Genomic DNA, 230,686 nt, shown 5'->3' with positions numbered 1-230,686 from the left:
TCGATCGTCTCATCGCTAGGAGGACTTGACCACGGATATGCCCGCTGCTCGCTTCCTCCTGCCGCCGCGTAGTTCCACTCCGCTTCTGTGGGTAACCTCCCGCTATCCCACGCACAGAACGCGAACGCGACGTACCAGCTGAGGCAGTTCATCGGTAGCAATTCATTATTGCCCTCTCCCTCAGTCCATGCCTGTCGGTCCGCACTGCAGTTGATAGCACGCCTCAGTGCCGCCTCGTCCGCAGGTAAGTTACTGTCCCAGTTGGCGTCCCACCCACTTCCATTAATTAATGGATGCGCGCCAGCTTCCACCGCTGGACGGCTCCCCGGGTATGCCTCCACGAATTTTCGGAACCGTCCTACGGACACCTCGAACCGGTCCAGCAGGAACCCACTCACCGTCGCCGGATACGCTGGATCGTTGCTCCGGTTGAACGTGCCCGCAGGCACCGCAGTGGTCGCGCAGCAGCTTTCATCCCTATCAGGACCGCACGTTTCGGCCAACCCGACACAGCTGGGCGGCGTCACGCACGCCCCTCTACGGCACACTGGCGCCGCCGCAGGACACGGCGTCACGTCCGCCCACGCGCCGCGGTCATCGCAACGCTGCGGGCGATTCTCCGAGCAGCGTACGTCTTCAGGGCCGCACTCTCCGGTGCACATCCCATCCACGCACGTCTGTCCGGCGCACGTATCACCGCTCTCCCACCGCCCATCGATACAGCGCTGCGGCGTGTTCTCCGAGCACTGCTCCTCGTCGACGGAGCACTCCGCGCCGTCTGCTCCGCCTTCGCTTGCCGTGCTCGCGATGGCCCCGCCGCCTCCTTGGGCGCCGCCGCTGCCGCCATAGCCTCCGGTGCCGCCACTACCGCCCGGCTCCGAAACGCCGCCGGTTCCCGCGCCCTGCCAATACTCGCTCCAATCCACACCGAGGATCTGCGCGCAGCCGCCGGATGCAGCCGCAGCAGCCGCCCAGAGCCACGCTGTCGCTGCCCGTATCTTGCCCCTCATGACGCGGAGCCTCTTGCGGCTGCATCGGCGTGTCAATGCGCGCCGCGAGCGTGGCTGGTCGGTGCGGCTGCTATCCCTTGGGGTCGGCTCGGCGTCGGGCTCTCCGAAGAGCGACAGCTGCACCGGCGTCCTCGGCTTCGGCCGCCACGCGAACAGGTCGAGCTGACGGGAAAACTCGGCCGGAGGTGCAGCAGGCGCGGCTGTCGGCACGTCGGTCGCCGCTGCGGCGGGCACGGGAGCCGGCGGAAGCGTCGCCAGTGGAGCGCTGGGCGCCGGAGGCGATGGGCGCGGCGCAGCGGGCGCACTTGGCGAGGGGCCGCCCGAAACGAGGCGGAGCCATCCCTTACCGCCCGGGAGCTGGCGGACCGGCCCGGTCAGTGCCGGCAGAGTGAGCGGTCGCGGCATGGGTGGCGCCGTCTCCTCCTCCGCGAGCGCTGCCGCGACAAACTCCTCGATGCTCCAGACGCGATCGGTCAGCCCGGCCTCCATGGCGGGCGTCACGCGGAGCGCCTCGTGCGGGCGGCAGAAGTTGTAGAACGCCATGTGCAGCGCGACGGCCGCCTTGTGGTGCGGCAGGCGCTTGCTGAACCCGTTGCACAGCCGAGTGAACCGGCGAATGTGCATGCGGATGGTGAGGTTCTGCCGCTCGACGTGGCTCGTGCTCGCCCGCTTCACGTCGGGCACGCCGAAGACGGGCGTGCGGGTGATGAACGGGTCGCGCGGCGGCTCGTACCGGTGATCGTCGTCCCGGCGCGCCTTCCGGCTGTAGTTCTTGACGACCTGGGCGTAGTCGACCGAGCCCGCGAACGAATCGCCGACCGCGGCGATGTAGGGCTGCCACCCGTCGCTGTAGAGCTGCGGGATGGTCACCAGCCGAGCGCGGAGGTCGGCGATGAACGCCTTGGTGTTCTCTTCGTCGCGCTTGCCCACGCGGTACGAGATCACCAGCTTCGACGCGCTGGCCATGCCGACGAACACGTAGGTGTTACCGCGCCCTTCCAATAGTGGACTTCCCGCCGATCTCGATCCCCGTTCGTGATGGATATCCGCCGATCGCCCCGTGCCCCTCCATCATGGAATCGGTTCGGACCCGAGAGCAGGAGCCGGGGTGGGCGCAGCGGTCCGCCGCCCGCCAGCGATCATCGGCAACACTTTCCGGTCACGCATCCGTGATTCTCACAAAACCTCGCATCCCCGACCTCCGCGCCTCAGTGGCTGAGCTTTCCTGCTTCACGCCCGAAATTACCACTGCACTTCGCACCACGTCCGCGCCGCCGCTGACCTAAGGCCGGCATCGACGGAGCGGAGCATCGGCGCGGAGCCGGCCACAAAATAGGCGACGAGGGGATGCGTGTTGTGGCGACCCGTCCTCCCCTCGTCGTGCTCCGATCACCTTGGAGGAGCGGAGCCCGTGCAGGATCGTTCAAGCCGATGTCGACATCAAGCGTTGGATGACGGTGCTCCCGATGGTTCAGCACGTGCGGCCGGCCCGCTGCCCCTGCTGCGACGCGGCCAGCCGTCCCGTCAACGGCCCGCTGGGGATGCGCGGTCACGGCCTGCGCGCGCGCCAGGTGTACGGCCCACACGATGCGGGCGACGCGCCCCAGCAGGTTACGGTGCAGGCTCGGCGCTACCGCTGCACCGCCTGCGGCGCGGTCGTGGTGGTCGTGCCCCGCGGGCTGCTGCCGCGGCGGCGCTACTCCGCGGCGGCGATCGGCTGGGTGCTGGCCCGCGTCGGACTCGAGGGCGCCACCACACCGGTCGTCCGCGCCGAGGTCTGCAGCGCCGTGGTCCTGGGCGTCGCGGCGGCCGAGCGGTGGCTGGCGCCGTCGCGATGGATCGACGCCAGTCGCCGTGGCCAGCTCTTCCCCCGGCTCGGACGTCACGGCGCCGACAGCACGCGCGCGCAGGTCGCCGAGCGCACGGCGATGCAGCTCGTGGCGCTGTCGGCTCGGGGCAGCGCCGGCACGCCTGCCCCTCACCTGGCGTTCCACGGCGCCGCGCTCGCAGCGTGATGGCCATTCGCAGGCAAACGCGAGGTCCGGCGACGCCACCCCGTAGGATCGGGCACGACGGCACGGATCCGGGGCACTGGGTTTCCACGGGGCGCCGAAACGCACCCGTGGAAAGGACCGTTCGTGGACCTCCTCAAACCCAGAGATCACGCGGAGGAAATCGCCCTCTTCCGCCACGGCATCATTGGCCAGCTCTGCGCTCGCGACCTCGAGCATGGCGATCTGGTCGAAGCGTTGCGCGCCCTCGCCAAGGAGCGCGTGCGCCCGCCCGGTAGCGCGTGCACGCGCTCCTTCGCGGTGCCGACCCTCGAGCGCTGGCTCTATGCCTACCGCCAGCGGGGGCTCGAAGGCCTCTGCCCTCGCGCCCGTCGGGATCGCGGTCGCGGCCGCGAGCTCGACCCCGTGTTGAGACAGCTGCTGTGCGACATCCGGCGGGAGCACCCCGGGGCCTCGGTGCCGCTCATCCTGCGCACGCTGCGCGAAGACGGACGCCTGAGCGCCACGGTCAGCGCCTCGACCGTGCGTCGCCTCTACCGTCAAGAGGGACTCGACAAGATCCCGCAGCGCGATGGCAAGGGGCCGACGACCCGGCTCAAGTGGCAGGCCGAGCGCCCTGACGCGCTCTGGCACGGCGACGTCTGTCACGGCCCGACGCTTCATCTCGACAGGCGAAGGATCCCCGTGCGGATCCACGCCCTGCTCGACGACGCATCGCGCTTCCTCGTCGCCATCTCGGTCGAGAGCGACGAGAAGGAAGATACCATGTTGCGGCTGCTCGTCCGTGCCGTCCGGCTCTACGGCGTGCCCGACGCGCTGTACCTGGACAACGGCGCAACCTATCGCGGTGACGCCTTGCGCCTCTTCTGCTCGCGCCTCGGGATCACGCTACTGCACGCGCGCCCCTACGACCCGCAGGCGCGCGGCAAGATGGAGAGATTCTGGCGCACGCTTCGGGAGGGGGTGCTCGACCACCTGGGCGCGATCACGTCGCTGGACGATATCTCCTCTCGTATCCAGGCCTTCATCGATGTCCACTACCACGCGTCCCCGCACGCCGGCCTGATGGGGCGCGCGCCGGGGCTTGTTTACGCGCCCGGGCAGCGCGAGATCGACGCGCTCTCCGAGACTCGCCTGCGCGACGCGCTCACGATCCGGCAGCGTCGGCGCGTGCACCGCGACACGACCGTCTCGGTCCGCGGGCAGCTCTTCGAGCTCGACCACGGCTACCTCGCCGGCCGCATCGTGACCGTCGCCTATTGCTTGCTCGACGAGCCAGTCGCCCCGGTCGTCGAGATCGAGGGGCAGCGGATCCCCCTTCGCCCCGTCGACCCGGTGCACAACGCGCACGTCAAACGGCCGCCACGTCGTTCCACGACGAGCGGCGCGTTGCCCACCGAGCAGCAGGTCGCCTTCGACCCAGGCGGCGTGCTGCGCGACAAGGCGGTGCGCGAGGCGGCCCGGGCGGCCGACGCGAAGGACCCCGATGGAGAGGAGGACCTCGATGCGATCTTCTGAGCTTAGCTTCTTCGGCCTTCGCACCGCGCCCTTCTCCAAAGAGCTCGAGGATGCCGAGCTGTGGTTGCCGACGTCGAAGCAGGTGCTCGTCGACGATCTCGAAGCCGCGCTCCTCGAGCGTGCCAGTGTGCTCCTCGTCGGGGAGCCCGGCGTCGGGAAGACGTGTGTGTTGAGGGCCTTACGGCATCGGCTACCCCAGGCAGGATTCCGTCTGACTTACTGCCACAATGCGACGCTCGGCCGCCGCGACTTCTACCGGTATCTATGCCATGCGCTCGGCCTGCAGCCGACATCTAGCGCCGCCAACCTGTTCCTCGCGGTCGAGCGGCATGTCCACGAGCTGCGAAGAGATCAGGTGCATCCGGTGTTTCTCCTCGATGAGGCCCATCTGTTGCACCCGGACATGATGGCGCATTTGCATATCCTCTTGAATCACGAGTGGGACAGCCGCGCCCTCCTGTCGATCATCCTTGTCGGCCTTCCGGAGCTCGAGGGCCGCATGGCCCTGCGGTCGCACCGCTCGCTGCTTACGCGCATCCATCACCGCTTCATGATCGAGCCGGCGACGGTGGAGGACACGGCGGAGTATGTCGCCTTCCGGCTGAAGGGCGCCGGCGCCGAGCACGAGCTCTTCTCGCGGGAGTCGCTCGCCGCTCTGCACGAGGTCGCGTCGGGCTCGCTGCGGGAGATCGACCGCATCGCCTCGGCGGCGATGCGGGAATCGGCGCGCCGGAAGCGGAAGCTGGTCGACCGTGACGCGGTAGCCCGCGTCGCGGAGGCACTCACGCTCTCCTCGGCGCTCGGCTGAACGGCAGCGCGCGGCCCGCGAGGCTCGTCGGCCTCGCGGGCCGTGTCGCGCCAGGCCCACGATGGCCATCGCCTCGCCGCGCCGACGGTGGCCGGCAGGATGCCCATCGCGCCGCCTGGCGCCGGGGGCAACGTCCACGATGGCCATCGGCGGAAAGAGACACTGCCGAGCAGCCGTGAGATGGCCATCGGCCAGGCGGGGCACGGCGCCATCAACGGGGCGGCTCGGTAACATGAGCGTGGAGCCTAACTCCGGACGCTCCGAGGTTGATGTCTACATGCGAGAGGACGCGCTCGACCTGAAGATGCAGACCATCCCCGAGGCGCACCTCGCCTACATCGAGCTGATGAAGCGGGACGGGTGGGAGGAGGTGGAGGAGGCATAGACCAGGACGCGGCCAACGGATCAGGGCCGGAATTAATGCACATGATGCAGCGCGCGCGCGTTATCTTTGAGATGCAAGCTTGCGCTTGGTCTTGTACACCTCGTGATCCCGGTCCCACCATACGACGTTGAACACGTTGCCTATCCTGAACCCAAATAGCCGACCAAGCTTGGATATGTCTAACTGGTACCAATGCTCCTGATCATCAAGACACAGGTAACGAAGCCTGTCCCTGGACGACTCTTCCCATTTGCTCCAGTCTTCCCACCGATGGTTTTGCTCAGACAGTCTGTCTAGCTGGCTCCAGGTATACCCCTCGTATATTTTGAGCCTGCCGATGATGTGCAGGATGGTATCGGCGCGCTCCTCTTTCAGCCACTCCCTTGGATGGTCAAGGTCAAATGACCCAACTCGCCACACGATCCCCTGGTTTCGCCATGCGTCGCCTGTCGCGTCCGCTCCAGAGGGAGCGGGCACCTCGTCCATGCGCTGCGGGCGGAAGAAGGCTGGCGCGGAAGCGAATTCGTTCGCGAATCTTGCCAGCTCTTCATCGATCGATGCGAGTTCTCGCTCGCACTCCTCCGCGAGACCATCATCATCAAGGCATGAGTCGACGTCTTCGCAGCGCTGCTTGAGCACCCCGAGCCATTCCACAGTCGCGGCAACGTTGGCCAGTTCCGCATGATGCCCGGATGACGATGCGAGAAACGACGATATGCCGGCGCGGATGCGCTTCGACTTTTCGCGCAGCATGAAGCTTAGCGGCGTTCACTCTGTGCGCGCTCGCGCTGCTCCCGCGCAAACGCGGTGTAGTAATCCATCATTTCTGTAGGATCTATCACTCGTTCTCCTCGCTCCATTGGGCCGAGGCCGTTGCGAGCGTTGATCCATGGCTGCTCGGAGTGGGTCAACTCGCTGAGTTGCTCAGCGGTTCTGTTCCCGTAATAGCCTAAGACTACATCAACGGAACGCCTCTCGCTGGGATCGAGAGCGTCAGCGTTGCCCGCTATGTCTCCTGGCGAAAGCGTGTACTTGCCACGGTGTGAAACATACAAAGACTTGACGACAGGTCCTGCTGCCCAGGCCTGGATCACGTCATCGAAAAGCGCTTTGTCTGCGCGCACGAGGTGCCAAGCCTGTGCGTAGTACACCAACTTCTGCAATTTCATGGCCGTCATCGGGCCGCGTTGCTTGAGGATGTACGCTGCCACATCGTGTGCAGTTGCCATGGTCACGCTCGCTCGCTGCACGCCTGGAAGGCGCAGGGTGGATCCTGCTTGCCTGCCGTCCGATGTCAACGCCGCCCCCAGAACCGAGCGCGCGATCTTCAGCAGCAGAACGCGTAGGGTGGTTCGCATCATCGGGCAAATTTAATTCTGGTCGCGCGTTCAGGTAGTGCCTGACAATGTCCTAGCGCATCGCAGACGGCTTGAGAATTCAGCGGATTCTGAGAATCCGCCGGTTCCAGGAACCAGACATGACACCGCGGGCACGTTGGATGCATAGAATCTACGCGATCGCGTACATTGGCACACATGAACCTACGCGATGGCGTAGACATCGCTGAACGCTTGACGATCTGGCGCCGTTGGGCATGGCTCTCGGGCGGGCAGACCCATCTGAGATGCCGCAGCAGGCGGACCCAGCTCGCCTTCAAGACCGGCCGGGGCCAGGTGTCCAAGTTCAGCGTCATCGACATGCCTGATGGTTCGACTCGGGCTCGGCGCCGGTTGCGTCCGAAATGTGCGCCGGTCCAAGACATGGCAAACGCCAGCCACAACCCGCGTTCGAATCCGTCAAGACCGCTCGCGGTCCATTGCTCAATTTTGAGCACTACCAGGCACGTCCACCGGGAGACAGGTGCCACCCATCTTTTTGTGGAGGCACGTCCACCCAGAGACGGGTGCCACCCGTCTTTTCCTGGAGGCACGTCCACCGCGAGACGGGTGCCACCCGTCTTTTCCTGGAGGCACGTCCACCGCGGAGATGGGTACTACCCATCTTTTCTTGGAGCCACGTCCACCGAAAGACGGGTGCCATCCGTCTTTTCCTGGAGGCACGTCCACCGAGAGACGGGTGCCACCCATCTTTTCTTGGAGGCACGTCCACCGAGAGACGGGTGCCACCCATCTCCCGCGTGGACGCGCCAGCTCACCCGGATGGGCTCACGGCGTACCTCCCACACCGGGCGAGGGCGCCGAGACGGCTCCGGACCTCCTGGCGGGGGCTCTTCGCCGGCACCGCGCGAGGTCGCCGACCCCCCTCAAGCCTCTTCATCGAGAGGCCACGGCTTCGGATCCCGTCGTGGAGGAGGCGCATGAAGCTCCTGCTCCCACGCCTCGAACGGCGGAGACACGACATACCCAGGGTCGCAGTAGCTCCGGATGTACTGAGCCGCGCGGTGCTCTGCGTACTTTGCGTTCAGCGGCTCGCCCTCTTCGTTGAGCTCGATGACGTTCGCGAAGATGGCGTAGACCTGCTCCAGCACGCTCGGCTCTTCGATCATCACCTCGCGATAGCGCACGCCTTCCAGCAACGGATGCCCCACGGTGCCGTTCGCGATCCAGAAGCTGAACGTGCGCAGCGCTCCGGAGAAGGACTGACTCAGCCTGGGCGGGTGCTTCATGTTCTCCTGACCTGACATCGCGATCCTCCGCAACATAGGGCACATCCACGCCGCTCCGCGCGTGGGTCGCGAGCCGTGGCGCCCGATCTCCGCACCCCCGCGGGTGCGCCGCTGCCCGCCGCCCCTCCTCCGCGCCAGGCCCGCGCCGCCCGCTCACGCGCGCTCGCGCCGCGGGCCTCCCACCTCGTCGACCGCCTCGAGCGCGCTCTCGATCTCGCGGACCAGCTCGTCCGCAGCCTGCTGCTCCCTGTCGGCGCGCGCCTCCAGGGCCGACGCGTCGAGGCGCGTCTCCACCCGCCGCAGCACCTCGGCGACCCGCTTGCCCTCGGTCGAGGCGGCGTCCACGCGCCGCCGCTTCAGGGCGCCCAGCGCCGCCTCCACGGCCGGCAAGAGCGGCGCGGCCACGACGGGGTCGGCGGCCTTCAGCTTGGCCCGGGTGCGGTCCGCGAGCGCGATCAGCTGGCCGATCGGCGAGCGAGCGCGCCGGCGGCGCACCGCCCAACCGACCGAGGCGAGCACGCCGAGGCCGAGCACCACGGCGGCCCCCTGCACGTAAGGCGCAGCCGCCGGCGCGACGGGAGGAATCACAGCGTCCGGCACCTCGACCGTGATGCCCCCGTTCAGGCAGCTCGTCAGCTCCTGCGCCGTCTGGAGCCGCGCGCGCGCGAGCGGGACGAGCCGGAGCGGCAGGCACGGCGCCTCGACGCCGGCCAGCGCGCAGGCAGGCGCCGGGTCGCCGGTCGCGATCGCGTGGACCTCGTGCGTCGCCGGGTCGCGGCTCGTGACGTGGAAGCCGCCCTGCGCGAAGTCGACCAGCCCGCCGCTGTCGAACGAGCCGCCGCCGGGCGCCCCGGCCAGCCAGGTCGTCGTCGCCGCGTCGATCACCGAGGCGTCGGTCGAGCAGACGAGCTTGCCGCGGAGGACGATCTCGCCGCCCGGCGCGACGTCGACGTGCTGCGCGACCCGATCGCGCCGGAGAGGGAAGGTCTGGGTCATGTCCACGCCTCGGTTGTCCGCGCCTCACGATCGCCGGGGGCTCGCCGCGCGCGCGGCATCGTCGCCATGCGCCCCGCCCCCCGTGGGCCAGTGGCCCGCCACGCTCGCGGCATCGTCGCCATCCGCCCGCCCTCAGTGGAGGTGCGACCGCGAGGCGGTCTCGAGCAGCATCGCCAGCACCAGCGGATCGCCCAGGCCGTCCGTCGCGCCCGTGTGGCTGCGCAGGCGCGCGAGGCGGTCCGCGTCCTTCAGGAACAGCGGCTCGTGGAGCGCGTCGGCGGCGGCGCGCAGGATGCCCTCGCGCTCGGAGAGCAGCGCGGCGGCGCGGCCGCGATCGCCGAGCGCGATCTGCCGGGCGGCCTCGGACAGCGTCTCGCCCGCGGCGAAGCCCTGGACCGTCCGGGCCACCGAGGGGTCGGCGCTCGCGGCGCTGTCGGCGTCGCCGGTCGCGTAGACGACCCTGAGCGGCGCCTCGTCGACGACGTTCTTCTTCGCCACCCGGTCCTTGTACTTGAGCTCGATCGACGCGATCGCCCGCGGGTCCACGCCGGCCGGCAGGCCGAGCTTGAGGAGCACCGCGTGGCTGTCGTCGCGCGAGAACGCCGGGATGAAGAACCGCATCCCGCCCTCGGCGTCGTCCTTCCGGTCCTGCTCGATGCGGTCGCGCTTCTGCGCCTGCGCGTCCGCCGCGACCTCGATCGCCCGCACGCGCGCCGCCTCCGCGCCGCTCAGCCGGCGCGAGCCGTAGACCTGGAGCAGCTTCACGTCCGGCTTCAGCCGCACCCGGAGCTCGACCGCCGTCGCGACCGGATCGAGCCGCTTGTCGAGCTCCGTCGCGAGCGCCGGGGCGATCTGGTCGGGGTCGCGCAGGTAGTAGTACCCGCCGGCCCCGTCGCCCGCGATGCCGCTCATCAGCGCGCCGTCGTAGTCGGTGCCGAGCCCGAAGGTGCTCGTCTGGATGCCGCCCTGGAAGGCGTCGAGCGCGAGCCGCGAGAGCCGCTCCGAGCTCGTGATCCCGGCGTTCGCGCGGCCGTCGGAGAGCAGCAGCACGACCTTCACGGCGCCCTCGGGGATGCCCGGCCTCGCGGCCTCGGCGTAGCCGAGCTCGAGGCCGCGGCCGATGTTGGTGCCGCCGCCCTCCGAGATGCCGTCGATCGTCGACTTGATCATCGCCCGCCGGGGCCCGACCGGCCCGTCGGGGATCCGCACCTGGGCGTCGCTCGAGAAGGTGACCAGCGAGAAGTCGTCCCTCGCGTCGAGCCTGTCGACGAGCGCCCGCGCCGCGTCGCGCGCCCGCGCCATCGGCTCGCCAGCCATGGAGCCGCTCACGTCGAGCACGAGGTGCACCGACAGGTGCGGCCGCGCCGCGGGCGCCTGCGCCGTGGAGCGGAGCGCGACGCGCACGTGCACCGGGCCGCCGCCGGGCGGGACCTTCGCGCGCTCGAGATCCGTGCGCAGGGCGAGCGTCACGTCCTTCGGGGCGTCGATCGCGGGCGCGTAGCGGGCGCCGACGTCGCTCACGAGCTCGCGCTCGGCGGGCGGGATGATGCCGCGCGCGACGGCCGACTCGAAGGCCGCGAGGTGACCGCCGCCGGGGCGGTAGGTCGTCGCGAAGCGGCCGTTCGGATCGATGGCGGCGACCTCGGGGGCCGCGGCCCCGCCCTCGCCGTCGTTCCGCGCGGCGGGGGCGGCGGGGGCGGCGGGGGCCAGCATGGCGCCGCCGGATCCCGGGGCCCCCTTCTGCGCGTTCATGTCGTCCCGGGGAGCTGCCGGCGCCCGGGCCGGCTCGGGCGCCGCGGCCCCCGCCCTCGCCGCCCCGACCGTCGCCTCGGCGGGGCTCCCCGGCGAGTTCGTCAGCGAAGCCGTGTCCACCCGCGACGCTTCGGAGGACTCCTTGGCAGCGCACGCGAGCCCGCCCGCCGAGAGCCCCAGCACGAGCGCGCCGCCGAGGAACGCTCGCTTCGACCACACCATCCCGAGTTCGCCCATGGCCTTCTCCCTCCCCGCGGTCCCGGCGGGTGCCCAGTAGGACGGGCGACCGCGGCGTCCGTTCTACCGCCGCGCGCACGGAGACGACGCAGCGTCACCGCGACCGACGATCGACGACGACCTCCGGACAGACAGCGACGAGCGAACGTTGTTCTATTCGACGAAGTCTTGCGGCATGAGCGGGTTGTGCGCGGGCGGCGCGGCAGGCGGGGCCGCGCTCGCCGTCTCCGCGGGCCGGCGCTGCGGCGCCGGAGCGCGCCTCCGGGGCAACGGCAGCTCCAGCCTCGGGGGCAGCGAGCCCGCCTCGGTGATGACGACGTTCGCCTCCATCGCGTGCTTGCCCCTGGAGACGCGCACCCTGTGCTCGCTCCCGAGCGTCCCCGTGAGCTCGACCGACCCGCTCCGCAGGCGCGGCGCCGGCGCCCCGTCGATCTCCACCGAGGCGTCCGCAGGGACGATCGCCAGCTCGACCCGGTGCTGGACGGGCGCTTCTCGTCCAGAGCGCGCCGCCGGAGGCGCCGCGCTCTGGATGTGGAGCGCCCGCGAGTGCTCGGAGAGCTCGCGGGAGACGAGGTGCGCGTAGGTCATCGCCGCGCCCGGCGTGGCGCTCTGCCAGAGCATCACGACACCGCCGAGGCCCGCGGCGACCACCGCGGCGACGGCCACGCTCCTCTTGCGCCAGGGCCGGCGCGGCGCCGGGGCCTGCTCGCTCACCCGCCGCGCGTCGGTCGTCTCGAGCGCGGGCGCCGTGGCGACGTCGGTCGACGGATCCCGCCACCGCGCCACGGGGCCCTCCGACGTCCCGAGCGCGGGCGCCGTGGCGCTGTCGGTCGGCTGATCCCGCCACCGCGCCGCGGAGCCCTCCGGCGCGACGATCGCGTGGCCGCTCCGCCGAGGGATGCGCGCGACCACCCGGGGCTCGAACCGCGGCGCGACGGTCTGGCGCTCCGACGGCGAGAGGGGGACGAGCATGCTCTCGTCCAGCTGGAGGTCGCCGCCGAGGAGCGGCCTGATCGCCTCGAGCATCACCGAGGCGCTCGGGTACCGCGCGACACACTGATACTGGAGCGCCCCGTCGACGATCGCGGCGACCTCGGGGGCGACCCACGGCGCGAACTCCTGGACCGGCGCGGGCAGGTCCGCGACCAGGGCGGCGATGAGATCACCGAACGCCTCGACGTCCTGGGTCGGCGTGCGCCCCGAGAGCGCGTGGTACAGCACGATCCCGAGCGCCCAGACGTCGGTCCGGTGATCGATCTCCTTGATGCCCCGCGCCTGCTCCGGGGACATGTAGCGGGGGGTCCCGAGCATGCTCCCGGACCGGGTGAGCCCCGTCGTGTCCCGGCGCGGCTCGTGGGCCGGCTTGATCTTGGCGACGCCGAAGTCGAGCACCTTCACGATGAGCCCCCCGCCGTCCTCGCGCTGCGCGAGGAACAGGTTGGCGGGCTTGATGTCCCGGTGCAGGACGCCGGCCTCGTGCGCCTTCTGCAGGCCGACGCAGGCCTGGGCCACGATGCGCAGCGCGAGCCGCGGCGGCAGCGGGCCGAGGCGCTCCAGGAGCTGCGCGAGATCCTCGCCGCGGAGGAGCTCCATCACCAGGAACGGCGAGCTCGTGTCCTGGTCCACGCCGCTGTCGAGCACGCGGACGATGTGCTCGGTCTGGATCGCGCTCGCGGCCTTCGCCTCGCGCTCGAACCGCCCCACCGCGGACCGGCTGTGGACGATCTCCGCGTTCATGACCTTCACGGCGACGCGGCGCCCCTGCTCCCGGTCGTCGGCCTCGTAGACGGCCCCCATCCCGCCCCGGCCGAGGAGACGGCCCAGGGTGTACCTGCCGCTCAAGGTCTTGCCGTCCACAAGAAAGGTTTACTCCAGGGAGATGTAAGCGGAGCTTCAATCCTGATGCTACTCGACCCGAGACCCCCGAGGCATCTTTGCTCCTCGGCTGGATTCTTGCGCTCCCCCGCGCTGGCGACCGGGCCGGGAGCCGGCCCCGCGCGCGTCAGAACGTATACCGCGCCCCGATCCCGGGCGCGATCGCGACGAGCACCTCGCCGGCGAGCGACTCTTCCTCGAACCTGCCGAAGAACCCGCGTTGGGCGTCGATCCTGCCGTAGACACCCTGTGAGGGGTTGGTCCACACGGGCTCCTTCAGCCGGACCAGGACCGCCGCCGCGAGGCCGGCCGTCAGCTCGAGGTGCTTGCCGACGCGCAGGCCCGCGCGCACCTCGGGGGTCATCACGAAGAAGCTGGCGGCGTCCGTCGCCGCCGTGGGGTCGACGTCGAACTCGAAATTGCTGCTCGAGATGAAGGTGCCGCTGCGCTCGTCGCGCACCGCGCCGAGCAGGGCGCCGGCGCCGAGCCGCATCGAGAGCCGGGTGCGCCCGCCGAGCGACAGGCCGGCCCAGCCGCCCGCGAGCAGGCCGCTGAGCGCGAGCGCGTCGTCGACGGTGCCGGTGCTCTCCGGCAGCGGGTCCTGGATCTCGAGCGACGTGCGCCGGGCGGTCACGGTCTGGTGGACCTGGAGGTAGCCGGTCATGACGCCGAAGCCGAATCCGGACCAGAGCTCGTAGCCCGCGTGGACCACGCCGAGGGCGCCGACGCCGACGCCCGACGAGCAGGCCTCGTCGCACGGGCCCGCGGCGACGCCGCCGAGGCTCGGCACGAGCACCGGGGCCGCGGCGAGCTCGAGGACGAACCGCCCGGGCGGGCCGCCGAGCTTCACGCGCTCGAGCGCGATCGGGACGACGACGCGCGCGCCGCGGGCGAGGAGCACCTCGCGCCGCGCGGGGATGAAGCCGCCCGCGGCGACCTCGATGCGGTGCCGACCGGCGCTGAGGCGCCCCTCCCATGCCCCGCTGCCGAAAGGCACGCCGTCGACGGTGATGCTCGCGCACACCGGCGAGGGCTCGATCTGGAGCGTCGAGGAGAGCTCCTCGGCGCGGAGGGCGAGGGGCGTCGTCTGCCGCAGCAGGACGAGCACGGAGGCCGGCATGGTCCCGAGATCGCCCGGGCCGCGCAGCACGACCGAGTGGGGGCCGGGCGGGAGCGCGCCCTCCCAGGGCGTCGTGCCGACGGTGTAGCCGTCGACGAGCACGTCGAGCACCCTCCCCTGCTGCTCGGTGACGCGCAGGCGCCCCGACTCGACGAGCTTCTGGAGGCGCGACAGGATGCGGACGACCTGCCCGCCGGCGACGTCGACGCGGGTCTCGAACGGCTCGAAGCCCTCCTTGTAGACGCGGACGACGTGGCTGCCGGCGGCGACGCGCAGCGGAGCGGGCAGGGGGTAGTCGCCGCGGCGGTGGCCGTCGACCATGATCGAGGCGCCGATCTCGGCGCTCACGATGTCGACGGTGCCGACCAGCCCGCGCAGCCGCACGACGGCCTGCTGCGCGGCGCTCCTCGTGTCCGACGGCAGCTTCTGCGAGAAGTCGCGGAGCAGCGTCTCGAAGAGGGCGAGCGCCTCGTCGTAACGGCGGAGCTGCTGCAAGCAGAGCGCGGCGCTCGAGGTGGCGCTCCAGGTCGGATAGGCCTGCCGCGACGCGAGGAACTCGGCGAGAGCCGCCTCCCAGGCGCCCTGGCCGTACAGATCGAGGCCGCGCTCGAAGTGGGCGCGGGCCTCGGCGACGGGATCTCCGGTGGGCGGGGGCTCGGCGGGCGAGCCCGGGGGCACCGCGGAAGGCGGCGCCCCGGGGAGCGCGGAGGGCGGCGCCCCGGGGAGCGCGGAGGGCGGCGCCCCGGGGAGCGCGGAGGGCGGCGCCGCGGGGGGCGCGGAGGGCGGCGCCGCAGGGGGCGCGGGCGGAGCGGGGGAGCCGGCGGGCTGGGCGAGGGATACAGGCTCCGCGGCGAGGGCGACGGCGAGCGCTACCGGCGCGACGATGGCCGCGCGCCGCCGCCTGCGCGCCGCGCCGAGCGCGAGGAGCACCACGGCGGCGGCGCACGCCGCGGCGGGAGCAGGCCGGCCCGGCGCGGCGCTGCAGCCGCTGGCGCCGCCGGGCGCGGACGGCGGCGGGACGCAGTGGCCTCGCAGGTTGCAGACGAACCCCGGCGCGCAATCGTCGAGCGAGGCGCAGCCCGTCTTGCAGGCGCCGCGCTCCGGATCACAGCGGTAGGCAATGCAGTTGACGCTCGCCTGCCCGGGACAGGCGGAGGACGACCGGGTGCACACCGCTGGCGCGAGGCTCTGCGTGTCGCCGCTGCACATGGGCGGCGCGCAGGTCGTGCCGACCTTCGCCGGGCTGCCCTCCGCGCCGCACTCCCCTCGATCGCTGCAGGTGCCGCAGGGACAGGGCGCGTCGCAGCAGATCCCGTCGACGCAGTGATCGCCGGCGAAGCACGCGGACAAGGCGGAGCACGCATCACCCCGGGCCAGGGCGAACCGCTCGGCGTCTGCGAGCGCGTAGTCGCGCCCCTGTCCCCCTGCCACCAGCACCTCGCCGCTCGTCAGCAACGTGGCGGTGTGCCTGCTGCGCGCGCGGTCCAGGGGACCCGTCGGCACCCAGGTGTCGAACGCCGGGTCGTACCGCTCCGCGGTGTCGCTGTGCCCGCCCACCACGAGGACCAGGCCATCTCGCAGGGGCGTCGCGGTGTGGTCCGCTCGCGCGTGGGTCATCGGGGCCGCGAACGTCCAGAGGCCGACCTCCGGGTCGTATCGCTCCGCCCTCACGGGATCGCTGCCAGCATCCTCCTCGCCGCCCGCGGCCAGGACCTCGCCATTCGGCAGCAACGTCATCGTGTGATGGCGGCGCCCGTAATACATCGGAGCCGTGGACTTCCATTCGCCGGTCGCGGGGTCATAGAGCTCCGCGCTGTCGAGCGAGCCGATGGTGTTGAATCCGCCTGACACAAGCACTTTGCCGCTCGGCAACAGCACCGCCTCGTGCTCGGCGCGCGCGACCCGCATCGGATCCGTGCGCGTCCAGCTGTTCGTCTCGGGTTCGTACAGCTCCACGTTCTCATCGCCGAAATCGACCGGGTAGCCGCCCGCCACGAGGACCTTGCCGCTCGGCAACAGCGTCGCCGTGTGCTCGGCGCGCGGGAGCAGCATCTGCCCCGCGTCGGTCCATGTGTCGGTCACCGGGTCGTACAGCTCCGCGCTGTCGAGAACGGTGTAGCCATCGTTGAATTGACCCTGCCTGCCGCCCGCCACGAGGACCTTGCCGCTCGGCAACAGCGTCGCCGTGTGCGCGCCGCGCGCGTGCAGCATCTTCCCCGCGTCGGTCCATGTGTCGGTCGCCGGGTCGTACAGCTCCGCGCTGTCGAGCGTGAGGACCACCTCTTCGGCGGAGCGCAGGTCCATGCCGCCCGCCACGAGGACGAGGCCGCTCGGCAACAACGTCGCTGTATGATCGCTCCGCGCGACGTTCATCGATCCGGCGGTCTGCCACGCCGGGTCGACGAGCACCGCCTCACCGCCCGCGTCCACGGAGAGCTCGATGCGCGAGCCCCGCGCCGTGAGCGCCATGCCGACAGGCCGCCCCGAGGACGCATAGGCCCGCGGCGCCGAGACGCGCAGCACGGCCGCCCCCCGCCCCGGCTCGACGAGCTCCACCGCCTCGCCGCGCGCGCGCGGCGTCGCGCCCTCCACCTGCCAGACCGCCACGACCTCGCCGCGCGCGACGCCTTCGTCGAGCAGCAGCCACTCCTCCACGCCGTGATCGGTCGCCGACCAGAACGACGTCCCCCCGCTCCGCCGGTAGGCCACGGCCTTCCCCACCGGCGTGCCATCCCCCGCGGCGCCTTGCTCTCGCACCTGCACCTCGATCCCTGTCGGCGTACTGAACCGGATGGGCTCGCTGCCCTCCCGGGGCAGCACCACGCGAAGCCGCGAGGGTCTCCCGCGCACGTCCACCGAGCCCAGATGAAACCCCTCCCCGTCGGCGACGAACGCGTCGCGCGCCTCGAGCACGGCGGCAGACCGGTCCGGGAAATGGCGTTGCAGGGTGGCGGCGGACGCAGGCGGCTCCGGCTCGACGCTGCAGCCGGAGAGGCATGCGGAGAGCCAGAAGAGCAGGGCGATGCGCGGGAGGACGCACCCGGGCGAGCTGCGCGGGGACATCAGGCGTCCTCCCGCCGTCGCGCGGGTCCCCCCCGGAGGGTCGAGGCTCTCCGCTGCGCGAGGGCGAGGAGCGCGAGGACCATGGCGCCGAGGCCGCCCCTGGAGCCGGTCGCCGCCACGGCAGCTGCCCCGACGCCGCAACCCGGGCTCTCGGCGGGCGGAGGGGGCGGAGGAAGCACGCAATGGCCGGAGAGGTCGCACGTGAAGCCCGCCGCGCAGTCTTGCAGCGAGCTACACCTGTCCTTGCAGGTGCCGCCGGCCTGATCGCAACGGTAGGGCGCGCAGTCCACGACCTCCCTGGCCTCGCTGCTCAGGCCCGCGCAGCTGGCCCCATCGGCGGGGCAGCGGACGGGCGCCATGCTGTGCGTCTCGTCGTCGCTGCACCGCGCCGGCATGCACACGTCCCCTGTGGGCACGGCGGAGCAGGCGCCGAACCCGTCGCACGACCCATCACAGCCCTCGCGCGCACAGTCACCGCGAGCGTCCGAGCCCTTCGGCTGGGGCACGCAGCGGCCGGGAGACGAGGGCGAGGCGCACGTGTGGCAGGGCTCCGAGCACGGCGACTCGCAGCAGACGCCCTCGACGCAGGGGGCGGACGCGCAATCGGCGTCCGACGCGCACTCGGCGCCGAGGATCGTGTACCGCTCCGGATACTCCGAGAAGCTGATCAGCAGGACGTCGCCGTTCGGCAACCGTGTGGCGGTGTGCTCCGCGTACGCGGCGCCCGCGGGTGCCGTGACGGTCCAGGTGTCGACCTTCGGATCGTACAGCTGCGCGCGCCTGGCCGACTCGCCGGCCTCGCCGTCGAGCTCCCCCACGACCAGGACCTTGCCGCTGTGCAACGTCGTCGCGCTGAACCCGCCGTGATGGATGATCATCGGGCTCGTGGGGGACCAGGCGCCAGCTGTCGGGTCGTACCGCTCCGCGCCGGGATCGCCCACCGCCAGGACCTCGCCGTTGTGCAGCAGCGCCATGGACGGGAGGAACCAGTCGTCCTTGGCCGTCATCGACCCCGTGGGCGTCCAGATATCGAGGGCCGGGTCGTAGATCTCCGCGCTGCCGAGAGCAGCCTCGTACGGGGCGCCTCCCGCCACGAGGACCTTGCCGTCTGCCAGGAGCGTCGCAGCGTGGCCGTAGCGAGCGAAGTTCATCGGAGGCGCGGGCGACCATGTGTCGGCCGCGGGATCGTAAAGCTCCGCGCTGTAGAGGAAGCTGGCGGAGGAGGCGACCTCCGTCAGCCCGCCCGCCACGAGGACCTTGCCATTCAGCAGCCGCGTCGCGGAGTGGAGATGCCGTGCCGTGGCCATGGACGCTCTGGGTGCCCAGGTGTCGGTCATGAGATCGTAGAGCTCCACGGTGTTCACGGGCGCTTTGTCGGCCTTGCCCTCACCCCCGACCACGAGGACCTGATCGTCCTGCAACAGCGTCGCGGTATGAGAGCGGCGCCCTGTGCTCATCGATCGCATGAGACGCCACGTGTAGTCCTTCGGGTCGTACAGCTCCGCGATGTCGAGATTGCGGAAACCGCCCGTCACCAGGACCTTGCCGCTCGTCGGGAGAAGCGTCGCGGTGTGCCCGCTACCATGCTCGGCGTGCATCTGGCCGGCCGGTCTCCATTCGGGATCCACGAGCACCGCCTCGCCGCCGGCGTCGCCCATGTCGACCGACAGCTCGATGCGCGCGCCGCGCACCCGGAGCGCCGGGGCGACAGCCCGCCCCGAGGCCGCATGGGCGCGCGGCGCCGTCACGCGCAGCACGGGCGCCCCGCTCGCGTCGTCCAGGAGCTCCACCGCCTCGCCGCGCTCGCGCAGCAGCGCCCCCTCCACCTCCCACGCCGCCACCGACTCGCCCCCGCGCGCGACGCCCTCCTCGAGCAGCAGCCATTCCTCGACGCCCCCGTCGGTCGCTGTCCAGAACGACGTCCCGCCCGCGCGCCCGTAGCTCACCGCGCGCTCCGCCACCCGGCCCTCGCCGAGAGCGCCGAGCTCCCTCACCCGGATCTCGCCGCCGTCCGCGAGCCGGAACCGGATCACACCGCTCCCGTCCCGGGGCAGCACCACCTCCGGCCGCGCCGCCCGCAGCCACGCCCCGCCCGGCTCGGTCGCGCCGAGCCGGAACCCGTCCTTCGCCGGAGCGAACGCCTCGGGCGCCGACAGCACCGCGTCCGCGTGGTCCGGGAAGCGCAGTCGCAGCGCCGCGGCCGAGGTGTCCTCCGGCTCCGCGCCGCAGCCACCGAGCAGCAGCGCGGACGCAAGCAGACGTGACAGCGCCGCGTGCGGTCGCCTCGAGCAAAAGAAAAGCGCAACCATGATGAGCCTCGCGCGCCGAGTAGAGCAGCCTCGGCCCCGGCGCGCCTAGCTCCCCGCCGAGATCGCACGACCTCGGCGCCGGATTCAACGCAGGATGCCGAGCCCGCCCTCCTCGGCGCCGGCCTCAAGGAGGGCCGCTGTCGCGCCCGCCCTCCTCGGTCAGCTCCGCCCTCTGCGCCCGCGCCGCGGGCACCTCGAGCCCCGCCGCGCGGGCGAGCCCCATCACCCCCTCCACGGCGGCCGCGATGTAGCCGAACGGGTTCGCCCCGTCGACCGCCGTCACGTGCACCTCGCCCATCCGCTGCTGGAACGCGGCGGCGAGCGCCGGCATCTGCTGCGCGACCGTCAGCCGGATGATCTCCGGCGACACGGTGTTCTCGATCTCGCGGAGCGCCCGCGCGCGGTCGAGCTCGAGCTCCTGCGTGAGCCGCGCCTTGCGCGCCTCGATCTCGGCGATGGCGAGCTCGGCCTCGGCCACGAGCCGGCGCGCGCTCGCGATCGCCGCGCGCTGCCGGAGCAGGTCGATCTCGTGCGCGCTCGCGGCCATCTTCGCCGCGTGGCGCGCGGCCGCCGCCTCCGCCTCGAGCGCCGTCTTCTCGATCTCCGCCCTCACCGACAGCGCCGCGATCTGCTGCTCGTGGGCCAGCCGCGTCTCCTTGAGCCGCGCCTCGGAGGCGAGCTCCTCGAGCCGCGCCTTCTCGCTGGTCTCCTGGCGGCGCGTGCGCAGCTCGACCTCGGCGGAGAGCTTCGTCAGCTCGATCGCCCGCTGCGCCTCGGCCTCGCCCTGCCGGACGGCGCGCTCGGTGAGCAGCGACGCCTCCCGGGCCTTGCGCTCCTGCTCCTGGCGATAGTGCGCTTGCAGGTTGCCGAACACCGCGGGCGAGAGGATGCGCACGTCCTGGATCTCGATGGTGTCGATGAGCACGCCCCAGCCCTTGTCGGTGGTGTCGTCGGCGCCGCCGCGCCCCGAGACGACGGGCGCGATCTCCCGCATCAGCTCGCCGGCGAGCCCCTCCTTTCGCCGCGTCAGGCACTCCTCGACGGACAGGTTCGCGACGAGCCGGCGCACGGCGCCCGCGAACATGTCCACGAGGAGCGCCTCGAGCTTCTCCTGCGCGCGCTCGGGGAACGAGAAGTTCAGCATGCGGAACGCGATGAGCGGGTCCGCGATGCGGTAGACGGCGAGCCCGGTGACCTCCACGCCTACCTTCTCGAGGGTGACCTGGTCGGCCTCGAACTGGAGCTTCTGGACCGTGGTCGGCACGACAGCGACGCTGTCGCCCGGGAGCTTGAAGCACGAGGCGCCCTGACCGGAGGTGGGCCTGAGCTGGCCCCGCCGCATGTGAATCAGGTACTCGCTCGGCTTCGCGCTGATGCGGCCCCACCTCTTGAGCTTCTCCGGATCTTCCGCCGGCTTGCCCGCGCGCCAGCCCTGATCGTACCGCCCCCGGCCGCCAGCCCCGGTCCCGCGGTCGCCTGCGTGGACGACCACCGCGGCGCCGCCCGGCGCGCCGCCTTCGCCGTTGATGATGACCCTGCGTTGCTCGATGTGCGTCATGTCCTCTCCCTCGTGAGGAAGGAGTTCGCAGGAACCGGGCCAGCCGGGAGACACGGTGAAAGGAGGCGTCCGGGGGTCGCGCCGGGCGGCGGCGATCCGCGACGGCGCGCGCCGCTCCGGAACGGAGCGCGCCGGCGATCCGCGACGGAGCGGCGCCGCTCCGGAATGGATCGCCCTCGCGTGGCGGCCGTCGGCGCGCGTCAGCGGATGTTGACCCTGAGCCTCACCGGACGGCCGTCGCGCTCGACGACGACGGAAAGGCTCTTGTCGGAGCGCATGCGCGAGTAGGCCATCATGGCCTTCTGCGGGTCGGTGAGATCGATGCTGTTGACCGACCGCACGAGATCGCCGCTCTGGATCCCGAGCGACTCGAGCACCGAGCCGGGCTTGACCATCATCTTCAGCCCGACCACCTGGTTGTCCCGCATCTCCGGGATCGCCGCCGAGGTCTCCGTCACGATCTCGGGGTGCTCGAAGATCCTCTCGGCGGCCGACCGATCGATGTCGATCTCCGTCTCGCCCACCCGCTTGATGTTCGAGGCGATCTCCGTCGGGACGCTGCTCCTGCCGGACCGTCGGGGCTGCGTCGCGCGGGGCGGCTCTGGCGCTGGCGGCGGCTGCGGCTCGGTCTTGCCTTCATCGCTGCGCTTCTGGCCGAGCTGCATCTGGCAGCGCGCGCCTCCCGAGGTGAGCCACACCCGGTCCCAGGCGATGTCCTCGACCTTGCGGCCGGCGATCTCTCCGCCGCGCCGCCCGAGCGCGGTGGGCCCGCCGTCGGCCGCGATCGCCGCGAAAGACCATTCCGGGTCCTCGGAGACGGCGATCAGCACGACGCGCCCCTTGTCGCACGGGGGCGCGAGGTACGGGTCGAGATGGGAGAGGTCCGCCTGTCCGGACGGCGCCTCGCCCGGCGGCGGGCGGAGGGGCCCTGTCGTCGAGTCGAACGGATTGCGCTCCAGGATCGGCGTCGCGCTCGGCGGGGCATCCTCGGAGGGCGGCGGCGCGCTCTCCGCCTCGCCGCGCGCCGTCGCCGGGGGCCGGGAAGAGGCGCCGTCCCGCGCGATCTGGTAGCCGACGAGATGAGATACGCCGGAGGCCTGAAAATACGCGGAGACCGCGACCATTCCTCCCAGGATGAATGCGAATCGGCGCTTGACGAACGCGTCGGGGTTCATGCGTAACGCTCCTCCTGGCTGGAGCGCGCCGGGCCTCGCCGCGCGAGCGTCCCTTGCCGCCGCGGAGGCCGCGGCAGTGCACGCCCTCGCCACCGGCAAGGCCGCGCGTCCTGGTGAGCACCGAGCGTGCCCGCTCAGGGGGCTCGCGGCGGGACAGGAAGGAGTCCGGCCGGGACAGCGGCGCAGAGCGCTCTGGACGAGATCACGTGACGTGGGGGGCCAGCTCGGGAGCGCGCCGCCCATCACCCGAGGGCACGCCAGCTCGAGGCGGGCCGTGAACGTCGCGCGCGATGTCAGGGCTCAGCGATGCGGTAATCTTGCACGATCCCGCGCCCCGGCGACGGCTTTGCACTACTTCAAACAACGCTGCAGGAGCCCTCTTCTCCGGCGATAACATCGATCTCGGTCGCTCACGACGGCGGCCAGCGAAGGGCCCTCTGCCCTGGAGAGCTTGACCCAGCGCGGTATGCCTGTAGCCTGCCGGGACATTGATAGATGGGAGCGCCGTCATGAATCGATCGTGGCCCGCGGTGGTCAAGTCGTTGTTCCTCGTCCTCTCGGCAGCACACGTCGCGTGCGGCGACACCGGCGAGGATCCGGGCGGAGCAGGGGGCGCGCGCCTGGACCCGTCGGACAGCTCGAGCACCTCGGCGTCCACGTCCACCTCATCGACGTCCGCCTCGTCGACGTCCGCCTCGTCGACGTCCGCCTCGTCGACGTCCGCCTCATCGACGTCCTCCGGCGGGAACCCCGATATCTGGATCCCGGAGCTCGAGACGTCGTGGCACTGGATGATCGACCACCCGCTGGATCTGGACGATCCCAAGGATATGGGCCTGGTCGATCCCACCGGAGCGCCCACCGAGTCGCCGCCTCCCACGGTCTACGACATCGACTGGGAGTTCACGCCGGCCGAGACGGTGGCCGCGCTCCACGCGAGGGGCGCCAAGGTCATCTGCTACGTCGACGTCGGCGCGTTCGAGGACTATCGGCCGGACGCCGGCGACTTCCCGGAGTCGGTCAAGGGCAACCCGGACTACCACTGGGAGGGCTCTTTCTGGCTCGACATCCGGCAGATCGAGCTCCTCGGGCCGATCATGCAGGCCCGGTTCCAGGTCTGCAAGGACAAGGGCTTCGACGCCATCGAGCCCGACGAGGTCGACGGCTACGCCAACGACTCGGGGTTCCCCCTCACCTACGAGGACCAGATCGCCTACAACCGGTTCATCGCGGATCTCGCCCATTCGATGGGCATGTCCGTCGGGCTCAAGGGCGACATCGAGCAGGCGGAGGACCTGTGGCCCCACTTCGACTGGACGCTGAACGAGCAGTGCTTCGAGTACGAAGAGTGCGAGATCCTCGTCGACACATTCCTGGCGAACGGCAAGGCCGTGTTCGAGGTGGAGTACGACGATCCGTTCTCCGGTCACATGACCGACAGGTCGCTCTTCTGCGACCAGGCGAACGCCTGGGGCTTCAACAGCATGGAGATGCCGCTCGACCTCGACGGCGGCCGGTGGCCCTGCCGGTGACCCCGGTCCCTGAGGGAGCCGCCGCCTCTGAAGGCGCTGCTCGAGGAGCTCCGGCGCTCGCTGGGCCCATGCGGGCGCGTCCGGTTGCGCGCCCGGCGCAAGGCGTGCGCCGCAGGCCCGACCTCGGGCCGCGCCCCGCCGGGAGCTCGCCATGGCCATGTTCTTGCTCCCTCGGCGGACGAGGCCAATCCGATGACCAGAGCGATTCCGACCGTCAACCGCTACATGACCAGGAGCCCGCACTCGATCGGGCTCGCCCAGAACCTCGCGCATGCCCACAAGGTCATGCGCGAGCACCGGATCCGCCACCTGCCCGTGCTCGATGGGGGCACCCTGGTCGGGGTGGTCTCCGACCGCGATCTGCACCTCATCGAGACGCTCCGCGACGTCGACCCTGAGAAGGTGACCGTGGAGGAGGCGATGACCCCGATCGTCTACACGACCTCGCCCGACACCCCGCTCGACGAAGTCTCCAGGGAGATGGCAGAGCACAAGTACGGCTCTGCCATCGTGCTCGAGCGCGGCAAGGTGATCGGCGTCTTCACCACGACCGACGGGATGCGCGCCCTCGCCGACCTGCTGGAGGCGCGTCCGACGCCCTGACGAGAGCCCCCACGCCACGTCGCCCGAGAGGAGGCCCTCTGTGAGCCAGACACGACCAGCGCTCCTCGAGATCTTGCTCAAGACGGCCGTGACCCACTCTGTCACGTATGTCGTCATGGGCCTGCTGGCGTCTTCGATCCTCGATTACACGCGCTTCTTTGCAGAGACCAGCCTCAGCCTCATGATGCGGCCGACCAGCGATCCCTGGGTGATGGCGGGACCGCTGCTCCAGCCCGTCAGGGGGCTCCTGTTCGGCGTCGTCTTCCACGTGCTCCGCGAGCCGCTCTTCGGGAAGACCGCCCCCCTCGCCGCACGCGTCCCTCACCCGTCGTAGAGCAGCACCTCGACCTCGGCCCCCTCTCCGATCGCCTCCTGCTCGGCCGGCACGATGACCACGCCGTCGGCGCGCGTCGTCGACGACAGGATCGAGGCGCCGCTCGTCGCGATCGGAAACACCCGATCTCCGTCGACGCGCACCCTCACGTAATCGACGCGCCCCGGCTCGGAGACGATCTTGCTCGCCACGACGCACCACCTCCGCCGGTGCGGCCACGCGCGCGGCAGGCCGCCGAGGGCGCGGATCGACGGGCCGGCGAAGAACTCGTAGGCGCAGAGGCACGACACCGGGTTCCCCGGCAGCAGGAACACCGGGCGCCCGCCGGCCAGGAAGCCGAACCCGGCGGGCTTCGCCGGGCGCATCGCGACGCCGTGGACCGCCACCTCGCCGAGCTCCGCGAGGACCAGCGGCGCATGGTCCTCCGAGCCGACCGACGAGCCGCCCGAGACCAGCACCACGTCCGCGCCGGACGCGCCGGACGATGACAACGCATCCCGCACCGCCTCGCGCCGGTCCGGGACGTACGCGACGGTGACGTCCTCGGCGCCGTCGCGACGCGCGAGCGCCGACAGCACCAGGCTGTTCGCGTCGACGATGCAGGCCCCGCTCGGCATGCTGCCCGGCGGCAGGAGCTCGTCGCCCGTGATCAGGATCCGCACCGACGGCCTGCGCACGACGCGCAGCTCGGCGACGCCGGTCGAGGCGAGCACGCCGACGTCCTGCGGGCGCAGCCGGCGCCCGGCCGACACGACCGCCGCGCCGGCCAGCACGTCCTCGCCGACCACCGCGATGTGCTTGCCCGGCGGCACCGGCTGGCGCACCCGCACCACCTCCGCCCCGCCGCTGCCCGCGGCCTCCTCGGCGTGCTCCGCCATCAGCACCGCGTCGGCCCCCTCGGGCACCGGCGCGCCGGTCGTGATCCGCACGGCCTCGCCCCGGCGGATCGCGCCGGCGTGAGGACGCCCGGGGAACGAGGCCCCCACGAGCGCGAGCTCCACCGGCGCGCCGGCGGCCGCGCCGAAGGTCGCCTCGGCGGCGATCGCGTAGCCGTCCATCGCCGAGCGGGCGAAGTGCGGCACGCTGGCCCGGGCGAGCACGAACTCCGCCGCGACCCGCCCGGCCGAGCGCGCGATCGGGACCGGCTCGTCGCCGAGCCGCTGGACGCGCTGCTCCAGGATCTCGAGCGCCCGCTCGACCGTCGTGTGCTCGCGAAAGCCTCGCATCCGGACGTCGCGCATCGGGGCTCCGTGAAGCGGGGGCCGCTCAGCCCGCGGCGGAGCTGTCGAGCGCGCCGCGGTAGATCTCGTCCACGGCGAGCGCGCCGTCGATCGAGGCGAGCCGCGCGCGCTCGCCCGGCCCGGCCTCGTACAGCGTCCAGGTGTTGTCCTCGTTGCGCCGGAAGACCTCGATCCTCCGGTGCGACTGCGAGACGAGCACGTACTCCTTCAGCGAGGGGATGCGGCGGTAGTGGGCGAATTTTTCTCCCCGATCGTACCCCTCCGTCGAGTCCGACAGCACCTCGACGAGCACCAGCGGGTTGACCACGGCGTCCTTGTCCTCGGGATCGCGCGCCAGCTGGCCGCAGACGACGCTCACGTCGGGGTAGGTCGCGAGGCCCGTCTCGCGCACGCGGACGCGGAGGTCGGACGAGAACACCTCGCAAGGGCAACGGCCGAGCTGCGCGCCGAGGGCCATGGTCACCCGCGCCGCGAGCCGCGCGTGCTCCGGCGTGCCGCCGGCCATGTCGAAGATCTCGCCGGCGAGAAACTCATGCTTGGTCGGGCTCGCCCGCTCCTGCTCGAGGTATTCGGCGTAGGTGAAGGACAGCTTGCGGGCGGGTGCGTTCACGTCATGGCCTCGCCCGGGAGTATGGCACGGGAAGCGCCCCCCCGGTGCTTCACGCGCCAGGGGTCACGCCGCTCGCCCGGGTCCTACCGCTTGCTGCCCCGCCGCGGCCGGCTCGCGCGCCGGAGCGGCGCGACCAGCGCGAAGGCGCCGAACGCCATGACCGACAGCTTCGGCCCCCGCTTCTTCCGGGCGCTCGCGCGCCGCTCGCCCGCGATCGAGCAGTCCTCCGACTCGGCGGAGTCGTCGGTGTCCCCGCTGCACCCGTCGTCCTCCGCGTAATACTCGTCGTCGGAGTCCGGCTCGCTCGTGTCCCCGCTGCACCCGTCGTCCTCCGCGTAATACTCGTCGTCGGAGTCCGGCTCGCTCGTATCCCCGCTGCACCCGTCGTCCTCCGCGTAGTACTCGTCGTCGGGCGCCGGCTCGCTCGTGTCCCCGCTGCACCCGTCGTCCTCGTACTCCTCCTCGTAGTAGCCGTCGTCGTCCTGCACGTCGGTGTCGTCCACGACGACCGTGTCGGCGGTGCCGGCGCAGCCGCAGCCCATGTCGGCCACCGGCTCGTCGTCGTCGTAGTAGTCCGGACCGTCCACGCCCGACGAGCCGCCGGTCGTGCTCGAATCGCCGGTGCTCGGCCCCCCGCCAAGGCCCCCGGGCAAGCCCGAGCCCGACGAGCTGCCGGCCCCCGCGCCGCCGCCGCCTGTCTCGCCGGAGCACTCGTCCAGGCGGAGGCTGCCGGCCCGCACGATCGGCGTGACCGACCGGCCATCGCCGAAGGTGAGCGGCCAGTCCGCGCCGGGCTGCCCGGCCGCGAGCCGGAGCGAGACGCGCGTGAGCCACACCGACGACGGCGCGAGCCCGGAGAGGCCGACCGCGAGATCGTCGGCGATCGGGCCGCAGCGCAGGAGCTCCGGATCCGTCTCGTCCTGCCGGGGCGACTCCGCGCACTCGGGCGCGCCGTCGACGACGCCGTGCTCGGCGCGCGGGCAGCTCGCGGCGACCTTGAGGCTCGACGCCAGCGCGGCCGCGGCCACCGCGGCGCACGACCCCGGCGCGTCGGAGGCGTCGCCGTACGTGCTCGCGCGCGCGAAGTACGCCGCGACGACGCTGTCGACGCGGTCGCTGCCGAGGGCGACGCTGCGGCTCAGCGCCTCGTGGCCCGCGGCCTCGACGAGCGCCCCGTCGCCCCCCGCCTGGCCGAGGATCTCTTCGCGGAGCTCCGTGTAATCGCTGCGCTGCGCGCTCGCGTCCCAGGTCAGCGAGGCCGGCGGGAGCGTCACGGGCGCGGCGCCCGACAGCGCGCCCCGGCCGTCGCCGAGGAGCCACGCGGTGACGAGCACGCCGCTGTCGTCCGCCCTGGTCAGCGACAGCGGCAGGAGCGGCTCCCCGCCGCCCGTGACGATGCGCAGCGTCTTCGTGAGCGCCGGCCCGCCGGGCGCGTCGAACCGGGCCGCCGCGAACCGCACCCCCTGCAGCTGGGCGAGCTGCGCGGCCGTCTCGGCGGAGAGCGCGAGCCCGGCCGACGCAGCCCAGCGCGCGACGGCGTCCGCGTCCGCGAGCACGGTCACCTCGACCGGCGCGAGCGCCGCCTCGTGCGCGAGCTGCCCGGTCATGTCGAACGGCGCCGGCGCGCCCTCCTCTCCCGGGCAGGTTGCGTCCACGCCCTCGGGCGGGAGCACGCGCGGCGCGGTCGCCGCCTCGAGCGCCTCGAGCCACGCGTCCGAGCTCACGTCGAGCGCCGCGAGCGGCGGCACCGGCACGACGACGGCCACGGGCCCGCTCGGCCCCTGGAACCGCAGGCTGGTCCAGAGCGTCGTGCGCTCTGGCCCCGCCGCGACGGCGACGCGCTGCTCGACGGACGCCTGTCCGGCGCCGGGCAGCCACGCCCCCGCGGCGAGGGCGTCACCGGAGAACGACAGGAGGACCGCAGGAAGCGCAAGCGCAAGCGACCGTCTGGGCATGCGAGGCCGAATGGCAAGCAGCATGCCCTCCATCGTAGGCGGTGATCGACGCGGACTTCCACGCCGTCGCGGCCCGATGAGAACCGCAGTTCACGACGCTCCCTTGCCACAGCGACTCCGCCGCGAGGGCGCCCCCCGGCCGCGCCGCAATCCTGCGGTGACGGCGCGGCGCCGGCGCGCGGCGGCTCACGCCTCGTGCACGATGACGATGTCGTCGGGGTGGAGGTGGCAGAACACCCTGTCCCCGGCGTGGAGCGCTGTCTGGCCGGAGCTCTCGTTGGCCACCACGGCCGTGAGCGTGAGCCCGGAGTCGGTCCGGAGCCGCAGCTGGTCGGTCGCACCCTTGAACAGCTCGTCCTCGACGTGCGCCTCGAAGCAGTTCTCGAAGGCGGCCTCCCGCGCCTTGCGTAGCGCGATCTTCTCGGGTCGAATGGAGATGAGCGCGCTCTCCGCCCCGCCGGCGAGGTGCTCGGCGTTGACGAGGAGCTCGATCCCCCCCTCGAGCCGGACCCGCGCGCGCTCGCCGCTGCGCGACAGGACGGACGCCCGGAGGATGTTCGCCTGGCCGATGAAGTTCGCGACGAACGTGGTCTTGGGGCGGTGGTAGATCTGCGACGCGTCGCCGAGCTGCTCGATACGGCCCTTGTTGATCACGGCGATGCGGTCGCTCATGGTGAGCGCCTCTTCCTGGTCGTGGGTCACGAAGACGAACGTGATCCCGAGCTTCTTTTGCAGCGCCTTGAGCTCCACCTGCATGGCGTGCCGCAGCTTCGCGTCGAGGGCGGAGAGGGGCTCGTCGAGGAGCAGCACCTTCGGGCGGCAGACGATGGCCCGCGCGAGCGCGACCCGCTGCCGCTGCCCGCCGGAGAGCTGCGCTGGCTTCCGCTGCTCCATGCCCTCGAGCGACACCATGGCGACCGCGGCGCGGACCCGCTCGGCCATCTCTTGCCTCGGGACCTTCTTCATCCGCAGGCCGAAGCTGATGTTCTCCTGCACGGTCATGTGCGGGAACAGCGCGTAGCTCTGGAACACCTGGTTCACGTCCCGCCGGTAGGGCGGCTCGTGCGTCATGTCCTTCCCCTCCAGCAGGACGGCGCCGGTCGTCGGCGTCTCGAAGCCCGAGATCATCCGGAGCAGCGTCGTCTTGCCGCACCCCGAGGGGCCGAGCAGCGTGATGAACTCGCCGGCCCTGATCTGGAGCTCGACCTCGTTCACGGCGAGGAAGCCGCCGAATCGCTTGGTGACCGCGCGGAGCTCGACCATCACATCCATCGATTCACCTCAGAGAGGAGCATCAGCGCTCCGGCTCCTTGCGCAGGCCGAGCACGAAGAACAGGGAGAAAAGGAGCAGGAGCGTCATGCCGAGCGCGGCGCCGAACGGCCAGTCGCGCGCCTGCCCGAACTGGTTCTGGATCACGTTGCCGATCATGGGCACGCGCGCCCCGCCCATGAGGTCGGTGATCGCGAACATCCCGAGCGCCGGGATGAACACGAGCAGGATGCCCGCCAGGATGCCGGGGCGCGTGAGCGGGACGATGACGTGGGAGAAGGCGGACACCGGCCCCGCGCCGAGGTCGAACGCCGCCTCGATCAGGGCGTTGTCGAGCTTCTCGACGCTCCCGTAGATGGGCAGGATCATGAACGGCAGATACGAGTAGACGAGCCCGATGACCACCGCCGACGGCGTGTACATTATATCGAGCGGCGCCGAGATGATCCGCAGATAGAGGAGCAGCCCGTTGAGGAGCCCCTCCGACTTGAGGATGGACATCCAGGAATACGTCCGGATGAGAAAGCTGGTCCAGAACGGCACCATGACCAGCATGAGCAGCTTGTTCCGGACGCCCTCGCGGGCCCGGCCGATGAAGTACGCCACCGGGTAGCCCGCGACGAGGCAGATCGCCGTGGTGATGGCGGCGTACCGGATCGAGTTGAGCAGGATCTTGAGGTAGGTGGCGTCGAGCACGCGCGCGTAGCTCGAGAGCGAGAGCCGGAAGACCACCTGCCCGAGCTCGTCCCGCTCGCAGAAGCTGTAGACGAGCATGATCGCGGTGGGCGCCACGACGAAGGCGACCAGCCAGAGCAGGAGCGGCGCGAGCAGCAGCCACCCGCGGACGCCCGGCTTCCGCTGCGCGCCCTGGAGCTCGACGATCTGCCCGGTGGCTGTGTTCATGGCGCCCTGCCGCTCACTGCGCCTTGAGGTCCGTCACCAGCTTGTCCACGTCCGCGGCCGCCTTCCCGATGTCGTGGAAGGTCTCCATCCCCGCGAGGGGCGGGTAGCTCGCGGGGTTCGCGAGCTGCTCCGGCGTGAGCAGCTTGCGCGCCTCGGTGTTCGGGTTGGTGTAGGGGAACTTGTCCGAGATGATCTTGCTGACCTCCGGGCGGAGGATGTAGTTCATGAACAGCTCCGCGCCGATCTTGTTCTGGGCGTTGTCCGGGACCGCCAGGCTGTCGATGGCCTTGTGCGTCCCCTCGGCCGGCAGGATGAACTGGAACTTGTCCTTGTTCTCCTGGTAGAGGAGGGCCGCTTCCCCGCTCCAGACGATGCCGATATCGACGTCGCCGTTGAGGAGCGCCGTCTTCGGGCTGTCGGAGTCGAACACCTTCACGAGCTTGATCCACTCCGCGAGGGTCGGCTTGATCTTCGCGAGGTTCTCCGGCGTCACCTGGTTGGAGTCGAGCCCCATCGAGACCATCACCCAGGCGACGATCTCGCGGGCGTCGTTCAGGGCCACGATGCGCCCCTTGTACTTCGGCTGGAACACGTCCTTGAAGCCCTTCACGGGCTCCTTCACCTTCTCGGTGTTGACGACGATACCGACCGTCGTGCCCATCCACGGGACCGTGTACTTGAGCTCCGGATCGTGCGCCAGGCCCCTGAACGCGGGCGCGATGTTCTTCAGGTTCGGCAGGCGCGCGTGGTCGAGCGGCTGGATCTTGTTCTGCCGGATGAGCGCCTCGACGGCATACTCGGAAGGCTGGATGAGGTCGTACCGGGTGCTCCCGGCGAGGAGCTTCGACATCATCTCCTCGTTCGAGGCGTAGGTCTCGTAGTTGACCTTGATCCCCGTCTCCTTCGTGAAGCCGTCCAGGACCTCCTGCGGGACGTACTCGGACCACGCGAAGAGGTTGAGCTCGCCGCCCGCCTTGGGCTCGGCCGCCGGCGCGCTGCCCGAGCCGGCCGCCTGCGGCGCCGGGCTCTCCTTCTTCCCACAGCCGAGGAGGGCCATGAGCGGGACGACCATCAGTATCAAGAGCGCTGAGATGCGTTTCATTGGCCTATTCCTTGTCTTGCCTGCGCCGGCGCAGGCGTCCGCGCCGCTCGCCTTCAGCCCTCGTCCGGGAGCCGCCTCGCGGTGCCCTTCAGCGACTCGGCGACCACGACCAGCATCGCGGTCACGACGATGAACACGGTCGAGATCGTGTTCAGCATCGGGTTCAGACCGACCTTCGCCATGCCGAACACCTTGATCGGCAAGGTCTCGGACTTCGGCCCGCGCGTGAAGTAGGTGACGATGAGCTCGTCCATCGACAGCGTGAACGACATCAGCGCACCGGAGATGATGGCGGGCAGAAGATAAGGCACCAGGATCAGGAAGAACGCCTTGAGCGGCGTCGCCCCGAGATCCAGCGCGGCCTCCTCGAGGGACGGGTCGAGCCCCGCGAGGCGCGCCTGGACGGCGATGAGCACGAAGGGGAAACAGAAGGTGATGTGCGAGACGATCACGGTCGTGAAGCCGAGCTCGAGCTCCACCGTCTTGAAGAAGATGAGCAGGCTGATCCCCATGATGATCTCCGGGATGATCATGGGGATGAAGATCAGCGTCGTGATCGACCGCAGCGCGGGGAACCTGTACCGGTAGAGCAGGAAGGCGCCCGCCGTGCCGAGGACGACCGAGAACGCCGTGGTGATCGCGGCGATGATCACGCTGTTGCTCAGCGACTCGATGAGCGGCGACCGGCGCTCGTCCCCCAGGTGGGCGACGAGCTCGTCGAAGAGCTGCCGATACCATTTGAAGGTGAACCCCTCCCACACGACGCTCATCCGCGAGTCGTTGAACGAGTAAGCGACAAGCAGCAGGATCGGGAGATAAAGATAAATGAGGACGACGCCGCTCCAGCCGCAAAGGAGCAGATTCGACAGCTTGATGCCCGACATCGTCCGGAGTCGCATGCGGCGGCCTCGCAATCTTACACGGTCGCTGCGCGAGCTTATCGCTTGCTGAACGCCGTTTGCAACACATTGCCGAAGAGGGAGGGGGCCTGGATCACCGGGGTGAACGCGGCCACGCTGGCTGTCGCCCGCGTTGGCCTTGTGACCGAGCGCGGGCGCGCGGCGCGGGCGGCGCGGGCGGCGCGGGCGGCGCGGTCGACTCGCGCGACGCGGACGGCTCGCGCGCGGCGCGGCCTGGGGCCAGGCCAGGGGCCAGCGCGGCGGTCGCGGCCTCGACCGTGGGGCCTCCTGCGCTGGCCGGCGCGCGGCGGCTCGCTCCGGAGAGCCCTTGACACCGCACTCCCCTCCGCTTACCCGCCCTGCATGACCGGGCTGTCGCGCCGCCCTTCAGGTGAGGTCCCGTGAGCACTCCCCGCATCTGGACGATCGAAGAGGCGAACGCGCTCGTCCCGCAGCTCTCGTCGTTGATCGGCCGGCAGCTCGCCCTGGCGAGCGATATCGAGCGCTGCTGGCAGCAGCTCGTGGACGCCGTGCAGAGCCCGACGGTGGCGCCCGATCAGCTCATCGAGCTGGCGCGCAGCGGCAGCGAGCTGGCGCGGGCCCGCGAGCGCGAGCTCTCGGAGAGGATCGCCGCGTACGAGGCCGGGTGGCGGGACGTCGAGGATCTCGGGGTCGTCGTGAAGGACCAGCGCATCGGGCTCTGCGACTTCTACGGCCGCCTCGACGGCGCCCTCGTCTGGCTCTGCTGGCGCTACGGCGAGCCGGCCGTCGATCACTACCACGGGCTCGAGGCCGGCTACGCCGGGCGCAAGCCGATCACCGCCGCCAAGCGCCGGCAGCTGCTCAACTGACGAGGCCACCGTGATCGACCGGCAGAGAGCGGCCCGGGCCATCGAGGAGTTCCTCCGCGCGCTCGGGCGCGACGTCGAGGGGGAGCTCGCGGGCACGGGCGAGCGGGTCGCCGACGCGTGGGCGGACGACCTCATCGAGGGGGAGGCCATCGACGCGGCCGCGGTGCTCCGCGAGGGCGCCATGGAGACAGGCCCCTTCGAGCGCGGGCTCGTCGTCGCCCGCGACCTCGCCGTGACCACGATGTGCCCGCACCACCTGCTGCCCGGCCACGGCACCGGCATCGTCGCCTACCTGCCGGGCGCGCGGGTCGCCGGCATCGGCACGATCGCGCACGTGCTCGACGCGCTCGCCCGGCGGCTGACCCTGCAGGAGCGCATCGGCGGCCAGCTCGTCGAGCTGCTCGTCCACGAGCTCGGCGCGCGCGGCGCGCTGTGCAAGCTCGCCCTGACCCACACCTGCCTCATCGCCCGCGGCGAGCGCAAGGCGGGCGCCCTCATCGAGACGGTCGCCGTCGCGGGGGTGTTCGCCGAGCCGGGCCCCGAGCGCGATCTCGCCTTTGCCGCCGCGCTCGCCGGGGGCAGGGCGTGACCGGCGTCGCGGTCGTCACGGGGCCGAGCCGCGGGATCGGCCGGGCGACGGCGCTCGCGCTGGCGCGCCGCGGCCTCTCCGTCGCGCTGCTCGGCCGCCCGAGCCCGCGGCTCGACGAGATCACCGACGAGGTCCGCCGCCTCGACGTCGCCGCGCTGCCGGTGCCCTGCGACGTCGCCTCCGACGAGCAGGTGGCGCGCGCCGCCGCCGAGGTCATCGCGTGGCTCGGCGCGCCGCACGTGGTCGTGAACAACGCCGGCATCGTCCGCCGCGGCGCGCCAGTCCACGAGACCTCGCCCGCGGCGTGGGACGAGGTGATGGCCGTCAACCTCCGCGGCCCTTACCTCGTCTCGCGCGCCTTCCTCCCGGCCATGCTCGCGCAGGGCCGCGGCCGGCTCGTCCACGTCGGCAGCATCTCCTCGACCATCGCGTCCCCGGGCAACGCGTCGTACGCCGCGTCCAAGTGGGGCCTCGTCGGCTTCGCGAAGAGCCTGGCCGAGGAGCTGCGCGGCAAGGGGCTCCAGTCCATCGCCGTGCTCCCCGGCTCGGTCGACACCGACATGCTCGTCGGCAGCGGCTTCCCCCCGCAGATGAGCGCGGACGACGTGGCGCGGCTCATCGTGTACGCCGCGCTCGACGCGCCCGACGCCGTCACCGGCTCGGCCCTCGAGATGTTCGGCTGACGGCGCTCGGCGACGCCCGGGCGGCGCTCGGCGACAGCGCCCGGGCGGCGCTCGGCGACAGCGCCCGGGCAGCGCTCGGCGACAACAGCGCCCGGGCGGCGCTCGCGCCGCGCTCGGCGACGGCGCGCGACGGCCGCGCTCGCTCCCGCACCGCCCCGGCGCTCGTCCCCCGCCGTCGAGCTCCATGTACGTGGCGCCGCCACACCCGACGCACCTGCGTGCTAGCCTGAGGCCGTGGAAACGACGCCTCCGCGACCAGGCGATCTCGCCGCGGCCTTGCCCGAGCTCCCGCTCTTCCCGCTGCCGCAGACGGTGCTCTTCCCCGGCGCCCTGCTGCCGCTGCACATCTTCGAGCCGCGCTACCGGGCCCTCGTGCGCGACGCCCTCGAAACCCACCGCATCCTCTCGGTCGTCCTCATCACGGACACCCGCGCGGTCGACGCGCACGGCCACCCGGCGATCGCGGGCGTGGCCGGCGCCGGCGAGATCATCGACCACGCCGAGCTGCCGGGGGGCCGCTACAACATCGTGCTGCGCGGCCGCGCCCGCGTCCGCCTGGCGGAGCGCCCCTTCGTGCCCCCGTACCGCACGGCGGCCGCGACCGTCCTCGAGGACGAGCCCGGCGAGGTCTCGGCCCAGGACCACGCCGCGCTCATCTCCACCGCGGCCTCGTTCGCCTCGCTCGTCCGCGAGCGGGACAGCGGGTTCGAGCTCCGGCTGCCGCGCGACGCGGCCACCTCGCTCGTCGTCGACCTCTGCGCCCACCACCTGATCCTCGACGCCCGCGAGCGGCAGGCCGTGCTGGAGACGCTCGACGTCGTCGCGCGGGTGCGCCGCGTGACCGAGGCGCTCGCCCTCCAGCAGCTCGCGCTCGCCTCCGCCACCCGCGACGTCAACTGAGCCCGGCAGGGCTCGATCGCGCGCCGCCAGCGCGGGGTACCTGAACACGAGTCCAGAAGCGATGTCGGAGCGGGGTGCGGTCGCGCCAAGATCGGGTAGGCTGCGCCGCCTATGGCGACCTCTCGTTCAACGGAACCTTCAGCCCCCATCATCGTCAAGCACCCGGGGTGTCCCCAGTGGGGGCTCGGATACCTCGTCGAGGAGCGCGACGAAAAGCGCTTCTACGACTTCGAGGACGGCCACAATCACTCGATCGCCAAGGCTTTCTGGTCGAAGCTCGAGCCGGTGCAGCTCGGCGACGACGAGGCGAACGCCCTCGAGGCCCGGATCCGCGGGCTCCGGGATCGGCCGTCGTCCGCCGCGAAGAAGCAGCGCGCCCGCGTCGTCGCGCCGCCGCTGACGAGCTTCGACGAGCAGGTCACGAGCTTCGAGTCGCAGTTCGAGGGCGGGTTCGGGGGCCCGCACTTCGTCGCCGAGGAGCGCGGCTCGGTGGGGGGCGAGCCGAGCAACGGCGGGGCGAAGAAGAAGAGCAAGGCGTACAAGCAGAGCGCCATCGAGACCGCGCGCGCGCTCCTCGGCAAGGGCGAGCTCGAGGCGCTGCTCGCGGCGGGCAACCTCGCCGATTTCATGGAGCGCATCACCAAGGTCCACAAGGCGGCGACCGGCCTCCTGCACCCGCTCGGCGACCTCATCCCGTTCAACAAGATGCCGGCCGAGCACCACCGCGCCTACGCCGAGGCGGTCGTCGATCTCCTCTACGGCGCGGGCGACTACGCCGCGCGCTTCGACCGGCTGGCCGGCGTGCTCGCCGCGGCCAAGGTCGCCACGTGGCCGCTCGCGACGATCCTGAGCGCGCTCGTCTACCCGGAGGAGCACGTGTTCGTGAAGCCGTCGTTCTTCGAGAAGCAGGCCGTCGTCCTCGGCTTCAACCTCGCCTACGACCGCGCGCCGAGCTCCGAGGGGTACGCCCGGATGCAATCGCTCGCGCGCGACCTCGAGCGGCGCCTGCGCGAGCGCGCCCTCGCCCCGCGCGACCTGATGGACGTCTACGCGTTCCTCTGGCGCACGATCTCTCCGCCCAAGCCGTCCGCCAAGTCCTGACGTCGCGCGCGTCCGGCCGCCCTGCGCCGCGCCGCGCAGGGCGGTCCTCGCGACGGCCCCTCGACGCACGGCCGCGGCCCGCCTATGCGACGCCTCAGGAGGTCTCGCGTGAAGGCAGCCGTGCTCGAAGCCGTGAAGAAGATCGCTGTCCGCAACGACATCGCTCCGCCGCAGATCGGCCCGCGCGACGTCCTCGTCCGCGCGAAGGCGTGCGGCATCTGCGGGACGGACGTACACATCTGGGAGGGCGATTTCTTCCCGACGTTCCCGCTCATCCCCGGGCACGAGCTCGCCGGCGAGGTGGCCGAGGTCGGCGAGGAGGTCGCGGACCTGAAGCCCGGCGATCGGGTGATGGTCGACCCGACGGTGACCTGCGAAGAGTGCCACTTCTGCATGATCAACCGGCAAAACCACTGTCTGAAGTGGAATGCCGTCGGCGTCACCCGCGACGGCGGCTTCGCCGAGCTCGTGCGGGTCCCCGCGAAGAACTGTTATCGCTTCGAGCGCGTCTCGTTCAGCGAGGCGGCGTTCTGCGAGCCGCTCGCGTGCGTCGTCTTCGGCCAGGATCGCGCGCGCATCGAGATCGGCTCGGAGGTCCTCGTGATCGGCGCCGGCCCGATCGGCCAGCTCCACCTCCAGGCGAGCCGCGCGAACGGGGCCGCCGCGGTCACCGTGGTCGACGTGGTCGAGTCGAAGCTCGACCTCGCCCGGCAGCACGGCGCGACCGAGGTGGTCCTCGCCGACAACGCGCTCCAGGCGAAGCTCAAGAAGATCGCGCCCTACGGGTTCGACGTCGTGATCGACGCGACGGGCATCGCCCGGGTCCTCGGCGACTCGCTCCAGTACGTCAAGAATGGCGGCCGGTACCTCGTCTTCGGCGTGTGTGGGCCGCACGACAAGGTCGAGGTCTCGCCGTTCGAGATCTACCGGCGCGACCTCGAGATCATCGGCAGCTTCGCGATCAGGAGGACGTACGACCGGGCATTCAAGCTGATGGAGCGCGGGGCTGTCGACGTGAAGCGGCTCCTGTCCGAGGCGATGCCGGTCGAGGAGCTCCCGCGCGGGCTCGAGATGATGAAGAAGGGCGCCGCGCCCATGAAGCTCCAGGTTGTCTTCTAGCCGCTTCTAGCCGCTCACTTTCACTTTACGAAAAAGGACGCTTTCTCATGGCCATCGTGATCGGAATCGACGTTGGGACCAGCGGCCTCAAGGCCATCGCAGTCGAAATGGAGCGCGGCGCGGCGGTCGCGTCGGCGCACCGCGAGTACCCGCTCTCCACCCCGCACGCCGGGTGGGCCGAGCAGGATCCCGAGGACTTCGCCGCGGCGGCGCTGAGCGCCCTCACCGAGCTCGCGCGCGCCCTCGGCCCGCGCCGTGACGAGGTGCGCGCGATCGGCCTGACGGGGCAGATGCACTCGGCGGTCCTCCTGGACGAGGCGCAGGCCGTCATCCGGCCCGCGATCCTGTGGTGTGACACGCGCACCACGGCCGAGTGTCAGGCGATCCACGCGAACCCGAAGGTGGGCGACGCGGGGCTCGCGCGCCTCGTCGGCAACCGCGCGCTCGAGGGGTTCACGCTGCCGAAGCTGCTCTGGCTGCGCGAGCACGAGCCGGAGGCGTTCGCCCGGGTCCGCGCCGTGCTGATGCCGAAGGATTTCGTGGGCTTGCGGCTGACCGGCGAGCTCGGGACGGACGACAGCGACGCGAGCGGCACGCTGGCGTTCTCGCCGGGCGACCGCAACTTCAGCGCCGAGCTGCTCGGGGCGGTCGGCGTCCCGCGCGCGATCTTCCCGCGGTCCGCGCCGTCGAACGCGCCGCTCGGCCAGCTCACGCAGGAGGTCGCGGCCGCGACGGGCTTGCCCGCGGGCACGCTGGTCGTCCGGGGTGCGGCGGACAACGCGGCGGGCGCGGTCGGGCTCGGCATCGTGCGCCCTGGCCGCGCGATGGCCTCGGTCGGCACGAGCGGCGTGATCCTCGCGCACACCGACTCGTGGATCGTCGAGCCCGAGATGCGGCTCCACAGCTTCTGCCACGCGGTCCCGGGTCGCTTCTACCTGATGGGCGTGATGCTGGCCGCCGGCGGCGCGCTCCGCTGGTACCGCGACGTCCTCGGCGACGGGGAGCGCATGGCGGCCGAGCTCCGCAAGGTCGATCCTTACGAGATCATCTCCGACACGGCGTCGACGGCCCGCCTGGGCGCCGGCGGGGTCGTCTTCCTCCCTTACCTGATGGGCGAGCGCACGCCGCACAACGACGCCGCGGCGCGCGGCGCGTTCGTCGGGCTGAGCGCCCGCACGACGAAGGCCGACCTCTCGCGCGCGGTCCTCGAGGGCATCACCTTCGGGCTCGCGGACTCGCTGGCCCTGATGCGCGGCGTGGGGCAGACGAACGGCGCGGCGCCGGTGACGATCGACGAGATCCGCCTGACCGGCGGCGGGGCGCGCAGCCCGTTCTGGCGCCAGCTGATGGCCGACGTCTTCGAGGCGCCGGTGGCGATCACCACCTCGACCGAGGGCCCGGCTTACGGCGCGGCGCTCCTCGGCGCGGCGGGCGCGGGGCTGTTCTCGTCGGTCGAGGAGGCGGCGGACGCGTTCGTCCATGTCGTGTCGCGCGTCGCGCCGGATCAGGCGCGCTCGGCGCGGTACCGCGAGATCCACGCGGTGTACCAGGGGCTCTACAGCGACCTGCGCGGTCGGTTCCGGGAGCTCGGCAAGCTGGCGTGATGGGTTGACGGGGGTCGGGGGGCTTCTCCGCGATGGCTCATCGACAGACAGCGGCCCGTCCCCCACCCTGCCTTCCACGCCTGAAATACCTGCGAGTTCCGCGACGTAGCACCAAGCGGAAGGCGTCCTACCGTATCGCTCTACCCTGCTGAGCCTCAGCTGGGCGGCGGTTCGACGCGACCGGCGAGGGAGGTCGCCATCACTCCCAGCCGGACACGCCGTTCGTGTCGCGCAGGATGGCGTGGACGGCGTGCACCTCACCGCCGGACATCTTGATCATATGCATGTCCAGATGCCCGTCCGTCATGAAGTCGAACATGGTGAGACCGATGGCGATGCCGCGCACCTCGTCGGCCAGGATGACGCGCGGGATGAAGGTGCCGTTGGACCCAGGATCGCCGGCGCTGCAGGAGGCTCCGGTGCGGCAAGAGAAGTTGCCGCCCCCGTTCTCCAGGCGCTTGCAGTCTCCTGTGACGTTGCAGACGCCGGAGGGGAACGCACGGAAGTACTTGTCGATCCAGCTCGTCAGCTCTTCCCGGGTGGCCCGCTCTGCCTCCGGGACCTCGTCGTGCCAACCGATGTCGTCCGAGATGGCGATGATCGCGGCGGGATCCGAAGCGACCGCGAAGGATGCCGTGTAGTCGCCCGGGCGGACGACGATCGTCTCGATCTCCGTCATCTCCGAGCCTTCCACCTTGATGCGGAGTGCGACGGGAAGATCCCTCCCGCCTTCCGGAACCACCGCCTGAGCGCCCGCGCTGCACGCCTCGGTATCCAGGGCACGCTGCGAATGCTTCACCTCGCCAGCGTTCATCCAGAAGTCCGTCGTGCCGATCTCGGCCTGCACGGCGTTCTCGGTGAACTTCACGCCTTCTGCCAGGGGTAGGCCGGAAGGATCCCCGGCGGCGAGGGCGGCGAAGTAGTCGTCCAGGAGGCCATCCAGGAGCTCGCGCGTGCAGGCGCCACCCGGAGCGCCGCCCGACCCCGACGCTCCGCCGGTGGCCGCTCCGGGTCCACCGCCGGTGCCGCCGCTCGGCCCCGCCCCACCGGTCGACGTCGCGCCGCCGCTGGCGCCCCCCGATGAGGCGCTGCCGGTCTCCTGCGGCGTGCCGCCGCCGCCTCCCGCGGGGCTCTGGCCGCCCGAGCCCACCGCGGCGCCCGAGGCTCCGCCACCTCCGGTGCCGCCCGTGGCGTCACCATCCTGGTCAGGGCCGCAAGCGCCCAGCGTCAGGGCCAGGGCGACACCGAGAGAGTAGAACGGGCTATGATTCATGAGTTACCTCTGCGCTCGATCAAAGCTCGCCGGTGAGCGTCGGCGGTGTCCAGTCGATGTGGTCCATGTGGTTCGGCTTGTTGGGCAGGTCCGTGGCGAAATTGCCCGTCGCCGCAGCGTCGTTGCCCAGCAGGAACCTGTCGACCATGGCGTTGAGGGATGCAGTGTACTGCGAGCGCCAGCTGCAGTGGCTCCCACCTGCGCCCGTGTAGGCCATGTGGTCTCCGACGCCGAGCGCCTCGAAGATCATCTTGCCGACGTTGGCCGTGACCCACGCCGAGTTCCGATCGAGCCCGTTGTACATGGTGCTCGGGTTGTCCACGATGTAGAGGCCGCGTGGAGCGATGAGGCCCATCATCTCGTGCATGTCGACGGGCAGCTTGTTCGTGTTGTCGGCCCCGGCGCTGTTGCCCGTGGTGAACTGACCGAGCGCCACCTCCGAAAGCCAGCGGACGTAGCTGACGCCATGGTAGGGCCATTCGGCGCCGCTGTAGCTATCGAGCACCTCGACGAGGCGCAGGCCAACCGTGCCCCCGAGACCCGACTCCACCGGGATGGTCAAGGCGATGCGGTTGTCGAGCGCGCCGGCGACGAAGGCACCCTTGCCCCAGCGTGAGCAACCCGTCACACCGACCCGGTGCGGATCGATGACGCCGGGGTTCTGCTCCAGGACGTCGAGGACGCGACTGATCTGCCAGGCCTGTGCCGTGAGGTAACCCGCGGGATGGTCCGAACCGTACACGCTGTAGAACGGCCCGTTCTTCGCGCCGCTGCCGCCCGTCGACTCGACCGCGGTGAAGGTGATCGTCGCGACGCCTCTCGGAACTGGCATGCCGCTCAGGCCGCCGTAGCCGATGATGGCCGGTGCGGGCGCCGTCGCCCCGTTCATGTTCACGGTGAGGTTGAACGAGGTGCTGCCGCCATCGTTGACCTCGACCGTGATCCTGCTCTCGCTCACGGTACCGGACACGGCTCCCTCTGCCGGGACGGGCTTGTCGCCGTAGATGAACTTGTAGGCTTGCTGGAGGATCTCTTCGCGCCGGCAGGCCCACTCGCTCTTGTCGGCGATGCGGTTGCCGTCCATCTTCTTGAAGGGGTCCGGCAGCTTCGCGTTCGCCGTGAGCGAAGCGACGCTCGGCATCGGTCCGACGGTGCACCCGGCTCCAGGGTTTTCCACCTGGCCCCACTCGGCGCTCGCGGCGTCGCCGCCGCCGCCGCCGCTGCCGTCAGCACCACCGGTTCCCGGCGCTCCGCCCGTTCCGACCGGGCCCCCACCACCGGTGCTGGCCACGCTCGTCGCCAGGTCGCCGCCCGTCCCGGTCGGGGCACCGCTCGAAGAGGACGCTCCAGCAGTGACCGCCGGCGCCCCTCCGGTGCCGGTGCCGCCGACGCCGGCGCCCCCCGTGCCGACTGCAGTGCTTCCTCCTGAACCGATGGGATCCGGTCCGCCTCCGGTGCCGCAGGCGGCGAGCGCCCAAGGCAGCGCTGCGAGCAAGACCAAAGAGATCGTGGGACGTGCGGTGCGTAGACGCATGTTGAGCGCTCCTCGTGAGGGGGTCGTGAAGCAGGTTCCCGCCGGGGTCGGGCGATGGGATGGCGGCCGCGGGTCCGACGCGCGAGCGCCGCCGAGGTTATTCTCCACTTTGCCGGTCGTCTTCAAGTCGATCTTGTCCTGTTTCGTAGCGTCCACGCGCTGCGCGCGCCGCTCATGTGGGCTCTTCTCGGCACTTGCAGGATCTCGACTCTTGCGGAATGCGCCGGGCGAGCAGCCGGTGCGCTGCTCCGGCGGCCTGCCTCCGAACGAGCTCTCTGCGTCCTCTTCGATGGCCTCGGCCCTCCTGGAAAGCGACGCTCTATTGATAATTCATCCATGCATAGAAGGGGCCGCCTTCACTCCACAGCCTGCGGGGCGACTCACGCCTCGAAAACTGTACCCACGCCGAAAGCATTGTGTCTCTCCGCACCACCAGCGCCGAACATCGGACAGCGACCCCCTGAATGCCCGCGCGGCGGCGCCTTGATCACGAGCCCGTCAGAAATCCGACGACCTCCGGCGCGCGCGGTGTACCAGGGACGGGCTGCCCTCTTCGCCTCGCCTATCCCCTGCCGTCCTCTGCCGTCCTCTGCCGGTTCCGTTCCGGTACCAGGACGGGCCTGGACGCGCCAGCGCCGGCATCGTGCGCCGTGTCCGGTGGGCGCTTCCCCGAGCGCGCGCGGACTCGAACCGAAAAGGGCCCCAGGAGATGACGACCGGAAATGACGCTGCATTTGCCCCCCGGGTGATCGGGATTGGCTCAACCGAGTCCGAGAGCATCGCCTGGGAGATCAACAAGCTCTCCTTCGAGGATGCCGACGAGATCCGCAGAAAGTGCAGCGAGCTGACGAGCAGACCGGTCGACCCGAGCTTCTCGCTCATTCCCCCATTCTACACCGACCAGGGCGTCAACATCCGCATTGGCAAGAACGTCTTCATAAACCAGTGTTGCCACCTGATGGGCATCGGAGGAATCGATATCGGAGACGATGTGATGCTCGGCCCGAAGGTGAACCTCATCACATCGTATCATCCCGTCGGGCCCGCCGAACGGCGGGCTCACGCCCTGGCGAAGCCCATCGTCCTCGAGAAGAACGTCTCGGTTTCGGCGGCCGCCACGATCCTGGCTGGTGGGACCATCGGCGAGAGCTCCGTCGTGGCGGCGGGCGCCGTGGTGACGCACGATGTTCCCGCGAACAGCCTCGTGGCAGGTGTCCCGGCCCGCGCGATCCGCGATCTGTCGTGAATGACAGCCGGCGGCTGAGCGAATCGTCGCAGCGCGGGTCACCGCTCCACGAGGTGAGCTCTCGGGTCACGCGAGCGCGGCCAGGCGGCTCGCCATGTACCGCGCGGGCGACGTCCCGAGCGCTTTGCGAAACATGGTCACGAAGCTGCTCGCGCTCTCGTAGCCGAGGTCCAGCGCCACGCTCTGCACGGCCGCGCCGCGGGAGAGCTTCTGGAGGGCGAGGATGATGTGGAGCTGCTGGCGCCAGCGGCCGAAGCTCAGGCCCGTCTCCTCGACCAGGAGGCGGTTCAACGTGCGCTCGCTGACGCCGATCCGCTTCGCCCACACCTTCGTCGTCACGCCGATCGCCGGCTCGGCCGTCATCGCATCCACCAGACGGCGGAGCCGCGGATCGACCGGCATGGGCAGGCGATGCTTCTCGATCGAGACCGTGGCGAGCTCGTCGAGGAGCACGCCTACCAGGCGCGCGTCCGGTCCCTCGAGATCGTAGAGCGCGGGGCGCGTCGCCAGGCGCAGCAAGAGCTCGCGGAAGAGCGGCGTCACCGACACCGCGCAGCAATCCCGCGGAAGGTCCGGCGCCGCGCCGGGCTCGACGAAGACGCTGTAGCCCTCGAGCGGCGCGGTCGCGCGGATCCGATGCGTCACGGACCCGGGGATCCACAGCGCCGACTGCGGCGGCACGATCCAGAGGGCGCTCGACGCCTCGCAGATCAGCTCTCCGCGCACCAGGTACATGAGCTGCGATTCGCGGTGCGCGTGAGGCTCGCTCTCGATACCGCCGCTCGCCATGCTGAGCCCGATCGCGTTCACCGGCCGCGCGACAGCCGTCGTCCAGCGCCCACGCGCCTCGAGCGCGAAGCGGCTCGCGAGCGACTCGAACGACGCCACCGCGCCACGGGGCTCGTTCGCCACCTGGACGTCTCCACGAAACGTCCAGCCCGTCGGATGCGCTACCCGTGTCGCCCTCGAACTCCGCCGCTTCACTGCCATGACCGTTTTGATAAACAATTTGTCCCGATTGCGCAATGCGGTCAACGGCGCCGGCGGCTATGTTCTCTTCATGCCTCCGCTGCCCACCGATCTCCGGTGTTCAGCGCCAGAGGCCATGGCTGCGAGGAGGGCGAGCGAATGCTCCGAGAATGTATGTCCTTGACCCGAGGCCGACCATGAGGGCCGATCCCTTCGACGTCCTGCCCGACGGGCGGGTGCGCGCCGTGCTGCGGCGCCTCCACGGCGAGGCCGACCGGCAGGTGCCGGGCGTGATCCTTCACCTCCTGCCGCAGCTGCCGCGGATGCTCCTCGGCCGTCGCATCGACGCCCCGGGCACGGAGCGCGACTTCGCCGACAAATACCTCGCGCTCGGGTGCGATCAGGGCGCCTTCTGCTACCTGACGGCGCGGGCGCTCGGCGCCAGGACGATCGTCGAGTTCGGCACGTCCTTTGGCGTTTCGACGCTGTGGCTCGCGGCGGCGGTGCGCGACAACGGCGGCGGCCGCGTCATCGGCACCGAGCTCGTGCCGGAGAAGGCGCGGCGCGCGCAGGCGAACCTGGAGGAGGCAGGGCTCGCATCCTTCGCCGAGATCCGCGTGGGTGACGCGACGGAGACGCTGCGAGCGGACCTCGGCGAGGTGGACTTCATGCTCAACGATGGGTTTCCCCTGCGGGCCCTCGACGTGCTGAAGCTCGTCGCCCCGGCCCTGCGTCCGGGCGGCGTGGTGGTGACCGACAACGTCGGCGTCTTCAAGGCCGACTACCGCGACTACGTCGCCTACGTGCGCGATCCGCGCCACGGCTTCGCGTCGATGACGGTGCCCTTCCGCTCGGGCACCGAGTACTCGGTCCGGCAGCCGGCGCACCCGGGCTGACCGGCCTCCCCGACGCCGGCTCCGCCCGCAGGGCTCACGCGGGGGTGGACGTCACTCGCCCTCCGCCGCGCCGCCCGCCAGCACCGTCTCTCCACCTTGCTTGTCGAGCTCGATGAGCCGGCAGGGCGTCGCCTTCCGGATCCGCTCTGCCAGCGGGCGGGAGTGCGTCGTGATCCACAGCTGACTCCGGGACGCCGCGTGCACAAGGAGATCCCCCAGCGGCCCGAGCAGATCCGGGTGCAGGCTCGTCTCCGGCTCGTTCAGCGCCAGGAGCAGCGGAGGCCTCGGGCTCAGCAGCGCTGCCAGGAGGCAGAGATAGCGCGCCGTGCCGTCCGAAAACTCGCGGGCGTCGAGCGGCCGCGCCATCCCTGGCAACCCGAGCTCGACGCGGAACCGCCCCTGCGTCGAGGAGACCTCGAGCGACGCGCCCGGGAACGCGCTGGAGACGGCATCCTTCAAGGCGCCCCTGTCGCCGATATCGAGGATCGTCGCCAGCGCCGCGGCGAGATCGTGGCCATCGGTGCTGAGCACCGGCGTCCGCACCCCGACCTGCTCCACCCGCAGCGGCGCGCCGGAGTCGGTGCGGAAGTGGTGATAGAACCGGAAGTTCATCAGCTGTTGCCGCACCACCGAGAGCAACGGAAAGCGGTGCGGCTCCACCACCTGCGACAGCACCGACTCCGAGCCCCAGAGCGAGAAGGGAAAGGTCACGCGGTGGCCGTCCGCGTCGCGCGCGAAGGCCGAGCCCGCGGCCCGCTCCAGCATCGGCAGGCGGCGGCGCTTGTCGAGCAGCCAGAGGTTCTCTTCCTTGATGTCCGGGTCGAGCTGGAACGGCCCTCCAGGCGGCGGCGTCAGCCCGCACTGAAGCTCGTAGACGAGCTGATCCAGCCGCACCCGCAGCGTCATCCGCACCGGGCCTTTGCGGCGCTGGCCGGCCCAGAGCACAGACGGCATCCCCCCCTCCTCGGCCAGGGTGCGCGCGAAGCTCCCGCTCGCCGCGGCGCCGAGCAGCACCATGGTGCGGTAGAGGTTGGTCTTGCCGACGCCGTTCGGTCCGACGATGACATTGACCTGCGCGAGGGGGAGGGTCAGCTCGCGGATCGAGCGATACCCGGTGACGTGGAGCTCCTGGACCGTCATCCCGCCCAGGATAGCCCATCGTGGTCACCCGCCACCCGCGCCGCGATCGGGCGTCGCGGTGGCACCGGGACAAGGACAATCGCCAGGAGCTGATGCCCTGGGTTCGTAGCTCGCCGGCGACGTGGCCGAGCTCGACCAGGTGGACGGCGACGGCCGGGGCGATCCCGCAGCACGTCGACCGCCGCGCGTGGAATCCAGCAACACGCTGGCCCCTCCAGCGTATGCATTTTTGATCTCGCGAGCTGGGAGAACGCGCTCCTCTGGAACGTGGCGAGCCGCCTCGACGCGAAGGATCGATTCGCGATCGTGACGTACGGCTCGTCGGTCGACACGCCGCTCGACTGGACGCAAGGCGACGACCCCGAGATAAAGGAGGCCATCGGCGAGCTCTCGGAGGACGGCTCCACCAACATGGAGGCGGGCCTCGTGCAGGCATACGACCTCGCGCGCGAGGCGAAGGGCAGCGCCGACGAGGTCCGCGTCATGCTCTTCACCGACGCTCAGCCGAACGTGGGGGCCACCGGCGGCAGCGAGTTCGAGAGCCTGGTCGCGAAGGGCGCGGCCGACGGCATCGGGATCACCGTCTTCGGCCTGGGATTGGGGCTCGGCGCCGATCTCGTCAACCGGATGTCGCACCTGCGCGGAGCCAACGCCTTCAGCCTGATGGACGCCGGCATCGACGCGGAGGCAGCCTTCTGGCCCGCGCTCCTGGACCTCATGAAGGAGGACGCCCCGCAAGGAGACTTTTATGGTGATCTCAGCGGCGACTGACGCTCTCGGAGGGCTCGTGATCGCCCTCGGCTGCGCCCTTGTCACGGCGTGCGGCCCGGCCCTCCCGGATCGAGACGCTGACGGCTTCGACGCGTCGGACGACTGCAACGACGCGAACGCCAAGGTGCCCCCGGACGCCGCCGAGATCTGCGATGACGGCATCGACAACGACTGCAATCTGACGGTCGACGCCGGCGACGCGGCCTGCGCCGGCGGCTCGGACACCTGAGCTATCGGGCCCGGGCTCGTCCACGGGGGCCTTGGCGCTCGAGCCGGCGCGAGGTGTCCCGCCATCGTCACGCGGTCATCGCCGACTTGCCACTCGGGCAGCACGCGCCGCAGCTGCCCGCGCGCGCTCTCGTCACGGCACGAGTACTCAGGCAGCGCGGCGATGCCCAGGCCCGTCTCGACCGCGCCCAGGAACGTCACGGAATCGTCGGCACGCAGGCGCGCGCGGTGAGCTCACTCGCACTCGTACTTCCACATGCAGACGCCCTGTTCGTCCGTGAGGCCGGGCCCGTGGTACTGGTGCCAGCACTCCATTCCGTTCGGGCACGTGGCGTTCTCGTCGCAGGGCAACGAGCAGACCGAATTGCACACGGGCCTGGCGGTTCCGCTCGGCGGCTGCGGGCAGTCCTCCGCCACATCGCACTCGTAGTTACAGAGCGCCGCCAGATCGCACCACATCGATCCATCGTCCTGTCTTTCGGCCACGTACGACGCCATGCACGTGCGCTCTTCGCCGCCCGGTCCGGGATCCGGGCAATGCATGCCGCCGAAGTTCCCGTCCTCGGGGGGAATGCAGGGAGCCCACGGCCCTTCGGTGGCCGCCTCGACGGAGGTCGCCAGGCGAACTCTCGTGATCGAATCGACATGACCGTCCATGCACGCCGCCTGTGCGGACGCGAAGGCCATCGACAAGCCAAGAGCCCGGAGCTTCATACCCGTGATCTTCATTCAGCCCTCCACGCCAGGCGCCGAAGCGCCCGGCGCCAAGATGTCCTGCGCTGAGGTCACGGCGGCTGCCCTTTTCGGCTCACGGCAGCACGACCTCCACCCCGAGCGATGCGCCGAGGAACGGGCGCCCCCACGCGTCGGCCGCGCGACCTGCGGCGTCGATCACGATGCGCGGCACCGCGATCCCCGCAATCAGCTGCTCGCTGATGCGCAGGCACGAAACCGGCGCGAACGAGACTCCAGCGCGCAGGTACGGCGCGATCGCGAAGGCGTCCGCCGACGTGCCGACGTACCCGGGCGAGCGGCCCTCCCCATCGACGTGCAGCCAGGCGGCGGCGAGCCCCGCCCCTACCGAAGGCAACCAGGCGGCGTCGGTGGGGCCGAGCGGGGAGCGCACCCCCAGGGCGGCAAGAGCCACCCGCACGTGCCGCGTGCCCTCTTTGCCCTCGCGGCTCACGCTGCCGAGCGGGATCTGGACGAACGTGGACAGCCCCAGCCGAGACCAGATCATCGCGTACCCCGACACGTCCAGCATCGGGGAGGCGGGCACGCCGCCTGCGCTCCACAGCAGCGCGGGCGCCGCCCCGACCCCGAACGTCGCCGGCGCTGCTCGGGTCGCGCCTCCCCTGGATGGCGGAGGCGACGGCGCGTGGGAGGCGCCGCCAGCGCGCGGGCGCGGGACGGCGACGGGCGCAGCCCTGGCCGGCGGCGGCTGCGCGTCGGCGACGGCGCGGGCCTCCGGATCGGCTTCGCCCTCGTCCCGCGGCGGTGGGGGCGAGCGCACCTCCAGGAAGCTCGCGCGCAGCAGCTCCACCGCGCGAACCGCGACCGTGGCGGGGTCGTCGGCCCTCACGGTGCGCTGGACCGACTTGCCCGTCGCGCCATCGGCGATCGAGACATCGACGCCGCCCGGCACCTCCGTCGCGCGGATCACCGCCGCCGCGCCGGCCTCGAGCGCGCTCGCCGCGACGGGCCCGTGGTCGTGCGGGTCGGCGCCGCCCCGCACGACCACCACCGTGAATCCGAGCGTGGCGAGCTCGGAGTAGACGCGGGCCATGATCGGGTCCGTCCGGCGATCGGCGATCAGGACGACCTTCGGGCGCGGAGGCTCCGGCGGCGGCTCCGGCGGCGCCCCGCGCGCCTCGGCGGCGACGAGGAAGGAGAGCCCGAGCGTCCACGCTCCGCCGCGCGCCGCGCGAGCTGGCCTGCGAGCTCGCACTCACTCCTCCTCGAGGAGACGCTCGGCGTGCGCGGCGTGGGGCCCGGCCGGATAGAGCGCCAGGTAGCGGCGCGCGGCCTCGCGGGCCCCGCTGGTCGAGCCCATCAACGCCCGGCACTCGATGACCCTCCCGAGCGCTTCCTGCGCGAAGGAGCCGCCCGGTTGCTCGCCGAGGTACACGCCGAACCAGCGCTCGGCCTCGGCGTACGATCGCCGCTGGTCGAACGCCATCCGGCCGAGATGGAAGGCGGCCTTCGCCGCCTCGCCCGAGCCCGCGAAGCGGCTCCGCGTCGCGGTGAGCGCCGCCGCGGCGCGCTCCGGCTTCCCGGAGAAGCGCGCGACGTCGGCGAGCACCAGCAGATCCGCCGCGCTCGCGCGGGCAACGAGCCCGTCGAAGCCCTCGGCCTCGGCCGCCGTCATCGCCGCCTCGTACCTGTCGGCGGCCACGAGGTCGCGCCAGCCCGGCGGGCGCGGGGAGGCGCCCGCGGCCTTCGCGACCTTCGCGCTGTCGCCGGGCGCCGCGGGGGCGGGCCCCGAGGCGCCCGGCGATGGCGCGCCGGGCGTGGAGGACGGAGGAGGCGGGGCGGCGGCGCTCGGTTCCCCGCGCGTGAGCTCGAAGCGCTGCTCCTGGCAGAACACCTCGAGCGTCTCCCCCGCAGCGACGGTGCGCGGCCCCCCCATGAGCGGCCCCGACACGGCCACCGAGCCTTCCCGCAGCACCAGCTTGAGCGCCTCGCGCGCCGGGGACCAGCTCAGCTCGAAGCGCGTGCCGGTCACCAGCACGTCGAACGGGCCGACATCGAAGTTCCAGGTGCTCGTCGCGGTGTGGGTCACCGTCGCCGTGAGCCGGCCGCCTTCCAGCAGCACCCGCGCCCCATGGGCGTCGGTGGCCACCACGCGCGCCCGGGCGTTCGCGTCCAGCGCGAGCGACGTGCCGTCCGAGAAGCGGACCGGCAGAGGAGCATCGGCGGCGGCGATCCACGTCCCGACCTGCCCTTCTGCCGACCCGACGTCGAACGAGAGCGACCTCGACGGGAGCAGGACGAGGAGCAGCGCCGCGCAGACCCCCGCCAGCGCCGCGAAGGCCGCGGGCGCGATCCACCGAGGACGCGCGGGCCCGAGGCGGGCAGCCCCGCGGCGGGTGGATCCGCCGGTGGCGCTCTCCAGGAACCTTTCCCGCGCGCCGTCGAGGTCCTGCGCCGCGAGCTCCTGATCCTGGGGGCGGCCGAGCTCACGAAGGCGATCGAGCGAGGGGCGACCGCTCATGACGAGCCTCGTTTCAGCCACTCTTCCAGGGCGGGTTGGTCCCGCGCCGCCTCGAGGAAGTTGGCCTCCGCGCGGGCCAGCCTCCGCTTGATGGTCGCGAGCGAGACGCCGCACGCGCCGGCGACCTCCTGGAGGTCCATCCCCTCGATGCGCCGCAGCGCGAAGGCGATGCGCTCGTCGGCCGGGAGCCGCTCGAGCGCCCGGTAGGTCGCGCGCAGCGCCTCGTGCGCTTCGCCCTCGTACGGGCGAGCCACGAGGGGTGGGAGCTCGTCGGGGGCGAAGAAGAGGAGCCATTTCCGGCGTGCGCGCCGCTGGATGCAGGTGCGCGCCGTGAACACGGCGACCGACGTGACCCACGCCTTCAGCGCGGCCGGATCGCGCAGGGTGTCGAGGGAGGACAGCGCGCGGACGAAGGCGTCGTGGTGCGCGTCGGAGAGGTCGCGACTGCCGCCGAGCAGCCGGCCGAGGACGCGGAGCACGTGCCCGGAGAAGCGGTCGTGGAAGGCGGAGAGCGCGGCGGGGTGCCTCGCGCGGAGCCCCTCCACGAGCGCCTCGTCGCTCGCATAGGCGACCACGCCGAGCCTTCGAGGGGGGGCAAGAGCTTGGGCGCGCATCACCATGATCGTAGGGCTCCGCTGGAGATGGCCGGACGCCTCGCCACCTCGTGAGCGGACCGGGGCCCCTGAAGTCACGGCAGGGTCGCAAGACGGCTCACCGCGGAGGAAGCCCGCAGGAATGGGCCGGAGGCCGGGCGCGCCGGCCACGCCGGTCCGCGGAGGCGCCCCGCTCCCGCCGACGCGCCTACGCCGCCCGCACCCAGCCCCGCGGCGTCTCCTCGAAATGCTCCGGGGTCGCGATCCCGAAGGCGCTGCCCTCCGGCTGCCAGTAATTGCGCTCGATCCGGATCTTCTTCCCGTCGATGCGGATCACGTTGAACGCGTTCTGCTCCCCGCGCCCGCGCGTCGACGTCGCCGTCCCTGCCTGGATGATCAGCGAGGAGTGGCCGCCGACCTCGAAGTCCTCCGCGGAGTGCCCTGTATGGCTGAGGTGCAGGTGACCCGAGAGGATGACGTCGACGCCGCACCCCGCGATGGCCGCCATCGCCTGCTTCGCGCGCCCGACGATGTCATGAGGCGAGTTCTCGGGCAGATCGAACGGATGGTGCGTGACGACCACCTTCGTGATCTCGGGGCCGAGGCCGCACATCCTCTCCTTGATCTCCTCGATCTGGCGCGCGTTGATGCGCCCGTCCTTGATCGTCAGCGAGCGCGCGGTGTTGATGCCGAGGACCGCGACCTCCGTGTCCACGTGGAACGGCGCGAGATCGTCCGTGATGTGGCTCCGGTACTTGTCGAGCGGGCGGAAGAACCGGTCGAACAGGTTGTAAAGCGGGACATCATGGTTGCCGGGCACCACGATCCTGGGCGGCGGCAAGGCGTCGAGGAAGGCGCGGGCCTCGGCGAACTCGGCGCTGCGCGCCCGCTGGGTCAGGTCGCCGGACACCACGATCAGGTGGGGCTCGATCCCCCATATCCTGTCGATGAGCGGGCGGAGGATGGCCTTGTCGACGCGTCCGAAGTGCAGATCCGACAGGTGCACGAGCGTGCGCATGATGAATCACCCCCCCAGCGCGGCGAGATTGCCCGGTTGGCCCTCCTGCCGCCGTGAGCCCGCGCTGATGTCGGACGACAGGGGGACGATCACGCGAAGCGCCGACGGCCGCGTGCGATAGACGAGCGGCGGCGCCATCTTGAGGATCTCGCCGTCCGCGGCCACGTGGAGGTGGCGGCAGGGCGCCTCCACCCGCAGCTCCGTCGTTCGCAAGATGCTGAAGTCATCCGCCTTCTGGATGCGCCCGGCAAAGGCGCTGGCCATCAGCTTGAGCACGGCGAGGCGGCTCTCTGCGTGCGCCACGCATACCCCGAGCTCCCCGGAGTGCGGCGGCCGCTGGCGGCCGAGGTCGAGATCGCCAAGCTTGAAGTCGCTGTTGGCCACGAACACGAACGGCGTGTTCAGCTCGAGCTCCTGCCCATCCAGGATGAGCCGGAGGGCGACGCGGTCGTGGCGCCGGATGCCGGAGAGCGTCGCCAGCACCAGGGCGAACCACTTGTTGAGCCCGCGCCGCTTCCGGAGCGCCTCGCGGTCGCGCACGATGCCGGGATAGATGCCCAGCGTCGAGTTGTTCACGAAGACGCGGCCGTTGACCTCGCCGAGATCGACCTGGACGCGGCGCCCCTCGACGAGGGTGCGCACCGCCCCCTCGAGGGTCAGCGGTACACCCAGGTACTTGGCGAAGTGGTTCACGGTGCCGAGCGGCAGGACACCCATCGTCTTGTCCGTGTCGGCGACCGCGGCGGCGACCGTGCTGATGGTCCCGTCGCCGCCGCCCGCCACGACGAGATCGTAAGGACCCCGCGCCGCGCGCCGGGCGAGCTCGCCCATGTGCCGGCCCTTCTCGGCGCACAGCAGGTCCGCGGCGAGGCCGCTCTCTTTCAGGAGCTCCCCGAGGCGCGCGCGATGCTCCGCCGCGCGGTTCGACCGGGAGGAGCAGTTCAGGAGGACAGCCACCGATCGAGGCGTCACCGGCGATCCCCCCGCAGAGGACGAGAGATCGTGTTCATCGGACCGCAGCGAAGCAGAGGGGGCGCCATGCGCCCTCCCATGAAGCAAGCCGCGCGCCCGCGCTCCCCACGCGTCCGGGCGGATCCGGCCGGGCGCCGCTCCACGGCCGCACCGCGGAGCAACGGACCGTCGCCAGGGGTTCACGGCGACCCCGCCGCGCCGACGGCGCGCCGGTAGAGCCGATAGCGGGCCAGCGGCGGCGCTCCAGGCTGCCTCACGGCGGGCGGAGCGTGGCGGATTGTCACGCTCCGCGCGGCGCACTCCCGCCGCTCCCGCCGCGCCTCAGCGCACGCTGCCCGCGCTGTCCGACTCGGTCCGGGGCCAGGTGAAGAAGAACGTGGCGCCGGCGCCCTTCTCGGACTCGACCCACGCGCGCCCGCCCTTGCTGAGCACGATCTTCTGGACGATCGAGAGCCCGATTCCCGTCCCCTCGATGTTGTCGCGCGGATTCAGGGTCTGGAAGATCTCCCAGACCTTCTGATGGAACTGCGGGGCGATGCCGGGCCCGTTGTCCTTCACCGAGAACTCCCAGAGGTCGCCCAGATCCCGCCCCCGCACCTCGACGCGCGCGTCGGGGCGGTCGGTGTACTTCAGCGCGTTGCCGATCAGGTTCATGAAGACCTGCTCCAGGGGGACCCGCTCGGTGAAGAGGGCCGGCATCCCCGCCGCAATCTCGATCGAGGCGCCCGGCGGGACCGTGAGCAGCCCGACGACCTCGTGGAGGAGCTTCCGGACATCCACCGTCTCGGGCTTGTCGCGGACGCGCCCGGCGCGCGAGTAGCGCAGGATCCCGTCGATGAGCGCCTCCAGCCGGACCACGCGCGAGCGCAGCAGCTCCATGTGCTGCCGCGTCTCCGGCGTCGCCTTGTCCACGAGGTCGTCCTCGATCCACTGCGAGAGGTTCGCGATGGCGCGCAGCGGCGCCTTCAGATCATGGCTCGCCACGTAAGCGAAGCGATCGAGCTCCTTGTTGCTCCGCTCGAGCGCCTCGATGAGGTGCTGCGCCCGCCGGAACAGGTGCGCGTTGTCCATGGCAATGGCGGCCTGCGCCGCGAGGCCGACGACCAGCCGCTCGGCCCGCTCCGTGAAGACGCCAGGCGCGGGGTGCCCGAAGAACAGCCCGCCGATGACGCTCCCGGAGCGGGAGATCACCGGCACCGCGAGGTAGCTGACGACCGGCAGGTGGCCTTTCGGCATGCCATGGTAAGGAGCGTTGTTCCCGTAGCGCGGGTCCTTCGTGACGTCGTCGAGGCGCACCACGCCCTCTCCATTGAAGGTCGGCGCGAACACGTCCGTGTTGCGCGGCATCGGGAACCCGGAGAAGTGGTCCCGGGACACGCCAGAGATGGTGTAGAGCGTGTAACTCTTCCCCTCCGCGTTGGTCACGTTATAGAAGAAAGCGCCGAACTGGGCGCCGCTCAGCCGCGTGGCGGCGTCGGTCACCGCCTGCACGAGCTTCTCCAGGTCGAGCTCCGCGGCGAGCAGCTTGCCCGCCTTGTTGAGCAGCTCGAGCGTCTCGCCTTCCTCCTGGAGCCTGTTCTCCGCCTGCTTGCGCTCGGTGATGTCGAGCACGACCGTGCCCACGCCCACGACGTGCCCGTCCTTCGAGCGCACGGGGGCGTAGTTGACGATCCACGCGCGCGGCTGGTCCGAAGCCCGCGTCCTCCCCGTCACCTCGGCCGTCATCGCCTCCCCGGTCTCCAGGACGCGCCGGAGCGGGGCGACGATCGCGTCCCCCATCTCGGGGAGCAGCTCGGGGAGGGTCCTGCCGAGGTGCGCCTCGAGGGGGAGCCCGTTGATGTCCGCCAGCGCCTGGTTGAGCCGCACCACGCGCAGGTCGCGGTCGATCACCCCGAGCCCCGCGGTCGTCGCCTGGAAGAAGGCGTCGAGCAGCGCGCAGTCCGCGTGGGAGTCGTGCAGCTCGTGGCGCTCGCGCTCGGGCCGCGCGGCCCCCGCCGCCCCGCCCTGCCGCGACGGGCACGCGGCCGGCTCGGACGGCGCGGGCGAGGCCTGGGGCGAGACAGGCTCGAGGAGCCCTGCCCTTCCCTGGTGCGAATCCGTGTTGTCCATGGACCTCGTGGGCACCGATGCTCCCGCGCGAGCGTGGCGCTCGCTGCAAAGGCGACGCGACTGCACGTCGCCGGACGGTTTCTTCACTTCAGCACGGAGACGCGAGGCAGGCGAGGAGGGGCGTACACGACGCCACGCCTCGAGCTCTGCGCGTCGGCGGCCTCTACAAGGCGGTGGCCACGGGCCGCGCGAGGCGGAAGCCCACGGCGCTGAAGCGGTCCTCGGGGCGCGCGGCGAAGCGGCCCGCGGCGCGGCACACGGCGGGAGGCGCAGAGCTCCACGCGCCCCCGCGGATCGAGCGGAGCCCCGGATCGGCCGCGTCCGCCGGGAGGAGGCGCGCGATGCGGTCCAGCACCGCGGGGCCGTCGGGCGTCCAGCGCTCGACGCACCAGTCGCGGATGTTGCCGGCGAGCCCCCGGACACCGTACGGGCTCTCGTCCGTCGGGTAGTCGTCCACCGGCGCCGGGCTCGCGGGGCCCGGGCGGCTCCCCGCCATGCAGGCCCACGTCGGCTCGGGCTCGTCCCCCCAGGGGAAGCAGCGCCCGTCGGCGCCCCGCGCCGCCTTCTCGCGCTCGAGCTCGCCGACGAGGCGCCACGGCGCGCCCGTGCGCGCCGCGAGCCACGACGCATAGGCGACCGCGCCGTGCCAGTCCACCGAGGCCACCGGGTGCCGCGCCTGCTCCGCGCGCACCTGCGGGCCGAAAGCGAAGCGCCCCTGTCCGTCCCGCGCGAAGAGCGGGACGTCCACGTTGCCGGCGATCGCGCGGCCCGCGCGCGGGCACGCCGCCACGGCCTCCGCCTCGCGGCCGCACGCGAGCAGGTCGTTCAGGAAGGCGAGGTACTCGGCCTGCGTCACCGGGTGCCTGCGCACCACGAAGCCGTCGACCCAGAGCCGGCACGCCGGCAGGCCGTCGCCGGCCAGCGCGTCCCCGCCGGCCGAGAAGAAGCTCGCCGGCACGTAGACGTCGTCGTCGCCGAGCGCCTCCGCGGGCAGGAGGGGCACCACGAAGGGCGCCTCGCCGCCCGGCCGCGCGCCGTCCCAGCGCTCGCCGCGGCCGATCTTCACGGGGTACCGGGCCTCGCGGTACCCGGGCGCGCGGATCAGCAGCAGGTAGCTGCCGCGCGCGAGCGGGACCTCGCAGAGCGGCGTGTGGCCGAGGAAGCCCTGGGGCTCGGCGCGCAGCCGGCGCTCCTGCTCGACGTAGCGGAGCAGCCAGACCTGGGCGCCCTCCGGATCGGTCCGCAGCGACAGGGCGCCGGTGCCGCGGAGCAGGGCCGCGTGCCGCTCGCGCGCGTGCGCCCTGAGGAACGCCTCCGCGCGCGCCGCGGCCTCGGCGTCGCGCGCCTCCTCGGCGGCGCGCAGGTCGGCGAGGTGGGCGTCGGCGAGCGCCGCGTGCGCGTCGTCGAAGTCCGGGGCCTCGTTGAGGGCGGCGCGGAGCTTCTGGTGCCAGGTCGCCTCGTCCAGGGCGGCGGCGCGGTCGAGCGCGCGCGCCTCGTCCTCGAGCGCCCACCCCTGGGCCTTCTCGGCGGCGGGCGCGAACGAGTCGAGGCGCGCGAGCGCCGCCTTCGCCTCGGCGCGGAGGGCCCTGGCGCGCGCGCGCAGGCCCTCGATCTGGGGCGCGAGCGCGCGCGCCTCCTCCACCAGCGCGCGCGCCCGCTCGCGGCGGCGGGCGCCGTCGAGGAAGCCGCGGACCTCCTCGGCGAGCACCTCGGCGCTCGCGAAGCGGGCCGACGGCGCGCGGGCCATGGCCCGGTCGCAGATCGCGATGAGGTCGCGCGGGATCTGGTCGCAGCACCGGAGGGCGAGCTGCTCGGGCGGGCGCTGGACCACCTGCGCCACGACGGCGAGCGCGGTGCCGCGGTACGGGGGCTCGCCGCAGAGGAGCTCGTACAGGACGGCGCCGAGCGCGTACACGTCGCTGGCCGGCCCGACCTGGTCGACCTCGCCGCGCGCCTGCTCCGGCGACATGTAGACCGGCGTCCCGAGGATGAGGCCCGCGTGCGTGCGGTGGCCGCTGTCCTCGAGCGCGTCCGCCAGCGCGCCGCCCGCGCTCGCCCGGGCGATGCCCCAGTCCATGACGAGGACCTCGCCGAACTCGCCGATCATGACGTTCTCGGGCTTGAGATCGCGGTGGAGGACGCCCTGGCCGTGCGCGTACGCGACCGCCTCGCAGATGCGGACGAAGACGTCGAGCCCGCGGCGCAGCGCCTCGGGCGGGGGGCCGGCCTCCTTGTCGGCGTGGAGCGCGCGGATCAGCGCGCTCAGCGTGCGGCCGCGGACCTCCTTCATCGTGAACCAGAGCTGGCCGGTCGGGAGCATGCCGCAGTCGTGGACGGGGACGATGCCCGGGTGCTGGAGGCAGGCGGTCAGGCGCGCCTCGTCGAGGAAGCGCGACCGCGCGTCCGCGTCGTCGCGCCCCTCGAGGTGCAGCAGCTTCATCGCGAGCACGCGCCCCATCACGCGATCGCGCACGCGCCGGACCTCGCCCATCCCGCCCCGGCCGATCGGGCCGAGGTCCTCGTAGCGGTCCCAGGGCCACGAAGGGACCGGCGGGCGCACGCTCGGCGCGGAGGTCGCGGCGCTCGGCCGCTCCTCGACCTGCGCCTGCTCCGCCGGCGCGACCCGGGGCGCGTCGCGGGTGGGCTCCGGCGCCTCGCGGACCAGGGTGGTCGGCACCTCCGCCACGGCGGCGGTGCGCGCCGCGTGCTCGACGAGCACGCGCTGGATTTCCGCGCACGCCGAGGGAGACAGGCACAGCTCGCCCGCCAGCTTCCTCACGATTGCAGCGGGATCGCTCATGGGACGCCTCGCCTTCGACGCCGTTGATGTGGTCGGCGGCAGCATCTTACGCTGCACCCATGGCGGTCTTGAAGCATGAAGCCCACGGCGTGCTCGTGACCCTCCCGGCGCGCGCGCGGGTCGGGCGAGCGGGTGACTGCGCCGTGCGCCTGCGGGACCGCTGCGCCTCGGGCGAGCACGCCGTGCTGTTCTGGGACGGGGCGCGCTGGTGGGTCCGCGACCTCGGCAGCACGAACGGCACGCACGTCGGCGGGCGGCGCCTGACGTTCGCCGAGAGGGTCCCGCTCGAGGCAGGGACGGAGCTCGTGTTCGGCGGCGACGCCGAGCGCTGGACCGTGGAGGAGGCTGGCCCGCCCATCGCGAGCGCGCGGGACGAGATCACGGGCGAGGTGCGCGTGGCGGAGGAGGGCCTGCTCGCGCTGCCTGACGCGGCCGACCCGCGGGTCACGATCTTCGAGGACCAGCACGGGCGCTGGCAGATCGAGGTCGACGGGAACGCGCGCGCGGCCGTGGACCAGGAGCGCGTCGAGGCCGGCGGCGCCTGGGTCCTGCGCGTCCCGCCGCACGCGGCCGACGGCGCCGTGCCGACCACCGCCTCGACCGTGGCGAGCCCCAAGCTCCTCGGCGTGACCGTCCTGCGCTTCGAGGTGAGCCACGACGAGGAGCACATCGCCGTCTCGCTGGTGCAGGGGGGCAAGGTCACGCAGCTCGCTGCGCGGGCCCACCACGAGCTGCTCCTCGTGCTGGCGCGCTCGCGGCTGCGCGACAGGGACGAGGGGCTGCCCCCGTCCGAGCGCGGGTGGCTCTACGTGGACGACCTGCTCGGGAAGCTGCGGCTCGACCTCCACCACCTCAACGTCAACGTCTTCCGCGCGCGCCAGCAGCTCGCGCGCGCGGGCGTCCTCGACGCCGGCTCGGTCATCGAGCGCCGGACGACGTCGCGGCAGCTCCGGCTCGGCACCGAGGCCGTCGAGGTGATCCGGCACTGACGGGGGCGCCGCGGCTGGCGCCCCCGCGTCCGCGCTCCCGCGCCGCCTCGCGCGTGACCGCCTGTCATCGACACCGCGACGGGATGGATGCAGGTTTTCTATCGTCGACGCTGAGAGCGGCGAGCGACGCGCGGTCGCGTGGATGCTGGACGCGCGTTTGCGCCGCCGCCGGAGCGCGGGCCGGGCAGGGCCGGCGCGCCGCGTTCGACGTTGTCGTGTCGTGAGGAGGAGCGCAGCCATGAGCAACAGAGCAGAATCAATCCACGGGGCGCGCGCCGAGGGCGCTTCCGGTTCAACGGAGAGCACGAAGAAGGGTAGTTCGGTCGGTGACATCCTCGGGCAGGTCCCGCCGGACGTGAGGCTCAGGATCTTTTCAACGAACGATCTCGTCCGGGTCGTCATTCTCGGGAGTAGCGGTGTCTCCAATTTCATGGCGCACACCGAGTACTGGCGGTGGGCCAGCTCGCCCACGTTCGCCAGCACGCTGACGCTGGCGTCCGAGCCGATACCGGTCTTCACGGCGACCGCCCTCGACGCGTTCCTGGACGTCGTGAGCCAGAGCAACCAGTTCACGGCCCCGCAGAACCCGACCCAGGGCGACTGGACGCAGGGGACGCGCGCCGTCCCGGCGAACCGCACCGGCTATCTCTACTGGATGACCGATCCGGACAACAGCGCCGCGAAGATCGGTGTCCTGTTCGAGAAGGACAACCAGACATCGGACCTCAAGGCGGTTGTCTGGTACAAGAAGGCGGCGCCGAGCAACGGCCTCGCGTTCAGCAAGAAGGTCTTCTCGAAGACGCTGACGCAGGTCAGCGGCACGGACCCGACCGCCATCGAGGCGGGCACCTGGTATTACATCCTGATGGGCAGCTGATCCCGGGCGGGGGCGGGGCGCGGCGGGGCCTGCGAGCCAGGCGCGGCGCGCCCGCCTCCGCCGCGCGCCGCCTCAGAGGGACGGGGCGGAGGGCCGCTCGCGCTCGCGGAGCGGGATGTGCATCTCGCGCTGCGGCATCGGGACGACGATCCCCTCCGCGTCGAGCCGCTCCTTGAGGTGGCGCGTCAGCTCGAGCCGCGCCGGGAAGAAGTCGGCGGGGAGGGTCCAGGCGCGGACGAGCAGGTTGACCTTCTCGTCCGCGAGCTCGACCACGTCGACCGACGGCGCCGGCTCGGGCAGCACGCGCGGCTCGTTCGAGAGGACGTCCCGGAGCGTGGCGATGGCGCGGGTGAGGTCGGCGCTGTAGCTGACCCCGATCGTGAGGTCCATGCGCCGGCGCTGCGCCCGGGTGAAGTTCTGGATCTTGGCGGACCGGACCTTCGAGTTGGGCAGCGTGATCGGGACGCCGTCGAAGCTCGTCAGCTTGGTCTGGAACACGTCGATGGCGTCGACGACGCCGGAGGTCCCGTCGACCTCGACGGCGTCGCCGACGTCGAACGGGCGGAGCACGAGGATGACGAGCCCGGCGGCCACGTCGGACAGCGTGTCCTTGAGGGCGAGGCCGATGGTCAGGCCGGCGGCGCCGAGCACCGCGAGCAGGCTCTTGGTGTCGACGCCGAAGCGCTCGAGCACGGCCATCGCGGTGACGGTCAGGAGGGTCAGCCGGCTCAGGCTGGCCAGCACGGGGATGAGGGTCACGTCGACCTGCGTCCACCGCTTGCCGAGCGACCGCACGCTCCGCGCCGTCCAGGCCGCCGCCGTCCACCCGACGAAAGCGATGACGAGCGCGCTCGCGACGCTGGCCCCGTGGCTCCTGAGGAGCTCTATCGGCGTGCCCAACGTCGGAATCTCCTCCTCCACGGCCATCCTCCTCGACGCCGCGCGCCCGCCCTGCGCTGGGCGCCCCGCGCGCGACCGGCGGGAGTAAACTCGCGAACCCGGCCGGAGGGAAGCCCGCCGGGCTCGACGGCGCGGCGCGCTGGCCGGCTGCGGCGCGGCGCGCTGGCCGGCCGTGCGGCGCGGCGCGCTGGCCGACCGTGCGGCCGGCGGCGTCCGCGGAGAGGCCGCGCCGGAGGGCACCGCGCCCCGAGGAGCTCGGCCTCCTCCGGGGCCCTCCGCGCGCCGCCTCAGCTGGCGGTGGAGCCCTGCGCCCGGTGGCCCTTCGTCCGCGCCTCCGCGGTCGCGGCGAGGCGGCGGAGCTGCTGCGCCGCGCGCTCGAAGCCGTTGACGAGGCCCTGCAGGAGGTGGGCGACCGGTCCGTCCTTCGCCGCCCTCCTGGCGCGCGCCGGGCGGGCCGCGAACCACGCGAGCTCGCCGGTGGCCGCCTCCACGAGCGGCCTCCGCGCCGAGAGCCAGCGCGCGCACCACGCCGCGAGGAGCGTGTCGCCCTCCGCCGCCGCGACGTACTGGAGCAGCTCGACGAGGTCGATGCCGTGGCGCATCCCGAGCAGCGTGCCGCGGTAGGACTTCTCGGTGCTCAGCAGGTGGTCCGCGAGGTGATCGCGCAGGACCGAGAAGGCCTCCCCCACCACGCTGCCGCCCGCGCTGACGGGCAGCCCGCGCTCCGTCATGAGCGAGGGGAGCTCCGCCAGCACGGCCTCGGCGTGAGCCGAGACCGCCCGCATGGCCTGCGCCGGCGGCACGTCGCCGAGGCGCTCCGCCTCTACCAGCGGATGGCTCCTCGCCGAGTGCTCCGTCTGGAACAGCTCGCGCACGAGGTTGGCCAGGAACGCGCGCCCCTCCTGGCTCTCTTGTTGCGGTCCGGCCTCGCTCCTCTCCAGGCCGTCCCCGCCGCTCGCCACCCCGTCGGTCTGAAGCTCCTGCATGGTCGTCGCCCCCTCTCCCCTTCCCCTTGTCCCCCTGGCAAGGTCAGGACCCGCTCGAGGCGCGCCGGGCGCCCGTCCCTGTGCGCCCCGAGCTCGCACCGCGCGAGGTCCCTGCCCCGCCGCGGCGCGGGGTCGCTGCCCTGCTGCGGCCCCCCGTGCCCTGCCCGGCGCGGGGCTGGCTGCTCGTGGTCTTGCGCGCTGTCTTGCGCGTCGTCTTGCGTGTCGTCTTGCGCGCGCCAGCGCCGGGCGCGGAGCTCTTCTTCGCGCCCTTCGTCGCCTTCTTCGCGGCCGGGCGCTTCTCGGCGCTCGCCGCGGCGCTCCGCTTGCGGGTCGCCGCCGCCTTCTTCGCGGCCGGGCGCTTCTCGGCGCCCGCCGCGGCGTTCCGCTTGCGGGTCGCCGCCGCCTTCTTCGCCGCCGCGCTCTTCGCCGCGGCCGGCCGCGCCTTGGACGCCGCGCCCCCCTTGCGGCCGCCCTTCTTCGCCGGCTCCTTGTTCACCGGCTTGCCGACCCCCGAGCCCGACTTCTTCCCTCCGCCGGTCATCTTGTTGACCGTCGCCCAGGCCCGCCGCTCGGCCTCGTCCTCCGGGACGCCGCGACTCTCGTACCCCTCCTCGATATGCTCGGCCTGTCGCTTCTGCTTGCCTGTGTAGCTGGACTTGTCGCCTCTCGGCATGGTGCTCTCCTCGCGAGCCTGCTCCGCCGTGCGGCCCCGCTTCTTCGATGGAAGCCCCGGCTCGCCCTGTCGTGCGTCATGAATGAAAACGAGGACAGGGGCCGCGCCGTGGCCGGAGCCATCGAGACGCGGACTCTGCCTCGTTTCAGTAAAAGCAATCGCAGTGCCGCGCGCTGAACGCCGTGACAGGCCTCGACCGGAGCCCCTGATTTTCTATCTATTCCGGCTCTGCGACCGCTCTGGGGGGAATCAGGATCGCTGGACGCGATCGTGGCAATTGGCCTCGGATGTCGAGGAATGCCTCGGTCGATTCAGGCGAGGAGCGCGGCGGGGCGAGGGTTCAGAGGGACTCGAGGTAGGCTACCAGATCGTCGAGCTGCGCGGGCCCGAGGCCGGAGACGTCGCCGTGGTCGTGGCCTCCGCACTCCGGATCGAAGCGATCGAGGAGCGTCGCCGCGCAGCCGTCGTGCATGAACGGGGCGCGCCCGGCGATGCCGATGAGCGAAGGCACCTGCAGGGGCCCTCCGGTGCCGACATTCTCGTTCCGGTTGTTCGTGAGCATCGGGCCACCGTGGCAGTCCGCGCACGCCACCTTCTTGTCGTGGAAGAGCGCCGCGCCGCGCGCCACGGCGGCTTCGTCCTCGGGCGGCGACGCCGGGAACGCGGGCAGGCTGTCGATGTAGCGGGCCATCAGGTCGAGCCGCCGGGCGCCTGGCTTCGGTCCGCCCATGCGGGAGACGAACACCTCGCCCATCAGGCCCTCGAGGTCCGGCAGGTCGCCGCTCCAGTGGAGGGGCGCCGTCTGCAGGATGCCGCCGCCCAGGGCCTGAGTCCGGCGCAGGCCCACGGGGTCGAAGTTCCATGTGTGCCCGTCCTCGTGTCCCTCGGGGTGGCACGACGCGCACGCGACGGCGCTCACGCCGTTCGGCGGGCGATGGAACATCTCGTGGCCTGTATCCCTCACGCTCGCCCCCGGGAGCGCGATGGTGCGCCGGCCGAGCACCTGCAGGGCCGCCGGCTCGCGCAGCTGCACGACGACGTCGCCGCGGCCATCGAACGCCACCGCGACAGGCTGCCCGGCCACCGCCTGCGGGGTGGCCTCGACATCGCAGCTGCCCGGCGTGGCGCCGCCCTCCACGCCGTCGAGGGTCGTGCTCACGACCGTGTCGCTGCCGGCCGCCACCACGGCCAGGCGCACGCCGTCGGGCGAGACCGCCATATCGACCGGGAGCGAGAGATTCCGGAGCGCGCCCGCAGCCGGCGCGCCGCCCATCGCGTCCTCCGCGTCCTCCGCGTCCGCCGGGTCGAGCCGGCTGACGGCGGCGTGCACGATGTTCCCGTCGCAGTCGGCGGCCTGGTAGTACCCGCCCGGGCTGAGGGTGACCTGTGACGACATCGCACGCTGGTGCACCATGGCCGCGCCGCCGCCCGGGAGCGGGATCATGCGCCAGGCCACGGACGGCGTGTAGGTCGAGAGGGAGAACCCCCTCGATTGGAACTCGGGGAGCGTGCGGCGCGAGAGAACCGCGCCGTCGGGACCCACGACGAGCGTCTCTGCGGACTTGAAGCGGCTGACCAGGAGCCGGTCGCCGTCGACCACGACGTCGCGCAGGTCGGGGGCGGGGCGGAGCTTCCGGACGGCGGGGCCGCCGGCGGCCGGGAGCGTCACGAGCTCGCCGCCGGCGCAGGCGACGTGGATGGCGTCGCGCGCTGCGTCGTAGGCGACGCCGCGCGGCGCGCGGCAGACCTCTCGGCGCTCGAGGACCGACAGCGACTGGATATCGAGGGTCACCACGGCCCCGGCGCGCCGGAGCGCCACGTGGACCCGGCCGCTCGCGTCCTCGACGAGTCGCCCTGGCTCGTCGCCTTGCTGCAGCCGGACCTGCGCGGGCGTGCCGCCGTCGAGGTCGACGACCCAGACGCGATCGCGGTCGGGGTCTGCGGCCACCGCCGTGTGTCCGTCGCTGGCGATGATCAGCGTTCCACCGCTGATGGCCGGCGGCGGGACCTCCGTCACCGTGATCCGCGGATCAGGGCCGCCGATGTTGGGCTCGGCTACCCAGGGTGGGTCCCCCGGTCCGCAGCCCGTGAGAAAGGACGAGAAAACGCTCGTGGCCAAGCTCCCTATGAGGACAAGAGAACGAGCAAGTCGCTGACGCATGAGTTCCTCCGTTCGCCGCGCGCGCGAGCTCAGCAAGAAGGATTCCAGGGAAACGTCGGGATTTCGACGCCGAGTCCTCCGGAGAGCGGCGCGGCGCGCCCGGCGGCAGGAGCCGCGGCGGGAACGCCGGTTCTCGGGGTGGTGCGAAGGACGTCTCGGGGTGGTGCGAAGGACGTCGCGCTCTGTGCGGCGGGGCCAGGCGCTGTGGACGGCAGGCGGGCCGGTATCGCTGTGCCGGTGTTGCTCCGCCACCGGGCTGCCGAGAGGGGCGGGGCGGACCTTCTCGCTGGGGGATCTCGGCGGGAACCGGGGCCTCCGCGAGGGGGTGCCCGCGCGCCCGCAGGCGAGGAGATCCTGGGCCGGAAACGAGGTCGGAAGGTCAGCGGTGCGATGTGCGGATCCACGTCCGAAGGATCTCGAGGAGCTCCTGAAGATTGCCGGGTCCCCCTTGGCCATGGAAGCGCCCATCCTTCACGTCACACCGCACCCAGTCATCACCGCTTCTCAATTCCGAGACGGGCGCGGGCGCGTCAACCGTACCCACGTCAGCGACGACGGACCACCCCGGGTTGTCCAGCGTGTCAATCCGGATTCCGTTCTGGTGCTCCCACTCCCCATCGCATCGTGAGCGGTACCATTCCTGAAGCCAGGTCAACGTATCGCTCTCCATCGTCAGTTCCTGAGGCAAAGCCGGTCGACCGTGATGCGGTAGCCCGCTTCGTGGAGGCGCTCACGGTCTCCTCGGCGCTGGTCCGACCGGCGGCGCGTGGGCCGCGAGGCTCGTCGGTCTCGCGGACCGCGTCGCGTAAGGCCCACGATGGTCATCGCCTCGCCGCGCCGACGCTGGCCGGCAGGGTGCCCATTCCCCCCTGGCACCGGGGCAGTGTCCACCTTCGCCATCGTCATCACGTTCGCGTTTCCTCTTCCAACACGGCCTGAAGCTCCGGATGGGAGAGGATCAGGGCGAGCAAGTGGGCTCGTCCACCGGCAGCAGCGTGCAGGAAGTACTCGCACGCTTCCGAGGGTTCCTCGTGCCATGTAGTCACGACTTCCAGCGCGTTTCTAGCCTCGATGATGTTGTCAATCGCATCATGAAGCTGTTCGGCTTCGTGCCCCACGCAGCAGAACTCTACGCACCCGAGATCGATCAGGTCCTTCGTTATAGCCTCCGCTCGCTGCCGCTCCGATGGGTTGAAGGCGGGCAGGAGCGTTACGAAAGGTCGCTGAAGCGAGTGGTCGGCAGATGCTCCCATCGCGCTGATAACGAGCTTCCGGTTTCCTGCGAAGGTGTGGCTAATCGCTGCCATATCAACTACCCCCTTTGAGCTTCTCGATGTTCTCCCTGAACGTCTGGATCTCCTTTTCGAGGTGCCTGATGCGCGACTGCTGGGCAGCCTCGATGACCTCCTTAGGTTGACCCTCCATCCCCGGTCTGACGCTAGGGTTGGCCTTGAAGTCGGCGAGCTTCTTCTCGTGCTCGGCGATCCGCTTCTCTAGTGAACGGATGCCCCGCTGTGCCTCCTTGCTCAGCTCCCCGGCACCACCCTTCGCGGCTCCCCCACCGCACGGCTCGGTGTTGTGACTGAGCACCCGGAGCTCGGAGACGAAGTACTCGTGCGCTGACTCGACCTCCAGGTTAAAGACGCGCTGCGCACCTCGTAGCACATCCACACCGGAAATCGCAAGCGTGCCGGTCGCGGTCCTCACATGCTCGCCCGCCTCCAGGCTGTCCGCCCTCACCCAGTCGCCGCGAGCGACCGAATAGAACCGGTGCGACGACGTCGCCTCGATGACCTCGCCCTCTCCGCTGAAGCGAAGGTGGACGATGTCGCTCGCCATCTGGTTGATCGTGCTGAGCACGACCCGCCCGGGCACGGCCGCTATCCGCGGGGCCGGCCCGATGTGCGTCACCAGCGCCTCGCCGGCCAGCGAGATCTCCTCATACGAGAGCCAGACTCTCCGCCCCTCCGCAACCCCGTGCGCCTCAAGCCACCAGGGCGGCCTGAGCAGCCGTATCTCGATTGTGTCGCGCGCCCCCGCCCGGACCGGCATCTCGAGCTCGACCAGCCGCCAGCTCTCGTCGACGAGCGTCTCGCTCCGGCCGTCCGACGCCAGCACCCGGTCGCCCACCGAGACGGTCTCGATGGGCACGAGCCCGGACGAGGTCGCCACCTCCGTACCGGCGACGAAGCACTTGCCCGCAATACCGCACCCCGGGCCGGTGCAGACGTCGGCCTGCTTGCCGAGATCCGCGACATCGTCCATTCGCCGGCTGACGTCCGCGACCTCGTCGCCGTGCTGGGCCACGAGCTTGGCCGCATCCGCGCCCTGATCGACCGCCTTCCGCATGTCGTTCAGCTTGTCGGCGGCACGGGCTCCCTTGATCGCGGCGCCCGCGCCGCCAGGCACCACCGGAAGGGCCAACGCCAGCGCGTCCAGGGCGATACCGCCGGCGTCGAGCGCGGCGCTCCCCCACTGGCCCTTCGCCACGTTGTCGGCCAGCGATACAATGCCCAGCCCCAGGCTGATGCCGTCCCATACCGACTCGACGTACTGCCCGTTGCGATCGCCGTAGTTGGTGGGGTTGTTGCCAGCGTACGCGTACAGGCTGAGGTTGAACGGCGCGTACACCCCGAGCGCGGGCCCCCCACCGAAGTACTGCGCGACCATCGGATCCGGGCTCACCCACTGGCTCTGCCGCCCGTCGTAGAACCGCGCTCCGAAGTAGTAGAGCCCGGTGCCGACATCGAGCTCCTTGCCGCTGAACACGTAGCGGCGGGCCTGCTCGTAGCGGGAGTCCGTTTCGTCCTGCCAGAGCTCGCCGCTCGGGAAGTACTCGTTGTGCTGGATCAGCGTCTGCTCTTCGTTGCTCGTGTACTGCGTGCTCCTCAGGTGATCGGTGTGGAAATACAGCGTCGGTGGGTGGTTCAGCCAGGCGCTGTCCATCTTGGACGCGAGCTGCGCCTCCCCCGCGTACACGTGCTTGGTCAGGTAGCGGCCGTCGCGGATCGTGAGGTCCTGGCTGATGTACGCCGTCTCCTCGAGCCCCACGACGTCGTGCCGCGAGACAGCGCGCTGCCCCTCACCGTCGTATAGATTCCGCGAGCGGGTCTGGGTGTTGATCAGGATCTCGCTCGCGAGGTTCTCTTCGTTCCACCTGATCTCGCGCGTGGAGCCACGGAAGGTCCACGTGCGCTGGTTGCCGCTCGCGTCGTAGTCGTAGACGCGATCGTAGCGCTGCGACTCATCCGGGAGCTGCTCGGCGGTGCGCGAGACGGCGTGAGGCCGAGGCCCCGCGTAGGTGTAGATCGCGTCGTACGTCTGCTCGCGGATGACGTGGTCGTCCCGGAACCCTCCGGCGCCGTCCGGCACCTGCCGGTAGCTCGCGTTCGCCTTCTGCGTGATGTTGTGGATGTCGTCGTAGGCGAACGTCTGCGTGTACCGGTACCTCCAGTCATTGCGGGTCTGGACCACGCCGCTCGCCTGCGTCAGTCGGTCCAGCGCGTCATACTGGTAGCTGTGCAGCAGGTGGCCGACGAGCACGCTGCCGTTCATCTGATTGTCGTGCGGCGCGTCGTTCCGCAGCTCGGTCACGTTCCCGGTGCCGTCGTACGTGAAGTCGAGCCGCTGGAACGGCCGCGCCGGCTTGTTCTGCTGGCGCAGGGACGGGTCGCGGTGGTCCGCGTTGACGTTGGCGAGCCGGCGCGAGCGCGGCTTGTACTGGTACGTCGTCTCGATGAAGTTGCCGGCGATGAGCCGGACCTTCTGCCCGAGCTCGTCATAGCCGAGGTGCGCGAGATAGATGGTGTTCGGCGACTCGTCGGGGTGCTGCTCGTTGACCTTCGTGTTGAGCCCGAGGATGCTCTTCAGGTTGCCGCCGGCGTCGTAGCTGTAGCTCAGCACCTCGCGGCTCGGGTCGCCGAGCGCCATCTGGTCGGGGTTGTTCCCGACCCGCAGGTCCGGGAAGTGAACACGCAGGACCCGCCCGAACGCGTCGAACCGATGCTGCACCTGGTAGCGGTACGGACCGCGGTGCGGCTCGCGCAGCCGGTTGAACGTCGCCTGCACCTGGACCCGGTTGCCGTGCCGGTCGTAGCGGAAGGTCCGCTCGCCAGCCTCGCTGGTCTCGGTCATGACGCGGCCGGCGACGTTCCCGTTGGCGTCACCCGCGAGCGCCGGGCCACCGTAGGTGTAGACCCGCGGCGCGCTCGTCGGATAGGTGACCTGCCGCAGGCGATTGAAGTCGTACTGGTAGGTGATGCGCTGCGAGGAGGCCCGCAGCTTCGCTGTCTGCTTCTCCCGCAGGTTGCCGACCAGATCGTACTCCCACTCGATGAGCCCGGCGTCAGGGCTGTTCAGGCTCACCATGCGTCCGAGCGTGTCGAACGTCGCCGTGGTGATGTTCCCCTGAGCGTCCTCGACCTCGACCAGCTCGCTCACGGCGTTGTAGCGATACCGGGTGAGGATCGGCGTGCCGTCCGCAGGGTTCGCGCGCTCGATCATCTCGACCACGCGATCCGCGACGTCGCGGTGCTGGATCGTCATGGCCTCGTCGGGCGCCGTGACCTTGGTGCGGAAGCGCAGGACCCCGGCATGATCGAGCCCGAACCCGTAGGTCGTGGTCGTCTCGACGAAGCTCTGACCGATGTCCTCCGGATCGGAGGGAGTCGTCACCTTGGTCACGCGCCCGAGGACGTCGTACTCCCAGCTCGTCGAGAGAGCGACCGAGGCAGGGCTCACCGTCGCCACGTCCACCAGGGCGGCGGCGGGCGCCGTGCTGAAGATGGGATGGCCCTGCTCCTTCCGGCGGCCGCGCTCGTCGAACACGATGTGGCCGCTGACGGTCATCCCGACCTCGGTGTGGTCGCCGAAGTCTTTCTCCAGATCCTTCTTGGTCTGGATGACGCGATCGAAGCCGTCGATGAAGGTGACCGTCTCGACGTAGTCGTGGAGATTGGCCGGGGTCGCGGGGTCGTTGCGGACGACGTCCTTGTGCCCCATCCTCGCCCAGAACGGGGCGGCGGAAGCGCCGGGCTGCAGCCCGTACACGGCGCGCAGCGTGGGTACCACGCCCTCCTGCGCGACGGGATCCGCCACGAAGTCGCTCGGGCCCCACACAGCGACCAGGCGGCCGAAGGCATCATATTTGTACCTCGTGCCGTGGCCGTTCAGGTCGGTGGCCGTGGCGACGGCGCCGAACAGGTAATCCGGGGTGCTCGTCGACGTGTACCCGAGGGAATCGGTGACGCTCGTCCGGTAGATCCCCGTCTCGTCGTAGCCGTAGGTGAGCACGTAAGCATTCGGGTCGGTCAGCGTCTGAACGTTGCCGAAGCTGTCCCGCGTGAGCGTGACCGTGCTCGCTGCGTCGCTGTACGTCGCGGCGGAGCCTGGAATGCCACCCCCGGTGACGTGATTGCTGAACGTCTCGAGCGCGCCCGTCGTGGGATGGTAGGTGGCTCGCCGGTCGCGCAGCACGGCGCCCGTCGCATCCCCGCTGCGCGCCACGATGCTCTCCGGCCGCGCGAGGTAGAGCTCATCGGCGCTCGAGTAGCCGAAGCCCCGCGTGTCGTACTCGACCTTGTAGAACAGGTCGTCCGCGGCGCCCTCGTCGGCGCTCAAGGCGAGCGTATCGAGGCCGCCGTGGTCGAAGCTCCAGGTCCGCCACTCCTCCGTGGACTTCTGAGGCGTCGCCTCTCCCTCGAACCACTCCGTGGTGCGATGCGTCTCCGCGGGGAAGAAGGAGCCGACGATGGGCTCCGGCTTTCCCTGCACGCTCACCCCGGCGGGCGTCGGGTCCTCGTAAGTGAACGTCTGGCGCGTGTAAGGGATGGGGGCGCCGCTGGACGCGACGTCGTGCTCGAGCGCCTGCTGGACGAGCCCACGACGGTAGTAGTCCTGATTGAAGTACCGCGTCTCGATCTGCGAGCCGTCGCCCGTGCCGCTGCTCTTCACGCCGCGCGTCATGGTGACGATCGACGAGCCATAGTCCTCGCGCTCGACGCGATCGTACTTCCCCGTCTGCGCGCGCGCGGCTCCGCCCGCCGGCGCCGTGTAGTCCAGGGCCTGAGCCAGGGTCTGACCACGGCCGTCGATCGAGCGGACCGCGACGAGGGCGTAGCTGTTGCCCGGCAGGTCGACGCTCGGCTCCGCCTCGTCGCCTACCTCGTTGCCATAGCGCTCGTAGTCGAGCTCGACCCTGCCGTCGAAGGGTCGATTGACGGCCTTGAGGAGGTTGGCCCTCCCGAGCTGGTTCAGCTTGACGTAGACCTCGGCCCGGCCGTCGACCTTGGCGACCTGGTCGACCATGCCGTCGCCGTTGACGTCGCGCCAGGCCACCTCGCTGCCGCCTGCGGTGTCGTTGTAGAAGCCGTAGACGCTGCCGCAGACGAAGAAGTAGCAGATCTCGGCGTCGAAGGTCGCGCTGTAGTCTCGCGAGTTGGTGAAGCCCAGCGCCTCGGGGTTGCCGTCCCCGCCGTCCACCGCGTCCAGGATCTTCGAGCCGAGGTCGCTGAACGCCGTCTCCACGTGGCTCGGCCACTGCGGGAGCGCCCACGTCTGCTCCGTATCGAAGCGATCGCCGAGGTTCAGCTTGACACGAAGCGCCTGCTCTCCGGGCAGCCGGCTCACGTGATCGAGCAGGCCATCGCCGTTGAGGTCGATGAAGTCCACCGCCTGCCGGTTAAGGCTGTAGACGTACCCCGCGCCGACGTGCCCGCCCCCGCCGAAGAGGCCCACGCTGAACGACGCGCCGACCGAGACGCCCGCGCTGAGCGAGCCGGTGTCCTCGAAGCGCGCCGCGTTCGGGCCGGTCTCGGCGCCCAGCACGTTGACCGTCTGCAGCACGTCCTCGCGGAGGCCGAAGCCGCTGAAATCCCAGTCCGGGTTCGACCACTGGATCGGCGCGGTGAGGCCGTAGCCCGTGTTGAGGCGCACGACGGGCTCTCCGCCGGCGGGATTGAAGGACACGCGGTCGGGCAGGCCGTCCTGGTTGATGTCGAGGAGCTCCGTCTTCGCGGAGCTCACCGCGTAGTCGAGCCCGACGGAGAAGCTCGTGGACATGACCGCGCGGGTGCGGCCGCGCGTGTCCGTGTCCGGGACCGCCTGGTCCTTCTCGTCGCTGCCGCCGAGCGACATGCTCGCCTTGAAGCGCATGCTCTCCTGGTCGACCTCGCGGAACTCGTCGAAGTCGACCGCGCGCTTGGAGGTGAACCCGCCGCCGGTGTTGAACAGGACGCCATTGCGCGTCACCAGATCGGGCAACCTGTCCCCGTTCATGTCGACGAGGTCGACCTCACCCGTCGTGTCGGCGGCGCCGATCCCCATGCTCACGCTGTAAAAGCTGGCGTCCAGGCCATAGCTCCACGTATCGGACAGCCGCAGCGCCTGGACGCCCGCGCTTCCCGAGAAGCCGCGGCCCGCCTTCGTGCGCCCGGGCGAGAAGAGCCCGCGCCCCACGAAGCTGTTCTGACCGCGGGTGCTGTAGGCTGCACCAGCGCCGTCAGGCAGCCCCAGGCGGGAGATGGTCGCGAAGAAGAAGGGCGACGTGTCGCCGCTCACGTTGGAGCGCTGGAGCGCAGGCTCGCTGAAGGCCTGATCGCCGCGATAGTCCCCGAACGACCACCGGTGGTATCCGCCCGCCATCATGTCGTGCGTGGGCGCCGGAGCCTCGGTGTCCTCGAAGTCCGGATCCAGCCGGCGGACGTTGACGGGCGCGAGGTTGCCTCCGGTCGAGGGGTCCCAGAACACCTGTCCGATACCGGGCACCCCGCCGACACGCGCGACGGGCGATCTGGAGATCAGGGTGAAGTAGATGGGCTCACCCGGAGCGATGCCGTCCGGAGGGTCGAGCGCGACGGGGCCCGACGCCGCGGGGCCGAGGCACGTCTTCGAGAAGAGCTTGTTGACGCCCTGCACGAGGGCGCACACCGGGTGATCCGTGGCGCCCTTCATGAAGCTCCCCGCGCTGGTCGAGCTCTCGGCCGTCACCGGCGTGGTCGGCGCGCCGGCCTCCCACATGAAGACCGCGATGTTCACCTCCGGCTGCTGCACGATGAAGCTCGCGGGCACCGGGTCTTCCGGCGTCGGGTCGTTCTCGATCTCGCAGACGGTCGTCTCCGGATCTTCCTCGGAAGGACCGCACCCGAGCACGGCCCCCTCCACGTAGACCTCGGCCTCCGGGTCCGGCCGGCTGTAGCGCGTGTACTCGACGTAGGGCTCCCAGCCGACCCGCTCAGGGTCCACCGGCGAGTCCGACTTCAGCTCGAAGTAGAGCAAGTCGCCTGAGTCGACGCGAATCCCGGTACTGGTGACCTGATACGTCCCTTCGAAGCCCGCGGCCAGGGCGGCGGTGGCCACGATCTGCGCTTCGTTCCACTGGTCCGCGTCGGACGGGACCCTGTAGACGTTGAGCTGGACGTCGTCGGAGGTCGAGAGCTTGGTCCCCCCTCCGAGCACGCTGACCTCGCCCGGCGCGTTCGGGATCCAGGGTCGCTTCGGCAAGCCCACGAGACGGAAATCGTCGTCCAGCGACGTGCGGTAGACGAAGGAGCCATAGACCTCACGGTCGTCGATGCGGCTGGCGGCGATCCCTTGGTACGCGATCTCGGGAGACCAGCGCACGAGGTCCTTGCGCGCGTCGTCGACCGAGCTCACGCGGAAGTAGAGGTCGTCCCCGACGCCGATCGGCTCCTCCAGCGGCGTGGGGCCGTTGCAGCCGTTGCCCGCCGTGGGCACGCACGGCGCGAGATCGTCGCCGGCGAAGGTCCGGGTCCAGATCGGCGGGACCGCGTCGTTCTTGAGGATCGAAACGGTGACCCCGTCGCCGCCCGCCACGTCCTTCTGGATGGCGCCGCCGATCCGCACCGTGCCGGCGAAGGGGGCCTTCCATCGCGCCAGCGGATCGACGAGGAAGAAGCTGTTCTTCTGGTTCTGCAGGCGGTCCGCGTTCGCGAAGGCGACCATCGACTCGTCGTACGCGCCGAACGTCTCCTCCTCCCCGAAGCGGTCCTTCGCGCCCTTGCGAACCTTGATGGCGCCGTCGCTCACCCACACCTGATCGACGAAGCCGTCGCCGTCGAGATCGGAGAGGATGTGTCGATCCTCGGACTCCGTGTGGGCGAGGTTGCCGCCGATGCCGGCGGCGCCGCCGAGCACGCTCACCCCCGCTCCGGCCGTCCAGCCGCCGGTCTCCGTGTAGCCGAGCGAGTTCTGGCCCACGCCAGGGATGCTCTTGAAGCTCAGATGATCGTCGAAGGACAGGTCGCGCGGCGCCGTGTTGACGCTGCCGCTCGCGCCGGTGAGAAAGTCGAGCAACCCGTCGCCGCTGACATCGAGCGGCGAGCGGCGTACCCGGCTGTGCCCGCTGGAGCCGCCGAGGCTCGCGCTCGCAGAGATGATCGGGGTCTTCACGCCGAGGCCGCCGCCGCCGCCGTAGCTCGAGCCCTTCGTCCTCGAGAGCCCGTGCTCGGTGCGCACACCCGTGCTGGACCTCAGCTCGCCCCAGAGCTGAGCCGCCCCGAAGGGAGGCGCGGACGGGACCTCGTACTCGAAATCGTGCTTGTAAAGCTCGGTGCCGTCCGTGCCGAGCACGCCGACCTCCTGGAGCAGCGTCTTCTGGAAGGCGCCGAGCGTGTAGCGGAGATCGTAGCTGCGGATGATCGTGGAGTCGAAGGCGACGTCGACGCGCTCCAGCCGGTGCGACGTCTTGATCGGGAAGCCGGGGCGCGCGTCGACGCTGCGATCGGGCCGGGTGTCGGCGGCGTCGAGCACGAAGCTCACCGTGTAGGTCCCCTCGCAATCGTCCTCGATCTCGGACGCGATGGCTCCGTAGCAGATCTTCTTCGGATAGACCTGCGGCATCGAGACGTCCGACATCGTCTGCGTGTCCTGGAAGTACTTGAACACGATTCGATTTCCGAACCGGTCCTCGACGTATTCCAGGTTCCACTTGAAGGTACGGCTGGCGTCACCGGGATCGGCGAGCCGCGCGTTCGCGGTCTTGCCGTAGACCGACTTCACCCCGTTCTTGTCGGTCACCTCCCAGTAGAAGATCTCCGGGTCGCCTGGCGTGGGCAGCCGGAGGATGCGCTGGAAGTCGCCCTCGACGCGGCGCTGATAGCGCACGCCGCCGGCGGCAGGACCGGCGGCGGTCAGCTGGGCGCCGTCGAGCGCGTAGCGCACGGAGCCCGCGAGAGAACCCGGGTGGTCGTTCTGGATCCGCGTGCCATCGTAGTCAGGGACGCCGAAGCGCGTGTCGTGCTGGATGCTCGAGATCTCGAGATCCCAGCCGACGCCGAGCCAGCCGTTGCCACGAGCGCTCGAGTACGTGAGCGCCAGATCGGGGTCGAGGCCGCTGCGACCCGGCGGCACGCGCAGCGGGTAGCCCAGGTTCGCCGTGCGCTGTGGGTTCGCGGCCGGCAGCGCGATCAGGTCCACGCCGGCCGAGGGGCTGCCGAGCTCGATGCCGTTCATCTCATCTGGCAAGGAGTTCTTGGGACCCGGCGCGTCCGGCGCCGGGAGCGTGGCGTTCATGAACTCGGTGAAGTGCTCGGTCTCGCTCACCATCACGCCGTCGCTCGCGTCCGCCACCTTGGGGATCGCGCGCCACAGACCCACCGGCTCGTCGAAGTAGAGGGTCGAGATGCTGCGGGTCGTCGCTGCCGGCGGCAGGCCCTCGCGGTCGAAGGGCAGCGTGAGCCGCACGGGCCGCTTGAAGCGGAGCCCCGCCGGGCCGAAGCGGAAGCTGCCGCTGCCCGGCACGACGTTGACGAGCCCGCGCCCGACGGGCGAGGCCTGGTCGCGCGTCAACGGTCGAATCGTGATGCGCACCGGCTCCGAGACCGCGCCCGCCGGGATCTCGAGCGTCGCGCCCGCGTGGTGCAGCGTCTTCGCCTGATCGGGCGTGACCCATTCGCCATAGGGCGCGCCCACGTCAGGCGTGAGCCCGCCTGGAGCAGCCGCGAGCGCGCTCTTGTCCAGGCACGGCCCGAGCTCGACCTCGCGAGCGACGGTGGTGCCGTCGGCCAGGGTGGCCCGCAGATGAACGGACCACGCAGTCCCTCCCCGCGCCTCGGGGACGCTGAGCTCGAAGGCGCCGTCGCTGCCCAGCTCCGCGGGCGTGAGGGCGCGCTCCTCGGCGCTGACGTTCGTCACCGCGACGCCGGCGCTGTGCACGAATCCCCGAACGTAGGCTCGCCCGTGCTCGCACTCGCCGTGCAGCGGGTAGGCGATGCGAAGCTCCGGACGAGCTTGCGCCGGCGAGGCGCTCGCGGCCACGCGCAGATCGCCGATCGGCGCGGACTTCTCGTCGCCACCGTGCAACGAGAAGTGAACCGAGTCGAGCGTTCCGAGCGCGCTCACCGCGTCCCATTGGTGCCAGCCTGGCGAGAGGCCTCGAAGCGGAATCTCGAGTCGCTCTTTTCCCTTTCCGGCGCTGGCGACCAGCTGACCATTCGACGGCTCGATCAGGCGGAAGCCGAGCGTGTGGGGGACCGATGGCCCGGCGAAGGCGCCCGTTCCAAGCTGGATGGCTCGCGCCGAGGGCTTTCGACCTGCGGCGCTCGACAGCTCGGCGGGGGAGACGGCGGCGTAGCTGCCGCCGTGCGGAATCCCGACCACGCGCACGTGGCTCACGCGGTAACCCGACACGGAGCCGTGCTGAACGGAGCTCCGCGGCGCCCCGAACGCCACCTGATTCACGCCTTGCTTGAGCCACGCGGGGCTGATCTCTTCGACCTGCAGACCGGACCTGGAGCTCGCCGGCGGGAGGGCCGTCGACGCGCGCTCGGCCGACCCGTTGATGCTGCGCGGCACGCCGCTCCAGTGCGAGACGCCCTCGAGCTCGTAGACGAGGAACGCGCGCGACAGGGACCGCGGCTCGGCGAACACGTCGACCTGGAACGCCTGAGCGCCTTGCCCGACCTCGCCGACGCGCGCCGTGGCACGATCGGAAGAGAAGACGAGCGCCCCCGGGAAGCCGTTGCTCGTCACGCGGTCGGCCCAGTGAGCTTCCGGCAGCACGCTCACCGGATCGCGAGCGCCCCAGAACGCGAGCTCTGCCAGGCCGGACTCGTCCCCGGGGAGCCACTCGATGAGCGCCCGCTCGGCCAGGACCGGCAGCGGCATGCGCAGGGGGACGAGGGCGCCCGACAGCTCGAGCGCGCGCCGCTCCACGCCTTCGAGGACGCGCTCGCCCGCGGCGCCATCCACGGTGATGGTCAATGCGCCGCGGGTCCGGCCGAAGCCCGTGACCTGGTGGACCCACGTGGGCTCGGCGAAGCGGACCTCCACGCGAACGGGGGCTCCGGAGGGTGAGGCCAGGGTCGTCCGCGCGTCGCCGTCGAAGAGCGACCAGGCAGCCCCTGGATCGGCGTTCGCGGGAGCGTTGAGCCACACCGCCGACGCCACGGCCGCGACGGTCGTCGCATCGCCGGAATCCGGCGACGGGGTCGCCGCCCCCTGCTCCGCGCTCTCCGGCGCCGAAGCGTCGCGCAACCCAGCCCCCGCGGACTCGACCTCGCGCAGCGCATCCTCGAGCGGAAAGCTGGGCTCCCCCGCGCTCGGTGCTCGGGGTGGCGTCGCGGCCAGCGCGGCGAGCGGCCCCGCGAGCCCCAGCATCTGGATCAAGACGAAATACCTGGTCCGAGCCCCGATGGATCGACCGATGACGTTCAGCATGGTGCGTCCCCTCGCAACTCGCCGGCTGGCCGCTCACTGGCCATGACAAGCGAGGCGAATGTTATCCGAGTGACTTTCCAGTAGTCCGGCAACCGCCTCTCACGCGCGCTCGAAGCGGCGGCCTCACGGCCTCACAGCCCGCCGCTCCAGGTACACGTCTGGAACTCTTCTCGCGCGGTGGTGATGGCCTGCCGGCACACGTGCGCCAGCGATTGCTTCTTGAAGGCGCTGTCGGCCATATCCTTCCACGCGAGCCGCTGGCGGCGGATGCCAGCCTTCTGCTGATTGAACTGGTGAGACGGCAACGTCGCCTGCATGCACAGCTCGAACTGATCGAGGTAGCTGTCGCACTCCGAGACGCCGGTGCTGCCATCGTTGGATGTCAGCCGATTCGACGCTCCGCCGACGCTCGGCGAGGCGCCGTCCTCGCACGCGAGGAGCAGCAAGCAGATCGCGCCCAGCCAGGAGGCGTTGCGCAGGGGCGAGCTCGAGAGCCAGCCAGAGCCCACGATCCTGGGCCGATCCTGCGATTGAACGCACGTCACCACCGCACCCCGCCCCGGGGCGCGCCTGCCATGTCGCTGCATATTGAATCCTTCCCGAACGGCCCAGGTCATGGGCCAGTACCGAGAGTGAACAAAGCTCTAACGGACGCGAACCATGGGCTCGCGCACCGCACAACGCGGAAGTCTCAAGGCGAAGTTAACTACGCCCTGGAACGACAGTTACGCATGTAAGCATCGCGACAGGCGGTTCGTCCAGACCGCTTCGTGCGCAGAGCAAGCTTCGGGCGGTCACTTCACGATTCCGTCGCATTCACCGCGGGCAGAGCTGCCGATCGACGTGTCTGCTGGCAACACCCGGTGCCGCTCCCGACCGGAGTCCATCTGCGCTGGGGCGGGCGTTTGCTGGGGGCGGACGCCCACGCACGCGGGGCGTCCGGGTCGGCCGTTCGCCTCGGGAGGAGACGATGGCGCCGCGGGCGGCTTCCCGCCGGAGATTCTCGGCACGGGCCGGCGCCTCCGAGAGAGGAGGTGCCCGCCGGGGGGCTTGAGCAGGAAACGATCGTTGCGTAGGATGACCGCTGGACCAGGGCGCATCGCGGCCAGCCGGCGGTCACCTGCCTCCAGCGGGATGTCTCGCGATGAGGCGGGTGCCGAGCCCACGCTCCCGAGGGCTCGATCGTGCGCTTGTGGCCAGGAGTTTTGAACCGTGATGAAGGTTCTCCGGAGCAAGACGGCGTTGCAGGCGGGTGTTGCCCTCTCTCTGCTCCTCGCGGGCCGCGCCCAGGCAGCGCCTGAAGCCCCCGCGGCCACGGCGCAGGCGAGGGCCCAGCTCATCGGCCAGGCGAACACCGCGTTCAGGGAAGGGCGATACGCGGACTCGCGCGAGGCGTGGCTCGCGGTCTGGAAGCTCGATCGCTCCCAGGTGGCGGCGTGCAACATCGGGGCGCTCTCCCACCGCATGGGCGATCCGGTCATGGCCGTCCGCTGGCTGTCGCTCTGCAAGGAGATCATGCGCGCGCCGCGGACGCCTGACGAGCGCGCCCTCTACGCCTCGCGGCTCGCCGACCTGGCGAGCGCGCGCCAGCTCGTCGGCGAGCTCCGTGTCGTCGCCCCGGCGGGCGCCTCGCTCACGATCGACGGCGACCCGGCCGAGGTCGCGGCGGGGGGCGCCGTCCCCGTCCTGCCCGGCCGGCACCTCGTCCGCGCGGAGCTCGGCGGCGCCGCCGGGGAGGTCGAGGTCGACGTGCCGCGAGGCGAGACGCGGGAAGCGAGGCTCAAGCTGCGCGAGCCAGAGCCGGAGCCGAAGGCGCCGGCGCACGCGCGGTCCGGGAGCGCGCGCGTCCCGCGCCGGGAGCCGCCCGCGCCGCCGGCATCGCGGCTCGTCGTCCTCGCGGGCGGGATCGGGGCCGGGGTGTTCGTGGCGGCCGGCGCCGGCCTCTTCGCCTGGGGGGAAGTGGAGCTGAATGCCGGGATCAGGGCTGCGGAGAACGCGGGCCCGAACCGCTGCTATCTCCCCTCACCCGCCTGCGACAGGGCGCACGCGCACTGGGACACGATGGAGACCGCGCGCGCGTTCGGCGCGGCGAGCCTCATCCTCGGCGGCGTCGTGGCGGCCGGTACCCTCGGGTATGCCCTCTGGCCTCGGCAGAGAGCGGAGCTCGTGGTCTCCGCCGGCGCAGTCGCGGTGAGGGGCGTCTGGTGAGCGCGGAGGTCACCCGGCCCACGCGACGCGCTCGCGGCTGCTGATGGAAACCTGCGCGATGACCTCGGAGGTCACCCGGCCCACGCGACGCGCTCGCGGCTGCTGATGGAAACCTGCGCGATGGCCTCGGAGGTGACGATCGTTCCTGGTAGGATCCGATGGTGACGGCGCCCGGCGCCCCGGCGGACAGAGCCGCGGGGTGGTCGCGCTGCAGCCCTCGTGCCGGAGGACTGGACCGTGGATCGATCTGTCAAGCGTTACATCTTCACCTCTTTCTTTCTCCTGGGCTCTCTCCTCATCGTGGGTTTTCTTGCGTGTGGTGAGCAGCCGTATACCAACGGGGAGTGTGCATCACCGATCGATTGCTGGTCGAATGTCCAGACCATTCCCGGCACGACGTGCGCCGGGAACGCCTGCGTGTGCATCGACCCGGCGGAGCGCATCTGTTGCAAGCGGGGGTCGACGGATCCGGCGTGTTTGCGGGAGTGTCTCCCTTGCGACGAGTGCGCCGCGGGCACGCCGGGATGCGAGCCGGAGTGCGCGAGCGACGCCGACTGCCCTGGCCCGCCGAGCCCGCGGTGCGGGACGGGGCGGTGCGTGGATGGGCTCTGCGAGGTGGAGATCCACGAGGACAGGATCGACTCCCAGGTCAGGGGCGACTGCATGCAGCTCAAGTGTACGGCCAGGGGCGAGCTCATCGTTCAGGAGGAGCAGGAAGACACCTACGATGACGGGAACCTGTGCACCACAGATCGCTGTGACCATGCGAGGCCGTATGTCAGGCTGATCCACGACGAACCGTGTTCGGGCCCTGGCATCGATCTCGGCGTGTGCGCCCACGGGCTGTGCGTCGAGTGTCTCGACACAGACCCGATGCTGGCTTGCCCCAGCGGGCTGGCGTGCGACGGCACGCGCTGCGTCCCTGCCCACTGCGTCGACAACCGGCAGGATGCGGGCCTCGGCGAGACGGACCTCGACTGCGGCGGCCCGTGCCGGCCGTGCGCCACGGGTCTGCACTGCGACATGGGCTCGGACTGCCAGGACAGGGTGTGTACTGGCGGCGTCTGCGCATCCCCCACCTGCGCCGATGGCATGAAGAACGGGGACGAGACCGGCGTGGACTGCGGTGAGGACGGTTGCCCGCGCTGTCCGGTCGGCGAGGGCTGCGCGAAGCCGGCCGACTGCGCGAGCGGCGTCTGCTGGGCGGGTCTCTGCCAGGCGCCGACGTGCACGGACGGCGTGGAGAACGGGGACGAGGGCGGGATCGACTGCGGAGGCGAGGGCTGCGAGCTTCCGTGCCGGGAGTGACCCGGCGCTTCTTGGCGTCGCGCGTCGCCCTGGCGCCGTTACCCCATAGCTGCCCCGATCGGTGAGGCCAGCGGCGATACCGTCCCGTTGTCACGACGGGGCATGCGATGGGCAGGCGTTCGCGGCGAGGTGCGGCGGCTCTCTCTGGTCGAGGCGACGGGAATCGAACCCGATGTTGAATCCGCGGGCCGCTTGCGTGGGAGATACGGCAGCCGCCGCCTCGGGCGCGTCGGAACGCTGTCAGCGGCCATCTGCGACTTGACCTACACCTGCGACACAGTGGAGGCGGGCGGCGCCGGTGCTGGATACCCGACAGAATCCGTAGGGGCGGGAGATTACCTCAGAGGTGGCGACGAAGGCGGAGGCGAAGAAGTGGGCAGCGACTCGTTGGAGCTGATGGCAGGATGCGTCCCGGTCACCAGGTGCAGCGAATACTTCGAAGCTTGTCAGGCCAAAGGGCGGCCTTGCACGCGCATAACGACAAGTGGCTACACGTTCTGCCGCGACTGCCTTGACTACTGCCTTCGTAACGAACCATATGAATCCAGTGAGTGCTATCGCTGTGGATATCGCTAGTGCGACACATATAGTGTTCGAGCCTCGCGTGGCGGACCGCATTGCGTCGCTAGGCGCCACAAACGCGGCCGTCGACTCCGACTGCCTTCTTGTCGGGCCGTCCCGCATGGGCACGTCAGATCATGTTCTTGCGCGTCAGGCATGGTGGGACTCTTTCGTCGACCCCATCAGCGCTGATAACAAGATAGGCCTCATGGTCGTCGTGTGGGTTTCGTCCACGAATCTGCGCGAGCGCGTGGGTCTCTGGAGAGTCTGCGGTAGACTGCACGAGTGTGGTATCCCGCGTAAGGACATCGTTGTCGTCGAGCTGGACCCGCCGTTCCGCGGGCTGGATGCGCGAGAATCTGCCGTGCCGACGTGGTGCTCCGCGTCCAAGATGGATACACTCCCGGCGCGGCTCAGTGGAGCGCGCCCCTGGCCGCGCGAACGCTACCGGCGTGCCGTCCGCCTCTGGAGCCAGTACACCGCAGCGGACCCGAGGCGGCTCGCGCAGAGTTGCGCACGTGGTGTCGAAGGGTTTCCAGAGCTCGCTCCCTTGTGGTCACTCCTCTCTTCCTTTTTTCCAAGAAGGACTGCGGACGGAGCCCTGCGTCTCAGCCGATTCGACGAGCTGCTCATGACCATCCTGTCGGAAAATTGGCAGACTCCTCTCGCGGTGGTCAGCCGCGACATGCGATCCGGAATGGATTTATGGCGGATGCTCTCCTGCACAGGCGACCTGTTCCTCCCACGCCGGCTGGAACACTGGGCAGACCACAGTTTGGGCGCATTCGTGGAGCGCGCACCCGGTCCAAAGCCGCCGGATGCTGGCTACCCCATGCTCTCGGAGGTCTATCGCCTCACCGAACGCGGGATGCGGCTCCGAGACAAGGGACTCGATCAGCTCACGGATGCCCCAAGCCTGCCCATCGCCGGGACCGAGGCGTACTCGGCGTCAGTCCCCTGGGTGCTGCTCGAAGATGGACGGCTCGCTCGGCTGTAACGGCGGGCCGCCGGCAGGAGCCAGCCTGCGATGCTAGTCGGTGATACCGCCCCGGGAGGGATGCATGACGCGCCCGTCATCAGATGCGTGGTCCTCTCCGACGAGGCAGCCAGGAGAATTGTTTGAAAGGCCATAGTTATAAATTCAGGCAGTGCTATCAGTGCGGGTTCTATTGAACATGTCAAATATTGTTGACATTGGCGGAGCTACACATGTCGCTTTCGATGGGCTGACCACGGAGCAGCTGTTGCAGATTGGTGCGACCAATGTTGTACGCGCGTCCGATCGCCTTATCATCGGCCCGAGTCGTCGGGATGCCCCAGAGCATGTCCGGACACGCCGTGCATGGTGGAATTCGGCTGAAGAATGGGACAAGGTTTATTCGTCGGATGTCCACTGGGAATCCCCCATCGTCTTGTGGGTATCGGCGAGTCTTCACGAACGGGTGAACCTCTGGAGGACTTGTAGCTGGCTGCGCCAGGTTGGGTTCTCACATAAAGACATATTTGTTCTAGATTTTGAACCAGTTCCACCATCGAGAGCAGCGAGCCGTGAGGTGCTGACTCGTCCGTTTACCTGTTCCGAGTCAGTGTCCCATCATCCGGACGAGGTTCTCCTCGCACGCATCGACAGAGCGTGCCCCTGGCCGCGCGAGCGGTACGATCGCGCCGTTAGCCTCTGGGACAGCTACGTTGATGAGAACCCGTTGCCGTTCGTTGAGAGCTGCGTCCGCGGCGTTGAAGGATTTCTAGGACACCGATCACGTTGAAACCCGGAGAATTTTCACAGGGAGGCGGGGAGGCGGGGAGGGAGAAAAAAAGTGAAGTTCTTTCTCCTGCCGTCTCTCGCTCCCCGCCTCCCCGCCTCCCTGTGAAATTCCTGCTTTTTCTCGTGGTTTCAACTCGTTTGTCGCTCTAGAGCTTGCCCCTTTGTGGGCGCTTCTCTCTTGCTTCTTCCCGAGAGAGACCGCGGAGGGATCCCTGCGCCTCAGCCGATTCGACGAGCTCGTTTTTGCCCTCCTCTCGACGGAGTGGAAAACCCCGTTAGCCTTGCTCGCCCACGAATCGGAAACGCAAATGAACCTGTGGCATCTCCTTTCCTGCACCGGTGATATGTTCCTACCACGCCGGCTGGAGCACTGGGCAGGGCACGAGTCGAGCGCCGCTATGGAGCGTGCGCCTGGACCAAAGCCGCCTAACGCTGGCTACCTGATGCTCTCGGAGGTGTATCGCCTCACCGAACGTGGCATGCGGCTCCGAGACGAGGGGCTCGATCAGCTCACGGACGCGCCAAGCCTACCGATCGCCGGGACCGAGGCGTACGGGCCTTCAGCCCCCTGGGTGCTGCGCGAAGATGGCCGGCTCGCTCGGCTCTAAGGGCCGCCGTCGGCAGGTGCGAGGGGCTGAGGTAGGAACGAGACTGCGGTACTACCGCGCCGGGAGCAGCGCCGTGCACTCCCTGCGGGGTGCTCTGGTTTCAGATCGGCGCGCCGTCGTCGTCGAGCGGGTCGTCCTCCGCTGGCGGCGTACCGCCGTTTGCGCCGCCGCCGGTGGCACCACCTCTCGGCGCGCCGGTGATCCCGGCGCTCGGCGCGCCGGTGGTCCCGCCGCTCGGCGCGCCGGTGGCCTTCTTCCTGGAGCTCCGGCTGAAGAGCCGCCGGGTCGCGATCGGCACGAGTCGGGGGATGGTCGGATCCTGCTCGTTGGCGCGCTCGAACACCCGCACGATCTGCTCGAGCAGGATCAGGTTGATGCCGTCGGCCCGGTCGAGGTCGCCGCTCGTGACCTTCTGGCCCGCGGGGCGCGCGGCCGCGGTCTTCGCCGCCTGGGTGAGCTCCCTGGCGGTCTCCTCGAGGCGCTCGACGTAATCGTATCCGTGCTGCGACCCCCATCCTGTCTCCGAGCCTCTGGGTTGCGTAGAAACGCGCGCTGGAGGTGTCGATGGACGAGAGCACACGGATCTGGCGCGACCGCGTGGCGCGCTGGCACAAGAGCGGGCGCTCCGCCCGCGTGTTCGCGGAGCAGGAGGGGGTCAACGCCGGCACGCTGTACTCGTGGAGCCGCCGGCTGGGCATGAAGCGGAGCGAGTACCGGCAGCGCTCGGAGAAGGCGACGCTGCCGACGTTGCTCCCCGTGGTGGTCGCCCCGGCAGGAGCTACGGCGTCCTCGTTGGGCGCGACGCTGGAGATCGTCTTCCCGGACGGCGCAGTCGTGCGCGTCCCGCCGACGTTTGACGAGGACACGCTGGCACGCGTTGTTCGTGCGCTCGGAGGCACGCGATGATCCCCGGCCGCGTCGCGATCTATGTAGCCACCGAGCCGCTCGATCTGCGCCGGTCATTCGACGGCCTCGCCGCCGTTGTACGCGAGGTACTGCGGCAGGACCCGCTCTCCGGGGCGCTGTTCCTCTTCTTTAACCGGGCAGCCGACCGCGTGAAGGCCCTGTGGTGGGACCGCAGCGGCTACTGCCTTCTGTACAAGAGGCTCGAGCGCGGGACGTTTCGAGCACCGCGCGCGGTCACGCCGGGAGCCACGAGCGTGGTCATCGACGCCGCCGAGCTCGCGAAGATCCTTGAAGGTATCGCCCTTCCACCTTCGAAGATGCGGCGAGAGATTCGCCTCGCCGAGGCTGCACCGCCTCCGGCGCCCTGATCTGACCTGACGGCGTCGCGCTCTCACGGGCAGCGCGCAGCGCTGCATTCCGTTCAAAGCCCATCATTTTCCTACGACAACCCTCTTCAAAATACGGAGATTCATAAGTAATTACCGCGTCGTGGGCACGTCGGTCGAAGAGCAGATCTGCGAGCTGAAGGACAAGCTTGCGCGCGCCGCCCACGAGCGGGACGAGTACCGTAAGCTCTACGAGCTCGCCAGCATCGAGCTGGAGCGGCTTCGCCGCCACATCTACGGTCAGAAGGCCGAGCACGTCGACCCCGCGCAGACGCAGCTCGCCTTCGATGCGATCGTGCAGCTACTCGCGGGCGCAGGTGCGCAGCCGGATGCGGGCGCGACCAGGCCGCCGGAGGCCAGCGACGGCGCAGCGCCGGATGGCACATCCGGCGCCCCCGGAGGCGAGGACAAGGGGCGCCAAGTCCGCCCGCACGGACGGCAGAAGCTGCCCGAGCACCTGCCTGTCGAGCGGATCGAGCTGCTGCCGCCAGAGGCGCGCGATGAGCGCGCGACCGCGCTGGTCCGCATCGGCGAGGAGGTGTCGGAGACGCTGGAGTGGCGGCCCGCAAGCTTCGTGCGCCTGCAGATCGTCAGGCCGAAGTTCGCGGTCAAAGGTGAGCCCGAGCAAGGCGTTACGATCGCCGACATGCCCGACAGTCCTATCCCGCGCTGCCTTGCCGGCCCGGGCTTGCTCGCACACGTGCTGGTGAGCAAGTACGCAGACCACTTGCCGCTTCACCGGCAGGAGAAGATGTTCGAGCGATGGGGTCTTCACCTGTCGCGCTCGACGCTGTGTGGCTGGGTCGCCGCGTGCGCCGACAAGCTCGCGCCCCTCGTGGGGGCGATGGCCAACGACGCTCTGAGCGCGCACTGCATCGCCATCGATGCCACCGGCGTGCTCGTGCAAGCGAAGGACAAGTGCCGGCGGGGCCACTTCTGGGTCCTGGTGGCCGACCGCGATCACGTCCTGTTCCGATTCACGCCTCATCACAACCAGGATGGCCCCAAAGCGTTCCTGCGCGGATACAAAGGCTATGTCCAGGCCGACGCATCGAATGTCTACGAGAAGCTCTTCCGCACCGAGCAGGTGACCGAGGTTGGTTGCTGGGCCCATGGCCGGCGGAAGTTCTTCGAGGCGATGACCTCTGACCCGCAGCGCGCGACGGCGGCGATTGGGTTCATTCAAAAGCTCTACGCGATCGACAAGGCGACCAGGGAGCTGCCCCCGAGCCGCCGAACCGAGCAGCGCCGGACGGCTGCCGAGCCCGTGCTCGCTGCGTTCCGCGTCTGGCTTGAGACAGAGGACCTGCTCGTCCTGCCGAGGAGTCCCATCGCTGCTGCCATCGGCTACGCGCTCAACCAATGGACCGCGCTCACCCGCTTCCTCGAGGATGGCCGGCTCCGCCTGGACAACAACCGGAGCGAACTCGAGCTCCGCCGTGAAGCCGTGGGCAGGAAAAACTGGCTCTTCGTGGGCAGCAAGGACGGCGCCGAGTGGAACGCCACCATCGTGTCGCTCATCGCCTCCTGTGCCCTGCACGGCATCGAGCCCTGGGCTTACCTGCGCGATGTGCTCATCCTGCTGCGCACTTGGCCGCCCGAGCGTGTCATCGAGCTCGCTCCCAAGTCCTGGAAGCAGACCCTCGAGAACACCGACGCTCGGCAGCGGCTCGCGGCCACCCCGTGGCCCCGCGCGCCGGCTGCGGCGCCCAGCTGAGCGCTGGTCAGCCTCGCTGGCCACCGCTGCGGGCGCGGACGCCCCTGTGCCGGCCGCCGGGGGCGAGGCTCGCCGGCTTCGGCGTGTTGGCGCGGCCTGTTCTACGCTCGCGGTGTCGGCGTGTGGCGCCCGGCGCCCTCTCGGTGCCTCCGGCTGCGCAGGAGCATCGGCCGCCCTCGGCGTCGTGGCGCGCCTGCGGACGACCACGCTGGTCGCGGCGCCGGTGCCCACCGCGGCTTGCCCTGCGCTCTGCCGCTCCCCGCCACCCTTCGCCGTAGGTTGCTCTCGCATCGCGCCGCGAATCTATGGCGACGGCGCGCACCACGCGAGGATGGGCTCTACAGAACGCATACACGTAATCCTGGTCGAGGCGCATCAGCCTGGCGCGCACGGCGAGAGGGCCCTTCTTCTGCGCGAGGTAGCGCTTGCCCAGGGCGGCGAGCTGGGTGAGCCCGCGCGCGAGCGCGGCCGGGTCTTCCGCCGTGCCGTACGCCTGCGCGAGCTCTTCGCGCGGCTCCTTCCCCGAGCCGCCGACGCCGCGCAGGACCTCGTAGGCCTGGTCGCGCAGGAGGAGGGCGCGCGAGAGCGCGTCGCGCAGGGCCGCGTCCTTCGTGGCGCGCGTGGCGTCCTTCTTCTGACCGGCGCTCTCGTGGGCTTCGAGCATGCGCTCCAGCGCCAGCGCCTGCTCCACGGCGAGCGCGAGCAGCTCCGGCGAGAAGCCGCGCAGCTTCTCCCGCTTGTCCTTCGACGCGCTCGACCAGCACGCGTGCGCCGTCGCGTAGAGGCGGCGCATGTCGGTCAGGACGCGCGAGGAGGCGATCTGCCGCCCGCGCTCGACGAGCTGGGTTCCGGTCGTGCCGTCGAGCAGGGCCTCGAGGAGGCCCGGCTCGGGCGTGCCGAGCCGGTCGGCGAGGGATTCGAGCGTCGGGTGGTTGTCGTCGGTCTCTTCGGGAGGAGAGGTAGGTTTGGCCATCCGCGCAGGCTAGGCGCGTGACGCGGTAGGTCGAGGGGTTGGCAAGTTTTGGCCATGGCGCCGGCGAGCGGGGCGGGCGCCTGCCGGTGGAGCACGACGGCGCGGCGGCCGACACGCGCCGTGCGCGGTGCGCGGGCCCGTCGGCGCCACGGCGGAGGGCGTCGTCCTTGCGGGAGGGAGCCGTCGTCATCCGAGGTGGCGTCTGTCGTCATCCTGCCCGGAGCCACCGTCATCCGGCAGGGACGCGTCGGCACCCGGGCTGGCCCCTGTCGTCACCTGGCCGGAGGACGTCGTCATCCGGCCGGGGCACGTCGGCATCGAGCGCGGAGCCGTCGTCATCCGGCCTGGAGCGATCGTCATCGGGGCTGAGACCTGTCGTCATCCAGCGGGGAGCTCGTCGTCAGGTAGTGGTCGCGTTTGACGCCTCAGCCTGATTGAGGTGGTCGCAGTTGGATTCCGGACCGTAGGCTCCGGCCGAAGTAGTGCTGCCCGCGGGTGCTGGTAACACCCCGGGCAGCGTGGCCGAACCCCGAATCCCCGGAGTCCGACATGCTGACCGTAGTCCGTTCGCCTTCGGGCGAGCAAGAAGGCGAAGGTGCGCCCGCGCGCCGCCGACGCCTCTGCGTCACCCGTTCCCTCTCCGACGTGGAGCGCATGCGGCTCCGCGCCGCACTGCGCAACCTGCGTGCGCTGTACGGCACCTGGGCCTGCTTGGCCGAGGTGATGGGCATGCCGACCCGTTCGATCCGCGCGATCGCGTCGGGCAAGTACGCCGGGTCGCCCGGCACCGCCATGCGCGCCGCGCGTGCGGCTGGAACCACGATCGAGCGTCTCCTAGGCCGGCCGGTCGCTGCTGACCGCTGCCCGACGTGCGGCCGAGGAGCCCCATGAGCGCGTGGGGCCATCAAGCCGGCCCCGCGCGCGTCCTGAACATCGCCGAGATCGTCGCGCAGGAGCCGTTCATCCGCAGCGCCCTGCGCGGTCTCGGCGTGCCCGTCGTCGATCTCAGCGACGTGGTTCAGGACGTCGTGCTCGGGGCCTGGATGAGCTCCCAGACCGGGCGCTACAGACCCGACCCTGCGCGCGAACCTCTGGACGCGCTGAAGCGCTGGCTGTTCGGCGTGTGCAGGTTCCACTGCACGCACTACCACGAGCGCGCCTTCCGTCGCCGAGAGGTGTCGGTCGAAGACCCGTGGGCGACCTCGGGCGAGGAACGCGTCGACCCTGGACACGTCGGCGAGCGCATCGACGCCGCCAAGGCGCTCATGGCGATCGCCGGGATGCCGCTCTGGGCTCGCGAGGTGCTGGTGCTCGCCGCGCTCGGCCACGGCGGCACCGAGATCGCCAGCATCCTCCGCATCCCGCTCGGCACGGCGGGCAGTCGCCTGCGGCTCGCGCGGGCCCGCCTCGCGCGGAAGCTGAGGCGACGCCGGTAGCTCGTCTCTCCCCGCGATCATTCCACGATCCTCTGCCGCATCCCGCCACAGTCACGCCATCAACGCCTGGCGCTGCGCACACGCGCCGCGAAGCGCCTCCCTGCTGCCTGATCCCTGGGTCCCTCGCTGAGTGGCCGAAGCGCATTCATCTTCAGGACGTCGGAACGCTGCGGCTTCGCCGTCTGCCGCCGCGAGGCGGTACGTACATTCGCCCCGAGCCGTGGCACCGCTTCCTGTGCGGCCCATGAACGGGGAAGGTCCTGTTTTCGCGTAGGATGAACCACCGCTCGCACACCGGGCACTCTACTCGGGCTCGTTCGTCGCCCCTCATGCTGCGATCGTATCTGATCGTCGACATGATCGGCGAGGTCGAGGGCCGCGCCCCGTCCGATGTCCTCGCTGACATCGCAGCCCGCAAGGGTCCGGGGCGCCGGCGCCGCTCGCGGATGATCTGGCGCACCTGGGGGTAGCCAGGGCGCGATCCCAGGACGCACACCGAATACGAAGCCGTCGCCGAGGCGCACGGCGCGCGATCGGCACCATCCAGGCGCTTGGCGCCGTCGACCAGGTCTTCGTCTAGAAGCTCCACCCCTCTGCCCTGATCAGCCCAAGAACATTGGTACAGTGTATCTTCAGCGCGAAGCACACTTCTGGGATTTTCGGGTTCTTGAGACTGCCAGCCTCTTCCGTGACGACGACGGTCCCAGTCAGGCCGGCTAGCGCAATAACAAACGGATCGGCCTTCCCGCGTCCCTTTACGGTGTCGGTGAGCCTAGGGAACTCGCGCAGGACACGCTTGGCCTCAAGCTGCACAACAGTACTAAGCGGCCTGAAGACGTGATTGCGCTCCTTGCACCACCCCTTCAGCCCGTCGTCTATCTTTGCGATTTCCTCGCGAACTTCATCTATCGCGAGCATCCTCTCTTCTTCGATCAGTAGATCAAGCTTCTGCCAGAATGTGGGGAAGCTCCCGATCGGGTACCGATGGTTCCATGGCTCCATCAAGGAGCTAGTATCGAAACAGTACCTCGGTCGAGGAACGCCCATTGCTACGCCCGCTTCTGCAAAAGCTCGATATCTATGTCGTCTATGTATTTGGGCTTAAGCCCAAGGTGGCTGTAGACATCATGGGATGTTATGCGTCCCTGTCGAAGCGCCGAGATAATCATTCGAGAGAAGCACAGCCCATTTCGCTTAAGGACGAGCACATGCTGCGGGATGGGGCCTCCGCTGCGCCGCTCGTGATCGATGCTGGCGTATTGCGCTTCAAACTCGGCGCGCTTCTCCTTGTAATACTCGCGGGACGCGTGTCCTAGATCAACGAGGCGCCGGAGCATCGCCTCTTTACTTACAGAATACTTTCTGGCGATTCGAGCCAGATCGGTATCTCTCCATCGAGCGTTCGACGAGCATTGTGCTACCGCCGGATCTCGTTCAATGGACGCCGTAGGGATTAGCGCCGCTGCTGCGACCTTGTTGCAGAAAATTTCGACTTCGTTTACGTCCGCGCGCTTGTTTGCGTCTTCGCTTAGATCACATATGACGCTGTCCCTAAGCAGGATATGCGCCAGCTCATGAAACATGGTGAAGATCCGACCGAGCGGCGTGTCCTTGCCGTTGACAACAACCACTGGGAGTACGTCGGCCCCGATGGAGAAGCCCCTGACTTCGGCAGAAGAGACTTTTGCGGTCTGAAACAGTAGGATGCCGCGACGCTCGAAAGCCATCTCCCACGCAGAGAATGCGGCATGATCGTTAGGCCACGAGAATTGTTCATCGATAGACACGCCAAGCCACGATCTTATGTGTGCGCCGACTACCTCCGGACTGTCGGTCAAGTCGGCCTTAATGTCAATCGGCGGCGCGGCGCTATCGTCTTCGTTTAGCTCTAACGCAAACTCCCTTCGTTCCCATGCAAGTCTCATGTTGTACGCCAACGCCGGAGACGGTTCAGGCTGGCGGATCGGAGTGATGCGCCTAAAGTCGCGCATCGCTGAGAAGTCCTTCGGCGGAGAAGGCAAAAAGAACACTGCCAAAGGGCGCTTGTATATCTCCGCCAACCTGCGAAGTTGAGCTATCGTTGGCCTTTCGTGCCCAGCTTCCCATTTGGCAAGGCGATCAGGCGGGAGGCCCATCCGCTTGGCTGCCACATCAATGGTGTAGTGGATGGACGTGCGTGCCCAGATTAGCAACTCGGGATCAACGAGGGCGTCGGGGCTCTGCACGGCGTCGGCACCTGGTGCCAATGATGCCTCGCTCGTTGTGTGCCGCGCAACTTCTTTGAGCTTAGCCCTGGGCGCACGAACGCGTCGCGGACGTCTACGCATGCCGCCCCCGCGCCGCGCACGTAGCAAACTCGGCGGATACACAGAGGTTCGCCGGCGCTGCATTGGCCCTCGGCGCAGCGCAGCGCGAGCACCACGGGCGCGTTGTAAATATCTGTAACATCCAGCGGCTCGCCACTGCGTAGCTCCGTTCGCAGGCGTAAGTGCCTACGCGTACGGAGGCAGGAAGCGGACCGCGTCTCAGTCCTCAAACAAGCTCAGCTGCACCATGCGCTTCGGCTCCGGCGTGGGCGGCGGTCGCTCTGACGGCGGCGGTTCCGGTTCCGTCGGATCCGACGGAACCGGAACGGCCCCCAAGGGCCGCGGCTGCGGGGCGGACGGAGCCGACGGCGAGGACCCGCCCGAGACGAGCCTGAGCCACCCCTTGCCCCCGGGCAGCTGCCGGACCGGCCCGGTCTGCGCCGGCAGGGTGAGCGCCTGCGGGACGGGTAGCGCGGCGGCAGGCTCCGCCAGAGCGGCCCGCACCAGATCCTCGACGGACCAGAGCTCCTGGACGATCCCCGCTGCCATCGCGGGTGACACGCGCAGCGAGGCGTGGACGCGCGTTAGGTTGTAGGTGCAGACCGAGAGCGAGACGGCGGCGCGATGGCTCCGCTGCGTCTTGCTGAACGAGAGCGAGAGCCGGCGCTTGCGTCCGTTGATGTGCCGCGCCGTGAGGTGGTACCGCTCGACGCCCGACGTACTCATCCGCTTCGGATCGGGTGCACCGAACACGGCCGTCTTGCGGATGAAGCTGGCATCGCGCGCGGGCTCGTACTTGTGGTCGGGGCTCTTGCTGTAGCCGTACTGCTTGATGACCATGGCGTAGTCCGCACAGCCGCGGAACGACGCGTCCACGGCCGGCACGTACACGGAGAGGCCGTCGCTGGTGATCTGCGGGACGACCAGCACGCGGGCGCGTAGGTCGGCCAGGAACGCGTTGGTCGTCGCCTGGTCGCGCTTCCCCACGGCGTAGGAGATCACCAGCTTCGACCGCCTCGCGAACGCGGTGAAGGTGAAGACGTCGCCGTACTCGGCCGGGTCCTCGGCCGTCACGCGCTTGTCCTTCTTCGCGATGAAGGACCACTGCTCATCGAGCTCGATGTCGGGCTCGCACAGCCCCTGCACGAGCCGGTTGTGCAGGCGCGCACAGCCCTCGCCGAGCTCCACGGCGAAGCGCAGGATGGTGCTCTTCGCGACGCCGGTCTGGCGCTCGACAGCACGCACGCTCGTCCCCTCGACCAGCGCGGACGCGATGCGCACGCGGGTCTCCATCGGAAGCACGTTCGGCACGGGCCCCTTGCCTCTCCCCGAACGGGGGCCCATGATGCGCGTGCGACGTGCGCAGGGCGGCCCTACCGCTCGGCGTTCCGCAGCCTCCTTCCGGGTACCAGCCAGAGGGAGGCGCCTTGCTTAGGACCTAAATTAGCATCGCAAGCCTATGTTTTCCGGCTTTTCTTGGGGGCTAGGACATCGCATGTCACAGCGCGACGCGCTCGATTACAGCGGTTTTGAAGGGTCTTTCGCGCCGTCCCGCATGAGCGCTGTCGGAGCGCGCCGGGCCCATGGTAGGGTCGCCGTATGCGCGTGCGGCTCATCCTAGAGAACGGCGGCCACGCCCTGTCGAAGGTCGTGGAGCTCCCCGAAGCGCCCGGCGGGAAGCGGCCATCGCAGCAGCTGCGCCGCCTGGAGCGGATCATGGACCACGAGCACTGGACGAGGTCGCGCACCGCGAGCCAATCGCAAAAGGGGTGGGGCATCACACGATGAAGCGAAGCGAGAAGAAGCGACGGGCGCGAGCGCTACCGGCGGCAGAGCTGAGGCTCCCGAAGGCTCTCTATACGACTGGCTGGAGCGAAATCGTCCAGTATTGGCACAAGGACACGGCGCAGAGGCCACCTGGTGCGCTCAGGGCCGTCCGCATCGCGATGGCATTGGAGGGATTGCGTACAGCGGAGGCGCTCATGGTCTCTCCGGCTGTCTGCAACCACGTCTGGGGCGAAAACGTCGTTCTTTGCAGGCTCATCGACGGGTTTGGGATCGCGGGAGTCGAACAGCTCCTCGAAGAGGGTGCGCTCCAATTCATTTTGTGGAGACCGGCGCTCAATTATGCGCTCAAGGCTCCACTAAAAGGAGCCCAGATCGACCCGCTGACGCCAGGCAACCACGACAGCCCGGCGCACTCCGATCCGCAAGCATCCGTCGAGATGGGGCTCAAGGGTGGCTGGCTCGAACAGCCGTGGCCGAAGGTCGAGCGACTAGCGAAACTCGCGATCGAGCGCACCCATCTGCCAGCGCAGAACGTTCCCCACGATGCCACCGATGCAGTGCGCGCGGCCTATGACAGCGGAGCGCTGCGTCGGTACGGCTTCGACCCAAGTCGCCCGCGCTGGGAGCTCGACGACGGACACCGCGCGAGGCTAGCTAGTATCGCAGAGGACATCGCGAAGGGCGTCGTGCTCTATGACTGCGAGTTCGACTTTCACGAGAGTGGCACGAGCTGGGAGCAGCTCCTGCGCTTTGGTGACATCGTTCGGGCACCGAACGCGGCGACTGGGGTAGAATATGGCCTGACGCTAGAGGGCGTGCCGAGCATTCCGTCGCTCATCAGAAACGGCGTGATCGAGATGACCGACATCGCGACGCTCCGCAGCCACCCCGCGACGCAGGAACTCCGAAAATGGCTCTGGTCCCAGCCTGACCCGCGCAATTCGGAGGCGGTCGCACGCGCATGGCTGTCACAGATGACGACGACACCGCTCAAGGACCGCAGCTGGTTCAAGGCGGTGCGGCTGACGTCGTTCAGCCTCCTTGGCGGCGTTCTCGGCGCCGTTGCCGGCGGGCCACCTGGTCTCGTCGGAGGGACGCTGGTTGGCACCGGACTGAACCAGGCGCTAGGTATGCTCGACAGCTATGGTCTCGACAAGCTGCTGACGCGTCCTGGGCCTCGACGGTTCGCAGAGCTCGTGCGCGCGAAGGCCGCGCAGCATGCCCACGGCAAGCACACCGGCACTCGGAAAGCGCGTCGGGCCGCCGCGACAAGGGTCCGCCGTCCATAGCTGCCGGGGAAAGAAAGTTCCGGCGTTCCTGAATGACCAGCGGCTCGCGGACCGGGTGGACGCGGCAGGCGGTGCTCCGCCAGGTGGTCGCAGCTGGAAAGGGGTGGTCGCGTTTCAGGCAAACGCGACCACTACCCGTCGTCATCCGGCGAGGTACCCGTCGTCATCCGGCCGGCATTCGTCGTCATCCGGCCGGCATCCGTCGTCGCGCGACATCGGGACGTCATCATCCAGAGCCGACGTGGCGGTGGTGGCCGGATTTGAACATGAAGGCGGGAAGGCGGGAAGAAAAGATCAAAAATCTTCCTGCCTTCCCGCCTTCATGTGAATCACTCCGAGGCAAATTGGGCCACCACCGACGTGGCCGGGGTCGATGTCCCTTGCGGGCGATGCGCTCGGGGGCCGCCCGCAACAGGTCGCCTTCAGCGATACGAGGGAGAGGGCGTGTATCCGATGAGCTCGTGCTCGAGCTTGACCATCTTGTTGTACAGGCCGATCACGAGCAGGGATGGCACCCACTGGCCGACGAAGTTCGCGATCTGCTTCTTGCCGGCCAGCATGAAGCCGGCCGAGAGCACCATGGAGCCGATCGCCAGCCCGAGGTAGGCGCCCGACGGGACCTTGCCGGTCCTCTCCTCGATCTTCGTCGTGACCCTGCCCTCTTCCTTCTGCATCATGGGTTCGGTCGTCGTCATCGCGGATCTCCTTCGGCGGCGCCTGGCCGGCGCTGCGCTTGCCATCGCGAGCCGAGAGCCGGTGCGACGACCGGGCCAAGACAGTAGGCGTCCGGACGAGAACAATCCGCGCACCGACAGCCGGGCGCTCAGATCCGCGCCGTCACCGCCCGCAGGAGCTGCCGCTGCGCCGCCGCGAACACGGCGAGCACCGGCAGGCTCAGGATGACGTTGCCGGCCATCACCAGGTGCCAGCGCACCCCGGTCCCCTGCTCCCGCAGGAGGGCGATCGCGAGCGGCAGCGTGCGCACCTCGTCGTCGGTGGTCATGACCAGCGGCCAGAAATAATCGTTGTAGTGAAAGACGAAGCTGAACAGGAACAGCGCCGAGAGCGTCGGCCGCAGCATCGGGCCGAGGATCAGATAGACAATCCTGAGCTCGCTCGCCCCATCCATCCTCGCCGCCTCGATGATCTCGTCAGGGACCGAGAGCAGCGCCTGGCGCACAAGGAACGTCCCGAGCGCGCTGACCCCGAAGGGCAGGATGAGCGCCGCGAACGTGTTCACGAGGCCGACCGAGCCGAGCATCGTGAAGACAGGGACGAACGTCACCTGCGCCGGGATGAGCAGGCACGAGAGCACCAGGACGAACGCCGCGCTCCGCCCCACGAACCTGAGCTTCGCGAGGGCATAGCCGGCCGGGAGCGCCAGCGCGATCTGCAGGAGCGCGATGGCGGTCGCCATGAACAGGGTGTTGGCGAAATACCGCATCACCGGCACCGCCTGCAGCACCTCGCGGTAGGCGCCGAGCTGGATCGCCTGCGGCAGCGGGTAGGCCGGAGCGCGGGTGATCTCGGGCAGCGTCTTCAGCGACGTGATCGTCATCCACAGGTACGGCCCGAGCCACACGACCGCCACCAGGACGAGCACGGCGTCCGAGACGAGCCGCACCGCGCCGGCGCGCCCCGCGCCGCGCGGCCTCGTCTCGCGACCCCGCGCGGTCATGAAGGCCGCCTCCCCTCGCGCGGCGCGCCCGCCCGCAGCGCCCAGAGCTGCAGGACGGTCAAGAGGAGCAAAAAAACGAAGAAGATCACGATCATGGCGCTCGCCCGGCCCACCCGCAGGTTCACGAAGACGTGCTCGTAGATGGCGTAGACGAAGAGGGTCGTCGCCTTGACAGGCCCCCCCTGCGTCATGACGCGGACCACGTCGAACGCCTGGAAGGACAGGATGAGGCTCGTCGTCGCCACGAAGGCGGCGCTCGGGCGGAGCAGCGGCCAGGTCACGTGGCGGAACCGCCGCCACGGGCCGGCCCCGTCGAGCGCCGCCGCCTCGTGCAGCGCGCGCGGGATGTCCTGCAGGCCGGCCAGGAAGATCACCATCGCATACCCCGTGATCTTCCAGACGCTCACCGCGGCCAGCGCGAGCAGCGCCGAGCGCGGATCGCCGAGCCAGCTCATCGCCGGCAGGCCGAGGCCGCGGAGCGCCGCCGAGAGGACGCCGTCCGCGTCGAGGATCCACATCCAGAGCAGCGCCACCGCGACCCACGACACGACGTAGGCGCTGAACACGGCGCCCCGCACGAAGGCGTAGACGGGGCCCGGCCGATCGAGCGCCACCGCCAGCGCGAGCCCCAGCGAGCCGGAGAGCGTCACCACGACGGCGCTGTAGCCGAGCGTGCGGAGGAGCGTCCCGGCGAGCTCGCCGCTGCCGGCGAGGACCTCGTAGTTCCGCAGGCCGACGTAGCGCGGCGGCGTGAGCATGTCCCACGCGTAGAAGCTGTTCTTGGCCGCGATCAGGAGCGGGACCAGGAAGAACACGGCGAGGAAGGCCGCGGTCGGCAGGAGGAGCAGGTAAGGCGAGAGGGGGTGCTTCGGCTTCATTGCTCTCGCACCGCGCGGACGGCCTCGGAGAGGGTCTCGGCGGCGTCGCGCGGGGCGAGCACCGCCTCCTCGAGCCGGGGCTGCACCGCCTCGCGCTGGACGCGGAACAGGTCCGGAGACCAGGGCCAGGGCGCGGCGTGCGCGAGCTGGTCGACGGCGACGCGGTCGTTCGGGTGCGCGGCGTAGTAGCCGCCCTGCGTGAGCGCCTCGAGGCCGCGCCGCGAGACGGGCATGTAGCCCGTGCGCGTCGCCCACGCGTTCGCCTGCTCCGGCTGCATCATCCACCGCAGGAACGCGAACGCCGCCTCCTGGGCCGCCGGCGCCGCGCCCCGCGGCATCACGAACATCGTCCCGCCCGTGGGCACCGACGCCCGCACGTCGCGCGGCAGCGGCGCCGCGCCGACGTCGAACCTCCCCGCGCCCGCCTGGCTCGCGTTGTCCTCCAGGTACCGGAGGAACGCCGTCGAGGTCCAGATCATCGCCACCCGGCCCGCGAGGAAGTCGGCGTTCGTCACCTGCCACGCGTTGTAGTCGCGCCCCGGCGGCGGCTTCATCGTGCGGTCCTCGTGCACGAGCGCCTGCCAGAACCGGAGCGCGCGCACGCCCGCCTCGCCGCCGAACGCCGGCGCGCCGTCCGGGCCGAGGAGGTCGCCGCCCGCCTGCCCCACGAGCGCGGCCCAGAACCACCAGTCGATCGGGCACTCGAACCCCCACCGCCGCGTGCCGCCCCCGTCGCGCACGACCAGCCGCGCCGCCGTGGCGCGGAGCTCGTCCCAGGTCGACGGCGGCGACAGGCCGAGCTCGCGGAACACGCCGCGGTTGTAATAGGCGATCGGCGTCGACCGGTTGAACGGCAGGCACACGAGCGGGCGCTCGCCGCCGCCCACGAACGTCCCCGACTGCCCGAGCGCCTCGACGACGTCGATGTCGCCGCCGGGGGCGGCGGCGATGAACCGATCGAGCGGCTCGAGCGCGCCCGCCTCGGCGAGGTACGGCACCACCTCGCCGACGACGTGCGTCAGCGCGGGCGCCGCGCGCGCCGCGAGCGCGGTGCGCAGCTTGGCGAGCGCCTCGAAGTAGTCGCCCTGGTACACCGCGGCGATGCGGTAGCGCCCCTGCTCGCGGTGGAACTGGTCGACGAGCGACAGCAGCACCTCGCGGTTCTTGCCGCCGTAGGCGAACCACAGCGAGGCCTCGACCCGCCCGTCCGGCGACCGCCGCGCGCAGCCGGTCGCGCCGGCCGCGCCCGCGGCCGCGGCGATCGACGCGGCGAGCGCGCGCAGCGCGTCGCGCCGCGAGCAGGAGGCGCGCCGCGCCGCGCCGCCCCCGCCGCCCCCGCCGCCGCTCATGGCGCGGCCTGCGGGGCGATCCGCGCGCCGGAGCCCTCGTCGAACCAGAGCACGGCGCGCGGGTCGAGCCGCGCGCGCACCGCTTCCCCCGGCGCGGGCGTCGCGAAGCCCTGCGCCCGCGCCCGCAGCCGGGTCCCGCCAGCGTCGAGGTACAGGAACGTCTCGGCCCCGAGCGGCTCGGCGACGACGACGCGCGCCTCGACCTCGACCTCCCCCGCCTCGCCCCGCGCGCCCGCCTCGCCCCGCGCGCCCGCCTCGCCCCGCGCGCCCGCCTCGCCCTGCGCGCCCGCCTCGCCCTGCGCGCCCGCCGCCCCGAGCGCGACGCGCAGGTGCTCGGGCCGCACGCCCGCGACGGCCCGGTCGGGGAGCGCCACCCCCGGCGGGGCGGGCAGCGAGAGCGCCGCGCCCTCGTACCGCGCGCCGGAGCGCTCGAGCGCGATGAGGTTGATCGCCGGCGTGCCCAGGAAGCCGGCGACGAAGAGGTTCGCCGGCGCCTCGTAGATGGCGCGCGGCGGGCCGACCTGCTGGAGCTCGCCGGCGCGGAGCACCGCGATGCGGTCGCCCATCGTCATCGCCTCGACCTGGTCGTGGGTCACGTAGACCGACGTCGTGCCGAGGCGGCGCACGAGCGCCGCGAGCTCGACCCGGAGCTCGGCGCGCAGCGCGGCGTCGAGGTTCGAGAGCGGCTCGTCGAAGAGGAACGCCGCCGGGGCGCGCACGATCGCGCGGCCCATGGCGACGCGCTGGCGCTCGCCGCCCGACAGCTCGCCCGGGCGCCGGTCGAGCAGGTGGCCGATGCTGAGCAGCCCCGCCGCCTCCTCGACGCGGCGCGCCCGCTCCGCCCTGGCGACCCCGCGCATCCTCAGCGGGAAGCCCATGATGTCGCGCGCGGTCATGTGCGGGTAGAGCGCGTAGCCCTGGAAGACCATGGCCACGTCGCGGTCCTCTGGCGCGACGCGGCTCACGTCGCGCCCGCCGATCGAGACCGTGCCGCCGTCGGGGCTGTCGAGGCCCGCGATCAGCCGGAGCGCCGTCGACTTGCCGCAGCCGGAGGGGCCGACGAGGACGAGCAGCTCGCCGTCCTCCACGTCGAGGGTAAGGCCGGCGAGCGCGGGGCGCTCGGCGTTCGCGAAGCGTCGGGTCAGGCCGCGGAGCGAGAGGGTGGCCATGGCGGCAGCTCAGGTGGCGAGCAGGACGAGCCCCGGGATCGAGCCCGCGACGGCGAGCAGCTTCGGGCTCGGGGCGACCGCGACGGGCAGCCGGGCCGTCCTCAGCAGGGCGGCGTCGTACGCGCTGTCGCCGAAGGCCGCAAGCACCGCGAGCTCGGGGAAGAGGCGCTCGAGCGCCCGGGTCTTCCCCTCGCCGTACGTCGCCGGCGCGCCGAGCTCCGGGGCGAGCCGGCCCTCGCGGACGGCCGGGGTCATGGCCGCGATCCGCTCGGGCGCGACGCCGAGGCGCGCGACGGCGCGCTCGATCACGAAGCGCGGCGACGCCGAGACGACGTACACCGGCACGCCGCGCGACCCCGCCCAGTCGAGGATCGGCAGGAGCGCCGGCCGGATCCGCGCCGCGTGGCCCTTCTCCTCGAGCACGCGGTCGACGAGGGCGGCGAGCTCGTCCTCGCGCCACCCCGCGAAGGCCCACGCCATCATCGCGAAGGCCCGGTCCTCCGGGTAGCGCTCGGCGACGAACGCCGCGTGGAGCGCGCTCGCGAGCTCGTGCGCGCCGCCCTCCGCGGCGACGCCGAACGCCTCGGCCTCGCGGCGCAGCGCCGCCTCCGCCTCGGGCCGCGCGCGGCGCCCCGCGAGGAACGCCTCGAAGAGGTCGAAGCCCACGTCCCCCTCCCAGAGCGTGCCGTCCGCGTCGAAGGCGAGCGCGCCGGCGCGCGCGGAGCCGCGCTCGACCTCGAGGCGCTGCAGGATGTCGCTCGTGCTCACGCGCGGGATGCCCCCGCTGCCGTCGAGGTGTGCTTCCGTCATGGTCTCCCCGCGCCGGACGTCGGGCCCGGCCGAGGACCACGCCTACTGCGGCGCGCGCGTCGCGTCACGCCTGTCAACGTCCCGTCACGCCCTCGCCTCGCCCGCTCGGGCGCCGTCAGCTCGCCCGCTCGAAGAGCGAGCGGTGCAGCACCGCGACGGCGGCCGCGACGCTCGCGTCGTCGATGACCATGCACAGGTTGATGCTGCCCATCGCGTAGCTCAGCATCTCGACGTTGACGCCGGCCTGGGACATCGCCTCGAGCACCTGCGCGGCGACGCCCTTCTGCCGCGGCAGGCCCTGGCCGACGACGACGAGCGTCGTCCGGTCGGGCAGCACCTCGCAGGCGCCGAAGCTCTCGAGCTCCGGCAGCGCGCGGCCGAGCTTCCCGAGGTCGTCGGTGGTCATCGAGACCGAGACCTCGGACGTGGTGATCACGTCGATCACGACCTCGTGCCGGGCCAGCACGGCGAGGACCTGCGCGAGGAAGCCGACCTCGCCGAACATCCGGGTCGAGCTGATCTTGAGCACGACCTGCCGCTCGCGGTACGCGATGCACGTCACGGCCGGGGACGCGGCGTCGGTGTTGAAGTCGATGACCGTGCCGGGGTGATCCGGCCGGTTCGTGTTGAGCACCCGCACCGGGATGCCCTTCTCCATGGCGGGCAGGAGCGTGGAGGGGTGCAGGACGCGGGAGCCGAAGAACGATAGCTCCGCGGCCTCGTCGAAGTGCATCGTGGGGATGTTCCGGGCGGTCTTCACGACGCTCGGGTCGGCGGTCATCACGCCGTCGGTGTCGCTCCAGATCTGCGCCTCCTCGGCGTCGAGCCCCGCGGCGAGCAGCGTGGCGGTGAGGTCGCTCCCGTTGCGGCCGACGGTCGTGATCTCGCCCGCCTCGTTGCGGCCGACGAAGCCGGTCACGATCGGGACGACGCCCTCGGGGACCCGCTCGGCGAACATCGCCTTCGCGCGGGCGTCGAAGCCCGGCAGCGGGCGCGCGCGGCCGAAGTTCGCGTCGGTGATGAAGCCGAGCTCCCAGACGTCGTAGGCGCGGGCCTGCACGCCGCTCCGGGCGAAGAAGTCCGCGATGCAGCGCACGGCCATCCGCTCGCCGAAGCTCGCGACGTAGTCGAGGCTGCGCGGGCTGAGCTCCTTGACGAGGCTGATGCCGCGCAGGAGGTCCTCGATCTCCTGGAAGAAGGGCGCGAGGAGGTCGGGCGCGCACCCGAGCGACTCGGCGACGGCGCGCTGCCTGCCGAGGGGGATGGAGGGGTCGAACCGCCCGGTGGCGGCGAGCTTGGCGGCGTTGATCAGCGCGTCGGTCATGCCCTTGTGGGCGGAGCTCACGACCACGGGGCGGCGGGCCAGGCGGGCCCTGACGATGTGAAGGACCTTCTCGATCTGCGCGCGGCTCTCGACCGAGGTGCCGCCGAACTTCATGACGATCATTGCGCGTGCCTCCATGGGCCTGTCGGCCCGCTGGGCGCGGCATGATAGTCAGGGTCGGCCGTCAGGCGAGGAGGGAAGCGGGGTGTTTTCCGGGTCACGCCCCCGGGCGCCGCTCGCCGCACATCGGACGCTACGCCTCGGTCGCCAGCAGGGCCCGGAAGCTCTCGCGCTTCGTGAGCAGGAGCCAGCGCAGGTTCTTCATGAGCTTGCCTTGCTCCGAGAGGGCCGCGTGGCTCAGGAGGACGAGCTCGGCGACGCTGATGCCCTCCCGCACGTCCTCCAGCGACACCTTGACCCTGCCGTTCGCGGCGGCGCGGCACCGGGCGAAGCGGGAGATCACGACGGTGGCGAGCGCGAGGTCGAGCACCGCGGCGAGCAGGTGCCGGGGCGCCGAGAAGATGTGCCGGCGCTGGAGCACGAGGCGCAGGTAGTCCTTGACGAGGGTGCCCTCGTCGCCGGCGAGGAAGCGGTCGACCGTCCGCACCCGCTGCAGCTTGAAGGGCTCGGGGACGAACAGCATGTCGACCGTGCCCCGCTCGAGCATCCAGGCGACCTTGTTCCCGAGGCTGCGCAGCGCCTGGAGCTGCGTCCAGGAGGCCTTCTCGACGCGGTGCGCCTCCCGGACCCGCGACGGATAGCAGAGGTTGCCGAGCAGGTAAGCGAACAGCACCCGCGCGTAGAACGAGGCCTTCTTGCGGGGCGCGAGCGGCGCGAGCTCCCCGGCGCTGGCCTGCCCGAGGGCGGCCTCGATCGAGGCGTCCGTCGCGCGCTCGGCGCCCGCGGGCAGCGCGCGCTCGAAGGCCGCCGTCCAGTCATAGAGCCGCGCCAGCGTCTCGGCGGGCGACGCGTCGGTCGCGAGCTGGTCCTCCCAGTGCCTGACGGCGCGCAGGTACTGGGGCTGAGCGAGGATGACGCCGCCCAGCGTGGCCAGCGCCTTCGACATCCGCTCGGTGTCGCCGCGCTGCTGGAGCTTCGCCTTGAGCTGGCGCTCGACGGGCTTGCCGTAGTTGTCGCGGATCGACGGGCACAGCTGGGAGAGCTGCGCGACGACGACATCCTTCTCGTCGCGGACGAACCCGAAGGGGAACGCCTGGCACGACTTGGGGATGTACTCGTGGCCGAACCGCTTCTGCATGCTGCAGAGCATGTCGTCGTCGAGGAAGACGCACTGGAGCCGGCGGTCCTTCTCCCGCATGGGCAGGACGCCGCGCGCGATGACGAGGGCCCCCTCCTCCCCGGCGCGCTCCCTCACCCAGGGCTCTTCGAGGTACCGCCTGGCCTCGTCGTTGCTGAAGCGGATGTTCCAGGGCAGCCGACAGCAGCGAGCTGGGCAGTCGCGGCACTCGAACTTCTGATTCGGGGGATGACTCGGCGGAGAAGAGAGCTTCGTCGCCGGAGAGGAGTGCTTCGTCGCCATGAGGGCCGCGGACGATACAACGCGCCGGCGATCTGCGCTCGATCCGGCGGTCTGTCCACGTCGGCCACGTCGGCCGCGTCGGCCGCGCCCGCCGGCTCCGTGTCAAACAGCCCCAGCCCTGCCCGCCAGGACCGGGCGAGGGGGCTCAGGCGTGGCAGAAGGCGACAGGCGGGAGAACGCCGACAAAAAGACAGCGCCGCCGGGGCCTCAGGGGGGCGAAGGCCACGCCGGCGGCGCTGGTGTCCTATGAAGCACTCACCGTGCCATCCGGACGTTCCTGAGAACCCGGCCTGAATGACGGCATTTCGTCGGGAACGTCCCCGCCGTGTTTCGATTCTGAAACGTCAGGATCTCAGCGTTGAACGATTGTAAGGGTTCTTTTCTTACGATTGCACTTCCGCTTAGGACATAATAATTACAGTAAACAATGTCTTTTTCTCCTGTTATCGCAGGGCATGGCGTGCTCCGTGCTAGGTGCCCTTATTCCCTACTAAGGAGAAACAAGATGCGACTTGGTCTTCCCCTGTCAGCAGTTACAGCGATGTGTCTGGCCCTCGCCGCGTGCGGCGACGATGAGCCGGCTCCGCAGGGCGCGACGTCCGGCACGGGCGGCGGCAGCGGCGGCGAGGGCGGCGAGGGCGGCCAAGACGAGGGCGGCGGAGGCGGCGCGCCGGAGGGCAAGGCGGACGGCGAGCCCTGCGCGGCCAACGACGAGTGCCTCGGCGGGCTCTGCTTGACCGAGGAGACCTTCGGCTGGGCGGGCGGCTACTGCTCCTCGCTCTGCGACCCGGAGCTCGTGCCGTGCGAGGCCGGGTCCGAGTGTCTGCCCCAGGGCAGCTACTCGCTCTGCCTGAAGTCCTGCGAAGAGGCGGCCGACTGCGGGGGAACGGGGCAGACCTGCATCGATATGACCGGGGAAGGCTCGCTGATGTGCGTCGGCGGCTGCGACGCCGACGAGCAGTGCGAGGGCGCCTGCAACGACGACTACGGGTACTGCGTCGCGACCGGCGAGGTCTGCGACAACGCCGAGGACGACGACAAGGACGGCCTGCAGGACTGCGAGGAGCTTGACTGCGCCTCGCAGGGCGCGTGCGCCGAGGACATCACCGCGGCCTGCGCCGGGGCGGTCGACGTGTCCGAGGGAGGGACGTTCACCGGCACGACCGAGGGCGGAACCAACCTGTTCGGCTCGATGTGCTCGACCCTCGGCGGCGCGTACCCGGCCGGCGTGGGCATGAACGAGCGGGTCTTCCAGTTCGTCGCGCCGAGCAAGGGCGTGGTCCAGCTCGCCGCGAAGGCGGTAGAGGAAGGGGTCGAGTTCGACTGGTACCTCCGGAGCGGCTGCGACGACGCGGCGACGCTGCTCGGCTGTCTGGTCTCGTTCGGCCCGCGCAGCGCTCCCCTGGAGCTCCCCGTCGAGGCCGGCGACACCTACTTCGTCTTCATCGAGGGCACGGGCGAGGCGGACGTGGAGTACAAGCTCGACGTGTCCTTCGCGGAGCAGCGCTGCGGCGATGGAGTGCGCGTCGGCACGGAGGAGTGCGACGACGCCAACACCGCGAACGACGACCTGTGCACGGACGAGTGCCTGGTGAACCCGGAGGTCGTCTGCGCGAGCGCCTTGCCGACCACGGGCGAAGAGACGGCGGGGGACGCGTCCGAGGGCACGCAGGGCTTCACGGGGTCGTGCGGGGGCGACGGCGGGGAGCTCGTGTATCAGTACACCCCCACGGCGAGCGGCGACGTGACGATCAGCGCGGTCCCGGAGGGCGCCGCGGACATCGTCCTCCACGTGCGGACCGACTGCGCGGACAGGGACAGCGAGATCGCTTGCGCGGATGACCTGTTCGAGACCGAGTTCACCGAGTCCGTCACGGTGCCGGTGACCGAGGGAGAGCCGATCACCATCTTCGTCGACAGCTACGACGGCGCCTCCTCGGGGCCGTTCACGCTGACGATCACCCCGGCGGAGTGACCTGCTGACCGGCGAGGGCGCCCCGGAGCGGGGGCGTCCTCGCGTCACGCCCTCGCTTCCGCGGCCTCGCGAGCGCGCGACGCTCGGCGCCGGCAGAAACGCGAGCCGGCCGTCCGGGAGGCTCCGCCTCCGGACAGCCGGGAGTCGCCGCCGACGCTGCGGGTCAGCGCGGCTGCGGGGCCTCCTTGGCAAGGCTGGGCAGGTCGATCACCTGCAGATCCCTCGTCGTGACCTCGTCGGGCTTCACCCGCAGGCCGGCCCCGATGCTGGTCGACTCGACGTTGACGATGTAGGCGCCGGGCGGGAGCCCGGACACGCGATACGAGCCGTCCTCCGCCGTGACAGGGTAGTACATGCCGATCGCGCCGTCGTCCCCGATCGCGGTGGCCAGCATGAGGCGAGCCCCGGGGAGCGGCTTGCCAGCGACCGTGACGCGACCGCGGATCTCCCCTGTGCCCTGAGGCGCAAGGGTGATGTCCTGCTGCGTGCGCTTCCCCTCCTTGATCTCGACGCCCGCGAGCACCACCTGCTCACCGCGCCGCATCATGACGCGGAGCACGCCGGCCGGCACCTGCTCGAACTCGAAGCGCCCCTCCGCGTCGCTCACCGTGTTCACGAACCCGATCGGCCGGTGCATCAGCGTGAGTCGGGCGCCCGCCACGGGCTTGCCGTCGACGTCGCGCGCCACGCCGGAGAGGCTGCCGCCGGGCGACATCACGAGCTTCACCGGTGCGAGGCTGTCGCAGCTCGAGACCTCGAGCTCGATCGAGCTCACGGCGTTGCTCCCGTCATAGCCGCGGACGGCGATCGTGCCCTTCGGCACGTGCGGCAGGCTGAACGAGCCGTCGTCCTCGGTCTGCGCCTGAGCGGCGGCCTCCATGGCGAAGTTGGTCATTTCCCCGGCGGCGAGCAGCGACTCGGCGTCGACGTACACGCCCGGCAGCGGAGCGCCGGACGAGTCCACGGCGCGCCCGGTCAGTACACATCCCTTGGTGAGGGTCAGCTCCATCTTCTCGACGTCCCCGGCGCGGACGGTGGTCATCGGAGAGAACGTGGGCGCGAACTCCGCCGCCGTCACCCTGACGACGATGTCCCAGGACGGCAGTTGATCGACGCGGAACGAGCCGTCCGGGCTCTCGAACGTGCGAGAGAACAGGGGCGGCGTCGCGGGGGTATCCGCCGTCACGACCGAGAGGACGTCGATGGCGAAGCGCCGCACGGGCTCGCCCCGCTCGTCCAGCACGCGCCCCTCGATGACGCCGCTCTTCGGCAGCACGAGGCTCACCGCCTCGCCGAGGTGCGCCGTGGTCGACGTGGTCCCGTACCCCTCGGCGCTCGCGCTCAGCTGGTAGGTGCCGTCCGGGAGCTTGAGCTCGAAGCTCCCGCTCTCGTCGCTCTTCACGGAGCCCACCGTCGAGAGCACGTTGCCGGCGACCTCGAACGTCGACGCGACGACCGTCACGCCCGCGACGGTGTTCCCGTCCGTGCCATAGACACGCCCGCTGATCGTCGGCCGCGCCTCCGGCCTCGCCGCGGGCGCGCCGCGAAGGAGCGCCCTGTTGCGGTAGCGGGTGGGCTTCTCCTCCGCTCCGGCGGCCGGGGCCCTCGCGCCGGTGGCCCGCTCGTCTCTCTGACGGAGCGAGAGGAAGAGCACGACGCCGGCGACGGCCGTCACCAGGAGCAGTCCGAAGGCCACCCATAGAAGCTGGCGCGAGCGTTTCCGTTGCGAGGTAATCGGTTGCATCATTGTTCCTCCAGACAAATGGACCTGGCGAGAGCTGCGTGGCTGGGCGCTCCGTGGAAAGAGAGAGGGGGCTGCCGGCAGCCGCCGGCGCCCCCTCCTTCTCCACACGACGCGATCGGCGAGCGCCTCCCCGTCCTGCCCGGGGCCTGCGTTGTGGGCTTTCTGCAGGGAGGCTCTCGCCGATCGGTCGAGCGCTGGGCGTCGTCCTGTCGCCGGTTGGAGACCGGCCTCAGCGACGCCCCCCCATCAGGGGTGCGCCGACGGAGTCATCGTCAAGCTATAGGCCATCGACAGCACGGAGCCATACTGGGCCACGCCCTTGATCACGCCGTTCGTACCGTCCTGCATCGCGCTGTAGCGGGCCATCCGCTTCTTCTGCTGCCGCGAATCGAAGCCCCAGTTATCGCAGGTAGGGTCGAGGGTGATGGTCGCGTCCGCCGGATACAACGCGCGATACTCGCAGTCTTGATCGTACGACGTCAGCTCCTCGTGAACGATCAGGTTGGCGCACGAGGGGAGACCCGCGCTGTTGCACCACTTGACCGCAACAGCGCAAGTGTCACCGAAGAGGCTGCCTTGCTGCTCAAGCCATGTGAAGGCGACCTGACCGACGTCGATCTTCCTCAGGCCAGTGTTCATCACGACCTTGTAACCCACCCCCTCAGGGAGGGCCATGGCGCTGCCCGAGACCGACATCACAGCAGCGAAAGCGAACGCCCAACGAGCAATCTTCTTCATGAGAAATACCTCCGAGGAATCGAATCTGTGGTGAAGTTACGTTGCAGATACCTATCCAGATCGTCACCCAAGGGATCCATGCCCCGGGGCCTGCGCCAGGAGAGCTGTGGCCCGGCGGGCGCGACGCACGTCGTCGTCGGCCCGTCATGGTCACGCTCCCGGAGGAACCCGCCCCGAGGTCATGCCGCGAACAACAGGAGACTATTCTCCCCGCGGATTCACGCAAGCACTTTTGATTGGCAATTCTCGTGTCGAAAACACGACTCACATAGAACCAGGGAGAATACCGGCACTCCTCGACTATGAGCTCATGCCCTCTGCCTCGAACGCACCCCATGGGCTCCCACATCCAGCCGAACCATCACGCACCCACGCCGCGAGAGGCGCTGTGCGGCGGCGCTGCGAAGAGCGGTCCAGGCCTGGAGTGGTCGGAGGAGCGCCAGCGCGGGCGCACGAGGCGCGCACGAGGAAGGAACGCAGGGATTTCACGTCGCCCGCGGTGCGCGATGCGCGGATGAGCCTTGTGGGTCCTGACCCCTCATGTGACGCCGATGAGCACCGCGGAGCCACGCCGCAGGGCGGCGCCGCGGAGCGCGGCAGTCTTGCGATGATGGGATATCGAGACATCGAGTCACGGCACGACGCCGGGTTCGTCCCGGTCTCCCGGCGGCGCCCGGAGCGGGCGCGCCGCGTGCCGGCTGGACGTGGCGCGGCGCGCCGCGGCTCCGGCGCGGGCCGCCCGGCTCAGCGGATCGTGACGGCCAGTCGGTAGTCGAAGAGGGCCGCCGAGCCCCTGGCGCCGGACGAGGCGCGGACCCGGAGGAAGTACGTCCCCGCCGGGAGGGCGTGCGCGCCGGGGTGGCGCGGGACGTCCCCGGTGCCGTCGAGGAGCGAGCAGCGCCCACGACCGCTGTCGTCGTCGTCTGCGATGAGCGAGCCCTCCCCGTCGAGCAGCGACAGCCGGCTGTCGACGTCGAGCGACTCGCACGCTTCCACGCCGCCGCCGCCGCCCTCGACGATCTCCGCGCGGATCGACCGGCCCGCCGGGAGGTCGACGGCGTAGAAGTCGAAATCGTCGGTCGTCCGCGCGCCGGCGATGAACACATCGGAGCCGATTGGCCCGCTCGCCGTGGCGATGTCGCCATTCGGCTCCTCCTCGACCCCCGCTGTCCCCGCCGGCGCGAGGATCTTCGCCTGGAGGAGGTAGATCGGTATCGCCGCGCCGCCCTCGCGCGCCGCGACCTCGACGTCGTGGTCGCCAGCCGGGAGCCCGACGACGAGCGCCGAGCAGCCGCTGATGCCGCCCGCGTACTCGGCGTCGGAGAGCCCCTCGTCCGTCGCGACCGGCTCCCCCGCGGCGTCGAGCACGCGGAGCGTCGTGGCGATGCCCCCCTCGCAGCCCGCGGCGGTGCCGTCCAGGACCTCGAGGCGCACGACCGAGGCGACAGGCAGGCTCACGCGGAAGACGTCCCTGTCGCCGCCCGCGGCGATGCTCGCCGCGACGAGGGCGTCGCCCGCGATCAAGAGCTCGCTCGCGCCGGCCTGCGCGCGGGTGTCGTTCGGCTCGATCTCCGCGGTCACCGCCTCGAGCTGGCAGACGGCGCTGCACCCGTCGCCGCCCGCGACGTTGCCGTCGTCGCACCCCTCCGGCGCGTCGACGAAGCCGTCGCCGCAGGCAGGGAGCCTGTCGCAGCCCGGCGTGCAGCGCGCGCCGCCGTCGCACTCCTCCGCGCCCTCCCTCACGCCGTCGCCGCACGAGGCGTCGAGCGAGACGCGCAGCGTGTAGCGCGCGGCCGGCAGCTCGGGAAAGCCGCGGACGTGGACATAATAGGTCCCCGGCTCCAGGTGGCGCGCCGCGGCGCCGCCGGGGCTCGCCGGGTCGATGAGCGAGCAGGCGCCGTCGCCGCCGTCGTCGTCGGAAGCGAGCACGGTCGCCCCGTCCGCCGCCAGGAGAGAGAGGGCCGTGTCGACGCCGTCCGCGCACCGCTCGGGGCCGCTCGAGTCGAAGGTCTCGAGCCGGAGGTCGGACACCGTCGCGAGCTGCAGGGCGAAGACGTCGTCGAGGTCGCCCTCGGGATCGAGGGCGCCGGACACCAGCGCTCCTGGCCCCAGGGCGCCGTTCGCGTCGGCCTCGGCAGGGGTCGAGTTGGGCTCGATCTCGGCCGTCACCCCCTCGAGCTGACATGCGGCGTCGCAGCCGTCCCCGCCTTCGGCGTTGCCGTCGTCGCACCGCTCGGGGTCGTCGATGAAGCCGTCGCCGCACGCCGGGACGCGCTGGCACGCCGCCCCGCACCCGGCGCCGCCGTCGCACTCCTCGTGTCCCTCGACGATGCCGTCGCCGCAGAGGGTCGTTGTCCGCGCGCGCAGGGTGTATCCCGCGATGGCGGAGCCGCCGTACTGCTCGACGCGCACGTAGTAGGTGCCCGGCGCGGTGATGGCGGCCTGGACGAGCGAGCACCTCTCCTCGCCGCCGTCGTCGTCCTCGCCGATCACGGCGCCATCGGGCGCGAGGAGCTGTATCACCGTGTCGACGTCGCGGCAGGAGGTCGGGCCGGACGCGTCGAACGTCCCGATCTCGAGGTCGGCCACGCCGGCGACGTCGACGGCGAAGTAGTCGACGTCGCCCGCCGGCGAGATCGACGCGGAGAACAGCGCGCCCGGCGCGGTCGCCTGCCCCGCGGTGGCCTGGTCCAGCGCGTCGTTCGGCTCGACCTCCGGGAGCGTCCCCTCGAGCTCGCAGGCGGCGCTGCAGCCGTCTCCGCCCTCGGCGCCGCCGTCGTCACACGTCTCCGGGCTGTCGACGGAGCCGTCGCCGCACACCGCGATCCGCGCGCAGTCCGGAGAGCACTGCTCGCCGCCGTCGCACGCCTCGCCGCCGTCGACCACGCCGTCGCCGCACAGCGCGGTGAACACGACGAGGAGGTCGTACCCGGGGATCGTGGCGTCGTTGCTGAACTCCTCGACGGTCACGTAATACGTGCCTGGCTGGAGCTGGGTCGCCCAGGGGGCGATGCTCCCGTCGATGAGCGAGCAGGCCTCGGGGCCGCTGTCATCGTCGCTCGCCAGCACCGTCTCGCCGTCCGCGTCGAGCAGCTGGATGAACGTGTCGACGCCCTGGAGGCACTCGCTCGGGCTCCCGGGGCTGAACGTGGCGAGCTGGATCTCGGCGAGCCGCGGCACCTCGAAGGCGAAGACGTCGACGTCGCCGAGCGGCTCGATCGCCCCCGAGACGAGCTCGTTCGGCCGGAGCGCGCCGCGCTCGTCGGCCTCGGCCGCGGTGCTGTTCGGCTCGACCTCGGGCAGCGGGGTGTCGAGCTCGCACGCGGCGCTGCAGCCGTCGCCGCCGGTCGTGTTCCCGTCGTCGCAGAGCTCCGGGTGCTCCAGCGCGCCGTCGCCGCACACCGCGATGTCCAGGGTGAGCGAGAGCGTGTAATCGAACGCCGCGGGCTCCGCTGCAGGGGAGTTCTGGACGCTCACGAAGTAGTCACCTGCGCTCAGCTTGTCGAGCACCAGGTAAGAACAGTAGTTGTCGTCGGCGATGTCATCGTGCGCCTCGATGGTCTCGAGGGATCCATCGAAGATCGTCACATACGTGTCGACGCCGAGGGAGCTGCACGTCGTGCCCAGCGGGCCGTCGAGCGTCTGTGCCCTGAGCCGCCCGACAGCCCCGTCGGGGACGGTGATAGAGAACACGTCCACGTCGGCCCCGGGATCGATGAAGGCGCGGATCTGACCGTCGGGCGCGACGGCGAAGGCCTCGTTGGCCGACGCGAAATCGTCGTTCGGCTCGATCTCACACCCGGGCTCCACCTGACATGCGCGCGAGCAGCAGTCGCCGGACTCGTCGCCGCCGTCATCGCACGCCTCCCGGCCGCCGAGCGCGCCATCGCCGCACCCGGCCGTGCACGTGCTCGGCGCGCCGGCGCAGGCGAACCCGGGCTCGATCGCGCAGCCCGGATCGCACCCGTCGCCGGCCTCCCGATTCCCGTCGTCGCACGCCTCGGCGGACGCCACGACAGCCCCGTCACCGCAGTCGGCGCCGGGCGCGCCGCCGTCTCCGCCGCTGCCGCCGCTGCCGCCGTCTCCGCCGCTGCCGCCTCCTCCGAAGCCGCCGGCGTCGCCACCGCCGCCGCCGTCTCCGCCCTCACCGCCGCTGCCGTGGGCCCCGGGGACAGGAGGATCATCGATCTTGCTGCGATCGACGGTGACGAGGAGCTCACACCCGAGCAGGGCCGGAGCCGCCAGGCCGAAGAGCAACGGGAGCGCGGTCCTGACAGGGAAATTCATGAGTTCTCGGGCCTCTGCTCGGCGCCATCACGGCAGAGAAGCCGAAGCCGCCTCCGGCGCCGCGGGCGCAGCAGACCGAACCTCCACCGTCGCGTCAAGGGACGACGCGCGAGCGCCGCACCGTCAATAGGTGACGGCGACCGCTTTACCTACGTAATCGTCGCTGTCGATCTGGGTGATCATGAAATGCGCGATGTCCTCGCGCGAGATCGTGGGACCGGCGAAGAAATAGCCCCCCAGCGGCAGGTGCTCGGCGCTGGCGCGGTACTCCTTGCTGAGCCGCCCGTCCGTGAGCTTGGGCGGGCGAACGATCGTCCAGGCCACGTCGCTCCGGCGAACGGCCTCTTCCATGCGCTGCATGTCGGAGTACCTGTTGCGGAGCAGCGGCTTGACCACGAAGCGGAACCAGAGCGCGCTCTGCTGATCGTCGACGCCCGCCGAGGTGACGGCGATCAGGCGGCGGACGCCGTGCTCCTTCATCGCGCGGAGGACGTTGGCGATGCCCTCGGAATAGACGCGCGTGGGGCCGAAGCCGCGCGACCCGAGGGCGGAGAGGACCGCATCGTGGCCGGCGACGGCGCGCGACACCTGCTCGGCATCCATGATGTCGCCGCGGAGCGCGCGCAGCCGCTCGTGGTGCGGAACAGGAATGGTGGCCGGATCGCGCGCGAACGCCGAGACCTCGTGGCCAGCTTCGAGGGCCTGACGGACCAACGCGGCGCCCGTGCCCCCGGTCGACCCCAAGATCAGCAATCTGCTCATGAGCCCCGAGCCTAACCGGTCTGCCGCGGCGGGTTCAACACGCGCGTCGTGACGCACCGCAGAGCCGCGGTGTAGCGCGCCCGCCGCGGGCGCGGGCCCGGGACGTCGACAGGACGACACCAGGCGGCCCCCGACTCACCTTTACGTGAGTTTACGCGAGCCCCCCTGAAATCGTTCCGGGCTGTGATGGTCCGCGACGCCCCGGACGTCGCCGGGGCGACGGGGGCCTCATCCCTGGCGATCTGCTGGAGAGGCGGGCGAGCGGCGCCCCGCTCAGGCGCCGAGCCGCAGCCAGGCGGCCACGCCGTGGTGATCCGAGCCGGAGAACGGCGCCCGCTCGCAGCGCGTGATCGTCCACCCGTCCCCGGGCTGGACGAAGACATAGTCGATGCGGCGCAGCGGCAGGCCCGCCGGCCACGTGCCGCCAGCCTTGCCGGGGTGCGTCTGCGTCCAGGCGTCGAGCCAGCGCGCGTCTCCGGCGCTCGCCTGGAGATAACAGACCGCCTCCTCGCTCGGGAGCGCGTTGAAGTCGCCCATCAGCACGGCGCCGAGGCTCCGCGACTTCTGCCGCTCGCGCGCGGCGAAGCTCACGAGCTCGCGCACGGTGCGCGCCCGCGCGCGCTTCGACAGCGAGAGGTGCGTGACGAGCACGTCGATCACCGCACCCGCGTGCCGGATCGCCGCGCGCAGGACGACGCGCTGGCTGTCGCGCTCGAACGGGTCCTCGCGATCGAGCGTGAGCGCCTCCACGGAGTGGTCGAGCACCTCGATGTCCTCCCTGCAGAGCAGCGCGACCCCCTCGCACTCGCCGCTCGCCGCGACCCGCCCCGGCGCGAACCAGGCGCGGTATCCGCCGGCGAGCCGCGAGAGCTCACCGGCCTGGCCGAGGTCGCCGCTCGCGGCCGGCGCGTGCACCTCCTGGAGCCCGATGATGCCGGGCCGCAGGTCGCCGATGAGGCGGGCGAGCATCGTCCGGCGCCGCTCCCACAGGGCGACTCCACCCCAGATGTTCTGGGTCAGGATAACGAGGTCGCGTTCTTGGCTCAAATGCCTCCTCCTCGGGCGTCAGTCCGGGGATGTCTTAATCAACCCGTCGAGGAGGCTCAAGGCCCCATGAGCGAGCCAATCAACCGCCTTGTCGGGGAGCGACCGCTCCGCGAGCGTGGCCCGGGTCACCGGCCGCGAGTCCGCCCGGTCCTTCGAGAACAGGTCGGCCACCCGGGCCACGAACGCCGGATCGAACACGAACAGGTTCACCTCGTTGACGGCGCTCAGGCTGCTCGGGTTCGCGTTGAACGTGCCTATCGTGCACCACGCGCGGTCGACCAGCGCGAACTTCGAGTGCAGGACGTCCCGCTGGAACTCGAAGAGCTTGAAGCCGCGATCGAGCCACGCGGGGTGCTCGGCGCGCGCGGCCCGCTGGATGATCGGCAGGTCCGTCTCGTCGGGGAGGATGATCTGGACATCGACGCCGCGCGCGACAGCGTCGACGAGGTCCTTGAGCATCCCGGCGGGAGGGAAGAAATAGGCGTTCTCGATCCAGACGCGCTCCTGCGCTCGCCGGATCGCCTCGCGGTAGCGGGCGTAGACCCGCGCGTTGTCGTCCGGCGTGTCCGCGACGAGCTCGAGATCCGGGTACTTGCGCCCGGTCGCGTAGTCGCGCAGCCGCTCGCCGCCGCCGTCGGCCTCGCGCCATCGCTGCTCGAAGAGGTACGCGAAATCGCCGACGCAGGGGCCGTCGACACGCGCGCAGACGTCGTGCCACCCCTCGCCCCCGCGCCGCTCCGGGAGCCACTCGTCTCCCCACGCGGCGCCGCCGGTGTAGGCGGCATCGTCGATCACGATCACGCGCGAGTGATCCCGCGGCAGGAAGCCGCCGCGGCCGAGCGTGACCGCCATGGGTCGGTAGGCGCGGACCTCGACGCCGCGGCGCCGGAGCTCGTCGAAGAACGGGGCGTCGGTCTCGTTCGAGCCGAGCGGGTCGTAGAGCAGCCGCGCCCGCGCGCCGCGCGCCGCGGCCCGCCCCATGACGTCGGCGAACGAGCGCCCGAGCAGGTCGTCGCGGTAGATGTACGTCTCGATATCGACGCGCCGCTCCGCGCGCTCGACGTCGCCGAAGATCGAGCCGAGCACCGCCTCCATGCCGGGCAGCAGGGTGAGCGCGTGCTGCGCGGTCGCGATCGGGCCGATGGGCCGCGACACATCGGCGCCGGCGGCCGCGCCGGAGCTGGCGGCCGCGCCGGAGCCGGCGGCCGCGCCGGAGCCGGAGGCCGCGCCGGAGCCGGCGGCCGCGCCGGAGCCGGCGGCCGCGTCACCGAACGGAGAAACGCCCGGCACAGGCGTGCTGCGCCCGTCGTCGACGGGGCCATGCGGCCGGCGGTCACGGGAGATCATCGCCGCAGTGTGGAGGGTGCGCGGGGGAAGGCGAGCGCCGCCGGGCGCGCCGCGCCGCGCGGGGCGCGGCGAGGGCAGGCGGGCCGGGCTCGATCAGTTGGCCGAGAGCGGGCCCTCGCCGGCCTTGGCGCCGCCCTTCATCTCGTGCGAATTGGGATCGTACTTCGAGGTGCACTTGGCCATCACGAGGCTCGCCTCGAAGTTGCCGTCCTGCGCGAGCGTGCCCTCGACGGTCACCTGGACGCCGCCGCTCGGGACGTCGCGGAACGTGTCGGGGATGACGCACTGGGGGTAGCGCACGGGCAGCTCGGCCTGCGTGCCGTGGATCTGGAAGCGGTACTCGCAGGGGCTGTCGCGCTTGACGAGCGTGCCGGGCACGAGCTCGCCCTCGACGCGGACCTTGCGGCCGGCGAGCTTGTCCTTCGAGGCGAGCAGCTGATCGACGGGCGTCGCGTAGACGGCGGCTTCCTTGAAGCCGACGAGGAAGAGCGCGACGAGGGCGCCCACCATGACGAGCAGCGTGGCGAGCAGGCCGATGCTGCGCGTGCGCGGCTTCGACGGCGAGCTCGCCGCGGCGGGCTTCACGACCGCCGGGGTCTCCTGCTGCTCTGCGTGAGACAGCGCCTGGGCCAACTCTTCATCCAGCTTCTTGCTCATCGTGGAACCTTCAGGCACAGGCTAGCCCGCGCTCCACGGCCGGTCGAGCGCCACCTGCTCCGCCCGGGCCCGGCAGGCGGCGCGCCCGCGGGATCGGACAGCCCTACCGGACTTGTCCCTCGCGAGCGTACTGCACGAACCGGCGCGCCTGCTCGCGCAGGGTCGAGACGCCCGCGGTGTCGGGGGAGGTGAAGAGCACGCGGAGCCCGTCCGCCGCCTCGACGACCCGGCCGCGCGCGCCCGCGCGGGCCATGTCGAACAGGCGGCAGCGCGGGACGACGTCGGTCGGGGGCTGCTGCCGCTCTCGCGCCGCCCGTTCGAGCGCGTCGAGGTGCGCTTGGAGCCGGCGGGCGAGCGTCTCCAGCGAGGTCGCGCTGCCGCCGGGGGTCGGCGTCATGACGATCTGCACGCCGCCCGGGATGTCCTCCGCGCTGACGCTCGTGGACGCCGAGATCTGCCGGCAGAGCTCGTGCTCGTCCACGTCGTCCGCCGTGCCCTGGCGCGTCTGCCCCTCCTCCGCGGGGCTGCTCTCGCTCTCGCCCGAGCCCGGCGCCGGCGCGCGCCCCGGAGCGCCGGACGGCGGCTGCTCCTCGATGTCGTACGGCACCTCGGACTCGAACGTCGGCGTCCTGCCGATCGGCTGGGCCGGCCGCCGCTCCCCGCCGCACCCGGAGGCGAGCGCGAGGAGCGCGAGGGATCCCAGAGTTATGTGCATGCGGTGAATCGACGCGTTCATGGGGGCCTCCTGGAGCTTCTCGGCCCTCACCGGCTGCAGCCGCCGTGCCCGCGGGCGCGGGCACGACGACGATCGGGGCCCGTACATACCGGCACCGCGGTGCACGCTCCGGCGCGCCGCCGCGCCGCGTGTGAGCCCTCGCGCCGATCGCGGGCCCATCTGCGCTAGGCTCGGCCGCCGCCCCCCTCCGCCGCGCCGCGAGGGAGGGCAGCGCGTGCGAAAATGCGTCGTCCCCGATCGTCCCTCTCCGTGATCTCCGCGCTGCTCGTGCCGCTCGCCTGCGGCGCGGGCGCTTGCTCCGGCCGCCCGATGACGGCGCCGCCCGCGCCTGCCGGCGCGGCGGCGCGCGCCCCCGGCGGCGGGCTGGACGCGGCCCAGGCGGCGTCGCTCACGGTCGACGCCGCCGCGGCGACGCCCGGCGGTGCGGCGCAACCCGGGCGCACGCCGCTCGGCGCGCCGCGGGTCGAGCCGCTGCCGTTCGTCATCGAGCCCTCGCTCGACGGCCGCGCGGTGCTGTTCGTCTCCAAGCTCTCGTCGGATCGGGTCGGCTGGGTCAGGCGCGTCGACGCGGCGACAGGCGAGCTCGGGCCGCCGCTCCAGCTCGTCGACGAGGACCTGGCCGGCGCGCTCTCCTCGGCCGGCGGGGGCACCACGCTGCTCACCTCGCGGGGCGACGATCTCTGCGCGACGGCGTTCCTGCCCGGCGAGACGTCGGCCGCGTCCCGCGCCTGCGCGAAGGCGCGCGCGCACGCGATGGCGGCCGTGGGCGAGCGCGTCGCGCTGCTCGAGCTCGAGCTCGCCGACCCCGCGAAGCGCGACAAGGCCGCCGCGACGGCGCAGCGCGCCGCGCGCGAGCGCGCCGCCGCGAGGCCGGCCCGCAAGGCGGCCGCGGCGAAGCGGACCGGAAAGACCGACGGCGCGCGCGTCAAGCCGACCGAGAAGCCGACCGAGAAGAAGCGCGGCAAGCGCGGCGCAGACCGCGGGCGCGATGGCCGGCCGAGGAAGAGCGCGCGCCCGGCACCGCGGCCGAAGCGGCCGGATCCGCTGCCCGAGGTCGAGGTGCGGCTCCGCTGGTTCTCGCCCGCCGACGGGATCGCCGCCGCGTCGTCCCCCACCGGCCTGCGCTTCCGGCCGCCGCTCGACGGCATGGCGCTGATCGACGCCGGCGCGAGGCCGGGCGCGATCGACCTGCTCTACTACGCGGCGAGCGCGAAGCCCGCGACGAAGAACGCGAGCGCGCCGTGGCTCGGGAGCGCGCAGATCGCCTTCGCCTCGCTCGGAGAGGACGGCAAGCTCGATCCGGGCCGGCGCGCCGTCGTCGTCGAGGGGGATCTCGAGTACGGCGCGCTGCGCGGCCACGTGGATCCGCGCCTCGTGACGGCGAGCGCGGGCTCGGCGGTCGTCGACGTGACCGGCCGCAACGGGGCCTGCCAGGCGGCGCGCGTCGCGCCCGCGCTCCAGCGGCTCGCCGCCGGCGCCGCCCCCAGGGCGGTCTGCGCCGTGGACCCGGCGCGCCTCGCGGACGCGACCCCGCTCGCGCCGGCCGAGATCGCCGCGCTCGAGCGCATCGCCGCGAGCGGCGCCCGGCGCGCCGCGGGGCAGCCGGCGTACGACCCGGGGCTCGCGGCGTGGACGGGCGATCGCGCGTACTTCCAGACGAGCTCCGGCGAGCTGTTCTCGGCCTCGCGCGCCGACGGAGCGCCGCGCCGCGAGCCGGACCCTTTCCCGGCGCGGCGCGCGCGGGTCGCGTGGGGCGCGCTCGCGGCCGACGGCGAGGGGCTCGCCTTCGCCGCGGAGCAGCTCTACCGGATCGACGCGCGCGGGCAGGTCGCCGCGGTGGCGGCGCCGGAGGGCCCCGGCGCCGCCACGGCCGGTGACGCCGGCGGCGGCGCGCCGGGCACGCCGATCGGCGAGCCGGAGCGCCCAGCGGACCGGCGGCGCGCCGCGCGAATCGGGGCGTCCTGGTGGCTCGCGAGGACCGACGTGGTGCGGCTCCTCCCGGGGCCGCTCGCGGTGCCCGCGCTGCGGGGGCGCGCGCACGAAGGCAGCACGGCGCTCGTCGGCGGCCGCGAGCGGGGGCTCTTCCTCGAGGTGCTCGGCGGTCGGCTCCAGATGACCGGGATCGACGCCTCGGGCGCGCTCACCAGGCCGGGCGCGCCCGCGCCGGCGGCGCCCGGCGCCGGCGCTGCGGCAGGGACGCCGCCCGCCGTCGCGTTCGCGTCGCCGGTGCGCGCGGGGTTCGACGCGTGCGAGCGCCGCGGCGGCGGGGCCATCGTCGCCGGCGTGAGCGCCGGGGATCCCGGCAGGGTCGTCGCGCTCTCGATCGACGCGCTCGGCCGGCCCGGGGCGGTGCGCGAGACCTCGCTGCCGCTCGCCGAGGGCGACCTCGCGGTGCGGCTCGTCGCCCTGCCCGAGGGCGGCGCGCTGCTCAGCGACGCGGGCCGGCGCCACGTCATCTGGCTCGACGACGACGGCGCGGAGCTCGCGTCGCGGCCGTGGCCGGCGGACGACACCGGCGCGCTCTGCGTCGACGGGCAGCCCGCGCGGCGCGCCGTCCCGGCCCCCGCGCCCGGGGCCTTCGTGACCGTCCCGGAGCTCGCGGCGCCCGGCGCCTGCACGGTGGGCGACGCCGTCTGGGCCGCCGACGGCAGCCTGCGGTGGTTCGGCAGCGCGGTGAGCGGCCTCGACGCGCAGGCCGAGGCCGGCGTCGCGCGCCCGGCGCTGCCCGCGAGCGCGGTCGCGGCGGTGCGCCCGGCCGCGGCGGCGCCCGCGGAGGCGGTCGCCCCCGCGCTGGCGGGCGCGCCCGCGTGCCCCTCGGACATGGTCGCCGTCGAAGGCGGCCGCTTCTGCATCGATCGCTTCGAGGCGATGCTCGTCGACGGCGCCACCGGAAAGGCGCTGTCGCCCGACTACCCGTCGACCCCGAACCTCCTCGAGCTCACGCTCGCCGAGTGGTCGACCGGACGGCGACGGACCGGCGACGTCCACGCGCGCGCCTTCCCGCTGCCGCTGCTCCCCGGCTGGCAGCGCGGGCGGGCGATCGCCGCCCTGGCGCGCTCCCGGCCCGGGGTGCGGCCGAGCGGCTACGTGACCGGCCTCGTCGCCGAGAGCGCCTGCGCCGCGGCCGGCAAGCGGCTGTGCTCGGTCGAGGAGTTCGTCACCGCGTGTCGCGGCGAGGACGACACGCTGTATCCGTACGGCGACACGTTCGAGGAGGGCGCGTGCAATGTCTTCCGGGCCGGGCACCCGGCGGCCCAGCTCCACGGCAACGCGTCGATTGGCCACCTGGATCCCCGGCTGAACCGCGTGCGCGTCGCCGGAGAGCCCCTGCTCCGGGAGACGGGCGGGAGCCCCCGGTGCAGGAGCCGCTGGGGCAGCGACGCGGTTCACGACCTCGTGGGCAACCTGGATGAGTGGGTGAACGAGCCGGGCGGCGCGTTCGCCGGCGGCTTCTACTCGCGCTCCACCCGCGCGGGCTGCGAGGCGCTCGTCACGGCCCACCCGAGGAGCTACCTCGACTACTCGACCGGCGTCCGCTGCTGCCAGGACGGGCCCGCGCCGGCGGCGCCAGTTACGGCGCCAGACATCGATTCGTCGTCGCCGGACGCGCCCGCCGGCTCAGCGCCGCGGCCGCCCGGGCTGCTGCCGGACCAGGCCGGTGATGGCGAGGGCAGCGGAGAGGACGAGGAGCACGTCGGTCCAGCGGGCAGCGGGCAGCACACCGAAGGCGGCGAACAGCCACATCAGCAGCGTCGCTAGCACCACGCTCCAGAGCGCGACATCGATCCAGCGGTTCATGCGTCCCCTTTCGAGAGCGTTCACGCAAGAACGAAGCGAATCGCATGCCACGTCGTCGCGGGCGCGCGCGTCCGCGTGCTACGTTGGGCAGTGATGAGCGTGTCATCCTCCGCCATGGAAAGCGACCTGGAGAACCCGACGGAAGAGCACCGGATGCTGCGGCAAATGGTGCGCGATTTCGCCCGCGAGGTCGTCGAGCCGCAAGCCGACGAGCACGACCGGACCGCCACCCTCAACGTCCCCTTGATGCAGCGGCTGGGCGAGCTCGGCCTCCTCGGCGTGACCGTCCCCTCGGAGTACGGGGGCGCGGGCATGGACGCGCTCGCCGCCGTGATCGTTCACCACGAGCTCGCGAAGAGCGATCCCGGGTTCACCCTCGCGTATCTCGCGCACGCGATGCTGTTCGTGAACAACTTCTTCCACGCCGGCAACGACGAGCAACGCGCGCGCTACCTGCCGAAGGTGCTCTCCGGCGAGTGGATCGGCGCGATGGGCATGACCGAGCCCACGAGCGGGACAGACGTGCTCGGCATGAAGACGTTCGCCCGGCGCGACGGGGACAGCTACATCCTGAAAGGGCGCAAGGCGCTCATCACCAACGCCCCTGAGGCCAGGATCTTCCTTGTCTATGCGACCATCGAGGGCAGGGTCACGACCTTCGTGGTGGAGCGGGGGTTCCCCGGGTTCTCGACCGACGAGAAGACGCCGAAGATGGGAATGCGGGGAAGCACGATGAGCGAGCTCATCTTCGACGATTGCGTCGTGCCCGCCCGGAACGTCCTCGGCCAGGAGGGGGGCGGGATCCGCAACATGATGAGGAACCTGGAGCTGGAGCGCCTCACCCTGGCCGCCATGAGCCTCGGGATCGCGGATCGCTGTATGGACATCATGATCCAGTACGCCGGAGAGCGGCGGAGCTTCGGCAAGCCGATCGCCGAGCACGGGCAGATCCAGCGCTACATCGCGGAGAGCTACGCCAAGACCGAGGCGGCGCGCGCCCTCATCTACTCGGTGGCGCGCAACGTCAGCCCCGAGCGGCGCAACCGGCTCGGGACCGACGCGGCCAAGCTCTTCGCGGCGCCCGTCGGCAAGGAGGTGGCCGACAACGCCATGCAGGTGCTCGGCGGCTGGGGTTACTGCACCGAGTACAAGGTGGAGCGGTTCTTCCGGGACGCCAAGCTGCTCGAGATCGGCGGCGGCACGCTCGAGTCGCACCAGAAGAACATCACGCGGGAGCTGATCGGCCGCATGGGCTGATGCGCTCCGCCCTGCTGCCGGACCTGCTCGGCAGGATCGGCGCGCGTGTGTCGGTGACGGATCGCCCGGTGAAGGGCGGCGACACGAGAAAACCTCGACGAGCACAGCAAGGAGTCTCTGCCCGAGGGCCTCGAGGCGCGATGAAGCCTGTCACGCCTCGGTTGCGGAAAGGCAGCGCTGGGTTTGCGGTCCGGCCATCGGGACGCCACGCGTCTCCGTCACCATCGCCATCCATGGATTGGGGAGATCTGGCGACGGTCGCGCCGGCGGCGCTTTCATCCATCATCTACGGGACGCTTCAGGCCTCCTTCCACTGGAGGTTCACGCGGCATCGCCTGAAGGCGCCGCGGGGCGAGCCGAGCCCGCTCGGCGCGACCCCGGTCGTCAGCATCCTCAAGCCCGTGGCGGGCGTCGATGACGAGCTCGCCAGCAACCTGGAATCGTTCGCCCACCTCGATTATCCCTGTTACGAGCTCGTCTTCGGCGTCGCCTCGCACGAGGACCCGGCTGTGCCGGTGATCCAGGCCTTCATCGCGGCGCACCCCGGGGTGAGAGCGCGGCTGTGCTTGACGGATCCGGGCGAGGCGCTGAATCCGAAGGTGGCGCAGCTCCTCGAGCTCGCGCGCAGGGCGGAGGGCAGCGTCTTCGTCATCTCGGACGCCAACGTGCGTGTCCGCCCGGACTACCTCCGTTCCCTGCTGTCGATCTTGATGCGGCCCGGCGTGGGGCTCGTCTCGAGCGTGGTCGTGGGCACGGGGGAGCGCACGCTCGGCGCGGTGGTCGAGAACGCGCAGCTCGGGTCGTTCATCGCGCCCGGGGTCGTCGCCGCGGCCGAGCTCGCGGGGCGGTCGATCAGCGTGGGCAAATCGATGGCGATGCGGCGGATCGACCTGGAGCGGGTGGGAGGATTCGAGAGCGTGGCCAGCGTGCTGGCGGAGGACGACATGCTCGGGCAGCGCTTCAGCGCGTGCGGGTTCGTGGTCGATCTCTGCCTGGATCCGATCGAGAACCGCAACACGAGCTGCTCGCTCATGCGGACGCTGGATCGGCACACCCGCTGGGCGAAGATGCGGCGCGCGCTGGTCCCCCGCTGCTTCGCGGTGGAGCCGTTCAACTCGCCGCTGCTCATCGCCTGGCTGACGCTGCTGCTCAGCCCGACGCGCCTCGCGCTGGAGGTCTGGCTGTTCGCCTGGACGCTGCAGAGCCTGGGGACCTTCCTGGCCTTGAGGGCGCTGCGGCCGGCGCGCTCCAACGTGTTGCTCGTGATCGCGGAGCCGCTCCGCACGCTGTGCTGGTTCTTCTGCTGGCTGAACGCCTACTCGAACCGGCGGGTCGCCTGGCGGGGAAACGCGTTCTACATCGGGGCCGGGTCGGAGCTGGTGGCGGCGGACGAGCCGTCTTCCGTGCGGTCGCCTGCCAGGTAGCGGGCGCGATTCCGACGGCTCGACTCAGAGGTGAACTGACATGACGCCGATGGCGGCCCCGGCCAGGATGAGCCAGAGCGAGCTCACGCGGTAACGGACGAGCAGGAGCGTTGCCATGATGGCCAGAGCGACGGTGAGCCAGTCGACCAGCGCCGCCCGGGCGAGGCGGTAGGAGACGACGGCCATCAGCGCGAGCGACGCCGCGTTCACGCCGTCGAGGAAGGCCGAGGCGACGACGGAGCGGCGGACGCGGGGGATCAGCGGGCCGCTCAGGGCGACGAAGAAGAACGCCGGGAGGAAGATCCCCACCGTGGCGACCGCAGCGCCCGGGAGGCGGCCCAGCAGATAGCCGATGAACGTCGCCGTCGTGAAGACAGGGCCGGGCGTCACCTGGCCGACCGCCACCGCGTCGAGCAGCTGCGCCTCCGTCATCCATCGATACCGCTCGACGAGGTCGGCGCGGAGGAACGCGAGGAGCACATAGCCGCTCCCGAAGAGGACCGAGCCGACCTTGACGAAGAACAGGAACAGCGGCAGGAGGCCGAACGGCACGCCCGCCGCGGCAGCCGCCGCGGCGCCGCCGGCGAGCGGGACGGCGACGGCCGCCGCGCCAGGAGAGGGCCCCCCAGGGCGCGCCGCCGCCAGCCGGTGCGCGACGGCGAGCGCGCCAGCGCCGGCCAGGACCGCGAGCTCGTGGACGCCGAGCAGGCTCGCGGCCGCGCAGAGCGCCGAGAGGCCGAGCGCGAGCTTCGAGCGCAAGCCGGTGCGGCCGAGCCCCCAGAGCGCCTGGACCACCACCGCGATGATCACCGGCTTCACCCCGTAAAGGAGCGCTGACATCTCCGGCACGGCGCCGAACCGGACATAGCCCCACGCAAACCCGAGCGTGATCAGCGCCGCCGGGACGATGAAGCAGCCGCCAGCCACGAGCAGCCCTGCCCAGCCGGCCCGGCGGTGCCCGATGTGGATCGCGAGCTCGGTCGAGCTGGGCCCCGGGATCAGGTTCGTCGCGCCGTAGAGATCGAGGAAGTCCTCGCGCGTCATCCACCCGCGACGGCGGACCACCTCGTCCTCCATCATCGCCACGTGCGCCGCCGGGCCGCCGAAGGCCGTGGCGCCCAGCCGCAGAAAGAGGCGCGCGAGCTCCCAGAGCGCCGCGCCGCGCGCCTGCCCCGGCGCCCCGGCGCCCTCGCTGGCCAGGCCTTCACCCATGAGCGTTCCTTAGCCGAAAGCGAGGCTCGCCGGTCCTCCAGCGAGCCGCCGGGGCGAGGCCCCACGGCGGCTCCTGGGCTCCGGCCGCTCGTCAGTCGATCGGGGGTTCCGGGATCTCCGGCGGGACGAGGAAGAACACCTTGCGGGTGCTGAGCGTGGTCACGCTGTCGCCGGTGACCACGATGTTCGCCGTGAACACCTGAGGCTCGGTCGTCGGAGGCACCGAGACGTTGATCTTCGGGATCACGTCGAAGCAGACCGTGGGCCCCGGGAAGACGTTGGTGAAGGTGTCCGCCACGGCGTCGAGGTTCTTGTCGATGACCCTGAGCCCGGAGGTGCAGGGCTCCGGCGCCAGGTTGTTCGCGATGATCTTGTCGACGAAGGCGCTCACGGCGTCGATCGCGTCGCTCTCGTTGTCCTCCGCCGCCGCCGAGATGTCGAGCGTGACGTAGGTCGTGAGCACCTTGATCGCCTGCACGACAGCCAGGTTCAGGCCGGCGCCGCTGCTGGCGACGAGGAACACGAGCGGGCACTTGCCGTTGGTCGCCGTCACGCCCCTGCCGTTCTCGCCGGTGCAGCACTGGCCGACCGCGCACCGCGGCGGGCGCATGCCCTCCGGCCCCCATGCCGTCGGCGGGACAACCGAGCCGGTCGCCAGCGCGCCGGCCGTGAGATCGGCCTTGGCCTCGCTCCCATCCTCGAGGTCCGTCACCATGCCGATGAGGCGGCCGCCCAGGCCGGTCACCGCGTTCAGCGCTTGCGTGTGGCTCGGCGACGACAGCCCCGAGTAGTTGTTCCCCGGGATCGTCCCGTTATGGCTCGGCACGTCGGTGATCATCACCACGATGGGCAGCGAGCCGGTGCGGAAGCCGACGCCGCCGATCGTCCCCACCGACTCGCCCGCCGGGATCGCGCCCGGCGGCGCGTGCACCGGGTCGAACGCGGGCACCTCGGAGTTCCCCTCGGTGGTGCCTCGCCCCGTGGCGACCTGATAAAGAGCCTCCCAGCCGCTCTCCGGCGAGTCGTTGCCGCCCGAGGCCCGGAGGTCGTCCACGGCGCTCTGCACCGAATCCCGCCCTTCCGGCGTGAGGACGCTCATCACCCGGTGCTCCAGGAAGAAGGGCTGATCGGAGGAGTCGCCGTACGGCTGCTTCGGGAAGTCCTTGTAGTGGGTCACCCCGATCCCGATGCTCGGGATCTCCTCGGCGAGCTGATCGATCATCTCCTGGAGCGCGTGCTGCAGGTTCGAGATCGAGCCGCTCATCGAGCCCGTGGTGTCCATCGCGAACACCACGTCGGCCTGCGAGATGTTGGTCGAGAAGTCGAGCGTGTCCTGCGCGGGGGTCGGGTCGTCCCGATAAGGCACGATGAACACGAAGTCGCCGTTGGCCTGCGGGTTATCCAGGTCGTCGTTCGGGTTCGTGCCGGCGGCGAGCTCGATGAGGTCGCTGACGCCGTCCTCGTCCGTGTCCTCGCTGGCGGTGCTGGACTCGCCCGGGTCGAGCACGCCGTCGCAATTCACGTCCTCGAGCTGGTCGAGCAGCCCGTCGTTGTCGCTGTCCAGATCGAAGAAATCGCCCCCGCCGTCCAGGTCGCTGTCGACGGGCGGCAGATCGGGATCCCCGTCACCCCGCTCGACGGAGTCGGGCCGGCAATCGTCGTCCGAGTCGAGATCGCGGAACGCCGGGATCCCGTCGTTGTCGGCGTCGAGCTCCCGCTCGAACCGATCCAGGATGCCGTCATCATCGGAGTCGATGTCGCGGTAGTCAGGCGACCTGTCATCGTCGGAGTTGATCGGGTCGTCGGCGTCGGGGCCGATCTCCGCCTTGTCCGAGAGGCCGTCGCCGTCGTCGTCGAGATCCGCGTAGTCGGGCAACGTGTCGCCGTCGACATCGTCGTCGCCTTCCTCCTCGTCCGGAATGCCGTTCCCGTCGGAGTCCTCGTCACGGAAATCAGGCACCCCGTCGTCGTCGCTGTCCGGCATCTCCGTTTGCCCGGGCCGGATGGCGCCCTCGACCTTGTCGGGCAGCCCATCGCCGTCGGAATCGGTGTCCTCGAAATCCGGTACGCCGTCGCCGTCGGTGTCGATCGCGTCGTCGCGCCCCTCGTCCTCGTCGCTGATGCCGTCGTCGTCCGTGTCCACGATCGTCGGCCCCGCGTCGACCGGCGGCGGCGGCGGCGCCTGGGTGTTCGACGCGGCGGTGCAGCCGATCGGCACCGAGAGCAAGAGGGAGTAGAGCAGAGGGCGAAGACTGCGACGCATAGGAACTCCTGCGCGAATGTGGGTCACGAGATCCTAGACGCTTCGCGCAATCCGGATCAACCGACATTCCATGAGCTGCGCGAGCTCTCCGCCCGCTCCACGGATGGCTCCGCACACATCGCCGCGGACCGGCGGCGCGCGAGTCTCGGCAGCGACCGCCGCGATGTCGGGTCATGCGGAGACGACGGGACGCCGCAGGCGCGCCGGACACCCGATCCGAGCCGCTCACGCTGCGCTTCAGGAGAGTTTCAGGCGAGGCACAATCACCGTCACCGAGCTCTCCGCCGGCGGGTTCTCCCGGTAAGGACAGTGACGGCACTTCGAGTTACAGCAGTATCCGCGCTTCAGGTGGTACCCCTCTGTGAAAACCACCCGGCCTCCCTCGAGGTAATAGTCCTCGCCCTCGATCGCCTTGGGAGGTTTCGGCCCGCGCATCTACCCTCGATCAAGCTACTCCGAAAACCGCACCGGCGCCATCCGCGCCTCGCGCGCCGACTCGCTGGCGTGACGCTGCTCGTGCTACGCCTGCGCCGCCCGCCGCACCTCGCCTGCTCCGGCTGGCCCGCCCGCGATGCCCGATCGATCCTCCTCGAAGCTCCTGCGCGCCCTGCTCCCGCTCCTCGCCGCGACCGGCTGCGACGGCTGCCCGAGCTCCAAGCCCTACACGCCCTACACGCTCGGCTCGGCGACGCCCTCCGGCTCCCCGCCCCCGCTGAGCGGCGTCGCCCCCGGCGCGGCGGACGCCGGCCTCGAGGCCGGCGCCCCGGACGCCGCCGCCCCGCCCGGCTTCGCGGTCGTGCCGAGCGTCCCGGCGCCGGCGGGCGGCAAGCAGTGGCCCCTCGAGGGCGGCGCCGTGGTCGCCGCGCCGACCGGGCGCACCTTCGAGACCGGGCTCCTCCTCGACGCCGACGGCGACGGCGCGCGCGACCTCGTCGTCTGGGCGCGGTCGCCCGACGGCCTGCGCGGCGAGCTCCTGCTCGCGCCCGCCGCGCGGCCGCAGGCGCTGCGCACGCTCACCGCGCTCCCCGGCGACCTCGCCGCGCAGGGGTGCACCCCGCGCGTCGCCCTGAGCCAGATCGGCCCGTCGGCGCTCGTCTTCGACTTCGCCCCGCAGTGCGGCGCCGACCGCCGCGCCGCCAGCGCGGGCGCCACGCGCTGGCTCGCCGTGATCCGCCTCCCCGGGGCCGCCGCGGGCGCGGGCGCGCCGCCGGAGCTCGCCCTGGAGCTCCGCCTCCGGACGCCGCCGCCGGAGGAAGCCCTCTCCGCCGCCCTCGAGGTCGCCGACCGCGACGCGGACGGCCGCGACGACCTCCTCGTCACGCTCGGCCTCTCCGGCGCGCTCCGCCCCTTCCACGCGCCCGCGGGCGCCGCCTCCGAGCTCCGCGCCCCGCTCATCTTCCTCGACCGCCCCGCGGGCCTGTCGCGCGACGCCGCGCAGCCCGGCGAGACGCTGCGCGCCCTCGCCGCGTCGCTGCTCCGCGACGCCCGCGGCAAGGCCACCGCGCCGGCCGTGGCCGCCGCCGCCCAGCGGCTGCGCCGGCTGAACGCCGTCCTCTGCGCCGACGCCGCGGGCGGCGGCGCGCTCGCCGGCCGCGACGCCGCCCGCGCCGGCGAGGCCCTCGTCTGGACGGGCGCGGGCCCGGTGCGCTGCGGGGAGCCGGGGCTCGCGGCGGCGATCGACAACGCCGAGGCGGTCGCGGCGTCCACGCGAGGCGCGCCGCTCGCGGCGATCGCGGCGCTCGACCACGGCGCCGAGCCCCGCACCAAGGACGCGGACAAGCTCCTCGCGAAGCTCGCGCCGCCGGCGGCCGCCACCGCCGTGTACCGCACCGCCGCCGCCCCGCAGCCGGCCGGCCCGGGCGCGTTCGGCCCGCTCGCGTTCGAGGCGAGCGGCGCCCTCCTCGTCCGGACCGCGCAGGGCGTCGTCCGCGTCGACCCCGCGACGTCCGCCGAGTCGGCGACGGACATCCCCCCGTGGCCCGCGGCCATCCACGCCGGCCCCGCGCAGCTCGTCGCCGTCGAGCGGCGCTGCGACGCGCCCACGCTGCTCGCGCTCTTCCGCAGCTCCCCAGACGCCGTGGGCGAGATGGAGGTCCCGCTCCCGCTGCTCCGCAGCCAGGGCCCCCGCGCCCGCGCGGCCTCACCCGAGCGCTGCGCCGGGACCGAGCGGCTGCCCTTCTCCCCGCTCGCCGCGTCCGAGGGCGGCTTCGACATCGCCGTCGGCGCCGCGCTCGTCTCGATCGACCTGCGCGCCGCCGCGCCGGCCTCGTCCGCGCTGTCGTTCCCGCTCACCACGCCCGCCCCGCAGGGCGCCGCGCGGTCGCCCGACGGCGCCACGCTCGCGGTCCCCGCCGCCGGCGGGCTCCTCGTCGCGACCGCCGCGGGACCCGCGCGCCTGTGGTCAGGCGGCGATCTCGCGCAGGCGACGGCGTGCGCGCCGGCCAACGGCGGAGCCCGCGTCGCGTGCGTCGTCGGCGCGGCCGCCGTGATCTTCGAGGCGAAGTGACCCCCGGCGGCCCGCTGCCGCGTCCCGCGGGGGGTCAGCCGAGGGTCAGCCGAGCGTCAACCCTTGTTGACGCGCTCCAGGTACTTGCCGTCGGTCGTGTCGATCTTGATCCACTCGCCCTCCTTCACGAAGAGCGGGACGTTGACGGTCGCGCCGGTCGACACCGTGGCGGGCTTGGTGGCGCCGCTCGCCGTGTCGCCCTTCACGCCCGGCTCGCTGCTCACGATCTGGAGCACCACGTGCGGGGGCATGCTGACGCCGATCGGCTGCCCGTTGAACAGGGTCACGTCGATCGACATCCCGTCGCTGAGCCACTTGGCGTCATCGCCGATCTTGTCGCCGGAGACCGTGAGCTGCTCGCCGGTCGCCGCATCCATGAACACGAAGTCGGTGCCCTCCGGATAGATGTACTGGAGGCTGCGCTCTTCCACGTCCGCCGGCTCCAGCTTCTCGCCCGACTTGTACGTGCGCTCGAGGACGGCGCCCGTCGCCATGTTCCGGATCTTGACGCGGGTGAACGCCTGCCCCTTTCCCGGCTTGACGAACTGGAAGTCGATGACCGAGTAGGGCTGGCCGTCGACCATCATCTTGAGGCCTTTTCGGATGTCGCTTGTGTCCATGGGCAGAGCTTCCTGGTAGCGTAAGGGCGGCCTGTCGGCGAGGCCGGGGATCCGCGTCCTCGGCCCCCTGGCGCGGCTCGGGAGTCCGCGTCCGCGGCCTCCGGGGCGCGGTTCAGGGGTCCGCGTCGCGGCCCCTTAGCACGAGCGCGGCCTCCTGCACAGGGCGCGGTTTCAGGACCTGAAAATGCACGACTTCGACGACGAGCTCCGGGAGATCAAGCGTGAGATCGTGGAATCCCGTGGGCTCATCATCAAGACGAACAACCTCACGAACGCCCTCGCGGCGGATCTGAAGAGCATCTCCAAGCGCCAGATGGCGTACGAGCGGCGCGCCTTCTGGAACAGCGCGAGCGCGAACCTGCTCTTCGTCATCGTGGTGATCGGCGTGGTCAAGCTCGCCTGGGACGCGCGCGTCGACGCCGTCCAGGCCGAGACGAAGGGCGCGCGCGACCGCATCGCGAAGCACGAGGCCGATCTCAAGGAGATGCAGCAGCGGAGCGACGCGCGCGCCAAGGCCGAGAGCGACGCCGCGGCGTTCTACGAGCTCATCCGCGCCGAGCGGCGGCAGGAGGTGATCGAGGGCTTCGAGGCGCTGCGGAAGGCGCCGCTCACCCGGGCCGAGCTCGCCTTCTTCACGGACGCGGTCGATCAGGCGCGCTCGGAGCTCTCGATCAAGTCGTACCAGACGGGGCTCGATCACATGCGGACGGGCCGCTGGCACGAGGCCGCGGTCGCGTTCGAGGACGCGATCCGCCAGAAGGAGACGGCGTCGCACACCCCGTCGGCCCGCCTCAACCTGGCGCGCGCCTACCGCCGGCTGAACCGGCAGCGCGACGCGATCCCGCTGCTCATGACGCTCTCCGAGGCGTCGCCCGACCGCGAGGTCATGGATGACGCGACCTTCCTCTTGGCCGAGTGCCTCCTCGACATCCAGGCCTGGAACGACGCGAAGACGACGCTGCGGTCGTTCATCCGCCGCTTTCCGGACAGCGCGTTCATCAACGACGCGCGCCTCGCCCTGGCCGACGTCTCGCTCCGGCACTGACGCCGGCGCCGCGTCACGCGCGCTGCCTCAGGACGGGGAGCGCACGTCGATCTGGCGCGGCTCGTCCTTCTTCTCGAACCAGCTCGAGCGCAGCTGACGGCGCAGGCCCGACGCGAACAGGCAGTCGCGGAACGCGTTCTGCTCGAAGGTGACGGCGCTGTGCGCGAGCGGGGTCTCGATGAAGATCGCGCGGCCGCTCAGCAGCTGCTTGCGCGTGAGCTGGCCGGGGCGGCGCTCGTGCAGGCAGGCGACGCCCTGCGCCTCGAGCGCGCGCTCGAGCTCCAGGTTCAGCCGCCGCACGTCGCCCGCGACGAAGTGGCTGATCAGCTTGTGCCTGTCGCGCCCCGACTGCCCCTTCCGCTCGAGCACCCAGTCGCGGAACGCGTCGACCTCCCCGTACAGCGCGTCGAACAGGTACACCTCGTTCACCTCGCAGCCGCCGAGGCGGAGGCACGCGGCCGCGACGCGGTACCCGCCCGAGTGCGCCGACAGGCAGAGCCTCCCGAGCTTCGCCTGCCGCGGGACGGCGCAGTCGCCGAGCGCCCGCCGCGCCGAGGGGGTGTCGAGCGCCGACGCGAGCTCGCCGCAGAGCCGCCGGAGGCCGCCCTGTTGCCCGAGCTTGCCCGGCGGCGACTCGGCCGCGTTCACCGCCCCCTGCGGCACGACGAGCACCGCGTTCTGCTTGCTCTCGTGGAGCTGCTCGCGGAGCTTGTGCGCCTTGATCGCCCGCTCCGCGGTCGTGACGTGGCCGTGGAAGTGCACCACGAGGTCGAGCTCGTCGCCCTCCGGCGCGCGGTAGTGGGCCGGCACGAAGACCATCACGGTCGCGTCCCGGTACGGGGACGGGGCCGCTTCGCAGGGAAAGGGCGCCTGCGTGAGCTCCAGCTTCAGCGTCACGCCGATGTCGGAGGTCTCGACCTCCTTCACCTTCGAGTCCGCCCTGGCGAGCGCCGGCGCCGGGTCCCAGAGCCCCGGCGCGGCCACGACGCCGCCCGCCACGCCGAGCGCCCTGAGGAAGGCCCGACGGCCGAGCGCGGGCGCTGCGCAGCGGGACGGCCTGGCGACCTCGTCGGATGTCACCCCCGCGCCGGTACTACGCGCCCCCGCTCAGGGCCAAGAAACCGCCGGAGCGCCGCTCGTCAGGGCTGGTTGCCGACCGCCGCCGTGCTCACCTGCGCGAGCAGGTCCTGGATGCGCCGGACGAGCTGCGCCGGCTCCTGCACCACGCCCTCGACGAGGAGCGCCTGATCGAGGAGCAGCTCGGACCACTGCTTCACCCGCTCCGAGCCGGGCTCGCGCCCCGCCAGGATGTCGAGGTTCTTCACCACCGGGTGGCTCGGGTTGAGCTCCAGGATCCGCTTGGACTCCTCGGTGCTCTGGTTGATGCTCTTCATGATCCGCTCGAAGTTCGCCCCTGGGTCGCCCTCGGCGGCGACGAGGCAGCTCGCGCTGTCGGTCAGGCGCCGCGACACGCGCACGTCCTTTACCCGGTCGCCCAGCGCCGCCTTGACCGCCGCCACGGCCGCGTCGACCGACGCCTCCGGCTGGTCCTTCTTCTCCGGCTCGGGGCCGAGGTCGACGTCGCCGTGCGTCACGCTCTTCAGCCGGCGCTTGTCGAACTCGTTCACCACCTTCACCAGCCACTCGTCGACCGGATCGATGAGGAACAGCACGTCATAGCCGCGCTTCCGGAACGCCTCGAGGTGCGGGCTCTGCTCGACAGCGCGGCGGCCGAGCCCCGTCACGTAGTAGATCTCCTTCTGCCCCTCCGGCATCTTCTCCACGTACTCGCGGAGCGAGATGACCTTGCCGGCCTCCGTGCTCATCGACTCGAACCGGCAGAGCTCGACGATCGCGTCCTTGTTCTTCCAGTCGTTGACGGCGCCTTCCTTGATGAACCGGCCGAACTCCTTCCAGAAGGCCGCGTAGCGCTCGGGATCCGACTCGGAGAGGTCCTTCAGCGACTTGAGCACCTGCTTGACGATCTGCTGCTCGATCTGGGAGAGCGTGCGGTTCTCCTGGAGCATCTCGCGCGAGACGTTCAGCGACAGGTCCTCGGAGTCGACGACGCCGCGCACGAAGCGCAGGTGCATCGGCGTCAGCTTGTCGCAGTCCTCGACGATGAGGACCCGCTTCGCGTAAAGGCGAACGCCCCCGCGCTCCTTCCGGAACATGTCGTCCGGCACCTTCTCGGGCACGTAGAGCAGGGCGTGGAACTGCACGGGCGCGTCGATCGACAGGTGCACCGTGAGCAGCGGCTTGTCCCCCTCGTAGCCGCCGGTCACGTGCTGGAAGAACTCGGCGTGCTGCTCCTCGGTGATCTGCGACTTGGGCAGCGTCCAGAGCGCGGCCGAGCGGTTCGCGACCTCGTCGTTCACCTTGATGGGGAAGTGAACGAAGTCGGAGTACTTGCGGATGATCTCCTTGATGCGCCAGGCGTTCGTGTACCCGCTCGCGTCCTCCTTGAGGTGGAGGACGATCTTCGTGCCGGGGTGCTCGCGATCGCCCGTGGCGACGGTGAACGAGCCCGCGCCGGACGACCGCCACAGGACGGGCTCGGCGCCCGGCAGCATCGAGCGGGTCTGCACGTCGACGCGCGAGGCGACCATGAACGCGGCGTAGAAGCCGACGCCGAACTGGCCGATGAGCTGGAGCTTGCCGCCGTCCTTCTTCTGCTTCGCGGCCTCCGCATTGGCCTTCAGGAACTCCAGCGACCCCGAGCGCGCGATCGTGCCGAGGTTCTGCACCACCTCGTCCCGCGTCATCCCGATGCCGTTGTCCTCGATGGTGAGGGTCCGCGCCGCGTCGTCGAGCGTGATGAGGATCGCGGGCTCGCCCGACTGCTCGGCGACGCCCTCGCGCGTGAGAGCGAGGAAGCGCGCCTTGTCGAGCGCGTCCGACGCGTTCGAGATGAGCTCGCGGAGGAAGACCTCCTGGTTCGCGTAGAGCGAGTTGATGACGAGCGCGAGGACCTGCTGCACCTCGGCCTGGAAGGGGAGCTCGACGGCGCCCGCCGCCCTGGTCTCGTCGGAGGTGGACGGCGCGGGCGGCTGGCCGCCCGCCTCCGCGACCGAGGGCTCGGCAGAGGGCGTGGCGCCGCTGGTTTCGGGGTTCTGGCTTTCCGTATTCATCTCGGCGACCAAATGGATCCGATTTTCGAAAGGGCAATCCCCTGACGCGCAGCGGGCGCTTCCCCTACCGCGCCGTTGGGCCCTGCCCTGCTCGGGGGGCCCCCGTCACGGCGCTCCTGGCCAGGGTGGGGGCTCGGCGTACCGGTCACAGGTCGCCCCCTGCGCCGAGCCCCCGCCGAGCCTCTGCCGAGCCTCCGCCGAGCCTCTGCCGAGATCGAACGCTGCACGCCTGGCTCGTGACGTCGAGGTCGCTGTCCTCGATCCCCGCATCCGTGCTCGGCTTTTCCGGAGGGTAAGGGTTTCTTCAGAAGGGCGGCGGCGCTAGATTCACCGAGGTTGCACCCACGCCGTCGGGGAAATCTGTTGTGGTAGCACTTCTCCGTGCAGTAGTCCGTCTTCTCCCGGTAATCGGGATGCTGGCGCTCGCGGGGTGCGGCAACGGGAGCAAGGCGGCGGCCGACGACGTGAAGCGTCTGCCCGCTGTGCTCCAGTTCGAGGGGTATGTCTACGTCCCCGCCGACACGAGTGATTTCAAGATCCTCGAGCGCGTGCGGGCGCAGACGCGCTCGGTGTTCACGGGGCTGCGGCGGTCCCGGGTGATGGTGAGCCGGCGCGAGGTCCAGGGCGCGACGGCGGAGAGCTTCAGCAAGGAGGCCGTGACGGTCGTCGACGGGGCGTCGGGGCGGCGCGACCTCGCGCTCCGCGTGCGGTACCGCTATGTCGCCCGGCCGGAGATCGCGAACGGCATCGACGATCGGAAGGAGATCGCGCTCGCGCTGCTGCACCGCGAGGACGACGCCGTCGCGGAGCGCGTGCTCCAGGAGTGCACGACGAAGCCGGAGCTGACCAAGGGGGGATTCAGCGCCGTCGGCCTCGACTTCGATCCGTCCCTCCCGAGCTGCAAGGCCGCGATCGACGCGGAGCAGGCGGCGATCGACGCCGCGCGCGCGAAGGTGCCCGAGCTCGCCGGCGGGTCGCCCGCGTCTGCCAAGGACACCGTGGTCACGGTCGAGGAGGTGCGGCGCCTGTACATCCCGACGCGGGTGACGGTCGAGCTCCGCGAGCGGAGGCCGGGCGAGGTCGCGCCGCGCTATGTCCCGGTGGATCGCCCCGAGGAGGTCGCGCGGGCCGCGGCCGAGGCGCCTCCCGGCGCCCGGGGTCCCGAGGAGCTCGAGCCGGTGGCGGTGCTCGTCGACCCGGATCTCTCGAACCGGCGGACGCCCGAGGAGCAGGCGATCGCGGACGGCACGATGATGCCGCAGCTGCCCGTGACGGGCGGCACGAGCGTCGAGAGCGGCGGGAGGCGGCTGCCCGAGGTCGTGAGCCCCGCGGTAGCGCAGGGGCAGCAGCGCAAGGCGGAGCCCCAGAACGAGCGGTTCGAGATCCCGTTCGAGACGCTGGCCGACCCCAAGTTCCTGGTGGTGTGGCTGAGCCTCTTGATGGCCTATCCCATCCTCCGGGGCGACCCGCGGAAGCGCGGCTGACTCGATCTGGCGCGTCCGGCCGCCGGGGGCGCGGGCTACGTTCGTCGCCATGATGCTGCGCCTCATGAAGATGTTCGGTCTCGCACTCGTGGAGACGGCCGTCGAGCGCGCCCGCCGCGGGCCTGCTCGCCCGAGCTGGGGCTTTGGCTTCGAGTGGATCGTCCGGTTCCTCCGCCGCGACTTCACCGACATGCTCGACTGGCCCTATCCCAGGGTCCGGGCCGAGCTCGACGCGCGCCGGGTTCCCGACAAGGCCGTCCGGCGCGTCCAGCGGACGAGCGATTCCCTGAAGGGCGTCCCCGCCGTCTGGTTCGAGCCCCCGGGCGCGATGGAGCGAGGCGTCGTCCTCTACTTCCACGGCGGCTCGTACCTGTACGGCTCCACGAGGACCCACGCGGACATCATGGCGCGGCTCGCGCTGGCGAGCGGCGCGCGCGTCGTGGGGATCGACTACCGCCTGGCGCCGGAGCACCCCTACCCCGCCCAGCTCGAGGACGCGCTCGCCGCCTTCGACGGGCTGGTCGAGCGGGGCCACGCGCCGGGCGAGATCGCGCTCGCGGGCGACTCTGCCGGCGGCAACCTCGCGCTCGTCACCCAGCTCGCGCTGCGCGACCGGGGCGCGCAGGCGGGCTGCGCCGCGCTCATCTCTCCCTGGCTCGACCTCGCCGCGACCAGCGCCTCGACGCGCGCGAACGACCCGACCGATTACGGCACGAGGGACGGCCTGGCGCGCCAGGCGCGCGATGTCGCGGGTTCGATCGCGCTCGACGACCCCCGGCTGTCGCCCCTGCACGCGCGCCTCGACGGCCTGGCGCCGCTCTTCATCCAGGTCGGCGACGCCGAGCGCCTCCATGACGAGGGCGTGGAGCTCGCGCGGCGCGCCCGCGCGGCGGGCGTCGACGTCACGCTCGACGTGCTGCGGGACATGCCGCACAACGGACCGGTCCTCGCCGAGTACCACCCCGAGGGCGCCCGGGGCGCCGAGACCCTGGGGTCGTACCTCCGAGCGTGCCTGTCGGCGGGCTCGCCGGCGCCGCGCGCCCGGCCGCCGTCGACGCGCCCGGGCGCGGGCGCGCCTGCGCGACGGGCCTGAGCGTCGCGCCGGGCCCGTTGCGGTGCGCGCGCGCAGCGCGTACTGGATCGCGCCCTGGGGTTCGCCTCGTGGGGACCTCGAGGAGGACGCAGGCGATGACCCCTACCCAGGACCTTGTCGATCTGGCCCAGCGGCTGGCGGACGCGAGCGGCGCGGTGATCCGGCGCTATTTCCGCAAGGGCGTCGAGGCCGACGACAAGGAGGACGCGAGCCCGGTGACGGTCGCGGACCGCGAGGCCGAGGCGGCGATCCGCGAGCTCCTCGCCGCGGCCGCGCCAGGCCACGGGATCGTGGGAGAGGAGCTTGGCCGCGAGAACGAGGGGGCCGAGCTCGTGTGGGTGCTCGACCCCATCGACGGGACGAAGGCGTTCATCACGGGCAAGCCGCTCTTCGGCACGCTCATCGCCCTGCTGCACCAGGGCCGGCCCGTGCTCGGCGTCATCGATCAGCCCGTCCTCGGCGATCGCTGGCTCGGCGCGGCGGGCCGGCAGACGCTGTTCAACGGCGAGCTCGCGCGCGTCCGCGCCTGCGCGGGGCTCTCCCTGGCGCGCCTCTCCACGACGGGCCCGCAGTACTTCCCGCCGGCGGCGGGCCGCGCCTTCGCGGCGGTCGCGGCCCGGGCCAAGCTCCTGAGCTACGGCGGCGACTGCTACCAGTACGGCCTCGTGGCGAGCGGCTGCGTCGACGTCGTCGTCGAGCACGGCCTCAAGCTCCACGACTTCGCGGCGCTCGTCCCCGTGATCACCGGCGCCGGCGGGATCATGACCGACTGGGAGGGTCGCCCCCTCGACGCCGCGAGCGCCGGAGACGTGGTCGCCGCCGGCGACCCGCGCGCCCACGCCGAGGTGCTCGCCGCGCTCCGCGCCGGTCCTCCGGATCACGCGGCGCGCTGACGCGCTTCACGGGGCGCGCTGACGCGCGTCTCAGGCCCGGAGCCCCCGGTAGTGGAGGGCGAGGGCGCTCTTCAGCCCCGGATCCAGCGCCGCCCCGAGCGTCACGAAGCCGCTCAGCCACGACAGGAGCGCCGCGAAATAGAGGGCGAAGATGTTGTGCGCCGCGGCGAGCGGGTCGATGTCGCCCGCGACCTCGCCGCGCGCCTGGGCGTCGCGCACGAGGCCCGCGATGCGGTGCAGGAACGCGAACGTGAGGGCGTTCAGCCGCTCCCCGTTCGGGCCCGACGCGCCGGGAAAGGCCTTCACGAACGCCCGCGACACGACCGGCTGCTCGCCGTACATCGCGAACAGCTCCCCGAAGACGTGGAGCAGCTGCGGGAGCAGGGGCTCCTTGCGCGGCAGCGCCTCGAACGCCGCGTCGACCGCGGCCGCGAGCCGGTCGTGCATCACCATCATCAGCAGGTCGCCCTTGTCGCGCGCGTGCACGAACACCGTCCCCGTCGCGACCTCCGCGCGCTCCGCCACCGCCTTGGTCGTCGTCTCGTCGTACCCGAGCTCCGTGAAGAGCGCCCACGCGGCGTCGCGGATCCGGCGGCGGGTGTCGAGCTTCTGCGCGGCGCGCCCGCCGCGCTCCGGCGCCGGCGCGGCCGCCGCGGCCGGCTCGACCGGCGCGGCGGCCCCCTTCCGGCGTTTTGTCGCGCGTGTACTGACCTTGCTCATCTCCGGGCAATCTGCCGACGCCGATAGTTCCAAGTCAAGTCGGGCGCCCTCCTTGACAGAGCGAGCCCAAAGAATGACCATGGTCACTGACTGAAGTCATTGAACGAGGGTGGTGCCATGGCTCTGGTGCATTACGACGAAGGCCTCACGATGCGGTCGGCGCGGGCGATCTACTTCGACGTGAACCGCTTCGGCGCGGACGGCGGGTACGGGGACGCGTGGGTGGACTTCAAGCTCGGTCCGCTCCCCGTTCCGTTCCCGAACACGCGGGCGCGCGTGCGCGCCGTCCGCTACCACGACCTGCACCACGTGCTGACGGGCTACGACACGAGCACGATCGGCGAGTTCGAGATCTCGGCCTGGGAGCTCGGCGCCGGTTGCAAGGACTTCGCCGCGGCGTGGCAGCTCAACCTGGGCGGCCTCTTCGCGGGGCTGCTCTCGGCCCCGCGCCGGACGGTCCGCGCTTTCCTCCGCGGCCGCCGCAGCGAGAGCCTGTATGGCCGCCCCTTTGAGGCGCTGCTCGACCGCACGGTGGGCGAGCTCCGCCGGGAGATGCGCGTCGACTCACCTTCTTCCAGCCCGGCGGCGATCGACGCGCTCTGGCTCGCGCTCGCGAGCCTCGCGGGCCTCGCCGTGGCCGTCGTGGGGCTCGCTGTCGCGCTCGTCGTGGCGCCGATCGGGATCGTGAACCTGGCGCTGCGCCGCCGCCGCCCCCGCCCAGCTTGACCTGGCGCCGCAGGCGCACGAGGATCCGCCCCGTGCCCCAGCGAAAACGCTACCTCTTCGTCTGCGTCAACCGCCGCCCGGACGGGGTCCCCAAGGGCTCCTGCGCCCAGCGCGGCGCCGAGGGCATCCACGCCCAGCTCAAGATCGCCCTCGCCGAGCGCGGCCTCGCGAAGGTCGAGGCGCGCGCCTGCACCGCGAGCTGCCTCGACGTCTGCTGGGCGGGCCCGGTCATCGCCGTCGAGCCGGACGGCTACTTCTACGGGCGCGTGACCCCCGCGGACATCCCGGAGATCGTCGACGCCCTCGCGTCGGGCGGCCGCGTCGAGCGGCTCGTGCTCCCGCCGGAGGACTTCACGGAGGCGACGGCCGGCCCGCCGCTGCCGGCGCCGCCCCGCGGCGCGCCCCCGGAGGCGTGATGGGCGGGGGCGTGATGCGCGGCTTCGAGTTCTGCGAGACCATGGCCGGGAGCTTCCACCTGGTCGAGTCCCCCGCCGACGAGCGGCCCATGTCGTTCACGATCCGCGCGCGCTCGCGCGGCCTGCTCGCCTTCCTGCGCAAGCCCGAGGTCGAGATCGAGGGCGAGATCGACGCCGAGGGGTTCGCCGACCACCGCTACCTGACCGGGCGGCTCGGGCTCGACCTCGCGCGCACCGGCACCCTGCCCTACTCCTTCGAGTTCACTGCGAACGACGGGCGCCGCTGCGCGTTCGCCGGCCGCAAGACCGTGCGCCCCCGCGACCTCCTCGCGTCCATGACCGTCCTGCCCGGTGTCCTCGTCGGCGAGGGGGGCGCCGTCATCGGCGAGGCGCTGCTCCGCTTCGACCTGCGGAGCGACCTGCTCCGGTTCTTGAGGAGCTTCCGGACCGCGAGGTAGCGACCATGCGAAGGCTCGAGCCCGCCGCGAGCGCGGTCATCGTCGTCGACGTCCAGGAGAAGCTCGCGGCCGCGATGCCGGCGCCCCAGATGGCCGCCCTGACCCGCGCCGCGACGGTGCTGATCGAGGCGGCGCGCCGGCTCGGCGCGGCCGTGATCGCGACCGAGCAGTACCCCGCGGGGCTCGGCCGGACCCTCTTGCCGCTCGCCGAGAAGCTCGCCGATGCCGGCGCGCCGGTCATCCCGAAGATGGAGTTCTCCGCCTGCGACGCCCTCGAGTTCGAGCGCGCGTTCCTCCAGCGCGCACCCCGCGCCGCGATCGTCGTCGGCCTCGAGGCGCACGTCTGCGTCTTCCAGACCGTGCGCGAGCTCGCCGCGCGCGGCGTCACGGTCCACGTGCCCCTCGACGGCGTCGCCTCGCGCCGCGACGACCACCGCCTCGCCGGCCTCGACCTCTGCCGCGCGGCGGGCGCCACCATCACCACCGCAGAGACCGTCGTCTTCGACTGGCTCAGGGTCGCCGGGACGGACGACTTCCGGCACCTGTCGAAGCTCATCCGCTGAGCCTGGCCGCGCGCTGCGCCGGGCCGGACGCTCTGACAACGTCGTCGTGCCACTTTGTCAAAGGCGCCGAGCGGACTTTGTCAGACCCTGTCAGACCCGTGCTCAGCTGGACACCCGGGCACCACCCGTGACATAGTGGCGCATGGCTGACGATCTGGCACAAGGCGGAGCACCGCCGAGCGCGCCTCCGCCCGCGGGCGCCGCGCCGCCGCCCGGCGCGCCGACGGTCCTCGTGGTCGACGACGAGCCGTCGAACCTCGCCTCGATCGAGAAGATCTTCCAGCGCGACGGCATGCGGGTCATCACCGCGGACGGCGCCAAGGCGGCGCTCGAGATCGTGCGCAGCCGCCGCGTCGAGGTCGTCCTCACCGACCTGATGATGCCGGGGGTCAGCGGGCTCGAGCTGCTCCGGGCGCTCAAGCAGATCGCGCCCGACACCGAGGTCGTGATGATGACCGCGTACGGGACCGTCGAGACCGCGGTCCAGGCCATGCGCGAGGGCGCCTACGACTTCGTGGAGAAGCCGCTCAAGCGCATGACGATCATCAAGAGCGTGCGCAAGGCGGCCGAGCGCCAGTCGCTCGTCGCCGAGAACCGCTCGCTGCGCCAGGAGATCAAGCTGCTCACGAAGCGCGAGATCGTCGGCTCGAGCCCGACGCTCCGCCGCGTCCTCGACATCGCGACCCAGGCCGCGCCCTCGAGCGCCACGGTGCTCGTGCTCGGCGAGAGCGGCACCGGCAAGGAGCTGCTCTCGCGCTTCATCCACGAGCGCAGCGCGCGGTCGCGGGGGCCGTTCGTGGCGGTCAACTGCGCGGCCATCCCGGAGACCATCCTCGAGGCCGAGCTCTTCGGCCACGAGCGCGGCGCGTTCACCGGCGCCCTCGCGAAGCGCGAGGGCCGCTTCGCCAAGGCGGCGGGCGGCACGCTGTTCCTCGACGAGATCGGCGAGCTCTCGCCCGCCGTGCAGGTGAAGCTCCTCCGCGTGCTCCAGGAGGGCGAGTACGAGCCCGTCGGCGGCGACACGGTGCGCGCCGACGTCCGCCTCGTCGCGGCCACCAACAAGGACCTCCGCGCCGAGGTCGCCGCGGGCCGCTTCCGCGAGGACCTGTTCTACAGGCTCAACGTGATCGCGATCACGGCGCCCCCGCTCCGGACCCGGCGCGAGGACATCCCGCTCCTCGTCGACCACTTCCTCGGCGTCTACTGCTCGAAGAACAACCGCCCCCGCCTGGAGGCGCCGCGCGACGTGCTCGCGCGCCTCACCGACTACACGTGGCCGGGCAACGTCCGCGAGCTCGAGAACGTGATCGAGCGCGCCGTGGTGCTCTGCCGCGGCGACCAGCTCTCGGTCGACGATCTGCCCGACTTCATCCGCGAGGCCGCCCCCGCCGAGCCGAGCTCGCTCACCTTCTCGGTCGGCACCCCGCTCGACGAGGTCGAGCGCCGGCTGATCCGCGAGACGCTCCGCCACGCCCGCGGCGACAAGTCCGTGGCCGCGCAGCTGCTCGGCATCTCCACGCGCACCATCTATCGCAAGCTCGGCGAGCTGGAGTGACGCGGCGCGCGCACCCCGGCGGTCAGGGCCCGCGCCGGCTCGCCGGCACGCCGGCACCTCCCGCGAAAATCCATTTGTCACTTTGGCAATCGAGGCCGCCCCGCGCGCCGCGGGTGCGTCACCTTGGCGGGGCGGCTACCGTACTTCCGTGAAAATGATGGGGAACTGCCAGCAATTGGCCGCTGGCATGGAACTCGCCTAGAGGAGCATGGGCGCATGGGCATCGACGCGATCCTGAAGCGGTATTTTCCCTGGGTTCTAGGCGTGCTGATCGCGCTCGCCGCCTACTTCCAGGCGTCTGGCATGGGTCAGCTGGTGGCCTCCAGCGTCGCTGTCGACGCGCCGCCGCCGCCGCCGCCGAGCCCCCCGTCGCGCGCGGGGGCGTTCGGGTCGAGCGCGAGCACCGACCACGCGACCAGCGCCGGCGCGATCCTCTCGCGCAACCCGTTCGACTCGGTCACGGGGCCGCTCGACGGCAAGCCGGTCGAGCTCCCGAGCGTCCAGCAGGAGATGAACAACAAGGACCCGTACGCCGATCCCTCGTGCGACGGCGCCCGCGTCCTGCTCATCACGCAGGCCGAGGATCCGGCGTGGTCGTTCGCGGCCATGGCCGGCTCGGACGGCAAGGCGATCCTGCGACGGCAAGGGGATGAGATCAGCGGGCAGACCGTTTACTACGTGGGGTGGGACCGGGTCTGGCTGACCTCCGGCAGCTCGCGGTGCCAGGCCATCGTGGGCGGCCACAACGCCGGCGCGCGGGCCACCGCCGCGGCGGCGCCCGCGACCGCGCCGCCGGCCGCGACGTCGACGTCGAAGGCGCCCGCCCGCGGCGGCAAGAAGGTCCCGCCCGAGATCGCCTCGAAGATCCAGAGGGTGAGCGAGACGGAGTTCAACGTGGAGCGCAGCGCCGTCGACCAGATCCTGGAGAACCAGGGCGAGCTGATGCGCTCTGCGCGCATCGTCCCCGAGAAGGAGGGCGACAAGGTGGTCGGCATCCGTCTGTTCGGGATTCGACCGGACTCGCTGCTCGGGACGCTCGGCCTGGAGAACGGAGATCGGCTGTCCAGCATCAACGGGTTTGAGATGAGCGACCCGCAGAAGGCCCTCGAGGCCTATGCGCGGCTCCGGACGGCGGACCGGCTCACGGTGAGCGTCAACCGCAAGGGCAAGCCGATGAACATCGACTTCAACATCAAGTGAGCGCTGCGGACTGGACCCCAGGGACGAAAGCAGGGTAGCGGCAATGGCGCGATGGATCGGGAGACTGAACGAGGGGAGCCTGCTCCGGCGGACGCTGATGTACATCGGCACGTTCGTCCTGGGCTCGCTCACGTTCGTCGCGGTCATGAGCGTCGTCCTCGTGTCGGTCGCCAGGGCCGTGCTGCCGCCCCGCAACGTCGATGGGTCCGCGGCGGAGACGACCGAGGAGGCCGATCACGAGGCCACCGCCGGGACGAGCAAGAGCGCCCTGGGCAAGACATCCCGCTCGAAGCGGTCGCGGCTCCCGTCGCAGGCCGAGCACGAGAGCGCGCCGAGCGCGCCGGACGCCGACTGAGCGGCGCCGCCCCCCCCCTTTACCAACCACGCAACGAAGATCGAGCCGACTGATGGTGATGACGACCCTCGAGCGACCCCGCTGCCTCCGGAGGAGGCTCCTCGCCGCGCCGGTCGCGGCGCTCGTGCTCGCCGCGGCGGCCCCGCCCGCCGCAGCGCAGCCCGCGAACCGCAACGCGCCCGTGCTGCGGACCCCTGGCCAGAGCACGCCGGCGCCCGGCCGCCCCGGGACCCCCCCGGGCGCGGGCGCGCCGGCCGCGGGCGCGCCGGGCGCGGGCGCCCCAGCTCCAGGCGCGGGCGCGCCGGGCGCCGCGGGCGCGCCGGGCGCCGCGGGTACGCCGGGCGCCGCCGCCGACGCCGGAGATGATCCGCTCGCCGCGGTCAAGCAGGGCGTCCAGGAGATCGAGTTCAAGCCGAAGCCCGGCGGCTACAAGGTCAGCTTCAACCTCGACGAGGCCGACCTCCCCGAGCTCGTCAAGGCGATCAGCAACATCACCGGGCGACGCTTCATCTACGGCGGCAAGCTGCGGCAGATCAAGGCGACGGTGTACGCGCCGGAGAAGGTGACGGTCGCCGAGGCGTACAGCGCGTTCCTGTCGATCCTCGCCTCGAACGACCTCACCGTCATCCCCCACGGCCGCTTCCTCAAGATCGTGGAGACGCCCGGCGCTGTGTCGGAGACGACCCCCGTGTTCGGGGCCGCCGCGCCCGTGCCCGCGGAGGACCGGTTCGTCACCCGCATGTACCGGCTGTCCCATATCGACGCCAACGACGCGGGCGGCGTCCTCACCAAGTTCAAGTCGAAGGACGGCGACGTCACCGTCTACCCGCCCGGCAACCTGCTCATCATCACGGACACCGGGTCGAACATCCAGCGCATGCTCCGGATCGTCGAGGAGATCGACGTCGGGGGCGCCGGCGATCAGCTGTGGGTCCAGCCGGTCCACTACGGCTCGGCCGCAGAGGTCGCGACGAAGCTGAACGAGATCGTCGACCCCAGCAGGGCCGGGGGGGGCGGCGGGAGGCCTGGCCGGGGCGGCGCGGGCGGCACCGGCGCGCGCATCATCGCGGACGACAGGACGAACTCGCTGGTCATCACCGCCTCCGAGCCGGACTACCTGCGCGTCCTCGGCATCCTGAAGCGCCTCGACGTCCCGCAGACGGGGGAGGGGCAGGTCCACGTGCTCTCCCTCCAGCACGCCGGCTGCAAGGAGCTGTCGGCGACGCTGAACCAGGTGCTCGGCGGCGGCGGGGGGGGCGGCGCCGCCGCCGCCGTGGGCGGCAGGGCGGGCGCGCGCAACGCCCCCACGGTGCCCGGCTCGACCGACGACATCTTCGAGGGCCAGGTCAAGGTCACCTGCGACGAGGCAAGCAACAAGCTCCTCATCACCTCGTCGCCCCACGATTACGCCCAGCTGCGCGCCGTGATCGACCAGCTCGACGAGCCGCGGCGGCAGGTGTTCATCGAGGCGGTGATCATGGACGTGAACGTCAACCGCTCGCTCGACTTCGGCATCGGCTACCACGCCGGCGCGCCGTTCGACGGCCTCGAGAACAACGACAGCGTGGCCTACGGCGGCAACAACGTGCTCCGATCGGTCGGCGGCCTGCCGGCGCAGCTCGGCGCGCTCGCGCTGGGCATCCGGGGGCCCGACATCGAGGGATCGAACGACATCCTCGGGACAGGCATCTCGATCCCCGCGTTCGGCGTCGTCCTCCACGCGCTGGCCCAGGACGGCGACTCCAACGTCCTCGCGACGCCCCACATCCTCGCGACCGACAACGTGGCGGCCGAGATCTCGATCGGCCAGAACATCCCGCTCCAGACCAACGTGGGCGGCGGCGGGCTGAACCAGCTCGCGAGCCTGGCGGGCGGCGCGGGCGCGGGCGCGCTCGGCGGGCTCGGCGGCCTCCTCGGCGGGCTCGGCGGCCTCGGCGGCGCCGCCGCGCGCCAGGACGTCGGCACGAAGATCAAGGTCATCCCCCACGTCAACGACTCGGACCAGGTCCGGCTGGAGCTCACCGAGGAGATCTCCGACGCCGGCGCCCCCCTCGAGGGCGCGCTCGGCGCGATCCCCATCAACAAGCGCACCGCGAGCACCACGCTCGTGGTCCGGGACCAGCAGACGGTCGTCATCGGCGGCCTCGTGCGCGACGGCATGACCACCTCGGAGACGAAGATCCCGGTGCTGGGCGACATCCCGGTGCTCGGGTTCCTCTTCCGGCAGCGGGTCAGGACCAAGACGAAGACGAACCTGCTCCTCGTGCTGACGCCCTACGTCATCCGCGATCAGGAGGACCTCCGGGCCATCTTCGAGCGCAAGATGCAGGAGCGGCAGGAGTTCATCGACCGCTACTTCGTCTTCAGCGACAGCGCCGCGTGGGAGCCGCCGCGCGACTTCGGCCGGGCGAACGGGCTCGTCGAGGACATCCGGCAGTCGATCCTCACCGAGGAGGAGCGCGCGCGCCTCGAGGAGGAGGCGCGCCCGAAGGTGCCCCGGGAGCACACGCCGGTGGAGCCGGTGGGGCTGCCCGTGTTCGGCGGCAAGACCGGCAGCGCCGGCGGGGCGATGGCGCCTGGTATGGTGGAGATGGACGGGGACGCCCCGCCGCCCCCGCCGCCGAACGGGGGCGCGCCCCCGCCGCGTCCCTCGCGGAGGCCGATCGGCGGGCGGCAGATGGAGCGCGTCGAATGAGCACCCAGCAGCAGTACCTCGGCGAGATCCTGGTCCGGCGGGGCGTCGTCCCCGCGGAGCGGCTCGTGCCGCTCTACGACACCGTCCGCGAGCGCGGGCAGCCGCTCGCGGACCTCATCGTCTCGTCCAACATCGCCGACGAGGCGACCATCGCGCGGGCGCTCGCGGAGGAGTGCGAGGTCGGCCTCCTCCAGCGCATCGACATCGACGCGGTGCCGCTCGAGCTCGCGAGCCGGGTGCCGATCACCTACGCCAAGCAGCACAAGATCCTGCCGCTCGCCGAGCACGACGGGGTCGTCTACTGCGCCACCGCCGACCCCCTCGACACGACCGCGATCGACGACGTGCGGGCGCTGTTCGGCAAGCCGGTCGAGATCGCCGTCGCCACGAGCGACGTCGTGCTGAACGCGATCAACCGCATCTGGGAGAAGAAGGAGGACGGCGGGGCGAAGCTCGAGGGCGAGGCGGCGCTCGAGGAGGACAACCTCGTCGACATCATCGACTCGGACGACGACGCCCCGATCATCGCCTGGGTCAACGGCCTCTTCGCGCAGGCGGTCCGCGAGCGCGCGAGCGACATCCACATCGAGCCCGAGGAGCGCGACGTCGTCGTCCGCTACCGGATCGACGGCGAGCTCTACGTCGCGAAGCGCGCCTCGAAGCAGTTCATGGCGCCGATCATCGCGCGCGTGAAGATCATGGCGTCGCTCAACATCGCCGAGAAGCGGCTCCCGCAGGACGGCCGCATCACCCTCAAGATCGCGGGCAAGAGCGTCGACATCCGCGTCTCGACGGTGCCGACGAGCCGCGGCTTCGAGCGGATCGTGATGCGTATCCTGCACAAGGCGTCGGTCCTGCTCGGGCTCGACGACCTCGGCTTCGCGCCGCGCGAGTACGCCCTGATGGACGGGCTCATCACGCGGCCGGACGGCATCATCCTCGTCACCGGCCCGACCGGCAGCGGCAAGACGACCACGCTCTACGCCTGCCTCAACCGCATCAACGAGCCGAGCCGGAACATCCTCACCGCCGAGGACCCGGTCGAGTACGAGATCGGCGGCATCCACCAGATCCACGTCCACCCCGGGATCGGGCTCACCTTCGCCTCGGCGCTGCGCGCCTTCCTCCGGCAGGACCCGGACGTGATCATGGTCGGCGAGATCCGCGACAAGGAGACGGCAGAGATCGCCATCCACGCGTCGCTGACCGGTCACCTCGTGCTCTCGACCATCCACACGAACGACGCGGCCGGCGCCGTGACGCGCCTCGTCGAGATGGAGATCGAGCCGTTCCTCGTGCGGAGCAGCGTGATCGGCATCCTCGCCCAGCGCCTCGTCCGCCTGCTCTGCCCGACGTGCAAGGTCCCCTACCGCCCCTCGGATTACGAGCTCCAGCAGCTCGGCCTCGACCAGGACCGGCTCGCCTGGAAGGCCCGGCGGAAGCTCTCGAACCGGTACGGCGTGCACGGCCAGAAATACGACTACATCGGGCAGGACATCGACCGGGCCGTGTTCTACAAACCCGGGGGCTGCGACGCCTGCAACCAGAAGGGCTTCATCGGCCGGCGGGGCATCTACGAGCTGATGATCATCGACGACGCGGTGGGCCCGCTCATCCTGAAGAGCGCGGACGCGCAGACCATCAAGCGGGTCGCCATTTCCCAGGGGATGGATACGCTCCGTGACGACGGGGCGCGCAAGGTGCTCCAGGGCACCACCACCGTCGAGGAGGTGCTCGCGGCGACGCAGGAAGACGTCATCGTCGACGAGTAGGGGACGCCGTGGCGGTATTCGAATACAAAGGCATCCTCGTCGGCACCGGCAAGCCGGTCAAAGGGGTCCGCGACGCGGAGAACGCGAAGGCCCTCCGGGCCGCCCTGCGCAAGGACGGCATCATGCTCACCGGCGCGACCGAGGAGCAGGCCGCGAAGGCGAAGGCGAAGCGCGATCTCAAGTTCTTCGCCTTCGCCAGCCGCCCCTCGACGTCCGAGGTCGCGATGATGACCCGCCAGCTCGCGACGCTCATCGGCGCCGGCATCCCGCTCTTCGAGTCGCTCAACGCGCTCATCGAGCAGGTCGAGAAGGAATCCCTGAAGAGGGTCCTCACGCAGGTGCGCGAGCAGGTGCGCGAGGGCACGAGCTTCGCGAAGGCGCTGGAGGGGCACCCCACGGTGTTCCCGCCGCTCTACGTCAGCATGGTGCGCGCGGGCGAGGCGTCCGGCACGCTCGAGGGCGTGCTGCTCCGCCTGACCGTCTTCATGGAGAACCAGGCGAAGCTCGTCGGCAAGGTGACCGCCGCCCTCGCCTACCCGGCGCTCATGGCGATCATCGGCATGGGGCTCATCTCGGTCCTCATGGTCGCGGTCGTGCCGAACGTGAAGGACATCTTCTCGTCGATGGACCAGACGCTGCCCTGGTACACCTCGGCGCTCATCGGGACGTCGGAGTTCGCGTCGAACTACTGGTGGCTCGTGCTGCTCATGCTCGCCGGCGCCATCTACGGCTTTCGCCGCTGGCTGCGCACGCCGAAGGGGCGCCTCCGGTGGGACACGTTCGTGCTCAGGGCGCCGATCTTCGGCAAGCTCATCCAGATGCTCTCCATCGCGCGCTTCGCGCGGACCCTCGCGACCCTGCTGTCGTCGGGCGTCGCGCTCCTCAGCGCCATGGACATCGTGCGGAGCGTGCTCGGCAACGCCGCCCTGGAGAAGGTCATCGCCGACGCCATCGGGTCGATCCGCGAGGGCCAGAGCATCGCCGATCCGCTGAAGCGCAGCGGCCGCTTCCCGCCGATCGTCATCCACATGATCGCCATCGGCGAGAAGAGCGGGCAGCTCGAGGCGATGCTGGAGAACGTGGCCAACGCCTACGACAACGACGTCGAGATGCGCGTCCAGGTGCTCACGAGCCTGCTCGAGCCGCTCATGATCGTGATCATGGGCGGCGCGGTCGCGTTCATCGCGATATCCATCCTCATGCCGCTCATGCAGATGTCGAACTTCGTCGGGTAGAGGGCACATGGGGCGCCGCAGGCAGCGAGAGAGCACGATCTTCTTCCCCTGGGAGCGCGGCGGCGGGCTCTTCCGGCGGAGCGGCATGGCGCGGGCGCGGCCGTTCGCCGCCGGCCTCGGCATGGCGATCCTCCTGCTGCTCCTCGGCGCGCGGGAGCGGCGGCTCGTGGGAATTCGGTCGACCCGCGCCACGTTGTCTGTCGTCCACGGGGCGATCACGCTGTACCGCGCCGATCACGAGCGGCGGTGCCCGGCCTCGCTGGAAGAGCTGAAGCGCGAGGGGTACCTCGCGATCGATCCGGTCGACGCGTGGGGCAGGCCGCTCCGGCTCACCTGCCCTGGCAGGAAGGATCCGGAAGGATACGATCTGATGAGCGACGGTCCGGACGGCGAAGTCGGCGGCCTTGACAGGGTGGAGTGAGAGATATGGAGACGAACAGGGCAAAGAGGATTCGAAGGTTGGGCCGGAAGCTCTCGCGGGGCGTGACCCTGATCGAGGTGCTGATCGTGGTGACGATCATGGCGGTCATCGCCGGCGGCGCCACGCTCGTGCTGTGGCCGAAGCTCGAGGCCGCAAAGGTCAGGAGCGCCTACACCGGCGCGTCGGTCATCAAGACGGCGGCGGACCAGTACCAGAATCTGGGCGCGGGCGGCGAGGGCTGCCCGACCATCCAGGCGCTCGTGAGCGCGAAGCAGATCGACGCCAACAAGACGGACGACCCCTGGGGGCAGCCGTACCGGATCAAGTGCGACGAGGGCGAGGTCCGCGTCTTCTCGGTCGGCAAGGACAAGAAAGAGAATACCCCGGACGACATCCGCGACAACATGCGGCAGTCCGAGGTCAACAAGATCGCGGAGATGTAACGCCGTCCCCGGAGGAGCGCCCATGACACGCCGCCTGCGCACGAGGGGAGTCACGCTGGTCGAGGTGCTGATCTCCGTCACGGTGATCGCGCTCATCAGCGGCTCGGTGATCCTCGGCATGGGCGCCGTCACGAGCGCCCGGCTGAAGCGGAGCGCGGCGCTGCTCGCGGGCGCCGTCCGGGTCGCCTACGCCCACGCGAACGCGAAGTCGAAGCCGATGCGGCTGGTCTTCGACTTCGAGGAACGGATGATCGTGCTCGAGGAGTCCACGGGCGAGCTCTTCGTCGAGAGGAACGACCGGACCGGCGGCGCGGCCGCGGCCACCGAGGCCGAGAAGGCGGCGGTGGCCGAGGCCGAGGCGATCCTGAAGGGGCCGCGCGCGCCGCGCCCGTCGTTCCAGCCGGCGAAGGCGTTCGGCTTCGACCCCGCGAGCGACAAGCCCGGCAAGGAGCTGTCGAGCGGCGTGCGCTTCCTCCAGGTCGAGACAGGGCACCAGGACGAGCCCGCGACCGAGGGGCGCGCGTACCTCTATTTCTGGCCGGGCGGCCAGACCGAGCGCGCCGCCATCCAGCTCTCGCTGGGCGGCCAGGAGACCGACGACTCCGTGATGACGGTGCTGGTCTCGCCGCTGACCGGCAAGACGGAGATCAAAAAGGGCAAGGCGAGCATGCCGCGGCCGCGCGACGACGCCGAGGAGTCGGAGCGCGAGGACACAGGGTTCTGATGCGCGCCCGCGGCTTCACCCTGCTCGAGGTCATGGTGGCGGTCGCCATCCTCGGCCTCGGGCTCACCGCGATCCTCTCGGCGCAGGCCGGCGCCTTCTCGGCCGCGGCGCACGCGCGGAACATCAGCCTCGCGAACGGGCTCGCGCGCTGCAAGATGAGCGAGATCGAGGAGCGGCTCGCCAAGGATGGCCTGCCGGCGCTCGACGAGGCCGACAACGGGCCGTGCTGCGAGGGCGACGAGTCGACGTTCATCAAGTGCTCCTGGCGCATCGAGAAGCCGGAGATGCCCGAGCCCAAGTATGGCGATCTGGACCTCGACACCGGGCTCGAAGGGCTCGGGATGTCCGGCAAGCCGGGCGAGTCGAGCGGCACCGCCGCCCCGAGCGGCAGCCTCGACGACCTCGCGCAGTCGCTGGTCGGCGGCGGCGCGGGGGGCGGCGAGGCCGCCTCCGCGGGCGGGATCGCGGGGCTCCTCCAGCCGTTCATCGACATGCTCGCGCCGACGCTCCAGCCGATCTTCGAGGCGAGCGCGCGGCGGGTGACGGTCAGGCTGACCTGGCAGCAGGGGACGCAGGAGCACGCGCTGGAGCTCGTGCAGTGGGTCACGGTGCCCCAGATGGGCGAGCCCGAGGAGACCGGCGCGGGTGGGCAGGGACAGGGGGGAGGGACATGACGGCGCGAAGGACGAGCGCGCGCCGCGCCAGCCGCCAGGGCGCCCGCGGGTTGACCCTCCTCGAGGTCCTCGTCTCGGTCGCCATCCTGGCGCTCATCGGGACGCTGATCTACGGCGCCTTCGACGGCATGAGCCGGTCGCGCGCGGGCATCTCGCGCATCAGCGACCGCTACCACCAGGGCCGCGCCGCGATCGCCCGCATCTCGCGCGAGCTCCAGGAGGCCTTCCTGTCCCGGCACCAGCCGGCCGACAAGAACATCGTGGTGCGGCTCACGGCCTTTGCCGGGCAGGACTCTGCGCCCGCCGATCGCATCGATTTCACCGCGTTCGCGCACCGGAGGCTCCTCCGGAATGCGCACGAGTCGGACCAGTGCGAGATTGGCTATTTCGGCTCGCGCGACCCCGAGCGCGACAGGCTCGATCTCGTGCGGCGAGAGGCGAAGACCATCGACACCGAGCCCACGAGGGGCGGGGTCGTCAACGTGCTCGCCGAGGACATCGAGAGCTTCAACATCCAGTACCTCGACCCCCTCACCGGGGAGTGGGTCGACTCGTGGGACTCGACGCAGCCGGCGGCGCAGCTCGACCGGCTCCCCTCGCAGGTGTGGGTGACGCTGGTCCTGAACGGCGGGCCGGGCGGGGAGCCCATCAAGTTCGAGACGAAGGTGCCCATCCCGATGCAGGTCCCCATCGCCTTCGGGGTGCCCTGAGTCATGAGCCACCCGAGGAGCCCCCGCACGAGAGAGCGCGCCTCCCCCGCCGCGCGAGGTCGACGCGCGCGCCGCCGCTTCCAGAGGCGAGGCGACCGCCGGGGCGTGGCGCTGGTCATGGTGCTCGGCGCGATCACGGTGCTCACCGTGTTCCTGACCGAGCTCCAGGAGGAGACCTCGACCGAGCTCTCCGCGGCGCTCGCCGATCGCGACGCGCTCCGGGCCGAGTACTACGCGAAGAGCGCCGTGAACCTGTCGCGGATGCTCATCGCCGCCGAGCCGAGCGTCAGCACGGCGATCGCGCCGATGCTCGCGATGATCGGCATGAGGGGGAGCAACATCCAGGTGCCGATCTGGAAGTTCACCGACATGTTCCTCGGCCCCTTCAACGCGCAGCTCGCCGCGCCCGACGCGGAGCCGCCGCCGGCGCCTGCGGGCGAGAGCGGCGCGGCGGGCAAGAACCTGGGGCTCACCGGCGGCGGCCGCTTCGAGCTCAAGATCATCGACGAGGACTCGAAGATCAACGTCAACCGCGCCGCCGACGACGTCGGCGGGCTCCAGGCCCAGCTCGACGTCGCGGGGCAGCTGCTCGGCCTCATGGCCCCCGCGCAGTACAACGCGCTCTTCGAGGAGCGCGACGGCGACGGCCAGTTCTCCGACCGCAGGATCATCTGCGGGGCGCTCGTCGACTGGGCCGACCCTGGAGACCAGGCCTTCAGCTGTGATCCCTCGCCGGACGCCCCCGTCTCGAACGGCGCCGAGGACAGCTTTTACCAGACGCTCGGCCTCGCCTATCAGCGCAAGAACGCCCCGTACGACTCGCTCGATGAGCTGCGGCTGGTCCGGGGCATGAGCGACGACTTCTGGGCGACGTTCGTCGAGCCGGACTCGAACGATCCAGACAAGAGGGTCCTGACCGTCTGGGGCAACCGCAAGCAGGGCATCAACGTGGTCACGGCGAGCCCGCAGGCGCTCCTCGCGCTCACGTGCAGCCCCAACATGCTGGCGGATCCCGCCGCGACGCCGCTCTGCACCGACGTCAACCAGATGACGGCCTTCCTCACCGTCGTCTCGCTCGTGCAGAGCATGACCGGAGGGCTCATCTTCCCTTCCGCGGGCGATTACGTCTCGGCCATGACCCAGAAAGAAGGGCAGTCCATGGGGTCCATGCTGGGGCAGCAGCTCAAGGCCATGGGCGTCGAGCCCGTCAAGTTCAAGCAGAACCAGAGCGCGATGCAGAAGCAGGGGCTCATCGGCAACAAGACCAATTTCCTGAGCATCTATGCCGATGGCATCGTCCCGGGGAACAAGCGCGAGACGCGCGTGCGCGTCCACGCGGTGCTCGACATATCCAAGGCAGAAAAGCTCAGCGCCGGCGTCGGTGGTGCGGGCGGAGGCGGCGGCACCGGTGGTGCGGGCGCCAGCGGTGCAGGCGGCGCCGGCGGCGCGACGCAGTCAAGCTTCGAAGACCAGGTCCGATCGAACCCCGCCGGGACGATCATCTACTATCGCATCGAATAGGACACCCCTCCGGGAAGAAGCGCGGAAATGCACAGGCTGCTCGGGATAGATGCTGGGAAATCCGTGGTGCGGACGGCGCTCATCCGCACCGCCTACAGGAGGGTCTTCGTCGAGGCGCTCGGCGAGGTGGCCGTCACGGACGCCGTCTCGGAGGCCGAGGCGATCCGCGCCGCCGTGGGGCTCCTCCGCCCCGACGCCGCGGCGATCGCGATCTCCGGAGAGCGGTCGTTCTACCGCCGCCTCGACCTGCCCGCGGCCGCGCAGAAGGAGGTCGAGAACGTCCTCGGCTTCGAGCTCGAGGCCACCGTGCCGTTCGAGATGGAGGACGCCGTCTTCGACTACCGCCTCCTCAGGCGCCCGCCCGGCGTCGAGACGCTGCCGGTCTTCGCCGCCGTCGCGCGCGCGGACGACGTGCGCGAGCGCATCGCCGTCGTGAAGGAGGCGCTCGGCTTCGAGCCGGAGCGCGTCGCCCTCGGCGCGGTGGCGCTCGCCAACCTCGAGGCGGTGATGCCGGAGCTCGCCTCGCCGCCGCTCACCGCCGGCGCGGGCGGCCCCATCGCGATCCTCGACCTCGACCACCTCACGTCCGAGATCGTGATCCTCTCCGGCGGGGAGCCGGTCTTCGCCCGGACGCTGTCGCGGGGGACGGCCGGGCTCCCGGGCACGGCGCCGGCGCTCGCGCGCGAGCTGCGCCAGACCCTCGCGGCGTGGCGCAACCTCGGCGGCGAGCCGCTCGCCGGGATGTACCTCGTCGGCGGCGGCGCGACCGCGCAGGGCGCGGAGGTGTTCCTGCAGGCCCAGCTCGGCCTCACGATCCTGCCGCTGCCGGTCCCGCGCCTCGAGGGGCTCACGGCCGAGCAGGCCACGGCGCTGCCCCGCTTCGCCAAGGCGGTCGGGCTGGCGCTCGGGCTGACGCCGAAGACCAAGGGGTTCAACCTCAGGAAGGGCGCGCTGGAGGCCGAGCGCAGCTATCCGTTCTTGCGCGAGAAGATCCCGATCCTCGCCGGCCTCGGCACCGTCATCGCGCTGAGCTTCGGGTTCTCCATCGTCGCGGAGCTGCGCACCCTCGACGCGGAGCGGGAGCTCTTGCTCGCCTCGCTCGCGACCGCCTCCCACGACATCCTCGGCGAGGAGACGAGCGACCCGGAGAAGGCCCGCGAGCTGCTCGAGCAGGGCCCCGGGGCGGCCGACGAGGACCCGATGCCCCGCGTCGACGCCTTCGACGTCATGGTGCAGCTCTCGAAGGCGGTCCCGAAGGAGATCACGCACGACGTGGTCGAGCTCGACGTGAACCGCGGCCACACGACCATCCAGGGCGTGGTCCCGTCGGTGTCGGACGCGCAGATCATCGCGGATCACATGAAGGAACACCGCTGCTTCCGCGACGTGAAGATCACGCGCACGAGCCAGTTCACGGAGGGCAAGCACAAGTACGTCCTCGAGCTGGATCTCCGGTGCGAGGACAAGAAGAAGAAGAAGACCGGCGCGGCGGACGCGGCGGAAAGCGCCTCGGCGGGCGCGTCGGACAAACCGGAGGGATCGCGATGACGCTCCGCGAGCGACTCGACAAGCTGGAGCCGCGCGAGCGCCGGCTCCTCACCATCCTGCTCGGCTTCCTGGCGGTGTGCGTGCTCCTGATCGCGCCGATCGGGCTCGCGAGCGTCGCCTCCAGCAAGCGCACCGAGAACCAGGAGGTGCGCGATCTGCTCCAGTCGATCTACGAGGCCTCGGGGAAGGTCAGCGAGCGGAAGGCGCAGAAGGACGCGCTGGTCGCGCGCTACGCGCGGCCGGCGCCGCCCCTCGCCGGCTACATCGAGGACGCGGCGAAGCAGCAGGGGCTCGCGGCGGCCGAGTCGCAGGACCGCCCCGACGTCCCGCACGGGAAGAAGTACACCGAGCGGGTCACGGTGGTGAAGATGCACAGGATCGGGATGCTCGGGCTCGCCAAGATGCTCGAGCGCTTCGAGAGCTCGGGCCACCCGGTCGCGGTGACGAGGCTGAACATCAAGCCGCGCGCCGGCGAGCCGGACTCGTACGAGGTGGAGCTCGGCGTGTCCGCGTTCGACCGGAAGGGCGACCCCCAGCCGGCGAGCCCGGCGCCGGCCGCGACCCCAGCTGACAACGTCGAGGAGGAAGAGCCATGAAGGCGCGGCTCCTCAAGATCGCGAAATGGGCGGCCTATCCGGCCTTCTACCTCTTCTGTCTGGGGCTCTTCGGCTACCTCACGTTCCCCTATGACCGGCTCAAGGACCGGCTGATCGCCGAGTTCGATCGCGCGCAGCAGAAGCGCGGCGCCGGCCCGGCGCAGCGCCTCGAGATCGACGAGCTCGACGCGTACTGGTTCACGGGGGTCGAGATGCGGGGCGTGCGGCTCATCATGCCGCCGAACGAGCTCGGCTCGGGCAGCAGGCCGAACGCCGCCGCCGCCTTCGCCTCGGGCGACGCCGCGAAGGAAGGCGCGCCGAAGCCGAGCGTCATCGAGATCGAGGAGGCGCACGCCCGGCTCAAGATCCTGCCCATGCTGATCGGGCGGATGCGGGTCTCGTTCTGGGCGAGCGTCTTCGGCGGAGAGGTCGAGGGCGTGGTCCCGATGGGCAAATCGGGCGGCGAGATGCACGTCGAGGTCTCGAACGTGGAGCTCGCCAAGGTGGGCCCGCTCGGCGACATCCTCGGCCTCCCCATCGCCGGCACGCTGAGCGCGAACCTCGACCTCGACGCGCCGGAGGGCAAGTTCAACAAGGCGAACGGCGCGCTCGAGGTCTCGGCCAAGGAGGTCTCGGTCGGCGACGGCAAGACGAAGATCCAGGGGCTCATCGCGCTCCCGGAGGCCAAGCTGGGCGAGCTGCTCCTGTCGGCGGAGGCGAAGGACGGCGTCCTCAAGGTCACGAAGATGACCGCGAACGGCTCGGACCTCGAGCTCGACGGCGACGGCAAGGTCAACATGCGCGAGCCGTGGAACAACTCCACGGCGGACCTCTACGTCCGCTTCAAGTTCACCGACGCGTACCGGGGCAAGAGCGATCTGACGAAGTCGCTGCTCGGCGCGCCGGGGTCGAACGTCCCCGGGCTCATCGAGATGCAGCAGCCGAAGATGAAGCGGTCGAAGCGCGCCGACGGCTTCTACGGCTGGCACGTCCACGGCGCGCTGAAAAGGCCTCGGTTCGACCCGCACGCCGCGGACTCGCCCGCGGCGCGAGGCCGCGGCAAGACCACCGACGCGCCGGGCCCGACCACGACCACGAGGAAACCCGGCGGCATGAACCTGCCGCTCGGCGCCTCGGAGGCCGCGCCGAGGGACGGCGACGAGCCGGGGAGCGCCCCGCCGCCGCCCCCGCCCGGGCCGACCCAGCCGCCGCCGTCGACGGAGGACGACTCACCGAACGCGGGCGACCACCGGCCGCGGCCGCTGCCGACGCCGCCGGTGGACGGCGAGGGCGCGCCTCCGGTTGAATAGGGCCTCTGACCTCACGCCCCGAGGACTCGGCCATGCGGGACCCCAGCTGGCAACAGAACCGGCGCATTCTGCTGATCGACGACAACGAGGCCATCCACGAGGACTTCCGCAGGATCCTCCGGTCCGACGCGGAGGCCTCGGCCTTCGATAGCCTCGAGTCGGCGCTGTTCCGCGAGTCGCCTGGCCGGAGGCCGGTGAGGTTCGAGCTCACGTGCGCGACCCAGGGGGCGGAGGGGCTGGAGAAGGTCCGCGAGGCGCAGCAGGCCGGCGCCCCGTACGCCCTCGTCTTCGTCGACGTGCGCATGCCGCCCGGGTGGGACGGCATCGAGACGCTCTCCCGCATCTGGAAGGAAGACGCCGCCATCCAGGCGGTCATCTGCTCGGCGTACTCGGATTACTCGTGGGAGGAGATCTCCACGCGGTTCGGGACCACCGACAACCTCCTCATCCTCGCGAAGCCGTTCGACCCCAACGAGGTCCGGCAGATGGCCTTCGCGCTCACCGAGAAGTGGAACCAGCGCCGCGCCCTCTCCGAGGCCAACTACAATGTCTCGGCGCAGTACACGGTGACCAGGATCCTGGTCGAGTCGACCACGCTGTCCGAGGGCATCCTGGCGCTCCTCGGCGCGCTCGGCGAGACGCTCGGCTTCCGGTACGCGGCCCTGTGGCTCGGCGACGACGAGAGCGACGGGCTGCGCTGCGAGCACACCTGGAGCGCCGCGCCCGACGACGCGGCCGAGCTCGAGGCGGCGACCCGGGGCACCCGGTTCGCCCGCGACGCGGGGCTGCCCGGACGCGCGTTCGCCCAGGGTGAGCCGAGCTGGTTCAGCGACCTCGATGCGGTCGACGACGACCCGCGCGCGCGGGCGGCGCGGCGCGCGGGCCTGCGCTTCGCGGTCGAGCTCCCCATCGCGGTCCGCGCCGACGCGCAGGTCGCGGCGGTGCTGGAGCTCATGGATGCCGAGCGGCGCGAGCCCGACCCGCGGCTGCTCGACGTGCTGCTCGCCGTCGCCGCCAAGGCCGGCCACTTCATCGGCAGCAAGCGCGTCGAGGCCGCCCTGCGCCGGAGCGAGGCGAACAACCGCGCGCTCCTCGACGCCATCCCCGACACGATCCTCCGGCTCAGCAGCGACGGCGTGTGCCTGGACTTCAAGGCGTCCCGCGAGTCGAGGCCGTCGCTCCGCGCCGGGGACTTCCTGCACAGGCACGTCTCCGACGTGTTCCCCGCCCGCGTGGCGGAGCAGATCGCCGAGCGCGTCGCGCGCGCGCTCACCGACGAGGCCACGCACGTCTTCGAGTACCAGGAGCAGCTGAGGGAAGGCACGCGCGACTACGAGGTCCGGATCGCCGGGAGCGACCGCGCCGAGGCGGTCGTGATCGTGCGGGACATCACCGAGCGCAAGCGCGCCGAGGCCGAGGCCGAGGCGCGGCGCGCCCGGGAGGAGGCGCTCCGGGCGCAGAACGAGATCCTCGCGGCGCTGTCTACCCCGCTCATCCCCATCAGCGACGACATCGTCGTGATGCCGCTCGTCGGCGCCCTCGACGCGCAGCGGACGCGCCGGGTGCAGGAGACGCTGGTCCGCGGCGTCGCGGCCCGCCGGGCGCACGTCGCGATCCTCGACATCACCGGGGTGCCGCACATCGACGGCCAGTGCGCCGACGAGCTCCTGCGCGCGGCGGTCGCGGTTCGCCTCCTCGGCTCGGAGGTGATCATCACCGGCCTGCGCCCCGACGTCGCCAGGACGCTCGTCGAGCTCGGCGTCGACATGAGCGGGATCGTCACGCACAACACGCTGCAGAACGGCATCGCCTCGGCGATGACCTCCGCGTCCGCCCGCGGGAAGCGCCGGCGGCGCCGCCCGCGGTCGCGCGCGTAACGCGGGCAGCGCGGCCGCTCATCCCCGCTCAGGCCCGCTCAGGCCTCCGGGGCGCGCGGCGGGGCGGCGCTCCCGAGCCGCGCCGGGAGCTCGAGCGTGAAGGTGGCCCCGCGGCCCGCGCCGTCGCTGCTCGCCGACAGGGTGCCGCTCATCTCCTCGGCCGCCAGCGCGCAGCTGTGCAGCCCGAAGCCGTGGCCGCCCCTGCGGGTCGTGAACCCGTGAGAGAAGATCCGGGTCAGGTGCTCTCTGGCGATGCCCACCCCCGAGTCCCGCACCGAGATCCGCACGACCCCTTCTCTGCCGGTCCCGCCCGCCTCGACCCGCAGCGTGAGCTCGTGCTCCTTCCCGGGCAGCTCGTCCATCGCGTACTTCGCGTTGCTGATGAGGTTCATCAGGATCTGCAGGAGCCTGTGCTTGTCGACGTAGACCGGGCGCGGGCACGCGAAGTCCTTCACGACCTTGATGTGCGGCCGCGTGAGGGCCACGTCGTTCATCCGGAGGGCGTCCTCCACGAGGTCCGAGAGCTGCACGGGCTCGACCACGGTGGTGGCGCCGGCGTAGGTCTGCTGCGTCCGGACGATGTCCTTGATGTGGTCGACGCTCTTGCCGAGCTGCTCGACGTAGCTCAGGACGCGCTGGCGATCGCCCTGGAGCGCCGCCGCCAGCGCCTCCAGGTAGGCGATGAGGTGTCGCCCTCGCTCGTCCTCGGTGAGGAACCTCCCGGGGTCGTCCTTGTGGCGCGCGAGGAGCTGCGCCGCCCGCTCGAGCTTCGTCAGCCTGGCGCCGCCGAGCTCCTCCGCGATGAGCTTGGCCGAGACGTTGACGGTGTTCAGCACGTTGCCGATGTTGTGCACCACGTTGGTGGCGACCTCCGCCATCCCCGCGCGCCGCGCCGTGTCGAGCAGCTGGCGCTGGGCCGCCGCGAGCTCCGCCGTGCGCTCGACGACCCGCTGCTCCAGCGCCTCGTTCAGCTGCCGGAGCTTCTCCTCGCTCGCCTTCAGCGCCGCCTCCGCGCGCCCCCGCTCGACGAGCTCGACCTGGAGCCGCTCGTTCGCGACGGTGAGCTCCCCGGTCCGCTCCTCCACGCGCCGCTCCAGCTCGTCCTTGGCCCGCTCGAGGTCCTCGTTGAGGGCCTGCACCGTCGCCCGGAGCTGCTGCTCGCGGGCGACCTGCTCCTCCAGGTCGACGTGGGCGCGCTGGAGGCGTTCCTGCCGCGCCAGGGTCACGCCGAGCAGGTGCTGGAAGGCGCCCCGGAGGTGCTTCAGCTGCTTGATCTTCCCGACGGGGCTGAGCTCTCCGGAGACGTCGCCCGAGGCGTACCGCGCCGCGTCCGCGGCGAGCTGCTCGATCGGGCGCACGATCTCGCGGATCAGGAGCCACGCGAAGGTCACCGCCAGGAAGATGCCGCCCCCGACGCCGACCGCGAGCCCGAACAGCGCGCGCTGCTTGAGCGTGCGGCTCTTCACCTCGAGCTCGTCGAGCCGCTCCCTGTCCTGCGCCTGGCCCACCCGCGCGCTCGCGAGGAGCACGTGGGTCAGCTGCTGGGCCTTGCCATAGAACACCGACGTCGCCCGCGCCGTGTCCCCCTCCTGCAGCGCGCCCAGGATCGCCGCGTGCTGCGCGTCGAGCTCGGCGTACACCGCGGCGAGGTGCTGCCAGAGCTGCTCGTCCGGCGCGCCCTCCTCGGCCCGCGACGTGTCGGCCTCCTCGCCCGGCGACCTGTTGAAGTGCGCGAGCGTCTGGTCCCGGCGGCTCGCGTAATCGAGCGCGTACAGGGACGCGTTGAACCCGCGGAAGGCCTGGCCGACGACCTCGCGCTGGCCGAGGACCGAGAGCTCCATGTCCTGCATGTCGACGAGGTCGCTCAGCGTGCGCAGCTGCTGCGCGGAGATCCGCGAGAGCTTCGCGTTGACGAGGGGGATGAAGACCGCCAGCGCGACCGCCACCGTCAGGAGGGGGGCGAAGGACAGCAGCGTGCGGTGGCGGATGTCCACGGAGGCCTCTGCCGGACGAGGATGCCGGCGAGCAGAGGCGCGTCAAGGCGCGCCCGGCCAGGCATCGGCCAGGCCTGCCGGCGCGCGGAGCGGAGGCGTCGCGCCGGAGCGGAGGCGTCGCGCCGGAGCGGAGGACCGGGCGCGGCGGCGACCGCGCGCGCCGCGGCCGCTCAGCGCGCCGGCAGGCCTGGTCCGCCCGGCGCGCTCACCGCTCTTGCGCCTTGTGCGCCGCGTGCTTGTCCAGCGCGGCGAGGACGCGATCGTAGTCGGGCGGCAGCTCGACCGGCGGGTTGGCGTGCCGGCTGGTCACGTCCGAGAGCGCGCGCTCGTGGTATTTCACCTTGAATTCCGTGAACTTGAGGCCGTTCGCCGTCGAGACCACCACGACCCGCTGGCGCTTCTCCACGAGGCCCTTCTTCACGAGCTTCTCCAGGGCGGCGAGGGCGACCGCCGTGTGCGGGCAGGTGTACATCCCGGTGCGGTCGGCGCGGGCCGCCGCGTCGCAGAGCTCGTCCTCGGTCACCTGCTCGGCGACGCCGTTCATCGCCTGGAGCGCCATCATCGCCCTCGGCGCGCTCACCGGGTTGCCGATCTGGATCGCGCTCGCCAGCGTCTCGCCCGCCTTCATCGGCACGACCTCGCTCCGCCCCTCGGCCCACGCCCGGTAGAGCGGGTTGGCCCGCTCCGCCTGCGCCACGCAGAGGCGGGGGAAGCGCGTCGTCAGCCCGAGGTCCTTCAGCATCTTGAAGCCGGCGTAGAGGGCGTAGGCGTTGCCGAGGTTGCCGCTCGGCAGGACGACCCAGTCGGGCAGCGTCCAGTCGAACTGCTGCACGATCTCGAAGGCAACGGTCTTCTGGCCCTCGAGGCGCAGGGCGTTCATCGAGTTCGCCAGGTAGACGACGCCGTCGGCCGAGAGGCGCTGCACGATGGCCATGCAGCCGTCGAAGTCGGTGTCGAGCGACAGGACCAGCGCCCCCGACGCGATCGGCTGGACGAGCTGCGCCATCGACACCTTGCCGCGCGGCAGCAGCACGACGACGGGCAGCCCGGCCGCCGCGCCGTACGCCGCGAGCGACGCCGAGGTGTCCCCCGTCGAGGCGCACGCGATCGCGCGCACCTCGAGGCCCTCGCGGATCGCCTTGTTCACCACCGAGACGAGCACCGTCATCCCGAGGTCCTTGAACGACCCCGTATGGCTGTTGCCGCAGAGCTTCACCCAGACCTCGTCGAGCCCGAGCGAGCGGCCGTAACGGTCAGCCCAGAACAGGTTGGTGCCGCCCTCGTCCATCGACACGATGGCCTCGTCAGGGACCTCGGGAGCGACCCACTCCCGCTTGCCCCAGACCCCGGAGCCGTAGGGCCACACCGTGCGCTTGTAGCGCTCGTCGAAGAGCTTCATCCACGTGGCGGGGCTCCGGTCGCGGAGCGCCTCGATGTCGTGGGCGACGTCGAGCAGGCCGCCGCAGGTGGGGCAGCGGTAGAGCGGCTGCGTCAGCGGGTAGCTCCCGGGACAGCCGGTCAGACATCGAAATGCAGCAGAGTAGGCCATGGTAACGCGGATCTCCTGGATGGCGGGAAGCGCCCGCGGGAGGTGGTGTTGATCAGTCGAAGCGTGGGGCTTCCATGCCGAGCCGCCTATAGAAGTAGATCGCCGCGTTCCTGGCAAACGATCCCTGCGGGACATAGACGTCGTTCGGCTCGGGGAGCGGCTCTTCCGCCGAGAGCGGCCCGTCCCGATCGCCGGCCAGCCGCTCGAGGTCCTCGATGAACGCCTCCATCGAGGGATAGCGGTTCTCCGGGCGCTTCCGGATCGCCTTCAGGATCACGGCCTCGAGCGACGGGTCGATGCTGCGGCGCTTCTCGGAGGGGCGGGGCGGCGGCGTCGCGAGCTGCCGGGCGAGGAGCTCCGCCTGCTCGGAGCGCGGGAACGGGAGCTCGCCGGTGAAGGTCCGGAACATGACGATGCCGAGCCCGTAGACGTCGGTGCGGGCGTCGGGCCGATCGCTCAGGACCTGCTCGGGCGCCATGTACTCGAGGGTGCCCACCGCCGTGCCGGTCGCCGTGATGTGGTCGGCGGCCTGCATCTTCGCCAGGCCGAAGTCGAGCACCTTCACCGCGTACGGGTCGCCCTGCGCGCCCACGAGGTAGATGTTGTCGGGCTTCACGTCGCGGTGGATGATGCCGGCCCGGTGCGCGGCGGCGAGCCCGGAGGCGGCCTGCGACAGCACCGGGATGGCGAGGTCCGGGTCCATGCGGCGCTCGCGCCGGAGCCAATCGCCGAGCGACTCGCCGAAGAGGTACTCCATGACGAGGTAGGGGGCGCCGTCGGCGGAGCGCGTGCCGGCGTCGAGCACCTTGACGATGTTCGGGTGCCCGATGATGGCGGCGCTCTGCGCCTCGCGCACGAACCGCTCGCGGGTCCGCTCCGCCCGGGCGGCGAACGACTCCAGGACCTTGATCGCGACCGGCTGCCCTGTCTCGAGCTCGAGCGCGAGGTAGACGCGCGCCATCGCCCCCTTGCCGAGGTAGCCGCGCACCTCGTAGCGCTCCCCGAGGATGGTGCCCCGCAGCCGGGTCGGCTTGAAGCGGAACAGGTCGATGCGCCGCTCCTCGGCGAGCTCCGCGCCGTCGTACGGGCAGAACCGATGGCCCGCGTCGTACTCCCGATGGCAGCGCGCGCAGAACATGGCCCCGCATCGAATAGCGCCCCGCGCTCCGGCCACGCAAGCCTGCTCGGCGTCCGCGGGCACGCCCTCGGCGTCCGCGGGCACGCCCTCGGCGTCCGCGGGCACGCGCGCGCCCTCGCCGTCCGAGGGCACGCGCGCGCCCTCGGCGACGCCGCCGTCGCCGACGGCGCGGCCGGCGACGGCGGCCGCGAGGCGCCGGGCTCCCCGCAGCAGGCGGTTCTTCCCGAGGGCGCGCCTGGCGCGCGCGGCGGCGCGCCCGGCGCCGAAGCGCGCCGCGCTCACGCCCCCTGGCGCGGCGAGCGCCCCGTCAGCTTCGTGTACGCGTGATAGCCGAGCCAGCGGAGCGGCTCCGGCGGGACGCCCCGGAGGGGGGCCATGTAGAAGGGCAGGTCGCGCCACCGCGCGTCGTCGCCCGCGTAGAGGTCGCAGAGCACGCGGCCCGCGAGGTTGGCGAGGACCACGCCGTGGCCGCTGTACCCGAGGGCGTAGTACACGTTCCGGTGCTCGCCTCGCACCCCCATGCTGCAGAGCCGGCTCATCGTGATCCCGAGCGTCCCCGTCCAGCGGTGCGCGATGCGCAGCCGCGCTGCCGCCGGGAAATATCCGGTGAGCCGGCGCCGGATCGCCTCGAACGCCGGCCCCGCCGAGCCGGGCGAGCCGGGGTAGGACGTCCGGTTCCCGTAGAGGTAGGCATAGGCCGCGTTGCTGCCCCCGCCGAAGACGATCTCGCCCGCCGGGGTCATGCTGGCGTACGCGATCCGGTCGTGATCGTCGCTGAAGCCGGCGACCTGCCCCCAGCCGAGCGCGGCGCGCGCCTCGGCGTCGAGCGGCTCGGTCGCGAGCACGTGCGAGTGCAGCGGGAAGATGCCGGTCTTGAAGTAGCCGAGCCGCGGCGTGTAGCCGTTCGTCGCGAGCACGATGGCCGAGGCGCGGACGACGCCGCCCGGCGTGGTCAGCTCGATCGTGCGCCCCTCCCGGACGCTGAGCACCGGCGTTTCCTCGTGGAGGGCGACCCCCCTGGCCAGGAGCAGCGGGCGCAGGCCGCGCAGCAGGTCGACCCCGTTGAGCTGCCCCTCGGTCGCGTCCAGCACCGCCCCCGCCGCCCCGTGGATGCCGAGCCGCCTCGCGAGCGCCGCGCTGTCCAGGTACTGTAGCGAAATGCCCCAGGAGGCGAGCTGCTCCACGCGCGCGTGGGCGGCCTCGGCCCGCCGTGCGTCCGTGAGCACCTCCATGCAGCCGTCGCGCCGGTAGCGCACCGGGAGGCCGTGCTCCTGGATCACGCCGACGATGCCGTCGATCCCCTCGCGCGTGGTCTCGTAGACGCGGCGCGTGAGCTCCGGATCCCGGTAACTCACCCCGTTAACCCAGTTCAGCATCATCCCGCCGTTGCGGCCGCTCGCGCCGTTCGCGAGGTGACGCGCCTCGAGGATCATGACGCGGAGGCTCGGAAATCTGCGGATTAGATGGTATGCCGTGGAGACTCCGGTGAACCCTCCCCCGATGATGGCCACGTCGGCCACGGCGTCCCCGCGCAGCGGAGGGACGGGCTCATAGGCAGGGTCCGCGTCGCTCCACACGGAGCGAGCGGCATCGATGTCCGTACGCGGGTCGACGAGCGCTGCGCGAGCCACGATGATTACCTATCAGATGAACGCTCCGTCTGGCACCATGGACCCCGGGAGCCATCCTTGAAGAAGCGCGTCCGGCTCTGCATGAAGGATCTCTTCCACCAGGACGTGGTGGAGATGATCGAGCGCGAAACTCGCAAATACCAGATCTGGTCGATCGAGGACCCTTCCGACCCGGACTTCGACGCGGCGTATCAGATCCTCTGGGACTGCTTCGGTCCTCATGGGGAGATGGAGCGCAAGGAGGCCATCGAGGCCTTCCTGCGCGACGACCCGTTCACGCCCGAGCCGTCGGGCACATACATGCGCTACTTCCTGCTCGTGGCGCGGGACTCGGACGGAAAGGTGCGCGGCGTCCGCGACGGCACCGTGCTCGTCAATCCGGCGTATGCGCCGGATCTCTGCGTCATCTACCTCGCCCATATCTTCATGATCCCCGAGGCGCGCGGGACGGTGCTGTCGTACTGGCTGCGCATCGCGCCGGTCGAGCTCGCCATGCAGTACCTCGCCGACCTCCACGCGATGGGGAAGATCACGCTCCCCGCGCCCGCGGCCCCCGGCAAGTACTTCGGGATGAACATGGATCTCGCGGCCGAGGTCGAGTTCTTCACGCCGGAAGAGCGCCTGTCGTGGCAGCGCATCCTCTTCTACGGCCGCGGCGGCTTCGACGCGATCAACCCGCGCCATTTCCCCTACCGCCAGCCGGACTTCCGCGACCCCGAGGAGATCCGCGCGACGGGCGACCAGCCCTCTCCGTTCATGGTCCTCGTCCGGCGCATGGGCCGCGAGCGGCAGGCGCAGCTGCCGATCGACGAGGCGAGGGCGCTCATGCGGCTGCTCTACGACGATTTCGCGGATCACTGCGCGCCGCACCTGCTCGAGAGCAGCCTCCAGCTCGTCCTCGACCGGCTGGAGGAGCGGGCGAAGCGGAAGAGCTTCGTGGAGCTCTTGCCCCTGCCGTCCGGACCGAAGGACCTGCACCGGCTGAAGCCGCTCTTCCGGTACAACGTTTACAACAAGTACTACCCGGACAGCCCGGACATCCGCGGCTACCTGAACAGCGGCATCCGCGAGCGGCTCGCGAACCCGCGCTACCTCGACGAGGAGCTCGCCCGCATCGCGCGGGAGCTGGAGAGCCGGCCGCCGTTCGTCTACGGGAGCCGGGACAAGAGCGCGACCTGGGAGGGCACGCCGGTGTCGCCCGGGTCGGAGCCGCCGCCGCCCGAGGGGATGGACGCGGGCGAGATCACGCGCGAGCTGCCCGCGCCGCCCTCGACCGCGACGCCGCGCTGAACGAGCGGGCGCGAGAGCGCCCCGGAGCCCCCTCCCTCATGAACGTACTTGCCGCCGCTCCCGTCCCCGTCGCCTCGATCCTCTGGCAACCCTCCGCGGGCTCCTGGGTGCTCACCGTCGTCTGCAAGGCGACGTTCCTGCTCCGCCCCGGCGAGTCGCCGCTCGCCCCCGACCAGGAGGCGCCAACCGCTCACGACGCGGCGTGGGAGGACGCGACGTCGAGGAGCCTGCAGTCGGCGAGCGATCTCGCGCCCGTGAAGGCGCGCGCCGACGTCGTGCTCGTCGGCTTCGCGTTCGCTCCGGGCAAGGTGCCGGTGCGCTCGCTGGTGGGGAGGCTCGCCGTGGGCGAGCTCGACAAGTCGATCGAGGTGTGGTGCGACCGCATCTTCTCCCAGGACGGGACGCTCCACGAGGGGCCGCCGTTCTCGCAGATGCCGCTGATCTACGAGCGCGCGGCGGGAGGGCCGGGCTCGTGGAATCCGGTCGGGGTCAGCGCCGGCTCGCGGAACGCCTACGGGCAGATCGCCGTGCCCAACCTCCAGCCGCCGGGGCTGCTCCTCTCCGACTCGAGCAAGGCGCTCGAGCCCACGGGCTTCGGTCCGATCGCCCCGACGTGGCCGTCGCGCGTCGAGAAGCTCGGCCGCCACGCGGCCGGGTGGTCGCACCGCGACTGGAGCCGCAAGCCGCTGCCCGCCGGGTTCGACCCCGCCTACTTCAACGTCGCCCCGCCCGATCAGCAGCTGGCGTCGCTGCGCGAGGACGAGCGCATCGTGCTCGAGAACCTCCACCCCGAGCACCCGCGCCTCGTGACCCAGCTGCCCGGCCTCCGCCCGACGGCGATCATCGAGGGCCGGCGAGGCGCTCGATCGGCGCCCATGCGCTGCGACACGCTCTGGATCGACACCGCGCGGGGGCGCTGCGCCCTGACCTGGCGCGCGCAGATCGCGCTGGAGCACCCGGAAGAGCAGGGGCGCGTGGTGGTGAGCCTGGAGCCGCTGCAGGTCGCGCGTGGGGAGGCCGAGAGGTCCATCCCCCCGAGCTCCGGGCACGTCGCGCCGCGCTCCTCCTCGAGCGCGACCCAGACGCAGCTCCCCGGGCTCCGCTCCGAGCGCGCTCCGGTGCTGCCCTGGAAGGCGGAGGAGCGCGGGGCCGACAGCGTGCCGCCCCACTCGAGCCCCCCGAGCGGCGGGCTCCCGTTCCGCGCGCCCGCGGCCCAGGGCGACCCCGGGGCGTCGATGGCGGCGTCCCTCCTGGCGCGGCTGCCCCCGCCGTCTCCGCTAGCGGGCCCCCTCGATCAGGCGCCACCGGCACCGCCGCCCCCCGCCATGGCGCCCGCCGGGAGCCGAGGCTTCTGGGAGACGAACGAAGGGGCGCCCGCGATGACGGTGGGCCAGAAATTCGGGGCGCTCGAGGGCGCGGCCCGCGCCTCGCTGCCCACCCCGGCCGAGGACGAGCGCCCCTCGAGGGTCAGGGCGTCGCCGCCGAGGCCGGCGGCCGCGCTGGCCGACGACGTCGTCGAGCTCCTCTGGTTCGATCCCGCCGCGCTGCCGCGCGTCCGCGCTCGGTGGAGCGACCTGGTCCTCGAGCTCGACTTCGAGGAGCTCGACCCCCGCCACGACCTGCCGGCCGACGACGCGGCTGCGGCCCGGGACCGCCACGACGTCCTCGGCGTGCTCACCGACGGGTCGCCGATCGAGCCGAGCGGCGTGCCTCAGGCGCTCCTCGCGTCGATCGGCGACAGGAGGCGGTTCACGCCGCCGCTCGTGCTCGTGACCGGCGAGGCGCGGTTCCCGTTCGACGAGGTCGAGGCGCTCAGGGCCACCGTCGCCGTGGTCACGCCGCTCGCGGGGCCCGACAAGCCGCTCAAGGACGCCATCGACGCGATCGGGGAGCTGTTGAAGTCACCTTATCTCCAGAGCTCGACCGGCGTCGTGGACAGGCTGAGCCAGCAGGTGAAGGAGCACCTCGCCCAGTCGAGCCGCTCGTTGCATGCCGGCCAGATCGAGGCGCACACCGAGCGGCTCTTGCTCGAGCAGCGGCGATACCAGACCCGCAAGGTGCTCGGCGACACGTGGATCCGCGCGCTGCTCGCGGCGGGCGGGCAGGGCGCGCTGCCGCTCTACCTGCCGAAGGCCCTGGAGCACCGGCTGCCCATGATGACGAGCCTGAAGGTGCGCGTCCTCGCGGAGGCGCACCTCAGGCAGGATCAGCTCGAGCACAGCCGCTACGCGCTCAAGGCGCTCGCGCTCGGGAGGGTCTTCACCACGGACGAGCTGCGGCCTGCGCGCGCGTCGGACTGAGCCGCCTGGCGGTGCGCCGGGAGGTCCCTCCTGAACGACGGTCGCGGTCGAGGCGCCGCCCGCGGCCGTCGCTCGGGCAGGACACCTACCCGCGGCGGGGAGACCGGAGCGGGGAGCGTCAGTCGAGCGGCTCCGTCGGCGCGACGTCGCGCGCGCCGACGAGCGGGAGCACCTCGACGATGAGCCGTTGCTGCGCCTGCAGGAGCTGCAGCTTCACGTCGCCGCCCGCCGAGGAGAAGCGCAGGTGCACCACGAACCTGGGGCCGTCCTCGTAGATGCGCGCCGCCGCCTCCGGCGTGAGCTTGCCGGCGACGTAGTCGCCGTGATGATGGCTGTCCGAGATCGCCCACACCGACGGCCACCGCGCTTCGAGCCGCCTGAGCATCTCGTCCTGGGAGAGCTCGCTCTTGAAGGACCACGCGAGCGTCGTGCTTGCCGTCTTGCCCATGATCACCTCCGCTCAGCGGCCGCCGTCCCGCGGATCGATCGACACGCCCGTCCCGCCCGCGCCGGCCGTCCCGGCGCTGCCCGCCGGCGCCTGCGGGGCGGCGGGGGGCGCCGCGCCGACCGCGGTGGGGCCTCGATAGATCGTCGGGAAGCTCGGGTTCGGCTCTCGCGCCCCGTTGAGCTTGAAGTCGAAGCCGCCGTTGCTCGGGTTGGGCTCACCGTAGATCTCCACGTTCCACCTCTCTGCCAGCGTGTTGAGCTTGCTGCCGAGCGACGTGTTCGCCAGCCCCGGCTTCCCCTCTGGATTCAGCGCGCTCGGCGCCTCGCCGTTCTTGAAGATCCCGTATTTGGCGTTGTAAGGCGCGCCCGCCTGCTGCGCCTGGACCAGCGCCTGATCGCTGTGGATCGCGAAATCGGTGTCTGATTTGGACGACCAGAACCCGAAGGGCTTGTCCGGGTTGCCCTTGAACCCGTCCGTGGCCGAGCCGAGCTGCTGCACTGTCGCGTCCGTGACGCCCTCCGACTCGAAGACGTTCCTGATGTCCGACTGCAGCCTGTCGAACTGCGCGCGATCCTTGTACGTGAGCGGGACGCGCTGGCCGTCGGTGTCCCCCTCGACGGCCAGCTTGAGCCGCTCGGGGGTCGTGTTCGGGTGCTCCAGCTCGCCCCGCTGCACCCGCTCGTACGCCGCGCGGTTCTCCGCGATCCTCGCCTCGAGCTTGGCGGCTGCCGCGGGATCCGCCGCGGGCCCCGAGGCCATCTGCTCGTCGGTCCAGGCGCGCGCGCGGGCCACCTCCTCCGGGCTCGGCGGCCCCTTCCTCCCGAGCGGAACCTCCTCCGCGGCGGGCGGGCGGATCCACCCGAGCCGCTCGCCGAGCTTCGCGGCGCCGATGCCCCCGAGGAGGCTGCCGCCGAACTCGCCGAGGATCTCGCCGACGCGCGCGCCGCGCTCGCCCCAGAGGCCGCCCACCGCCTCGCCCACGTGCGCGCCGAGGAACCCGCCGGCCAGCGAGCCAGTGAGCCCCAGCCCCGCGACGACGGCGCCGGCGCCCACGCCCGTGAGGACGAGCGCCGCTCCGCCCGCGATCAGCGCGGTCCATTGCAGGGTCGTCAGGAGCCATGACGGCACCTCCTCCTCGACGGGCACCAGCGTCAGCGTCTCGCCGCCGATGAACGTGTACACGGCCGCCTGGCTGACGACGCCGCCGCACTGGGCCTTCTCGGTCCTGCGGCCCAGGTGCTTCCCGTTGACGAGGACCGTGGCGCTGCCCTGCGCCACCTTCTTGCCGCCGTGCTCGAGGGCGTCGAGCTCCGCGCGCGCGGCGGCGCGCCCCTCGATGAGCGTGTCCGGCGATCCCGTCGCGATCGTCCCGCACGGGGACCCCTCGAACATCTTGCCGATCTCGGCGCCGGCCAGCGCGCCGCCGGCGCCGAGCCCGACGCCGCCAGCGACCGCCGCGCCGATGAGGACCGCCCCGGCGCCCCCGGTGACCACGGAGAACAGGATCGCGCCGCCGATCGCGAGCCCGACGCACGCCCCCGCGATGAGGCCGGCCCACGCGGACGAGTGGCCGATCTCGTCGCCCATCCGGGCCGCTTCGAGGGCGCTCACGGCCTCGCAGCCCCCTCAGCCCTGGCCCAGCTTCACGCTCGCGAGGATGCGATCGAACACCGGGTTCAGCCGCGCGGCCTCGCTCTTCGGCATGGTCGCGGTGAAGCTGAGCACCGTCGGCCTGCGCCCCCCGACGAACACGAGCCGCTGCTCGATCGGTCCGCTCTGCCCCCTCCACCCGAACCGGAGCTCCACGGCCGGCTGACCGCCGAGCGTGATCTCCTGCCGCGCGTACAGCTGGAAGCCGTCGAGCCGCTGGGCCATCTCGACGAGCTGCCGGTCGCCGTAACGCTGGACGTCCTCGCCCGCCGCCAGCGTGTCTCGCGTCATGACCAGGTTGGAGATCATCCCCTGGCCGGGCTTCGCCGGCGCGGCGAAGACCACCACCGAGCGGTCCTCCCAGTCGCGCGGCACGTCGAAGGACACCTCGGTGTGTTCATAACGCGGCATCGTTTCCGTCTCCACGCTGCGCGGCGCAGCGCTCGCTCTCCGACATCCGGCGGGCCCCGTTCGTCATGGCTCCACCTTGGCGAAGCCGCCCTGGAGGTCGCCCCGGTAGAGGGCCACGCCCTGCGTCGACAGCGCTCGTGCGTACGCCCGCTCCGCGGGCACGCCCGAGGCCTCGGTCGCCTGCGCCGCGGTCTTCACCGCCGCGCCGTTCACCGATCGCGGCGCCGCCGCGGTCCGCAGCGCCAGGAACTGCGCCACCTGCCCGCCCGCGCGCCCCACGTGGAAGACGCCGGCCGCGCTGCCCGCGTTCACGAGCGACCCGATGTCGCCGGCGCTGAGGCCTCCGAGCGCGGGCAGCGGCGTCGTGAGCACCGGACCGAGCACGTCCAGCGTCGACGGCAGCGAGGCGAGGCTCTCCCCCTTCGCGAGCCGGAAGAGCTCCAGGGCGCCGCTCCCCGTCGTCACCAGCGCGGCGAGCGACGCGGAGGGCGCGCGCACCTCCTCCTGGATCGCCGCGCCGGCAGCGGGCCCGATCTGCAGCGACGCCGGGGCCGCGGCCGGGGTGAGCGGCGGCGAGGAGAGGGCGCGGTCGAGCTGCAGCGCCTCGCGCGCCGCGCCCTCCACCTCGACGTCCGCGATGCCCCCCGGCGCCTCGACGTCGCCGCCGCCGCGCATCACCTCGGCCGGCGCGCTCGTCTCGCCGCCGCCGCCCGGCTTCCCCGGCGCGCTCGGCGCCCTGGCCTTCCCGATCGTCGCCACCGCGGGCGCCTTCGCGGCCGTGGTGTTGATGAGCACGTTCGGCCCACCGTCGATCTGCACCTCCGCGCCGGACAGCTTGAGCAACCCGCCCGCCGAGATCTCGAGCTTGCCCTGCGCGTCGATGAAGATGCCCTCCGGCGTGATCTTGATCGACGCGACGCCGTTCGTGATCTGGACGGTCTTGTCCTTGTTGATCGTGTACCCGACGCCGTCGCCGACCGTGACGCTCTGGCTGTCGCCGGCGTCGACCGCGTCGGAGGTGCGCACGATCGACGTGCGGCCCTCGCCGATGTGGTTGATCTGCTGCTCGCCGATCGTGTGGCTCTGGCTCTTGATGACGCTGAAGCTCTGGCTCCCCCCGACGGTCACGGCGTCGGCGCCGGTCACGCTGGCCGAGCGGTTCGAGAGCACGGTCGAGCTCTGATCCCGCTTGATGATCTCGGTGTAATCGCGCTGCGCCTGGACGTGGATGAGCTCGCGCCCCGCGGCGTCGTCGAAGGAGAGCTCGTTGAACCCGCCCGAGCCCGGGGAGGAGTCGCTCTTCCAGCCGCTCTTGGTCTTCTCGGCGGGCAGCGTGTAAGGCACGCGCGTGGTGCTGTTGTGGACGCGGCCCACGATCACCGGCCGATCGGGGTCGCCGTCGAAGAAATCGACGAGGACCTCCTGCCCGACGCGAGGGATGGCCAGGAGCCCGTAGCGGCTGCCCGCCCAGGCCTGGCTGACGCGGATCCAGCACGAGCTCGCGTCGCTGAACCGCCCCTCGCGGTCCCAGTGGAACTGCACGCGCACGCGGCCGAACTCGTCGGTGTGGATCTCCTCGCCCGGAGGGCCGACCACGATCGCGCTCTGCACGCCCACGACCCGCGGCTTCGGCGTCCGCCGCGCGGGGCGGTAGGGCTGCTGCGCGAACGCGGCCTCGCCGGTCATGGTCCACTCGCCGCTGTGCTCGCCCTCGAACGTGGACGCGACGACGAGCAGCGCCTGGTCCGGATAGAGCTCCTTGCGGGGGTGCCCGCCGATCGACATGACGACGCCGGGGCACAGGTCGAGGGCGTTCGTACGGTACCGGACGGAGCGCCGGCCGCCCCGCTCGCTCGCGAGGCTCCTCGCCGCGAGCGCCTCTGCCTCCTTCATGTCGACCCGCGCGACGCCCCTGTCGTCGGCGACCGGCGTATCGCCGCCCTTGCCCGGCTCGACCACGAACGCCCCTGGCAGGTAGTGGTACTGCTCGTAGCGGAGCTCCTCCTCGAGCCCCTCCCGCGCCTCGGCGAAGAGCTGATAATCAGGCCTCATCCTGAAATCGAAGTCGCGGACGGTGACGTGGCCGGGCCGCACCTCGTGGCTCACGATCACCTCGGTCACGTACTCGCGCCCGGACGCCTGGTTCGGGTTGTCGACGTAGGCGATGGGAGCGCCGGAGCGCGGCTCCCTCCGCTGCGGAGCGTCGCTCAGGACGAGGCGGGTGAGCTCGGCGCCCATGCGGCCGCCGTCTGCGCGGTGCGAGAAGTAGAAGGAGATACCCGCCTCCTCGAGCAGCCGGCACATGAACGCGTAGTCGGTCTCGCCGTACTGAACGCGGTATTCATGGGTGGGGTACTTCGCGCCCAGCACCACCTCCGGCTCGATCTCCCACTCCTTGAGCATCAGGAGCACGATATCGGGGGTCGTCATGTGCTGAAAAATGCGGCTATTGCGCCGGAGCGTCGCCCGGAACAGCAAAGGGACGATGCGCAGCCGGTAGGTGGAGAGTCCCGTCGGCTCCGCCTGCACCTGCTCCATCTGGGCGCAGAGCCCGGCCCAGACCCGGGCGGGGACGATCGATTGCAGGACGGCCGACTCTGCCTTGAAGGCGGCGGCCTTGCCCACGAGGCTGTCGAGATCGAGATCCTCGATCTCGGAGACAGCCAGTATCGACACCTCGAAGAGCGACGAGATCTGCTCCCGGACCGAGAACCGTCGTACCGACAGCGATTCTTCCCTGGACGCGAACGAGAGCGAGAGGCGCGACATGGGCGGAACGTCAAGCGTAGATCATGGGCCCGGCGCAATCTAGGTCACAGCGTAGCGCCGCTGCTCGTCGCGCCGCGCGCGCGCAAGGCGCCGGCGCGGATCTCGCTCACCGCCGCGCAGGCGGCCTCGTGCGCGTCGATCGCGCCGCGCAGCACGAGCGACCTCCCCCGTTCGGCGGCGGTCTCCTCGAGGGTCCCCTCGAGCACGCCCTCGGCGAGGCGGACGAGCGGGCCGACCTCGGCCATGCTTCGCGCGAGCGTCCGGGCCGCCGTGACGAGCCCGGACGCCGCGGGGGCGGAGCTCGCGACGGCGGCGGCCTCGTCGCAGAGCTCGTCCGCGACGGAGCCCATGTCGCGCCAGCACCCGACGGCCGCGCGCAGGCTGGCGAGCGTCACGAGCGCCGAGGGGGTCGCGTGCATCGCGTCGACCTGCGGCGCGTGCGGCCGCAGCCCTGCCGCGTTCTGCGCCGCGGCGATGACCGGAGCGAGGGCCATGAGCGCGCGCTCGAGCACGCGCGTGGCCTGCTCGATGCGGACGAGGCGCTCCTGGAGGTCGGCGCTGCCGAGCGGCGCGTCGCGCTCGACGAGCTCGGAGAGGCGGACGGCGACGTCGAGGGCGAGCTGCTCGAGGCCCTGGATGACGCGCGGCTCGAAGCGGCGGGGCACGACGTCGAGCGCGCAGAGCGAGCCGATGGCATGCCCGTGCACCCGCACCGGCACCCCCGCGTACGCGCGGATGCCGTAGCTCTCGACGAGGTCCTTCGGCACGCGGTGGTCGCGCAGCGCGTCCTCGACCACGAGCGGCACGTCGTCGCGCACCACCAGCTGGCAGAAGGAGTTGCTCCGGGAGGTCGCGCAGCTCACGGCGAGCTCCAGGGGCAAGCCGTGGTGCGCGCGGAGGAGCTGGATGTGCCGGACGACAAGGCTCACGAACGCGATCGGCGCGCGCGCGAGCTTGGCGGCCCGCCCCACGCAGGCGTCGAGGAGGGCGTCCGCCTCGGTGCGCAGCATGGCGCCGTGCAGCTCGGCCAGGCGGGCGGGGTCGTTCAGGTCGGCCATCGCGGCAGGTTACCAGCAAAGGCGGGCGCGCCGGCGCCGCACCGCGCGGCGCCGGCGCCGCGCTTGCTCACCCGCGCGATCGGCATGCGCCTGTCGTGCGCTGATGTGCCGGGGTCGCCCCGGGCGCTACCTTGCCTGCCGCGCGCCCACGTTGCCGCGCCCGCTCGCGCCGGGCAGGATCTCGGCGATGGCTGACCCGGCACGCAGGATCGATCCCGCCACGATGGCCGAGCTCGAGGCGCTCCCGCCGCACATCAAGGGCGAGATCATCGAGGGCGTGCTGTACACCCAGCCGCGACCGCGCTCGCGCCACCAGCGCGTCCTGTCACTCATCGACCACGAGCTCATCGATCCTTATGACCGCAGTCGCAGCGGCCCGGGCGGATGGTGGATCCTGCCCGAGCCCGGGATCGAGCTGCCGGGCTCACCTGAGTTCTCCCCCGACATCGCGGGCTGGAAGCGCGAGCGCCTGCCCGAGCTGCCCGAGGACGAGCCCATCCGCATCGCCCCCGACTGGGTCTGCGAGATCTTCTCACCGCGGATGCGCTCTTACACGCAAGGTGTCAAACGCCCCTTCTACGCGCGCGCCGGCGTGGGCTGGCTCTGGTACGTCGATCTCGACGCGCAGACGTTCACCTGGAGCCGGCTGCACGAGGGCAAATGGCTCGAGCTCGGCGTGGTGGTCGGCGAGGCGCGGGTGCGCGCGGAGCCGTTCGACGCGGTGGAGCTCGACGTCGCGGAGTGGTGGACAAGCGGGCGCGCGAGCGGCGCGGGGTGAGCCGGCGGCAGCGCGAGCAGGGCAGCTGAACGGCGCGCGCGCCTCCCCGGCTTTTCGAGCTCAGCGCTCGAGATCGCCCGCGGCGCCCGCCGCCTCCCTCGCCCGCACCGCCGCGACGAACGTGCCGAGGTGCACCTCGACCACCCGGCTCACATCCGGCGTGTAGCCGCCCGCGAGCACCCACGCGATCGGGATCCGCCGCTCGAGCGCGGTCCGGAACACGATCTCGTCGCGCGCGCGCAGGTCGTCGTGCGTCAGGTCGAGCGGCGAGTACGGGTCCTCGCGGAACGGGTCCGCGCCGGCCTGGTAGAGGATCAGGTCGGGCGCCGCGCGGTCGATCGCCGGGCCGAGGTGCCGCGCCAGGATCTCGAGGTAGGCGGCGCCGCCGCTCCCGCCCGGCACCGGGACGGACCAGCTGTTCTCGGTGTCCGGGGCGCGCTCGGCCTCGACGTCCCGGTAGGCCCGGTTCTGCTTGTACCAGTTGCCGTAGATGGAGAGCGCGAACGCCCACGGGCGCGACGCGAGCAGCGACGCGGTGCCGTTGCCGTAGTGGAGGTCCATGTCGACCACCAGGGCGCGGCGGATGCGCCCCTCGGCGCGCGCGCGCTCCAGGGCGACCACGAGGCCGTTGAAGGTGCAGAAGCCCTCGCCGTGCTCGGCGTGGGCGTGGTGGAAGCCGCTCGCGAGGTTGCCCGCGATGCCGTCCTCGAGCGCCGCGAAGGTGGCGGCGATGCAGCCGCCGTTCGTGAAGCGGACCGCCTCGGCGAGCTCCGGCGACCACGGGAACTTCTGGGACTCCGCAAGGGCCCGGGGCTCGCCGGTCGCGATCGCCCGGAGGTACTCGGGCGTGTGGACGCGGAGGAGATCCTCGTCGCTGACCGGCTCGGGCTCGACGAGGCGCACCGGCAAGCCGCTCCGCTCGATCGCCTCGCGCACCAGGGCGAACTTGCGCATCGGCATGACGTGCTCGCCGATGTCCGCGAAGTAGCGCGGCGAGTGGAACACCCGGACCGGGCGCGAGGCGGCCGCGGCGGAGGTCACTTGCAGACCGACTCGACGAGGTCGAGCGCCTCGGCCACATGGCGCGGGCCGAAGACGAGCGCCGGCCGGAAGCGGAGCGTGCGATCGCCCGAGCCGCCCACCTCGAGGCCGCGGTTGCGGAGCGCGGTGAGCGCCGCGTCGCGCCGGGCGGCGTGGGGGAAGTCGACCGCGGCGAAGGTGCCGGCGCCCCGGGCGCCCGAGAGCACCCCGGGGTAGCGGCGGCAGAGTTCCTCGAGCCCGGCGACCAGGCGCTCGCCGGTCGCCCGCGTGTTCTCGAGGAGCCGGTCGCGCTCGATGACCTCGAGGATGACCTCGAGCTGCGCGCCGCGGAGCGGGTCGCCGAGCCACGTGTTGAAGACGCGCAGCGGCTCGACCGGCGCGAGCTCCTCGCGGCAGTAGAAGCCGCCGAGCTGCATCTTCTTGGAGAACGTGACCATGTCCGGGGGCTCGGGCAGGTCCCACGCCTCGTGCGCCCAGAGCGCGCCGGTGCCGCCGCCGCAGGTCTGCACCTCGTCGATGATGAGCGCGACGCCGCGCTCCGCAGTCAGCCGGCGCAGCGCCTGGAAGAACGCGGGGCTCGCGTGGCGGTCGCCGCCCTCGCCCTGGATCGGCTCCACGATGAGCGCGGCGATCTCGTCCGGGTGCGCGTCGAGCGCCGCCTCGACCGCCTCGAGCGAGCGCGCCTCGGCGGCGCGGTTCTGCTCGGCGTGCTCCGCCTCGGGGAACTGGGTCGCGGGGAACGGCACGACGGGCCAGTCGAACGCGGGGATGTCGAGCTTGTGGATCGGCTTGCTGCGCGTCGCCGAGAGGGCGCCCATGCTGCGGCCGTGGAACCCGCCCTCGAAGGAGATCACCTTGAAGGCGTTCACGCCGGGCTGCCGGTTGAGCATGCAGGCGGCGAGGTCGGCGTCGCTCGGCTGCGCGCCGCCGCGCCGGCGGCGCGCGAGCTGGATGAACGCGGCCTTGAGCGCGTTCTCGACCGCCTCGGCGCCGGTCGTGAAGGTGAAGACGCGCGAGTGCCCCTTCGGCGCGACGCGCATCAGGGTGTTCTCGACGAGGTCGACCCACTCGGGCGCGGGCGCGACGCCGAGCGCCGAGCGGTAGCCGGCGCACCAGTCGAAACGGCCGTCGCGCCAGGCGGCGAGCAGATCCGGGTGGTTGTAGCCGATGGGCACGGCGGCGATGTGCCCGTACACGTCGAGCAGCACGTTGCCGTCCACGTCGACCATGTAGTTGCCGAGGCTCTTCCGCGCGTCCTGGTAGAAGTGGATCGGCCGCGCGTCCTGGTAGCGGTGGTGGCGCGCGCGGAGCGCCTCGGACGCGGGGCCCGGGATCGCGGTGCGCATGGCGGCGCGCTCGGGCTCACCGGGGATGGGCGGGGCGATGCTGGGCTGAGCGGTCATGGTCGGACTCCAATGCAGCGGGCGCGGCGGGGCGTCACGCGGATCCGTCGCGCGCCGCCGAGGGCCCGATGCGCACGATGATCGATTTCGACGCGGGGGTGTGGCTCTTCTCGTCGATGCTGCCGAGCGGCACGAGCACGTTGGCCTCGGGGAAGTAGGCCGCGACGTTCCCGCGGGGGATCGTGTAGACCACGACGCGGAACGCGCGCGCGACGCGCTCCTCGCCGGAGAAGCGGCTCGTGATGTCGACGAGCTGCCCCTGCGAGAGCCCGCGCTCGGCCGCGTCCTCGGCGTTCATGAACACGACGCGGCGCCCGCCGCGCACGCCGCGGTAGCGGTCGTCGAGCCCGTAGATGGTCGTGTTGTACTGGTCGTGGCTGCGGATCGTCATCATCAGGAGCTCGCCGGGCTCGAGCTCGTGCCGCGGCAGCGGGTGCGCGATGAAGTTCGCCTTGCCCGTCGCGGTGCGGAACTCGCGCCGGGCCGCGGCGTTCGGCAGCGCGAAGCCGCGCGGGTCCCTCGCGCGCGTGTTGAAATCGTCGAACCCGTCGATCGTGCGCTCGATGAGCTCGCGGACGCGGTCGTAGTCGGCGGTGAGCTCCTCCCACGGCACGCGCGACCTCGCGCCCAGCGTCGCGCGGGCGAGCCCCGCCACGATGGCCACCTCGCTCCGCAAGAGCTCCGACGCCGGCGGGAGGGCGCCGCGCGAGCTCGAGACGACGCCCATCGAGTTCTCGACCGTCACGAACTGCGGCCCTCCCGCCTGCACGTCGCGCTCGGTGCGCCCGAGGCAGGGCAGGATGAGCGCGCGCCTGCCGGTCACGAGGTGTGCCCGGTTCAGCTTGGTCGACACGTGCGCCGTGAGCTCGCACCGGGCGAGGGCGCGGGCGGTGAAGGCCGTGTCCGGCGTCGCCGAGAGGAAGTTGCCGCCCAGCGCGAAGAAGACGCGGGCGCGCCCGTCGGCCATCGCGGCGATCGCGGCGACCGTGTCGAGCCCGTGGCGGCGCGGCGGCGCGAAGCCGAAGTTCTTCTCGATCCGGACGAGGAGCTCGGCGGGCGGGCGCTCCCAGATGCCCATCGTCCGGTCGCCCTGCACGTTGCTGTGGCCGCGCACCGGGCACGCGCCCGCGCCGGGCCTGCCGATGTTGCCGCGCAGGAGCAGGAAGCTCATGACCTGCTGCACGTTGGCCACGCCGTTCTGGTGCTGCGTCAGGCCCATGGCCCAGCACGCGATCGTGCGCTCGGACCGCATCGCGATCTCGGCCGCCGCCCGGATCCGGTCGCGCGGGACCCCGCTCTGCTCGACGATGTCGTCCCAGGGCGTCGCGCGCACGGCGGCCGCGAACGCCTCGAAGCCGTGCGTGTGGCGCGCGATGAACTCGCGATCGAGCACGACCCCTGGCCTCCGCTCCTCCTCCTCGAGCATCTCCTTGATGAGCCCCGTGAAGAGCGCGACGTCGCCGTTGATGCGCACCTGCAGGAAGAGCGTCGAGAGCGGCACCCCCGGGCCGACGAGGTCGAGCGGGTGCTGCGGGTGCTGGAAGCGCTCGCTGCCGATTTCGGGGAGCGGGTTCACCGTCACGATCTCGCAGCCGCGCTGCCGCGCCTCGCGCAGCGCCGAGAGCATGCGCGGGTGGTTCGTCCCCGGGTTCTGCCCGACGACGAAGATCGCGTCCGCGAGCTCGAAATCGTGGAGGGAGACGGTGCCTTTGCCGACGCCGATCGCCTCGCGCAGGCCCACGCCGCTCGACTCGTGGCACATGTTCGAGCAGTCGGGCAGGTTGTTCGTCCCGAGCTCGCGCACGAAGAGCTGGTAGAGGAACGCCGCCTCGTTGCTCGTGCGCCCCGACGTGTAGAAGACCGCCTCGTCCGGCGAGCCGAGCGCGCGCAGCGACGAGGCGACGAGGTCGAGCGCCTCGTCCCACGACACGGGGCGGTAGTGGCTCGTCCCCTCCTCGAGCAGCATCGGGTGGACGAGCCGCCCCTGCTTGCCGAGCCAGTGGTCCGACTGCCGCGAGAGCTCCTCGACGCTGTGCTCGCGGAAGAACTCCGGCGTGACGCGCCGGAGCGTCGCCTCCTCGGCGACCGCCTTGGCGCCGTTCTCACAGAACTCCGCGACCGAGCGCTTCTCCTCGGGCTCGGGCCACGCGCAGCCGGGGCAGTCGAAGCCCTCGCCCTGGTTCACGCGCAGCAGCGTGCGCACGGCGCGCGAGACCCCCATCTCGCCGACCGCGTGCCGGAGCGTCGCGCCGACCGCCGCGAGCCCGCCGGCCGCCCCGCTGCGCTCGCCGATCCGCGGCGCCTCGGGCTCGAGCGGCGGCTCCGCCTGCACGCCGCGCAGCGCGTCGCGCGCCGTCACGACGCCGCCTCCGCCGGGACCGCGACGCGCTCGCGGCCCGCGTACACGTTGAACCGGCCGTCGCGCGCGAAGCCGACGAGCGTCATGCCGTGCGCCGACGCGAGCTCGGCGGCCAGGCTCGAGGGCGCGCCCACCGCGACCATCACCGGGATCGAGGCCCGGAGCGCCTTCTGGACGAGCTCGAACCCGGCGCGCCCGCTGACCATGAGCACCGCGCCCGGGTCGGGCAGCCGCCCCGCGAGCAGCGCGGCGCCGACCAGCTTGTCGACGGCGTTGTGGCGGCCGACGTCCTCGCGGAGGTCGGCGAGCGCCCCGCTCGCGTCGAAGAGCGCCGCCGCGTGCAGCCCCCCGGTCCGCCCGAACACCGGCTGCGCGCCGCGGAGCCGCTCGGCCAGCCCGTGCACGACGCGCGGCGCGAGCCGGGGGACGCCCCGCGCGAGCGGCGCGGGCGGCGCGAACGACGCCACGTCGATCGACGCCTTGCCGCAGACGCCGCAGCTCGCGCTCGCGACGGCGAGCGCGCGCTCGGTGCGCGCGAGGTCGACGGCCACCTCGTCGCGGAGCGTGACGCGCACGAGAGCGCCCGAGGGCGCCTCGCCCTCCTCGACGGCGATGACGTCGGCCGCGCTGGCGATGATGCCCTCGGCGAACAGGAGCCCGATCGCGAGCTCGCGATCGCTGCCGGGCGTGCGCATCGTGATCCCGAGCCGGCGCTCGGCGCGCTCCTGCTGGGCCGAGGGGCGCGCGCCGGGAGCGTGCGCGGCTCGCGCGACGACGAGGATCTCGAGCGGCTCCTCGACCGCGAGCAGATCCTCCGCGTCCGAGGCGCTGTCGTCCGTGATCCTGCGGATCGAAACGTGGGTCGTGGTCAACGGCATGGCTGCGTGTCCCGCTCTCCCATCCTAGCCCGCAGCGGACCGCCGGGCAGGATCCGCGTGGAGCCGCTCGCCCGGCCGCCCGTCACCTCCCCCGCTCCTTCCCCGGCTCCCCGCGCCGCGCTGGCGCCGTCTCGAGGCGCCCGGGGCGGAGATCTCGCTCACGCCGGGGACCACGCCGCGAGGAGCCGCGCGAGCTCCCGCTCGGGCGCGTCGAGCGGCGCCTTGCCGCGCCACGCCGGTGGGAACAGCGGCATCACCGCGCTCCGGAGCAGCGGCGCGAGCCCGGCGATCTCGGCGGGCCCTCGCGGGATGCGGAGGAGCGGCACGCGCTCGCCCTCGAGCGCGGCGAGGCCCGCGAGCGCGCGCTCGCGGATCGGGACGAGGTCGCCCGCGGGGACCTCGCGGGCGTGGACCGCCTGGTAATGGCGCAGGAACGACGCCGCGCCCGCGCGCGAGATGTCGGCGCGCTCTTCCGCGCCGACCTGGCGCACCACGGCGACGAGCGGCACCGGCACGGGCGTCACCCCGAGCGCCGCCGTGTCGCGGAAGTCGGGCTGCGCGTACGGCAGCACCGCCGGCGGGATGGCCGCGAACCCGGCGCGGCCGTAGGCGAAGAGCCGCACGGCGGTGTCGCGGTCGTCCGGATCGACCGCCTCCATCTCGGCGGCGAGGAGGATCTCCGCGCCAGCCGCGCTCGCCTGGGCCTCCCCGCCGGCGCTCGCCTCGGCCTGCTCGCCGCCGGCGCTCGCCTGGCCCGGGGAGCGCCCCTCGCCGAGCCCCGCGTCCCGGAGCGCGCGGCGCGCGAGCGCGACGGGCGCCGCGCGCAGCAGGGCGCCGAGGCCGGTGCGGCGGAAGTCCGGGAGGACGAGGGCGTGCGAGAGCAGCACCACGCAGCGCCGCGCCGCGCGATCCAGCGTGACGAAGCAGTCGCGCGCGCCGGCGAGGCGTCCGTCGTCGTCCACGCTGCGCGCGAGCAGCATGTGGTACGTCGCGGAGATCGGCGCCCCCGGGTCCGCGAACTCCCCGGCGAGCCACGCCGCGAGCACCTCGCGGCGCTCGATCTCCCCCTTCGGCCCGAAGAACGCCTCGAGCGCGCGGTACCCCTCGTCGAACGCCGCGTCGCCCTGCACCTCGTCCACGGAGAACTGCGCGAGGGCCCGCGCGACCTTCTCGGGCCCCTCCCCCGGGCAGACGTCGCGCGGCTCGACGATCATCCGGCCATCTCGCGCAGCACCGCGTCGAAGACCGCCACCGCCTCGTCGACGTCCGCGGTCGTCGTGATGAGGTGCGGGCGGAGCCGCACCGAGCGCGTCCCCGTATAGCTCGCGAACACCCCGCGGCGCAGCGCGCGCCCGAGGAAATCGTCGCGCGCCGCCGTGGTCGGCAGGTCGAACGCGAGCAGGAAGCCGCGGCCGCGCGGCTCGCTCGCCAGCGCGGGGTAGCGCTCGCAGAGCTCCTCGAGCCGCCCCAGGAAGTAGCGGCCCGTCGCGCGCACGTTGCCGAGCAGGTCCTCGGACTCGATCGTGCGGAGCGTCGCCAGCGCGACCGCGGCGCGCGCGCGGTCGCCGTTGCGCGTCTGGTACATGCGCCCGAACTGCGCGACGTCGTACGCCGAGGTCGCGAAGAACCCGCCCATCTGCATCTTCTTGCCGAAGCACATGAGGTCGGGCGGGCGCGGCAGCTCGAGCTGCTCGTGCGCCCAGAGCGTGCCGCTGATCCCGAGGCCGGTCTGCACCTCGTCGAGGATGAACGCCGCGCCCGCCTTGCCGGCGAGCTCCTGCGCGCGGCGGAAGAAGACCGGGCTCGCGTGCCGGTCGCCGCCCTCGGACTGCACGGGCTCGACGATCAAGGCGGCCACCCTGCCCTGGTGCGCGTCGAGGACCCGCTCGAGCGCGGCGAGCGCCTCCGCCTCGGCGCGGTCGTTCTCGTCGGCGAAGCGCGCGAGCGGGAAGCGGCTCGCCGGGAACGGCGCCGTGGGCCACGGGAATGCGGGCAGGTCGGCCTTGTGGATCACCTTCGAGTGCGTCGCGGACATCGGCCCGAGGCCGCGGCCGTGGAACGCGCCGGCGAACGACACGACCACCGCGTCGGTCCCCGCGTTGTCGAGGATGCTCTTCTGCTGGTCCTCCGGGAGCTCCAGCGGGTTCCTCGGCAGCCCCGACGCCTCCCGCCGGCGCTCGCCGTGCCGGATGAACGCCGCCTTGATCGCCGACTCGACGCCCTCGCCCCCCGCGTCGACGCAGAAGACGCGCGCCATGCCGCGCGGGGCGTACCGCTGCTCGAGCGCCTCCACGAACTCGAACCAGGCCGGCGTCGTCACGAACGGCGTCGACGTCGGGTTCGCGACGGCGCGGATGAAGGCGTCGCCGTGCGCCGCCTCGACCAGCGCCGGGTGGTTGTAGCCGAGCGCCCCGAGCGCGAAGTTCGCGAAGAGATCCAGGAACACATTCCCATCCACGTCGACCAGCGAGCACCCCCGGCTGGCCGTGTCGTCCATCACGACGGCGCGGTAGCGCGACTGCATGTCGAAGCCGCCGCGCGCCATCCACGCGCGCGCCTTCGGCCCGGGCAGCTCGGTGACGACTCTTCGCGGAGGGACGGACGGCAGCGTGGGGCGATCGGAGAAGTCCATGGAGCTCGAGTATCCCGCACGGCAGGGCTCGTGTCATCGCCGCTTGCGGCGACCGGGCGCGCGGGTTTACGACAAGGCATGTCCGAGACGCGCGATACCGAGAAGAAGCTCTGGATCGACAACGCCGAGAGGGAGGCGCTCTCCGGCGAGACGTTCGAGACCGCGAACCCCGCGACCGGCGGGGCGCTCGCGCGGCTCGCCCGCGGCCGCCGCGAGGACGTGGACGCCGCCGTGGCGTCCGCCCGCGCGGCGTTCCCGCGCTGGGCCGCGATGGATCCGAACGAGCGCGCGCGCATCCTGTGGAAGGCGGGGGAGCTGATCCTGGCGCGGAGCGAGGAGCTCGCGCGCCTCGAGGCCGTCGACACGGGCAAGCCGATCACGGCCGCGCGGACCATCGACGTGCCGCGCACGGCGGACACGTTCTTCTACTACTCCGGGTGGGCGACGAAGCTCGGCGGCGAGACGATCCCGGTCCGGGGCCCGTTCCTGAACTACACGGTGCGCGAGCCGCTCGGCGTCATCGGCGCGATCATCCCGTGGAATTTCCCGCTGCTGCTCGCGGCGCGGAAGGTGGCGCCGGCGCTCGCGGTGGGCAACACGGTGGTGGTCAAGCCGCCGGAGGAGGCGAGCCTCACGACGCTGGAGCTCGCCCGCATCCTCGCGGAGGCCGGGGTGCCGCCGGGCGTCGTCAACGTGGTGACCGGCCACGGCGAGGAGGCCGGCGCGGCGCTCGTGGAGCACCCGGGGGTCGCGAAGATCTCGTTCACGGGCGGCACGGACACGGGCCGGACGATCATGCGCGCGGCGGCGGGCACGCTGAAGAAGCTGTCGCTGGAGCTCGGCGGCAAGAGCCCCAACATCCTCTTCGCGGACGCGGACGTGGAGAGCGCCGCGAAGGCCGCGGTGACGGCCATCTTCTACAACCAGGGCGAGCTCTGCACGGCGGGGAGCCGGCTCCTCGTCGAGCGGTCGGTGCACGACCGCGTGCTGGAGACGGTCACGCGCGGCGCGCGCAAGCTGGTCGCCGGCGATCCGCTCGATCCGTCGACGCAGCTCGGCCCGCTCGTCTCGGAGGCGCACTTCACGAAGGTGCTCGGCTACATCGACCGCGGCGCGGCCGAGGGGGCGCGCCGCGAGGTGGGCGGGCGCCGCGAGGGCCCGGGGTTCTACGTCGAGCCGACGGTGTTCTCGGCGGTCTCGGAGTCGATGAGCATCGCCCGCGAGGAGATCTTCGGCCCCGTCCTGGCGGTCATCCCGTTCGACGACGTGGAGGAGGCCGCGCGCCTCGCGAACGCGACCGAGTTCGGCCTCGCGGCGGGCATCTGGACGCGCGACGTCGGCAAGGCGCACGCGCTGGCCGCGCGCCTCGCGGCGGGCACGATCTGGATCAACACGTACAACCGGTTCGACGCGGCGAGCCCCTATGGCGGGTACAAGCAGTCCGGCTTCGGGCGGGAGAACGGCCGCGCGGTGCTGGACGAGCTCACGCAGCTGAAGTCGGTCTGGGTGGCCCTGGGTTAGGAGCGGCGGGCACCCGCTTCGGATACGGGCCCATCTCGACGTTTTCGGTGCTCGGCGTACAGGAGTACGCCTGTGCGCCGAAAACGTCGATCTGGACCCGTCTCCTGTGCGGGTGCCCGCCGCTCTGTGGCGGTCTCAGAAACAGAAACGCGCGCAGCCGGTCCACAGACCCGCTGCGCGCGTCGCTTCATCTCGACAGCTTCGTCTTGCGACGAAGCCGTGGGCCTTTCGCGATCGACTACTTCGTCGTCCCGGCGCCCTTCGTGCCAGCGCCGGCGCCCGCGGCCGGGGTCGCCGCCGGCGGCTGCACGCCGCCCTGGCCGCCCGGGCTCCCCGCGGTCACGCCGGTCTGGCCGGCCTGGTTCCCCGAATGCGCGCCGGCGGCGTGCTGCCCGCCGGCCGTGCCGCCCGGAGCGCCGGCGCCCGTCGCGCCCGTCGCGCCCGTGCCCGCCGGGCCGAGCTTCTGGGCGAGCGCCTCCGCGTCCTTGAGGTGCTTCTCGATCGTCGGCCGGAGGTCCTTCTCGATCAGCGTCTTCAGCTCGGCGTTCTTCGCGTCCTGCAGGAGCCGCTTGTCGAGCAGGTCGAGCGTCTTCTGGTGGTCCTGGATCATGACGGCCACGAACTGCTGATCGAAATCAGGGCCCTGCAGGGCCTTCAGCTGGTCGACCGCCTGCTGCGTCTCGGTGGTGAGCTGCTTGCTCTTGTCCGAGTCCGCGGCGGTGATGCCGAGCTTCTTGACCAGCTTGGCCTGCTTCGCCTTGGCCTCGGTGTGGTGCTGGGTGATGACCCTCGCGTAAGCCTTCACGTCCTTGTGCTTGCCCTTCGTCTGCGCGAGCTGGGCCTCGTCGATCTCCTTCTTGTTCGCGGCGTCGAGCACGGCGACGATCTGCTCGTCCGTGAGCGGCGCCTCGGGCGGCGCGCTCGGCGTCGTGCTGGTGGTTGTCCCGGTCTGCGTCCCCGCCTGCGGGTCCGTGGCCGGCTGCGACGCCGGGGGCGTCGGCTCGGTCGCGGGCGGCGGCGCCACAGGAGCGGGCTGGGTCGGCGGCGGCGTTGCTCCGGTCGCCGTGCTCGGATCGCTGGCCGGGGGTTGGTTGGAGCAACCGACACCGAGAGCAAGACCGAGCGTGACGACGAGAACGTTGCGCGATGCGACCATAGGTAAGGACCTCCTCACGTGGGTTTAGGTGCCGGCCCGTGTGCAAGATCAGTGCACAAGGCGAGCTCATGGTTTTCCGGCGAATTCGTGCGATCGTATGCCCTCATACTGAGGCAAATTGCAACAGCGGGGGCGAATCTGCCTCAGCTGGACCCTTCGGGAGGACGCTCACCCGCGCTCCGGCGCGACGGCGACATCGTGCGCGGCAGTGCTCCAGCCTCCCACAAGGTCTGATACGGGGTCTCGTGCAGCAGCCTGGAGCTCGGGCGAGCCGGCATGACGCCGAAGGACGGCGGCGGCGGCGCGCAGAGAGCGCCCGTTGGGCCCACGAGGGCGGAGCGCGCCTGTCGCGCGACGATGCGCTGGAGCAGCGCTGTCCATCGCGTGCGCGGTCCGAGCGCTGCCCATGACACCCGACCATCGCAGCGTGAGCACGCCGCTCCACGGCACGAGGAGAGGTGTCAACAGAATGCGCGCGAAGGACGCTTCAGGTGAAGCTCCGCGCTCCCTCGCCCGACAGGCCCTCTCCGCTCCGTCACCCCATGAGGCGACCTCCCATGTTCATTCCCCGGGATGGCCTGTACACATGGCCATCGCGCTCGCTCGACCCGGGTGACACGCTGAGAGGGGGTACAGCGAGCCGCCGCGGGTGGCGCAGCTGATCCGGACTATTCAGGGAATCGAAGCGTCTCGACGGCGTTGCCGTCCTCTGCTCGGATCTCGTCGCCGTTCACGTCCCAGCTCACGCCGCCATCGCCCGGCGGGCCCAGCTCGAAGGTGACGCCCTCCAGCGTGAGCTGGTCCTCGTCGAGGTAGGCGATGCCGATCGAGTCGCCGCCGCGCCCTGGGCCGCCGTAGCCGCCGTCGCCTCCTCGGCCGCCGTTGCCCCCGCTGCAGGACCACGTGCCGTCCCCCACGGCGCCGCCCGACGCGCCTCGGCCGCCGTTGCCGCCTCGCTGGGGCTGGCCTCCGTTGCCGCCCTGCCCGCCGCCGCTGATTTCGATCACGCTCTCGCGCACGGTGAGCTTCGCGTGGAGCGCGATGATCCCGATGCTCGGGTAGCCGTTCCCGCCCCCGCGGCCGCCTTGGCCGCCGCAGCCGCCGGCGCCGCCGGAGCCGCCGCCGGCGCCTCCCCTCGAGGCCACGCCGCACGCGGAGAGCCCGCCTCGCCGTCCGCCGCCGCCGCCCCCGCCCTGGCCCGGCATGCCCCTGGTGCCGTCGCCGGCCTTGTCGCCCTCCCATCCGGTCTCGCCGAGGCGCCCGATGCCCTGGCCAGGTGCGCCGACGGTCCCGAGCGCGCCGGGGTCCCCGGGGCCCCCGCTGTGGCACCCGACACCGGTCACGTCCCCGCGTCCCCCGCTTCCTGCCCCCGGGTCCGACGACGCGTCGGGTTGCCCGTCGTCCCCATCGCCGGCGCCATCGGGAAGGCCGTCGCCTCCCTTGCCGCCGGTGCTCGGGAGCCCCCCCTCGCACGGGTTCACCGCCTCGGCGCCGCCGGGAACGGTGGTCGCGGAGCACGCGTCGCCCCCGTACACCCCGTTGCGCCCTGCCGCGCCCTCACTCTGCGAGGGCCAGTCCTCGCCGTGGCCCCCTCCCCATCCGCGCGACGCGCGAATGTAGGTTCGGATGAGCTCCACCGCCGCGCCCGAGCGCACCAGCAGGGCGGTCGGCCCGTGCGACGTGAATCGCATGTCGACGATCGTCGATACCCCGTCCGCGGCGCCCGTGTCTCCGTCGCTCGCCGGCACGACGGTCAGGAGGATGTCCGCGTTGTGCGTCGCCTGATGCATCGGGCGGAGGCCAGGCTCACGGTGCCAGTACAAGCAGCTGTATCCCCCGATGAGATCCACGCCGGATGGCAGCGTGAGCGGATCGTAGAAGCCGTCGTCGCACGCGAAGACGCGTCCTCGTCCGGTACGCGCGAGCTCGACGCCGCGCTGGAGCGTGCGCACGGGCTTACCCCTCGTGCCGGGGTTCGCATCGTCCCCGTTGCCGAAGGAACCTGCGACGAACACGCCGCAGCCGTCCTCCAGCACATCGGCGGCGAGGCGCTCGAGGCACACCGACTCCGGCGGCGGCTCGCCTGGGCACGACGAGCCGGCGTCGCACCCCGTTCCGCCGGCGTCGAGGGGGTCAGGCGTCGTGCCGCAGCCGGCCACGACGAGCAGCAACGCGGGGATCAGGTCCATCGTTCTCGCGATTCGCATCGTTGCTCCCTGGAGGTTGGGCGGCGCGCCTCGGCGCGCTCAACGGGGCGGCAAGGGGTCGGGGCCATCGAATTGACGGTAGGGCACGGCGTCGCCCGTCGCGCCCCTGCCCTCTTCTTCATGCGGCGCTGCGTTCCCTGCGGGCCCTCCTTCTCCGCCGGCGCCGTGCTTGAGGGTCGCACTGGAGGCGATGGTCACGGTCGCGCCCAGGGACGCAACGCCGATCGAGGGACCCCCGAGACCACCACCGGCATCGCCTCCGCGACCCCCGTTGCCCCCCTTGCCGCCGTCGCACGCATTCCACGAGCCAGCAAAACCCCTTCCACCGTGCCCGCCCCATTGACCGGCGCCGCCCGGTTGGCCCGTGCCGCCGACCCCGCCGTCGCCGCCGTTGCCCGCGGTCACCTTCGTCGCTTCGAGCGTGAGCACGCTCCCCTGCAACGCGATGATGCCGAGGCTCCCGCCCCCATAACCACCGCCGCCGCCGCCCCGACCGCCGCAGCCGCCGCTGCCGCCCGAGCCGCCCGCCGCTCCCCCCTGCGGGCCGCCTGCCCGACAGGCGACCATGGAGCCACGCGACTTGCTGCCACCGCCGCCGCCGCCCCCCTGGCCGGTGCCGCCGCGCTTCCCATGCTCGCCCCGGACGCCGCTCCAGCCATCGATGTCGAAGTGGCCTGCCCCCACCGCGCCGTCCGCGCGACCCGCGTCGGCGCCGTCTGCGCCTGCTTTTCCGCCGCTGCACTCCGTCAGATCCGCGCCGAGCCCTGCGTGGCCGTCGCCCTCCGGGTTCTCCGCCGGCTCCGGCTGCCCCGGCGTGCCGTCGCCGCCCGACTCGAGCCCGCCGTCACCGCCGTAGCCTCCCACGGACTCGATGCCGCCGTCGCATGCGGTCACGACCGGAACCGCACCCGTGGTGAAATCGGCCGTGCAGGCGGACGCGCCATCGTTCCCCTCCAGGCCGTCCGTCGCCCGTTCGCTGGGCATGTCCTCGCCCGGCTCCCCCTCCTCGCCGTCGCCCGCGATGATTGCGCTGTCCCGCACGATCGCCCTGGCGCCCTGGCTCAAGATCATCGCGATCGACGACTTGCCATCGCGCGCCGAGGCGTCGGCCGCCACGGCGCGCACGCCGAAGATCACCGACGGCGCGTCATCGTCCGCGACGACCCGCAGCGGGATCCCCACCGGCGGCGCGATGACCGTCGGCGCGTTCGGCCCGTCGAACGCCCACGCGTACGACCAGCCGCCGTCATCGCAGCGACGGGCCCCCCAGAGGTGGATCCCCGACGTCAGGGTGACCTCTTCCTGGAACGTCTCGCCGCACGCGTAGACGTGGCGCAGGCCCCGCGCTCGCGCCGCCGCGATCGCGTCTTGCAGCGACGTGAACGGCTCCGCCCGCGTGCCAGCGCGCGGGGCGTCGTCGGGCGCGCTCGCCCTGACGAACACCCCGCACTCGTCCATCACGGGACCCGCGCCGGGCTCGATCACCTCGCAAGGCGACTTCGGAGGTGCGAGGCACATCCGCTCGTCGGCGCAGTCCTCCGCGTACATGCACCCGGAGAGCCCGCCCGCACCGCCCGTCGAGAGGGCCAGCAAGGCGCACAGCCGAACGCCGCGTCGCCACGGGAGAAAACGCACCTGCTTGCTCCTCATCACCACACCCCGTGCGCCACGAGGCCGATCTGTCCCGGAGCGGCCATCGGCGACAGCGCGACGTTGTCTCTCCTGGGCTCAGCCTGGCCGAGGCCGAAATCGGTGAAGAACGAGGCGATGGTCGCGGCCCCGAGGACGCCGCTTGCCACCACCAGCCCCGTGCCGAGCAGCCCGAGCTCCCCGGCGATCTCGGCGCGTTCCCTCGCCGTGGCAGACGCCGGGTGGGCCGCCTCGAAAGCAGCCTCGTAGGCGCCAGCGGCCTCGGCCCACCGCCCCTGTGCGCGAGCGCGCTTGGCGCGGCGAAGATGGTCTTTGAAGGCCGAGCCGTCGCCTCGTCCGGGCGCCGGAGCGCGGTCCTCCGCGCGGATCGGAGGCGCGAAGCCGATCGCGACGCCGAGCATCAGGCATATCCACATCGATTGCGCGACGAGACGCATGGCACGAACGGTACGTACGCCCGCCGTGGAGCGTCAACGACTGGAAATCGCCACGAATCAACGCTTTGGATGACAAAAGGCGATTCGATGGCGGAACACGTGGTCCGTCCCCGGCGTGGGCGACCGTGCGCGCGCGTCGAGGTGCCCCATCGACCGCGCTTTCTCCGCTTGACGCAGCACCGCTGCCAAGATTCCTGCCGTGATGCCGGAAGTCGATCCTTCTCCGATCAGCTGATCGGCGAGCCGAACCAGTCGCCACAGCCCTGCCCTCGTCTCCGCCTCCTGCGTCCACCGACGAAGACGAAGCTGAACGCAGCCCGTGTAATCGCCCGCACCTGCGGCGAAGCCGCGCGCGCTTCGCGCTACGTCCTGCACCACCTGCGGCGAAGCCCCGCGCGCTTCGCGCCACGTCCTGCACCACCTGCGGCGAAGCCCCGCGCGCTTCGCGCCACGTCCTGCACCACCTGCGGCGAAGCCCCGCGCGCTTCGCGCCACGTCCTGCACCACCTGCGGCGAAGCCCCGCGCGCTTCGCGCCATGTCCTGCACCACCTGCGGCGAAGCCGCGCGCGCTTCGCGCCATGTCCTGCACCACCTGCGGCGAAGCCGCGCGCGCTTCGCGCCATGTCCTGCACCACCTGCGGCGAAGCCGCGCGCGCTTCGTGCAAGGTCGCAGCGTCCTCCGCCGTCGGTCAGCCGAGGCACCGGCCGGAGCGCCTTCTGCTCCTCCCATCTGGGTGCTCAGCGCGATGTCCCGCTCCCCGATCACAACGTTCGTTCCCCATGCCCCCTGCGACCTCCTCGCTGCCGGCATGCAACCGCACGATCATGTTCCTGGATCGCGCCCATTTCGTGCTCGCCTGCGACACTCGCCCCAGCGCGACTTAGTCCTTCCGTTCATGCCCAGACCCAAGAACCCGAAGAAATCAGGGACCCCCGCTGTTGAGCCCACCCAGATCCATATCGCCGAGGCGGCCTTCCACCGCGTGAAGCCCGACCTCGACGCGATACCGCTCGCCGGGCTGGAGACGCCGCGGCTCGATCTCCAGGCGGCGGCCGTGCAGGCCATCGGCGTGGCCAAGGCGCTCTCCGCGCCCGAGCTGCGCCAGCGCATCGCCGCCATCGCCGCGGCGGGCGCGCTCGACGCCGCGCTGCTCGACGGGCTCGAGAGCGTCGCGTGGGCGACATGGTTCGCCCGGCACAAGCTCCTCCTCACCTCGGCCACGCATTCCGGCGCGGCGCTCCCGCCCTCGCTCGTCGAGCGCGCCTACGAGACGCGCGCGCGCATGCTGAAGACGCTCGAGTACCACCTCGACGGCGACGCCGAGGCGACAGCGCAGCTCGCGCACCTGCGCGCGGGTAGCGGCCACCTCGACCTCGCCAACGACCTGTCCGCCGCCGCCGACATGTACCGGAAGCACCGCGAGGCGATAAAGGACGACAAGCGGAACTTCCGCGGCGAGGACGAGAAGGAAGCGAGCGCCCTGGCGGAGCAGATCCTCCGCCTGCTCGGCGCCACGACGACACCCGAGCAGACGCTCTGGAAAGGCTACCAGGCGCGCACCGCCAAGCTGCTCTTCCGCCATTACGACGAGGCCGTCCGCGTCGGCCGGTTCCTCTTCTATTACGACGATCCCGAGGGCCGCTTCCCCAACCTGTACACGGCGACGCGCTCCGCGCCGGCGTCCCCCCGGACCGACAAGGGCGACACGAAGCCGGATGCCAGCCCCGTGAAGCCCGAAGCCGCCCCCGCCGAGCCGCCCGTCATCGGCATCGCCTGATCCGGACGCGCGCGCTCCCCTGCGGCGCTCCTCCATCCCCTCCATCACGCCGCTCGTGCGTGCCAGCCGGTTGCGCTCGGCACCAGCACACGCCTCACCACACCTTCCGGCGCGCGCCCAGCGCGCTGCGCGATCTCCAGCGCCGCGCTGTTCTCCCGCCACGCACGCACGTTCGCCACGAAGTCCGCCCGCGCGACCACGACCCCGCCGCTCACGTCCGCCTCGAGCGCCGCGATCACCGTGTCCGCGTACGCCGCGTACGGGTCCCTCCCCTCGTCGAACGCCCCGTCCACCTCCGCGATGTCCGGCACCTCCACCCACGGCACCTCGCTCTCCCCGAGCGCGTAGCTCCACGGGTCGTCCGGGTCCCACCCCTCGGAGTTGGTCGTCGATGAGGACGACGCTGAAACGGCGGAGGACAGCACCGAGAGAACGGATGCCCACCCCCGGCCCGTGCTCGGCGCTCCGCGCCTGCGCGCGGTCCGCCCCTCCCAAATCGCGCGCTCCGCGCGCTCAGGGAGGGGTGCGTTGCCCAGCATTCCCAGGTGCGGAACCTGCAAGGGAGAGTAGGCGGGCGCCCTGCGTCACGACGTGATGCCCAGCAAGAAGAGGGCGTCGGCCCAGAGCGGCCACAGCGTGCGGTACGGGTGCGTCGCCAGCATCACACCGCCGCTCGGGAGGCGACGGACGTAGTAGGGAGCGTGTTGCTCGAGAAACCGGACGTGTTTGCGCGTGGTGAGGTCCACGTCGTGCACGGGCGCGCCCTCTGCGATCATCTTCCTGATCTCGCGGGCGTAGGGCTCCACGGCGCGCCAATCATCGTCCGGGAGCGCCGACGCCTCAAGCGCGTCGAGAAGCACTGCCGGTGCAGTATCAATGGCCCGTAGAACCGCTTCCCGCGATACCTCCGCGCCGCCTTTGACCGCGATGCGTGCCCCGTGCGGAGCAGCGTCGACGCGCGCACGCAGCGCGTCCATCGACAACCCCGCGGCGCGTTCCACCTTGTCGTCGTCGTGCAGGTGCACCCACGAGAGAGCAAGATCACGCACGACCTCCGTGGCCGTCGCGTGGTAGGTCGCGCCGATTTCGATCGGGGCGCCCCAGTGCCCGAGCGCCGTACATCCTCCGGTCGTTACGCGTCTGCTCGCGCCCGGCGCGCATAGGCGGAGCAGGAGATCCTCCACGTCCTCCTGAACAACGAGTGACGCCATGGCCGCCTCGACCTCGATCGATCTCGCGCTGGCGAGCAAGCCGACGGGCAGGCGAAGCGGGAGCAGTTCCTCCTTGTCGAATGGCGACATGCCGAGAGGACCTGAGGCGCCGCGGCGGAGCTGCCCGTCGCCGCAGCAGTGGCTGCTGAAGCCTAGCGCACGTCCGGAGCTTAGCGTCACGCCGAAGGACGCCCAAGCGTACGCGTCCGTGCCGAATTGGGCATGCAGCGTAGCAGCGACTTCGTCCACAGGAATCTCATCACGCCATGTCGAGAATATCGACAGGCTGCCACAGATCCGCCACGGATGAACAAGAGCCGACAGCGCCGCTGCAAATGCGTCGATTCTATCCGACTCGTCACACCACGCGAAGAACGAAGGGGTTGATTCCCTCGAAACCCGCTGACCGCTTGACTCGCTCATATCTCGATGATCCTCACAAAATGCTTGAAACCATCTCCGGAAATCTGAACGGTCTGACCTGTGGCCTTGTCGAACAAATATCCACTCTTGATGATCTTGTTGCGGTCGTCGAACGCCACGCCCTTCTTGATGATCATCTCGACTCTTGCGACGTCGCCGGCGAGTCCCTTCTCTTTCAGCGCCTTCAGAGCGTTCGTCAACTGCTTGATCGCTTCCTGGACGTGCGTCCCACTTTTTGCCTCGCTCAATGCCAGTTTGTTCCCTCGCGTCACCGTCACAAAATCGGGCGCCTTCGCGGCGTCGCTATAGGCAGGAGCCTTCCTCGGTATATCCAGTACCGTGCGCACTCCGTCATCGCCAACGCCGATCAAGGCCCGCCCATCGTCCAGGAGGAATTTCGCCGCCCTCTGCTCAAACGCGTCGATCGGCTTGGTGGTAACCGCCCCGCGCAGCGTCTTGTACGACGTGCGCCGCGATGCGCGCAGGGCCGTGGCAAGCTCCTCGCCCATCTGCGCGATCTCCTCGGCAACCCGAATCGCGTCCGGCGTCATCCCGCCTGCGCCCTTGACCGCGCGCCACATCGGCCCGACCGCCCCGAGCCCGAAGCCCACCCCCGAGAAGATCCGCTCCTCGTCGCTCAGCTCCTGCCCCGACGGCAAGCAGAACGCCTTCCCCGTCACCGCCTCGCACAGGTCGAGCGCCGGCCCCACCACCGGCACGAACCCCACCCCGATGCGCGTCGTCGCGTGCACGAGCGTCTGCATCACCTCGCCGTACGCCTCGACGCCCTCGCCGACCGTCGACATCGCCCCCGCGAACGCGCTGATCGTCTGGTAGAGCTGCGTCTGCTCCAGGTCGAGCGCCTCCCCCGTCCACAGGTTGAGGCTGTCTTTCATCTGGTCCGCCAGCGCGTCGAACCGCGGCCTCAGCACCGTGTCCACCTGCGCCCGCAGGTCCGCCGGAACCGGCGAGTCCACGAACCAGTCCGACGCATCCATGTACCGCCGCACGACCCCGGTGATCCGGTTCTGCGCCTTCAGGAACGCGTTCGTCTCCGCCAGCGACACCCCCATCCGGTCGCGCAGCGCGATCTCCAGCGCCGCGCTGTTCTCCCGCCACGCCCGCACGTTCGCCACGAAGTCCGCCCGCGCGACCACCGCCCCGCCGCTCACCGCCGCCTCGAGCGCCGCGATCACCGCATCCGCGTATGCCGCGTACGGGTCCCTCCCCTCCTCGAACGCACCGTCCACCTCCGCGACGTCCGGCACCTCCACCCACGGCACCTCGCTCTCCCCGAGCGAGTACGCCCCCGCGTCGTCCGGGTCCCACCCCTCGGCACGCGCGTCCTGCGTCGCGAGGTCCGCCACCTCGTCCGCCTGCGCGCCGAACTCGTCCAGCAGCCGCGCGAGCTCGCTCTCCAGGTCGCTGACGCTCTTCTTCAGGTCGTCGACGAGCTGCTCCATCGCCGCCCGCGTCTCGGCGTCGACCACGTCCTTGTACCGGTCGAGGATCGCGTCGAGGTCGGTCCGCGAGATCTCGTCCAGCGGCCGCTGCACCAAGTCGCGCAGCTCCGTGTCGAGCTGCCGCAGGAGGTCCATCCGCGCCCGGAGGTCCGCGACCCTCGCGGCGTTGCGGAGGAGCTCCGTCATCAGCCGGGCGATCCTGACCTCCAGCTCCGCGATGTCGCGCGCGAGGGCCGGGTTGATCTCTGCGAGGCTGAGATCGACGTCGGTGTTCCCCTCGAATCCGGCCCCGTCGCGGCGAATGTCGAAGAGCGGCTTGTTCAGCCCGAGCGGCTCCGAGACGAGGTGCACCACGTCGTGCGCGTGGGTACACCAGTCCTTGCCGTTGACGGTGTGGACCCCGAAGTGGAGCTCGTTCGTGCCCATGCGGAGCAGCACCGAGTCGAAGTCCGCCTCGAGCGTGTTGCTCTGAGAGCCGTCACCTTCGACCGTCAGCCCGCCCGGAACCCCGTAGGTGGGCAGGGGCGTCCGGTTCACCTCGAACATCGCGCTGCCCTCCGTCTCCAGCTCGGGGTCCGCGCACGAGGTGACGTCCTGGCGGCTGACCCAGTGCACGCTGTACGGCGTGCCGGCCCACCCCAGCGACGGCGCCAGCACCGCCAGCATCGTCACCAGCGCGACGAGCCTCTGGAACACCGCGGCACCCCAGCCACGCCGCGCCATATCGTTCGCGCCGCTCATGTCCCCTCCGCGCCGCGCACGGCGGCGTCATACGCAATCGCGGCGCCCTTCACGTCGCCCGCATCGAGCCTCGCCTGCGCCGCGTCGAGCGCCGCCGCGGCCATCCTCTTCTCCCGTAGCGCCGCCAGGCCCGCCGCGATCTTCCGTGGCACGCCTGTCCTGAGCTCCACCTCCGCGGCGTCGAACCGCCCTCGAAGCGCCGCGCACCCGGCCTCGCGCCACGACGCACCCGCCGCCTCGCAGAGCGGCCGCATCTGCAGCAGCGCCAAGAGCTCCCCGCACCGCTCGGCGAGCAGCGGCAGCCCGAGCGTCTCGCTCATCGGCGGCGCCGCCGACAGCGCCGCCGCCCGCGCGCGCGCCACCTCGCGGAACCGCTCCGACGCCCTCTCGATCCGCGACCGCGCGATCGCCTCGCGCGCTCCCTCACCGCCCTGCAGCACGCGGAGCGCCTGCCGGCGCAGCGCGATGCCGCCGAGCAGCGCCGTCGCGGTCGCGTCGCTCCGGGCGACGCGCCGCCGCGCGTAGCCCAGCATGGCGCCGAGCGAGCGCAGCGCCCCCGAGGTCATGTCCGGCATCACCGCGCCGTGCGTCGCCAGCACCTCCTTGTGCGGCGCGAGCGCCTCCTCGAACGACACAGCGAGCGCCTGGAGCTCCGCCGACAGCGTCATGATTTCCGCGGCGAGCTCGTTCGGCGCCCGGCTCGCCTCGCGCGCCGCGGCGAGCACGGCCTGCTCCAGGCCATCGAGGCCGTCGAGGCCCGACCGCGACGCCTCCGCCGAGAGCGCCGCGTACGCCGCCGTCTCCGCCGCCTCGGTCGCGCGGTAGTCCGCGAACCGCGCCGCGACGGCCGCGTACCTGGACACAAGCGGCGCGGCATCGCTCCGGGCCTCGTCGAAGATCGCCTGCACGACCACCATCGCCTGCTTGTCGGCCGCGAGCGCGGCCGAGAGCGGCTCCTCCTCGGCGCTCGCCTTGTCGGTGATCGCCCGCGTGAAGTTGTCGGCCGCCCGGACCGGCTCCTCCTCGAGGATCTCCTTCTGATGGCGCCTGTACGTCAGGAGCAGCCCCAGGAGCTCGCCGTGCAGCGTCGCCCGGAGCGACTCGGCGTGCTTCTCCTCGTCGCGCACGTACGCCACGGCCCGATCGAGGTTGTCGAACCAGGCCCCGAGCTCCGCCTCGCTCGCGACGAACGCATCGGACACGCTGAACGGCGGCAACGCCCACATCTGGATCGGCAGCTCGCCGTCCTCCTCGGCCTTGCTCCACGCGCTGCCCGGGCCCTCGCTCGCGTCCACGCACTGCGGGACAAGGCTGGTGTCGGCTTGCGCGCAGAAGCGGCCGGGCGCGTGTTCCTCGCGCGACCACAAGCACCCTGTCGCCGTCGCGCCGAGCGCCAGGGCGGCCACCGCCGCCACGACGACGGCCGCACGCCGCCTCATTCTCCTACGCATTCCCTCCACCCCGCGACTCTTCTCGCCGCGCACGCTCGCCCGCTCATTCACGGGCTGCAAGCGCCCACACAGGAGCGGTAGGACATTGGTCGGCCGAGAGACACGCCTTGAGTTCCCCGGCTCTCCGTCCTTGGTGAAGAGACAACCGTGGGTTGCATTGGAGGGAGCACGGGGAAGATGCACCCGCACGCGCACACCGAGACGGAAGGACAGTTCACTCCACTTGGCCGGCAATGGAACGAGCCCACGCTCGGCGAAGTACGCGTTACCCAGTCCCCGATCCGCGGGCGAGTAGTGGCTGAGCGCCCGCGGCTATCTCCTCGCCCTGCGGACGACCCCGCGCGCGTCGCGGCCGATCGGCTCGCCCAGCTCGAACGCCGGATCGCCGGTCCTCGCCGGCGGCTCCTGCGGATCGCCCGCCTCGAGGGGCCCGTGCGCGCGCTCTGCCTCGACGACGGACGGGTAGAGCTCCACGTCGCCGTCGACCCGGAAGCTGCCCGCGCGCGCCGGGCGCACCACGCGGCCGAGGACGAGCCCCTCGTCCCATATGCCCCCGTGCTCGACCGCGATCGCCGCGCCCACGGCCACCTCCGAGAGCCGCGTGAGCGGGCCATCCGGCCGGCTCGGCGTCGGCCGCCAGCGCATGAACGTGTCCTCGTGCAGCACCACCACGGCGTGATCGCCGGGCAGCTCGGAGACCCCGCGGGCAAAGCGGACGCGGCGCCCCGGCACTCCGGCCGCTGCGACGCGCTCGCTGCCGGCAGCGCCATCCGCCAGCTCGATCGCGGCGCCCTCCTCCACCACCCCGATCGCGGCGCCCTCCTCCGCCAGATCGATCGGAGCCCCCTCCTCCGCCAGCTCGAGCGCGACGAGCTGCTCCGGACGCGGATCCTCGAGCGGCGTCATGCGAAGTCCTCCCCGGCAGATTTCGAACGAGGGTGCGCCGCCGTCAAGCCCGCGGCGCCCCGCCCCGCGCTTGACGTGCGGGGACCTCCGCTGATGCCATCCGCCGATGGCCTCGTTCGATCCGTTCCCCGTCCTCACGACGCCTCGCCTCCGGCTCCGCGCCCTCGAGCCCGGCGACGCCGAGCGCATCCTCCGCATCCAGTCGGATCCCGAGGTGAACCGCTACCTCGGCCGCGCGCCATTCAGCTCTCTCGCCGAAGCGGAGCAGCGCATCGACGTCATCACCGCCGGCATCCGCGAGCACACCTCGATCAACTGGGGCATCACCCTCCAGGAGAGCGGGGAGCTCGTCGGCGACGCATGCTTCTGGCGCTGGAACAAACCCCATCGCTGGGCGGAGATCGGCTACGACCTCCTGCCCGCGTTCTGGAAGCGGGGGATCATGACCGAGGCGCTGCGCGCCATCCTCCGCTTCGGCTTCGAGTCGATGGACCTCCATCGCGTCGAGGCGCAGCTCACTCCCGAGAACCGCGCCTCCGCGCGCGTGCTGGAGCGGCTCGGCTTCACCCGCGAGGGGCAGCACCGCCAGAACTGGTATTACGACGGGCGGTATACCGACACCGCCGTCTACGGGCTGCTGCGCGACGAGCTCGGGGCCGCCGCGACGTGACCCGTGTCGCCGGCCCGCAGGGGAGCGCCCACGGCTACTTCGCCGCGGGCGCTCGCCCGCTGACCGGCGGCGCCGGGGCCGGCGTCGCCGGAGAGCGGTCGCCCTTGCGCTCCAGGTTCAGCTGGATCCGCGCCGGGGACTCCGACGTGATCTCCACGGTCTCGGAGACGCCCTCGCTCGACCGCGCCTCCACCGAGAGGGAGACCCCCGGCTTCGGCCGGGCGATGATCTGGCTGCCGACGCCGAGCACCACGTCGTTCAGCCGCACCACCGCGGCGCTCGGGAGGACCTGCACCGCGATCGGATCCACGAGCGGCCGGTGCTCCCGCGGCCGGCTCAGCGCGACGAACATGAGCGACGCGACGGCCACCCCCGTGGACACCGACGCGACGAGCCACGGCAGCGCCACCGGGCGCAGCGCGTCGCTGCCAGCGCGCATCAGCCCGCCGATCCCGCGCCGCGGGTCCGTCCGCGCGGCCCGCGGCCGCCCGTCGGAGGCCGGCCCCGCGCTCAGCGTCGCGCCTGGCTTGGGCCGCCACCCAGGGCGCTGCTGCGGGGCGGTGGCGCCGGCGATCTTCTGCCGCTCCTCCTCCATCGCGTCGCCGCAGCGCTCGAACAGGAGCTCCGCCACCTGCGCGGTCGTCATCACGCCCGACCTGCGCATCAGGAAGTCCTCCAGCGCGCTCGCCATCTCGCCCGCCGTCTGGAAGCGCTGGCGCGGGTCGCGCGCGAGCGCCTTCAGGATGATCTCCTCCAGATCGCGCGGGCACTGCGGCGCGATGAGCGTGGGGCGCGGCGGCTCCGGCACCCCGGTCTGCGGCAGCACGAGGTCGTGCAGCACCTGGAAAGGCAGCGCGCCCGTGACCGCCTCGAAGAGCACCACGCCGAGCGAGAAGATGTCCGAGCGGCGATCGACGGGGTACCCCTGCGCCTGCTCGGGCGACATGTACTCGCCCTTGCCCTTGATCTCGCCGGTCTGCGTCGTGTCGCCCAGCCGCTCGAACGCCTTCACGATCCCGAAATCGGCCACCTTCACCGTGCCGTCGCGATCGATGAGGATGTTCTGCGGGCAGACGTCGCGGTGCACGATGCCGAGCGGCTCCCCGCGCTCGTCGTGGAGCTCGTGCGCCGCGTGCAGCCCGTGCGCCGCGTCGGCCACGACGCGCGCCGCGACCCCCGGGGAGATCGGCATCGGGCGCAGGCCCGGCCTGAGCAGCCGCTGCATCGTCTGCCCGTCGATCCACTCCATCACGAGGAAGAGAAAGCCGTCCGTGTCGCCGAGATCGAGGATCTCGACCACGTTGCGGTGATGGATCTTCGAGGCGAGGTTCGCCTCGTCGAGGAACATGCGCTGAAACTGCGGATCGCGCGCGAGCGCCGGGATCAGCGTCTTCAGCGCGACGACCTTGTGGAAGCCGCGGGAGCCCTCCATGCGCGCGGCCCACACCTGGGCCATCCCGCCCTCGCCGATGAGGCGCAGAAGCTCATATCGCCCGAGACGCTGCCCCGGAGCGGGGTCCTCGGAGATCCGCATGGCTCACCAGATGCTGGTGCTCGGGGAGCCGCGCCCGCGGTCTCCAGGAGCAGCCCGGGCCGCAGAGCGCGGCCCCCTCTCTCCAGGCGCTCACCATAGCCAAGCGCGACCGCGCCGCAAAGGATCGTGTGGGCCGGAGGAGGCGCGCGCCGCCGGCCATCGCCCCGCGCCCGCTCCCGGCGGCCACGCCCCGGGACCAGCATCCCCGCCCCGCGACCACGACCGCGACCACGACCGCGCCCCCGCCTCGCGACCGCGCCCCGGCCCCACGACGACGACCGCGCCCCGGCCCCGCGACCACGGCCCGGCCCCGCGACCATGACCCGGCCCCTCACCCCTCGCCCCGCGCCCTGGCGGCCGCGATCCGCGTCGCCCCCCCGCCGTGCCCCTGCTATGGCCGGATCACGATGACGAACGCGACCAGCGCTCCTCCGCCTGCCCGCGGGGGCCGGGCCCCGGCCTCCAAAGCCCTGTTCGACCGTGCCGCCGCCGTCCTGCCGGGCGGCGTGAACAGCCCGGTGCGCGCCTTCCGCGCCGTCGGCGGCGACCCTCTCTTCATCGCCCGCGCGCAGGGAGCGCGGTTGTTCGACGCCGACGGGGCCGAGTACATCGATTACGTCGGCTCCTGGGGGCCGGCCATCCTCGGCCACGCGAACCCCGCCGTGGTCGACGCCGTCCGCGATGCCGCCCTCCGCGGCCTCTCGTTCGGCGCGCCGACCGAGCTCGAGGTGCGCTTCGCCGAGAAGATCCGCGAGCTCTACCCGAGCATCGACATGCTGCGCTGCGTCTCGAGCGGCACCGAGGCCACGATGAGCGCCATCCGCGTGGCGCGCGGCTTCACCGGCCGCGACGCCATCATCAAGTTCGAGGGTTGTTACCACGGCCACGCCGACCACCTGCTGGTCAAGGCGGGCAGCGGGCTGGCCACCTTCGGCGCGCCCGACTCCGCCGGCGTCCCCGAGAGCGTCGCCCGCGCCACGCTGTCGTTGCCCTACAACGACACGGCCGCGCTCGAGGCCGCGTTCGCCGCGCGCGGCGGGGAGATCGCCGCGGTCATCCTCGAGCCCGTCGTGGGCAACATGGGCTGCGTCCCGCCGGCGCCGGGCTTCCTCGCCCTCGTCATCGACCTCTGCCGCAAGCACGGCGCGCTCTCGATCTTCGACGAGGTGATGACCGGCTGCCGGCTCGCCCGCGGCGGCGCGCAGGAGCGCTTCGGCCTCCGGCCGGACCTGACCACGCTCGGCAAGGTCGTCGGCGGCGGCATGCCCCTCGCTGCCTATGGTGGCCGCGCCGACGTGATGCGCGTGGTCTCGCCGCTCGGCCCCGTGTACCAGGCCGGCACGCTCAGCGGCAACCCGCTCGCCGTCTCGGCGGGGCTCGCGACGCTCGAGCGCCTCACCCCCGATCTCTACGAGCGGCTCGAGGAGCTCGGCGCGTCGCTCGAGGAAGGCCTCCGGGCCGCGGCCGAGGGCGCCGGCGTGGCGGCGTGTGTCCAGCGGGTCGGCTCCATGATCACGCTGTTCTTCACGAAGGGCCCGGTCCGCTCCTGGGCCGACGCGTCCACCTCCGACACGAAGCGCTTCAGCGCCTTCCACGCGGGCATGCTCGCGCGCGGCGTCTACTGGCCCCCGTCGCAGTACGAGGCGGCGTTCCTGAGCGGCGCGCACACCGAAGACGACATCCAGCGGACCGTCGCCGCCGCGCGCGAGGCGCTCGCGGGCTAACGCCCCGCCCCCGTCCCCCCCACGAAGAGCTCAGGCCCCCGTCGGGGGAGGCCGCCGCGCGGCGCGGGGGACAGGCTGGTGTCTGAGCCCAGATGACGTGGTGTCCCTGGAGTGCGCAGCACGGAGGGGACACCACGTCCAAGGCGAGTTCAGCCTGTCCCCCGCGCCGCGCGGCGGCCTCCCCCGCCGGGGGCCGGCCGGCCGGCCGGCTCGGCGAGGTCAGTCCGAGGCCCGGACCCAGCCGTTCCTGTAGTAGTTGCCGCGGGCGGTCGGCCAGAGCAGGCAGTTCGTCGCCGACTGCGGCACCGTGTACACGTACGTGCACGGCTCCGGGTACTGCCCGTCGATCCACCCGATCTCGCGGAGCGACACGACGATCTCGATCGTCCCGTCGCCGTTCACGTCGGCGAGCGTCGGCACCGGCATCGCGCCGAGGCGCGGCAGCGGGATCTGGTGGAGGATCTTGCCGCCCGCGTTGAGGACGAACAGGTGGCTCCTGTTCTCCTCGGTCGAGTAGGTGTTGAACACGACCTCCGGGATGCCGTCGCCCGACAGGTCCCCGACCACGACGCCGCCCGTGAGCACCTGGGTGTCGCTCGTGTACTGGACGTCCCAGAACTCCGTCTTGTCGGCGTAGACCGCGTGGATCCGCCCATCCAGGCCGGCGAAGATCATCTCCGGGCCGGGGTGCGTCGCGTCGAGATCGGCCACGGTCACCTGCTGCGTCGCGGCCACGATGTTGCCGCCGAGATCCTCGCCGCCGGACAGGTAGTCCGGCGCGTAGAACGGGCTCTCCCAGCCCTCGATGCGGCTCGCGTCGTTGCGGACCACCCAGAGGCCGACGCCCTGGGACTGGTTCGACATGTCGACGTCCTCGGCCGCCGCGAGCATGATGATCTCCGGCTCGCTGTCGCCGTCGACATCGGCGATCGCAGGCGCCGAGTTCTTGAAATAGGCCTGCAGGTCGCTGCCGTCGCCGAAGCCCTGCTGCGCGAGCTCGAGATCGTGCATGTACCGCACGCCCGGCGTCTTCGGGCGGTCCTCGAACATGGGGTTCGCGTCGAAGGCCTCTCCCGTGCCGTGGTAGAACCCTGCATACGAGTTATCCATCGGCGCGACGATGTCCTGCGCGCCGTCCCCGTCGAGATCGCCGATGGCCAGGTTCTGGTCGTAGACGCCGACGATCCAGCACTCGGCGTCGTCGCTGCGCTCGGCCCTGCACCCGATCGTGCCGCTGTCGATCGGCGGGAAGCCCGCGACCGGCGCCCCGCTCGCGTGGAAGGCCATCAGCACGTCGGGGGAGCGGTCGGTGCTCGCGGCCACGACGTCGAGCTGACCGTCGCCGTCGACGTCGCCCGCGGCGAGGGCGCGGATCTCGTCGTTCCAGGTGACGGGCCAGCCGCTGACCACCTGGCCGCTCGCGTCGAGCATGTAGATCGCGGTGCGCGCCGCGACGACGACCTCGAGCTGCCCGTCGCCCCGGAAATCCGCGACGATCGGGCTCGCCCAGATGCGCCCGCTCTGCTGCGACTCGTCGAACCGCCACCGCTGCTCGCCGTCGGGGCCCCAGGCGACGACGTTGCCGTTGTGCGTGACGACGATCTCGCTCTCGCCGTCGCCGTCCAGATCGGCGACCGCCGGCGACCCGAGCCACGCGCTCTCGTCGTCGTCGGACAGCTGAAGAAAGAGCTCGGGCTCCGCCACAGCGGTGGAGCCGCCGCTCGCCGCGGGGGCGCACGAAGCGGCGGCCGGCAGCGGCTTGGAGCCCCCGCCGACGGGGGGGCGGTAGCCGCCGGAGGAGGAGCCGCTTCCACCGCCGCGGGGAGGGGTGCCGTCCAGGTTGCCGAGCTGCCCCTCGCAGCCCGCAAGGGCGAGCACGCTGGTGAAGAGAGCAATTCTGCCGGGAATTACAGAACCTCGGTTGCAGACAAAGAACTTCAGCATGCCGGGAGCTTATCAGCGGCTCCGCACGCCACGCAGCGCTGGAAGTAGAAAATCACGCAGCAAAGCACGCGCCAAGCACACAATGGACGGTAAGCTACGCTCCTCCTTCAGGAGACGAGGTAGGCGCGCGTCTCTGACGTAGCGCTTGCCATGTCGGAGGCCGTGTCAGCCACGTCAGAGACGCGCGCGCCATGTCAGGGGCGGATGAAGCGGTACGCATGGCGGGGGTATGGGTGCGGGTAGGTGCTGTGCTAGGCTCCGCCGCCATGAACGTATCGCGACGGCTCTGGATCGCCGCCGCCGCCGGAGCCCTTCTGCTAGGCCCGATGGCGCTCGGCTGCAGCTCGAATCCCGCTCCCAAGACGGCGAAGGTAGAAGCCGGGGACCTGCCCGAAGGCGCCGACTGGACGGGGGTCTATTACAGCGAGCTCTACGGCTATCTGCACCTCGTGCAGGACCACGACGCCATCGAGGGCAAGTGGCTCCGGCCCGTCAAGGATCGCTGGGGCGAGCTGCACGGCACGGTGACGGGCGACCTCATCAAGTTCAGCTGGACCGAGCACGTGATCGGCGCCATCGGGCCGAACTCGACCAAGGAAGGCCGGGGGTACTTCAAGTACAAGCGGCCGGAGGGCGAGAACGTCGACGACAAGGTGGTCGGCGAGATCGGCCGCAACAAGGACGAGGTCGGCGAGCCCTGGGAAGCGGTCAAGCAGCGCAACATGCTGCCGGACCTGGCGTCGATCGGCGGCACCGGCAGCTCCGACATCGGCGGCGGCGACTGGGACAGCGAGAACCAGGAGTCCGGCACCCCCGAGCCGCCTGCCTCACCTTCCGAAGAAGCCCCCGCCGAGCCCCCGGGTCTCTGAGCGACGAAGCACCTGCCGGTCCGCCCGGCCTCTGACATAACAGCCCCCGATGACGCAACCGCAGCCGCGAGGCATTCAGTTCCGCGAACCCCCCATCTTCGAGCGCGGCACGCCGGGCAGGACCGGCGCGTCGCTCCCCCCGCTCGACGTGCCCGACGTCGACCCCGGCGCCCACTACGGCGCGCTCGCGCGCAAGGAGCCGGCCGGCCTGCCCGAGGTGAGCGAGCCGGAGGCCTTCCGGCACTTCGTGCGGCTCTCGCAGTGGAACTTCTGCATCGACGGGCAGATGTATCCGCTCGGCTCGTGCACGATGAAATACAACCCCAAGATCAACGAGTGGGCCGCGCGCATCCCGGGCTTCGCGAAGCTGCACCCGATGACGCCCGACGAGCTCAGCCAGGGCTCGCTCGAGGTGATGTGGCGCCTGCAGGAGGCGCTCTGCGAGGTCAGCGGGATGGACGGCTGCTCGCTCCAGCCCTCGGCGGGCGCGCAGGGCGAGCTCGCGGGGCTGATGATGATGCGCGCCTTCCACGAGTCGAAGGGGCGCTCGCCGAGGAAGGTCTTCATCCCGGAGAGCGCCCACGGCACGAACCCGGCGAGCTGCGCGCTGAACGGGCTCGTGGCCGTCCGGATCGAGAAGAACGCCGACGGCATCACCCACCCGGAGCAGGTCCTCGCCGCGATCGAGCGCGAGGGGTCGGACGGCGACGTCTGCGGCCTGATGATCACGAACCCGAACACCCTCGGGGCCTACGAGACGCACCTGCCGGCCATCATCAAGCTCATCCACGACAGGGGCGGGCTCGTCTACGGCGACGGCGCGAACACGAACGCCATCATGGGGCACGCGCGGCCGGGCGACGTGGGCATGGACGTCATCCACATCAACCTGCACAAGACGTTCACGACCCCGCACGGCGGCGGGGGCCCCGGCTCCGGGCCGGTCTGCTTCAAGAAGCACCTGGAGCCGTTCCAGCCCTCGCCCGTCCTCGTGCGGCGCGGCGACGCGCTCGCGTGGGACCACGACCGGCCCCAGAGCATCGGGCGGCTCCGGGCCTTCACCGGCAACTTCGGCATGTTCATCCGGGCGTACACGTACATCCGGGAGATGGGCGGCGAGGGGCTCACCACGGCGAGCAGCCTCGCCGTGCTGAACGCGCGCTACCTCTGGGCCAGGCTGAAGGACCACTACCTCGCGCCGGTGCCGCAGCCCTGCATGCACGAGGTCGTGCTCTCCGACAGCCAGATCGAGAAGGAGACCGGGGTCAAGACGCTCGACATCGCCAAGCGGCTGCTCGACTACGGCTTCCACGCGCCCACGGTCTACTTCCCGCTGGTCGTGCCCGGCGCCCTGATGATCGAGCCCACCGAGACGGAGACCCGCGAGACCCTCGACGAGTTCGCGGCCGCGATGCTCAGCATCCTCAAGGAGGCGCAGGAGACGCCGGAGGTCGTGAAGCAGGCGCCGCACGGCACGGTGGTCGGGCGCCTCGACGAGGCCCGGGCCGCGCGCCAGCCGCGCCTCCGGTGGTCGAGGACGTGATCCCCCGGCGGAGGCGGCCCGCGGGCGGCCTCCTCCCGCGGGCAGCGCCAGCCGGCCGCGCGCCAAATTCGCGAATCTCCGCCGGACGCGTCTACAATGGGCGACGAAGGGCCGCGGTGCGGTACCTCACGGGACGAGCGACGCGTGGCCGATACCGTTGAGAACGAGGGCGATATCGAGACGATCTGCCAGACCACCCCGGTCTCGGCAGGGGACACCGTGCGCCTCGTGTTCCGCGCGTACGACGAGGCGACCCCGCCGTTCAACATCAAGATCCGCTCCCCGTCGGGCAAGATCATCATCGAGCGGGTGCTGCGCGACCTGCCCACCGGCAAGCCCCAGAGCGCCTCGCCGGTCGAGTTCAGCGCCTCGTCGCCCGGCGAGTACAAGATCGAGATCAAGCAGCTCTACGGCAAGCAGAAGGGCACCGCCGTCCTGCGCGTGAAGCCCTGACCCCTCCGAATCTGCTCACGCCCCCCCCTGAACCTGCGTCGCCGGAGCTCACCCGCACAGGAGACGGGTCCAGCTCGGCGTTTTCGGCGCGGAGGCGTACTCCTGTACGCTGAGCACCGAAAACGCCGAGATGGGCCCGTATCCGCAGCGGGTGAGCTCCGCTAGAACCCGGGCAGGAGCATCCTTGTCATGCGGTCGGGGCTGACGATGCCCTGATCCTGCATCCAGCCGTTCGCGGCGGCGACGGCGGCGCGGCCCTCGTCGCCCTGGAGCAGCTCGCCGTGGCGGCGCCGCGCGGCGGCGACGTAGAGGGCCATGCCGGCAGCCTCGAAGCCGCGCACCGCGTCGGCGAGCAGCTGGACGGCGACCTCCGCCTCGCCCCGCGACGCGGCGACCGCGGCGCGCACCGACGCCGCGAGCGGGTCGGCCCACGGCATGTGCTCGGCGTCGAGCTTGCGGGCGGCGCGCGTCGCCTCGTCGTGGAGCGCCTCGGCGTCGGCCGGCGCGGCGGCGGCGGCGGCGAGCGCGGCGCAGGCGCGGAGGTGGGTGATGATGATGCGCACGGCCTGGATGCGAAGGGCGAGCGAGCTCTCGATGCCAGACCGCTGCTCGGCGAAGAGGCGGTGCGTGGCCTCGCCCTCGCCCCGGTAAAGGCCGATGTGCGCGCGGGCGACGAGGTCGAAATAGCTCTGCAGCTGGAAGCCCGCCTTGGACCAGCTCCGGATGGCGTCCTGCGCCTGGCGCAGCGCGGAGTCGGGGTCGTCGGCGACCAGCCAGTAGGCGTTGCTCTGCGAGGAGCGCAGGCTCGTGGCGAGGTAGCGGTCGCCGCGCTCGTCGGCCGCCTGCAGGTACATGGGGACCCGGCGCATGAACTCGCGCGTCTCGCCGCCGTACCAGAGCGCCCAGGCCGAGAAGGTGTGCGCCCAGCTCCGCTCCCACGTGACGCCAGTACAGCGCTCGCGGAAGATGGTGTCCGCGCGATCGAGATCGGCCACGCCCTGGTGCCAGCGGCCGAACAGCGTGGCCGTGACGCCGCTGACGAACCCGACGAGGCCGAGCGCGTGAGGCCGGCCGATGCGCGCCGCGATCGCGCTCGCCGTCGAGAGCAGGTCGGCGACCCGGGAGGCCGAGGGGCCGCCGTCGATCGCGAGGTAGGTCGCCTCGAAGGCGAGGGCGCGGGTCACGCGATAAGGCTCCCCCGCCTTGAGCGAGAGCAGCAGGTTGCGCGCCTGGAAGTCGGCGCCGCGCGTGGGGTCGACGATCACGAGGCCCATCGCCGCCGACCAGCAGACGTCGATGCGCATGAGGTCCTCCGGCGAGACCTCCTCGGCCGGGCGCTCGACGAAGTTGAGCCCGCGCAGGCGGACCTGCGCGCGCCGCAGCATCAGCGACGCGACGGCGAGCTCCGGCGTCTTCGGCACCTGCATGCCGACCGCGCCGAGCACCGAGCGCAGGCCCGCCATGCCGGCGTCGACGTAGCCGGCGCGGAGCAGGTTCTCCGCGGCACGGCGCCCGAGATCGATCGCCTCCGCCTCCGGGGCGCCGTCGCTCGCGGCCATGTACGCCTCGGCGGCCTTGGCGCCGCGGCCGGCGCTGCTCAGCGCGTCGCCGAGCTTGGCGAGCACGACCCGCCGCTCCGTCCCGCCGGGCAGGTGCAGATCGATCGCCATCCGGTAGAGACGCGCGGCGTGGTCGAACGCGAACGCGGCCTCGGCCTGCTCGCCGGCGCGCACCGCGTAGCCGGCGGCGCGCTGGGGGTCCCCGGCGGCGCGCCAGTGCTCGGCCAGGGCCTCGAGCTCCGCGCGCCCGGAGGCCTCCAGCGCCAGCGCGAGCCGGCCGTGCCAGCTGCGCGACGTCTCCGCGTCGAGCCGGGTCGTCACGGTCTCCCGGATGCGGTTGTGGAACGGCTCGACGAACTCGTCCTGGCCAGAGCCGCCGGTCCGCACGAGGTTCGCCGCGCGCAGGGCCGAGAGCACCCGCGTGAGCTCCGAGAAGTCCGCCGCCATGGCGTGCGCGGCGACCGACGTCAGCACCGGCGAGCCGGCGCACACGACGAGCTCGAGCAGCTGGCGCGCCCGCGGGTCGAGCCGGCTGATGCGCGCCCAGAGGACGTCGTCGAGGCGCACCGGCCCGCCGTCGGAGTCCTGCGCCATGCGGTGGCGCAGGAGGGCGTCGATGAAGAGCGGGTGGCCGCCGGCCTCCTGCGCGATCGCCTCGATGCTGAGCGGCCGGCCGGCCGGCGCGCCCCGGAGCAGGAGGGCGCAGAGCTCCTGGGCCTCGGCGAGCGACAGGCGGTGGAGGATGATGTGCCCGAGCGTGTCGGCCGGCACCCCGAGCTGCCGCGAGAGCGGCGGCGCCGTCTCCGAGGCGGTGCGCACCGCCGCCACGAGCATCATCGCCCGCGGGCGCGAGGGGTCGACCGATGCGGCCGGCGCAGCCGAGTGGACGACCCCGTCGAGGCCGGGGAACGAGCCTGGCCGGTTCGCGGCGCTGAGATCGGCCTCGGTCCACGGGCGCATCACCTCCGAGAGGAGCGCGACGCTGTCGGCGTCGGCCCACTGGAGGTCGTCGATCGCGAGCACGAGCGGCCGCTCGGCCGCGAGCCGCCCGAGCAGCTCGCGTAGCGCGGCGAAGACGAGCGCGCGGATCTCGGGCGGATCGATCGCCTTGCGCCGCGCGCGCGCCTCCGTGATGGCCGGGACGGTCCGGAGCACCGGGAACACCGTGCCGAGCAGGCCCGCGTTGGGCGGGAGCAGCGCCTTGACCTCCTCGGCCGGGCGGCGCACGAGGTGACGGCTCAGCGCGTCGATGAGCTCGTCCACGGCCTTGTAGGGGACCGCCTCGCGCTCGTAGCAGCGGCCGGCGAGGACGAGCGCGTCCTTGTCGATGCGCTCCAGGAACCGGCGCAGGAGCGCGCTCTTGCCGACGCCCGACTCGCCCTCGATGAACCGGGTGATCGCGCGCCCCATCCTCGCCTCCGCGAACGCGCCCTCGAGCGCCGCGAGCTCGCTTTGCCGGCCGACGAAGCCGATGCGCTGCGAGAGGACGGGCGGCTCCTCGATGAGCTCCTGCACCCGCAGCCGCCGCAGCACGTCGCGCGCGGTCGGGCGGGCGGCCGGGTCGATGCGGAGCATGTCGACGCAGAGCTCGTCGATGTCGGGCGGCATGTCCTCGACGAGCCGGCTCGGCGGCGGCGGCTCGGCCCGCCGCATCATGTCGAGCGCCGCCTTGGGCGCCATCTGGAACGGATAGACCCCGGTCAGCGCGAGGTAGAGCATTACCCCCACACTGTAGATATCGGCCTCGGGGCCGGCCGCCTTGGCCTCGGCCTGCTCGGGCGCCATGTAGTGGAGAGTGCCAACCACGGCCTGCTCGCGCCCGGTGCCGCTCGCGTCCGCGACGAAGCCGAAGTCGAGGACGACCACCCGCCCTTCCGCGGTGACGAGCACGTTCGAAGGCTTGATGTCGCGGTGGACCTTGTAGGCCGCGTGCACCGCCGCGAGCCCCTGCGCGAGCTGCGCCAGCGCCGAGCGGAGGCGGGCCTCGTGGAAGGGGCGCTTGATCCGGGGCTGTTCCTCGGAGCCGGGGGCCTGGGCGTTCCAGAGGGGGCTCGACGGCAGGGTGGAGCGCCGCCCGCCGCCGGCGGGCTCGCCCCTCGGCGCGGCGTCGCCCTCCTCGTGGAGCCGCACGTGCACCACGAAGTCGACGCCGCGGATGAGCTCCATGGTGAAGAAGAGCTGGCCCTCTTCCTCGTGGAGCTCGCCCAGGCTGACCAGGTTCGGGTGCTGGATGTCCTGCAGCGAGCGGAACTCGTTCTTGAACCGGAGGCGCGCATCGGCGCTCAGATTCCGGAGGATCTTGAGCGCGACGCGCCCCTTTCGCTCGCGATCGAAGGCCTCGTAGACAACCCCCATCCCGCCGACGCCCACGACGCGAACGACCTGGAAGCGACGCGTGCCTCCGAACTCGGGTCTCGCGCTCCTCAGGCCCATGCGTGAACCAAGAAATCACCGGCGCGGAGCGGTGGCAAGCAGCGCGTAGGGAGCGCGTAGGGAGCGCATAGGCAGCGCGTAGAGAGCGCGCAGGGAGCGCGCAGGGAGCGCGCAGGGGACGCGCCGGCAGCGCTCGGGAGCGCGTGGGCAGCGCGTGGGCAGCGCGCGGGGCGCGCGCGGCAGCGGTGCGAGGGGCACGCGGGCCAGCGCGGGGCGCGTCGCGGCGCGAGCAGGATCGGCAGAAAGGTGGCACGCCCAGGGGAAGGGGGGTAGCGTACGCGGCCTGCGAGCGAAAAGAGCCCGGCCGGGCGCGCGCCGCTCAGCCGGTCAGCCCGGCGCGCACCCAGTTGACAACGGGAGGGCATCATGGTCTGCGTAGTACGCTCCGAGGCTTCGGAAGCGGTTCCGATAGCGCCACGCGCAAAGGGTTTGCTGGGGTGATCCAGAGGTTGAGAGACTTCTTCTCGTCGTCGGCGCGGCGCAGCACGGCGCCCCCGAACGAGAGCGCGGACGAGCACAACCCGGGATGCAGCCTCGTTGTAGAGAATGTAAGCAAGAGCTTCGGCAAGACACAGATACTGAACGACGTGTCGTTCAAGGCAGAGGCCGGCGAGTTCGTCACGCTCCTCGGGCCTTCCGGCTGTGGAAAGACCACGCTGCTCCGCATCATCGCGGGGCTGGATCGCTCCGATCGGGGGCGCATCCTGCTCGCGGGCAGGACGGTTGACCACCTGCCGGCGAACCGCAGGCCCGTGAACACGGTGTTCCAGAACTATGCGCTGTTCCCGCATCTCACCGTGTTCGAGAACGTGGCGTTCGGCCTGAGGTCGCGCAAGTTCCCGGACCCCGAGGTGCGCGAGCGCGTGCGATCGAGCCTCTCGATGCTCAAGCTCGATGATCTCGCGGAGCGGTACCCGCACCAGATCTCGGGCGGTCAGAAGCAGAGAGTCGCGCTGGCGCGCGCGGTCGTCAACGAGCCTGAGGTGCTGCTGCTCGACGAGCCGATGTCGGCCCTCGACGCGAAGCTGCGCGCCGAGGTCCAGCTCGACCTGCGCCGCCTGCAGCGCGCGCTCGGCAAGACGTTCGTGCTCGTCACCCACGACCAGGACGAGGCGATGACCGTCTCGGACCGGATCGTGCTCATGAACAAGGGTCGCATCGAGCAGCAGGGCGTGACGGCCGAGGTGTACGAGCGGCCGCAGAGCCGCTTCGCCGCCGAGTTCTTCGGCGCGGCGAACCTCATCTCGGCCCAGCGGGTCGGCGCCACGCTCGTCTTCACGACGGTGGGCGCGCTGAGGGTCCAGACCACGCCGCAGTGGGAGTTCGGCACGCTCGCGATCCACCCCGAGTGGATCGAGCTCTGCGAGAACGAGCCGCCGGAGAACGGCGTGCGCGGCGTGGTGCGGGAGAGCTTCTATCGCGGCGATCACGTGGAGCTCATCATCGAGCCCGGGCCGCTGCGCGTGCAGCTGAGCCCCCGCTCGCGGCTCAAGCCCGGCTCCTCGGTCTGGCTCGCGCTGCCCGCCGAGCGGCTCGAGGTGCTCAGTGACTGAGCCCACGGTCTGGTATGGCCAGCTGACGACGCGGCGCAGGCTCCTCGCGCGCGGCTTCCTGCTCATCGCGGGCGGCGTCTCCTGGCTCTCGGTGTTCCTCCTCTTGCCGAGCCTCGCGCTCCTCGTCGTGTCGTTCATGAAGCGCGACGCGGACGGCGCCCTCATCTGGGAGCTGACGATCGAGTCGTTCGAGCGGATCTTCGGCTCCGCGTCGGGCGAGAACGCGCGTATCCTCATCCGGAGCATCGTCCTCGCGCTGATCGCGACGAGCGCCTCCGTGATGCTCGCGTATCCGATGAGCTTCTTCATCGCCCGCGGCTCGCGCCGCCGGCGGTTCTTCTGGCTCGCGATCATCATCGTCCCGCTCTGCACGAACCTCGTGATCCGCACGTTCAGCTGGAAGCTGCTCCTCTCGGCGCAGCTCCCCCCCGCGAAGCTCGCCGCCTGGCTCGGCTGGATCGACCCCGGCCGCGACATCTATCCGAGCTGGACCGCGGTCACGCTGGGCCTCGTGGCGGCCTCCCTCCCGTTCGCGGTGGTCCCGCTCTACACCAGCATCGACCGGCTCGACTGGTCGCTCGTGGAGGCGGCGCAGGACCTCTACGCCTCGCGGCTCCGCGTGTTCTTCGCGGCGATCTTGCCCCAGACCCTCCCCGGCCTCAGCGTGGCGGTGATCCTGACCTTCGTCCCCGCGATGAGCGTCTTCGTCGTGAGCGACATGCTCGGCGGCGCGAAGCACTGGCTGATAGGCAACCTGATCCAGCACCAGTTCGGCCCTGGCCGGAACATCCCTTATGGGGCGGCGCTGAGCCTGTTGCTCATCATCCTGACCCTGGGCGGAGTCTCCCTGTACCGCCGGAACGGGCGCTCCGTGGAGATCCTGTGAGCGGCGGCCGCGGTACCTGGCGCGTGCTGACGACCCTCGCCGCGTTCGGCGGCTTCGGGCTGCTCTACCTGCCGCTCCTCGCGGTCGCCTTCTACTCGTTCAACGCCGCGGAGCGCGGCCTCGTGTGGACGGGCTTCTCGGTGCGCTGGTACGTCGACCTCTTCGCCGACCCCGAGACCAGCCGGCGCGCCAGGGAGATCCGCGAGGTCGCCGTGAACACCCTCGTGCTCGGCGGCGCCTCCACGCTCATCTCGACGACCCTCGGGACCCTGCTCGCGCTCGGGATGCGCTTCCCGTGGACGAGCTCCGTGAGCCGGATGCTCGAGTCGATCGTGGACATCCCGGCGGTCGCCCCCGACATCACGTTTGCGGCGGTGCTGGTGCTGGCGTTCAACCTGCTCCGCCGGGTGCTCGACTGGTTCGACCTCGGCATGACGACGATGATCATCGGCCACGTGACGTTCGAGATCGCGTTCGTCACGCTCATCGTCCGCAGCCGCCTCATCTCCATCGGACCGACGCTGAGCGAGGCCGCGATGGACCTCTACGCGTCGCCCTGGATCCACTTCCGGCGGGTCACGCTCCCGCTGCTGTGGCCGGCCATCGTGGGGGGCGCGATGCTCGCATTCACGATGTCGCTCAACGACTTCGTGATCAGCTTCTTCACGTCCGGCCCGCGCTCGGTCACGCTCCCGCTCTTCGTTTACCACTCTCAGGTGCGGGGCATGCGGACCGACCTGTTCGCGATCTCAACGATCCTCGTGTTCGGCGTCATCGTGTTCATCATGATGATGGAGCGGCTGACCCGCTGGAGGCACGATTGAGCGTTCGCCTCGGCTGTAAGGCCGCGCGCCGGGCCGCGCCGCGCCTCGGCTGAGCGGCCCGCGACGCCGTCTCGCGACGATGACGGCGCCTCACGCCGCGCACCGTTCGACGAAGCGGCGGCTTCATCCACGGCGCTCGGCGACCTGCCTGGGGCCCGCGCCGACGTGCGCGCGCTCGCAAGCCCGAGCTCGGGCGCTTGCCTTCCGGCGCTCTCCGGCGCTCTTCGGCCCTCGAGGATGCGAAGGGTTTCGGGGAGATCCACGCCGCGGCGCGCCCTGGACCCGCTCACGGTGTATGCGCTCCCCGCAGAGCGCCTACACAGCGGCGTCCACGTGGAGGTAGGGGCATCGGCCGATTGTGCGAACAGGTTGGATCGGCCCACGGCTTACGGTAAGCTGACCCGGCAATGCGGCTGTTCGTCCGAAGCTCGCCGTGTCTCGGCGTGACTGCTGGACCCGGCGGACGGCGCCTTCCGCTCCACTTCGACCGTTGGGAATCGAGATCGAAAGATGAGCTTTCGTCGTTCCGCACTCCTACTCATACTCGTTTCACTCCTCACATTCTCCGGTCGGCCTGCCTGGGCGGACGATCTGGCCGATGAGGCCGATCTTCACTTCAGGATTGCCACGGAGCGTTATTCGGCGCGCGACTACCGGGGCGCCCTGGAGCACTTCCTGGTGTCGAACCGGCTCGTCCCGAACCGGAACGTCATCTTCAACATCGCCCGAACGTACGAGGCGCTCCAGGAGTACCCGGACGCGTTCCGCTACTACGTCCAGGCGCTCGAGCTCGAGCCCAACGCGGCCCGCAGGCCCGCGATCGAGGAGGCGCTCGCGCGTATCCGGCCCAACGTCGCCGTCATCAACGTGACGACGGACCCGCCCGGAGCGACGGTGTACATCAACCGTCGCGATCTCGGCGGTCGCGGCAACACGCCCCGCCTCCTCGGCTTCCAGCCTGGCAAGCACAAGATCATCGTCGACCTCGAGGGATACGAGCCGGCGGAGGTCGAGAACGTCGAGGCGAAGATCGGCGAGCAGACGAACGTCGCCGTGAAGCTCAAGCGCATCGTCGGCACGGTGCGTGTCGTCGGTGAGACGACGGGCACGGCGGTGAGGGTCAACGACGCGAGCGGGCCGGTGGCGTGCACCGCGCCGTGTGACCTCACGCTGCCTCCTGGCCGTCATCGCCTCTACCTGTCGCAGGAGGGTTATCAGCCGTCGGAGCAGGACGTGAACGTCGCGGCCGGGACGACGGTGCCGGCGCGCTACCGCCTGAACCCGCTCACCGGCAGCCTCGTGGTCAACGCGGACGAGCGCGACGCGCTCGTGGAGGTCGACGGCAAGCCGATGGGCTTCACGCCGGCGGTCCTCAACGTGCAGAGCGGCAAGCGCCGGGTGCGCGTCTCGCTGCGCGGCTTCCGCCCGGTCGAGCAGGCCGCGGACGTCGTCGCGGGCCAGCAGACCCGGATCGACATTTCGCTCCGGCAGCTCGAGGAGGTCGAGGCCGCGTCTCGTTCGACGGAGGCCGTCGAGGACGCCCCCGGCTCGGTCACCATCATCCCCGGGCAGGAGCTGCGCGCGATGGGTTATCCCACGGTCGCGGAGGCGTTGAGGGGCACGCGCGGCGTCTTCACGACGTACGACGGCGCGTACACCTTCGGCGGCGTCCGCGGGATCAACCTGCCGGGCGACTTCGGCAACCGCATGCTGACGCTCCTCAACGGGCACTCGATGAACGACAACTGGGTGAACCTGTCGTACTTCGACTACCTGGCCCGGACCGACCTGGAGGACGTGGAGCGGATCGAGGTCGTGCGAGGTCCCGGCTCGGTGCTCTACGGTACGGGCGCCTTCTCCGGCGTCGTCAACGTCGTGACCAAGGGGCGCCCGACGGCGACCAGCGTGGGCCTCGGCGTGGGCACGGCCGAGAACTCACTGATCCGGGGGCGCGGGTCGTTCCAGCTGCCGCTCGGGCGCGACTCGGGCGTCTGGATGTCGGTCGGCGCCGCGCGCAGCCTGGGGCGCGACTACTACTTCGGCGACTACAGGAACGACCCGTCGAGCCCCAACTTCGACGGGTACGCCCGCGACACAGACCAGTTCAACGTGGGCACGTTCCAGGGGCGGCTCTGGTTGAAGTCGCTGTCGGTGCAGGCGTACCTGAACTCCCGCTGGAAGACGCTCCCGAACGGCGTGGCCAAGACCCAGCTGGGCGTCGATGAGACGTACTATCGAGACACCCGTGGGTTCATCGAGGCTTCGCTGTCGCCGCGCTTCGGGGACAAGCTGGCGACGCTCACCCGTGCGAGCTTGAACGTGTACAACTTCCGCGACAGGCTCTGGCTCGATCCGACGGTCTTTTCGGTGCAGGAGTACTATGATGAGGAAGAGTTCAACGGCATGTGGCTGCTGGCGGAGCAGCGGGTCGAGTTCAGCCCGATCCCGCAGCTGAAGATCACCGCTGGCGCCGAGGCACAGCTGCACTTCCAGGCCACGCAGCGCGGCCAGGAGACGATCTGCCTCGATGGTTCCTGCGACAAGTTCGTCTACTTGCCGCTGCCGGATCTGAGCCATCTGCCGAATCAAGATCCAAACAGTGAGGAGTATCAGGAGGCGCTGAATGCGGAGCTCTCGCGACTGGACCGAGAGGACGAGCGCCCTTACCAGATCTTCGCCGGGTATGCGCTCGTCGACATCACCCCGTCGGAGCGGCTCCGCATCTCCGCAGGCTCTCGCTTCGACTACTACTCGACGTTCGGGGAGATCGTGCCGAGCCCTCGGGTCGCGATCATCGCCAAGCCCTACGAGCAGGGAAACCTGAAGATCACCGGCGGCCGCGCGTTCCGCGCGCCGTCAATCCAGGAGATGTTCTACGGGTACGCATATAAAGATGGGACAAATCTGGAGCAGGGGTATACCGAGCTCTACAAAACGGTCGCCGAAAACCTCAAGCCAGAACAGGTCTGGTCGGGAGAGATCGAGTTCACGCACCGGCTCTCCTCGACGGTATCGGTGCTCGGCGCCGGGTACGTGAACCACCTCGCCGACCTGATCTTCCAGCAGGGAACTCAGACGGCCGACGACAAGACGCGCTACGAGAACACCGACGTTCCGATCCTGGTCGTCGGCGGCGAGGTCGAGCTGCGCCGCGAGTGGCGCCAGGGCTGGATGGCCTCGGCCTCGTACTCCTACGCGAAGGCGCAGTACCTGGAGGACAGCGGCGTGAACCAGCTGCGCAAGGTCCCGAACTCGCCGGAGCACATGGGGTCGGCCCGCGGCGCGGTGCCGCTCTTCGGCAAGGCGGTCGTCCTGGCGTCGCGCTTGACGGTCGAGGGGCCGAGGTACGACCGTAACGTCCGGGAGGACCCCCTGCTTCCTCAGACCAAGACCGAGCCGGCCGTGATCTGGGACATCGTCCTCTCCGGGCAGGTGGATGTCGGTGGTCTCCGCTACAACGTCGGCGTCTACAACGTCGGTGACTGGCGCTGGACGGCCCCCACGGCCGCGCAGTACACCATCGCCAAGTTCCCGCAGAACGGCCGTACGTTCCTCGCCTCGCTCAACATGAGCCTCTGAGGAACGCGGGCGCTGGTCCCGCCAGCCGCCCGACGCGCGATGACGCCCCTCCCGTTCCACGGAGGGGCGTCGTCTTTTTGTCTCCCTGCGTCGTGCCCGTTAGCCCGGGCACAGCAGCCCCCGAGCGGCGCCGCCCCGGCGGTCAGATCCTGCGCTCGTCAACGCTCGTCAACGCGGCACGAACCAACGATGGCCGGGCCCCGACAAGGCCAGCGCAGCTGCTCCCACAACGCTCCCATTCACAAACGGTAAGCGCCCGTGGAGGGTGGTCGTGGCGCGGGGTGGGGGATGGGCTGATGTCTGAGCCCAAATGACGTCATGCCTCCGGCGTGCTGTGCACGCCGGAGGCATGACGTCCCAGGCGAGTTCTGCCCATCCCCCGCCCCGCGCCACGGCCACCCTCCACGGGCGCCGTCCCCCCTCCGCCCCGCGCCACGGCCACCCTCCACGGGCGCCGTCCCCCCTCCGCCCCGCGCCACGGCCACCCTCCACGGGCGCCGTCCACCTCCGACGAGCTCACGATCCCGCGAGCCGGAGCAACCCCGTTACTTGTTGTAGGGCCGCTGCGCCGGCTTGGGGCTGAACATCGTACACAGGATCGTGTCGTAGAACTTGCCCTGGAAGAAGTAGTTCTCCCGGAGGTACCCTTCTCGCTTGAAGCCGAGCCGCTCGGCGACCCTGAGCGAGGGCCCGTGCCCGGGGTCGATGCCCGCCTCGATCGTGTGCAGGTCGAGCTGCTCGAACCCGAACCCCACGATCGCGCGCAGCGCCTCGGTCATGTACCCCTTGCCGCTGGCGGTGCGCGCCTGCTCGTAGGTGATCTCCGCGCGGTAGTGGTACGGCAGGAAGCGGAAGAACCCCGCGGCGCCGATCAGGTGGTGCTCCGCGCCCCGGACGCTGATGCCCCAGCGCAGCTGCGAGCCCTCCTGATGCGCACGCTTCAGGTTGACGATCATCTTCCTCGTGTCGGCGACCGTCCTGTGGACGGGGGCGCCCCACAGCCGCAGCCACTCATCGTCCGAGCAAACGGCGAACAAGGCTTCAGCGTCAGACTCCGTGATCTCACGCAGGATCAGACGCTCTGTCTCGATGCGGGGATGCACAGCGAATGGAAGATCGACAAGGCTGCTCATCAGGGGGTTCTCCCAGGTATAGAGCCGAGCCTACCATCGTTCCGCCACGCAATGCGGGAATCTGGCATGTGTGCGTCCAGATTGTGCGGATCGCGCGCGGCGTCGCGCCGAGCGCCTCCCCCCCCCGGGGGAATGACGCGAGATCCGGCGGTCGCGGCAGAGCCCGCACGCCGCCGGAAGCGGCGGTCAGACAGTCAACTTCACAGAGAGTATGTGTCAGTGCACGTGGGCACAGGTGCTTCCCTGCGCCTGACGTCGCGCGTCGCGCTCCCATGGATCGCCGAAGAAGGCCGCCGAGGAGAGCGTCACTGCGACTTCACTTCCGTCCACACCTCGTCGAACACCTTGGCTGCCTCGCCGAGGTCGCGGTGGTGCTCGAGCCGATCGGACACCTCCTTGGTCGGGTAGATGAGCGTGTTCGTCCGATCCTGCTCGGGCAGCTTGCCCTGCGCGGCGGCGTTCGGCGACGCGTACTTGGTGTACATCGAGAGCTGCGCGCCGCCCTCCGGCGTGAGCACGTGATTGATGAACTTGTGCGCCAGCTCGGGGTGAGGCGCCTTTGCCGCGATCGTCATCACGTCGACCCAGATGACGGAGCCTTCCTTGGGGATCACGAAGGCGAGGCGCTCCTTGTCCTGCTCGATCGCCTTCTGGGCATCCCCGTTCCAGACGACCGCCATGTCGACGGAGCCCGCCCTCACGTCCTCCATCGCGCCCACGCCGCCCTTGAAGCCGAGGCACTTCGGCTGCTTCTTGACCTCCTTGAGGACGCGGCCCGCCTCGCGGATCTCGTTCGCGTTCGTCGTGTTGCTCGAGAAGCCCTTGTACTTGAGCACCGAGCCCAGCATGTCGCGCTGCTCGTCGAGCAGCACGAACGTCCCCGCCAGCTTCTGGGGATCGAGCAGCGAGGACCACGAGGGCTCGAGGTTCGGCAGCTTCTTCTTGTTGTAGACGATGCCGACGGTGCCCCACTGGTACGGCACGCCGTGCTTGTTGTTGTCGTCGAACCCGGCCCCGGAGAAGCGCGGCTCCAGGTTCTTGAGGTTCGGGATCTGCGCGTGATCCAGCGGCCTGACGAGCCCACGCCGCACCATCCTGGGGAGGATCTGGCTGGCCATGATCACGACGTCGTACTGGCTCTCCGCGCCCGCGTAGGCCAGCTTGCTCTCCATCTCCTCGGTGGAGTCATACCTGGTCAGCCGCACCTGCGCCTTCGTCTGAACCTCGAAGTCCTTGATGATCTTCTCGTCGATGTAGTCCGGGAAGATCAGCAGGTTCAGCTCGCCTACTTCGGCGGGCGCGGCTGGTTTGGCGGCGGTGCCAGACTCCTGCCCCGCCGGCGCGGGGTCCTTCTTGCAAGCCATAAGCGAAAGGACCCCCAGCAGCATCGAAACCAGCACCAGGGGTCTACGTCTGTATTGCATCAGTCAGTCCTTTCTCCTGCTTGTTCAAGGCATCTTGCGGGAACGCGGCGTGCTCGGACGTTCTTCGCTCTAGTTGAACAATGATTTGACAGGACCAGTCGAGTGAACGATTCTGCGCGCAAGCAACGTAACCACGAAGTGATGGAACGCAGCCGCTAGCTCGGGAGCCTCGGCGGTGAGCCGCAGCAGCGCGTCCTCCGATAGCCGGTAGAGCGTGGCCTGGCGGCTCGCCGTCACGGTCGCCGAACGTTTCTCGCCCATGTAGAGACCAGATTCCCCGACCACCGATCCTGGTCCCATGGTGCGGAGCCGCTTTATCTTCTTCCCGTCAATTTCAAGCCATGCTGTCAGCTCACCGCTCTCGATGAGGTAAAGGTCCTTGGACACGTCCCCTTGCCGGAACAGGTCGAACCCCGAGGGGGCCTCGACGCGCTCCAGGTAGCCAAGAAAGCGGAGCATCTCCGGCCTGCCGTTGAAGACGTCCTGGAGATCGTAGAAGAGCATGGGCGGCGGCAGCATGCTCGGGGGCGCCTCCTGGATGATCTCGTTCTCACACGCCTCGAGGCCGCGGTCGATGTCCGGGTAGATCCGGCACAGGTCGTCGTTCTCGATCACGACCTCGCCGCGCTCGAGGTGGTTCCTGATGTCCGCCGGGACCTCGGTGAGGATCAGCTTCACGCCGTGCGCCTTCGCGAGCCGCCGGAGCCGGAGGAAGCTGGCGATGGCCGAGGAGTCGAGCCCGTTCACGTGCCGGAAGTCGAGGAGCAGATACCGAATCTCGCCGTCCGTGCTCTGGATGCGCTGCTGCGCGCTCGTGAGGAGGTTGTACGCCGTCCCGAAGAAGACATAGCCCTGGAGCTGGAGGATGTACAACTGCTTGGCGCGCTCCATCAGCGTCATCTCCTCGCCGTCGCTGCGGGCCACGTTGCTGCGCAGGTGCAGGCCGGAAATGGCGTTGCGGATGACCTCGATGCGGCTGTAGCTGAGCGCGAACAGGATGAGCGACACGCCGAGCCCCACCGCGACCCCCCGGAGGAAGTCCGAGACCGCCACGACGAGGAGGATGAGCACCACGACCATGTACTCGGTCCGGCGCAGCCGGAAGTAGCCCTCGTACAGCGTGTTGATCAGGAAGTGGAAGCCCAGGTACGCGACCAGGCCCCCGAGCACGGGGCGCGGGTAGTAGCTGATCGCGTCGGCGCCGATGATGAGCACGAGCGCGCTGATCGACGCCGCGAAGAGGCCGGCGAGCCGGGTGTTCGCGCCGGTCTTGAAGTTCATCGACGACTCGGGCATCGACATGTACCCGACGACGCCCCCGAAGATGCTGCCGATGATGTTGGCGACCCCGGTGGCCCGCAGCTCCCGATCGAGGTCGATCTCCTGCTCGGTGGCGAGCTCCACGCCGGACGCGCTGAGGAGCACGGTGATGGCCGCCATGACCGTGACGGCCACCATGTTGCCGCCGCCCTCGCTGAGCAGGACGCTCCAGTTCACCTTCTGGAGATCCGACGCCATGACGGGGGGCCAGAGCCCTTCGCGCGGGAACGGCCCGAGCAGCCACCCGTCCGAGAACGCCTGTGCGACGCTGGAGTTGGAGATGTAGAGGATGAAATAGAAGACGATCGTCGACCCGAGGAGCAGGATCGGCAGGAGCAGGAGGTTCGTGTAACGCCGGAGGAGCGCCACGAGGAGCAGGCCGAACAGGAGGCCCGTGAGGCACTTGTCCAGCGACGTCGTGTAGAGCAGGCGCATCGTGTCCAACGTGACGGGCTGGTTGGACATGACCGACAGGGACCCCTTGACCAGCAGCCAGCCAGCGCCCGCGAGGAAGCCGCCCGCCACGGGATAGGGGATGAAGCGGACGAGGACGCCGAGGCGGAGCAGCCCGAGCAGCAGGAAGAAGCCGCCGGCGACCACCGACGTGAGCGCGATCGCGACGATCACCGTCGGAAACGCGTCCGCGTTCGGGTCGATCTTGTGGACGCCGACCGCGATCGCCGTGGCCATCGAGGCGAAAATGACGGCGGCGTCCTCCTGCGGCGCGGCGATGACGGGCCGGAACGAGCTGAGGAGGGCGACGATCACGCCGACGATCACGGAGCTGATCAGGAAGATGCCGATGCCCTTCGACAGGCGATCCGCGAAGTCGTGCGTGAACACGAGCGCGGCGAGAGAGATGTCGAAGGTGACGACCAGCGTCCCCGAAACGCCAGCGGCCAGGAGCGCCTGGACCAGCTTGAGCCGCTTCGCCGTCCCGAGCTGCTCCTGGCGCACCGGCTCCGCAACGTCCCCTGCTTCCTGCTGTGTCATGCTCTTGAGCGACCTCTCGGACGATGTGGCGAAATCCGCGCTGCTCCGGGGTCCGAGGCGCGCTAGCGCCGCCCCCCGGGCGAGCCGAGCATAGCGATTCTGCCGCCGGGCAGGTATGCGGCAGCGACGATCGCGACGACGATGACGTTCACATCGCGGCGTGCGGGGGGCGCTCCGGCCCCCCGCGCCGGCTCAGGAGGCGCCCAGCTCACGCTCGATCGCGGCGGCCTGCTCCTGCAGAGCCTCCGCCTCGCCGAGATGGCCGCTCAGCCGGTGCAGCTTCGCGAACTCCGCGAGGAGCCTCGCCTCCTCGCGCCGGTTGCCGATCTGCCGCTCGATCGCGATCGCGCGGTGGTAGAGCGTTCGCGCGGTATCGTAACGGCCCTGCACGGCGTAGGCCATCCCGAGGCTCGCCAGCGTGAGCCCCTCGGTCGGAAGGTTGCCCGCCTCACGCGCGGCGCGCAGCCCCTCTTCCCAGTACGTGCGCGCGTCGTCGGGCTGCTGCATCGCCCAGTGCGTGCGGCCGAGGCCGAGGAAGCCGAGCGCCTCGGACGCGCGATCGCCCAGCTTCTGCGCGTCCGTGAGCACGCGGATGTGCTCCTGCCGCGCCTCCTGGTACCGGTTCCTCGCCTCGAGGACGTCGCGCGCGAACTCGTAACGCACGATCACGCTCTCGGGCGTGGGCTCCGGCGAGAGCTTGAAGTAGACGCGGTAGAGCCGCGTCGCCTCCTCGTGCGCGTAGCGCGCGGCCGCCTTGCGCGCGCCCGCGAGGAAGTAGCGGCGCGCGTGATCGACCTTGCCCGCGCGCCGCCAGTGACGGCCGAGCGCCACGAGCTGGTCCTCGAGGTCGTCGCCGTACAGGCTCTCGATCGCCTCGGCGGCGAGGCGGTGGAGCTCCTGCAGGCGCGCGCGGGACTGCATCTCGTAGGCCGCGTTGCGGAGCAGCGCGTTGCTGAACTGGAAGCGCCGCTCCGTCATCTGCGACCAGATGCACTGCGCCTCGCCGATGCGCACGTGCTCCTCGAGGACGGAGGCGTCGGGGAGCATCAGCGCGAGCACGCGCAGGTCGAACTCGCGACCGAGGACGGCCGCGGCGACGATCGTCTGCTTCACCTTCGCGTCGAGCCGGTCGAGCCGCGAGATCAGCAGGCTGTTCACGTTCTTCGGCGGCATGAACGTGTTCGAGATCGAGATGGAGCTCGAGCTCGAGCCGTAGCGCCCGTCCTCGAGCCAGTAGGCGAGGATCTCCTGCGCGAAGAACGGGTTGCCGCCCGCCGTCTCGCAGAGGAGCGTCGCGAGCATGTCCGGCATCGGCCCGCCGAAGAACGGGACCGCGAGGGCGAGGAGCTGCTCGCGCGGCAGCGGCTTCAGCTCGATCACCTTCTCGGAGATGCCCGGGTCGAGCGGGATGCGCACCGGGGTGCCGTCGTCCTTGCGCCGCGTCGTGCAGATGATGGCGATGGGCAGCCCCCTGCACGCGCGCGCGATGACGCGCACCGCCTCGAGCGAGTCCTCGTCGGCCCAGTGCGCGTCCTCGAGGTGGAGGATCACCGGCTGGAGCGACGCCTCGGCGAGGAACACGAAGCTGAGCGCCGAGAGCGTGCTCGTGTACCGGAGCTTCGGGTGCAGCCGCTCGTACGGCGAGTCCTCCCAGCGGATGCCGATGAGCGCGGCGAACACCGAGCGCGCGCGGTCGAGCTCGCGCTTCAGCGCGCCCTGGCTCTCGGGCAGCCGCTCGAGGAGGTACTCGAACGCGTCGTCGAAGTTCGTGAGCTTCTCTTCCTTGCCGAGCGCGGAGGACTCCCAGAAGTACTCCTTCAGCGCGAACTCGAACGCGTTGAGCGAGCTCTGGAGCGTCTGATCACAGCGCGCGTCGATCCACAGGAAGGGACGGTCGGCCTGGTGCTCCTCGCACCGGTGGCGGAAGCGCTGCACGAGGTAGCTCTTGCCGAGCCCCGGCTCGCCGTCGATGTAGATGATCCCGGCCGGCTTGCCCTCGAAGATCGGCCCGACGTAGCGCGCGAGCAACTCGATCTCCGCCTCGCGGCCGATGAGGCCGAGGTCGTAGAACTCCTTCTGGACCGAGATGCGGCGGCGCTCCAGCGAGTAGACGAGGATGGGCAGGTCGAAGCCCTTGAACCGGAAGATGTTCTCCGTCGTCCACTGGTAGCTCGTCTCGCCGGCGCGGAAGACCTGCTCGTCGGCCCAGATCGCCGACCACGGGGCCTTCGCGACGAGGCGCGCGGCGAGGTTCGTCGCGCGGCCGATGCACGCGAACTCGTGCCGCTCGGTGCCGCCGTTGAAGCCGGCGTAGCGGACGTCGCGCGTGATGCCCGCGCGGAGGCGCATCTGCCGGAGGCCGCGCTTCTTCAGCTCCAGCGCGAAGTCGAGCGCGCGATCGTTGTCGTTCTCGTGCGTGATCGGCGCGCCGAAGTGGATCAGCGCGGCGATGCCGAGATCGCCCGCGTCGATGCCCGTGAACGTGCCGCCGTAGAGCTCCGAGAGCTCGTGCAGCAGGCGCGTGAGCTCCGCGAAGCTCGGGATCTGCTCGAACGAGAGGAAGACGCTCGTGACGTTGCGGAACTCGCCCTCCGGCGGCATGTCGGCGACGCCCCTCGCCACGAACGCGGTGCCCTCGCCGCGCGGCGGATTGCGCGGGACCTGCGGCATCCTGGGCGCCGGCACGTCGCCGAGCTTGTAGACGCCCTCGCCGTGGTACTTCGCGCTCGCGGGCGGGATGCGATCGCAGAGCGCGCGGTCGAGGAGGATGTCCCCCTTCTGCGCTTGCCGCTCGATCGCGACGCACGCGGCGAGCGCCTGCCCGTGGAAGTGGTAGTACGCGCGCTCCGGGGAGATGCGGACGATGCCCCACTCGACCGAGCCCCACGCGAGCCCCATCCGGAACGAGAACGGGAAGCTGCCGAACGGCGTGTCGCGCTCGGGGTGCTCCGCGAACAGGTCGCGCATCGACAGCGCCGCGCCGAGCACGTACTCGGCGACCTTGCGGTCCGGCGTGTCCTGGAACAGCGCCGTGAACGCGTCGCCCGCGAAGTTCGTGATGAAGCCTCCGGCGTGGTGGACCGCGGCGATGAGCGGGTCGAAGTAGTACCGGAGCGTGCCCGCGAGCGTCTCCGCGCCCGCGCGCCCGTGCTGCATCAGCTTCTCCGTGAGCTCGGTGAAGCCGGGGATGTCGATCATCAGCACCGCCCCCGTGAAGCTGCCCTCGGTGTTGCCGAGAGCGTCTTGCTGGATGATGAAGTCGGGGACGAGCGGGTTCATTTCCTTGCTCCTCAGCAACGGATCCCGCTTGGAATCGGCCTGGGAAGCGCGTCTGCGGGAGGCAGAGCCTGGAGTCTACTGCCGGCGGGAACAGATGAATACCGGGATCTTCGATCGGCGACGCTGTCGATGTTCGCGCCCCGGTCGCCCATACGCTGCGCGGCCTGGGCCTGGCGCCGCGCGGGATGGTGAGCGTGCGCGCGTTCCGCAGAGCGCGGCACATCGGCCACATCGGGCACATCGGCCACATCGGCCACGTTGGCGCCTCGCAGGCGGCCGTCCGCGGGGGCGAGCCAGGAACAAGGCGCCACCGCGTCGGCCGGGACATCCGCCCAGAGCGGGCGCGCGGCGTGGACAGACGGGAGCGCGGCGAGGAGAGGTGCGGGGCGCTGGAGGATCATCGTTCGATCTGGATATCCAGCGGCCGGGCGGGAGGGGGAGAGGGCGGCGGCGAGTCGGCGGGGGGCGTCGGCCTCGAGGTCGGCCGCCCGTAATAGGGCCGAGCCGCCGGAGCCGCCGGGGCCGCCGGGGTCGCCGTCGGCGCAGCCGGCGTGCTCGTCGGTGCGGCCGCCGCCTGCTTCGTGAGCGTGGCCACCAGACGCACCGACTGGTCCGAGGGGCCCTGGACGATCGAGTACGGCTCGTACCCCTCGTGCCGCACGGTCAGCCGGCGCGGGTTCGCGCGCACCGAGCTGTTCGTGATCGAGAGCTGGAGCGGCGTGTTGCCGAGGGGCTTGCCGTCTTCCAGGACCTCGGCGCCGGACGGCATGGACTCGACCATCAGCACGAACGACCCGACGTCCGCGGGCGCCGGGGCGACCTGCGGCTTGTCCGGCGCCGGGGCGGCGGTCGGCGCCGGCTCGCTCGGGCGCATCTGCGACATCGCGATCCCGATGCCCGCAACAGCGAGGACCCCGGCCGCGACGAGCACGATGCCCTTGCGGCCCTGCGGCGCCGCGTCGGCCGGGCGCGAGGCGGCGCCGAGCGACGCGTCGTCCACCTGCGAGGCCGCGCCGGACGCCGACGACGGGGGCGAGGGGCTCGCGGGGATCGCCGTCATCACGCGCACGGGCGGCATCGGCGTCGGCATCCGGCCGGTGCCGCCGGAGTCCATGGTCACGAGGCCCGTCGAGCCGAACGCCGGGGACAGGCCCATCGCCTGCGCGCACTCGCCGAGGCCGCGGATGAAGGCCTCCATGTTGGCCGGACGGCCGTCCGGCTCCTTCGACAGGCAGCGCAGCACGAACGCCTCGAGCGGCTCGGGCACGTCGGCCTCCGGGTTGCGCTCGCGCATCCGCGGGACGGGCTGCTGCAGGTGGGCGATCAGGATCTGGACCGAGTTCTGCGCCTCGAACGGGACCTTCCCGCAGAGCATCTGATAGACGATCACGCCCAGCGAGTAGACGTCGGTCCGGAGATCGACCTTGCCGTGGGAGATCTGCTCCGGCGACATGAAGCGCGGGGAGCCGAGGAACGAGCCCTGCTGCGTGAGCTCCTCCGAGTCGTCCGCGAGCACCTTGACGAGACCGAAGTCGAGGATCTTGACGAGCTCGCCGGTGTCCTCGCCGGGGACGAGCATGACGTTCGACGGCTTCAGATCGCGGTGCACGACGCCGTGCTTGTGCGCCTCGCGCAGCCCGCGCGCGATCTGCCGGGCGACGCCCATCGCGTCGGGCGCCGACAGGCGGCCGGCCTTGCGCAGCCGCCGGAAGAGCGTCTCGCCCTCGAGGAACTCCATCGCCATGAAGTACCGCTCGGGCTCCATGTTCTCGACTCGGCCGTAATCGAAGACCGTGACGATGTTCGGGTGCTGGAGCCTGGCGAGGATGCTCGCCTCGAGGAAGAAGCGCTTATGAAAGTTGGGGTCGATCTGATTCGAGGAGTTGGTGGGGGTCAGAACCTTGATGGCGACCTGGCGCTCGAGCGCGATCTGCTCTCCGCGGTAGATGACCCCCATGCCGCCCGTCGCGAGGAGGGAGTGGATCTTGAACTTCTGATTCAAGACCTTTCCCAGCAGCGGATCGGACTCACCGCTGGCCGACGAGGCACCGTCCGAAAGCTTCTCCGCCGTGCTCATGGCCTCTGTCTCTTTCCCCTTCCCATCCCGCTGGCCCCCACTGCTGGCAGTCGGGGAAAGCGTACCCCGATCCCGTCGCGCGCCTGCCTTCGTTCGACTTACGTTCTGACCTACGTCTCGCTTACGTTCTGACCCACGTCTCGCTTACGTCCGGCCTACGTCTGGCTCACGTTCCTTGACGTTTCTTGTCAATTTTTTTGCAAACTCCGGGACCTGCCGCGCTCGCGACACCGCCCGAGCTCGTCGGTCTGCTCTTCCGGACTGGCTGCGGCACGTTGAGCTCAGCCTACCGTAAGCCGCGAGCCGATCCAACCCAGCTGCTGAAGTTGACATCCGTTGGCTACCCGACCGCACGCTGTGGGCGTGTGCCCCCGGCCGGGACGCTGGGTCCCTGAACGAGCTTGCTGCATGGGCGGATGTACCCGTACTCTGACCGGGTCCCCGATGCCGCCGCAGCACTTTATCCGATGCCAGGCGTGCGGGTTGCCGCACCCGTCGGACACCGAAAGGTGCCCGGTGCACGGCACGGCGCTCACGCCCAGCGTCGCCCCGCCCTCCTCGACGCGGGTGCCGCCGACGAGCAGGGGCGAGTCGGTGTGGCCGGTGGACGGCCCGCTGCCGCCCGATATCGATCCCGATCAGCCGCGGCCGACGAAGGAGGCGCCCCTCGTCGGCCGGCTCCTGCACGACCGCTACCGCATCCTCGGCGTCATCGCGAAGGGCGGCATGGGGATGGTCTACGACGCCATCCACATCGGCCTGCGGCGCCGGGTCGCGATCAAGACGCTCCGCGCCCAGTACGCGCAGAGCAAGACGGCGATCGCCCGCTTCCACAACGAGGCCGCGGTCGCGGGCCGGTTCGGCCACCCGAACATCGTCGAGGTGTACGATCTCGGCGTGCTCGAGGACGGGACGCCCTACCTCGTGATGGAGCGCCTGGAGGGCGAGACCATCACCGAGCGGCTCGGGCGAGAGCGCCCCATGCCCATGTCCGTCGTGCTGGACGTGGCCGTGCAGGTGCTCAGCGCGCTGATCGTCACGCACGCCGAGGGCATCCTCCACCGCGATCTCAAGCCGGACAACATCTGCCTCGTCGGCGGCGATCGCGGCCCGCTCACCGTCAAGGTGCTCGACTTCGGCGTCGCCGAGGCGTTCAACAACGGGTCGGGGCCGTCGATCCTCGTCTCGACGGGCGCGGCGGGGAGCCACGCGGTGGCCGGCACCCCTGCGTTCATGGCGCCGGAGCAGGCGCAGGGGGTCCGCGATCTCGACGCGCGCGCGGACCTCTACTCCGTGGGCATGCTGCTCTACGTG

At 71.3% G+C, this 230,686-nt stretch carries 170 protein-coding genes and 4 pseudogenes (2 of these 174 cut by a window edge); 74 read left to right on the top strand and 100 right to left on the bottom strand.

The window, feature by feature from the left end; genetic code table 11:
- Together WME85_RS53620 and WME85_RS53615 are read right to left on the bottom strand one after the other, a co-directional pair.
- Nucleotides 1-662: the 5' portion of a formylglycine-generating enzyme family protein gene (locus tag WME85_RS53620; RefSeq protein ID WP_437842613.1), read on the bottom strand. 340 nt of this gene lie to the left of the window's left edge; 662 of the gene's 1,002 nt are visible here — the first part of the coding sequence; the start codon lies at nucleotides 660-662; its stop codon lies beyond the left edge, outside the window.
- Nucleotides 663-1,103: 441 nt separating this feature from the next.
- A pseudogene (locus WME85_RS53615) lies at nucleotides 1,104-2,000 on the bottom strand (IS1 family transposase); the annotation flags it as partial.
- A gap of 461 nt (nucleotides 2,001-2,461) precedes the next feature.
- On the opposite strand from WME85_RS53615, the gene WME85_RS53610 reads away from it, so the two are divergent.
- From WME85_RS53610 to WME85_RS53600, 3 genes are all read left to right on the top strand, one after another.
- Entirely contained in the window at nucleotides 2,462-3,025 is a 564-nt protein-coding gene (locus WME85_RS53610) for a DUF6431 domain-containing protein (RefSeq protein WP_437833804.1), read from the top strand.
- A 123-nt stretch (nucleotides 3,026-3,148) separates the two neighbouring features.
- The gene (locus WME85_RS53605; protein WP_437828968.1) at nucleotides 3,149-4,540 is read left to right on the top strand and encodes a DDE-type integrase/transposase/recombinase; all 1,392 of its coding nucleotides are present in this window, start codon (nucleotides 3,149-3,151) and stop codon (nucleotides 4,538-4,540) included.
- On the top strand, nucleotides 4,527-5,348 hold the full coding sequence (locus WME85_RS53600; RefSeq protein ID WP_437828173.1) for an ExeA family protein: 822 nt from the start codon (nucleotides 4,527-4,529) through the stop codon (nucleotides 5,346-5,348). The genes WME85_RS53605 and WME85_RS53600 overlap by 14 nt, the downstream gene beginning before the upstream one ends.
- Nucleotides 5,349-5,793: 445 nt before the next feature.
- Here WME85_RS53600 and WME85_RS53595 read toward each other — a convergent pair whose 3' ends face one another.
- From WME85_RS53595 to gspC (WME85_RS53550), 10 genes are all read right to left on the bottom strand, one after another.
- Nucleotides 5,794-6,486 carry a hypothetical protein gene (locus tag WME85_RS53595; RefSeq protein WP_437833802.1) on the bottom strand — a complete coding sequence of 231 codons (693 nt, stop codon included), beginning with the start codon at nucleotides 6,484-6,486 and terminating at the stop codon, nucleotides 5,794-5,796.
- Nucleotides 6,487-6,491: 5 nt separating this feature from the next.
- Nucleotides 6,492-7,094, bottom strand: a complete 603-nt coding sequence (locus WME85_RS53590; RefSeq protein WP_437833800.1) for a Panacea domain-containing protein — start codon at nucleotides 7,092-7,094, stop codon at nucleotides 6,492-6,494.
- A gap of 902 nt (nucleotides 7,095-7,996) precedes the next feature.
- The gene (locus WME85_RS53585) at nucleotides 7,997-8,377 is read right to left on the bottom strand and encodes a DUF7677 family protein (protein ID WP_437833797.1); all 381 of its coding nucleotides are present in this window, start codon (nucleotides 8,375-8,377) and stop codon (nucleotides 7,997-7,999) included.
- Nucleotides 8,378-8,512: 135 nt separating this feature from the next.
- On the bottom strand, nucleotides 8,513-9,355 hold the full coding sequence (locus WME85_RS53580; protein ID WP_437833794.1) for a hypothetical protein: 843 nt from the start codon (nucleotides 9,353-9,355) through the stop codon (nucleotides 8,513-8,515).
- 132 nt (nucleotides 9,356-9,487) lie between these two features.
- A complete protein-coding gene (locus WME85_RS53575; RefSeq protein WP_437833792.1) occupies nucleotides 9,488-11,344 on the bottom strand; it encodes a vWA domain-containing protein in 1,857 nt (618 codons plus the stop codon).
- 153 nt (nucleotides 11,345-11,497) lie between these two features.
- The gene (locus tag WME85_RS53570; protein ID WP_437833789.1) at nucleotides 11,498-13,201 is read right to left on the bottom strand and encodes a serine/threonine-protein kinase; all 1,704 of its coding nucleotides are present in this window, start codon (nucleotides 13,199-13,201) and stop codon (nucleotides 11,498-11,500) included.
- A 145-nt stretch (nucleotides 13,202-13,346) separates the two neighbouring features.
- Nucleotides 13,347-17,402 carry a kelch repeat-containing protein gene (locus WME85_RS53565; protein ID WP_437833786.1) on the bottom strand — a complete coding sequence of 1,352 codons (4,056 nt, stop codon included), beginning with the start codon at nucleotides 17,400-17,402 and terminating at the stop codon, nucleotides 13,347-13,349.
- A complete protein-coding gene (locus WME85_RS53560; protein ID WP_437833783.1) occupies nucleotides 17,402-19,711 on the bottom strand; it encodes a Kelch repeat-containing protein in 2,310 nt (769 codons plus the stop codon). The genes WME85_RS53565 and WME85_RS53560 overlap by 1 nt, the downstream gene beginning before the upstream one ends.
- Nucleotides 19,712-19,835: 124 nt before the next feature.
- Nucleotides 19,836-21,269, bottom strand: coding sequence for an SPFH domain-containing protein (locus WME85_RS53555; RefSeq protein ID WP_437833780.1), 1,434 nt, complete (start codon nucleotides 21,267-21,269; stop codon nucleotides 19,836-19,838).
- 200 nt (nucleotides 21,270-21,469) lie between these two features.
- Nucleotides 21,470-22,444 (bottom strand): type II secretion system protein GspC, encoded by a 975-nt coding sequence (gene gspC, locus WME85_RS53550; protein ID WP_437833778.1) that lies wholly within the window; start codon nucleotides 22,442-22,444, stop codon nucleotides 21,470-21,472.
- Between the two features lie 509 nt (nucleotides 22,445-22,953).
- On the opposite strand from gspC (WME85_RS53550), the gene WME85_RS53545 reads away from it, so the two are divergent.
- The 3 genes from WME85_RS53545 to WME85_RS53535 all read left to right on the top strand — a co-directional run bounded on the left by WME85_RS53545 (nucleotide 22,954) and on the right by WME85_RS53535 (nucleotide 24,913).
- Nucleotides 22,954-23,976 (top strand): endo alpha-1,4 polygalactosaminidase, encoded by a 1,023-nt coding sequence (locus tag WME85_RS53545; protein ID WP_437833775.1) that lies wholly within the window; start codon nucleotides 22,954-22,956, stop codon nucleotides 23,974-23,976.
- Nucleotides 23,977-24,168: 192 nt separating this feature from the next.
- Nucleotides 24,169-24,579 (top strand): CBS domain-containing protein, encoded by a 411-nt coding sequence (locus WME85_RS53540; protein ID WP_437833772.1) that lies wholly within the window; start codon nucleotides 24,169-24,171, stop codon nucleotides 24,577-24,579.
- A gap of 40 nt (nucleotides 24,580-24,619) precedes the next feature.
- On the top strand, nucleotides 24,620-24,913 hold the full coding sequence (locus WME85_RS53535) for a hypothetical protein (protein ID WP_437833769.1): 294 nt from the start codon (nucleotides 24,620-24,622) through the stop codon (nucleotides 24,911-24,913).
- On the opposite strand, the gene WME85_RS53530 is transcribed toward WME85_RS53535, so the two are convergent.
- The 7 genes from WME85_RS53530 to WME85_RS53500 all read right to left on the bottom strand — a co-directional run bounded on the left by WME85_RS53530 (nucleotide 24,901) and on the right by WME85_RS53500 (nucleotide 32,893).
- On the bottom strand, nucleotides 24,901-26,139 hold the full coding sequence (locus WME85_RS53530) for a molybdopterin molybdotransferase MoeA (protein WP_437833767.1): 1,239 nt from the start codon (nucleotides 26,137-26,139) through the stop codon (nucleotides 24,901-24,903). The genes WME85_RS53535 and WME85_RS53530 overlap by 13 nt on opposite strands.
- Before the next feature lie 40 nt (nucleotides 26,140-26,179).
- Complete coding sequence (locus WME85_RS53525) at nucleotides 26,180-26,764, bottom strand: Uma2 family endonuclease (protein ID WP_437833764.1); 585 nt, start codon at nucleotides 26,762-26,764, stop codon at nucleotides 26,180-26,182.
- A gap of 83 nt (nucleotides 26,765-26,847) precedes the next feature.
- Nucleotides 26,848-28,743: a DUF2330 domain-containing protein gene (locus WME85_RS53520; RefSeq protein ID WP_437833762.1), complete on the bottom strand. Its 1,896-nt coding sequence runs from the start codon at nucleotides 28,741-28,743 to the stop codon at nucleotides 26,848-26,850.
- 162 nt (nucleotides 28,744-28,905) lie between these two features.
- Nucleotides 28,906-29,991, bottom strand: a complete 1,086-nt coding sequence (locus WME85_RS53515) for an ABC transporter ATP-binding protein (RefSeq protein ID WP_437833760.1) — start codon at nucleotides 29,989-29,991, stop codon at nucleotides 28,906-28,908.
- A gap of 22 nt (nucleotides 29,992-30,013) precedes the next feature.
- Entirely contained in the window at nucleotides 30,014-30,892 is an 879-nt protein-coding gene (locus tag WME85_RS53510; RefSeq protein ID WP_437833757.1) for an ABC transporter permease, read from the bottom strand.
- A gap of 13 nt (nucleotides 30,893-30,905) precedes the next feature.
- Complete coding sequence (locus WME85_RS53505; RefSeq protein ID WP_437833754.1) at nucleotides 30,906-31,994, bottom strand: polyamine ABC transporter substrate-binding protein; 1,089 nt, start codon at nucleotides 31,992-31,994, stop codon at nucleotides 30,906-30,908.
- Between the two features lie 53 nt (nucleotides 31,995-32,047).
- The gene (locus WME85_RS53500; RefSeq protein WP_437833751.1) at nucleotides 32,048-32,893 is read right to left on the bottom strand and encodes an ABC transporter permease; all 846 of its coding nucleotides are present in this window, start codon (nucleotides 32,891-32,893) and stop codon (nucleotides 32,048-32,050) included.
- A 401-nt stretch (nucleotides 32,894-33,294) separates the two neighbouring features.
- On the opposite strand from WME85_RS53500, the gene WME85_RS53495 reads away from it, so the two are divergent.
- From WME85_RS53495 to xylB, 7 genes are all read left to right on the top strand, one after another.
- Nucleotides 33,295-33,744, top strand: coding sequence for a DUF2203 domain-containing protein (locus tag WME85_RS53495; protein ID WP_437833748.1), 450 nt, complete (start codon nucleotides 33,295-33,297; stop codon nucleotides 33,742-33,744).
- Nucleotides 33,745-33,754: 10 nt separating this feature from the next.
- The gene (folE, locus tag WME85_RS53490; protein WP_437306835.1) at nucleotides 33,755-34,333 is read left to right on the top strand and encodes a GTP cyclohydrolase I; all 579 of its coding nucleotides are present in this window, start codon (nucleotides 33,755-33,757) and stop codon (nucleotides 34,331-34,333) included.
- Nucleotides 34,330-35,016: an SDR family NAD(P)-dependent oxidoreductase gene (locus WME85_RS53485; RefSeq protein WP_437833745.1), complete on the top strand. Its 687-nt coding sequence runs from the start codon at nucleotides 34,330-34,332 to the stop codon at nucleotides 35,014-35,016. Before folE ends, WME85_RS53485 begins: the two co-directional genes overlap by 4 nt.
- Nucleotides 35,017-35,250: 234 nt before the next feature.
- Complete coding sequence (locus WME85_RS53480; protein ID WP_437506843.1) at nucleotides 35,251-35,916, top strand: LON peptidase substrate-binding domain-containing protein; 666 nt, start codon at nucleotides 35,251-35,253, stop codon at nucleotides 35,914-35,916.
- A 111-nt stretch (nucleotides 35,917-36,027) separates the two neighbouring features.
- Entirely contained in the window at nucleotides 36,028-37,017 is a 990-nt protein-coding gene (locus WME85_RS53475) for a hypothetical protein (RefSeq protein ID WP_437306832.1), read from the top strand.
- A 108-nt stretch (nucleotides 37,018-37,125) separates the two neighbouring features.
- Entirely contained in the window at nucleotides 37,126-38,136 is a 1,011-nt protein-coding gene (locus WME85_RS53470) for a zinc-dependent alcohol dehydrogenase family protein (protein ID WP_437833742.1), read from the top strand.
- 47 nt (nucleotides 38,137-38,183) lie between these two features.
- On the top strand, nucleotides 38,184-39,740 hold the full coding sequence (gene xylB / locus WME85_RS53465; RefSeq protein ID WP_437833740.1) for a xylulokinase: 1,557 nt from the start codon (nucleotides 38,184-38,186) through the stop codon (nucleotides 39,738-39,740).
- A gap of 199 nt (nucleotides 39,741-39,939) precedes the next feature.
- Here the strand turns inward: xylB and WME85_RS53460 are convergent, their stop codons facing one another.
- Nucleotides 39,940-41,013, bottom strand: a complete 1,074-nt coding sequence (locus WME85_RS53460) for a hypothetical protein (protein WP_437833737.1) — start codon at nucleotides 41,011-41,013, stop codon at nucleotides 39,940-39,942.
- A gap of 19 nt (nucleotides 41,014-41,032) precedes the next feature.
- A complete protein-coding gene (locus tag WME85_RS53455; RefSeq protein ID WP_437833734.1) occupies nucleotides 41,033-42,508 on the bottom strand; it encodes a glucuronyl esterase domain-containing protein in 1,476 nt (491 codons plus the stop codon).
- Between the two features lie 748 nt (nucleotides 42,509-43,256).
- On the opposite strand from WME85_RS53455, the gene WME85_RS53450 reads away from it, so the two are divergent.
- Nucleotides 43,257-43,793 carry a sugar O-acetyltransferase gene (locus WME85_RS53450; protein ID WP_437833731.1) on the top strand — a complete coding sequence of 179 codons (537 nt, stop codon included), beginning with the start codon at nucleotides 43,257-43,259 and terminating at the stop codon, nucleotides 43,791-43,793.
- Nucleotides 43,794-43,859: 66 nt separating this feature from the next.
- On the opposite strand, the gene WME85_RS53445 is transcribed toward WME85_RS53450, so the two are convergent.
- A complete protein-coding gene (locus WME85_RS53445) occupies nucleotides 43,860-44,705 on the bottom strand; it encodes an AraC family transcriptional regulator (protein ID WP_437833729.1) in 846 nt (281 codons plus the stop codon).
- Nucleotides 44,706-44,959: 254 nt separating this feature from the next.
- Between WME85_RS53445 and WME85_RS53440 the strand changes: the two genes are divergently transcribed.
- A complete protein-coding gene (locus WME85_RS53440) occupies nucleotides 44,960-45,658 on the top strand; it encodes an O-methyltransferase (protein ID WP_437833726.1) in 699 nt (232 codons plus the stop codon).
- 51 nt (nucleotides 45,659-45,709) lie between these two features.
- Here WME85_RS53440 and WME85_RS53435 read toward each other — a convergent pair whose 3' ends face one another.
- Nucleotides 45,710-46,798: an AAA family ATPase gene (locus WME85_RS53435; protein ID WP_437833723.1), complete on the bottom strand. Its 1,089-nt coding sequence runs from the start codon at nucleotides 46,796-46,798 to the stop codon at nucleotides 45,710-45,712.
- A 267-nt stretch (nucleotides 46,799-47,065) separates the two neighbouring features.
- Here WME85_RS53435 and WME85_RS53430 point away from each other — a divergent pair, with 267 nt between their 5' ends.
- Together WME85_RS53430 and WME85_RS53425 are read left to right on the top strand one after the other, a co-directional pair.
- Nucleotides 47,066-47,569 (top strand): VWA domain-containing protein, encoded by a 504-nt coding sequence (locus WME85_RS53430; protein WP_437833721.1) that lies wholly within the window; start codon nucleotides 47,066-47,068, stop codon nucleotides 47,567-47,569.
- Nucleotides 47,547-47,798, top strand: a complete 252-nt coding sequence (locus WME85_RS53425) for a MopE-related protein (protein WP_437833718.1) — start codon at nucleotides 47,547-47,549, stop codon at nucleotides 47,796-47,798. Before WME85_RS53430 ends, WME85_RS53425 begins: the two co-directional genes overlap by 23 nt.
- A 74-nt stretch (nucleotides 47,799-47,872) precedes the next feature.
- On the opposite strand, the pseudogene WME85_RS53420 reads toward WME85_RS53425, so the two are convergent.
- The 9 genes and pseudogenes from WME85_RS53420 to WME85_RS53380 all read right to left on the bottom strand — a co-directional run.
- A pseudogene (locus tag WME85_RS53420) lies at nucleotides 47,873-48,016 on the bottom strand (LysR substrate-binding domain-containing protein); the annotation flags it as partial.
- A 15-nt stretch (nucleotides 48,017-48,031) separates the two neighbouring features.
- Complete coding sequence (locus WME85_RS53415) at nucleotides 48,032-48,526, bottom strand: hypothetical protein (protein ID WP_437833715.1); 495 nt, start codon at nucleotides 48,524-48,526, stop codon at nucleotides 48,032-48,034.
- A gap of 79 nt (nucleotides 48,527-48,605) precedes the next feature.
- Nucleotides 48,606-49,745: a hypothetical protein gene (locus tag WME85_RS53410; protein WP_437833713.1), complete on the bottom strand. Its 1,140-nt coding sequence runs from the start codon at nucleotides 49,743-49,745 to the stop codon at nucleotides 48,606-48,608.
- Nucleotides 49,746-51,011 carry a FecR domain-containing protein gene (locus tag WME85_RS53405; RefSeq protein WP_437833710.1) on the bottom strand — a complete coding sequence of 422 codons (1,266 nt, stop codon included), beginning with the start codon at nucleotides 51,009-51,011 and terminating at the stop codon, nucleotides 49,746-49,748.
- Complete coding sequence (locus WME85_RS53400; protein ID WP_437833708.1) at nucleotides 51,008-51,625, bottom strand: RNA polymerase sigma factor; 618 nt, start codon at nucleotides 51,623-51,625, stop codon at nucleotides 51,008-51,010. The genes WME85_RS53405 and WME85_RS53400 overlap by 4 nt, the downstream gene beginning before the upstream one ends.
- Before the next feature lie 187 nt (nucleotides 51,626-51,812).
- A complete protein-coding gene (locus WME85_RS53395; protein ID WP_437833705.1) occupies nucleotides 51,813-52,622 on the bottom strand; it encodes a metallophosphoesterase family protein in 810 nt (269 codons plus the stop codon).
- Nucleotides 52,623-52,628: 6 nt separating this feature from the next.
- The gene (locus WME85_RS53390) at nucleotides 52,629-53,594 is read right to left on the bottom strand and encodes a diacylglycerol/lipid kinase family protein (RefSeq protein WP_437833702.1); all 966 of its coding nucleotides are present in this window, start codon (nucleotides 53,592-53,594) and stop codon (nucleotides 52,629-52,631) included.
- A gap of 321 nt (nucleotides 53,595-53,915) precedes the next feature.
- A complete protein-coding gene (locus WME85_RS53385) occupies nucleotides 53,916-55,703 on the bottom strand; it encodes a PAS domain-containing protein (RefSeq protein ID WP_437833699.1) in 1,788 nt (595 codons plus the stop codon).
- A 163-nt stretch (nucleotides 55,704-55,866) separates the two neighbouring features.
- Nucleotides 55,867-58,503 (bottom strand): protein kinase domain-containing protein, encoded by a 2,637-nt coding sequence (locus tag WME85_RS53380; RefSeq protein WP_437833696.1) that lies wholly within the window; start codon nucleotides 58,501-58,503, stop codon nucleotides 55,867-55,869.
- A gap of 59 nt (nucleotides 58,504-58,562) precedes the next feature.
- On the opposite strand from WME85_RS53380, the gene WME85_RS53375 reads away from it, so the two are divergent.
- Nucleotides 58,563-59,492 (top strand): FHA domain-containing protein, encoded by a 930-nt coding sequence (locus WME85_RS53375; RefSeq protein WP_437833693.1) that lies wholly within the window; start codon nucleotides 58,563-58,565, stop codon nucleotides 59,490-59,492.
- 238 nt (nucleotides 59,493-59,730) lie between these two features.
- Entirely contained in the window at nucleotides 59,731-60,369 is a 639-nt protein-coding gene (locus tag WME85_RS53370; RefSeq protein WP_437833692.1) for a hypothetical protein, read from the top strand.
- A 72-nt stretch (nucleotides 60,370-60,441) separates the two neighbouring features.
- On the opposite strand, the gene WME85_RS53365 is transcribed toward WME85_RS53370, so the two are convergent.
- From WME85_RS53365 to WME85_RS53330, 8 genes and pseudogenes are all read right to left on the bottom strand, one after another.
- Entirely contained in the window at nucleotides 60,442-61,290 is an 849-nt protein-coding gene (locus WME85_RS53365) for a mechanosensitive ion channel family protein (RefSeq protein WP_437833689.1), read from the bottom strand.
- A gap of 266 nt (nucleotides 61,291-61,556) precedes the next feature.
- Nucleotides 61,557-62,255: a hypothetical protein gene (locus WME85_RS53360; protein WP_437833687.1), complete on the bottom strand. Its 699-nt coding sequence runs from the start codon at nucleotides 62,253-62,255 to the stop codon at nucleotides 61,557-61,559.
- 370 nt (nucleotides 62,256-62,625) lie between these two features.
- Nucleotides 62,626-62,928 (bottom strand): annotated as a pseudogene (locus WME85_RS53355) (hypothetical protein); the annotation flags it as partial.
- 340 nt (nucleotides 62,929-63,268) lie between these two features.
- Nucleotides 63,269-65,047, bottom strand: a complete 1,779-nt coding sequence (locus WME85_RS53350; RefSeq protein WP_437833684.1) for a cytochrome-c peroxidase — start codon at nucleotides 65,045-65,047, stop codon at nucleotides 63,269-63,271.
- Nucleotides 65,048-65,468: 421 nt separating this feature from the next.
- A complete protein-coding gene (locus WME85_RS53345) occupies nucleotides 65,469-65,759 on the bottom strand; it encodes an immunity 53 family protein (protein WP_437833681.1) in 291 nt (96 codons plus the stop codon).
- A gap of 235 nt (nucleotides 65,760-65,994) precedes the next feature.
- Nucleotides 65,995-66,396: a DUF7684 family protein gene (locus tag WME85_RS53340; protein WP_437833679.1), complete on the bottom strand. Its 402-nt coding sequence runs from the start codon at nucleotides 66,394-66,396 to the stop codon at nucleotides 65,995-65,997.
- 1 nt (nucleotide 66,397) lies between these two features.
- Entirely contained in the window at nucleotides 66,398-77,764 is an 11,367-nt protein-coding gene (locus WME85_RS53335; protein ID WP_437833677.1) for a SpvB/TcaC N-terminal domain-containing protein, read from the bottom strand.
- A 131-nt stretch (nucleotides 77,765-77,895) separates the two neighbouring features.
- Nucleotides 77,896-78,351 carry a hypothetical protein gene (locus WME85_RS53330; RefSeq protein ID WP_437833675.1) on the bottom strand — a complete coding sequence of 152 codons (456 nt, stop codon included), beginning with the start codon at nucleotides 78,349-78,351 and terminating at the stop codon, nucleotides 77,896-77,898.
- Nucleotides 78,352-78,976: 625 nt separating this feature from the next.
- Here WME85_RS53330 and WME85_RS53325 point away from each other — a divergent pair.
- From WME85_RS53325 to WME85_RS53310, 4 genes are all read left to right on the top strand, one after another.
- A complete protein-coding gene (locus WME85_RS53325) occupies nucleotides 78,977-79,972 on the top strand; it encodes a hypothetical protein (RefSeq protein WP_437833672.1) in 996 nt (331 codons plus the stop codon).
- A gap of 237 nt (nucleotides 79,973-80,209) precedes the next feature.
- Nucleotides 80,210-81,280: a hypothetical protein gene (locus WME85_RS53320; RefSeq protein ID WP_437833670.1), complete on the top strand. Its 1,071-nt coding sequence runs from the start codon at nucleotides 80,210-80,212 to the stop codon at nucleotides 81,278-81,280.
- A gap of 1,192 nt (nucleotides 81,281-82,472) precedes the next feature.
- Nucleotides 82,473-82,838 carry a hypothetical protein gene (locus WME85_RS53315; protein ID WP_437833668.1) on the top strand — a complete coding sequence of 122 codons (366 nt, stop codon included), beginning with the start codon at nucleotides 82,473-82,475 and terminating at the stop codon, nucleotides 82,836-82,838.
- Between the two features lie 178 nt (nucleotides 82,839-83,016).
- Nucleotides 83,017-83,607, top strand: a complete 591-nt coding sequence (locus tag WME85_RS53310; protein WP_437833666.1) for a DUF1835 domain-containing protein — start codon at nucleotides 83,017-83,019, stop codon at nucleotides 83,605-83,607.
- Between the two features lie 707 nt (nucleotides 83,608-84,314).
- Here WME85_RS53310 and WME85_RS53305 read toward each other — a convergent pair.
- A complete protein-coding gene (locus WME85_RS53305) occupies nucleotides 84,315-84,794 on the bottom strand; it encodes a hypothetical protein (protein WP_437833664.1) in 480 nt (159 codons plus the stop codon).
- Between WME85_RS53305 and tnpA the strand changes: the two genes are divergently transcribed.
- The 3 genes from tnpA (at nucleotide 84,779) to tnpC (ending at nucleotide 87,223) form a co-directional block, all read left to right on the top strand.
- On the top strand, nucleotides 84,779-85,120 hold the full coding sequence (gene tnpA / locus WME85_RS53300) for an IS66 family insertion sequence element accessory protein TnpA (protein ID WP_437830011.1): 342 nt from the start codon (nucleotides 84,779-84,781) through the stop codon (nucleotides 85,118-85,120). The genes WME85_RS53305 and tnpA overlap by 16 nt on opposite strands.
- Entirely contained in the window at nucleotides 85,117-85,488 is a 372-nt protein-coding gene (gene tnpB, locus WME85_RS53295; RefSeq protein WP_437626068.1) for an IS66 family insertion sequence element accessory protein TnpB, read from the top strand. The genes tnpA and tnpB overlap by 4 nt, the downstream gene beginning before the upstream one ends.
- Before the next feature lie 121 nt (nucleotides 85,489-85,609).
- Entirely contained in the window at nucleotides 85,610-87,223 is a 1,614-nt protein-coding gene (gene tnpC, locus WME85_RS53290; RefSeq protein WP_437830012.1) for an IS66 family transposase, read from the top strand.
- Between the two features lie 7 nt (nucleotides 87,224-87,230).
- Here the strand turns inward: tnpC and WME85_RS53285 are convergent, their stop codons facing one another.
- Entirely contained in the window at nucleotides 87,231-88,196 is a 966-nt protein-coding gene (locus WME85_RS53285; protein WP_437833661.1) for a hypothetical protein, read from the bottom strand.
- A 549-nt stretch (nucleotides 88,197-88,745) separates the two neighbouring features.
- Here WME85_RS53285 and WME85_RS53280 point away from each other — a divergent pair.
- The gene (locus WME85_RS53280) at nucleotides 88,746-89,087 is read left to right on the top strand and encodes a transcriptional regulator (RefSeq protein ID WP_437833658.1); all 342 of its coding nucleotides are present in this window, start codon (nucleotides 88,746-88,748) and stop codon (nucleotides 89,085-89,087) included.
- On the top strand, nucleotides 89,084-89,632 hold the full coding sequence (locus WME85_RS53275) for an RNA polymerase sigma factor (protein WP_437833655.1): 549 nt from the start codon (nucleotides 89,084-89,086) through the stop codon (nucleotides 89,630-89,632). The genes WME85_RS53280 and WME85_RS53275 overlap by 4 nt, the downstream gene beginning before the upstream one ends.
- Nucleotides 89,633-90,208: 576 nt before the next feature.
- Here the strand turns inward: WME85_RS53275 and WME85_RS53270 are convergent.
- From WME85_RS53270 to WME85_RS53260, 3 genes are all read right to left on the bottom strand, one after another.
- Nucleotides 90,209-90,679: a DUF4411 family protein gene (locus WME85_RS53270; protein WP_437833652.1), complete on the bottom strand. Its 471-nt coding sequence runs from the start codon at nucleotides 90,677-90,679 to the stop codon at nucleotides 90,209-90,211.
- Nucleotides 90,680-90,681: 2 nt separating this feature from the next.
- Entirely contained in the window at nucleotides 90,682-91,857 is a 1,176-nt protein-coding gene (locus WME85_RS53265; protein ID WP_437833650.1) for an ImmA/IrrE family metallo-endopeptidase, read from the bottom strand.
- 300 nt (nucleotides 91,858-92,157) lie between these two features.
- Nucleotides 92,158-93,282, bottom strand: a complete 1,125-nt coding sequence (locus WME85_RS53260) for an IS1 family transposase (RefSeq protein ID WP_437833648.1) — start codon at nucleotides 93,280-93,282, stop codon at nucleotides 92,158-92,160.
- 255 nt (nucleotides 93,283-93,537) lie between these two features.
- On the opposite strand from WME85_RS53260, the gene WME85_RS53255 reads away from it, so the two are divergent.
- Nucleotides 93,538-93,726 carry a hypothetical protein gene (locus tag WME85_RS53255; protein ID WP_437833645.1) on the top strand — a complete coding sequence of 63 codons (189 nt, stop codon included), beginning with the start codon at nucleotides 93,538-93,540 and terminating at the stop codon, nucleotides 93,724-93,726.
- On the top strand, nucleotides 93,723-95,015 hold the full coding sequence (locus tag WME85_RS53250; protein WP_437833642.1) for a hypothetical protein: 1,293 nt from the start codon (nucleotides 93,723-93,725) through the stop codon (nucleotides 95,013-95,015). Before WME85_RS53255 ends, WME85_RS53250 begins: the two co-directional genes overlap by 4 nt.
- A 422-nt stretch (nucleotides 95,016-95,437) precedes the next feature.
- Here the strand turns inward: WME85_RS53250 and WME85_RS53245 are convergent, their stop codons facing one another.
- From WME85_RS53245 to WME85_RS53210, 8 genes are all read right to left on the bottom strand, one after another.
- Complete coding sequence (locus tag WME85_RS53245) at nucleotides 95,438-95,710, bottom strand: hypothetical protein (RefSeq protein ID WP_437833639.1); 273 nt, start codon at nucleotides 95,708-95,710, stop codon at nucleotides 95,438-95,440.
- A 128-nt stretch (nucleotides 95,711-95,838) separates the two neighbouring features.
- On the bottom strand, nucleotides 95,839-96,693 hold the full coding sequence (locus WME85_RS53240) for a carbohydrate ABC transporter permease (protein WP_437833636.1): 855 nt from the start codon (nucleotides 96,691-96,693) through the stop codon (nucleotides 95,839-95,841).
- Nucleotides 96,690-97,571, bottom strand: a complete 882-nt coding sequence (locus WME85_RS53235; protein ID WP_437833633.1) for a carbohydrate ABC transporter permease — start codon at nucleotides 97,569-97,571, stop codon at nucleotides 96,690-96,692. The genes WME85_RS53240 and WME85_RS53235 overlap by 4 nt, the downstream gene beginning before the upstream one ends.
- A complete protein-coding gene (locus WME85_RS53230) occupies nucleotides 97,568-98,920 on the bottom strand; it encodes an ABC transporter substrate-binding protein (RefSeq protein WP_437833630.1) in 1,353 nt (450 codons plus the stop codon). Before WME85_RS53230 ends, WME85_RS53235 begins: the two co-directional genes overlap by 4 nt.
- A complete protein-coding gene (locus WME85_RS53225) occupies nucleotides 98,917-100,089 on the bottom strand; it encodes an ABC transporter ATP-binding protein (RefSeq protein ID WP_437833627.1) in 1,173 nt (390 codons plus the stop codon). The genes WME85_RS53230 and WME85_RS53225 overlap by 4 nt, the downstream gene beginning before the upstream one ends.
- Nucleotides 100,090-100,098: 9 nt before the next feature.
- Nucleotides 100,099-100,899: an HAD family hydrolase gene (locus WME85_RS53220; protein WP_437833624.1), complete on the bottom strand. Its 801-nt coding sequence runs from the start codon at nucleotides 100,897-100,899 to the stop codon at nucleotides 100,099-100,101.
- A 115-nt stretch (nucleotides 100,900-101,014) separates the two neighbouring features.
- Nucleotides 101,015-102,346: an aspartate kinase gene (locus WME85_RS53215; RefSeq protein ID WP_437833622.1), complete on the bottom strand. Its 1,332-nt coding sequence runs from the start codon at nucleotides 102,344-102,346 to the stop codon at nucleotides 101,015-101,017.
- Between the two features lie 130 nt (nucleotides 102,347-102,476).
- Nucleotides 102,477-103,763 (bottom strand): YkgJ family cysteine cluster protein, encoded by a 1,287-nt coding sequence (locus WME85_RS53210; protein ID WP_437833619.1) that lies wholly within the window; start codon nucleotides 103,761-103,763, stop codon nucleotides 102,477-102,479.
- A gap of 505 nt (nucleotides 103,764-104,268) precedes the next feature.
- Between WME85_RS53210 and WME85_RS53205 the strand changes: the two genes are divergently transcribed.
- Nucleotides 104,269-105,738 (top strand): hypothetical protein, encoded by a 1,470-nt coding sequence (locus WME85_RS53205; protein WP_437833616.1) that lies wholly within the window; start codon nucleotides 104,269-104,271, stop codon nucleotides 105,736-105,738.
- A gap of 163 nt (nucleotides 105,739-105,901) precedes the next feature.
- Here WME85_RS53205 and WME85_RS53200 read toward each other — a convergent pair whose 3' ends face one another.
- The 8 genes from WME85_RS53200 to WME85_RS53165 all read right to left on the bottom strand — a co-directional run bounded on the left by WME85_RS53200 (nucleotide 105,902) and on the right by WME85_RS53165 (nucleotide 117,035).
- Entirely contained in the window at nucleotides 105,902-107,434 is a 1,533-nt protein-coding gene (locus WME85_RS53200) for an MSCRAMM family protein (protein WP_437833613.1), read from the bottom strand.
- 294 nt (nucleotides 107,435-107,728) lie between these two features.
- Nucleotides 107,729-108,220, bottom strand: a complete 492-nt coding sequence (locus tag WME85_RS53195) for a hypothetical protein (RefSeq protein ID WP_437833610.1) — start codon at nucleotides 108,218-108,220, stop codon at nucleotides 107,729-107,731.
- A 744-nt stretch (nucleotides 108,221-108,964) separates the two neighbouring features.
- Nucleotides 108,965-112,507 (bottom strand): DVUA0089 family protein, encoded by a 3,543-nt coding sequence (locus tag WME85_RS53190; protein WP_437833607.1) that lies wholly within the window; start codon nucleotides 112,505-112,507, stop codon nucleotides 108,965-108,967.
- Between the two features lie 123 nt (nucleotides 112,508-112,630).
- Entirely contained in the window at nucleotides 112,631-113,269 is a 639-nt protein-coding gene (locus WME85_RS53185; RefSeq protein ID WP_437833604.1) for an NAD(P)-dependent oxidoreductase, read from the bottom strand.
- Between the two features lie 273 nt (nucleotides 113,270-113,542).
- Nucleotides 113,543-114,316, bottom strand: a complete 774-nt coding sequence (locus WME85_RS53180) for an endonuclease/exonuclease/phosphatase family protein (RefSeq protein ID WP_437833601.1) — start codon at nucleotides 114,314-114,316, stop codon at nucleotides 113,543-113,545.
- Nucleotides 114,317-114,334: 18 nt separating this feature from the next.
- Complete coding sequence (locus WME85_RS53175) at nucleotides 114,335-115,663, bottom strand: phospholipase D-like domain-containing protein (RefSeq protein WP_437833599.1); 1,329 nt, start codon at nucleotides 115,661-115,663, stop codon at nucleotides 114,335-114,337.
- A 93-nt stretch (nucleotides 115,664-115,756) separates the two neighbouring features.
- Nucleotides 115,757-116,320, bottom strand: coding sequence for a cytochrome c maturation protein CcmE (locus tag WME85_RS53170; protein ID WP_437306790.1), 564 nt, complete (start codon nucleotides 116,318-116,320; stop codon nucleotides 115,757-115,759).
- 103 nt (nucleotides 116,321-116,423) lie between these two features.
- Nucleotides 116,424-117,035 carry a hypothetical protein gene (locus tag WME85_RS53165; RefSeq protein WP_437833596.1) on the bottom strand — a complete coding sequence of 204 codons (612 nt, stop codon included), beginning with the start codon at nucleotides 117,033-117,035 and terminating at the stop codon, nucleotides 116,424-116,426.
- A gap of 243 nt (nucleotides 117,036-117,278) precedes the next feature.
- On the opposite strand from WME85_RS53165, the gene WME85_RS53160 reads away from it, so the two are divergent.
- The 3 genes from WME85_RS53160 (at nucleotide 117,279) to WME85_RS53150 (ending at nucleotide 123,535) form a co-directional block, all read left to right on the top strand.
- Nucleotides 117,279-120,815: a hypothetical protein gene (locus WME85_RS53160; RefSeq protein ID WP_437833594.1), complete on the top strand. Its 3,537-nt coding sequence runs from the start codon at nucleotides 117,279-117,281 to the stop codon at nucleotides 120,813-120,815.
- 153 nt (nucleotides 120,816-120,968) lie between these two features.
- Nucleotides 120,969-122,111 carry an acyl-CoA dehydrogenase family protein gene (locus WME85_RS53155; protein ID WP_437833591.1) on the top strand — a complete coding sequence of 381 codons (1,143 nt, stop codon included), beginning with the start codon at nucleotides 120,969-120,971 and terminating at the stop codon, nucleotides 122,109-122,111.
- A gap of 233 nt (nucleotides 122,112-122,344) precedes the next feature.
- The gene (locus WME85_RS53150; RefSeq protein WP_437833588.1) at nucleotides 122,345-123,535 is read left to right on the top strand and encodes a glycosyltransferase; all 1,191 of its coding nucleotides are present in this window, start codon (nucleotides 122,345-122,347) and stop codon (nucleotides 123,533-123,535) included.
- A 24-nt stretch (nucleotides 123,536-123,559) separates the two neighbouring features.
- Here WME85_RS53150 and chrA read toward each other — a convergent pair whose 3' ends face one another.
- The 3 genes from chrA to WME85_RS53135 form a co-directional block, all read right to left on the bottom strand.
- On the bottom strand, nucleotides 123,560-124,747 hold the full coding sequence (gene chrA / locus WME85_RS53145; protein ID WP_437833586.1) for a chromate efflux transporter: 1,188 nt from the start codon (nucleotides 124,745-124,747) through the stop codon (nucleotides 123,560-123,562).
- A 91-nt stretch (nucleotides 124,748-124,838) separates the two neighbouring features.
- Nucleotides 124,839-127,010 (bottom strand): VWA domain-containing protein, encoded by a 2,172-nt coding sequence (locus WME85_RS53140; RefSeq protein ID WP_437833583.1) that lies wholly within the window; start codon nucleotides 127,008-127,010, stop codon nucleotides 124,839-124,841.
- A 237-nt stretch (nucleotides 127,011-127,247) separates the two neighbouring features.
- The gene (locus WME85_RS53135; RefSeq protein WP_437833580.1) at nucleotides 127,248-127,445 is read right to left on the bottom strand and encodes a DUF5522 domain-containing protein; all 198 of its coding nucleotides are present in this window, start codon (nucleotides 127,443-127,445) and stop codon (nucleotides 127,248-127,250) included.
- A 136-nt stretch (nucleotides 127,446-127,581) separates the two neighbouring features.
- On the opposite strand from WME85_RS53135, the gene WME85_RS53130 reads away from it, so the two are divergent.
- Nucleotides 127,582-129,516 (top strand): hypothetical protein, encoded by a 1,935-nt coding sequence (locus tag WME85_RS53130; protein WP_437833577.1) that lies wholly within the window; start codon nucleotides 127,582-127,584, stop codon nucleotides 129,514-129,516.
- Nucleotides 129,517-129,572: 56 nt separating this feature from the next.
- Here WME85_RS53130 and efp read toward each other — a convergent pair whose 3' ends face one another.
- The gene (gene efp, locus WME85_RS53125; RefSeq protein ID WP_437506746.1) at nucleotides 129,573-130,136 is read right to left on the bottom strand and encodes an elongation factor P; all 564 of its coding nucleotides are present in this window, start codon (nucleotides 130,134-130,136) and stop codon (nucleotides 129,573-129,575) included.
- 184 nt (nucleotides 130,137-130,320) lie between these two features.
- Here efp and WME85_RS53120 point away from each other — a divergent pair, with 184 nt between their 5' ends.
- Complete coding sequence (locus tag WME85_RS53120) at nucleotides 130,321-131,181, top strand: tetratricopeptide repeat protein (protein ID WP_437306778.1); 861 nt, start codon at nucleotides 130,321-130,323, stop codon at nucleotides 131,179-131,181.
- A 27-nt stretch (nucleotides 131,182-131,208) separates the two neighbouring features.
- Here the strand turns inward: WME85_RS53120 and WME85_RS53115 are convergent, their stop codons facing one another.
- Both WME85_RS53115 and htpG read right to left on the bottom strand, forming a co-directional pair.
- On the bottom strand, nucleotides 131,209-132,261 hold the full coding sequence (locus WME85_RS53115) for a hypothetical protein (protein ID WP_437833574.1): 1,053 nt from the start codon (nucleotides 132,259-132,261) through the stop codon (nucleotides 131,209-131,211).
- Nucleotides 132,262-132,320: 59 nt separating this feature from the next.
- Nucleotides 132,321-134,312 carry a molecular chaperone HtpG gene (htpG, locus tag WME85_RS53110; protein WP_437833571.1) on the bottom strand — a complete coding sequence of 664 codons (1,992 nt, stop codon included), beginning with the start codon at nucleotides 134,310-134,312 and terminating at the stop codon, nucleotides 132,321-132,323.
- A gap of 413 nt (nucleotides 134,313-134,725) precedes the next feature.
- Here htpG and WME85_RS53105 point away from each other — a divergent pair, with 413 nt between their 5' ends.
- The 3 genes from WME85_RS53105 (at nucleotide 134,726) to hisN (ending at nucleotide 137,782) form a co-directional block, all read left to right on the top strand.
- Entirely contained in the window at nucleotides 134,726-135,796 is a 1,071-nt protein-coding gene (locus WME85_RS53105) for a hypothetical protein (protein WP_437833568.1), read from the top strand.
- A 64-nt stretch (nucleotides 135,797-135,860) separates the two neighbouring features.
- Nucleotides 135,861-136,889 (top strand): alpha/beta hydrolase, encoded by a 1,029-nt coding sequence (locus WME85_RS53100; protein ID WP_437833565.1) that lies wholly within the window; start codon nucleotides 135,861-135,863, stop codon nucleotides 136,887-136,889.
- A gap of 95 nt (nucleotides 136,890-136,984) precedes the next feature.
- On the top strand, nucleotides 136,985-137,782 hold the full coding sequence (hisN, locus tag WME85_RS53095; RefSeq protein WP_437833562.1) for a histidinol-phosphatase: 798 nt from the start codon (nucleotides 136,985-136,987) through the stop codon (nucleotides 137,780-137,782).
- Nucleotides 137,783-137,812: 30 nt separating this feature from the next.
- On the opposite strand, the gene WME85_RS53090 is transcribed toward hisN, so the two are convergent.
- Nucleotides 137,813-138,502 carry a TetR/AcrR family transcriptional regulator gene (locus WME85_RS53090; protein WP_437833560.1) on the bottom strand — a complete coding sequence of 230 codons (690 nt, stop codon included), beginning with the start codon at nucleotides 138,500-138,502 and terminating at the stop codon, nucleotides 137,813-137,815.
- A 117-nt stretch (nucleotides 138,503-138,619) separates the two neighbouring features.
- On the opposite strand from WME85_RS53090, the gene WME85_RS53085 reads away from it, so the two are divergent.
- From WME85_RS53085 to WME85_RS52990, 20 genes are all read left to right on the top strand, one after another.
- Nucleotides 138,620-139,228 carry a hypothetical protein gene (locus tag WME85_RS53085; protein ID WP_437833557.1) on the top strand — a complete coding sequence of 203 codons (609 nt, stop codon included), beginning with the start codon at nucleotides 138,620-138,622 and terminating at the stop codon, nucleotides 139,226-139,228.
- A 32-nt stretch (nucleotides 139,229-139,260) separates the two neighbouring features.
- Nucleotides 139,261-139,644, top strand: coding sequence for a (2Fe-2S) ferredoxin domain-containing protein (locus WME85_RS53080; RefSeq protein WP_437833556.1), 384 nt, complete (start codon nucleotides 139,261-139,263; stop codon nucleotides 139,642-139,644).
- Nucleotides 139,644-140,102 carry a hypothetical protein gene (locus WME85_RS53075; protein WP_437833553.1) on the top strand — a complete coding sequence of 153 codons (459 nt, stop codon included), beginning with the start codon at nucleotides 139,644-139,646 and terminating at the stop codon, nucleotides 140,100-140,102. Before WME85_RS53080 ends, WME85_RS53075 begins: the two co-directional genes overlap by 1 nt.
- 5 nt (nucleotides 140,103-140,107) lie before the next feature.
- Complete coding sequence (locus WME85_RS53070) at nucleotides 140,108-140,665, top strand: isochorismatase family protein (RefSeq protein WP_437833550.1); 558 nt, start codon at nucleotides 140,108-140,110, stop codon at nucleotides 140,663-140,665.
- A 142-nt stretch (nucleotides 140,666-140,807) separates the two neighbouring features.
- Nucleotides 140,808-142,220, top strand: a complete 1,413-nt coding sequence (locus tag WME85_RS53065) for a sigma-54-dependent transcriptional regulator (RefSeq protein WP_437833547.1) — start codon at nucleotides 140,808-140,810, stop codon at nucleotides 142,218-142,220.
- A gap of 216 nt (nucleotides 142,221-142,436) precedes the next feature.
- Nucleotides 142,437-143,420, top strand: coding sequence for a type II secretion system protein GspC (gene gspC / locus WME85_RS53060; RefSeq protein WP_437833544.1), 984 nt, complete (start codon nucleotides 142,437-142,439; stop codon nucleotides 143,418-143,420).
- Between the two features lie 43 nt (nucleotides 143,421-143,463).
- Nucleotides 143,464-143,775 carry a hypothetical protein gene (locus WME85_RS53055; protein WP_437833541.1) on the top strand — a complete coding sequence of 104 codons (312 nt, stop codon included), beginning with the start codon at nucleotides 143,464-143,466 and terminating at the stop codon, nucleotides 143,773-143,775.
- 52 nt (nucleotides 143,776-143,827) lie between these two features.
- Nucleotides 143,828-146,470 (top strand): type II secretion system secretin GspD, encoded by a 2,643-nt coding sequence (gene gspD, locus WME85_RS53050; RefSeq protein ID WP_437833538.1) that lies wholly within the window; start codon nucleotides 143,828-143,830, stop codon nucleotides 146,468-146,470.
- The gene (gene gspE / locus WME85_RS53045) at nucleotides 146,467-148,242 is read left to right on the top strand and encodes a GspE/PulE family protein (RefSeq protein ID WP_437306765.1); all 1,776 of its coding nucleotides are present in this window, start codon (nucleotides 146,467-146,469) and stop codon (nucleotides 148,240-148,242) included. The genes gspD and gspE overlap by 4 nt, the downstream gene beginning before the upstream one ends.
- A gap of 8 nt (nucleotides 148,243-148,250) precedes the next feature.
- Complete coding sequence (gene gspF / locus WME85_RS53040; protein WP_437833535.1) at nucleotides 148,251-149,477, top strand: type II secretion system inner membrane protein GspF; 1,227 nt, start codon at nucleotides 148,251-148,253, stop codon at nucleotides 149,475-149,477.
- Nucleotides 149,478-149,484: 7 nt separating this feature from the next.
- Entirely contained in the window at nucleotides 149,485-149,898 is a 414-nt protein-coding gene (locus WME85_RS53035) for a type II secretion system protein GspG (protein WP_437833532.1), read from the top strand.
- A gap of 38 nt (nucleotides 149,899-149,936) precedes the next feature.
- Nucleotides 149,937-150,341: a prepilin-type N-terminal cleavage/methylation domain-containing protein gene (locus WME85_RS53030; RefSeq protein ID WP_437833529.1), complete on the top strand. Its 405-nt coding sequence runs from the start codon at nucleotides 149,937-149,939 to the stop codon at nucleotides 150,339-150,341.
- Nucleotides 150,342-150,363: 22 nt separating this feature from the next.
- Nucleotides 150,364-151,065: a pilus assembly FimT family protein gene (locus WME85_RS53025; RefSeq protein ID WP_437755916.1), complete on the top strand. Its 702-nt coding sequence runs from the start codon at nucleotides 150,364-150,366 to the stop codon at nucleotides 151,063-151,065.
- Nucleotides 151,065-151,739: a type IV pilus modification PilV family protein gene (locus tag WME85_RS53020; RefSeq protein WP_437833526.1), complete on the top strand. Its 675-nt coding sequence runs from the start codon at nucleotides 151,065-151,067 to the stop codon at nucleotides 151,737-151,739. The genes WME85_RS53025 and WME85_RS53020 overlap by 1 nt, the downstream gene beginning before the upstream one ends.
- Nucleotides 151,736-152,449 (top strand): type II secretion system protein GspJ, encoded by a 714-nt coding sequence (locus tag WME85_RS53015; protein ID WP_437833523.1) that lies wholly within the window; start codon nucleotides 151,736-151,738, stop codon nucleotides 152,447-152,449. Before WME85_RS53020 ends, WME85_RS53015 begins: the two co-directional genes overlap by 4 nt.
- Before the next feature lie 105 nt (nucleotides 152,450-152,554).
- On the top strand, nucleotides 152,555-153,970 hold the full coding sequence (locus WME85_RS53010) for a general secretion pathway protein GspK (RefSeq protein WP_437833520.1): 1,416 nt from the start codon (nucleotides 152,555-152,557) through the stop codon (nucleotides 153,968-153,970).
- Between the two features lie 27 nt (nucleotides 153,971-153,997).
- A complete protein-coding gene (gene pilM, locus WME85_RS53005; RefSeq protein ID WP_437833517.1) occupies nucleotides 153,998-155,518 on the top strand; it encodes a type IV pilus biogenesis protein PilM in 1,521 nt (506 codons plus the stop codon).
- Nucleotides 155,515-156,114 carry a hypothetical protein gene (locus tag WME85_RS53000; RefSeq protein ID WP_437833514.1) on the top strand — a complete coding sequence of 200 codons (600 nt, stop codon included), beginning with the start codon at nucleotides 155,515-155,517 and terminating at the stop codon, nucleotides 156,112-156,114. Before pilM ends, WME85_RS53000 begins: the two co-directional genes overlap by 4 nt.
- Nucleotides 156,111-157,424 (top strand): type II secretion system protein GspN, encoded by a 1,314-nt coding sequence (gspN, locus tag WME85_RS52995; protein WP_437833511.1) that lies wholly within the window; start codon nucleotides 156,111-156,113, stop codon nucleotides 157,422-157,424. Before WME85_RS53000 ends, gspN begins: the two co-directional genes overlap by 4 nt.
- 32 nt (nucleotides 157,425-157,456) lie before the next feature.
- Nucleotides 157,457-159,301 (top strand): STAS domain-containing protein, encoded by a 1,845-nt coding sequence (locus WME85_RS52990; RefSeq protein ID WP_437833508.1) that lies wholly within the window; start codon nucleotides 157,457-157,459, stop codon nucleotides 159,299-159,301.
- 38 nt (nucleotides 159,302-159,339) lie between these two features.
- On the opposite strand, the gene WME85_RS52985 is transcribed toward WME85_RS52990, so the two are convergent.
- From WME85_RS52985 to WME85_RS52970, 4 genes are all read right to left on the bottom strand, one after another.
- A complete protein-coding gene (locus tag WME85_RS52985; protein WP_437833505.1) occupies nucleotides 159,340-161,295 on the bottom strand; it encodes an ATP-binding protein in 1,956 nt (651 codons plus the stop codon).
- A 205-nt stretch (nucleotides 161,296-161,500) separates the two neighbouring features.
- A complete protein-coding gene (gene thrC / locus WME85_RS52980) occupies nucleotides 161,501-162,844 on the bottom strand; it encodes a threonine synthase (RefSeq protein ID WP_437306752.1) in 1,344 nt (447 codons plus the stop codon).
- A 52-nt stretch (nucleotides 162,845-162,896) separates the two neighbouring features.
- Complete coding sequence (locus tag WME85_RS52975) at nucleotides 162,897-164,264, bottom strand: serine/threonine-protein kinase (RefSeq protein WP_437833502.1); 1,368 nt, start codon at nucleotides 164,262-164,264, stop codon at nucleotides 162,897-162,899.
- A complete protein-coding gene (locus tag WME85_RS52970) occupies nucleotides 164,261-165,613 on the bottom strand; it encodes an NAD(P)/FAD-dependent oxidoreductase (RefSeq protein ID WP_437833500.1) in 1,353 nt (450 codons plus the stop codon). The genes WME85_RS52975 and WME85_RS52970 overlap by 4 nt, the downstream gene beginning before the upstream one ends.
- Before the next feature lie 57 nt (nucleotides 165,614-165,670).
- On the opposite strand from WME85_RS52970, the gene WME85_RS52965 reads away from it, so the two are divergent.
- Together WME85_RS52965 and WME85_RS52960 are read left to right on the top strand one after the other, a co-directional pair.
- Nucleotides 165,671-166,903, top strand: coding sequence for a hypothetical protein (locus WME85_RS52965; RefSeq protein WP_437833498.1), 1,233 nt, complete (start codon nucleotides 165,671-165,673; stop codon nucleotides 166,901-166,903).
- A gap of 38 nt (nucleotides 166,904-166,941) precedes the next feature.
- Entirely contained in the window at nucleotides 166,942-169,203 is a 2,262-nt protein-coding gene (locus WME85_RS52960) for a DUF2169 family type VI secretion system accessory protein (protein WP_437833495.1), read from the top strand.
- A gap of 118 nt (nucleotides 169,204-169,321) precedes the next feature.
- On the opposite strand, the gene WME85_RS52955 is transcribed toward WME85_RS52960, so the two are convergent.
- From WME85_RS52955 to WME85_RS52935, 5 genes are all read right to left on the bottom strand, one after another.
- Nucleotides 169,322-169,651 (bottom strand): hypothetical protein, encoded by a 330-nt coding sequence (locus tag WME85_RS52955; RefSeq protein ID WP_437833493.1) that lies wholly within the window; start codon nucleotides 169,649-169,651, stop codon nucleotides 169,322-169,324.
- Nucleotides 169,652-169,663: 12 nt separating this feature from the next.
- On the bottom strand, nucleotides 169,664-171,262 hold the full coding sequence (locus WME85_RS52950) for a PAAR domain-containing protein (RefSeq protein WP_437833491.1): 1,599 nt from the start codon (nucleotides 171,260-171,262) through the stop codon (nucleotides 169,664-169,666).
- Between the two features lie 15 nt (nucleotides 171,263-171,277).
- Nucleotides 171,278-171,712 (bottom strand): DcrB-related protein, encoded by a 435-nt coding sequence (locus tag WME85_RS52945; RefSeq protein WP_437306745.1) that lies wholly within the window; start codon nucleotides 171,710-171,712, stop codon nucleotides 171,278-171,280.
- A 63-nt stretch (nucleotides 171,713-171,775) separates the two neighbouring features.
- Entirely contained in the window at nucleotides 171,776-174,481 is a 2,706-nt protein-coding gene (locus tag WME85_RS52940; RefSeq protein ID WP_437833489.1) for a type VI secretion system Vgr family protein, read from the bottom strand.
- A gap of 44 nt (nucleotides 174,482-174,525) precedes the next feature.
- The gene (locus WME85_RS52935) at nucleotides 174,526-175,539 is read right to left on the bottom strand and encodes a GAF domain-containing protein (RefSeq protein ID WP_437833486.1); all 1,014 of its coding nucleotides are present in this window, start codon (nucleotides 175,537-175,539) and stop codon (nucleotides 174,526-174,528) included.
- A 187-nt stretch (nucleotides 175,540-175,726) separates the two neighbouring features.
- Between WME85_RS52935 and WME85_RS52930 the strand changes: the two genes are divergently transcribed.
- Entirely contained in the window at nucleotides 175,727-176,317 is a 591-nt protein-coding gene (locus WME85_RS52930; protein WP_437306742.1) for a Uma2 family endonuclease, read from the top strand.
- Between the two features lie 60 nt (nucleotides 176,318-176,377).
- On the opposite strand, the gene WME85_RS52925 is transcribed toward WME85_RS52930, so the two are convergent.
- The 6 genes from WME85_RS52925 to WME85_RS52900 all read right to left on the bottom strand — a co-directional run bounded on the left by WME85_RS52925 (nucleotide 176,378) and on the right by WME85_RS52900 (nucleotide 184,630).
- Complete coding sequence (locus WME85_RS52925; RefSeq protein ID WP_437833482.1) at nucleotides 176,378-177,358, bottom strand: histone deacetylase family protein; 981 nt, start codon at nucleotides 177,356-177,358, stop codon at nucleotides 176,378-176,380.
- On the bottom strand, nucleotides 177,355-178,761 hold the full coding sequence (locus WME85_RS52920) for an aminotransferase class III-fold pyridoxal phosphate-dependent enzyme (RefSeq protein WP_437833480.1): 1,407 nt from the start codon (nucleotides 178,759-178,761) through the stop codon (nucleotides 177,355-177,357). Before WME85_RS52920 ends, WME85_RS52925 begins: the two co-directional genes overlap by 4 nt.
- A 34-nt stretch (nucleotides 178,762-178,795) precedes the next feature.
- Nucleotides 178,796-181,120, bottom strand: coding sequence for an FdhF/YdeP family oxidoreductase (locus WME85_RS52915; protein WP_437833477.1), 2,325 nt, complete (start codon nucleotides 181,118-181,120; stop codon nucleotides 178,796-178,798).
- Nucleotides 181,117-181,998 (bottom strand): formate dehydrogenase accessory sulfurtransferase FdhD, encoded by an 882-nt coding sequence (locus WME85_RS52910; RefSeq protein ID WP_437833476.1) that lies wholly within the window; start codon nucleotides 181,996-181,998, stop codon nucleotides 181,117-181,119. The genes WME85_RS52915 and WME85_RS52910 overlap by 4 nt, the downstream gene beginning before the upstream one ends.
- Before the next feature lie 158 nt (nucleotides 181,999-182,156).
- Nucleotides 182,157-183,212, bottom strand: coding sequence for a hypothetical protein (locus WME85_RS52905; protein ID WP_437833473.1), 1,056 nt, complete (start codon nucleotides 183,210-183,212; stop codon nucleotides 182,157-182,159).
- Nucleotides 183,209-184,630: an aminotransferase class III-fold pyridoxal phosphate-dependent enzyme gene (locus tag WME85_RS52900; RefSeq protein ID WP_437833470.1), complete on the bottom strand. Its 1,422-nt coding sequence runs from the start codon at nucleotides 184,628-184,630 to the stop codon at nucleotides 183,209-183,211. The genes WME85_RS52905 and WME85_RS52900 overlap by 4 nt, the downstream gene beginning before the upstream one ends.
- Before the next feature lie 78 nt (nucleotides 184,631-184,708).
- On the opposite strand from WME85_RS52900, the gene WME85_RS52895 reads away from it, so the two are divergent.
- Entirely contained in the window at nucleotides 184,709-186,151 is a 1,443-nt protein-coding gene (locus tag WME85_RS52895) for an aldehyde dehydrogenase family protein (RefSeq protein WP_437833467.1), read from the top strand.
- A 238-nt stretch (nucleotides 186,152-186,389) separates the two neighbouring features.
- Here the strand turns inward: WME85_RS52895 and WME85_RS52890 are convergent, their stop codons facing one another.
- From WME85_RS52890 to WME85_RS52875, 4 genes are all read right to left on the bottom strand, one after another.
- Complete coding sequence (locus WME85_RS52890; RefSeq protein WP_437833464.1) at nucleotides 186,390-187,307, bottom strand: DUF4142 domain-containing protein; 918 nt, start codon at nucleotides 187,305-187,307, stop codon at nucleotides 186,390-186,392.
- A gap of 668 nt (nucleotides 187,308-187,975) precedes the next feature.
- Nucleotides 187,976-189,514 (bottom strand): hypothetical protein, encoded by a 1,539-nt coding sequence (locus WME85_RS52885; protein ID WP_437833463.1) that lies wholly within the window; start codon nucleotides 189,512-189,514, stop codon nucleotides 187,976-187,978.
- A gap of 39 nt (nucleotides 189,515-189,553) precedes the next feature.
- A complete protein-coding gene (locus tag WME85_RS52880) occupies nucleotides 189,554-191,107 on the bottom strand; it encodes a hypothetical protein (RefSeq protein ID WP_437833460.1) in 1,554 nt (517 codons plus the stop codon).
- A 56-nt stretch (nucleotides 191,108-191,163) separates the two neighbouring features.
- A complete protein-coding gene (locus WME85_RS52875) occupies nucleotides 191,164-191,601 on the bottom strand; it encodes a hypothetical protein (protein WP_437833457.1) in 438 nt (145 codons plus the stop codon).
- 897 nt (nucleotides 191,602-192,498) lie between these two features.
- On the opposite strand from WME85_RS52875, the gene WME85_RS52870 reads away from it, so the two are divergent.
- Nucleotides 192,499-193,380, top strand: coding sequence for a hypothetical protein (locus WME85_RS52870; protein WP_437833455.1), 882 nt, complete (start codon nucleotides 192,499-192,501; stop codon nucleotides 193,378-193,380).
- A gap of 122 nt (nucleotides 193,381-193,502) precedes the next feature.
- Here WME85_RS52870 and WME85_RS52865 read toward each other — a convergent pair.
- The 5 genes and pseudogenes from WME85_RS52865 to WME85_RS52845 form a co-directional block, all read right to left on the bottom strand.
- Nucleotides 193,503-193,919: pseudogene (locus WME85_RS52865) on the bottom strand (hypothetical protein); the annotation flags it as partial.
- Between the two features lie 45 nt (nucleotides 193,920-193,964).
- Complete coding sequence (locus WME85_RS52860) at nucleotides 193,965-195,014, bottom strand: hypothetical protein (RefSeq protein WP_437833452.1); 1,050 nt, start codon at nucleotides 195,012-195,014, stop codon at nucleotides 193,965-193,967.
- The gene (locus WME85_RS52855; RefSeq protein WP_437833450.1) at nucleotides 195,011-197,218 is read right to left on the bottom strand and encodes a hypothetical protein; all 2,208 of its coding nucleotides are present in this window, start codon (nucleotides 197,216-197,218) and stop codon (nucleotides 195,011-195,013) included. Before WME85_RS52855 ends, WME85_RS52860 begins: the two co-directional genes overlap by 4 nt.
- The gene (locus WME85_RS52850) at nucleotides 197,215-198,657 is read right to left on the bottom strand and encodes a hypothetical protein (RefSeq protein ID WP_437833447.1); all 1,443 of its coding nucleotides are present in this window, start codon (nucleotides 198,655-198,657) and stop codon (nucleotides 197,215-197,217) included. Before WME85_RS52850 ends, WME85_RS52855 begins: the two co-directional genes overlap by 4 nt.
- 324 nt (nucleotides 198,658-198,981) lie before the next feature.
- Nucleotides 198,982-199,575: a hypothetical protein gene (locus tag WME85_RS52845; protein WP_437833445.1), complete on the bottom strand. Its 594-nt coding sequence runs from the start codon at nucleotides 199,573-199,575 to the stop codon at nucleotides 198,982-198,984.
- A 106-nt stretch (nucleotides 199,576-199,681) separates the two neighbouring features.
- Between WME85_RS52845 and WME85_RS52840 the strand changes: the two genes are divergently transcribed.
- Nucleotides 199,682-200,245, top strand: a complete 564-nt coding sequence (locus WME85_RS52840; protein WP_437833442.1) for a GNAT family N-acetyltransferase — start codon at nucleotides 199,682-199,684, stop codon at nucleotides 200,243-200,245.
- A 34-nt stretch (nucleotides 200,246-200,279) separates the two neighbouring features.
- Here the strand turns inward: WME85_RS52840 and WME85_RS52835 are convergent, their stop codons facing one another.
- Nucleotides 200,280-201,779 carry a serine/threonine-protein kinase gene (locus tag WME85_RS52835; RefSeq protein ID WP_437833440.1) on the bottom strand — a complete coding sequence of 500 codons (1,500 nt, stop codon included), beginning with the start codon at nucleotides 201,777-201,779 and terminating at the stop codon, nucleotides 200,280-200,282.
- 407 nt (nucleotides 201,780-202,186) lie between these two features.
- Here WME85_RS52835 and hemL point away from each other — a divergent pair, with 407 nt between their 5' ends.
- Entirely contained in the window at nucleotides 202,187-203,503 is a 1,317-nt protein-coding gene (gene hemL / locus WME85_RS52830; RefSeq protein ID WP_437833437.1) for a glutamate-1-semialdehyde 2,1-aminomutase, read from the top strand.
- Between the two features lie 219 nt (nucleotides 203,504-203,722).
- Here hemL and WME85_RS52825 read toward each other — a convergent pair whose 3' ends face one another.
- Nucleotides 203,723-205,447 carry an FG-GAP repeat domain-containing protein gene (locus WME85_RS52825; RefSeq protein ID WP_437833434.1) on the bottom strand — a complete coding sequence of 575 codons (1,725 nt, stop codon included), beginning with the start codon at nucleotides 205,445-205,447 and terminating at the stop codon, nucleotides 203,723-203,725.
- Between the two features lie 266 nt (nucleotides 205,448-205,713).
- Here WME85_RS52825 and WME85_RS52820 point away from each other — a divergent pair, with 266 nt between their 5' ends.
- The 3 genes from WME85_RS52820 (at nucleotide 205,714) to WME85_RS52810 (ending at nucleotide 208,312) form a co-directional block, all read left to right on the top strand.
- The gene (locus WME85_RS52820; RefSeq protein WP_437833431.1) at nucleotides 205,714-206,316 is read left to right on the top strand and encodes a hypothetical protein; all 603 of its coding nucleotides are present in this window, start codon (nucleotides 205,714-205,716) and stop codon (nucleotides 206,314-206,316) included.
- 49 nt (nucleotides 206,317-206,365) lie between these two features.
- The gene (gene gcvPB, locus WME85_RS52815; protein ID WP_437833428.1) at nucleotides 206,366-207,859 is read left to right on the top strand and encodes an aminomethyl-transferring glycine dehydrogenase subunit GcvPB; all 1,494 of its coding nucleotides are present in this window, start codon (nucleotides 206,366-206,368) and stop codon (nucleotides 207,857-207,859) included.
- 144 nt (nucleotides 207,860-208,003) lie between these two features.
- A complete protein-coding gene (locus tag WME85_RS52810; protein ID WP_437306717.1) occupies nucleotides 208,004-208,312 on the top strand; it encodes a hypothetical protein in 309 nt (102 codons plus the stop codon).
- 161 nt (nucleotides 208,313-208,473) lie between these two features.
- Here the strand turns inward: WME85_RS52810 and WME85_RS52805 are convergent, their stop codons facing one another.
- Nucleotides 208,474-212,304: a serine/threonine-protein kinase gene (locus WME85_RS52805; RefSeq protein ID WP_437833424.1), complete on the bottom strand. Its 3,831-nt coding sequence runs from the start codon at nucleotides 212,302-212,304 to the stop codon at nucleotides 208,474-208,476.
- A gap of 437 nt (nucleotides 212,305-212,741) precedes the next feature.
- Here WME85_RS52805 and WME85_RS52800 point away from each other — a divergent pair, with 437 nt between their 5' ends.
- The 4 genes from WME85_RS52800 (at nucleotide 212,742) to WME85_RS52785 (ending at nucleotide 219,146) form a co-directional block, all read left to right on the top strand.
- Nucleotides 212,742-213,857: an ABC transporter ATP-binding protein gene (locus tag WME85_RS52800; protein WP_437833422.1), complete on the top strand. Its 1,116-nt coding sequence runs from the start codon at nucleotides 212,742-212,744 to the stop codon at nucleotides 213,855-213,857.
- Entirely contained in the window at nucleotides 213,850-214,743 is an 894-nt protein-coding gene (locus tag WME85_RS52795) for an ABC transporter permease (protein ID WP_437833420.1), read from the top strand. Before WME85_RS52800 ends, WME85_RS52795 begins: the two co-directional genes overlap by 8 nt.
- A gap of 23 nt (nucleotides 214,744-214,766) precedes the next feature.
- Nucleotides 214,767-215,567 carry an ABC transporter permease gene (locus WME85_RS52790; RefSeq protein WP_437833417.1) on the top strand — a complete coding sequence of 267 codons (801 nt, stop codon included), beginning with the start codon at nucleotides 214,767-214,769 and terminating at the stop codon, nucleotides 215,565-215,567.
- A gap of 510 nt (nucleotides 215,568-216,077) precedes the next feature.
- On the top strand, nucleotides 216,078-219,146 hold the full coding sequence (locus tag WME85_RS52785; protein ID WP_437833415.1) for a TonB-dependent receptor domain-containing protein: 3,069 nt from the start codon (nucleotides 216,078-216,080) through the stop codon (nucleotides 219,144-219,146).
- A 545-nt stretch (nucleotides 219,147-219,691) separates the two neighbouring features.
- Here WME85_RS52785 and WME85_RS52780 read toward each other — a convergent pair.
- The 5 genes from WME85_RS52780 to WME85_RS52760 all read right to left on the bottom strand — a co-directional run bounded on the left by WME85_RS52780 (nucleotide 219,692) and on the right by WME85_RS52760 (nucleotide 229,372).
- Nucleotides 219,692-220,279, bottom strand: a complete 588-nt coding sequence (locus WME85_RS52780; RefSeq protein ID WP_437833413.1) for a GNAT family N-acetyltransferase — start codon at nucleotides 220,277-220,279, stop codon at nucleotides 219,692-219,694.
- A 305-nt stretch (nucleotides 220,280-220,584) separates the two neighbouring features.
- The gene (locus WME85_RS52775) at nucleotides 220,585-221,643 is read right to left on the bottom strand and encodes a polyamine ABC transporter substrate-binding protein (protein WP_437833410.1); all 1,059 of its coding nucleotides are present in this window, start codon (nucleotides 221,641-221,643) and stop codon (nucleotides 220,585-220,587) included.
- Between the two features lie 129 nt (nucleotides 221,644-221,772).
- Nucleotides 221,773-224,016 carry an SLC26A/SulP transporter family protein gene (locus WME85_RS52770; RefSeq protein WP_437833408.1) on the bottom strand — a complete coding sequence of 748 codons (2,244 nt, stop codon included), beginning with the start codon at nucleotides 224,014-224,016 and terminating at the stop codon, nucleotides 221,773-221,775.
- Nucleotides 224,017-224,208: 192 nt separating this feature from the next.
- A complete protein-coding gene (locus tag WME85_RS52765) occupies nucleotides 224,209-227,295 on the bottom strand; it encodes an AAA family ATPase (RefSeq protein WP_437833407.1) in 3,087 nt (1,028 codons plus the stop codon).
- A 397-nt stretch (nucleotides 227,296-227,692) separates the two neighbouring features.
- Nucleotides 227,693-229,372 (bottom strand): serine/threonine protein kinase, encoded by a 1,680-nt coding sequence (locus tag WME85_RS52760; protein ID WP_437833405.1) that lies wholly within the window; start codon nucleotides 229,370-229,372, stop codon nucleotides 227,693-227,695.
- Between the two features lie 516 nt (nucleotides 229,373-229,888).
- Between WME85_RS52760 and WME85_RS52755 the strand changes: the two genes are divergently transcribed.
- Nucleotides 229,889-230,686, top strand: partial view of a serine/threonine-protein kinase gene (locus WME85_RS52755; protein ID WP_437306706.1) — the 5' portion only. 330 nt of this gene lie beyond the right edge of the window; 798 of the gene's 1,128 nt are visible here — the first part of the coding sequence; the start codon lies at nucleotides 229,889-229,891; its stop codon lies off the right edge, out of view.

The sequence above is a fragment of the Sorangium sp. So ce1153 genome (assembly GCF_051521595.1).
In the GTDB taxonomy this organism is placed as follows: domain Bacteria; phylum Myxococcota_A; class Polyangia; order Polyangiales; family Polyangiaceae; genus Sorangium.
Note: the sequence above shows the minus strand (reverse complement) of the source record. Positions and strands in the feature narration are given on the sequence as shown.

Coding starts and splice junctions, on each gene's coding strand:
- WME85_RS53610 (WP_437833804.1), top strand. CDS start 2,462: ATGACGGTGCTCCCGATGGTTCAGCACGTGCGGCCGGCCCGCTGCCCC.
- WME85_RS53600 (WP_437828173.1), top strand. CDS start 4,527: ATGCGATCTTCTGAGCTTAGCTTCTTCGGCCTTCGCACCGCGCCCTTC.
- WME85_RS53595 (WP_437833802.1), bottom strand. CDS start 6,486: ATGCTGCGCGAAAAGTCGAAGCGCATCCGCGCCGGCATATCGTCGTTT.
- WME85_RS53590 (WP_437833800.1), bottom strand. CDS start 7,094: ATGATGCGAACCACCCTACGCGTTCTGCTGCTGAAGATCGCGCGCTCG.
- WME85_RS53585 (WP_437833797.1), bottom strand. CDS start 8,377: ATGTCAGGTCAGGAGAACATGAAGCACCCGCCCAGGCTGAGTCAGTCC.
- WME85_RS53580 (WP_437833794.1), bottom strand. CDS start 9,355: ATGACCCAGACCTTCCCTCTCCGGCGCGATCGGGTCGCGCAGCACGTC.
- WME85_RS53575 (WP_437833792.1), bottom strand. CDS start 11,344: ATGGGCGAACTCGGGATGGTGTGGTCGAAGCGAGCGTTCCTCGGCGGC.
- WME85_RS53565 (WP_437833786.1), bottom strand. CDS start 17,402: ATGTCCCCGCGCAGCTCGCCCGGGTGCGTCCTCCCGCGCATCGCCCTG.
- WME85_RS53560 (WP_437833783.1), bottom strand. CDS start 19,711: ATGGTTGCGCTTTTCTTTTGCTCGAGGCGACCGCACGCGGCGCTGTCA.
- WME85_RS53555 (WP_437833780.1), bottom strand. CDS start 21,269: ATGACGCACATCGAGCAACGCAGGGTCATCATCAACGGCGAAGGCGGC.
- gspC (WP_437833778.1), bottom strand. CDS start 22,444: ATGAACCCCGACGCGTTCGTCAAGCGCCGATTCGCATTCATCCTGGGA.
- WME85_RS53545 (WP_437833775.1), top strand. CDS start 22,954: ATGAATCGATCGTGGCCCGCGGTGGTCAAGTCGTTGTTCCTCGTCCTC.
- WME85_RS53540 (WP_437833772.1), top strand. CDS start 24,169: ATGACCAGAGCGATTCCGACCGTCAACCGCTACATGACCAGGAGCCCG.
- WME85_RS53530 (WP_437833767.1), bottom strand. CDS start 26,139: ATGCGAGGCTTTCGCGAGCACACGACGGTCGAGCGGGCGCTCGAGATC.
- WME85_RS53520 (WP_437833762.1), bottom strand. CDS start 28,743: ATGCTGCTTGCCATTCGGCCTCGCATGCCCAGACGGTCGCTTGCGCTT.
- WME85_RS53515 (WP_437833760.1), bottom strand. CDS start 29,991: ATGGATGTGATGGTCGAGCTCCGCGCGGTCACCAAGCGATTCGGCGGC.
- WME85_RS53510 (WP_437833757.1), bottom strand. CDS start 30,892: ATGAACACAGCCACCGGGCAGATCGTCGAGCTCCAGGGCGCGCAGCGG.
- WME85_RS53505 (WP_437833754.1), bottom strand. CDS start 31,994: ATGAAACGCATCTCAGCGCTCTTGATACTGATGGTCGTCCCGCTCATG.
- WME85_RS53500 (WP_437833751.1), bottom strand. CDS start 32,893: ATGCGACTCCGGACGATGTCGGGCATCAAGCTGTCGAATCTGCTCCTT.
- WME85_RS53475 (WP_437306832.1), top strand. CDS start 36,028: ATGGCGACCTCTCGTTCAACGGAACCTTCAGCCCCCATCATCGTCAAG.
- xylB (WP_437833740.1), top strand. CDS start 38,184: ATGGCCATCGTGATCGGAATCGACGTTGGGACCAGCGGCCTCAAGGCC.
- WME85_RS53460 (WP_437833737.1), bottom strand. CDS start 41,013: ATGAATCATAGCCCGTTCTACTCTCTCGGTGTCGCCCTGGCCCTGACG.
- WME85_RS53450 (WP_437833731.1), top strand. CDS start 43,257: ATGACGACCGGAAATGACGCTGCATTTGCCCCCCGGGTGATCGGGATT.
- WME85_RS53440 (WP_437833726.1), top strand. CDS start 44,960: ATGAGGGCCGATCCCTTCGACGTCCTGCCCGACGGGCGGGTGCGCGCC.
- WME85_RS53435 (WP_437833723.1), bottom strand. CDS start 46,798: ATGACGGTCCAGGAGCTCCACGTCACCGGGTATCGCTCGATCCGCGAG.
- WME85_RS53425 (WP_437833718.1), top strand. CDS start 47,547: ATGGTGATCTCAGCGGCGACTGACGCTCTCGGAGGGCTCGTGATCGCC.
- WME85_RS53415 (WP_437833715.1), bottom strand. CDS start 48,526: ATGAAGATCACGGGTATGAAGCTCCGGGCTCTTGGCTTGTCGATGGCC.
- WME85_RS53405 (WP_437833710.1), bottom strand. CDS start 51,011: ATGAGCGGTCGCCCCTCGCTCGATCGCCTTCGTGAGCTCGGCCGCCCC.
- WME85_RS53400 (WP_437833708.1), bottom strand. CDS start 51,625: ATGCGCGCCCAAGCTCTTGCCCCCCCTCGAAGGCTCGGCGTGGTCGCC.
- WME85_RS53395 (WP_437833705.1), bottom strand. CDS start 52,622: ATGCGCACGCTCGTGCACCTGTCGGATCTGCACTTCGGACGCGTCGAC.
- WME85_RS53385 (WP_437833699.1), bottom strand. CDS start 55,703: ATGGACAACACGGATTCGCACCAGGGAAGGGCAGGGCTCCTCGAGCCT.
- WME85_RS53380 (WP_437833696.1), bottom strand. CDS start 58,503: ATGAGCGATCCCGCTGCAATCGTGAGGAAGCTGGCGGGCGAGCTGTGC.
- WME85_RS53375 (WP_437833693.1), top strand. CDS start 58,563: ATGGCGGTCTTGAAGCATGAAGCCCACGGCGTGCTCGTGACCCTCCCG.
- WME85_RS53370 (WP_437833692.1), top strand. CDS start 59,731: ATGAGCAACAGAGCAGAATCAATCCACGGGGCGCGCGCCGAGGGCGCT.
- WME85_RS53360 (WP_437833687.1), bottom strand. CDS start 62,255: ATGCAGGAGCTTCAGACCGACGGGGTGGCGAGCGGCGGGGACGGCCTG.
- WME85_RS53345 (WP_437833681.1), bottom strand. CDS start 65,759: ATGGAGAGCGATACGTTGACCTGGCTTCAGGAATGGTACCGCTCACGA.
- WME85_RS53340 (WP_437833679.1), bottom strand. CDS start 66,396: ATGGCAGCGATTAGCCACACCTTCGCAGGAAACCGGAAGCTCGTTATC.
- WME85_RS53335 (WP_437833677.1), bottom strand. CDS start 77,764: ATGCTGAACGTCATCGGTCGATCCATCGGGGCTCGGACCAGGTATTTC.
- WME85_RS53330 (WP_437833675.1), bottom strand. CDS start 78,351: ATGCAGCGACATGGCAGGCGCGCCCCGGGGCGGGGTGCGGTGGTGACG.
- WME85_RS53315 (WP_437833668.1), top strand. CDS start 82,473: ATGACCATCCTGTCGGAAAATTGGCAGACTCCTCTCGCGGTGGTCAGC.
- WME85_RS53310 (WP_437833666.1), top strand. CDS start 83,017: ATGTCAAATATTGTTGACATTGGCGGAGCTACACATGTCGCTTTCGAT.
- tnpA (WP_437830011.1), top strand. CDS start 84,779: ATGGACGAGAGCACACGGATCTGGCGCGACCGCGTGGCGCGCTGGCAC.
- tnpB (WP_437626068.1), top strand. CDS start 85,117: ATGATCCCCGGCCGCGTCGCGATCTATGTAGCCACCGAGCCGCTCGAT.
- WME85_RS53285 (WP_437833661.1), bottom strand. CDS start 88,196: ATGGCCAAACCTACCTCTCCTCCCGAAGAGACCGACGACAACCACCCG.
- WME85_RS53280 (WP_437833658.1), top strand. CDS start 88,746: ATGCTGACCGTAGTCCGTTCGCCTTCGGGCGAGCAAGAAGGCGAAGGT.
- WME85_RS53275 (WP_437833655.1), top strand. CDS start 89,084: ATGAGCGCGTGGGGCCATCAAGCCGGCCCCGCGCGCGTCCTGAACATC.
- WME85_RS53270 (WP_437833652.1), bottom strand. CDS start 90,679: ATGGGCGTTCCTCGACCGAGGTACTGTTTCGATACTAGCTCCTTGATG.
- WME85_RS53260 (WP_437833648.1), bottom strand. CDS start 93,282: ATGGGCCCCCGTTCGGGGAGAGGCAAGGGGCCCGTGCCGAACGTGCTT.
- WME85_RS53255 (WP_437833645.1), top strand. CDS start 93,538: ATGCGCGTGCGGCTCATCCTAGAGAACGGCGGCCACGCCCTGTCGAAG.
- WME85_RS53250 (WP_437833642.1), top strand. CDS start 93,723: ATGAAGCGAAGCGAGAAGAAGCGACGGGCGCGAGCGCTACCGGCGGCA.
- WME85_RS53245 (WP_437833639.1), bottom strand. CDS start 95,710: ATGACGACGACCGAACCCATGATGCAGAAGGAAGAGGGCAGGGTCACG.
- WME85_RS53240 (WP_437833636.1), bottom strand. CDS start 96,693: ATGACCGCGCGGGGTCGCGAGACGAGGCCGCGCGGCGCGGGGCGCGCC.
- WME85_RS53235 (WP_437833633.1), bottom strand. CDS start 97,571: ATGAAGCCGAAGCACCCCCTCTCGCCTTACCTGCTCCTCCTGCCGACC.
- WME85_RS53230 (WP_437833630.1), bottom strand. CDS start 98,920: ATGAGCGGCGGCGGGGGCGGCGGGGGCGGCGCGGCGCGGCGCGCCTCC.
- WME85_RS53225 (WP_437833627.1), bottom strand. CDS start 100,089: ATGGCCACCCTCTCGCTCCGCGGCCTGACCCGACGCTTCGCGAACGCC.
- WME85_RS53220 (WP_437833624.1), bottom strand. CDS start 100,899: ATGACGGAAGCACACCTCGACGGCAGCGGGGGCATCCCGCGCGTGAGC.
- WME85_RS53215 (WP_437833622.1), bottom strand. CDS start 102,346: ATGATCGTCATGAAGTTCGGCGGCACCTCGGTCGAGAGCCGCGCGCAG.
- WME85_RS53210 (WP_437833619.1), bottom strand. CDS start 103,763: ATGGCGACGAAGCACTCCTCTCCGGCGACGAAGCTCTCTTCTCCGCCG.
- WME85_RS53205 (WP_437833616.1), top strand. CDS start 104,269: ATGCGACTTGGTCTTCCCCTGTCAGCAGTTACAGCGATGTGTCTGGCC.
- WME85_RS53195 (WP_437833610.1), bottom strand. CDS start 108,220: ATGAAGAAGATTGCTCGTTGGGCGTTCGCTTTCGCTGCTGTGATGTCG.
- WME85_RS53190 (WP_437833607.1), bottom strand. CDS start 112,507: ATGAATTTCCCTGTCAGGACCGCGCTCCCGTTGCTCTTCGGCCTGGCG.
- WME85_RS53185 (WP_437833604.1), bottom strand. CDS start 113,269: ATGAGCAGATTGCTGATCTTGGGGTCGACCGGGGGCACGGGCGCCGCG.
- WME85_RS53175 (WP_437833599.1), bottom strand. CDS start 115,663: ATGATCTCCCGTGACCGCCGGCCGCATGGCCCCGTCGACGACGGGCGC.
- WME85_RS53170 (WP_437306790.1), bottom strand. CDS start 116,320: ATGAGCAAGAAGCTGGATGAAGAGTTGGCCCAGGCGCTGTCTCACGCA.
- WME85_RS53165 (WP_437833596.1), bottom strand. CDS start 117,035: ATGCACATAACTCTGGGATCCCTCGCGCTCCTCGCGCTCGCCTCCGGG.
- WME85_RS53160 (WP_437833594.1), top strand. CDS start 117,279: ATGCGTCGTCCCCGATCGTCCCTCTCCGTGATCTCCGCGCTGCTCGTG.
- WME85_RS53155 (WP_437833591.1), top strand. CDS start 120,969: ATGGAAAGCGACCTGGAGAACCCGACGGAAGAGCACCGGATGCTGCGG.
- WME85_RS53150 (WP_437833588.1), top strand. CDS start 122,345: ATGGATTGGGGAGATCTGGCGACGGTCGCGCCGGCGGCGCTTTCATCC.
- chrA (WP_437833586.1), bottom strand. CDS start 124,747: ATGGGTGAAGGCCTGGCCAGCGAGGGCGCCGGGGCGCCGGGGCAGGCG.
- WME85_RS53140 (WP_437833583.1), bottom strand. CDS start 127,010: ATGCGTCGCAGTCTTCGCCCTCTGCTCTACTCCCTCTTGCTCTCGGTG.
- WME85_RS53135 (WP_437833580.1), bottom strand. CDS start 127,445: ATGCGCGGGCCGAAACCTCCCAAGGCGATCGAGGGCGAGGACTATTAC.
- WME85_RS53130 (WP_437833577.1), top strand. CDS start 127,582: ATGCCCGATCGATCCTCCTCGAAGCTCCTGCGCGCCCTGCTCCCGCTC.
- efp (WP_437506746.1), bottom strand. CDS start 130,136: ATGGACACAAGCGACATCCGAAAAGGCCTCAAGATGATGGTCGACGGC.
- WME85_RS53120 (WP_437306778.1), top strand. CDS start 130,321: ATGCACGACTTCGACGACGAGCTCCGGGAGATCAAGCGTGAGATCGTG.
- htpG (WP_437833571.1), bottom strand. CDS start 134,312: ATGAATACGGAAAGCCAGAACCCCGAAACCAGCGGCGCCACGCCCTCT.
- WME85_RS53105 (WP_437833568.1), top strand. CDS start 134,726: ATGCTGGCGCTCGCGGGGTGCGGCAACGGGAGCAAGGCGGCGGCCGAC.
- WME85_RS53100 (WP_437833565.1), top strand. CDS start 135,861: ATGAAGATGTTCGGTCTCGCACTCGTGGAGACGGCCGTCGAGCGCGCC.
- hisN (WP_437833562.1), top strand. CDS start 136,985: ATGACCCCTACCCAGGACCTTGTCGATCTGGCCCAGCGGCTGGCGGAC.
- WME85_RS53090 (WP_437833560.1), bottom strand. CDS start 138,502: ATGAGCAAGGTCAGTACACGCGCGACAAAACGCCGGAAGGGGGCCGCC.
- WME85_RS53085 (WP_437833557.1), top strand. CDS start 138,620: ATGGCTCTGGTGCATTACGACGAAGGCCTCACGATGCGGTCGGCGCGG.
- WME85_RS53075 (WP_437833553.1), top strand. CDS start 139,644: ATGGGCGGGGGCGTGATGCGCGGCTTCGAGTTCTGCGAGACCATGGCC.
- WME85_RS53070 (WP_437833550.1), top strand. CDS start 140,108: ATGCGAAGGCTCGAGCCCGCCGCGAGCGCGGTCATCGTCGTCGACGTC.
- WME85_RS53065 (WP_437833547.1), top strand. CDS start 140,808: ATGGCTGACGATCTGGCACAAGGCGGAGCACCGCCGAGCGCGCCTCCG.
- gspC (WP_437833544.1), top strand. CDS start 142,437: ATGGGCATCGACGCGATCCTGAAGCGGTATTTTCCCTGGGTTCTAGGC.
- WME85_RS53055 (WP_437833541.1), top strand. CDS start 143,464: ATGGCGCGATGGATCGGGAGACTGAACGAGGGGAGCCTGCTCCGGCGG.
- gspD (WP_437833538.1), top strand. CDS start 143,828: ATGGTGATGACGACCCTCGAGCGACCCCGCTGCCTCCGGAGGAGGCTC.
- gspE (WP_437306765.1), top strand. CDS start 146,467: ATGAGCACCCAGCAGCAGTACCTCGGCGAGATCCTGGTCCGGCGGGGC.
- WME85_RS53035 (WP_437833532.1), top strand. CDS start 149,485: ATGGGGCGCCGCAGGCAGCGAGAGAGCACGATCTTCTTCCCCTGGGAG.
- WME85_RS53025 (WP_437755916.1), top strand. CDS start 150,364: ATGACACGCCGCCTGCGCACGAGGGGAGTCACGCTGGTCGAGGTGCTG.
- WME85_RS53020 (WP_437833526.1), top strand. CDS start 151,065: ATGCGCGCCCGCGGCTTCACCCTGCTCGAGGTCATGGTGGCGGTCGCC.
- WME85_RS53015 (WP_437833523.1), top strand. CDS start 151,736: ATGACGGCGCGAAGGACGAGCGCGCGCCGCGCCAGCCGCCAGGGCGCC.
- pilM (WP_437833517.1), top strand. CDS start 153,998: ATGCACAGGCTGCTCGGGATAGATGCTGGGAAATCCGTGGTGCGGACG.
- WME85_RS53000 (WP_437833514.1), top strand. CDS start 155,515: ATGACGCTCCGCGAGCGACTCGACAAGCTGGAGCCGCGCGAGCGCCGG.
- gspN (WP_437833511.1), top strand. CDS start 156,111: ATGAAGGCGCGGCTCCTCAAGATCGCGAAATGGGCGGCCTATCCGGCC.
- WME85_RS52990 (WP_437833508.1), top strand. CDS start 157,457: ATGCGGGACCCCAGCTGGCAACAGAACCGGCGCATTCTGCTGATCGAC.
- thrC (WP_437306752.1), bottom strand. CDS start 162,844: ATGGCCTACTCTGCTGCATTTCGATGTCTGACCGGCTGTCCCGGGAGC.
- WME85_RS52960 (WP_437833495.1), top strand. CDS start 166,942: ATGAACGTACTTGCCGCCGCTCCCGTCCCCGTCGCCTCGATCCTCTGG.
- WME85_RS52955 (WP_437833493.1), bottom strand. CDS start 169,651: ATGGGCAAGACGGCAAGCACGACGCTCGCGTGGTCCTTCAAGAGCGAG.
- WME85_RS52945 (WP_437306745.1), bottom strand. CDS start 171,712: ATGCCGCGTTATGAACACACCGAGGTGTCCTTCGACGTGCCGCGCGAC.
- WME85_RS52940 (WP_437833489.1), bottom strand. CDS start 174,481: ATGTCGCGCCTCTCGCTCTCGTTCGCGTCCAGGGAAGAATCGCTGTCG.
- WME85_RS52935 (WP_437833486.1), bottom strand. CDS start 175,539: ATGGCCGACCTGAACGACCCCGCCCGCCTGGCCGAGCTGCACGGCGCC.
- WME85_RS52930 (WP_437306742.1), top strand. CDS start 175,727: ATGGCTGACCCGGCACGCAGGATCGATCCCGCCACGATGGCCGAGCTC.
- WME85_RS52920 (WP_437833480.1), bottom strand. CDS start 178,761: ATGACCGCTCAGCCCAGCATCGCCCCGCCCATCCCCGGTGAGCCCGAG.
- WME85_RS52910 (WP_437833476.1), bottom strand. CDS start 181,998: ATGCCGTTGACCACGACCCACGTTTCGATCCGCAGGATCACGGACGAC.
- WME85_RS52905 (WP_437833473.1), bottom strand. CDS start 183,212: ATGATCGTCGAGCCGCGCGACGTCTGCCCGGGGGAGGGGCCCGAGAAG.
- WME85_RS52900 (WP_437833470.1), bottom strand. CDS start 184,630: ATGGACTTCTCCGATCGCCCCACGCTGCCGTCCGTCCCTCCGCGAAGA.
- WME85_RS52895 (WP_437833467.1), top strand. CDS start 184,709: ATGTCCGAGACGCGCGATACCGAGAAGAAGCTCTGGATCGACAACGCC.
- WME85_RS52890 (WP_437833464.1), bottom strand. CDS start 187,307: ATGGTCGCATCGCGCAACGTTCTCGTCGTCACGCTCGGTCTTGCTCTC.
- WME85_RS52885 (WP_437833463.1), bottom strand. CDS start 189,514: ATGCGAATCGCGAGAACGATGGACCTGATCCCCGCGTTGCTGCTCGTC.
- WME85_RS52875 (WP_437833457.1), bottom strand. CDS start 191,601: ATGCGTCTCGTCGCGCAATCGATGTGGATATGCCTGATGCTCGGCGTC.
- WME85_RS52870 (WP_437833455.1), top strand. CDS start 192,499: ATGCCCAGACCCAAGAACCCGAAGAAATCAGGGACCCCCGCTGTTGAG.
- WME85_RS52860 (WP_437833452.1), bottom strand. CDS start 195,014: ATGAGCGAGTCAAGCGGTCAGCGGGTTTCGAGGGAATCAACCCCTTCG.
- WME85_RS52855 (WP_437833450.1), bottom strand. CDS start 197,218: ATGAGCGGCGCGAACGATATGGCGCGGCGTGGCTGGGGTGCCGCGGTG.
- WME85_RS52850 (WP_437833447.1), bottom strand. CDS start 198,657: ATGAGGCGGCGTGCGGCCGTCGTCGTGGCGGCGGTGGCCGCCCTGGCG.
- WME85_RS52845 (WP_437833445.1), bottom strand. CDS start 199,575: ATGACGCCGCTCGAGGATCCGCGTCCGGAGCAGCTCGTCGCGCTCGAG.
- WME85_RS52840 (WP_437833442.1), top strand. CDS start 199,682: ATGGCCTCGTTCGATCCGTTCCCCGTCCTCACGACGCCTCGCCTCCGG.
- WME85_RS52835 (WP_437833440.1), bottom strand. CDS start 201,779: ATGCGGATCTCCGAGGACCCCGCTCCGGGGCAGCGTCTCGGGCGATAT.
- hemL (WP_437833437.1), top strand. CDS start 202,187: ATGACGAACGCGACCAGCGCTCCTCCGCCTGCCCGCGGGGGCCGGGCC.
- WME85_RS52825 (WP_437833434.1), bottom strand. CDS start 205,447: ATGCTGAAGTTCTTTGTCTGCAACCGAGGTTCTGTAATTCCCGGCAGA.
- WME85_RS52820 (WP_437833431.1), top strand. CDS start 205,714: ATGAACGTATCGCGACGGCTCTGGATCGCCGCCGCCGCCGGAGCCCTT.
- gcvPB (WP_437833428.1), top strand. CDS start 206,366: ATGACGCAACCGCAGCCGCGAGGCATTCAGTTCCGCGAACCCCCCATC.
- WME85_RS52805 (WP_437833424.1), bottom strand. CDS start 212,304: ATGGGCCTGAGGAGCGCGAGACCCGAGTTCGGAGGCACGCGTCGCTTC.
- WME85_RS52785 (WP_437833415.1), top strand. CDS start 216,078: ATGAGCTTTCGTCGTTCCGCACTCCTACTCATACTCGTTTCACTCCTC.
- WME85_RS52780 (WP_437833413.1), bottom strand. CDS start 220,279: ATGAGCAGCCTTGTCGATCTTCCATTCGCTGTGCATCCCCGCATCGAG.
- WME85_RS52775 (WP_437833410.1), bottom strand. CDS start 221,643: ATGGCTTGCAAGAAGGACCCCGCGCCGGCGGGGCAGGAGTCTGGCACC.
- WME85_RS52770 (WP_437833408.1), bottom strand. CDS start 224,016: ATGACACAGCAGGAAGCAGGGGACGTTGCGGAGCCGGTGCGCCAGGAG.
- WME85_RS52765 (WP_437833407.1), bottom strand. CDS start 227,295: ATGAACCCGCTCGTCCCCGACTTCATCATCCAGCAAGACGCTCTCGGC.
- WME85_RS52760 (WP_437833405.1), bottom strand. CDS start 229,372: ATGAGCACGGCGGAGAAGCTTTCGGACGGTGCCTCGTCGGCCAGCGGT.